This window comes from Dyadobacter diqingensis (assembly GCF_024220585.1).
In the GTDB taxonomy this organism is placed as follows: Bacteria; Bacteroidota; Bacteroidia; order Cytophagales; family Spirosomataceae; genus Dyadobacter; species Dyadobacter diqingensis.
Genome location: NZ_JAMXKF010000004.1, coordinates 230,686 through 461,371, shown reverse-complemented (window position 1 = coordinate 461,371; position 230,686 = coordinate 230,686). Strand labels below are relative to the sequence as shown.

Here is a 230,686-nt window from a genome sequence, read left to right as displayed (position 1 = left end):
GCCTTATTACGCACAGACTTTCTATCACCGTGATACTGCGGAATTTAGATATTCTTTTTTTCCCATACCGGTGGTATGGGTTGAGGTATTTCAGCCTTTCAGGCTGTTTTCGTCCGACTTTTTTTAAGAGAAAATGGATCGGAAAGTGTTAAAATGTCACTGTTTGTAAATTTATTTACTTTAATCTCTTTTCATTTGTGATCCTGTGTCCTTTTACACTAGCGATTGAAGAAATTTTAAAACAAATCCGGTTCTATCGTTAAATTTGCCCATCTGCCTCCTTATAACCTTAAAACCTCATTTCCTAAATTTCTCTCTATGCCGTTATTACTGACTTTCCTTTCCATCTTGTGTCTGATCCTGCTGATCGCATGGCTTAAAATTGATACTTTCATTTCTTTCCTTCTGGTCTCGATCGGACTGGGACTTGCCAGCGGTCTTGATGTTGCAACAGTCAGTAAGGCAATTCAAAAAGGTGTTGGGGGCACTTTGGGCGACCTCGTACTCATCGTAGGTTTTGGCGCGATGTTAGGAAAACTCGTCGCCGACAGTGGCGCCGCCCAGCGAATAACCGACGCGCTTATCGGCGTTTTCGGTCAGAAATACATCCAATGGGGAATGGCGCTCGCTGGATTTGTCATCGGTATTCCTCTTTTTTATAACGCCGGCTTTGTCATCGTTATTCCTTTAATATTTATGATTAGCGCGACGGCGCGTTTACCATTATTATATATAGGTATACCCATGCTTTCTGCGCTGTCCGTGGCACACGGTTATTTACCACCTCACCCCTCGCCTGCTGCTATTGCCAGCCAGCTGAGTGCAGATCTTGGTAAAACACTATTTTACGGATTAATTGTTTCGATCCCGGCCATTGCAGTGGCTGGCCCGATATTTGGCAGTACTTTAAAAAGATTTACTCCGAAACCTGACGAAGATCTTTTTAATGTTAAACCCCGTCCAACTTCCGAATTGCCAGGCTTGGGCATAAGCGTCGCTACTGCTTTGCTTCCTGTTTTCCTGCTGACCACAATGTCGGGAGTGAAAAGAATTTATCCTGACAATCAGCTGATCGCGTTACTTGCCGAACCGTATTTCGGTATGCTGGTTTCGGTTCTTTTTGCAGCCTACGCCCTGGGTATTCAGCGCGGTCTGAATATGAAAGGCGTTGGCAAATCTATGGAAGAAGCTTTCAAAGGCGTGTCTGTTATCCTTTTGATCATTGCAGGCGCAGGTGTTTTTAAAGAAATCATGACAGCCAGCGGCGTCAGCACTTACATCGCAGAAAGTCTGGTAGGCATTGATATTTCACCGATCATTTTAAGCTGGGGAATCGCGGCGGTTATCCGTGTTTGTGTAGGTTCCGCAACGGTTGCCGGGTTAACCACCGTCGGCATACTTTCACCATTGCTCATCCATTCGCCTGTCCCGCCTGAGCTTATCGTATTATCCATCGGTTCAGGAAGTTTGATGTTTTCCCACCTGAACGACGGCGGGTTCTGGCTGTTCAAAGAATACTTCAATTTAAGTATTAAGGACACCTTACTGACGTGGTCCGTCATGGAAACAATTGTATCAGTAATGGGTTTGTTGGGCGTTTTAGTATTAAATTTGTTCGTGTAAGAGTAAAACAGAGACACTTTTGCATCTTTCAAAAAACAGTACTTTTATCACTTATCTGATTATTGCATGACTCCTGAATCCAATTTCGAAGCACTGGGACTTAATTTACCACCGGCACCAAAACCACTTGGTGTTTATAAACCATATCTTATCGTCGACAACCGCTGGGTTTATGTTTCCGGACATGGAACCGTTCAGGACGACGGAAGCCTGATCATCGGCCGTATCGGTGCAGATCTTGATGTGGAAGAAGGCAAACTGGCTGCACGTCAGGTAGGTCTGACCATCCTGTCAACCCTGAAAGCAAACCTTGGAAGCCTGAACCGGATCAAGCGGGTAATCAAGATTTTGGGTATGGTGAACGCGACAAGTGATTTCGAACGTCACCCATACGTTATCAATGGATGTAGCGAATTATTTGCCAAAGTTTGGGGAGAAGAAAATGGTATCGGCGTAAGAAGTGCTGTGGGCATGGGAACCTTACCAGACAATATCCCTGTTGAAATTGAAGCGATGTTCGAACTCGAAGAAAACTAATAAGTCTTTTTGATTGCTGGTTTGACATGCTCCTTTTATAACAGAAAGGCGGTCCGGATCAGCAATCTTCATTTTTATCCCATAAAAATCAAAAAACGATGTGGTATCTGCTCAACAAACCAGAAGAAGTAATTTCCCCTTCTCTTCTTTTTTATAAAGATAGAATCGAAAATAATATTCGTAGTATGGTTCATATGGCCGGCGATGTAAACCGGCTAGTGCCACATGTTAAAACCCACAAAACGGCTGAAATTGTAAAAATTCAGCTGGAAGCAGGTGTTAATAAATTCAAATGCGCCACCATTGCGGAGGCCGAAATGCTGGCTGATGCAGGAGCAAAATGGATTTTGATCGCTTATCAATTGACCGGCGCAAACATCCCCAGGTTATTCGCACTAAGAAAAAAATATCCGGAAACGACATTTTCATCACTGATCGATAACGAGCAGTCGGCACAGGCCCTGCAAGATATATCAGAAACGGAAGATGTTGTATCAACGATTTTTATTGACGTCAACAATGGCATGAACCGCTCCGGACATCCAACAAACGGTCTGCTGCTTTCGCTGTACCGTTTTTTAAGCGGCCTTCCCAATGTTGAAGTTTCCGGCGTTCACGTTTATGACGGGCATATCCGAAACGCGGAATTTTCCGAACGGAAAGCCGAAAGTGATGCCGCATTTGAAAAAGTATATCCCTTACTGGATTTAATCCGTGAAGATATCGGTACCGAGCCGGTTGTCATTGCCGGCGGCTCTCCCACGTTCACGGTGCATTTGCTTCGCCCGGATGTGCTCCTGAGCCCGGGAACGAACGTACTCTGGGATTGGGGTTATGGTGATCAGTTCGACGACCAGCCTTTTCTACATGCGGCGCTTATCTTAACGCGTGTCGTTTCAAAACCTTCGTGTGGCGTTATCACCATCGATCTTGGACATAAAGCCGTTGCTGCTGAAAATCCTGTTGACAGAAGATTCCGAATCTTAAATCTGAATGGGTATACGGTGACCGGCCAGAGTGAAGAACACGGCGTTTTGCAAATCGGAGAAGATGTCTGGGAAAATATCCAGATTGGTGATGTTTATTACGCCCTGCCATATCACATTTGCCCATCAGTCGCTCTGCATGATTATGCGTCCGTCATCGAAAATGGCGAAGTTACCGACGAATGGAAAATCGTTGCAAGAAACCGCAGACTTACTGTATAAATAAGCGAATTTTGAATGAGTGAATGATAGAATGATCGCCACGAATTGTCCTATTTACTCATTCAAAATTCTATCATACTATCATTCAAAATTCCCCCATTCCTAAATCTATGTTTCTTTTTGATGCTCACCTGGATCTTTCCATGAATGCCGTGGAATGGAACCGGGACTTAACCCAGGACCTTCAAAGTATTCGTGACCGCGAGAAAAACCTGACCGACAAGCCGGATCGCGGACTTGGCGTAGTCAGTTTTCCCGAAATGCGTAAAGGCAACATCGGTATGTGCGTGGCTACACAAATTGCACGTTTTGTAAAACCAGACAGCAAAATTCCGGGCTGGCACTCGCAGGCGCAGGCCTGGGCACAAACACAGGCGCAAATTGCCTGGTACAAAGCCATGGAAGAAGCAGGAGAAATGGTTCAGATCACTGATTTGCAGGGTTTGCATAAACACTTGGATCTTTGGAAAAATGCCACCTCCACTGAAAATCTTCCGATTGGTTATATCCTTAGTCTCGAAGGCGCCGACTCGTTCATAAGTCTGAAAAACCTGGAAATCGCTTATAATTACGGCCTTCGCGCAATTGGTCCGGCGCATTATGGCCCGGGTATATATGCCTACGGTACCGATTCTGATCAGCCCCTGTCTCAAAAAGGAAAAGATCTGCTGATTGAGATGGACCGCCTGAATATGATTCTGGATGCAACCCATTTGTGCGACAGCGCATTCTGGGACGCGATGAAGATTTATAAAGGGCCTGTATGGGCCAGCCACAACCTCACCCGGAAAGTGACACCGCATAACCGCCAGTTTTCGGACGAAATGATTCGCGAACTGATTGGGCGAAAAGCGGTGATCGGTATGGCATTTGATGCCTGGATGATGATTCCCGGCTGGGTTCGCGGGAAATCTACCCCCCAAAATACCGGTCTGGTTATCGAACATATTGCCGAACATATTGATCATATTTGTCAACTGGCCGGAAATGCCTCCTATGTAGGTATCGGATCGGATCTTGACGGTGCTTTCGGAAAAGAACAAGCGCCGGGCGACATGGATTCTATTGCCGATTTGCAATCCATTACGGGTATATTGCACAAAAGAGGTTACTCTGAACAGGATATTGAACAAATCATGTGGAAAAACTGGGTTGACTTTTTAGAAAGAGCCTGGGCGTAAAAGCCACAACCGATTATAAATGAAAATATTAGTAGTTGAAGACGATTCCCGTATCAGCAGCTTCCTCCGGAAAGGTCTGGAGGAAGCCGGGTACGTCGTGCAGCTGGCCAGCGACGGTTATGAAGCGAGGGACCTGGTTACAGCCGAGCAGTGGGATTTGTTTATTCTTGACGTCATGCTTCCGGATATTGACGGCCTTCAACTGGCTCAGCTTATCCGATATAAAAAAATAGACACGCCTGTTTTGATGCTCAGCGCACTTGGTGAAGCCGAAGATAAGATAAAAGCACTCGACATTGGTGCAGACGATTATCTTGTAAAACCAATTCATTTCCCCGAACTGTTATCCCGCATCAAGGCGCTGCGCCGCCGGTACGCGTTGCACTACACACCTGACCAGACATTGCAATGTGCCGACCTGACCGTTAACATGGATACCAATCGCGTACAAAGAGAGGGAAACGAAATACAGCTTTCCGCCAAAGAATTTAAACTCTTAGTTTATCTGCTTGAAAACAAAAACAAGATCGTTACGCGCACGCAGATCCTGAACACGGTTTGGAATACCAACATGGATACATTTACCAACGTCGTGGATGTCTACATTTCTTACCTGCGAAATAAAATAGACAGCAATTATTCGGAAAAACTCATTAAAACGGTCAAAGGTCGCGGCTACATGATCGCTGGTGACAAATGAAAATCCAACACAAGCTTACGCTGAATTCCTCACTGGTTTTCGGCCTGGTCTTTACCATTTCGTCGGTGCTTATCTATCTCAATTTTGTGAGATCTGCCGAGCGAATTTTCTTTGAGGAGCTGGCACGAACAGCTTCACTGACTGCCATGTTTTATCTCGAAGAGGACGAGCTGACCACGAAAGAATACAGCAGAATTGAAAAGAAATTTCTGACCGCAAGCGCCAACCAGGAGATCCGCCTGTATGATAAAAAAGGGTTTATTCATTACGGAGAGGCTGATCCTGACACCAATATCACTGCCAAAATTCTCAAAACCATCCGGGCCAACAGCCATTACAGTTTCAAGGTTGGCAACGCTTTTTACTATACCATTTATTATCGTGATAATCAGGGTTCTTTCAGCATTATCATTAAAGCAAATAACCCCATACTTGAAGCACAGGAAAGCGAATTTGTCAGGATTTTGCTTATCGCGCTGATCCTAGGCATGCTCGTTATAGTAACACTCAGTTACACATTATCCAAAGTAGCATACTCCCCTGTCAGACAGATCATTGAGCAGGTCAAAAATATTGACATGAACGGGCAGAAACATCAGCTGACCTATCCCAGGACAAAAGATGAACTCGAAGACCTGTTTCAGGAATTTAATTCCATTCTTGAAAAGGTTTACCAAAACATTCAGATCCAGAAAAACTTCATCAGCCACGCCTCTCACGAACTACGAAGTCCGCTCTCCTCCATTGTTGGTGACCTTGAAGTACTGCTTCAAAAAGACAGGAATATGATGGAGTATAAAAACGTGAGTGAAAACGTTTTAAACGACGCCGAACGTCTCGAAAAAATATTGGAAAACTTACTGGTTTTATCCGGTTTAGATCAGAAAAACAAGCAGAAAACACAACCCGAGCGGATTGACGAAATCTTGTGGGAGGTGCTGGATAAACTTGCAACGGAATACCAGACGACAAAAATCAACCTCCACTGGGACCTGCCCGAAAATACGAGCGGTTTACTTGAATACAACTGTGTTAAAACACAGATTTACATGGCCCTATACAATCTGATTGAAAATGCGGCAAAGTTTTCAGATCAAAAGCCGGTTGATATCACGTTAAAAAACATTGAAAACAAGTTGATCCTTCAAATCCGTGATCAGGGTATCGGCATCAGTGCCCTGGATATTCAGCACATTTCAGAGCCTTTTTACCGGGGGCACAATACCGGAAAAATCAAAGGGAACGGACTCGGAATGGCCATCGCGTATAGGATTTTCAGCAATCACGACATCGGAATTTCTATCGAATCGGAGCCAAACAGCGGAACGCGCATCACGCTCAATTTCTGAGTTTTCTCTAATTTACTTTTAATGTTGCGCTCATCCTTTTCTAATTTACCTTAAAGAACCCTCTAATCCGGGGCGTTTAATTTTGTGCCTTCATCAATCACTGATTTTGTGAAGGTATTCCTTGCATTAAGTTTTTCCCTCTTCTTAAACTATGGCAGCATCGCTGTCACGCCTGTTTTACAGGACACGCTGGTCATCAACCAGAAAGAAGCCGAGGGTCTATTTTTACACAATAACCTGGACCTTATCATCCAGAAACTGAATATTAACCAGGCAGAAGCCCAGGTTATTCAGGCCAAACTTTGGCCCAATCCCGAGTTTAGTGTGGATGAAGTTAACCTCTGGGCTACAAAAAACCAGCTTTCTTCGGGCGAAAGGCTGCCACCGATTATCGGAAAATTTGGAAAAAACCAGCAGTTCTCGGCGGCCCTTGAACAACGAATTGAGACCGCAGGAAAGCGAAAAAAACGGATTGCCCTTGAATCGGTTTCCCGGGACATAGCCGCGGAATACTATTCGGAACTGCTGAGAAATCTGAAAACCGACCTCCGTAAAAACATTTTTGAACTCTCGTACAAACAATCTTTTCTGGCTGTTCTGACTCAGCAAAACAGTGCACTGGAAAAACTGCTTGCCGCATTTGAAAATCAGTACCGACAAAACAACATCAGCAAAACGGAGGTTTTCAGATTGAAGGCATTGAAGCTGGAATTAGGACAGCAGATACTCGAAGCACGTAATGAAATGCACGGTGTTCAAAAGGAACTTTCGGTACTGTTAAACATTCCCTCCCAGCGTTACATACAAGCGGATATACCTGCCAGCGTGAATCTGGATGGGATTAAGTCGCTGACGCTTGATGAGCTGCAACTCAGCGCGGTAACAAACCGGCCCGATGGGAAAATAAGTTTTCTGGAAGAAACACTGGCCAGCAAAAAATATGATCTGGAATACGCCCAAAGAAAACCGGACCTGACGCTCGGCACCAATTACGACCGCGGTGGAAATTTCCTGCTCAACTTTATTGGTTTCGGGTTTAAAATGGACCTGCCTGTTTTCAATAGAAATCAGGGAAATATTCTGGAAAGCAAAATAGGAATCGAAAAATCAAAAGTAGTTTCCGAGCAGAAAACAAAAAGCATTGAGGCAGAAGTAACTCAGGCTTTTCGTGTCCTGCAAAACAGTCTTCAGGCTTATGAGGCACTTGATCCAAATTATGGACAGGATTTGGATCAGGTGTTTCAAACGTACACCGGGTATTTCATCCAGCGACGCATCAATATGGTCGAATACCTGGATTTCTTCGATGCCTACATTTCCAACAAACGAACGATACTGAGCACGACCAGGCAACTGATCGAAAATCTGGAAGATCTCTATTTCGTGACAGCCAGCGAAATCCGTTAGCCCGATTTAATCCAAAATCGACCTCAACCTCTAAAACAGCATATCTAAAAACCAATATGTCAGCAACAACATACAATATCCTGACTGCGCTAGTGATCGGTCTGGCGTTTTCATCCTGTGAAACCACGCAGGACAAGGCTGCTCCGTCCAAAGAAAATACAAAAATGGTATCTCATCCGGTAATCACGTACGAAACCAAACTGGAACCGGTAACGGAATCGATACGGCTAAACGGCCAGATTGAATACAACCCGAATCAGGTCGTGCATTATGCAAGTCTGATCAACGGCGTGATTACAAAAACCTATTTCTCCCTTGGCGATAAGGTTAATAAAGGGCAGGTTTTGGCTGAGCTTAAAAGCAGTGAGCTCACGGATCTGACCTCGCAGAAACGTTCATTCGAATCGCAGCTGTTGGTCGCAAAAAGAAAGTTATCCGTTGCCGAATCCATGTTCGGGGACCGGATTTCTTCCGAGAAAGACCTTGTAGAAGCACAAAGCGAAGTGGATATTCTCAAATCGGAAATCGAAAAAATCCAGTCAAATCTGTCGCTTTACAATGCAAGTACCGAAAAGGGAGTTTTTCAGATCAAAGCACCCGTGGGTGGTTATGTCGTTCAGAACAACATCTCCGGCGGAACACAGATCAGCGGCAGTGACGCCGATCTTTTCACCATTTCCGATTTATCCGATGTATGGGTAACAACTAACATCTATGCGGTAGACCTTCCTTTTGTACAAAAAGGTATGAAGGCCGTTATTAAATCAAAAGCATATCCAGGTGAAACTTTCGAAGGTATTATTTCCGAAATCTCCCAGGTTTTTGATCCGCAGGAGCGTGTTCTGAAAGCCCGCATCCGTATGCCAAACAAAGATCTGAAATTGAAACCGGGCCTGGCGATCGAAGCCGTGGTAAAGAAAAACACCAAAGAGATTGCGATCGGCGTTCCGGCCAATGCCCTCATTTTTCATAACAACGAGAATTACCTGCTTATACAAAAACCTGACAGCACATTGGAGCCAAGGAAAGTGATCGTGGATGTGAAGGACAATGACAAAGTCTTTTTCAAAAGCGGACTTTCGGCCGGTGAACATATTGTGATCAACAATCAGCTGCTCCTTTTCTCAGACGTACTAAATACGGGTAAATAATATCGATTTTCATGCAGAAATTAACACAAAGTATTGTCGCGTTCTCCTTGAAAAATACCATGCTGGTATTTTTCATGACCGCCGTTCTGGCGCTTGTGGGCGTTGTGAGTTATATCAAAACACCCATTGAAGCTTTTCCGGACGTAACCAACACCCGGGCAAGGATTATCACCCAATGGCCGGGAAGAAGTGCGGAAGAAATAGAAAAATTTATTACACTGCCTGTGATGAAGGAAATGAACACCATACCCAAGAAAACAGAGGTAAGGTCGATTTCGCTCTTCGGTTTATCGGTGGTTACCGTCTTGTTTGACGATAAAGTTGAGGATTTTTACGCACAGCAATATGCCTCAACGAGATTGAGAAACATCGATTTGCCTAAAGGCGCCGAGGCCGAAATTGAGCCGCCCTATGGAGCCACTGGCGAGATTTTTCGATATGTTTTGAAAAGCGATCGTCCACTCAAGGAACTTACGGCCCTTCAGGAGTGGGTTATCGAACGGGAACTCGTGGCGGTACCGGGTGTTGCCAATGTGGCCAGTTTTGGCGGTGAAGAAAAAATTTATGAAGTACGGGTGAACCCTGCCTTGCTGGCTCAATACGACCTGACCCCGCTGGACGTCTACGAGGCTGTCGGGAAAAGTAATATCAATGTAGGCGGAGATGTCATTCAGAAAGGTGATCAGGCTTATGTAGTGCGTGGGGTTGGTTTGCTGGAAAGCACGAAGGACATCGAGAATATCCTTATCAACGTGAAGGGGTCAACACCTGTTCACGTCAAGGAAGTCGCGGAGGTGAATATTACGGCAAAACCGAGACTTGGGCAGGTAGGACTTGGTGAAGAGAAGGACCTGGTTGAAGGCATCGTGGTGATGCTGAGAGGTGAAAATCCAAGTGATGTAATCGTTAAGTTACGCAAAACCATTGACGAACTAAATACCCGGATCCTTCCATCTGACGTCAAAATTGTACCCGTGATCGACCGGACCGAACTCGTAAACGCCACCGTCAACACCGTTACGCATAACCTCGCCGAAGGTGTTGTGCTCGTATCCGTAATCGTCTTCATCTTCCTTTTCAACTGGCGCACCACGGTCACGGTTGCTTTGGTAATCCCGCTTTCATTTCTTTTTGCCATCACCATGCTGAGAATTCAGGGTTTACCCGCCAACCTGATTTCTCTGGGGGCGATCGACTTTGGCTTACTGCTCGAAGGTACCATGGTCATTGTGGAAAAAATTTATGTCGATCTGGAAAAAAGCTCACACCGGCTGGGCGTGGATAGATTCAATAAAATGTCAAAACTCGGGCTGATGAAACGGAGTGTAAAGAATGTAGCTTCTCATATCTTTTTTGCACAGATAATCCTCATCGTCGCATTGCTCCCGATTTTCTCTTTCCAGAAAGTGGAAGGAAAAATGTTTACCCCGCTCGCATTTACGCTCGGTTATGCGCTTGTTGGTTCCCTCATTTTAAGCCTCACGTTCGTACCGGCCATGTGTAAGGTGTTGCTCAGGAAGGATATTAAGGAGAAAAATAATCCGGTGGTCAACTTTTTCCGGAACAATATTTTCAAACTTTACCTTTGGAGCGACCGAAACAAACGTCTGGTGATGGGAGCTTTCGTGGTTTTATTTATGGTTTGTGTAGGAAAGTTTCTGACCTACGGGACTGAATTCATTCCAAAACTGAATGAAGGCGCGATTTATGTAAGGGCCACTTTGCCCAACAGCATAAGTCTTGAACAATCCGTCAAAACGGGCAATGCATTACGCGATACACTGCGGTCTTTTCAGGAAGTGCAGTTTGTGATGAGCCAGACCGGCCGGCCCAACGACGGAACCGATCCGACAGGTTTCTTTAACAACGAGTTCCATATTCAGCTCAAACCTGAAAACGAATGGAAGAGGCATATTAAGAAGGACGAATTGCTGAAAGAAATGAAAACCACACTTTCTTCATTCCCGGGTGTCTCGCTTGGGTTCAGCCAGCCGATTCAGGACAATGTGGAGGAATATGTGGCTGGTGTAAAAAGCTCACTGGTTGTTAAAATATTCGGCGAGGATTTGTACGACATGGAAAAACTCGCCGACCAGGTAGCCGACAATCTCCACAAAGTACGAGGCGTCTCAGATGTGCTGGTTTACCGAAACATTGGTATTCCTGAGCTTGCAATCCGTCTCGACGAAGCACGCATGGCGCGTCATGGCGTATCCATGGCCGACGCACAGGCGGTGATCGAAATGACCATTGGCGGCAAGGCGGCATCGACATTCTACGAAAACGACCGCATGTTTGATATCACCATCCGTTATCAGAAAGAGTACCGGGATACCGAGGAGGAAATCGGGAACATTCTTATCCCGTCCCTCGATAACCATCAGGTGCCGTTAAAAGAAATTGCCAGTATCGGTACCAAAACAGGACCCGCTTTTATTTACCGCGAAGGAAGCAGCCGTTACATCGGGATCGGTTTCAGCATCGATGGCCGGGACCTGGGAAGCACCATTGCAGAGGCGCAAAAAGTGGTTCGCGAAAATGTCAAATTCCCGACAAACGGGAAAGTTGTCTGGGCAGGAGAATTTGAAAGCAAGGAAAGAGCGACCCAACAACTTTCCGTCATTATTCCTGCGGCGTTGGTACTGATTATCTTCCTTCTGTACATGAACTTTGGTAATGCCAAAGATACCTTAATATCTTTGATCACCATTCCTTTCGCATTCGTCGGTGGCTTTCTGTCGCTGTGGATCACAGGAACCATTTTCGGAATTTCAGCGGGGATCGGGTTTATTATCTTGTTCGGGGTCTGTACCATCGACGGAATTATTCTGGTACATGTTATGAAAGATAATCTGATCAAAAAACTTCCTTTAAAAGAAGCCATTTCAGAGGGAATCTATGGTCGTATCCGTCCTGTTATTATGATAGCGTTAATGGGATCACTCGGTTTGTTACCTGCGGCACTCTCCAACGGTATGGGTTCAGAGATTCAGAAGCCCCTGGCCATTATGATTGTTGGCGGTCTGCTGATTTGTATGTTCCTATCGTTCACGGTATTGCCCCAGATTTTTTATTGGGCTTATCGAAAGAATGACAAAAATTTGAGTCATTAAGAATATTTAACGATTTCATCACAAAACATCACGGATAATTACTATTAGATAAACTACATTTGTATAAATAAATAATTTTAATTCTTATTTGGATTAATTATAAATTATAATGATCTTTGAAGTATGTAAGCGTTATGAGTTAACACGAGTCATACAAAGCGGTTAAAATCCCTGTTTATCTTAAAATTCGATCTAATAGCAATGAAGCCAACATATCAAATATCTTTTCGTACCAAATTACCCGATGTGCTCTCCTTTCAGCGTTTGCATGACGTTCTGAAAAAATTAAATGTCAAACACTGGGCTTATGATTTCAAAGACCTGCTGTTAAGTATGAGATCAGAACTGGCTGATTTTCGCAGTATACAGTCGGCTTTGCGTTCTGCGGGTTTCAGATGTGACTTTATAAAAATGGAAAATCTGGAAAACAACGATAACGTATTAGCCGTCTGAATTTAGCAGCAGCGTTACAAACAAAAACAGCAAGCAGGATTTCCTGACTTGCTGTTTTTGTTTGTTATCATTTCAATACTACCTACTCCTCTGGTGAAGAGATCATAAATTTCAAAAAGTGAAATACTTCCTGTTGATTCCTGATATGGTTTCTTGCCGCGGAAAGATCATCCCCGATTTTAATGGTATACGAATTGGCAGGCAAGGCCTCAAACATATCTTCGTCCGTAGTATCATCCCCCATCGCCAGAACAAAATCATAGTTTCCGTTTTCAACAAATGAGCGAGCGGCCGTGCCTTTGTTAAAAGCAGTCTTTTTTACTTCCACGACTTTGTTCCCATCAATAATCTGAAGGTTAAGCTCGGGCTGAACAAAACTTTTCAGCTGCCAGATTAATTCCTGGGCTCTTCGCACCGCATATTCCTTATCTTCGGCCGTCCTGTAATGCCAGGCCAGCGAAGTTTCCTTTTCCTCAACAAAAGCGCCGGGACATCTTTTTGCGTAAATGTCGAGAATCGGACGGATGCTCTCCTTCCAGTTTTCCTCATAACTGTCATTCAGGATCCATTCCGGATTATCCTTAGTTTTGATCAAAGCGCCGTGTTCAGCAATAATATGAACAGGTAATTCTTTGAACAGCTCATGCAGAAAATAACGATCCCGGCCGCTGATGATGATAACGGTGTCACGCTTGGCCAAATCCATGATCAGTTTCTTGGTATCCGCCGAAACGATTGCCTTGGCAGGATCCGGAACGATCGGAGCCAGCGTTCCGTCATAGTCAAAAAATAAAATTCGGTTTGACGCTGAGTTATAAGCTTTACGAATATTATCAATCCCTTTGTTCGTCAGAAAAACCTGACGAAGTCTTTCATGTTCCTGTTCCAGCATAATCATCTGAGTAAAAAAATCATTGGTCCACGCGAATACATCATACTCCCGGATCCGGGTCTGCATGGCATCCATACGCTTCATTTGTTCGTCCTCCGACATCTCGAAAGCCTTTTTTATGGCATCGGCAATATCCTGGTTGTCGAGCGGGTTAATAATCAGCGCCTCTCCAAGCTCTGCCGCTGCACCCGCCATTTCGCTCAAAATCAGCACGCCCTTCCGGTCTTTCCTGCTCGCCACATATTCTTTGCAAACGAGATTCATCCCGTCCCGCACGGGCGTTATCAGCGCAACATCACTCGCGGTATACATGCCCAGCAACTCTTCATAAGACATCGAGCGATACTGATAAATGATCGGCTGCCAGTTGATATTACCAAAATTGGCGTTAATCCGTCCAACGGTTTGGTCTATGTCAGATTTCATCTGTTGATACTGCTCGATACTGTCCCGTGAAGGGACAACCACCATCACAAAAGAGACCTTTTCATGCCAGTCGGGATACCTTTCCAAAAATCTCTGAAAGCCGTGCAGGCGATGTAAAATTCCTTTCGAATAATCCAGACGGTCAACCGAGAAAATTATTTTTTCTTTAAGTGATTCGCGGACCTGTTCGCGTTCCCTGACAATTTCAGGCTCATCATAAGCCGAATTGAATTTTTTATAATCGATACTGATCGGAAACGAATCCACCTTCACGATCCGGTTGCTCAGATTTATATAATGTAACTTATTACCATAGCCGGAAACCATCCGGGCCGCTTTCAAAAAGTACTCGACATAATCGTTGGTATGAAACCCGACCACATCTGCACCCAGAATACCGTCGATGATCGCCTGACGCCACTTGACGGGCAACATGCGGAACAGTTCGAAGGATGGAAACGGAATGTGGAAAAAGAACCCTATTTTGTTTTTGGGGAATTCCTGCCTGATCATGTCCGGCAGCAGCATGAGCTGGTAATCCTGAACCCAGACCACATCATCTGGCTGGATAATCTCTTTTACTTTGTCAAAAAACAATCTGTTGGCAACCTGATAACTTTCGTAGTAAGCGTCATCAAATTTGGCCAGGGAAGGAAAATAATGACATAAAGGCCAGATCAGGTTATTACAAAATCCTTCGTAGTAATTCTCATTGACATCAGCCGGAATAAATACGGGATGCGCCTGGAAACTGTCATTTTCAAGCGACTGTCCTTCAAGCTCTTCCGCAGTGTTCTCCGTAAATCCGATCCACTGGATTTTCTCTTCGGAATTAAAGGGCGATCCCTCCTGCTCATGTACCAAAGAGAGCACGGCAGAAACGAGTCCCCCGGAATTTTGAAACAACCGGACCTGGTCGTTTTCGCTGATGATCTTAAATGGTAGTCGATAGGCAACAATGATTAATCTTCCTCTTTTTTCTTTACTTTTTAAATCTTTCATAAGTTTCAATGCATTTTAATTACAGATGCATCTGGTTTAAATATGGAGCGTCCAACTGGGTAATCACGACCCCTTCATATTATTTACCGCAATTTTTGTTCCAAAAAGTCACATTTAGGCCTTATGTTATCTTTTATCTACAAATTGTCGAAATATTATATTTCATTTATAGCAAGATTTCTATAATTTTGTTCCAGCGCCACGCAAGTGGCCTATAGTGTGTGTTGTAGTGTACAAATAATCTTGGCATATGCCGGGATTTTTTTGTTTTACGGACATTTGTAACCAGTCACACGCTTCAAAAAAGTTTTGTCGCGTTTCCCCACTTTCGACACATTGTGTGCATTTTCGCCAAATCGTCATCACCTTTCACCTGACATGTCATAAAATTTAGAAACTTCCCCACAGCTTAAGAAGAAATAATGTCGTGTAATATAAATTTTCTAATACATAAAATTTTTTAATAAACTGTCACAAAGTATCTTATATATAAATACCCTTTTTTAGATATGTCTTCTAGCATGATTTTTGTAATATTACAAGTATTCAAAATGGGCTCTGCTCATTTTGAGGTGAGAAATATTTAGTAAAAAATCCCGGCGTCTGCGGGGATTTTTTCTTTTATGACAGATATTATTCTACAAAGCGAATTACTACTACAAACCAGGTTTTTATTGTATAACAATTACTAATAATAAAATAATATATTCTACAAAAACCTTGCTTTTAATATTCAGTTGTTCTACTTTTACATCAGTTACCTAATAATGTAGAGTGCTGGGTTAAATAATGAACAAAAGAGCCTTAGTTATACTGAGGCTTTTTTCTTGTCCCTACAACCCGAATTAAGGCTTCATCAATCTCATATCACTGAGCTAAACAAAATGTAACCAACTGATAACTAGAAATTTTGTGCCAAAAAGTCATATTTCCGGCACAAAAAAAGTCTGATAATTATATCAGACTAAAAATTCTTCAAAAGGTATTATTTTGATTTTTTAAGCAAGCCAAAAGGCGGACGAATGTACAACTCAATAGAAGCGGTAAAGCCGGAAGTTTTAATCGGAACCACACCGGCGGGAAGTGTATTGCTGATATTTGTCCGGTAACCGCCAAATAATTCAACGCCAATAATTTTATTTATCTGGCGATTATACATAATCCCCGTATCCATATCGATCTTCCTGAACAACCCGGATTCCTTGTTCTGTTCGGCGATGTAATAACTCCTGCTGACAGCCTCGCTTTTCAGATAAAGAATATCCTTGGGCGAAAAGTTGTATCGCCAGGCAATTTTCTTGGGTAAGCTTATTTCGATACCTGACTTTGGAGAAAAATTATAGTTAAAAACAAAAACCGGCAACACCGAAAGGTTTCTGTTCTTGCTCGCCATAATACCAAATCCAATTTCCTTGTCCACCGATTTTTTTTTGAGGTAAACTGCGGTAAAGCTGTAATTCAGCGGGACATTTTTGAGCGGGATATCCGCCATGCTTCCACTTTTATTCAGCTGAGAGGCCACAATCAAAAATGAAGTGCTGTCCAGTTTAAAAAACGATTTAATGTCAAGCCCCATGGACCGAAGTTTCCAGTTCGACATCTGGTGCATTGGATTCTCACCTTTGGTATCCATTTCAAGCTGTTCGGTCCTGTAATGAGGGCCAAGCACAATGGCATATTTTGGTTTATGGATAACGGGTACCCATGCACGAACGTACACATCTTCCTGAGTGTAACGCTGCGTCTCCGAATTTACAGAGCGGAACCTCGCCCCAGGTGCCTGCGTATGTTTAATGGTTATCCACTTGGAGGGACCCATTCCCGAAAGACCGGGCTGTAATTCCTGACAGAAGCAATAGTGGCTTAAAAGGGTAAGAGAACATGCAACGAATCCCAGATAACGATAACCCATATAGTCTTAAACGTAATTTCTTTCTTATCTAAATATATCAACACATAAAGCCTGCCTGCATAACACCGCTTTCTCTGCGGACTAGCCAAGCGTACTCCGATACTCAGACATATCTCCCATTGTCTATTATATATACGAATTTAACCAAAAAAAGTCACCAATTTCAACGGGCAACAAAGATATTATTTTATAAAGTTCCATTCAGCCAAAATTTGCGTTGTTAATTAGCGTTCAGCGGCTTATGAATAGCGGATTAACGACAAGCCGATACGATTGCCGGACAGTATTAAAATTCGGTTAAATCGATTTGCCCAGGGCATTTTTAATTCGCCTGCCTACGTTACAATATTGCTACGCACGCATGAAAGGCATGCAGCATTTACGAGATTTGTCGTTTCAATTTTATAGATCCCGGTTGAGAGTATTTAAAAAACCTGCCTTCTCTTGGGCAGGTTTTTTTTCGCTTCCTGAGGCAAATAAAAAATCGCAGGATAGTACCTTTGGCCGACAGACAATTATTTCCTTTAAAATTTTCTCTTTTTTCATGCTTATCGAAAAGTGTAATCTCAATCACCTTCCGCAGCTCGCCATGTTGTTTAACGAATACCGGGTACATTTTGGCCAGGAATCCGATTTGGGAGTTTCTTATAATTTCTTAAAAGACAGACTTGAAAACAATCAGGCTACGATTTTTGCCGCGATAAATGACGATTCCAGGGAGATTATGGGGTTTACGCTTCTTTATCCCATGTTCTCTTCCCTGAAAGCCAAATCCACCTGGACGCTCAATGATATGTTTATCTCGGAACGGTACCGGAAGTTTGGGGTTGCAACAGGTTTGCTGGAACAAGTCAAAGAATTTGGCTCAGACACTGATGCTCAGTGGGTAACGTTAAAGACTGGCATCGAAAATACCAGCGCGCAGGCACTCTATGAAAAGTTTGGCTTCAAAAAAGACGAAACGCATTTTTACTATTATTTATAGAATGTTAAAAGGTAAACAGTCTTTCTGAAAGGTAAATTTTCAGCAGTGTACTTTATTTATTAATATTGTATGTAGTTGATGTATGATCTATATCAATTAAAGGTTACGATATTTTGTAAAGGACTCCGGATTTCCAGGGTTCTTTATTTTTTAACAGGCAATCTCCCTCAATTTCTGTGGGGACAGCCGGTAACCAATCAACTTTATGCGTAATTTCACTTCGTAATTATTAAAGATTTTTGATACTCCCAGCAGGCTTATCCACAAGCCAGATTAATATGAAAAAAGCATCTTTTCTTCTCGTTATCGTAACGCTCATTATCAGTGCCTACCGTTTTTCAAATCCATCATCAGATATTTCTCCCGGACCAAGGATGATTTCCCTGCCGAAAGGTGATGCATCGGGTGCTTATCTGACGACCGATCAATCAGGCAACCCCGTTCTGAGCTGGGTACAAAAGGTCAGTACCGACCAATACAAACTGTACTACGCGGTTTCAAAAGATGGCGGACGCTCTTTTTCAGGATCAAAGGAAATTTCTGCTTCCCGGGGTATTTATCCGCATGACGAAAATCTGTCAAAAATAATCTATAAAAAGAATGGTGATATGCTTTCCATTTTTGCCGTGAGCAACCCAAGCAAGGAAAATAAATACGCAGGTTTGTTGTATTACACCCAGTCCTTCGACAAAGGCGCCACCTGGACGGAGGCTAAACAGTTATCACCTGCTAAATCTTATAGCAACGACGAACGTTATTTCGATATGACTTTGCTGCCCGACGGAGAAATCGGCGTTGTTTGGCTTGATTCCAGGAAACCGGCACAAGCAAACCAGCATCACCATGAAGGTCATCACGAAGGAATGAGTATGGAAGGCTCAGCATTATATTTCTCAAAAACAGAACAAAAAGAAGGTTTTGTCAATGAAACGCGTGTCGCTGAATCAACCTGTCAGTGCTGCCGCACCAAACTGTTTGTTGATAAAACAGGCAAGCTGCACCTTACTTACAGGGCTATTTTGAGCGACAGCATCCGTGATATGGTCCATTCTCTTTCGGCAGACAACGGACAAACTTTTTCACCGGCAACACGCATCAGTGCGGACAACTGGGTTATTCGTGGCTGTCCGCATACAGGACCCACCATGACTGGAAATGAAAATGGAATGCACTTTGCATGGTATACGATGGGCAGCGGAAAGGGTATTTTCTATTGTAACTCCAAAGATGGTCAGAATTTTTCTACGCGCCAAAGCATCAGCGCATCAGCCTCTGCGAAGCACCCGCAAATTGCTGCAAGCCCGAATGGTCAGCTCGCCGTCGTTTGGGACGAACTTACCGAAGAAGGAAATTTCAGGATCGGTCTGCAAACGCGCAGCGATGGTGGTAAGTTATTAAAAACAGGTTTTATTACGGCTGCCAACACCAATGCCACTCATCCTGTTGCACTTGCCTCAGGTCAGGCAGGATTGCTGATTGCCTATACAAAAAAAGACGGCGACCACAGCCAGGTATTTTACGATTTCAAACAATTAAACCGGTAATTATTTTTGTCAAAATACTGTTACATCTGAAACAAGTTATCATGCAAGATCGCGTGATCCGATTAGCGTAAATTCAGATGTTCAAAAAAATATTAGCCATTTTAGTTCTCACCAGTGGGTTTGCAAACAGTTATGCCCAGGAAAACTGGAAATTTCATACGGAGAAAGACGGGGTCAGGGTTTATACCAAATCGCTGCTCACCTCAAAAATCAAGGCACTGAAAGTCGAAAGTATACTGAACGCATCAGCGTCGCAGTTTGTGTCGGTGATCATGAATATTGACAAGAGTACGGAGTGGGTTTACAATACAAAATCAAGTGTTTTGGTAAAACAGGTATCCCCGTCGGAGTTGTTTTATTACTCAGAGGTAACACTTCCCTGGCCTGCACAAAACAGAGACTTCATAGCGCATATCGCAGTCTCACAAAATCCGGCTACGAAGACCATCACCATTGACGCACCCTGTGTTTCCGGATTTGTTCCGGTTAAGCAGGGAATTGTCCGCGTTACCCAGTCACAGGGACGATGGGTCGTTTTACCGATATCTAAAAAACAGGTCAAGGTAGAATATACCATTGCAGTTGACCCGGGTGGTTCTATACCTGCGTGGCTGGTCAATCTGGTGGCTTCACAGGGACCGCTCGAATCATTTAAAATGCTTAAACAACAACTTCAAAAACCGGAGTATAAGAATGCCTCGCTGTCTTATATTGTCGATTAATTGTCGTCTCCTCTCATTGACCTTCTGGCTAGATTAAAATAGTCAGAAACGCTTGTGTGCTAAGCGAAGAAATGAGCACATTAAATTTCGATTAAAATAAAATTAAAAATTAATACTCATTTTTAATCCAAAGGGTGTATTTGATCGTATGTGAGTTCTGTAAAACATTCACTCACTTACTCAGGTATTTCATGACAATCTCTAACTCCCTACTCAAAAAACTAACACTTGCCACAACGCTGGCAGTGGCATTGGGTCTGTTTTCCTGCGAAGATCACCGCCTCTCTCCGACCGAGCAGGCGCTTCCCGACAGGATTTTCTATGCATTGTCTGACAACAATCAGTTGCATGAGATTAATGTTAAAAACACTTCCACACCACTAAGATCATTTTCCGTAACAGGTCTGGAAAACGGTGATGTATTGGCCGGTATTGATTTTCGTCCCGCCACGGGACAGCTTTATGCCATCAGCGCGCAAAGCAACCTTTACCAGATTAATGTAAAAACGGGAGACCAACAGGGAAAAGCAACCAGAATCGGCGCGGCTCCGATTGCGACGGCGTTATCAGGCACCAGCATCGGTTTTGATTTCAACCCCACTGTGGACCGGATCCGCGTAGTAACCAACACTGCACAGAATCTACGTTTACACCCAGAAACCGGCGCTGTCGTTCCGGGAGATTCGCCATTGAACGGGCCTGCAAGTCCAAAAGTTGGCGCCGTTGCCTACACGAATAGTCGCGCCGGTGTGACTGCTTCCCCTGGCGGAGTAGGCACGACACTTTATGACATTGACCCTGTCGCCGATATCTTGTACATTCAAAATCCTCCTAACCCGGGAACGCTTGTGACAGTTGGCGGGCTGGGGCTTGATATTCAAGATGTGGGCGGATTTGATATTTCGCCAGATGTAAATGCAGCTGATGTTTATCCAATCGCCTCCGTTAAGTTTGACAACAAATGGGAACTGGATTATGTAAATCTGGCTTCCGGTAAATTGCAAAAACTGGGTAACCTTCCGGCAAATGTTAACATTATTGGTATCGCGATCCCTGCTCTGCCCGTTGCCTACGCACTGGATGCGTCAAACAATCTTAAAATATTCAATCCTACAAACGGAAGCGAATATGGAACCAAGGCAATTGGTGTACCTGGTGGTGTAACGTTACTGGGAATTGATATCCGTCCCGTCAACGGGCGTCTGCACGCTTTGGGCAGCAACAGTAAAATATACGGTATTGATCTTGGATCGGGAGCTGCAACAGAATTGGTTAGCCTTAAACTTATGAACGACACGCCGGTTACCATAAGTGGTACTTACTTTGGTGTCGACTTTAACCCCGCAGCCGACAGACTTCGCGTAGTAAGCGACAACGGACAAAACTTACGGATCGATGTTACGACAGGTGTAACGGCCGTTGATGGACCGCTGAAAATAGGAAATTCGGCTGGCCCGACTCCCTTTGCAACAGCGGTGGCATACACCAACAGTTATCCGGGTGTGATAGGAACGAACACGGCGCTGTTTGATATCGACAGCCAATCGAATCTTCTGTACAAACAAAGCCCGCCAAACGAAGGTCTTCTGATTGATCCGAAAGTTCTTGGGGTTGACGTTGACCCGAATATCGGTTTTGATATTGGCAATGTTTCAGGAACTGGATTTGCTATTTTCACCGTCGGAGGTAATACCAGCTACTACACTGTTGACCTGGCGACCGGAACGGCACTCATGAAATATAGTTTCCCGGTACCTGTGAAAGGACTAGCCTTAGGTTTCGGTTTATAATACTATTCTTTGTCACGAAAGGTGGTCTGAGCAATTCAGATCACCTTTTTTTGTTATACACAAATCGACACAACAAACTATAACCAATTGACTACAATAACAATAATTATATACACTTTCAATATAAATTATATTTTAAATACATATCAAATGTATAATACTTTTATTAATTATTAATCAATTGATAAAGTTTATACTTAATGTAAATTCAATACTTTTTAATAATAACCGGTAGTTCAAAAACAAATCTCAATAGTTGCTCGACTTCAAATCTTTATTACATTTACAAAAAAGTATCAAATTGAAAAAAAGCAGCGTCACCCTAAATGATATAGCCCAAGAACTGAAAATGACCGCCGCGACGGTCTCCCGGGCACTCAGTGACCATCCTGAAATCAGCGCAAAAACCAAGGATGTTGTGAAGGAGGCTGCTTTAAGGCTTAACTACAATCCGAACCGTATTGCATCTTCTCTGAGGTCAGGCAAAACTCACGTTATTGGCGTACTCATCCCGACCGCTGAAAACGCATTTTTTGGCTCCGTGATTCATGGCATTACCAACCTGGCCCGCAAGCAAGGTTATTCCGTTTTGATCCATGAATGTGACGAGTTGCATGAATTAGAGGTAAAGGGAATTCAAACATTCATCGGGGCCCGTGTCGATGGGATTATCGTTTCGATGTCGAGAAATACGCTGAACTATGACCATTTCCTGGAAGTAAAACGGAGAAATATTCCCCTTGTCTTTTTTGATCGTGTGCCGGAAGATTTGGGTATGCCAACCGTGGTGATTGATGGATACAAGGGTGCGTTTCTGGCAACCCAGCATCTTATTGATCAGGGTTACCGGCGAATCGCCCATATCTCGGGGCCAGTATTTATCAGAACTTTTAGCGACCGGTTAAACGGCTACCTGGCGGCATTAAAAGCAAACAATATCCCGGTAGAGAAAGAGCTGATCTACACCGGAAATATTTCCATAGAGTCGGGAATGGAAGGTACGAGGCATCTGCTGCAATTGCCCCAGCCGCCGGATGCGATCTTTGCAGCCGAAGATTTTACCGCCCTCGGTATTTTGAAACAACTCAAAAACAGCAGGATTCAGGTGCCTCAGCAATTCGGTATTTTTGGCTTTTGCAACGATATGTTCAGCGAACATACAACCCCTTCCCTATCCACGATGGACCAGCAAACGGTTGTTATGGGACAGGAAGCTTTCAAACTGCTTTATGGCATCATTACAAGTGATAGCAGTGTTATCACCAACAACCGTTGCGTGATTGAACCCATTCCTATTTTCAGAGAATCGTCCCTAAAAACCTCCATAAGTTGATTTGATCATTCGCTTAAAAACAATGACTGATAATCAACAATTTACATTGAAATTAAAATAAGTTTACGCACTTTTGTCATTTTTCCGTAAACGATTACGTTAATTTGTGCAGCAACTTAAAACTTGCCCCTAACAACTCTTCAAAATCCCAAATTTCAAACGATGCTTAAAAAACTTTTCATTCCGTTTTTTTCAACGGTTTTGTTGTCCGCCACCGCTTTCGGACAGGCTGCAACATCTCCGGTTAACGTAAAATTACAGCTTGTGACCGACCAGGTGTCACATCCAACGGCTTTTGCAGTCGCTAAAAATACGCCGGATATGCTTTTTATCGGCGAGCAGGAAGGCAGAATCCGAATTGTTCAAAAGGGAAAATTGCTACCAGCGCCCTTTCTCGACATCACAAAGGAAGTTCTGAAAAAAGACGGATACGACGAACGGGGTCTGTTAGGTTTGGCATTCCACCCTGACTATGCCACCAACGGAAAGTTCTATGTGTATTGCAGTACGTCGGTAATTCCTTCTCAAAAAGGTGTGGATAACCACTCAGAGGTTCGCGAATACACGGTCAGCAAAGGCAATCCGCTGCAAGCCGATAAGAATTCGATGCGTAAGGTTTTGGTATTTGATCAGCCCGAATCCAATCACAACGGCGGCGATCTGAAATTCGGTGCTGACGGATTTTTGTATATCTCGTCCGGTGATGGCGGCGGTGGCGGCGATAAACACGGCAAGTATGGCAACGCACAGGATTTGTCCAATCTGTTGGGCAAGATTTTAAGAATTGATGTCAACAAACAACCCTACGCGATCCCTACTGACAACCCATTTGTAAAAACAGCCGATGCAAAAGGAGAAATTTATGCTTACGGATTGCGTAACCCATGGCGTTTCAGCTTTGACCGCAAAACCAACCAGCTTTTCGCAGGCGAAGTTGGCCAGAACAAATACGAAGAAGTAGACATCATCACCAAGGGTGGAAATTATGGATGGAGACCAATCGAAGGATTTCATGCATTCAATGCGGAGGATCCGCAACCTGCGAAAGCCATTGCGCCTATCGCGGAATATCCGCATCCCGAAGGCCTGAGTATCACCGGCGGTTTTGTGTACCGTGGTAAGGCCATTCCGGCATTAACAGGAAAGTATATTTTCGGAGACATGATGGGGCCGATCTGGCACTTATCGCCAGGGGTAGCTAACAAATGGACTCGGGAAAAACTTTCGATTTCAAGAGATCCTGGTTACTGGCATGTTTACAGTTTCGGAGAAGATCTGGCAGGTGAGCTTTATGTGCTGACCGTTTTGCTGGATGACAACAAGGGAGCCATTTACAAACTGGTGCCTTAATTTGATCTTTTTATACAAAACAGCCTCCGTTTTATCTGTCAGGATAAAACGGAGGCTGTTTTTGTTAATTATCGTACTTCCTTTCTGAGCTCTGCATAGCGGTTGCGTAGTTTTTTCAACTTCGCTTTTTCTGATTTCTTTTTGATAATGTTGGTTGTCTCATTCGGGTCTTTTCGGGTATCATAAAATTCTTCGTAATTGTGCTCGATGTATTTCATGTACTTAAAATGCTCTGACACCACCCCTTCCACCTTCGGCAATGCAACACCTCCGAGATACGTATGCTCATAGAAAAAATCTTTTCGGGCAGTGGATTTCTTTTTCATCATTCTGATTAAATCCATACCCTGGATCGTAGACGGCACAGGCACACCTGCCAAAGCCAGAATGGTTGGCGCAATATCAATGTTGAGTGCTATTTTATCGGTTTCCTCTCTTCTCAACTTTCTCGGCAACGGAGCTCCGGAAATGATCAGGGGAACTCTGATGGACTCTTCAAATCCGTACCATTTGCCTTCCAGACCGTGTTCTCCAAGCGAAAAACCATTATCACCCATAAAGATGATGATCGTATTTTTGTCAATTTCCAGTTCTTTTAACTGCGCCACCATATTACCGACAACCTCGTCAACGCCGGTGATCAGACGATAATAATTACGGGTTGTTTCCTGCCTCAGCTCCGGCGTAGATAATAGAGGTTTCCACCTGGCCCGTGCAATATTTTTATCATTCCTGAAAAACTCTGGAAAGCTGTTCCAGTATTTAGGATCGGCGGTTACGGGCTCCGGAATACTCACATTCTGATAATAGCCTTTAAACTTTTCCTGGGCAGGAAAAGTAGGCGGGTTACCATCAAGCTCGTGCGGTGCTTTGAAACTTACCGACAAACAGAACGGCTCCTTTCCGGCAAACTGATTCAAAAACTGACGAATATCTTTTCCAACACTGTCGGTATGGTGGATCATTTTCCCGCTCTTGTTGATCATTTCATAAACCGGCTGTTCTTCACGCGCGCTGGCCCAATAGTCAAAAAGTGTATCGGGCTGGCGTTTATCATCCAGTCCGAATTTACCAATGAAACCGAGCTTATAACCCGCGTTTTTCAGCAATGCCGGATACGTTTTGGCAAGCGCTTTTTTAGACAAACAGGTTTTGAAATCATTAATCTTATGCCTCGACTGATACTGACCGGTCAAAAGGCTAGCCCGGCTGACGCAACAAATAGAAGTCGTCACGTAAGCTTTTTTGAACAACGTTCCGCTCTTCGCCAGTGCATCCAGGTTGGGTGTCCGGATAATTTTATTCCCCGCGGCCCCTAATGCATCCCAGCGGTGATCATCCGTCAGGATAAATATAATATTCGGACGGGGCGTTTCGTCCCTTGAATTCCCTGGACGGCTTTTGCCGATCGAAGCAAACTGGTGGCGATTGTTGATTAATCCGATAACCATATCCGGACTGACCGACAACCGCCCTTCTCGCCTCTGTCCATAACCGGAGAAGCACTGCGTGACAAGAAAAATAACTAACGAAGAGGATCTTATAAACCTGATAACTTGCATGTTCACTGATAATATTCTCAAATTTTATACAAAAAATTTGATTTACAATTACTCATGCACCGGAAAACCATTTTTTAGTAAAATAGCCAGCTCATTCACCGTTTTGACATGATTATTTTCTTTGGCAAGATTCTTGAATTCGCCGGGATCCGATTGATGATCATACAGTTCCACACCTGCCCTTCCTTCATCCCACTCGGTATAACGAAAGCGTTCCGTCCGGACTGAACGGCCGAAAATCTTGTCGCGCCGCACCTGCGTGTAGGCCGGTTTGTCCCATTTTGCAGCAGGATTTTTCAACAAAGGAGTCAAACTCTTTCCCTGTAATTTCTGATGCGGATCCAGTCCGGTAAGCTCCGCAAGTGTGGGATAGATATCCAGCAATTCCACGGTACGGCCGGATGCCTTTCCTTTCAAGCCGCCCGGCACGGAAATAATCAAAGGAACCCGTGCTGAGTTTTCAAACAAACTCTGTTTCATCCATTGTCCGTGCTGCCCCACGTTGTAACCGTGATCACTCCAAAATACAATAATGGTATTGTCCGACAATTTCAGACGGTCCAGCGCATCCAGCAGTTTACCAACCTGTGCATCCATAAAGGAAATCGTCGCGTAATAAGCTCTTAACGCCTCTCGACGTTCCGGTTCGGTAAGTCCCCAATGCGATGGTTTTGTAAATAATGCTGCTTCCGGCACATCGTCAAGATCATTCTCCACTTCCTTAGGAAGCGGTATTTTGTCAAGTGGGTACTGATCAAAATATTTCTTTGGCGCTACATAAGGTGAATGCGGTCTGAAAAAACCCACGGCAAGAAAGAACGGATCGTTTTTCTTTTCTTCGAGTAATTTGATCGCTTCATTGGTGATGATACCGTCGGTATGCTCGTCATCCGTACCTTCCGTTGCCAGATAAGCAAGCGCACTGCCGAGAGCCCGTTTGGGAGTGAGATTTTTGACGAGCGATTCTTCGGTTTTATCCCGTCCTTTTGGGTTGATCTTATGATCCCACGAGACAGCATCGTCCAGTCCATCCGTACCAATTTGTCCCGGTACGCCATAGTGAAAGATCTTACCGACCCTTGCGCTGTAATAGTTATTGTTTTTAAACAGCTGCGGCAGCGTCACAATATCCGGAAGATTCTTGCGAAAGTGAGTTTGCAATTCATAAATACCCGTCACGTCGGGCCGCTGCCCGGTCAACAGGGAAGAACGACTGGGACTACACAACGGAAACTGCGTGTAAGCCCTGTCAAACCGTACACCACGCTGCGCCAGTCTGTCGATATTGGGTGTTTTCACAAAAGTATTGCCAAAAGCGCCGATGTCATTGTTCAAATCATCCGCGGCTATAAACAACACGTTGTACTTTTTGGGTTGGCCGGATTCTTTCTTACCCGAAGACACCTGCGCTTCGGCATAACCGGAGAACATGACGCCCACGACTACCAATGTCCGCGAAAATTTACTGATATATTTTACCATTATACTTCGTTTGTTTTCTTCTGTGATACATTTTACGGAATAAGCTCTTTCTGAGGTCTCTTATACTTTCCGTTTTCATCCAGCGGTCGCGGATCGGCATAGTCCGGATTGACGTAACCCACAGCCTTTTCCTGTTTTGTCAACTCATTTTGAAGCTGGGTTTTCAATTTACTGCCCGAGGCCGCGTTGTAGAGGTTATTGGATTCGCCGGGATCTTTGGAAAGATCATACAGCTCCGACCAACCGTCTTCCCCCGGATACTGGATCAGTTTACCCGTTTCTGTTCTCACCGCCTTGATGGTCGGCGTGTTAAATCCGGTTTCATAAAAATATTCATACAAAAACGATGTACGCCAGTCCTTTGCCTTATCTTCTACCAACGGCACCCAGCTTTTGCCCTGAAATGACTGCGGCGCTTTTACACCGGCGAGATCAAGTATCGAAGGGGCAGCATCAAGATTTAACACGATTTTGTCAATCTTCTTTGCTTTGGGAAATCTGGCCGGATATCTGACCAGCAGCGGAATACGAATCGATTCCTCGTAAGCCGCCCGTTTATCACCCAGACCATGTTCTCCAAAGAAAAACCCGTTGTCGCTTGAAAAAATTACCACCGTATTCTGATCAAGATGCAAAGAATCCAGCGTGGCAAGCACACGTCCGACATTTTCGTCGATCGCCTTTAAAGTTCTGAAATAGTTACGGATTTTCTGGTCGTTGTTGTCAGTCCAGGAACCGCCATTATTTTGCTGCACCGCGGCCGCACCGTTACGCCGGCCCGCATCTATCTGCCCCTTATACGGAGAAGGCAGGTTTTCGCTCGCAGGTTTGGTCAGCGTCACATCGGCAAACGTATCCTTGTGCCTTACAGGAGGCTGAAAAGGGCCATGTCCGGACTTAAAAGCCAGCGTCAACAGAAAAGTTTTGTCTTTATTTTCTTTTATGTAATTGACAGCATTAGTCGTCGAAACGTCGTCTACCCAACCTTTGCTTGGCTGCGCGACTCCGTTGATCTCGATGGGACAGTCTTCGTATTTTCCCTGACCGATAAAGCTGGCTGAATAGTCAAAGCCCGGTCTTTTTCCCTTTTCATTTCCCATATGCCACTTTCCGAAAAACGCAGTCCGATAACCGGCGTTATGCAATTCCGTAGCATAGGTGACTGTCGTATCTTTCAGGCCGGTGTGGTTATTGGCAATACCATTCAAGTGATTGTACCGGCTGTTAAGCAACGTGGACCGACTTGGCGAACAAAGCGAATTGATCACAAAAGCATTCCGGAACCTTACGCCCTCACTCGCCAGACGATCGAGATTGGGTGTCTGAAACCAGGGAAAGCGGGCACTGCTGCCCTGCTCCTTCTGCACGACACTTAATGCGTCAAAGCGCTGGTCGTCCGTGTAGATAAAAATGATATTAGGACGTGCTGTTTTAAGATCGTTTTGCTTCTGGGCCAGCAGCGCCGTGCCGCCCAAAAGCAATAAGTTCGATAGCAGTAGAATTCTTGTTTTGACCGTCATAAACCGTAGATTATTTGTTTGAACTGCTTTTTCCTGCCCGTTCAGCGCGCTTTTTGATATGACTGTCGTCAGACGGCATACGCTGCACCAGGGCCGGAGGCGTGTTACCCAATTTTTTGTTAAACACTTCCAGTGCGCCTAGTAATTCTTTTACTTTGGCAGGATTGGTTTTCAGCAGGTTATTTTTTTCAGATAAGTCTGTTTTTAGATTAAAAAGCAAAGTATCGCTTGCCGGAACAACCACGATACCATTGATTTTGATATCGGCCTGTGGCAAACGTATTTTCCAGTCGCCTTTTCTGAACGCTTCGATTTTCCCGTTGGAATAATAGGCAAATTCATCAGCCTTACGCTTTCCGGTTCCGAAAAGTACCGGACTGATATCTTCACCATCCAGCGGTTTTGTTGTCTGTGTTTTCTGACTTCCCGTCAGGCTGATGATCGTTGGGTACAAATCCAGCTGGGTGGCGATGTCGTCATAAACACTTCCCGGTTTTATTTTTCCCGGCCAGTAAGCAACAGCCGGAACACGCTGACCGCCTTCGAAAGTGGTACCCTTTCCTTGTCGAAGAGGGCCTGCCGAGCCACCTTCTATATCGAAAATCAACCACGGACCATTATCGCTGGTGAAAACAACGAGTGTATTTTCTTCCAGTCCGTTCTTCTTTAAGGCTTTGACAACCTCACCAACACTCCAGTCAATTTCCTCAATAACATCGCCATACAAACCTCTCTTAGACTTCCCTTCAAATGCCGGAGAAGCGTAAAGCGGGACATGGGGCATGTTATGAGTCACATACAGGAAAAATGGTTTGTCTTTATTCTTGTCAATAAACTTAACGGCTTCGTCCGTGTACGTTTTGGTTGTGTATTTCTGGTTAACCTTGATGCTGTCCACATCGTTGCCGCGCAGGTACACCACACCCTGCATATCGTTGCTGTACGGGATTCCATAATACTCATCAAAACCATTTTGCAGAGGCAAAAATTGGCGGTGATGCCCCAGATGCCATTTCCCGAAAATAGCCGTTTTGTAACCATTTCCTTTCAGCGCCTCCGCGATGGTAACTTCCTCCGCTGGAATCCCGGTGAAACTTTCCGGAAAGAAAACATGATCAATACCCAGTCTGCGCGGATAACGTCCTGTGATCAGTGCTGCTCTGGTGGGGCTACATACAGGCGAAGAAGAATAGAACGAAGTCAGTTTTAAACCCTTTTTGGCCAGATCATCGATGTTGGGCGTACGAATGTCGGTCGCTCCGAAAGTTCCGATATCTCCATAACCCAGGTCATCCGCCAGAATTACCACGATGTTCGGCTTGCCTGTTTTTTTCTGCGCAACGGAAACATTCGCAGCTATTGTAAACAAAGCAGCTATTAGAAGAATCTTTTTCATATCAAGGTCAATACCTTTTCACTTTAAAAATGTTACTTCTTTAACAAACCCACCTTTTCTTCCTTATCCTCAGCCTGTTCAATAACAAGGGTTTTCACAATCCCGTTGAAGGCAAACGTGCCGCCATAAGACTTGGTAACCGGAGAGTTCAGATCCTTTCCCACACTAAATCCGTCCGTGGAAGCAGAATTGAGGTATCGTGTTTTATTGATATTACTTTGCTCGGCCACCTTGTCGTTGTTAAGGTAAAGGTTCACTTTTTTGTCATCCGTGAATTCTACACGAATCTCGTTTTTGCCCGCCACCAGACTTTTATTCGCAGTCAGAGTAATCGGGTTCACACCATCGTTCAGCAGATACTGCAATTTGTTGTTCTGCACATAGAGGCTCGTTCCGCCAATCAATCCTCCGTTTGAAAAAATGACACCCGACGGATTTTTGGCTGGCACTTCGATACTAGCGGTAATATTCACCGCCCCTTTTCCAATATTTACCCGTGTTTTGATCGTCGTGCCCTCATATATCACTGACTTTTCGCGGATAACGGGCGGTGTCAAACCGGCTCTGAAATTTTTAAGAGGATATACATTGTACTTTTCCGCTTCCTGATCAAACAACTTTTTCAGCTCTTCGAGTTTTTCAGGATACTTCGCCGACAAGTCGTTGATTTCATTCCAGTCTTCATTGAGATTATAAAGCTCCCATTTATCACGCTTGAAATCCGCGATGAAATTAATGTCCGTCGTTGTTTCTCCAAACACGTTCCGGGGATGATAAACACTGGCCTTCCAGCCATCCTTATAAATGGACCGTCCTCCGTGGAGCTCATAAAATTGTTGGGTGTGGCGTGTTTGCGCCGAGGCATTGTCGAGAGAATATACCAATGAGGTACCGTGTAAAGGCCGCTGCGGATACCCATTGATCACTTCCGGCACTTTTACCCCGGTTAGCTCAATGGTTGTCGGTAAAATATCCGTGACGTGCGTGTATTGATTCCGAAGTGCGCCTTTTTCCTTAATGCCTTTGGGATAATGGACGATCAAAGTGGTATGCGAAGCGCCCTCAGCATTGACATCACTTTTCCAGTAACGGAAAGGCGTGTTGGTAGCCTGCGACCAGCCAAGCGGATAATTGGGATAACTGTACTCAGTACCGATCTTGTCGTACTGAGACAACAAAAACTTAGCGTCATCGCCTTGTGATTTTTCAGCAATACCGGTCGTTCCTGTATAAGTACCTTCCTTGCTCCCGCCATTATCTCCCACAACGAGGAAAATAAGCGTATTGTCTAGCTGGTCAATTTGTTTTAAATAATCCACCACGCGGCCAACTTCATAGTCGGTGTAGGACAAAAATCCGGCATACACTTCCATAAATCGCGCATAGATTTTCTTCTCGTCCGCGGAAAGTGTCTCCCATGGTTTGATACCGGTCTGGCGAGGCGGAAGCACAGTTCCTTTTGGTACAAGACCAAGCGTCTGCTGTCGTTTGAAGACCTGCTCACGATACTGATCCCATCCACCATCAAATTTTCCTTTGTAACGGTCGCTCCATTCCTTTGAAACATGGTGTGGCGCGTGGGCGGCACCTGTGGCGTAATACACAAAAAACGGTTTATCAGGATCGGCCGATTTCTGATTGGCAATGTACGAAATCGTCTTGTCCGTCAGCAGCTGATTAAGGTGGCGGGTATTGGGTTCAATGTCAATGGGTGTTGTTTCTTCCACCAGGTGGGGATGCCACTGATCGGTAGCTCCGCCCAGAAACCCGTAGAAATGTTCAAAACCACGACCGGTTGGATATCGGTTGTAAGGCCCGGCAATCGTCAGGTCCTTTGGCTGATTGCCATGCCATTTTCCCAATGCAAAGGTGTTATAACCGTTCTCCCGGAATATCTCTGCGACGGTCCCGGCTTCAAAAGGAATGTTTCCATTGTACCCCGGTGCCCCGATTCCCAGCTCTGCGTGATGTCCCATGCCCACGCTGTGGGCATTTCTTCCGGTCAGCAGAGCAGCACGGGTAGGACTGCAAATTCCGGTGGTATGGAAGTTGGTATAACGCAGTCCGTTATTGGCCAGTTTTTCAAAATTGGGCGTGTCAATCAGGCCTCCGAATGCCGAAGTTGCACCGAAGCCCACATCATCCAGCAGTATCCAAACGACGTTAGGCGCACCCTTAGGCGCTTTGGGCTGCTCCTGCCACCACTGTTCAGTTTCCTCGATTGTTTTACCTACTTTTCCCTGAAAGGGCTGAACAGGATCATGCTGCGCGAAAACAGGCAGTGTTGTAGTGCTCAAAAAAAGCGAAAGAGCCATCCAGCGCTTCCGGTCGGCAAAGTTGAATATTGTTGTTTTCATATTACTGATTTCAATAGAACCATATAGAATATACGTAGCAAATCATTCCCCACGGCCACCTTGCTGCGCAGTTCTGAGCGGAGTTGCCTGCGGTGCTCCAAAAGGATTGGCCGGTTTAATTTTGTCGTAATCAACCACACCGGTTTTGTCAGCCCATTTAAAATAGTCCGCGGATAACTCGTTCACGATTTCGGTATTGGCAGCTGCAAGATCGGTGGTTTCTCCACGGTCTTTTTCCAGGTCATAAAGCTCCCACTTATAGCCCGGGTATGTCGAAACGATTTTCCACTTTCCTTTACGAACCGCCCGGTTCCCTGCTCTTTCCCAGAAAATAGGCTCTCCCCGCTCCACAGCCTCCGATTTCCCCGTTAACACCGGAACAAGGCTTTTTCCCGGCAACGCATTTGTAACGGCGTTGTTGAGTTTGGCCGGATACTGCGCTCCCGCCAGTTCGTAAAAAGTAGGTGCAAGGTCAATCAGGTGGCCCGTTCCTTTAACAATACTTCCCGCTTTGATCTGCTTCGGAAACCACGCGATAAAGGGAGCGCTGATACCACCTTCGTGCATGTTATTCTTGTAATTGGTATGGGGTGTGTTCGATACATAGGCCCAGTTTTGCTCCTGATAATCATAGGAACCGGCCGTACCGATCGGTCCGCTGTTGCGCGGCGGTTTTCTGCGGTTTTTTGCCGAAAATCCACCCTGTGCACCATTATCAGAAATGAAGACAATCAGGGTATTGTCGTCTTTTTTCAATTGCTTAAGTTTTTCTTTCAACCGGCCGATGTTCTGATCCACACGGTCCACCATCGCTGCGTAAACCTCCATTTTGGTCTCCCATAATTTCCTTTCCTCGAATGTCAGGTGATCCCAAAGGGCGACCTCGCTGTCTCGTTTTGCAACCGCTTGTTTTGGATCAGAAATACCCAATGCCTTTTGCTTTTTTATGCGCTCATTTCGGAGCGAGTCCCAGCCAATGGCGTACTTGCCTTTGTATTTCGCGATATCTTCCGGCAAAGCCTGCAAGGGCCAGTGCGGTGCGTTAAAAGCCACATACAGAAAGAATGGTTTGCCGGTTTTGTCCTGCTCGTCCAAAAATTCAAGGGCGTTATTGGTAATTTCGTTTGTCAGATACTGACCCGGTTTAAGGTTAATCTTTTTGTTATCCCTCACGAGCTCAACCGGCGGCGCCTGTCCATACTCGCCAATATCGAAATAATTGCTTGCGCCTTTGATAAAACCGTAAAAGTGATCAAACCCACGTTGATTCGGCCAGGCCAGACTATCGCCTCCAACATGCCATTTCCCGCTCATCAGCGTGCTGTAACCCGAATTCCGTAATACCTCGGCAAAGGTCAGCGACTGCTTGTTGAGATAGCCCTGATAAGCCGGTAAGCCCAGGTTGACATCAAAATAACCGATACCTGCCTTGTGGGGATACTGACCGGTGATTAGAGAAGCCCTTGTCGGAGCGCAAATGGAATTGTTGTAAAATTCGCGGAAACGAATTCCTTCCTTGGCAAGATTGTCCAGATTAGGTGTTTGTATTTCCGAACCATAAGACCCGACGTCAGAGTAACCCATGTCGTCAACCATGATCAGAATTATATTCGGGCGGGTATCCGCCTTTTTCGTTTTTTGGGCAAAAGAGGTAGTCAGGTTTACGAAAAGTAAACCGGCAAGTACAAATTTAAACTTCATTTGCAGGTATATTTAAAATCGATAAGGAATAAGTTATTCAGGCGGGAGAAGACCTGCACCGGGTTCAGCGCAGCGTGATTAAATTTTCCGGCACCAGCATAACTGGTACCGGAACAACAGGAGACCTTATTTACGTAATATCAATATTTATTTTACCGCAGAGAATCTTTCCAGTTTCTCTTTTTCAAGCTGAAGGCGTTTCGCTTCCGGTTTTAGATAACCATATTGATGCAGATCCTCCTCTGCATGTGAGGCAACCCACAGAAGAAACTTTTTAGCCTCCGGATTGCTGTTGTTTTTAGCAATTGAAAAATGTACATATTCCACCGGAATATTTTTCACTTTTTCCGTTTCCAGTTTTTGCAAAAACTGATCCAGGTTATCAACCGCTTTTTCTTCCTTGGAAACCCTTCCGTTTCCGTCCAGATCTACCGGAATGATCGTCAGACCTTCCGCTGGTTTACGTGAAGTGAGGTCGAAAGCGAGACCGGGCACTGTGTAAGTAATGCCCGTGTCGTCTTTCAGAAGGGCCTTGATCAAATGTTCGTCGGCACCGGCAATGGTTTTCCCCTTGATCTGCTGCTGCTCGTATCCGAAATATTTTGCGAATGTCAACGGAGCGCCAGCTTTCTGCAAGCGGGTATAAACCGTAAAAGGAGTGGTGATGGATTTATCTTTCTCCGCATAAATGTCATGGAAGAAAATTTGTTTATACGTTTTTTCGATCAGTCCTTTGTCGCTGTACTCTTTGGCAAACTCCGATTTGGAATTAGCAACGGGTAAAAGCGCATAACGGCCAATAGACACATACTCGCGGCCATCCTTCACCTCTTTTTCCTGATCATAAGCCTCGATTAAAAGATCGTACTTCTCGGGATCCGTGATTGTCCGGGTCTCGATAACAATCTGCGCTTTGGGATTTTCCGCACTGTATTGCTTGATCCACTTATCAACGAGCGGATAAGCAAAACGGACACCTGTGATAACAACTTTATTTTGACTGGTTTCCTGCGCAAAAATGGGTGACGAAGCGACCAGTGACAAACCCGTGGCAAAGAGTAATGATTTAAATGTTTTCATGATGTTAACAGATATTAAATAGTTTGAGCACGCTGTAACCGGAAATTGCCTGAAACAATCGAACCGTTACAAATGAGATATTGACAATTAAAAAAGAAGCATTGATTTGACTAACAACAACAGCCAGACGCGAAAGGAATCGACGGGGAAACCACCAGACAAACAGCATAAAGCTGCGAAGAATATGTATTCATCGTTCTCATAGGTTAAACGAAATTACGGTTGTTTTTTCCAGTGGTGGTTAAAGGAAAATACAATACCCTACTTTATTGATAGACAAAGTAAGTTTAATAAAAATACAATACCAAGAGATTTCTTGTTTTTTTGGCTTTATGGGCAGTTTTCTTGCGAGAATGCTTTGGTAAAATCGGGTTCAGGCCCAAATCGAATGTAATGCCCATCGGGCATTCCTGTTTATAGCAAAATTCGAGACCGAGAAAATCCGGACTCCGTAGGAGTTGCCGGAAAGTGAAGGAGGTTCCTACGGAGCCAAACCAGCAAGAAGACAATTTCCAAGCTATAAACAGGATGCCGATAAATCGGCTAAAAAAACTCGAACTAGTAACTAAACCAACAACCTGATTCAAAGCAAATGAAAATACCCATTGTGCACCATAGTTCACAAACGCCGGCTAAAACCCTGGTTTTTCTGCTTTTCTAATAAGCCCTTTAATTCTTCGACAATACTGGTGTTTTGATCATAAACATTTTTTGATTCCTCTGGGTCAGCTTCCAAATCATAGAGTTGCCCGGCAGGATCCGTCGCATCACCCTTTGAAGACCAGCCTCCGCTACCCTTTCCGTCAATAAACTTCCATTTCCCTCTTCGTATGGCGAACATTCCTTCGATCGAATGATGGATGATGCTTTCCCTTACCGTTTTCTGCTCTTTTGGATTTTTAAGGACGGCGTAGAAGTCAAAACTGTCCTGAGCAGCCGTATCTGGTAATTTCTGATTGGTAATAGCTGCCGTCGTGGCCAGCAGATCGGTTAAACATATTGTTTGTGCCGATTTGCTGCCTTTTGAAATCACCTTCGGCCATCTTGCTATAAATGGAACGTGATGGCCTCCCTCCCAGATATCCGACTTTTGCCCACGGAAAATATAGTTGGCCTGGTGAGCAGGATATAACTGTTTGTCGCCAGGCTTCCAGTCGGCTCCGTTATCAGAAGTGAAGATAACGAGCGTATTTTCTCCCAAACCCAGGCTATCCAAAGTCTTAATAACTTCTCCCACAACTGCATCGGTATGCGATACAAAATCTCCATACAACCCGGCTTTGGACTTGCCTTTAAACTTGTCAGACGGCAACCAGGGTGTATGCGGACTGCTTAACGGGAGATACAGGAAAAAAGGTTTCCCCGAGGTTTTCCTGCTATCTGCAAGAAACGCTTTTGCTTTCTGCCCGAAAATATCAAGCGACTTTTCAATCTTAAAACTTTCAGATCCATTTCCATCACGCCAAAAGACTCCTCTCGGTGTTTTATTTCCGGTGATGTTCGTGATTTTACTATCAACCGGCTTACCGTTTTCAAGATAAATATAAGGCGGAATGTCCAGAGATGAGGGAATGATGTAGCTGTAATCAAAACCGAGATCATTAGGGCCTTTTACCACACCTTTGGCTATGTCCAGATTTTCAGTGGTTGTCCAGTCGTCATAAACGGCTGCATCAACCTTTCTGGATGGATCTGCCGGCGTCCAATCCAGGCCCAGGTGCCACTTCCCGATTACTGCCGTCTGATAACCTGCCTTCTTTAAAAGATCAGCCACCGTAAATCGGTCAGGTTCGATGAGCATCGGAGAATATCCACCAAGGACACCCTTTTTTAATCGTGAACGAAAGGCATAACGGCCCGTCAAAATTCCATAGCGGGTCGGGGAACACACCGCTGAGCCGGAATGTGCGTCCGTAAAAACAATGCCTTCCCTGCCAAGTTTATCCAGATTTGGCGTTTCAATCTGAGATTTGTTATTGAGATATCTGATGTCACCATATCCCATATCGTCCGCAAGAATATAGACAATATTGGGTTGCGACTTTTGTTGAGAACGATCATTTTTCTGTCTGTCTTTCCTGAACGAGAAAGCGACAGTTAACGTCATGACAATCATGAGCATCGTAAAAATGAGCGATGAATATTTATGAACCATCTGTTACGCGACTAAATCAAATACCTTGATAAAGGAAAAGACAGACAATCAGGATTTTACTCATAAACAGGAATTGTTTGATCAGTCCTGTCGAGTGTCCGAATTTCTCTGTCTTATTCCCTGAAAACATTAATCTTTTACCGTTTCTCAAAGCGTCTGCCCTGCCAGTATTTTTTCTATTTCTGCTTTGGAGGCACTTCCGGTCTTCTTCCAGATCACCTCATTATTTTTATAAAGTACCAATGTAGGCAGGCCTACAACGCCCAATTCCTTCACCAGATTCTTATTCTCATAAGCCTCAATATTGATCACTTTGAGGATACCAGCCTGTTCCGTTTTAAGAGAATCGATCGTTGGAGCGAGTTTTTTACAACCCGGGCAATATCTTGATCCAAAATCCACCAACACCAGCTTGTCGCTTTTTAGCGAAGCAGTGTATTCATCTTTTGACAAACCCTTGCCTACTGTCGAAATAACCGGCCTGCCCAACCCGATCCATTTACTTAATCCGCCAGGAATTTCAGTAACATCCTGGAAACCCGCATTTTTCAGGTCTTTTGCAAGAACTCCGCTCCTGCCGTTGCCGATGGAATAAATAAAAACAGGCTTGTTCTTATCCAGTTTTGCACTCTCCTTTTCAAAATCGGCCTTGTTTGCGATGTTAAAACTCACAGCTCCTTCCAAATGATTTTGTACATATTCTTCCGGCAAACGTGCATCCAGAATCTGAGCGTTTTTACCTGCCGCTTTAAGTTTTTCTTCAAATTGTTCGAAAGTCAGCAAGTCTCGTTTCTGCTTCGTTTGCGCAGAAACGGCTGTGTATAAAAACAATGCAATAAGTAATAAGCCGGGTAATCTTAGGTTTTTCATCATAAAATGGTTTGAACAGTTATTGTAAAAAGGTTTTAATTTATAGGTCAGACTGGCTACACCTGAATATTTTCCGCTTATTGATCTTTCTCCAAAATCACAGCATAAACAATCAGGTTATCAACATCTTGCAACTACAATGGAGATCTAAAACTAAAAATCCGGACGTTCCAAACAGCCAAATTCCTGATCAGAAATTCAGTTTTGGGAACATAAATTGATTGGATCGTTACCACCATTCCAGTTGCAGGGAAAATTTTGAACATCAAGAATAAATCACACCTGTCACGGTGGGATATTCCTACTGATTCTTTTGCCGGTGGTTGGCAGAAAAGATATAGCCTATAAGTATTATAGACAAAGTAAGTTAATTAAAATCAAAACTTCAAAAAAGATTACCAGAATGGCCTGAAGTTTTTCAGGCAAGGTGCCGAATCGCGACGACGCATGAATTCCCAAACGGCTTTGCGATAACTAGTTCAGGTAGTTACTACGCATATAGGCAAGAGAATTGTTTATCATTTTTCGCAGGATTTCAATATCGATATCCTCAATTTTTTTGATGTAAATACAAGCTTTCGACATTTTGTATTTGCCGAACTTTGCCAGTAATTCCTGTCTATCCTCAAATTCAGTACTGATATACAACGTGATGGCATTTACTCTGGCAGCCAGCCCAATCAGCGGCGCATCACCTTCGTGGCCACTATCATATTTATAATGATAACTACCAAAACCAACGATGCCTGTACCCCACATTTTGGGTTTAAGCCCGGTTTCCTGATGAATCAGGTCAACAATAAAGGTACAGTCTTTACGCTTTTTTTCGTCCGGAATTGCCTGGAGATAGGCGTCCACACTATTTTCAGTCTCGGTAGTTTTATTTTTTGCCATACCTTATTTTTCAAAGAATGTTTTAGTTACCATGCTGAATGGCCTCTTTCGGAAACTTATCGGCTATAAGATTAAGATTTATGCCGTGTTCGAGATAAGCCTTTAACCCGTCCAACACAGTTGTAAATCCGCCGGTTGAGTCTTTAATAACATCTAAAAGCGCGTCACCGGTTTTATCAAATCCATAGTTTTTGATTGTGACATAGGTATTTCCGTCACTTAATGTCCTGAATTCGAAATCGACTTTGGTAGCCGGATCTCCCCACTCAATGGCAATTTTTTCATTCGGTAAAATGTCAAGTACAAGGACTTTGGCGGAAACATTATACATTTCCCATTCCCAGATGACCGTTTTACCAGCCAAAAGTTTATCGCTCCCCTTCGTAAACCAAAAATGTCTCGTTATCGTCGGATCAATAAATGCCTCAAAAACATCCGCCACAGGTTTCCTGATCAACATTTGCGCTTCCACACAGTTTGAGTTATTTGCCATTAACGCCATCGTTTTGTTCTAACAAGTTGGTCAACTATTTGATCGTAGACGAAAATAAAGTTAGTAATTAAAATAGTATATTGAAGTGCCGTTGGCTTGGACAGATTAAATACACATCTGTCTGGAAAATAGTTGTATATAATCGATTAACCTCCGAGAATGCTATAAGTCCGAAACCGCCAGGTCATTCCCTTCCGTCAGCGAATCATTAAATAATTTATTAATCCTCGGTTGAATAAGCCAGATTCCAAACGGGAAAAACCATAATAAAAAGAACTCCCCGGCATAGTTGGAAAACTTCACTGGCTCCCTACTTTCTACCGATTTTAAAGCTTTTGCATTAAATCGTAAAGCATACAACATACAAGCCATAGAAAACAGGTGAACCGGTAGGATGACAATGAACATTCCGGCTCCCAGTTGAGCTCCCGACGAGACATTTATCATCGCTTCTCTGACCAGAAACAATGCGACCGCTATATATCCTACCGGAAAGAAAATAGCAAATTTGAACCGATTTAGTTTGAGTCCAGACTTAACGGGCAACCTTTTGTACAACCAGGTCCCGATCGCATAGAACCAGCCAAAATATACAATGGTTATGCCCAACATCATTACAGCAAAGAACCAAATCAACAAGGGAGAACCTGCATTGTTGATTAGAATATCATTCCCCAAAAACTGGAAAACGACCGGAAGCCCACAAAGTAGCCCGAAAAGCTGCCAATGTCTAAGTTGTAAAAATAATTTCATTCTGTATGTTTTAGAGGGTAAGTATTAAAAAGTTTGCGCGATCTCGGAGAATGTTCTGGATAAAGAAACCACATCCATAATTCTACTTTAATAAAACCTTATCTCAAATTACGAGCTATTTCCCTCAGCCTTTCCCCCCCATCAAATAAAAACATTCATCTTAACATCTTTCCAACTAATAGTTTCGTTAATCGTAAAAAGCCATGATATTTCACGATTCTTATGCATAAACGGATTCTTCACACTGTGATATGTTTTTTGCTGGTCATTAAGTTGGCAGCTGAAATACCGTTTCCGATGCGGCTCTCGGAGGCCGCCATCACACTCACCAGAAGTTATGTCAAATACGATCCGAAGTATTTTGCACTTAGTTATCCAAACGGCGACCCTCCTGCTGACCGGGGCGTATGTACGGATGTGGTCGTGCGCGCTTACCGAAAAATGGGTATCGATTTGCAGAAAGAAGTCCATGAGGATATGAAAAAGAACTTTTCCAGTTATCCTCGAAATTGGGGAATGAAATCTACCGATAAAAATATTGATCACCGTCGCGTCCCCAACCTGATGAAGTTCTTTTCGAGGCATGGCACCACGCTATCTACTTCACAAACTCCGTCGGACTATCAACCGGGTGATATTGTTTGTTGGAATTTAAGAGGTGGTATCACGCATATAGGCATCGTCGTTAACAGAAAATCCTTCGATGGCAGGCGCAACTTGATCGTACATAACATCGGCGGCGGCCAGGTTTTGGCCGACTGTTTGTTTTCTTACAAAATTATCGGGCATTACCGGTATGGAGGTTGAGCTAAATCTATTTCCCAAATCTGCTTACAAAGTCCTTAGCCGCTCTTGAATCATAATCAAACATGCCCGGCTCTGTTTTTATCAGTGCTTTTGCATTGTCAAGCGCAGGTGCTGCGTCTGCACCAATATTGCTCAATGCATTTAACGCCTGCACCCGTGCGACTATATTTTTCACTTGCAGTGCCTCAGTTAATGTGCTGATCGCAAGTTCCTTTTCGCCGATTTGATACAGGGCCTCGGCAGCTGCAATACGTACTGCAGGTTCAGTATCTTTAACTGCCGAAGTTAAACCTGCTTTACCTGATTTTGCCTTCAAGATCAACAGTCCCGTGGCAGCCCAATAACGTACCGTGGGGTCTGTATCGGATAGTCTTTTAATCAGCTCGCCAGTATAACTCGTCTTGCGGAATGATGCCCAGTCAGCCGTTTCCTGAATACGTTTAAGATTATATTTTTCACTTACAGCGTAATCACGTAAGGGAATATTGGCGGCAATATCAGACAAAATCGCTTCGGGAATAAAGCCGACATCCTGCGATTTGACCAGCCAATCCTTGTTCGCTTTACGAAGCCTGATCAAATCCGAAGCGTGCTTGGGATCGTCCGCAAGATTTTTCACATTGTGCGGGTCTGCGAGCACGTCAAACAACTCTTCAGCCGGTTTTTCCTGCCAGAATTTCGACTGGATGGCGTTTAGCTTTCCTGCCTTAAATTCGTCTTGCCACGTTTGCACGGATGGCGCGCGCCAAAGATATTCGAGATACTGTCCGTAGATTCTGTGCGGCAGATAATTACGGATGTACCTGAATCTCTTGTCGCGCACCGCCCGTGAAAAGTCAATACGCTCGTCCATACGGCCTCTAAAACCGTAAACATATTGATGTTCCGTTTTTTGCTCTGCACCCAGAAATGCTTCTCCTTGCATGTATTCCGGAATTTTTATCCCAACCAGACTTAGTATTGTTGGGGCAAAATCAAGGAAAGTCACAAGGCGATCTGTTTTAGTGCCCTGCTTTGTGTTCGCGAGATGTTCATACTTCTTCGGCAAATGGACGATCAATGGTACATGCAATCCCGACTCATACATGAATCGTTTGCTCCTGGCCAGTACACCACCGTTGTCGCCGTAATAAAAAACAATCGTATTTTCAGAAAGTCCTGCCTGATGAAGCTCCTCGATAAGTTTCCCAAACTGGGCATCCATGTCTTCAATCTTGTCGTAATACTGTGCCCAGTCATGTCTCATTTCCGGCGTGTCCGGATGATACGGTGGTAATGAAACCTTTTCCGGATCATGTTTCAGTTTTGCAACCGGCTCAAAAAGAGAGCTTTCATGCGATACATTCAGATTAAAAACAGCAAAAAACGGTTGTCCGGCTTTCCTGTTTTTATAGGAAGCCTTGTTACTGGATTCATCCCAGGCCTCCGGCTGATCCACTGTATTGTAATCTTTTTTTGCGTTGTTGGTGGTGTAATATCCGGCTTCACGCAGATACTTTGGTAAAAACTTGACGTACGACGGCACAGGATAAGTACTCCGCATATGCTCGGTTCCAAGCGACGGCGGATACATGCCTGTGATCAGCGTATTCCGTGATGGTGCACAAACCGGCGCAGTCGAAAAAGCATTTTCATAGAGTATGCTGCGTTCTGCAAACCGATCCAGATTGGGTGTCGTCGCAAAGGTGTCTCCGTAAGCGCCAAGCATAGGGATATTATCTTCGCTGACAATCCAGAGAATATTCGGTTTTTCAGACTGCTGCGCCCAGCCCGTCGAAAAAACAAGTAGTAACGCAACAAGAGCAATATACTTTTTCATGAAACTTTCTATTTATTATTAAAGTCAATCGATTGAGTTTTGTACTGTAAATTTTGATAGATGCTGGCTATGGCTAAAGCCGGACACTCGTGGCATCTTCACTCCCCAAGGCTAAAGCCTTGGGTTAATACTATTGAGCAGTGAACATCCCGCACATGCTATGTCGACCATAACCCAAAGATTTAGCCTTGGGAGGCTGTAGCCTCACCAGTTCCCGGCTTTAGCCAAGCCCTCGAGACAATTCGACTCCCATAACTCAGAGCCCGAGTCCACACTAACCCAAGGCTTTAGCCTTGGGAGGAAGTAGCCTCAATAGTCCCCGGCTTTAGCCAATCCCTCGAGACAATTCGACTCCCATAACTCAGAGCCCGAGTCCACACTAACCCAAGGCTTTAGCCTTGGGAGGAAGTAGCCTCAATAGTCCCCGGCTTTAGCCAATCCCCCGAGAAAGTTCGACTCCCATAACTCATAGTCTGAGTCCACATTAACCCAAGGCTTTGGGTTCGGGAGGAAGTAGCCTCACCAGTTCCCGGCTTTAGCCAATCCCTCGAGACATTTCGACTCCCATAACTCAGAGCCAGAATCCACATTAACCCAAGGCTTTAGCCTTGGGAAGAAGTAGCCTCACCAGTCCCCGGCTTTAGCCAATCTCCCGACACAGTTCGACTCCCATAACTCAGAGTCTGAGTACACACTAACCCAAGGCTTTAGCCTCGGGAGGAAGTAGCCTCAATAGTCCCCGGCTTTAGCCAATCCCCCGAGGAAGTTCGACTCCCATAACTCAGAGTCTGAGTCCACACTAACCCAAGGCTTTAGCCTCGGGAGGAAGTAGCCTCAATAGTCCCCGGCTTTAGCCAATCCCCCGAGGAAGTTCGACTCCCATAACTCATAGTCTGAGTCCACATTAACCCAAGGCTTTGGGTTCGGGAGGAAGTAGCCTCACCAGTCCCCGGCTTTAGCTAATCTCCCGACACAGTTTGACTCCCATAACTCAGAGCCAGAGTCCACACTAACCCAAGGTTTTAGCCTTTGGGGGGAAGTAGCCTCACCAGTCCCCGGCTTTAGCCGATCCCCCGAGACAGTTCGACTCCCATAACTCAGAGTATGAGTCCACACTAACCCTAGGCTTTAGCCTTGGGAAGAAGTAGCCTCACCAATCCCCGGCTTTAGCCAATCTCCCGACACAGTTCGACTCCCATACCTCAGAGTCTGAGTCCACACTAACCCAAGGCTTTAGCCTTGGGAGGAGCCATCCTTATCTGTCCGGCTTTAGCCACGAGCCATTATTTCAGATTCGCCTGCTGACCCGCGTTATAGTCAATCACAACCTTGTTTATTTTTCCAGTAAAAGCGAAAGGCACTTTATACGAATCCGCTACCGGAGTCAGATCATCGATACCGACATTAACCCCTTCATGCAGATAAACCGAACCAGTCGTTTTATCCAGCTTAGACTCGCCCACTTTGGCATTGTTCACGAAAAGACTAACCACTCCCGTTCCGTTTTCAGCATACTTCACGTCCGCACGAAGTTGTACCTTCCCGGTTGGCAGCGTGGCATTTTCAGAAGATATCACATACTTCGTTCCATCGCCAACCGCATACACGAGGTTAAGTTTGTGATTTTGGATAAAGAAACTCAAACCACCTTCAAAACCGCCACGTGACAATAATACTCCTTCGGTTTCGACACCTTTGATTTCAGCATCCGCAATAAGGCTGAATGATCTTTTTACAGCAAACGGTCCGGCGACATCCACAATGGTTGATTGTCTCGGATAAAGTACAACCCGGTCAATATCCTTGTAAACTGTCGGCAAAACGAAAGGCTCTGTGCCGTCCTTAAGTGGATAAACATTATACTTCGTTGCCTCGGTATCGAACAAGGTTTTCAGCTCTTTCAGTTTTACAGGATTTTGCTCGGCCAGGTTATTTACCTCATTAAAATCCTCTTTCAAGTTATACAACTCCCATTTATCCTCGTTATAATTCTGCCCTTTCACGTGCAGAGAGCCAGCTTTCCAGCCATCTTTGTAAATCGAACGTGAACCTCTGATTTCATAATACTGAACCGTATGACGATCTTTTGCCGCCGGGTCATTCAGGCTATACGCCAGACTCGTCCCTTCGATCGCCTCCTGCTTGTAGCCATTAATGTTTTCAGGCACTTTTGCATTGATCAGTTCCAGTGTCGTCGGCAGAATATCGATCACATGGCCGTATTGATTTCTGATACCACCTTTGTCCTTGATTCCTTTGGGATAAAAAACGATAAGCGGATTATGCGTGCCGCCTTCTGAATTGGCGTCCTGTTTCCAATGGCGGAAAGGAACATTAGTTGCTGCCGACCATCCCAAAGGATAATTTACCTTCGAAAATTCAGTGCCGATCAGGTCGATATTTTCGATATTCTTTTTTAAACGTTCTTCCTCCGAAATTCCAGTGCCGTAGTTGTTAACAGTCCCGACAAATGTTCCTTCCTTACTCGCGCCATTATCGCCCACGGAAACAAACACCAAGGTATTTTCAAGTTGACCAGATTCTTTAAGGTGGTTGATCACCCGGCCAATTTCATGATCCGTGTATTCAAGAAAACCAGCATAGGTTTCCATGAAACGTGCATACAATTTCTTCTCATTGGCCGACAATGTATTCCAGTCTTTAACACCCGGATTACGTGGCGGAACTTTTGCAGTTTTAGGAACCACGCCCAGTTTGATCTGATTGGCGATAACCTTTTCGCGATAAACATCCCAGCCCTCGTCAAACTTCCCCTTATACTTATCCGACCATTCTCTGGCAACCTGATGTGGCGCATGACCAGCTCCCGTGGCAATGTAAAGAAAGAATGGTTTTTCAGAACCACCCGATCCCTGCCCGGACACATAACTGATGGCCCGATCTGCGATGAGCTCGTTGAAATGTTTTCCATCCTGCTGATCTTTCACACGGTGTGTACCTTCCCAAAGTTCAGGATGCCACTGATCAATACTCCCGCGCGACGGAAAGCCATAAAACTGCTCAAAACCTCTTCCCGTTGGCCAGCGGTTAAATGGCCCGGCTGGTGTTAAATCAGCCAATGGCGTAATATGCCATTTCCCTAAAGCGAAAGTATTATATCCGTTTTCTTTTAGAATTTCGGCTACCGTTGCCTTTTCGAACGGAATCTGAGCATCATATCCAGGCGTACCAATAGCCGTTTCAGGAAAGAGACCCATATGGGCCGAGTGAGAGTTTCGGCCTGTAAGCAGTGCCGCCCGCGTTGGTGCGCAGATGGCTGTCGTGTGAAAATTGGTATAACGCAATCCATTGTTGGCAAGGCTGTCCAAGGTTGGCGTGTTGATCAGGCCACCGAAAGTGCTGATCGCTCCATAACCGATATCGTCCAACAGAATCCAGACCACATTCGGTGATCCCTTGGCGGCTTTCTTCTTTTCCGGCCATGATTCCTGAGTTTCCTTTACGGTTTTACCAATCTTGCCTTTGTACGGCTGCAAAGGCGTATGCTGCGCATCAACAACCTGGTTTGAAGCTATCCAGGCCATGGCAGCCAAAGTCATTTGTTTTACAGGAAAAGATAGATTTTTCATCATTTTTTGTGTTTACGATTTATAATAACCTATTAACTTTCAGAACTTTACTTGATCTTATTCCAGTCCAGAACCCCAACCTTCTCAGCCCATTTTTGATATTCTTCCGCAAGGACTTTGACTTTATCAGGATAAGTAGCTGCCAGGTTTTTTGTTTCTGCACGATCTGTTTTAAGGTTGTACAATTCCCAGGGCTGATTTATTTCAGCCACAAGTTTCCAGTCTCCATTGCGTATCGCCCGGCTGCCTTCGTGTTCCCAGAAAAGTGGACCTCTATTACTTTCCGCCCTATTTTTAAAAACATTGACAAGACTTTTTCCTTCCAGCGGCGTGAGTATTTCCGTTTTAAATCTCACGGGATAGGTAATTCCGGCCAAATCCAGACAGGTTGGCATGATATCAATCAAATGCCCGACATGATCACTTGTTATTCCTGCTTTTATTTTCTCAGGATACCAGGCGATGAATGGCGTAGCGATGCCGCCTTCATGGGTATTTTTCTTGAATAATCTGAAAGGCGTATTGCTGACATTTCCCCAGGGCGGGTAATAACTGTCAATCGAATTAACCGAACCTGGCGTACCATTTTTCTGAGTCACATAGTCCCAGTCCTTCACTGTATCCCCACTCCCGCCATTATCCGAAACAAAAAGAATGACCGTGTTTTTATCTTTTTTGATTTCTTTCAACTTGGCCAAAATCTCACCAATTCCATGATCCATCCGATCGATCATCGCCGCATAAATGGCCATGCGCGTATCCCAGAAATCTTTCTCAGACGCGGTTAATTTATTCCAATCAGGTGCCTGCTCAAATCGTTGCGACAATGGCCAGTTATCGTTTACAATACCAATTTCCTTTTGTTTTTTGAAACGCTGGTCACGTAGCGCATCCCAGCCTTTCAAATATTTGCCTTTGTATTTGGCGATATCTTCGGGCAAAGCCTGAATCGGCCAGTGAGGAGCATTATATGCCACATACAGGAAAAAAGGATTGGCATCTCTTTTAACTTCATCAAGCGACTTAACAGCAAAATCAGTGATTGCCTGTGTGAGATAACGGGAGGTATCCTGTCGCTCAATTTTCTTTCCATTTAAAAGAAAAGTAACCGTCCGTCCATCGTTATAAATCGGTTCGGAATTAAAATAACTGCTTCCGTTATTCTGCATGGTAAAGGATTTATCAAAACCTCGGTTGTGCGCCAATGCCGATTCCACCTGACCAACATGCCATTTACCCGAAACAATGGTATGATATCCTGCCGTTTTCAACAACTCAGCAATGGTGACGCTGTGTTTACTCAGATAGCCCTGATACGCGGGCGATCCTTTATCCTGAATCATATCACCGATACCGGCCTGATGCGGATAAAGCCCGGTAAGCAGCGCAGCTCTTGACGGACAGCATCGTCCGCTGTTGTAAAATTGGGTAATCCTTAACCCTTCTCCGGCCAGTTTATTCAGATTGGGTGTGTAAATTTCGGAGCCAAAACTTCCCAGATCCGAAAACCCCATATCATCAGCCAGTATGACGACAATATTGGGTCTCTCTGATTTTTGCGCGCAAACATTTCCCTGAAAAAAAAGGAGTGTCGAAAGGCTGTAAAGCAAGCCGGTGGTTATTGTTCTTTTCAAAATAGGTCGGTTAAAAAAAAGGTAAATGCCCTGATTCCTGTAAAAAGAAAAGACATTTACCTTCATTCATTTTGTCAACTCAGATCAGCATCATTCAAAACCGGGGTTCTGAACCAGCAGCTTATTGTTATCAATTTCAGACTGTGGAATCGGATACAAGCGATGTTTTTCGGCTGCGTTGGTTTTGCCAACCTTTTGCTGATTCCGTACAAATGTTGATTTTCCATCAGCATCCTTCTGGCGAATCAGGTCGAACCATCTTTGATATTCATAAGTTAGTTCCAAACGACGATCCAGATAAACGGAGTCACGGAACTGGTCTTTGGTCAAACCAGGCGTCAGGTTTGGAAGCCCGGCTCTTGTTCTGATTTTGTTCAATGATTTGTAAGCCTTAGCTGTTGGACCGTTTGCTTCATTTTCTGCCTCCGCATGGATGAGCAGCAATTCAGCATAACGTATAATCGGAACATTCGCAGCCGACTGATTGGTAACTGCTAACGATGCAGGATCCAGCCATTTATTCCAGAAAGGCGTAGAGTCATTCGGGACAGCCGTATTGGCAATTGGCAACGCATATTTACGTCCGTTGGATGGACTGGTAAAATTTCTTACAAAGGTCACATTCCTTCTTTTGTCATCCGGGCGGAACAATTTGTAAATACTAAAAAACTTGTCATTTCCCTGCGTGTAGTAACGTACCATATGCGCATAGTTGCCGGTAAGTCCCGGAATACCGGAAAGGATCGACCGTGGAAATTCATTATTTCCCTGGTTCAGCGAGTTGGATTTAAACTGCGCCGAAAAAATGTGTTCCTTATTATTCTTAAAGGCAGGCAAAAATACTTCGGCATAGTTGGATACCAGGTCATAACCATAATTTCCCGTGCCCCCGTCTGCCGCTGAAAGCGCTTCTTCCGCTTTCTTCACAGCGTCAGCATAATGTGCGCTGATATTCAAAGGAAGAGAAGCCTTTGTCAGATAAACCTTTGCCAAAAGAGCCTTAGCAGCCCCAGCAGTGGCTCTGCCTACGTTCGGTGACGCATAAGTAGCAGGCAAAACAGCAGCCGCCTCAGTCAGGTCTTTTTCAATTTGTTTGTAAACATCTGCCGACGGTGATTTTGCAATTTCATAGTCATTTGCATTGACATACTTCTGATATTCCACGATCAGAGGCACGTCTCCGTACAATCGCACGACATTGAAATAGTACAACGCACGTAAAAACTTGGTTTCTGCCAGCAAGCGTTCTTTTAAGGCATTGTCAAATTCAATCGCAGGAATCTTCTCCAAAGCTACGTTGGCCTTTTTGATCGCTGCATAATGCTGCTGCCAGATCTCATAGATACGCAGGTTACTTGATGAATGGGCCAGTACGGAAAGCGATCTTACGTCGGCATTCGTCGCGCCAGGTCCCGGATCTTCGTCATCACTGGCCATATTCATACCCGTGTTGAACAGCGTATTATAAGGCGTTTGCACCGAGCTGCCACCGGAATTCAGAAGGAAATAAACTGCATTCACCGCGTTGATAGCATCGGTCTGCGTTTTATAATATTGTTCCTCCGACAGGAACGATTTGGGTTCTTCTTTTAAAAATTCATCGCAGGACGAAAGACCGATCGTCATGGATGCGAGAAGAAAATATTTCAGACTTTTCATAATTTATAGCATTTTGCTGTTGCTTTTCAGGCGCCAGTCTTGTTTATATCTTTTAATAATTCAGGTACTTTCAGTGATCCGTTTAGAACGAAAGCGAGAGTCCAACCTGAACCGATTTGTTGTTTGGATAAACACCCTGATCCACACCTTTATTAATCAGCGACTGTCCGTTAAGACTAACCTCAGGATCATAACCGGTATACTTCGACCAGGTAATTGCATTTTGCGCAGAAACATAAACCCGAAGCGACTCTACTTTTATTCTCGACAATAGTGCTTTCGGCAGAGAATATCCGAATGAGATATTTTTCAAACGATAATAAGTCGCATCTTCGATAAAGCGGTCTGAGATCGTAATGGCAGGATCCTGGAACGCAGCTTTCACATCTGTATCCGTATTCGATGGTGTCCAGCGATTCAGCACCACGTCCGAGGCATTGATATAACCCGTCCCCAATTCAAGCAAAGCACGGTTTTGGTTATATAACTTTCCTCCGATAGACGCCTGGAAGAAAACAGTAAGGTCAAATCCTTTATAGTTAAATGTGTTGGTCAAACCGGTTGTAAAGCCAGGCTGATTTGAAATAATCACGCGGTCTCCCGTTTGTGTGATCGCGCCATCGTTATTGATGTCCTTGTATTTTTGTCCACCAGGGCTTTTGTTTTGCTGCGGTGTCAGAGCGGCGTCTCCCTGCTGGATAATACCGTCCGTTTTATACACGATAAATGATCCCAATGGATAACCCACTTTCGCAATTGACGGCGCACTGATGTTAGGAATAATCTGGTCCACGCCGTCACCAAGACTTAAAATCTTGTTGGTATTTTTCGCAAAAATGAAGATCGTATTCCATTTGAAAGGTCCGGTTGTATTTTGAGAATTAACATACAATTCAATCCCCTGGTTACTCACTTCGCCAATGTTCTGGTAAACCGTAGAAGCCTGCCCGTTATAGAAATCTGATAATCCGGAAGTACCGGCAACCGTTCTTGTCAACAACAAATCCGTCGTCTTTTTGTAATAATAATCCGCAATGATGCTCAAACGGTTTTTGAACAATCCAAGGTCAATACCGGCATCCACCTGAAACGTTTTTTCCCATCCAAGGTTTGGATTTGGTACCGAGTTAGGCGCATACCCTGAAACCGTGGTATTGGAAAAGTTATAACGGTAATAAGCAAGCTGCGACAATGACTGATAAGGAGGAATGCTCTGGTTACCCGTCGTTCCGGCACTTAATCTCAATTTTAAAAGACTGATATTTTTAAACTGTTGGAAGAATTTCTCATTGTTGACGTTCCATCCAATCGCAGCCGAAGGAAAATATCCCCACTTATTGCCATCACCGAAACGGGAAGATCCATCGGCACGAAGTGTGAAAGTAAACAGATAGCGATCATCAAAAACGTAATTGATACGACCAAGATAAGAAGCCAGAGACCATTCACTGGAAGCCGAACGCGGTGCGATACTTGTGATACCCGTTGCAAGATTGTTATACTGAAAGGCATCTGTTGCAAAACCAGCCGCTTCCGCAATGGCGCTTTTCGACTGCGAAGTTTGGGCCGTGAAACCTACAACTGCGTTAATCCTGTTTTTTTCGTTTAGCTCCTTATCATAACTTAACGTATTCTCGTTCAGCCAGCTGGTTGTTGAAACCGTACCTACGATCGCGTCACCGCTCAAAGCAAGACCTTCTGCGGTTGTACTTGGCAAATATCTGTTCTGTTTGTTTCCAACAACATCAGCACCAACCAAAACCTTGGCTTTAAGGCCTTCGGCGATTGTATACTCACCCGAAACATTCCCCAGAAAACGATTTGTGATCGTTTCATTCAGCTGATTGTAAAGGGAGTTGATCGGATTTTGCAAAGCCGATTCAAATGGGCTGTTCACTACAAATGTTCCGTCGTTCTGATAAATAGGCAAAGCCGGAGGCGTTTGCAGCAAGTTTCCGATAATGTTGGCAGGCGCTACGTTGGCCTTGGTATTGCTGGCACTTAAGCTGGCATTAATTCTGAAACGGTCGTTGTAGTGGTGATCCAGGTTTACACGTGCAGAGAACCTTCTGAAATCGGTTTTTTGCAGAATACCGTTTTGCTTAAAATAGTTACCCGAAATAGCGAGTCTTGTTTTATCAGAACCTGACAAGATCGATAAGTTATGACTTTGCTGCGTCGCTTTCCTGAATGCCGCATCCTGCCAGTCAGTACCCACACCGGTAGTATCCAGTGAGTAACCTGTTACGCTCGGTATAGAAACCGTCTTGCCCGAATTAGCTGCTGCATCTTTTCTCAATGCCCACCATTGTCCGGCGTTCAATAGAGGCAGTGTGCGGATTACTTCCTGGGTACCATAAAATCCGTCATAATTGATCGACGATTTGTTTTTCGAACCCGTTTTTGTGGTAATGATAACCACCCCGTTTGCACCACGGGAACCATAAATCGCTGTCGCTGATGCATCTTTCAATACATCAATATTTTCGATATCAGCTGTTGCGATAGAAGACAAAGGGTTAATTTTTGACCCGTCTGTTACGCCGGCATCTGTCAGCGAGTAGTCATTGTTAATTGGAAACCCGTCGATTACATAAAGAGGGTCGCTACCCGCCGTGATCGAGTTATTGCCACGGATCTGCACGCTTACTCCTCCACCCGGCTGACCGGAAGTTTGTGTAACCACCGCGCCCGCTACCGAACCTTGTAACAGACGTTCAACCGAAGCAACGGGCTGGCTTTTTATTTCCAGAGGCACGGAAGCCACGGAGCCCGTGATATCCTTTCTCTTTTGCTCACCATAACCAATCACGACAACCTCGTCGAGCACATTGGCCGTTTTTAAAATGACATCCACTGGTTCGTCCGTCAGCTCGTATATTTCAATTTCCTGCTGCTGAAAACCGGTGATATTGATCTGAATCGTGAAAGGAAATACTTTCCCGGCAGGAATCGTAAATTTCCCGTCGACATCCGTTGATGCAAACTTGGTAGTTCCTTTTTCAACAACCGTAGCACCCGGTAAACCTTGACCGGATTCATCCTTGACGACACCTTTGATGACATCCTGGGCTTTTACCTGAAACGAGGTAAAAATCAGAGCACCCAATATCCATATCAGGTAGAGATTTTTCTTAATCATTTTGTGGGAAAAATAATGGTAAATTAATTGTTTGAAACGATCTGATAAAGCACGCACTTCCCCAATAGCAATTATCCGAAAAAGATAACTTACAAGTATATACGAAAAGCGGTAAACCCTGACTTAGAGTAACCAGCCTGCTACAAGAATTAACGATTAGGGGAGATTTTTTGACTATTCAGATGGCATGTCAAAAACATGCTTATAAGTTGACAAGTCGAATGACCAGGATCAACAGCTGATACAGGCCTGACAGCATTGCGGCTGCGTCAGGTTCAATGGTGAAACCATTCCAAAGTAATAAGTTTTCTGTGAAAGGAGTAAAAAGTCCGTTTTCATAGGTTAGTAATTGGTTGGGTCTTCACTCGACTGGTGGCTAATCAAGGAAAGATATAAGTCTATTTATTTTATAGACAAAATAAACTTATATTTTCCTAATTACCAAAGAAAGAGAGAGGAATTTTTGATATTTAATGAATTGATAATCAATAACAGACGAGTGAAAATTCAACGAATTAAAGAAGTCAGGACTGGGCGTTCCCGTTTTCAAAACCTGACTTCTTTTGGGCGATGATTAACTTCTTCTATATTTTCCGGGCTCGGGATCATTGATCCGGGCAATCAAGGATTAAAACTCGATTCAAAACCTTTGCCTTTTCCAATGACCTTCCAGTCTTCTACACCAACGTCTTTTGACCAGACCTCATAAAGGGCCTTCAACTCATTGGCAATATCGGCTTGCTGACCGATCAGGTTATTCGTTTCTCCCCTATCCGCCTCAATATCATACAGTTCCCACAAATCGCTTCTTACCGATACGAGTTTCCATTTACCTTTTCTTACAGCCTTATTGCCAGCCCTTTCCCAGAAGATCGGTTTGGAGCGGCTCCACTCTTTTCCGTAGATCACAGGCAGAAGGCTCTCCCCGGCCAGCGGTTTTATTACATTGCCATGATAGTTCTGAGGGTATTTGGCACCAGCAATTTCATACAAGGTCGGAGCGATATCAATTAGGTGGGCCGTTCCGTCAACCAATCCGCCGGCCGCTATTTTGGAGGGAAATCTTGCAATAAACGGACTGCTGATGCCCCCTTCGTATTGAAAACCTTTAAAAGATTTCAGCGGTGTGTTTGACGCATAGGCCCAGCTCCGCGTATAGGAATCATACGAACCGGCAGTCCCTACGGGGCCCCAGTTACGGACATTACGCCCGCTAAATCCATGGCTGACATCTTCAGCGGCTGCGCCGTTGTCAGAAATAAAGAAGATAACCGTGTTATCAAGTTTGCCGGATTGTTTAAGCTCTTCCACTACCCTGCCAATGTTCTGATCCAGATTATCCACCTGAGCAGCATATACTTCCATCTTTCGAGCCCATAACTTTTGCTCATCGTAGGTAAGGCTGTTCCAGGCGGGCAGGTCGCTGTTTTTGACACTGATTTTTTGGCTTTTCCCAATAATATTCAGCTCCTGCTGACGTTTGAACCGAAGAATGCGGAGTGAGTCCCAGCCGATATCATATTTACCTTCGTATTTTTTGATATCCTGAGGTAAAGCCTGTAATGGCCAGTGCGGAGATGTATAAGCCAGATACAGAAAAAATGGCTTTTGTTCAGCATTCTGGTCTTTCAGAAAACCAATTGCATTTTTGGTGATTTCGTCGGTATAATAAAAATTATCTTCATCGTCAGGATGCACGACTTTGTCGTCTTTCACGAAAAAACTGCGCCTGTTTTTGGGTAATTGTTTAACAACAAAATAATCACTTGCACCGCCAATGTTTCCATAAAAATGCTCAAATCCGCGTTTTCTCGGCCATTGGCTCGTGCTGTCGTCACCGACGTGCCATTTTCCGGAAAGCAAAGTGCTGTAACCGGCATCCTTTAAAACCTCCGCAAGCGACACAGTCTGTTTGCTAAGATATCCCTGATACGCCGGTGTACCCAGGTCGATATTGAAATAACCCATACCAGCCGTATGCTGATATTGTCCGCTCAGCAGAGACGCACGGGTGGGAGCGCAAATCGCATTGTTGTAAAACTGGCGAAAACGAATTCCTTCCTGTGCCAGTTTATCCAGATTGGGCGTCTGGATTTCAGACCCATAACTGCCTATGTCAGAAAACCCAAGGTCATCGGCCATGATCAGGACAATGTTGGGTTTTGGTGATGTGGCCGGCGCTTTTGTCTTTTTCTTTTGTGCAAATAAAGGTGACGCAATGATCAAGGCAAGCGCAAAACTTTTTACTAAACTGGTGGCTGTCTTCAAAATAAAGGTACTTTAATGGTTTAAACATTCTTACCACCTTAGACAACTAAGATCACCTAAGTTACGAAATCGCAGATGATATCAGTTGTCTAAGGCGCTGTAAATTAACTCGCTGCTCTTGTTTCAAGCGGCAGCGGCTCAACCCTGGTTTCAGGAACTGCGTCGCCAACCATAGGGCCATCCGCCGAAAGTTCGCTGCCTTCCTTCTTCGATTTTATAATCGGCCAAAGAAATTGCGCATACCATTCCTCTTCCTGATAGTGTTTAATGCCATAGGAAGCTGGATATTTTCTTGTAATGATACCTGTTCCGAAAATAATGTCCCAAAGGAAAAACATGTTCCCGAAGTTGCCTTTATAATAACCTATGCCATCGTCCGTCGTATCGGCGTGGTGTGCATGATGCGTTGCAGGTGTTGAAATTAATCTTTCCAAAACCCAGCCGACCGGGTTAAGCCACTTGATCTGGTAAAAAGGCTTGTCCCAGGGAATACTTGAATGCGCACCTGTGGTAATCAGTGACTTAATCACTTTTACAAAAAGTGCGGCATAACCTAAACCGACGTAAGTAAGTGCTGCGGTAAGATAAGTTTGTGAAAAAAAGATCGTGTAAATAATATTCTGGCGACTGGCCATTGCCATGCCCATATAGTTGGCACTGTGGTGCGTACGGTGAAAACGCCATAACCAGGGTAGCTGATGATGCAGACGGTGGTACCAGTATTGCGTAAGATCGTCGGCCACAGCGATGATAGCGAAAGCCCACCAGAATGGAACCCACGAAAATACATCTTTGGCGTGTGGAAGTATTTGCGGCAGCAATTGCAGACTGAAATACGTAACAACGGGCCTTACAATGATTTTAGGGACAACAAAACAAACGATATCCAAAACACTTTCGTTTTTAGTCCATTTGTTTTCATACAAGCCCGCAAAAAATTCAATCACGCCGATAACGAGCACGATAACCGGCAAGCCCCATGAGCTCAGATTTTTAAAAATACCTTCCAGAAATTGTGGCACCCTGAAAGGTAGTACATTGCTACCCTGCCAGGGTTTGTAACCCGTAAGATAAAACGCGCTGAACATCAAGACAATGGGCAGCAGATACAAAAAGACACTAATGGTCGCATCGCGCTTTATTTTTTGCGTGATTTCTTTTTCAACTTTCATACCGTGACAACTAAAAGTAAATGATAATAAGAGACTAACTTATTAGGGTATACGCAAACCAGATTCCTCCGGCAATAAGTGCAAAGGGAACAAGTGTCAGAAAAATGCCAACAGCAATTTTCTTGACAAGCAGAACGACATCATCTGTTGTCATAACAATATGTGATTAATTGGAATAATATTTCCTGAAATACCCCTGGACAGTATGCCGTACACTTGCAAATTGACAACCACCGAAAATCTACGCCTGAACGACATCACTGCCTGCCGGGATATTTCAGAACTTTAAATAAGTTGCGGGAAGAAAAGCGGGATCAACAACAACACAGCTCAGGAAAGAGCGGCTGGCGGTATACCCCCTTGTTTGTCGTTGCAGACAAATCGAAATCATGTAAAACAATCGCTTTCATAAACGAATAATTTCTGGTTTTGCTTAGGGCACAAGGGTGGTTCAAAGCCATAAGTCTATAAAATATATAGACAAAGTAAATTTAATGTATTTATAATTGCAAGCTTTTGTAAAACTTTTTTGATTTTTTTTCCGGGACAGGACAAAACTGACAATTCAGAAAACGCATTTTGGCTTTCTTTTTCAAACGGTAGTCCTTTTAAGTTAACGGTAAGTATTAACATTTTTATTTGACATAATTTTGACGACTCCTTAATCTAATGACGCACTCGTTCTTATGAAAATCAGTATTAGCCTGTTATTGTTCTTTTTAACAACTCCAATTTTTGCACAATCCAAAAAAGCTGACAGCCTCCAGACATTATTAAAACAATCTACCGTCGATACCACGAAGGTTAATCTGATGGTAGATATCGCCGTCGAGTATTGGGCATCCGACCCCGAACAAACCATTGTTTATGCAAAACGGGCGATGGATCTCGCAAAAAAAATCCAGTACAGGCGCGGCGAAGCCAAGAGTTTCCAGGGTATCGGCATCTATTATTGGCAGAAAAATGACTATGTAAAGGCCCTGGCCAATTACGGGCAGAGCAAAAAAATTTATGAAGAGCTGGGCGACAAAGTCGGCGTTGCCCGGGCCATTTGCAACATGGGCATGGTCTACGGTGAACAGGGTAACTATGGACAAGCGCTGGATAATTACCAGCAGGCGTCTGCCATTTTCCTGGCACTGGGCGATGAAACCCGGATGGCGTCCACCATCAATAGTATTGGAAACGTCCACAAGAACCAGAAGAATTTCGAGGAAGCATTAATTTCCTACAAGCAGGCCCGGGATATCTGGACGAAGGAAGGTGATAAAAAATCAATGGCTGGCTCCTACATTAACATTGCAACGATTTACACAAAACAGAAAAAATTCGAGGATGCCGTAAGCAATGCCACAAAGGCGCTCGAACTATTTGAAGGGTTCAAAGACGTTAACGGTCAGATTATCTGTCACAACAATCTGGGTGAAATTTATATCCAGAAAAAAGATTACGCTACGGCGCAGTCGCAATATGAAAGATCCCTTGAAATCAACCAGCAATTTCAAAGCAAGCGATTGATGGTTACCTCCTATAACGGCCTGGGGAATGTGTTTACGAAACTGAACCAGCCCCAAAAAGCCATTGAAAATTACAGACTTGCCTTAACCACCGCACAGGCGTTAGGATTGAAACCAGCCTTGCAGCAATCTTATGAAGGCCTTGCTGTTGTATATGGCACGGTTCGGGATTATGCTAATGCCTATCATTTTCAGCAGCTCTCGACAGCATTGAAAGACTCCATATTCAGCGCCGAAAATGCGAACAAAATAGCGAACCTCCGCGTACATTACGAGAGTGAGAAAAAGCAAAGTGAAATAAAACTCCTTCAGAAAGAGAAGGATCTGGGGTATGCGACCCGGAACACCATGGCGTTGGGACTCGCCGCAGGACTCATCCTCGTAGCACTGGCTTTTAACCGACAACGGCTCAAAGTGAGAAAAAACAGAGAATTACATGCCGTGCAGCAGGCGCTTTCCGAAGTAGAAATTCGAACCAGCCAGGAAAAAGAACAGCAGCTGATTACAGAACTTGAATTTCGGAATAAGGCCCTCACCACCCACACGCTTAACCTGATCCAGAAAAACAGTATTTTGGAAGACATTCGGCAAACCGTTTCTCTCGCTTTGAAAACCGGACAAAAAGATGAAAACACGCCCCTTTTCAGTAGACTTATCAATCTGATTGATTACAGTTTTAACCTCGATAAAGACTGGGACGAGTTCAAAATTTATTTCGAAGGGGTGCACAAGGATTTCTTTTCTAAACTAAAAAAAGAAAACCCGGAGCTCAGTGGTGGCGAGCTTCGCTTATGCGCACTGATCAGGCTAAACCTGAACTTAAAGGAAGCGGCCACGTTATTAAACATTTCTCCCGACAGCGTGAAGACCGCAAGACATCGGTTACGCAAAAAACTTAATCTCCCGGAAGACAGCAATTTATCCGACTATCTGATGACTGTCTGATTACAAAAAGCTTCTTTTTAAGGTCTGAACGTCCCTTTTCCTGGCTGGAAAAGGGACGTTCACCTTTTGTATACCCCCCTTTTTCATCTGTTCACTTCTTGTATACCCCATAAAATAGGATGTATAGGCCTGACGGTCATACGTTTGTATCGTGCTGACAGCGACGACCGGCTACGGTTTTTGTCAGACAATTATCATTCCATTTTACACAAAAACAGCCATGAAAAATTTAAAACAAAATCTGCTTCCTGTCCTTATTCAATACTCATTGAAGTATTATCTGGATTACACCACCAACCAACTGCTGATTTCAATGGCGAGCGTATAACCGCCTCATCTGCCTGAAATCTCATTTCTTAACAAACATTTAATCGTCAAACGCATTCAAACAATATCACGATGACTGACACAAGAATCTCAATCGTAAAAAACTCCTGGTTTTATCTGGTCAACAATACCGAAAATGAGGGTAACTTTTTTTACCAAACGCTATTCGAACTGGATCCTTCTTTAAGGCCTCTCTTCAAAGAAAACCTCGACGGGCAATCTCAAAAACTGGTCACCATGCTGGATTTTGTAATTTCCAGGCTTCACGAACTCGACCAGATTATTCCACAGATCGAAGATCTCGCAGTGCGTCACATACATTACGGCGTTCGAAAGGAGCATTACGAGCTGGTAGGACAAGCACTTATCCAAACGCTCGAATACAAACTGGATGAACAGTGGAACGAACATACCGAAGAAGCATGGCTTGCCTTGTATTCCATTTTATCCGGTGTGATGATCCGTGCGACTGAAAATATTTCAGTTCAATGAAAACAAAAATTAAATCACTGAGTAATAACCCCTAGTATTATGACTGAACGTAATATTCTTATTGTCAAAACTTCCTGGAGCCAGGTCATTGCCCAGCCTGAAAATCCGGCGGTGATGTTCTACGATCAACTTTTTACCGTAGCACCGTGTCTTAAAAACATGTTCCAATCCGATATGGAAAGCCAGATCGGCAAGCTAACGGATATGATTACCTATATGGTGACTAAGCTCCAAAAGATGGACGATATCCAAAGCGAGATCGCAGCGCTTGCCAAACGGCACGCAAAGTATGGGACCAGGCCCGAACATTATCAAATTGTTGGAGAAGTGCTAATTTCAACATTAAAACAAAGCCTTGGAAATTCGTGGGATGACCAAACCCGGGACGCCTGGACAGAGCTTTACAATATCTGGTCAACGTCCATGATCGAAGCTGCGGAAGAATCCTGAGCTGAGTATTCTTAACTCAGCAAATCTGATAAAAAAATACTCATCAGAACCCTTAAAAACATGATTAAGTCAATAAAATAACGTCATGTACACCTTTTGTATACCTGCATTTCGGGGTTATATACCTTTTGTATACCCCCGAAAATTGCAGTCCTTTTTTTCATTACCTAGTTTTGTATCATCATTTGAAATGAACGCCATTCTAAACAAAATCTAAATCTTTTATTCTTAAAATTATCATAGCCATGAACAACACTTTTGAAACTTCATTATCGGTAGGCTTAGTCATGTCTCTGTACGACTTCAATATTCCTGCTGAAAAAACACTTTGCGAATCAGATTCAACCTCACTCAATTGTTTTACGATACAAAATCAAAATGACGACAACGGCATCGTTTACGATCACGTCTGGATCAACGGTGAGCTAAGCTGGCGACTGTAAACCGATCTTCCGTCGCCACAAATACCTATTCCTTTTTAACTCCATGATCTTTCCGGGATCAGGCATCTAACCTTAACATGAAAATCGACTTTACCAACCTCAACGACGATGTAATTCCGATGAATCAGTTCCGGCTGAAATATCGCTTTGTAAATGAAGACCATGACAAACTACCGGAACAACATCTCGATCAGCTCAAACCGCTCGGCAAAAAAGCGTCAAAGTTTCTTTGGGATTATACAGTGCAGTCAAATCTTCATGCAAACACGCCTTTCAAAAAGGATTTTTTCAAAACCATTGACAAAACCAGAATACAGGAAGGAAATGAAAAAGCGACCAAAAAATGGCTTTATCAGCGTGGTTTCGCTTTTGACAAGCCCGTTTTTTTGTCCTGGCAACCAACCGAAGCGATGATTGTTCCATGGAAATTGCTGATCAAATATTTTGATCATTTCTATTACTGCACGCCAGGCGATTTAACTGTTATCGACCAAAGTCTTAACTGGGCACTGCTCGTTTATCATGAAGATGAAATGTACTTTGGAACAAACGAAAAATATAAAACCGGAGAAAGTATGGCGGGTAATTTCTGTACCTGGTAAAATATTTTCCACTCTCTTGTGACCAAACGATCATTACGAAGTCTTTATGATAAATTAAATTAATTCGATCCGACATGCATCCATCATACTTGCGAATTGACCGTGAAGAAGGTGTTTTTATTCTATTAATAGCTGTATTAGTCCTATGGGTTTTCACAAAAGTCAGAGCGAGAACCTAATCTTCAAAAATTTCTGCCGTTTGCTCAATAAAACTTGGTTAAATCACGCAAACAAAGTAAATTATATCATCTTTCTAAACCTGATCTTAGACGAATCTCAAAATCGGATTTTGCCTGTCGTTAAAAAACCCTCCGTTAATGAATATTGTAATGATTATTAATTAAACATTTTCAATTTTAATTAACCCAGTTATGGACACATCTACACTACGTCTTGAAAGAGAGGAACAGGTTTTTTACCTTTTAATTGGCATTCTGATACTTTGGGTAATATCTATCGTCAGATCGGAGAAAATACGGGAAATAGATTCAAAATCTTAAAGCACAGTCTTTTAAATTTGAACAGGAAGAAATCAGGTCGGTAATAACGGCAATTCAATGTTACCGGCCTTTTGTAATTTTTATTCCTGTTTCTTTTGCCTCCTTCCGGATGCTTTTGCCTCAACGTTGAACCTTAAAGCCAGGTCGATCCAGTATTTCAAAGCCTGGGTTGTTCTTACATTTTCATTCGGTACAAATACAAAATTTTTCATCACCCAGCCCTGACTGACCATCTGCCGGCATTGATCCTTTTCCAGTTCTATTGCAGCCTGTTCCGCACCGATCCGGCATAACATATCATCATCCCGGACACATACACACATTTTATCATTTACCATAAAACAGACGCCCTGAAACATCTTTTTTTCTTCTACGGCAATTTCGTTACCAAGTTCCTCACGAATTCTGTTGACGAAGACTTCATCGTATGCCATAATGATCTGTTTTGAAGTAGCATAAACTAAAATCAGCTGGTTAAATTCTGGCTGGCTTAACCGCCTTCATTGGATAATATTCAAACGTATTGATGGCAGCAGCCGGGTCTCCTTTCATGATTTCGATCACCTCGTCCTCGTGCGATACCTCCACGACTGAAAGTCCGTAGGCGCCGGCCGGGTCAAAAACCGGTCCGAATACCACCACAATACCTTTGTCCATCAGTTTCGTCCAGTAAACAACATGCGCTTGCATGATTGCCCTTTCTTCTTCTGTCATATCCATTACAAATGTTGGCCGGGACGGAATAAGTTTCAATACGTAATGCTGCGTTTGTTCAGACATAATAATGTGTTATGTGGTTTACAAAAAAATAAATGGAGGCCCGGTTTATAAAAGTAGAACTTAACCTCCCCGCCTTGAAAATAGATAAAAAATCGTCGTAAATTAATATTTTATTTCAATTAAATACATGGCGGAAACAACCCCTCATGTTGTCGTATTTGCACCCTTCGGGATTTAGATTATCCTGATATATTTGCCATATCAAGTTCAAAATGCTTTTAACAACCCAAACCGTTTAAAAGTATGACTAAGAATCCATTAAAAAGTATCGGAGCAATAGCCGCCGGCATCATGACGATCGTGTTGTTGTCAACCGGGACGGACATTTTGCTTGAAACACTAGGTATCTTTCCGGCACCCGAAAAAGGTCTTTCAGTCCCATGGATGTTGATGCTGGCGCTGGTTTACCGTTGCGCTTATGCAGTAGCAGGAGGATATATCACGGCTATACTTGCACCGGCGCATGGAACAAGGCATGCCATTATTCTTGGGATTATTGGCATTGTCATCAGCACCATCGGAGTGATTGTCGCCTGGGATATGTCTCCGCACTGGTATCCGATTGCGCTTGCAGTTACAGCCTTACCATGCACCTGGTTTGGGGGAAAATTACGAAAAGAAAAACCCGTAATCATATGAACATACCGGTCAAAACGATAGACGATTATTTAGATTTACAACCAGAAAATGCCCAACGCGCGCTGGCTGAGCTCAGGCTAAAAATCCGTGCGATAGCTCCGGAGGCAGTAGAAGTAATAAGTTACCAAATGCCCGCTTTCAAATATCTCGGCCTGATGCTCGTAGGTTTTAAAGCATCTAAAAATCACTGTTCTCTGTACACCTGGAACGACAGTGCAGTAGATGCGCTGAAAGACGACCTTAAAGATTTCAGCACATCCACCGGAACGGTGCGGTTTACGCCTGAGAAACCTATTCCGGACGGACTTATCAAAAAACTTGTAGCCTTGCGCATGAAACAAAATGAAGATAAAAAGAAATCAGTTATTAAAAACAAGTAACCATCAACCAGACAATGAACGAAGAAGTATCGCAGTACATCGACAAATTACAGCCATGGCAAATAAAAGTGTGTGGTGAATTAAGAAAAATGATCATTAACACAATTCCCGAGGTTCAGGAGCGATTGCAGTATGCTAAGCCGCATTACTTAAAAAATGGGCATTACGCCTGTGTAATTCATGGCGCCAAGGATAAGATTTCCTTTATGATCTTTAACGCCGCATCCCTGGACGAAATCAAAGGTTTTTTCAAGTCAACCACCAGTCCGGACAGAAAAACAGCAACCATAACAGAAGGACAAAAAGTAGATTACGAAGTATTGGCTACATTATTAAGTAAAGCTTCGGCCACTTTGTAACGCAAAACCAGTTTTTCCCGGGTCAAAAAAAGTACTCTTTATGCATACAAATGTTTCCGCCGCCTATTTTACCGAAAAGTTATACGCCATGCAGTCACCGGAAGAGCTGGTGAAAATCCAGCGTTATTTCAAATCAGGCGAAGGCCAGTATGGCGAAGGTGATGTATTTATAGGGGTACGTATGGGAAATGTGTTTTCACTTGCAAAGGAGTTTATAAAAATGCCAACCGACGAACTGGAAAAGTTGCTGGAAAGCCCGGTACATGAACTACGGACAGGTGCCTTAAGCATCATGAACCAACAGGCCCGTAGTAATAAAATGCCTGAGGCCGACAGAAAGGCGTTGTACGACCTTTATCTGCGACGACACGACCGGATCAATAACTGGGACCTTGTTGATTTAAGTTGTATTTATGTAATTGGCAAATATTTAAATGATAAACCGAGAGATATTCTGTACCAGCTTGCGGTTTCTGAAAATATGTGGGAACGGCGTACCGCAATGGTCAGTACTGCGTACTTTTTAAAACACGGAGATCTGGATGATACGTTTAATATCGCTGAAATCCTGTTGAACGATTCGCAGGATCTGATTCATAAAGCTGCCGGCGGGTGGCTGAGGCAAGCAGGCAAAAGTGACCGGGTAAGACTTATCAGTTTTCTGGATCGATACGCGGCAACCATGCCGCGGACATTTTTACGATATGCCATTGAGCATCTCAGTGATGAGGAACGAAGGTATTATCTGAATTTGAAAAACAAATAATTCTATAAGTCTTCCTGTGTAACGTCAGGTGGAAAACAAAGGCGAGCATTGAAAAACAGACGAAACTTTTCTGTTAAAAACTGAACTCCGAACCGAAACAATGAATAACCCAGCCGGTAATATAGCTGGGTTATTCTGTTTATTTCAGGCTTCTACGTGCCTTGCACCAAGAATGGTTTCTATCAACTGGTGAATGCTGTTGTTGATATTGTCAATCGTACCGGTTAGCGGACCGGCACCGATCAGGCTCCATAGTTTTCGCTCTCCTTTTGGTGTGACAATCAAATCGGCGATCACATCGGCTACTTCCTGCGGGTCACGACTTGCTTCGGTGGGTTCAAAATATTTGAAAACGGCTTTGGTGTAATTGATCATATCTTCCCCATACTGCTCCGCTGCTGACGGATTGGCTGGTACTGCTTGTTTGCTTACAATATCGGTCGTCTGATAAGCACCAGGCTGAACAATCGCGACGTCGATTCCGGATGACTTTAACTCGTAATAATAACTCACCGACAAAGCATCAATAGCTGCCTTACTGGCGGCATAAACACCCATCACCGGCGTGTGCTGACGCGATGCAACACTGGAAATCGTAATGATCAAACCGTCTTTTCGCTTGTGCATAACCGGCAAAACAGCCTTAATCATACGATCGGCGGCTATTACGTTAATTTGAAAAATCTGATTTGTCTGATCCGCGCTCAGGGTTTCATTCAATCCGATGAAAGCCGAGCCGGCGTTGTTGATCAGCACATCGATGGCACCGTTTGTTTTTTTTGCAATACTTTCTATTGCATCTTTCACAGACTTATCGTCGGTAACATCCAGTTCTACAACGTGCACAGTCACTTTCTCCTCCTCAGCCCATTTTTTCAAGGCCTCCGCAGACTCAGCGTTTTTCGTCTTCACATTTCTCATGGTGGCGAAAACCACATGACCTTTTTTTGCCAGCGTTTTTGCTGTAAGTAAACCAAAACCACTGCTTGTTCCGGTCAGGATAACATTTTTCATGATTGTCTGTTTTATAATTTCAGAATTTCCAGCAATACCGGTGACGAAACCGAGGATAAGCCAACGCGCCATCGCCCGGAACATTATCGGACATTAACTCAAAAGTAGATCAGACAGACGGCCATATCAATGTCCAATTTCCATAAAGCAATGTACAAATTGATTCACACACCTTAACCCTTTGCACTACCTGCTTTCAGCAATTCTTCCCTTATTCTTTTCGCAACAATTTTGTCTTCACCCGGTTGAAGCATCCAGGCCGTTACCCTGATCAGATTGGCGCCTTTTAATGTCTCAGCGATTGCCGGATCAACCGAATCAGAGCCTGCCTGGTAATGATACAACGGTAAACCACCGAACCCTGCTTCGATGGAAGGACTTCCAAACCGAAGATGATCACGCAGTTCTTTTCCTGTCAGTTTCACGACATTGTCGTCCCAGGATATTGTAAGTGTTGGTGTTGTATTACCAAGTTCAGGAACTGCAACTTTTGTAGTTATACCAGGAAGGTCTTTCACAGCACCTTCAATCCGTGCAATGCTCGTTTCCCACGATTTCCATTCACGCTCGTGATCCCCCGAAATAAACTTTTCCAGCGCCACATACATCCCGAGTATTTCCTCTTTGTTGACCTTATGTCCCCGGGCTATCGTGAAACCCCTCGGCGGTGCATTTAATCGGGCGGCGGCGATAATATCTCTTTTACCCATCAGAATACCGGCACTTTGCGGCCCACGCATTGCCTTTCCCCCCGAAATAAATACAAGATCAAAACCCATATCATTAAATTTCCAGAGATTTGAAACCGGCGGGACATCAGCGGCAATATCTATTGACGTCGGTATTCCCAATTCTTTGCCCAAAGCGACCCATTCCTCATGTTTAATTTTCCCTTCATTTGCCTGAATGTTCAGAAAATGCAGTAAAGCCGTTTTCTCACTGACTTCTTTGCGAACATCTTCAATTGTTTCGACCTCAATAACCCTGCAACCCGTATTCAAAAAAGCATGATTGTATCTTTCATTGTGTGATTTCTGGCAAATCACTTCTGATTTCATTCCCGTTCCATCCAGATGTGGCAGCTGCTCAACTTTCCGGATATCAAGTCCGGTCAAAATTCCTGCAAGCCCCAAGGTCATCGCTGAAAATGCGCCACAGGATACCATAGCAGCCTCAGCGTGTACAAGTTGTGCAATTTTAGCACCGACTATATCCTGCACTTCGTCAATCATACAAAAATGCCGCGAGGTATTTTCAATCGTTTCCACAACTTCCTCATCCATAATACATCCGGACATATAGGTTAACGTGCCGGCGGCGTTAATAAAAGAACGGATGCCGAGTTCCTGAATGAGGTCACGTTTTTTCCGGGGCAAGGAAAGAGTCTCAGCAGCAGATCGCAATGGCAAAGCGCCAATCAAAGGCAGGGCCGATAGACCTTTTAAAATTTTTCTACGTTTCATGGGTTTAGTTTTATTAAAGATCCAATTTACATAGCTTTCACCAAAATATCGTGTAAACCAGTGCTCATTGGCACGTTTTTGTAAGCTTAGAAAAGAAGCAATTCCATTTTCAAATAATACTCACGATAAACGATATTAAGATGACAAAGAAATTATTTATCCTCCTGATGGGTATAAGTCTGGCATCCTGCGATATCATTTGCCCGCCAGAAGAAGACAAAAGGGAATCCGCTGATTCCACCGTCAGCAAAAACCGACAGGTTCCTATTTTTAAATAAAATACACCGAGTTGGTTTCTGAGCCATGACAGCTCACCCATTACAATGCGATAAGGCGCTGGCACAAAGTTTGTTGCTTTGAGGGTAACAATTTAAATGTGCAGGTTATGGGTCTTGTAGAGTATAAGAAAAAGCGGTCGTTCAGTAACACACCGGAGCCTGAGGCAGGAAAACCGTCGGAAACCCAGCTCAGATTTGTTATCCAGAAACATCATGCCTCCCGTTTGCATTATGACTTCCGGCTGGAAATGGATGGTGTTTTAAAAAGCTGGGCAGTTCCAAAAGGCCCTTCGACAGATCCGTCGGTGAAGCGGCTTGCGATGATGGTAGAAGATCATCCTTATGACTACAAAGATTTTGAGGGAATTATCCCGAAGGGAAATTATGGAGCTGGCACGGTGATCGTCTGGGATGAAGGCACGTATGAGCCTTTGGAAATAACAAAAGGCAAAAAGGTGCAGGAAAAGTTATTACTAAAAGAACTAAAATCTGGCTCCCTGAAATTCAGACTTAATGGAACCAAACTGCAAGGCGAATTTGCTTTGGTGAAAACCAAGGGCATGGAAGATAACGCCTGGCTTTTGATTAAACACAGAGACGAATTTGCCTCGACTACCGACATTACAAAAAAAGATAAGTCTGTCATTTCTGACAAGACGCTGGAAGCGGTGAAAACAGCACCCGACCAGATTTATGGCCGCCCCATCATCCAACCTGGCAGCACCGTAAAAGATGAAAAAACCGCTGAGAAAAATCAGGCTAAAAAACAGATAGAAAAGCAGATTGGAGAAGATACCGGGATAAAAGAGGTTAAGAAACTGAATGTCCCGGCGGTTTTAAAAAAAGCTCCCACGCAAAAATTCGATGCAGATATTCAACCCATGCTTGCAACTCTTGTCGACAAGCCTTTTGATGATCCCGGTTGGGAATATGAAATAAAATGGGATGGCTACCGGGCACTCGCCTTTATAAGCAAAGGGAAAGCAGATCTAAGATCCCGGAACAAAAAATCATTCAACGATAAGTTTTACCCGGTTTACTCTGCGGTATCCGACTGGAAAGTGAATGCCATTGTTGACGGCGAAATCGTTGTCGTAAATGACGAAGGAATATCGGATTTCGGCTCGCTGCAAAACTGGCGAAGCGAGGCCGACGGTGACCTGCTGTTTTACGTTTTTGATATTCTCTGGTTGGATGGCAAAGACCTCACTCATCTCCCACTTTCTCAGCGAAAAGCAATTTTACAAACTATTTTGCCGCCAGCCGGACTGATCCGAAGCGGATATAGCGTGGCGGCTGACGGAATGGCTTTCTTTGATGCGGCGAAAGAACTGGGTCTGGAAGGAATTATTGCGAAACGTTCAGACAGTGCCTATTTTCCGCGAACAAGGTCAAAAGACTGGTTGAAAATTAAGATCAGCAAGCGTCAGGAGGTGGTTATTGCCGGATATACCAAAAACGCCGGGTCGTCCAAACAGTTCAGCTCACTTTTACTTGGCGTATACGACGACGGTCAATTTATATACGTCGGGAAAGTCGGGACGGGTTTTAAGGACCAGCAGCAAACAGAAATGCTGGAACTATTCAAACCATTGATAACCAAAGAAAGTCCATTTCCGGAAACTCCCGATTACAATAAACCCACACGGTTCAGACCAAATCCACCAAAAGCGAAGGCTACCTGGCTGAAACCGGCAATGGTTTGTGAAGTGAGTTTTACAGAAGTAACCAGCGACGGCGTTTTCCGACACCCTTCGTTTGAAGGCCTGAGAGACGATAAAAATGCAAAAGACGTGACCCGCGAGACGAAACAAACGGTTGAAAAAGTCGTGGAGAAGACAGAACAGGTAATTCCTATCGGAGTTCCGGAAAAAGGAAACCGTAAGTCGCTTCTTAATCCAACAGACGAAACGCAGGTTAGAAAAGTCGATGGTAACGAATTAAAATTCACCAACCTCGGAAAGATTTTCTGGCCCAAAGAGAAGATTACAAAACGTGATCTAATAAATTATTACTATCAGATTGCGCCATTTATCCTGCCCTATTTAAAGGACAGACCGATGTCTCTAAACAGGTTCCCCAATGGTATTGAGGGTAAAAGTTTTTACCAAAAAGATGTTACAGGAAAGTCGCCGGACTGGATTCAGACATTTCCATATAGTACCGAAAACGAAGTGGACAAAAATTATATGGTTGCTACGAATGAAGCCAGCCTGCTCTATATGGCAAATCTCGGCTGTATCGAAATAAACCCGTGGAATAGCCGGATTACATCGGCTGATTATCCCGACTGGTGTATTCTTGATCTTGATCCGGATGAGGGAAACACTTTTGAACAGGTCATCCTGACCGCTCAGGCCATAAAAAAAATACTAGATTCAATCGGTATACCCTGTTACTGTAAAACCTCCGGTTCCACAGGCATCCACATCTATATCCCGTTGGGTGCAAGATATACTTACGACCAATGCCAGTTATTTGCCAAATGGATCGCCATGCAGGCGCAGGAAGAGTTGCCTGAATTTACCAGCATAGAGCGGATGACGCGAAACAGGAAGGGTAAGTTATACATCGACTATTTGCAAAACAGAGCCAAAGCCACCCTTGCCGCACCGTATTCGGTAAGACCTAAACCCGGTGCAACTGTATCGATGCCGTTACATTGGGAGGAAGTCAAAAAAGGCCTGCAACTGAAAGATTTCACAATTTTTAACGCTTTACAGAGACTGCAGGCAGAGGGGGATCTTTTTAGGCCGGTTTTAGAAAAAGGAATTGATCTGATGAAAACACTGGACGATATTTTGTAAAAAAAATGAACTAACAATCAGCGGTTAAAGTCATTTACATTAAACAACTCTAACCGCTAATTATATAGGTCATTCACTATCCGGAATGATGCCAATTGCGTCAATTTCTATTGAATAACCATAATGCAGCTCAGGAACAGGTACGATAGCGCGCGCGGGTCTGGCTGTCTCCATCATTTCAGCATATACCTGATTAAATAATGGCCAGTTCTTTACATCGACGATGTAAACAGTGACTTTGAGCAAATGAGATGGTCCGGAACCTGCCGCCCTCAGGATGGCAAACAAATTATCCAACGCTTGTCGTGCCTGGACTTCGAACGGTTCGTCGTTATTATGGCTTCCGTCGATGTTGACGGGCAACTGGCCCGAAACATAAATCAGGCCATTATACGTGGTTGCCTGCACATAATGTCCGCCAGCCCTCGCAGCATTCTCAGTTGCTATAATTCCTATCGATTTTTCCATTTAACAGATTGTCGTGATAATGCATGATTTTCTACGAATACACTGCTAAATGTACAAATCAATTTTGTGGTTTTACCACGCAAGCACCTTACCATCCCGGAAAAAACCACCGCTCGGACCGTCATCGGGTATGGTTATGCCCCAAACAATGCCAGCCGCTCCCTCTTCTACCGGCCTTGCCCCCATTTCCTTCGTTTCGGCGTACGTTGCCGTGAAATCCGGACAAACCGCATTGACCAGAATATTATGCCGTTTTAACTCCAATGCTGCTTTCATCGTCAGACCGTTTAGCAAAAGTTTGGAAAGACTATAAACCGGAATAAAATCCATTGGCGGTTTGAGCAAACCAAAAGCATCATCATGATATGATCCCATACCACTCGACACGTTGACTACCCTTGGACTTTTACTTTTTTTCAGCAAAGGAATCATTGCCTTCATCATGCGCCAAACCGATATCACATTGGTTTCCAGTTCACTGTTGACAGCACCTAAATCTCCGCCGGTTATTGTGAGATTTTCAAGTGACATAATCGCTGCATTATTGATCAGCCCATCCAGTTTGCCATATTTTTCATCGATCATGACAGCCGCTTCGGCAACCTGCTGATCGCTGTCTACATCTAAAACATAGGGAATAACATCAAGATTTTGCTGCTGAAGCTTTGCAGCCAGGGCATTAATCCGGTCTTCATTTCTTGCGGTAATAATTACGGTGTAACCTTCAACTGCCAACTGCCTGGCTGTTTCAAAACCCAATCCTTCTTCACGGCCTGCGCCGGTGATCAGTACTACTTTTTTGTTTGTCATTTTTACTTTCTGTTTTTTGAACAAACATAAAGAAGTAACTTCGCTGATGATAGTACTGTTTAAATTGTTAACTACTAACAAAAAAGTAAGAAATGCGAAAAACGAACTCTACCAATACCATCAATAGCCAAAACCTGAACGAGAGCTGCGGCACAGCCAATGCACTAAGCCTGATTGGAGGCCGTTGGAAACTCACCATCATATGGAGATTGGCAAACGGGAAGATGCGATACGGAGCGCTGAGAGACAGCATCCCTCTCATTTCCGAAAGGATGTTGGTCCAGCAGTTAAGAGAACTGGAAAGAGATGGTTTGGTGACGCGTATCGTGTACCCGCAAGTACCGCCGCGGGTCGAGTATGAGGTAACCGAGAATAGCCTGGAGCTTATCCCGATCATTCAATCGTTGTCGGAATGGGGCGAAAAACAATTGGTAAATCTTTAAGCACCATACTTTTATTACAAATCAGCAAAATCAATTTCTCCGTAGATTTGATTCTCCTTGTTCTGGCAATAGACATGCCACCACTCGCTCATAACCTGAATAACAGGAATGAGAGTTTTTCCCAGCTCCGTTAGCTTATATTCCACCCTTGGAGGAGATTCCGCATATGCCTTTCGGCAAATAATCCCGTCACGTTCCAACTCGCGCAACTGAGTTGTTAAGGTCGTCTGCGTTACATCCTCCATCTTTCGTTTTAATTCTCCAAATCTCGCAGGACATTCATCACGGATCGCGGCGAGCAGCAAAATCTTCCATTTCCCTCCAATAACTTTGAACATTCCCGTGACAGGAGAATTATTTTCAGTCAAACCCAAATTTTCTTCTTCTCCAACTGCCTGATTCTCTTTATTAGTACTGTTTCCCATACCTGGTATCGTTTTACAAACTACTTGTGAAAGCCGTGTCCCGCCTTCACCTTTGACTCATAAATGTAGTCAAAACCTGATAAAATAATGCGTAGTATTTCCTCAAAATGGTCGTCACTCTGGATTGTTTCCACGGCCGTTTTTCTTTCTGTTATCGACATATTTATTGTAAACGTGGCCATTCCGTCTATCCAAACGGGGATTGACGGAAGCGACGGAGATGTACAGCTGGTCATTGCCCTGTATCTTCTCGGTTACGCGGCTTTTCTGATCACGGGCGGAAAAGCGGGTGATTTTTTAGGCCGAAAGAAAGTTTTCATTACCGGTACTTTACTTTTTACATTGAGCTCTGTGTTATGCGGATTTTCACAAACGGCATCCCAGCTCATTATCAGTCGCCTCGTTCAGGGAATCAGTGCAGCATTTATGGTGCCGCAAAGTGTTGCCTATATCCAGGTGTTATTTCCCGGTCATAAAGAACGTGTTAAAGCATTGGGAATTTACGGTAGCATCGCTGGCAGCGCTTCCGTGATCGGCCAATTGCTGGGAGGCATTTTACCGGATACCACTTTTATTTCCGAGGGCTGGCGGTTGATTTTTTTAATTAACCTTCCCATTGGTTTGGTCTCGGCAATTTTGGCATACAGATATTTACCAGAGCAAAAGTCACAAAAAGCCGCTAAGTTTGACTTTACCGGTGTTATGCTATTGTCTCTTACACTCATATGCCACATATTTCCCGTCATTCAGGGACGGGAACTCGGTTGGCCTGCATGGAGTGTAGCTTTACTTGCCTTGTCCTTCGTATTATTCATTCTGTTAATCCTCCATCAGAAACTTAAAACGAAAAGAAACGAAGAGCCCTTGATCAGCCTGAAACTGTTCTCTTACAAAGACTTTAACCTCGGTCTCTGTGCCTCGCTTTTTTACTTCATGGTTCAGGATACCTATTTTCTAATCAACACCATACTTCTTCAAAGTGGATTCGCAGTCAGTTCGTCCAAAACGGGTGTATTCTTTGTTTTCCAGGGACTGGGTTATGTTCTAGCCTCCGTCATGGCCATTCGTTTTATCCCACGTTTTGGCAAGTTGGTTCTGATTGCCGGCGTGTTCGTGATGATTTTTTCACTGATCCTGCACATTATTGCCTTCAATAATTCATCCACAAACCATTATCTAATCCTGTCAATTCTATTCCTGTATGGAATGGGCTGCGGGTCCGTATTGCCGTCTCTCCTTACTTTCACACTAAAAAGTATCCCTCCTAAACTTGCAGGCGCAGCGTCCGGTACTTACGCTACTTTCCAGCAAACGGCGATTGCACTTGGAATTGGAATTATAGGCGGTGTATTTTTTAGTTTGTCAGGTAAAGCAGACCATTCGGTTTACTATTTTACCGCCTACCGCACCGCCACAATTATCAATATTTTTCTCCTTCTACTCGTCGCCATGTCGTTATATTTGTTACCAGACAAATCCTCAGACATATTTGAAAAGGAGAGGCCTGATACATATCTAAAACACAACATATCAAACACTTAGAAAGGAAAAATACTAACCCCATGAACAAATAGGGTAAAACCTAACAGCGTTAAATAAAATATCATCACAATAGCTGTCTGTTTCAATCCAGATTTTCCTTCCCATCCAGATACTCCCAGTTGACAATGATGTCTTCCGGATATATGTTGCCGGGATCCTCAGGTCCTTCGTCGCCCAATGATTCAACAAATGCATTCAATCCCTTTTTGTAAACACCTTCCCTGCTAACGCCACTTTTGTCGGTAAATAAAACAGCAGAAAGGTTCGATGGCAATACCTTGTTATCCATAATAATTAAAATCTAAGTGGTTTAAAATCAATAGTTAATCGTCACCATATTAAAGTGGTTTCCGGAAAAGACGCCCGGTTGATCGACAGAATCATCAGTTATAATTTTTAACGTTAAGTTTGTAATTTCACAGGCATCAAAAATTGTACCGGAGCGTAAAAACCGGAAGTAAGTTATCCTGTAAATGAAATGATATGTTGCGACAACGCACCATTGCGTGCGGTTGTGAACGCTGAACTTTTCCTGAAAAAGCTCTCCCCGATTCGCAGAGCTGGTTTTGGGCTTTGGCAAAACATTTGCTAATCCTGATTTAGATCCATCATCAATAGTCATACTTACAACCCAAATCTGATGAAGAAATTTATACTACTTACCGGTCTGTTTTTATCTTTTCAATGGCTTCCGGTCAATGCGCAGAAATTAATTTCCAACAACCCATATCTCAATCAAAGGCCCCCAGGATTACAGGCACAAATTTTCGCGCCGGAGATTGTTTCATTAAAGGATCGCTATGAATACGGTTCGGTGTTTTCTTCGGATGGGAAGGACTTTTACTATGCTGCGATCGTCAATAAAAAACCTCAGATTCACCTGATTCAATTGCTGAAAGACGGCTGGACTAAGCCGACAGCTGTGATCGCCAGCGATAAATATGAATACAATGACCCGTTTCTTTCGCCCGACCAAAGCAAACTGTTCTTCATTTCGGATCAGGCGGCGGATGGACAGGGCCCAGTAAAAGATTTCGATATATGGTATTTGCAAAGAGAAAAAGGCGGCTGGTCAAAACCGATAAACGCCGGCACATCGATTAACACCTCAAAAAATGAATATTACATGTCGTTCACGTCCAATGGAACGATGTATTTTTCATCCAATGGGCTGACGAATCAGGCTAATGACAAAAATTTCGACATTTTCTCTTCAAAATTCTCCAATGGAAAATTTCAACCTTCTGAAAAATTAACCAGGGCGGTAAATTCGGAATTTTATGAGGCTGACGTATTTATTTCGCCAAACGACCAATACATTATTTTTTGTGGAGAAAGGCCGGACGGTTTCGGAAAAGGCGATTTATTCATCAGCTTTAAAGATGAGCAGGGTAAATGGCAAAAAGCGAAAAATATGGGTAATCTTGTGAACACTGATGGTTATGAATTTTGCCCATTTGTTTCTTCTGATGGCAAATATCTGTTTTTTAGCCGTGATGGCGATATCTTTTGGATAAGCGCTGATGTTATTAAAACCTTGAAATGATTCGCAGCAGTAATAAACATCCCTTTTCGTTTGACATCAAATTGACTTTCAAACAGCAGGCCATCCAACATCAGGGTTCTGAAATCAGAAATAAGGTGTGCACGGCATTTTTATACTTTGGCAAAATTCCCCTCATCTTTTTGATCGTTAAAACAGGAGCATTAACGGCAAAAGCATTGACGATATAGGCAGGAATAATCCCGCCCGGATCGACCTGCAAAGTATATTCTATCTTAACGCACTCTTTTCCCAAAGGTGTTAAGACCCAGGTCCCCACTGAATGATTTACCCTGACAATTCCCGCCCTTTCAGCCACCACACCGGGAACAGCCGGCGTATTGATCGTGACAATTTTGGTGACCGGATCCTGAAAAATTTTCATATGTGTAACAAAGTCACGGTTACTCAGCGGCCAGGGCAAAGCGACCTCGGTGTAATAATATAGTTCGGAGGCTGACACTTTCTTCAAAAGTGAACATGATTTCGTATGGCATATCCACTGCCTGGCGGCTTCCACATCCAGCAGCAACGCCACTAGCTGGGCCAGATTAGCTTTAATTTCACATGTTGTTTTCAACGCTTTTATCCTCGAATCCATCACGGTTTTACTAAACACCTGGATGCCGTCTTCATGGGCCACGAGCTTCCAGTTCGGCTGGCCGGATACCAAACCAAACTGGAAAAAGAAAAGCAAAAAAAGGATTACCCTAAAAATCAGGATTTTAGTTGGGCAATACGACTGTTTCTCCATCCGGGCGGCAAACCAGAGAAACATACTCTTTGTTAACTACTGTTTTATATTTTTTCATGGCTATTGTTTTTATTGGCACAAAAGTCAGCGATAACAATCTCACGGTCAACACGGAATTATCTGAATTGCTGCAAATGGTATGTCAAGTGCGGTTTCCTTGATGGGAATTGAAATGACACTGGACTACCGGATTTATCCAAATTGGAGGATTTTCCTTTGATGTTAAAACATGAGATTTGACAGGTTACTTAATCTCAAACCTTTCCATTCTTCGCCATGCTCCCTTACAATGACCTTCTGCTGTTTTCTCTCGCCGCCCTCGGACTGGTACTCACGCCAGGCCCGAATATGTTATACCTCATTTCACGGTCTCTCACGCAGGGGAAAAAGGCGGGCATGTTATCACTGACCGGTATTTTGGCAGGATTTCTGGTTCACATCATTCTTGTATCTTTTGGACTGACCGCTGTTTTTATGGCTATACCGATGGCCTATCAAGTGATTAAATGGCTGGGTGTTGCTTACCTGCTTTATCTGGCCTGGCAGGGCATAAAACCCGATAGTGGCTCTCTTTTTGAACCGAAAAAATTGTCACAGGATGCGCCCCTGAAACTAATTCAAAGGGGTTTTCTGACGAACGTTTTTAATCCCAAAGTAGCCATATTCTACATGTCGTTTTTTCCGCAGTTTACCAGTCCGAAATACGGCTCGCTGGTGATGCAGAATATGCAGCTGGGTTTTACACAGCTAATGATCAGCGGGTTTGTCAATTTTATCATCCTGATATTTGCTGCAAGAATGGCGACCTGGTTTCAAAAACGTCCTTCTTACATTACCATTCAAAAAAGATTTATGTCCGGAATTTTGGCTGGTCTCGCCTTAAAAATGGCCATGGACAAAGGAAAATAAAAGCAGTCCTATTCATATACCGGGTTAGATTCCATGTAAAATTTTTAAATTGCATGTAAAATCTGTCGATTAGCCAATCCTGCAAACCGACGTCATATTCTACCTAAACCGAGTGTATAACAATGAAAAATGTTCTGCTGATTATTTTATTCCCATTGTTTTTTACGGGAATTTTCATGTTTGGTTTCTTACAAAAAGACAAGGAATCAACCGGCAGTATCGATAATATTACAGTTTGTGCGCCTTTTGCAGGAGGAAATATCAGACCATCTGCTTCGGGTAAATTCATTTCACCGCTTCCGGGTTGGGGCACGCATGCCTACAAAATATCCACAGCCAACGACAGCGCCCAGTTTTATTTCAACCAGGGGCTCAACATGTATTACAGCTACCATATGAAAGAATCGCTTGCTTCGTTCAAGGAAGCATCGCGTTTTGATCCGGGATCTGCCATGACGTATTGGGGACAGGCGTTGGCCATGGGGCCGTACTACAACGCGGCGCATTCCTATAAAATGCCGGCCGAAATACATGACGTATTGAAAAATATGAATGAGAAAGCGGGCGTGTCAGATCGGGAAAAAAGTCTGATCAATGTGATGAATTACCGTTATTCCGAAGATGCTGCCGACGCAAACAGAAAAGCGCTGAACCAGACTTATGCCGCCTCAACGCGGGAACTGATTCTGGCGTACCCCGAAGATCTTGATATTAAGGCGTTATATGTCGATGCGGTCATGGTCATTCATGCCTGGGATTTCTGGAATAATGATGGAACACCAAAAGCCTGGACCAATGAGCTCGTGCATTTATGTGAAGAGATATTAAAGAAAAATCCGGATCATCCAGCGGCGTTACACTACCACATTCATCTTACAGAGGCCTCTCGTCATCCGGAAGTTGCATTACCCAATGCAGATAAGTTAAAAGATCTTTTCCCGGGCGTTGCGCACATGGTGCATATGTCGAGCCACGAATATGAGCGCAACGGACTATTCGAAAAAGGTGTGATGGTCAACGATCTGGCCGATCAAAATCTGCTTCATTACGACTCTCTGGCAAAAAATCTTAACCTTGCCAAACACAGTCCGCATTACTTCGCCGTACAAACCTATTGCGCCATGAGCGGCGGAATGTATGAAACGGGGCTTAGAGATGCGATCCGGTGCAGAAAAAGCGTATCGCCGACCTATGAGACCACTTATGACCAGTATCTCTACATGCTGCCTTCCTTAACGCTGGTTCGGCTTGGAAAGTGGGACGAAATTTTGAAAGATGAAAACCAGCCAAACGCCAAATGGACGTATGCACAGCTGCTTCATGATTTTGCGAAAGGCATGGCTTATGTGCAAACCGGACAAATAAAAGTGGCAAAAACGCACCTTGCTTCCATTCAAAAAAACATCAAAGATCCAATTTTAGAAAAGCGGAGAATTCCTTTCAACGCGCCCCTGCCCATCGCCCGGATCGCTGAAAAAATTCTGAACGGTTCGATATTGTTCTCCGAAAAAAAATATAAAAAAGCTATCGCCAGCCTGAATGAAGCAATTAAAATTGAAGACGGCCTGATCTACACAGAGCCAAATGACTGGCCCATTCCGGCACGTCAGTTCCTGGGCGCTTATTATTTAAAAATGGGAAAACCGGCCCTTGCAGAGAAAGTTTATCAGGATGATCTTATCTGGAATCCAGGCAACGGCTGGTCTTATGTGGGGTTACGTCAAATTGCAAAAAAACGCAACAACGCTCAACAAGTAGCTGACTATACGTCAAAATACAAAATCGCCTTTTCCAAAGCAGAAGAAATTCCGACGGGATCTGTTTTTCTCCGTTAAGGCTGTTTTGATCTTCCAACTAAATTGGAGTAAGACTGATCTGACGGTTTGTTAAAACGATTGCCTTGTATTTTGTAACATTTGTTATCGTCCGCCGGTGATGTACAGAACTACTTTTGTACATCACAAAAACGACGAAGTAAAATGAAAGCAGCCATATTGTATGCGCTCGGTAAAGCGCCAAAATTCGGAGAATATCCGGAACCGGAAATCAAAAATGATAATCAGTTAATCCTCAACGTCAAAGCAGCGGCAGTAAAAAATATCGATAAAGGTATCGCAAGCGGCAAACATTATTCAAGTTCAGAAAAACTTACAGAGCCTCAACTCATAGGAATGGAAGCCGTTGGAATGCTGGACGACGGCACCCGGGTTTATGCAGTAGGACGTCAGGGCATGATTGCCGAAAAAGCGCTGATTGACAAAGATAAATTTGTCAGAATACCAGACCAGCTTAATGACCTCACAGCGGCGGCGCTCCCTAATGCAGTCTGGGGATCGGCTCCGGCAATTTTGTTCCGGGCAAATCTGCAACCGGGCGAAACAGTTCTTATCAACGGTGCAACAGGTGTGACGGGGATTGTCGCGGTGCAAATCGCCAAATATTACGGAGCGTCAAAAGTTATTGTCACTGGCCGAAACAGCGAAATGCTAAACAAGCTAATCGAATTTGGCGCCGATGAGGTCATTTCATTAAAACAAGATGACGAACAGATTTTGAAAGATATCAGAGCAATTCACAGTACTTCCCCTATCGACATCGTAATAGACTACCTCTGGGGACATCCGGCAGAGCTTGTTCTCACGGCACTGCAAGGCAAAGGCGAGTTAACGCATCAGGTACGCTTTGTGACCGTTGGAAGTATGGCCGGTGAAAAAATCCAGTTATCATCCGGGATTTTAAGAAGCTCTAACATCCAGATCTCAGGATCCGGCATCGGAAGTCTGCCCAAGGCAGTTATGGGTAAACTTTTCAGCGAAATACTGCCAGAAATGTTCCAGCTCGCCGTCGACGGAAAATTAAAAATTGAAACAGTTTCAGCACCACTACAAGACGTAGAAACCGTTTGGAATATGGATGTCCCCTCCGGTAAAAGACTGGTGATTACCATTTAACTCGTTTACGAAATTTAGAACTTCACTAAAAAGCTGCCATTTATGCCCCTTCTGAAGGACGCATAAATGGCAGCTTTAAAATTTATAGAATAAAGCGTAACACACTTGTTCTCAACTCAAAGCTGATATTTCGTCCGCTTTTTAATTCAGACAAATATCTTTTCCTTTGAGCTCGTATTTCCTGCGGAAAGTGCGTCAATGCTCCATCTGTGATACCCGATGGTAGCCAGGAGAAATGCGGAAGTGAAATCTACAAAAACAGCATAATTTAGCGGTGCTTTAATGCCAAACGAATAAGTCATAGCGAGCGCAAAACCAAGCGTCAGGGCCGCAGAACCCAATGCTGCCAGTCTTATTTTCCATCCAAGAATCAGCATCACAGGCAAAATAATTTCGAGTACCGTCGCCGTTGTTCCTAAAAATAGCGCAAACGAAGGCGGTAAAAAGGAATTGACCTGCTGGTTATACAACACAAAATTCTCCCAGTTACCCCAGCTGACACCCGGGTCACCCGGCTTTCCCCAGAACCCGAAACGGTCTGCCACTGCGGATAAAAAATTTGCGGCCGTTGCCAGGCGCAGCAAAAGCGCGGCGATATGCTGATATTTTGTCATTTAGTGATCAGTTTAAAATATGTTTTAAGCTGGCATCATGCCCGTTGCAATGCCAATACGGTTCCAGGCGTTGATCGTGATGATCGACAGAATAACCTGCGCCAGGTAATTTTCGTCCAGCAAGGCAGCTGCCTCAGCATAGGTTTTATCAGAAACGTGGTTATTGATCAGGGTCACCTCCTCAGTTAATGCCAGTATTACACGCTCCTCCGGCGTAAAAAATGGCGTATCTCTCCATGCATTCAGTGCGTATATGCGCTGTTCGGTTTCACCGGCTTTCCGTGCATCACGGGTATGCATATCGATACAGTAAGCACAGCCATTAATTTGTGATGCGCGGATTTTGATCAGTTCTCTATGTTTGGCGGTCAGCGGCGTACTTTGAATGTACTTTTCCAGTGCCTGAATGGCTTTGTATCCTGTGGGTTCTACTTCTGCGATGTTAATTCTCTTTTCCATGTCTTTGTTTAAGTTTATAATAGGACAAATTTCGGAGTTGATTTGCCAAAAAAACTTAATCAGGATTAAGAAATACATCCAAACAGATAATATTTTATGTTTCTTTCGTACCTCTCAGATATGTAATTTTATGCTCAAACAACTCCGCCATTTTCAGAGCCCTCCATCTCGCCTCTTCCGCCTTCTCTCCCGAAAACAGCTCCTCAATGGTTTGATTGAACAGTTCAAGCCAGGTAGCAAAATGTGAATGGTCCACGGGCAGCATGGCATGATGCGGGAACGGACTCCCGAAATAAGTGTGTTCGCCCAGCAAAACGGTCTGCCAGAATTTGTACATCTTTTGCAGATGCGGGCGCCAGTTTCCCTGAATCCGCTCCTCAAAAACCGGAGCCAGTTTATCGTCCTCCCGTACCTTATCGTAAAAGCTATCGACCAGCAGCTTCACGTCTTCAAGATCCAATATTTCCCGTGTAACTTCCATTGAATTGCCAAATAATATCCCCTAAACACCTGATGGTCCTCTCCCGTTTCAAATATCCCCCCGATGATTATCGGCAAATATAGTGAAGACAATAACAATAAAAGAGTTTTTAGTCTTTTATTTCACGGGACACACAAAATATACATCTTCCAGGATATCTCATTAAATCATTTTTGCGCGGATTTTGCTTAAAAACTCCGGCGTAAACCCAAGATAGGACGCCAGCATATATTGCGGGATTCGCTGAACAAATTGGGGAAACAAACCGTAAAAATGACGATAACGATCTTCGGGAGTCAGGTCATAAATGTATTGGAGCCGCATCAATGAGGCGGAATGATATTTTTGTAAGATCAATCTGAAATACCTTTCAATTTTGGGTACCCCGTCAAAAAGGTCGTACTGCGAGCTGCTTTCAATGTAAGCCACCTCGGTTTCTTCAATCGCCTGGATAAAAAAGCCGGAAGGAATTTTCTGTTCAAAGCTTGTATAATCAGTCATCCACCAGTTTTCAATGGCAAACTGAATAATTTGTTTATTCCCATTATCCTTCACAAAATACAGCCTCAGGCACCCCTTTAAAATGAAATAATTACCATGACAAACCTGCCCCTCTTCCAGTAAAAACCCGTTCTTTTTTAAATGCTTGTATTTCAGATATGAAACGAATATTTCCTGCTCGTCTTCGCTTAGACTAACGAACCTGGCGATGTGGTCTGTTAAATTTTTGAACATTATGTTTTGCTGGCTTTCTGAAAATCAAATAACGGGTTTTTCAAGTATAAATAACATCTGTCAAAAGACTTATTTTCTGTCGGCCCGGCATATACCAAACATTTGATTGGCGAAAAAAATTTTATTGATCGTTATAACTACCTTGCTGTTAAGAAATTATATCTGTCTTTCAAAAAATTGAATAATAAAAGACAAATACATCTTTTATTATTCAATTTTACCACTACCTTTGTTCCGTCACCCGGTTAAGTTATTTTTCAAAAAACGGATTTACAGCATAAAAAGACTTCAATACGTTTCTGCTTTTTGAAAGTAATGCCGGTTTACCCAATGAATTCTTTTTGTTTATACATTAAAAAGATAAAAAGGTATTTATATATTTTAATAAAACTAATTATGGTTATCAAAGAGGTGTTATCGCAATTAGAAACAGCCAATCACCCGGTGCTTAAAATTATCCGCTCAAATGAACATTTCAAGACCATCGTGATCGGAATGAAAAAGGGAATGATCCTGAAAGAACATAAAACAGTTGTCCCTACCCGACTTTTAGTAAATGAAGGTTCGGTGATTTATAAAGAAAATGAAAAGTTAACGGTCGTTTATAAGCATGAGGACATTGAAATCCCGGTGAATATTCTCCATTCGCTGGAAGCCAGTGAAGATAGTTTGTGCTTTCTGATCATGGGTTAAGAGATCAGATCACCTCCGCAAAATCAAATAATTAACATCAAAACAGAATTAAGAATGATAACGCAAGATCAAAAAGACCTTATCAAAGCCACGGTACCGGTTTTGAAAGAAAACGGAGTATTGTTGACCACGCACTTTTACAAACGGATGTTTGCCCATAATCCGGAACTGAAAAACGTTTTCAACATGGGCAACCAGCAGAACGGCCGACAGCAAACAGCACTGGCGATGGCAGTATTGGCATATGCTGAGAATATCGAAAATCCAGCGGTGCTAATGCCTGTGGTGGATGGCATCGGGCAGAAACATGTGAGTCTAGATATACGACCGGAGCATTACATCATCGTTGGCGAGCATCTTTTAGCGTCAATTTCGGAGGTGCTTGGAGCAGCCGCCACACCGGAAATTATCGATGCCTGGGGAGTTGCCTATACCCAGCTGGCGCAGATCATGTCGGGGCATGAAACACATCTTTACAACAAACAAGTGCAAAAGAAAGGCGGATGGACCGGATGGCGCCCGTTTATTGTGAAGGAGAAAATTGCCGAATCCACCGAGATCACTTCGTTCCACCTATACCCTTCTGACGGAGGTCCGGTAGCCAGTTTTCTGCCCGGTCAATTCATCAGCGTACGTCTTTTTCTACCAGAACTTAATCTCCTGCAACCACGTCAGTATAGCATTTCCAGCGCGCCAAATGGATTGTATTACCGGATTTCCGTCAAAAAAGAAACTTCCGGAAATCTGAATCCGGACGGAATGATCAGCAACCGGCTGCATGATTTTGTGAATCAGGGAGACCTAATCGATGTTTCAGCGCCGACCGGAAGCTTTACGTTAAAAACTGAAAATGATCATCCGGTTGTCTTCATCAGTGGTGGTGTGGGGCAAACACCGCTGATCAGTATGCTCGAGGAACTGATCAGAAGTGGCAGTAAAAAACCAAAAACATGGATTCACGGGTGTCGCGACAAAAATGTTCATGCCTTTAAAGATGTTATTGAATATTGGGCAGGTGAGAAAAAAGCCATCAACAAGCACATATTCTACAATGAAATTGGTGATGAAACGACCAACGAGGATTTGTATGAGGGCTGGGTAGATTTAAATGTGCTGGGAAATGAGCTGATCGCGCCGAATACAGAATATTACATCTGTGGCCCCGCCCCTTTTATCAGCAAACATTATAAAGAACTGGTTAACAAGGGAATTAGCAAAGACTTCATCCATTTTGAAGAGTTTGGTCCGCAAACGCTCAATCTGAATTAGGGTGGAAACCTCCCGCTCTAAAAAGCGGTAGGTTTCCATTAAATACACAACTTACCCTCTGAAAATAAAAAACGGCTATATTTCTGGCATTCAGAAATATAGCCGTTTTTTACATTTAAAGATCATCAACAGGTAACGCTCACCTGCTTATTTGAGAAATACTAGTTAACTACCAGTTGTCTTGCCACATCAATACCGGCACCTTTGATTCGTACAACATATTTTCCTGGCTGTAAATTCTTTATCAAAATCTTGACGCGACTTTTCATATCCTGCTTTTGCGTAGTCATTATCCTGCCGTACAAATCATACACAATGATTTCTGCGTCTGTTATATCATCCAGTGATTCCACATATACGTTATCACGGGTGCCTGGATTAGGAAATACCACCACATCAGAAACACCTTCTGTGATCACCTGAAGGTCATTTGAGAAAGTTGAATAACAGGTCAACAGATTATTCCCCAGTATATAAGTTACGCCTGCCCTTGCGGAGTAAGTTCCTGTTTGAGCAGTTTTGATAATATTAGTCGTTGAACTGGTAACGATCTCACCGCCGACTTTCCAGTCATATTTTTCTTTCAAATCTGTTTGATTGATCGTTGCCAGCGCAGTAAATGGTCCCGTTCTTTCAATAATCGGCGTAGGAACTTTCGGGCGAACGGTCAGCGAAGACACGTCGGAAGTATTGGACAAACATCCAAATACACTTTCGCTTCTTACAAAATAATTCCCTCCGTCTGAAACCGTCAGCGATGTGTTTGTTGCCAGTGCTTCACTTTTCCCTTGCCTATACCAGTTGTAAAGGTCATTCCCCTGATTGATTGAAAAAGTAAACGAAGAATCTGCACAGGCCTGTTGTGAACCAATTTCACGAATTGTCGGCGTAACCGGCCTGATACTTGTGTTAATAATCATCGTTTGCGTAACCAGGGCATTTCCAAACGCATCTTTCACTGTACCCGTATATTTGCCAGGCTCCGTAACATTGATAAACCTTCCGAAATTTTCGCTGTATCTCCCATTTACCTCTATCGCCCACTTGTAATTGAGGTAACCATCCGGCAAAGAGAGGTTTACAGAGTTGTTATTGTCGGCACAAACACTGGTAATTTTGGGTTCCTGTGAAACAGAAACGGGATTAACCGTGGCGAAGAAATTCGTATTTAGTGTTTCGTTCCAGGCATTTGCCAAAACTTTCAATGCAGCTTCACCAAAAAAGTGTGTTCCATCACTACGGTTGGCCGGAAGATTATCCGTTTCCGGTCCGGGATATGTAATGTTTGGCAGGTCACTTAAAACGGCATTTTGCCCGGCGATAATATCGGAGCTTGTAACCGAGGTAAATTTAGGATCATCAGGAATAGACACTTTTGATGTACGCGCAATAACCCAGGTTATCTGATGATTGACATCCGATGAAAGCTTGGCAATAACGGATTTAAGATCGTTTTTGTAAGTGTCTGCGTTTGTCCTGCGTGGTAAATTATCGGTTTCACCCTGCATCCAGAGAATCGCCCTCGCACCAAAAGGTTTTGCATAATACTGCATCGCCAGCCTGAGATTTCCATAAGGCATTTTCGCCGGCAATTTAACGGCAGCCGCATAAGCATTGGTGGTGATAATATCCTGACTGCTTTCGCGCCAGTTTTGTATCGAAGTCCCCGACCAGCCTGTATTCACAAACAAAATGGGAACATTAAGACGTTGCGCCAAAAGATCCCCCAAAATACCCCAGCACCATGAAGTATGGCCTCTTGGCCCCATAATATTGGGGTTCTGGCCGCCTCCATTCCAGGCTGTCTGAAGCTGCAAAGACTGAATATTTGCAACGGGTGCATCCGTCCACCTGTTCTGGGCATCGTTATCAAATATCACATAGTTTACCCGGTCGTCCTTCGCAGGCGGTGGTAAAGGTGCCGACGGATTGGATTCGTCCATTCCCTGGGCGTTAGACTGTCCCGAAATGATAAAAACCTCACCAACACCAACACGTGAAATTACATCGATATTTCCGATTGCGATGCCTCCTTTCAAGCCGCGGACTTCCACTTTATACCAGCCTCCGGATATGGCCAGTTTCCCGCTGAATATCCCACCGGTCGGTTTATCCTGCAAGGTGGTCCAATTGATGGGTTTCCCTTGCCCATCAGCAACAGGAGTTGCCCGTACCTCAATTTTATCCACCGGGATTGCGTAGTTACCACTGATAATCACGTCAGCCGATCCATTTATTTCACGTTGATAAACAGACCGTTCCAGCGGCGTGGTAACATCAATCTGGCCTTTTACAACCATCGGAATTGTTAAAATCCCTATTAAACTCAATAAAATTCGAAAAGAAAAAATACGCTTAACCACGATATGCTTTTGCTATTAATCAGGAGGATTATTTAATAAGTTGACTTTTGGCGGATATTTCCGTTAAGGGTAAATCCTGGAACACTTGCTAACACATTACGTGATGAAAACGGGCAAAACCTAACTTTAAAAATACGTTCATAAACTGGTGAAATGTGATAACGTTACTTAACTATACTTTTAGACACAAAAACTCCAAAAGGCGTTGCACTGTCTGAAAAAAAATATTGAAATACTAAAAACCAAAGTTTTGCAGGTCAATATCGATTATGTTCACAAAGATAATCTTTCCGTGATCTAAAAAAGCATTTTCCAAAAACAGGAATTCTTTCTACTAATCATTTAATCAAATAACTATCTAATCAACAATATATTACACAATTAAAGTGTAGTTACTTTTTGATTATTTGGTTTCTGAATATCAAGTAAAGAAATGAATTATTTCTATATTATTCCAAATGAAATAATTCATTTCTTCCATGCTGATGATATAAATTTTCAATCATTTTATCGCAGTCTCTGATTTAATACCCTGCTCATTTCCCCGTACAGAACAACCCGGAACCGTCAATGATCCTGTGATATCGTGTCAAATAGTATTTTGATCAAAAGGCCCCCCCGGACACCTGCGATTTTCTGCTAATCCTCCAAAAAGAAATAGAAAACAGCACTTTTTCAGGCTTAAACTGGCCTCGTCCACCTTTTGTATACCTTAAATATCCGGTCGTTTACTTCTTGTATACTTCCAAAAATTGGAGCCTCGCTGTGAACTGACCTAAGTTTGCAACGCCTTCCAACGAAAATACTTTCGTGTCCAAACGAGGCTTTAATCATTCTTTTATATTCAAAATTTGTCATGAAAAATCTTCTTTACTGTCACTCATTTTCTCTTTTAAAATCCGCTGGTTTTCACACACGCAAAAATCCGGCACTTCTTTTATCCCTTTTAATTATCCTGTTTTCAAAAAGTACCATGGCGCAAGTAGGTATAGGGACGTCCACCCCGCAGGCATTTTTCCATGTTGTTGAAGATAAAGATGTACTGTTCGGTTACGACCTGACCGGCAGCGGGAAAAAACTTGTATGGTTTGGAAACAAAACGGCATTCCGCGCAGGACTGGTCACCAGCAGTCAGTGGCACCCTATCAATGTTGGCGAACTTTCCTTCGCGTTCGGGAAAGATGCACAGGCAACCAATATGTTTTCCATCGCAATGGGTGAAGTAAGTAAGGCTTCCGGTAAAGGTGCCGTTGCCATTGGGAACACCAATATTGCGTCCGGAGAAAGTGCGATTGCCATGGGCAAACAAAGTTTTGCCGGGGGTAACTATTCCGTAGCACTGGGTAATACCAATTCCGCCATCGGCGACTACTCCGTTGCACTGGGTTATGGCTCAGATGCTTCGGGAGACTACTCCACCGCAATGGGTCATACCACCACGACCACCGGAAAATATACAACCGCCATTGGTTTCAACAGCTGGTCAAGCGGTGATTATTCTGTGACGTTGGGATCAAATTGTCACACCATGCTGAAAAAAGGCAGTTTTGCTTTCGGTGACGCTACGCAGGTAACCAATGGTGAGTTCCTGAAACCGGACCTGGATAATCAAATGGTTATGCGTTTTAACAGTGGCTACAAGTTGTTCACCAATTATCAGGCGACGATTGGCGTAGCGCTTGCTCACGGCGGCAATGCCTGGACTGTGCTTTCAGACTCAACCCGCAAAGAGAATTTCAGAAAGGCAGATGGCGCTGATTTTCTTGCCAAGATCAGTAAAATGAAACTGGGAAGCTGGAATTACAAAGGACAGGACGTTACAACTTTCCGTCACTACGGACCTATGGCTCAGGATTTCTTTGCAGCTTTCGGCACCGATTCACTGGGAACAATCGGAGAACCTAAAAGCATTAATCAGGCCGATTTCGATGGCGTCAATCTGATTGCGATTCAGGCTTTAATTCAGGAGGTAAATCTGCTCAAAGCAGAACTGGCTGCTTCAAAACAAAAAGAATCAGTTTCCAATGCCCGTTTAGAGAAAATTGAGGCAATGTTAACTGAACGTTCTGCTCAACCTGCTCTGACATTTTTGCCTTAATGCCATCTCAATCAGGTGCCGGTTGGCGACGGCTGGCATCTCCAACTCTATTTAAAATCCAATGAAACCCATACTTATTTTACTATGCTGTCTCACGATCAGCGGTTCCTACGCTCAGGTGGGCGTGAACATTGGCAATGAGGGAATGACCGTGAAAGCGGGTACCGTTTTTACTTTTGAAGATCTGGTGCTTACACCTTCGGCCGACTTTTCGCCCAAAGTCACTGTGCTTTACAAGAGCAATATTCCCGTTAGTATCAATTCAAAAAACAGCATCAATTATGTTTTTCGGTTTATCAACGAGGTAAATTACAACGGTAAAGCTCAGATCAATTTTGTTCCGGCAGAACTAAACGGTAATGATAAAAATAAACTTCAAATCGCGCATTACACCAACGGTGTACTCGGATATATACTCTCACCCGGCACACTTTTCAACAATCAGATTTACAGTACATTTACCGATTCCAAGTTAAAGCTGATCACTGCTGTTGAACCCGCAAATGCGCTGCCGGTTAAACTGATCGAGTTTACTGCAAAATCTGAATCACAAACAAGTGTCCTGCGATGGGCCACGGCCTTTGAAACCAATGCGGCTTATTTTGAAATTGAACATAGCGCCGATGCAAAAACCTGGAAAAATATCGGCCGGATTGAAGCAGTGGGAGAAAGCAGTCAATACAATTCATATCGCTTCGTTCACGGCGACGTCAGCAATGGGATTAATTACTACCGGTTAAAAATGACTGACAAAGATGACAGCTATGCTTTCAGCAGTATTAAAAATGTGGATTTCAAAAATTCCGACGAAATTACCATTTATCCCAATCCGGTAAGTGACAGGTTATATCTTAAAACCAACGTATCGGCAAAGATCAGCTCACTGGAAATTTATGATTTGACCGGAAAAACACTCAGTCGGGATAAGTATTTATATGAAACTGGGATTGTTGTGACTCGCTTGAAACCGGGCTATTATGCCCTGATTATTAATTACGAGGATGGCGCTAAAACCTCTCTTAAATTTGTAAAACAATAACATTTGCCTTGATAATAAAGGAGGACATTCGTTACGAATTTATACGCGACGAATGTCCGATTTATTTTAATGTAAAAACCAGCCGGACACCAGGCACAGGCTGACTGACCATCGGCTGACTAATCCTGGGTTCAACACGCAGTGTGAGATCATCTGACAAGTCAAAAGTTTTCATATGTGCAGCGACGTTCGCCTCAATAATTGAAACGGCGTAAAGAGCAACCGTCACTACGACCGCCGTTTGAAAATACCGGCGATAGGTATCTTTTGCCTTTTTAACCTGATCAATTGTCATGGGCTTGGCGTCATCACGCTTTCCATTCAAAATACCACCACGATAAAAAACCGGCAGGTATGGATCCGTAGCCAGACTTGCTTTTAACTGCCCATAGGTTTCGCTTGAAGGAACAAGATCATAAAATGACTTGTAAGCCTGAACAAAATCCTGGTAACGGACATGCCAGTAAATGGCCGTCCAGGTTCCTCCCGCCAAAGCCGCAAAAACGAGAGGCGCTTTCCAGTAATCGCGGTTGTAAATCTGTCCCGATCCCGGCAAGATCGCCGCCAACTGAGCCGCGCGTTTCGGATTTGGAATAAACTTCTTCTTGAATACTTTCTGACTGTCGGCCTCCGTTTTTAAACCGATTTCCGTCTCAGCTTTAAGGATATCTCCGGTTTCCTCTCTCCTGATTTTTACCGCATTTTGTCCAAACGCAGCATGCGAACAAACAAAAATCAAAACGATCCAAAAATGGTATTTCATCATCGTTGAAAAATAAAATTTAAAATTATTCTCTTGCTCTACTCTCTGTTTTAATACGTCAAATCTAGGTAAACCGTTTTGTGATATTCGGGGATTCCCGGCCATTTAACATACTTTATGATATGATACCGTTCAGAACGAAGACGAATCTGCTGACATTCCTTTCTCAAAATATCAATAAAAAGTATGTTAAAACAGGATGAAAATTAAACGATAAATAATGTTATTTTTAATGAGGTTCTATCAGTCAAAACATCAGCTAGCTTACTAATTGTTATGAAAAATCTCATGCTGTCTTTTGCCATTTTTTTCTTAATGGGCAGCTTCGCTTCTGCTCAAAATATCACCGGAACATGGAAACGAACTTCCATTATACTCGCAAAAAATGACGGAAGTAAGTCAGACATGTTTCAGTCGCAGCTCAAATCCATGCCCTGCGCCGCAACGATTACCTATACCTATGCACCTGGCGGACAAGTGACCATTGATGCCGGCGATTGTACCAACATGAAGAAAATGCTGGAAGCGATGAATGGCAAAACAACGTGGAGGCAACGCGGGAACAAAATCACAATCAATTCGGGAGACGAGAAATTTCCTATCCAGATATACAATGTCAGTTTTGAAGGCAGCACGATGATCTGGCTTTTCAATTATACCGACAATCCAAAGACACCAAATCCCACCCAGGCGAAATCAATGACGATCGTCTACAAGCGTTAAAGCAGGGCGGAGAATATTAGACTAAATAACCAATAAATAGCAGTTAACACACATACGGGGAAAGTTTTTTGTCAAATTCACAACGGCTACATAAAGTTGATTATATTTAATAAAATATTTTAAAATGTTTATTTGACAAAATTTAATGTATGAAACTTACATTTTTCCTAATCACTTCCTTTTTCTTAACAGTATCTCGGTTATTTGTTCCGGCTCCTGAAAAAATCAACGGATTATCGGCTCCTGTACAACAGGAAACAGGCCCCAAACAAAAAGCACTTCCCCGAATCGGTATTGCCGGTCTTGCGATCGAATCCAGTACATTTTCACCTGCGCTAACTTTGGAAGAGGCGTTCCATCCTAAACGCGGAGATGAAATTTTTACATCGTATCCTTTCTTTTCCGCTGACTCAGTCAACAGAAAACGGGCTATCTGGCTTCCTGCACTAGTGGGACGTTCATTGCCTGGTGGAACGGTGACTCGTGAGGCGTATGAGTCATTGGTGAAACAGACACTGGAATTGCTCAAAAAGAACGGACCTTATGACGGATTATTTTTCGACATTCATGGCGCCATGAGCGTCGTTGGACTGGATGACCCCGAGGGCGATTTGATCGTAAGAATCCGTGAAGTTGTTGGTAAAAAGACACTTATTTCAACGTCGATGGACCTTCACGGTAATGTGTCGCCACGTCTGGCACAAAACACGGACCTGATCACCTGTTACCGGATGGCACCGCACGAAGATGCTATGCAGACCAAAAAACGCGCTGTTGATAATTTGCTGTCACGGTTGGAAAGCGGTAAAGGAAAACCTGCTTACAAAGCCTGGATTCCTGTTCCGGTGTTATTGCCTGGCGAAAAAACCAGCACAAGAATAGAACCTGCAAAGACAATTTATGCGGCAGTTGACCCCGCCTCTAAACAACCGGGCGTTATTGATGCCGCAATCTGGGTAGGTTATGCATGGGCTGACGAACCCCGCAACCATGCAGTAGTAATGGTTACTGGCGACGATAAAACTACCGTAACACAAACGGCAGAAAAGCTTGCACAAAGTTTTTGGAAAGCAAGAGCAGACTTTGCATTTGTGGCGCCGACAGGCTCATTAAGCGAAAGTCTTGACAAAGCCGTCGCCAGCAAAACGCACCCATTTTTTATCAGTGATTCTGGTGATAACCCAACGGCAGGTGGCGCTGGTGATGTAACCTGGACTTTGAAAGAAATTCTTGCCCGCCCGGAATTCAAATCAGAAAACGGCCCCTCACTTATTTATGCCTCGATCCCCGGACCAGAATTCGTAGAAAGCGCTATTGCGGCCGGTGTTGGTGGTAAAGTTAATGCTTATGCAGGCGCGAAAGTTGATTCCCGTTTTGCTCCGCCGGTAAGGCTGGTCGGAACCGTCGAATCCATTGAGCATGGCGACAAAAACGCAGAAACCGAAGTCGTGGTAAAAGTTGGAAGTGTTCATGTGATTGTTACCAAAAAGCGTAAACCATATCACAAAGAAGCAGACTTCACGCGATTGGGACTAAATCCTCGTAAATCCGACATCGTTGTGGTGAAAATAGGTTATCTGGAGCCTGAACTTTATGCCATGAGAGCCGACTGGATCCTTTCTTTAACACCCGGCGGCGTTGACCAGAACCTGGAAAGACTTGGTTACAAAAGAATCAAACGTCCGATGTTTCCTTTGGACAAAAACATGAAAGATCCCGACCTGAAAGCCAGGCTGATTCCTTCATCTGAAAAGTAATTCCAAAGACATGGCGTTTCTGTTTTCAGTTAAACAGAAACGCCATGAAAATTTTCAAGTCAGAAGCTCACCAGTTCTACAATACTTTAACATGCTTATCCGCCCATTTCCCGGCTAAATTCAGCGCAATCTTTGTTTGTCTGGCGCCTTCCGTTTCTCCTTTGCTCACCTGTGTCTTATACAGACTTTTCAATGCCCAGATATTTCTTGGGAAAATATTCAGGTCTGCCAATAGCACCTTTTCCGCTTCATCATATTTCTTTTCATTAAGCAGCAAATTGCCAAGATCGTGTCGCACCGAAAAGAACCAGTCAGGCGGTTCATTATAATTAAGCTTATCTTCCAGCGCCACGGCTTCCCTCAGCCATTTTTCGCTCATGGAAACATCACCTTCCTTGCTGGCAATTTCAGCCTTCAGCACCCGGCTGGCAATTTCCAAAACGGCATTTAACGGGTTTATACCGGCAGAAGTCAATTTGGAAATCTCCGGATCCGCCGTAATTTTTTCCAGTTCCGACAACGCCAACTTAGCTTTCTTAACCTGATTTTTAGCGACAAAAACACGTCCCATGGCATAGTGACGAATAGCAGTCGGATACTTCAATTTAACAGAATCGGTATTACTCATTTTGATGATCTCATCCCACAAAGAAAACTTCAGCGCGACGTGGTACCGTATTGTATAATAGTGCTGCAAGGTACTCCAGGCAGCATCCGGCATTAAATTTTTTCTACTATATTCTGCCATTTTATTGGCAGCCAGCATGGCCCATTTCTGATTACCTTCCATGGTTGCGGTAGCCGCCAGCAGATGATAATTATGCGGAAAATACATAAGCGGAAAAACTCCCTGCGCGTAACAGCCCTTCAGATACGTGCTATCCACCTTTACCGCAAGAATATTGGCCAACGAAGCCTCGTGATAATTACCGGTATGAATATAAATGTGAGAAGGCATATGCACCAGGTGACTTGCATTCGGCGCCAGACTCGTGAGAATGGCAGCACTGGCAAGTCCCTTCTCAGGTGTTGGAGAGGCCTCGATGACATGAATATAATAGTGCTGAATACCGATGTGTTTAGGAAAACGCACCTTTAATTTTTCAAGCTCAGCAAGAATATCTATTGTCCAGGGTTTCGGCTTTCCATTTTTTTCCCACAAATCCCACGGATGCAAATCCATAACCGATTCAACATATAAAGCAGCAACGTTTTCGTCATTTGGAAACTGCCGATATATGTTTTTCATGACCTCCGAGTATGCGACGTCATAAGGCTTCCGATCCTCAACAGGGCCGGGCGGATAGCGTTTAGACAAGGCCCTAATCAGCATTTTCTCTTTGGCAGTACAACTTCCGGAAAGTTTCTCCGCCTGTTTTACCGCCTTATATGCCCTGGCATAGTTATCCGGTTCCATGCCGGCGTTATAATTTGGCCCCAGCACAAAGGCAAATCCCCAAAAGGCCATCGCACAGGTCGAGTCAATTTTCGTTGCCTGATAAAACGAACGGGCAGATTCGGCATGGTTAAAACCCATGGCCAGCATAAGTCCCTGATCAAAATATTTCTGCGCTTCCTTACTTTGGGTAGTTATCGGATAATGCACATTGCCAAGCCCTTCGAAAAGAGGGGCTTTTCTTCCTGAACTATACCAGTCTTTATCAGTAAGCTGTGTACGGCAAATAATCTGTGAAATCGTCTGATTGTTTTCCGCTTGCTTTTTAGGCTGGCAAGCAAAGAAAACGCCGGTCATCAATGACAGGCCGCTAAGGAATATCTTTGTGTTTTTCATATACAACTTCCCAAAGGAAGACGTTTACAGTCAACAATTTATGCATTAATTTAAGTAAATTTATAACAGTATCCTATCAATATCACTTCAAAAAAACACCGGATTACTATTCTGTTTCAAGCAACACATTACCTGACTATAACCACACCACTACGTCTATACGCCGTACATAATAAGCCGCTAAAACTCATACGATCCCGGAATAGTTTTGTTTAAACAAATTTTATTACAAAATGAATTAGTAAACCTGAGCGCTGCTTTACTTTAAATAACAGGTAAACCCGGTTTCCATGAACAGACGAGAATTTGTTAAGAAGTCAGTTGTCACATGCTGCGCGGCCCCGATCGTGAACATTTCAGGCATCATTCCCAGCCGGCTTGAAAAAATGCCCTCGTGGCTGTTGGCTCTTGTAAAAAACAATGATATCGGGATTACTCATTTGAGAACTTTACAGGTTAAGGATGAAAAAAGTCCTGATCTTGGCGGGGTCAGGGATGCATTCGATATATTGAATCCACATAACACCGCGGCCGTCATCCAATGGGGTTCTTGTGCACTATCCTCCCCTTCCTCACAGTTTTACCAATCGGCTGACCTGTTAAATGATATGAATCTGGCAGCGACATATTTGATAAAAACACAACATTCGGATGGTACTATTGATTTGTTATCGACAAATTTTCATTCCACACCTGATACCGGATTCATCGTCAAGCGGCTGGTGATGGCTTATGTTTTAATAGAAAAATCCAAAACCAAAGGCCAGGAAAATTTGCTCGCAAACCTTAAAACATTCCTGATTCGCGCAGGCGACGCACTTGCCGTTGGTGGCATTCACACACCCAATCATCGCTGGGTAGTTTCGGCTGCTTTGGCAAAACTGTACACGTTATGGCCGGATCCAAAATATGCTGCCAGAGCTGAGCAATGGCTCGGAGAACACATAGATCTTGACCAGGACGGTCAGTTTAACGAAAAAAGCACCTACATCTATTCTGCACTTTCAGACCGCTTGTTGATCACTATTGCCAAAGGATTCAACAAACCCGCACTTCTTGACGCAGTCCGTCGCAATCTGGACATGACCATGTATTATGTTCACCCGAATGGCGAAATTGTTACAGATGCATCGGGCAGGCAAGACAAAGCCCTGGTAGGAACATTGGAAAATTACTATTATCCATACCGATATCTGGCACTGTTGGATAACAACGGATCTTATTCCGCCATGTGCACCTTGATCGAGAAAACAGCCGGTCCGAAAATTGGAGGTTTTCTGGATTACTTCCTGGCGGACCCATCTTTATGGAGCAATTTGCCCCCGGCAAAATCATTGCCTGTCGAATACGTAAAATCTTTCCCGAACTCAGGACTGGTGCGAATCAGACACAACAATTGGGACAGCACTTTGATCGCTAAAAACCCGGTTTGGCTCACTTTCATGAAGGGAAATGCCGTTTTACAGGGCGTGCGTTTTGCCTCTTCGTTTTTCGGAAAAGGTCAGTTTCAGTCAGACACGATTACCAAAACGGAACGCGGATGGGCGTTAATCCAAAAATTAGACGGCCCATATTTTCAGCCTTATCCAGTCGACAAAATATCTCCGGACGGCGATTGGGAAAAAATGCCCAGAACCGATCGTCCGCAAAGCGAAGTACAACTACTTGAAACCAAAATTTCCATCAACGTAACAAGAGAAGGCATTGAAATTGAGATCGCCACTAGCGGAACCGAACGGGTACCGGTTGCATGGGAGTTCATATTCCGACCGGGAGGAGTACTTAATGGCGTAGTCAAAATCGAAAACAGTAAAGATTCCTGGTTGCTAAGAGAAGGTAATGGAACCTATACGCTCGGGGAAAATATCATCACTTTCGGTCCGGGCAAGGCGTTGCACAAAAACATCAGTTTGCGGGGTTCCTTACCAGCCATGGACGCACCTTCGGTTTACATTACCGGTTTCACGCCTTTCAGGCATGTGATTATGGTTTCGTAACGGGTTTGCCTTGGTGATCAAATTTCTTTCTTAAATGGTATTCAGTGAGAGGAATCACAGCAATGGAAATTACGGTCAAAAACGCGCAGGATAGATAAAACGAAGTGATACCACCAATCAAGAAATAAGAAAACAGCGTAAATACGGTAAAAAACAGCGCAAACTTAAATTGTAGACGGGAGCTAAATTGATTTGCTTCCTTCCACGTTTCCTGATTTTTCATAGAAAAGCTTGTTCGGTATCCAAAAATCCGGTTGACTTTATCAGGCTGATAAGTTCGGAAATAACCTGTTAAAGTTAGGATCGTTATGGCCAGGATAAGGTGTGCAAATAAAATCATAAAAGTAAGCCACAGTTACTGACGCAGATAATTTTCCATTTCTTTCTGTGGTTACAATATAGTTTATTAACCTAGATGTTCAAACTATTTTGACAAAACAGGCTACCTTATTTAACTGTTTTCACACTTGTTACTATTTAAGATCTTTTCCCTGATCTCTCCAAATGTTTAGAAAGTTAGCTATCTCTATTGCATCCTCTGTTCTGATCTTCCAGTATATCAATTTCGAACGGAGTTACGATACAACCTTTGAAAACTACAATCGGATGTATCGCGTAAGCACAATATCTCTCGACAAAACTGATCAAACCGCCCTCTCGTCTCCTTTTCTTGGAGCTACTTTTAATTCAGATTTACCCGCGATAGAAGCAAATACTCAGTTACTGTCGACGCGTTCATGGTTTGACTGCGCAATACAAATTGACGATGGCAGCGAAAAACAGGTCTACAATCAGCGAAACCTGTTTTTTGCGGACAGTTCATTTCTCAGTTTTTTTTCTGTTGACCTATTATCAGGGGATAAGAACACTGTGTTGAAAAATCCTAATACAGTTGTATTGTCGCAATCTGCTGCAAAACTTTATTTTGGAAAAATTGAACCAGTGGGCAAAATAATTCACCTGAAAGGCAGCATGCAAGACAAACGCTACACCATAGTAGGCATCATGGCTGACTTTCCGAAAAACTCCCACCTGAATCCTGTTGAGATTCTTGCGTCTTTGTCTTCGGTGTCGGACAGTCCTGCTTTAAGGAATTCATTTCTATACAATTACATTCTTATCGCAAAAAATCATTCACCAAGAGACTTAGTTACCCGTTTTCAAACCTTTGCCTTTGGTAAAACAAAAGTTTCGGATGCCAATACGCGCTATGAACTGCAATCATTAAAAGATATCTACCTTCATTCCCGTCTTACAGATGAGATTCATGAGCCTGGGAATCCAGAAGCAATCGGTTACCTGACCATTCTGGCAGTTTTTATTCTAATAGTTGCCTGGATAAACAATGTTAACCTGGCGACCGCCCGAGCCTCTGAACGTGTAAAAGAGATGGCGATACGGAAATTCTCCGGCGCAAATCGTCGTGACTTAATATTGCAACTCCTTCTCGAATCCATTATTATCAACCTCACGGCAGTCGCTCTGGCGACGGTCTTCATTAAAGCTTTTTCAGCTAGCATTTACGCTTACATCGGTATTCAAAATTATCTCAATGTCTTCCAAATATCACCTATCTCCCTTATAGTTGTAATAACAATATTCTTTTCATTCGCCCTGATATCGGGATTTTACCCTGCGATCATCATCAGTAGTACGCCTGTTACTTCCCTGAAAGGCAAAATTACTTTGAGCGGCAGTAATGTCAATGTCCGAAAAACCCTGGTAGTATGTCAATTTGCTTTATGCGGGTTTTTCCTGATTTGTGTCTGTGCGTTAAACGCGCAATTTAACTTCATGACAAATCAGGATTTGAAGATCAAAATTTCCAATACACTGGTACTAAAAGCACCATCCCATGTCGACACGTCGTATTTGACCAGCATGGCAGGTTTCAAAAAACAGCTTGTTAACCTTGCTATTGTTAATTCGGTCACAACGTCAAGTGCTGTTCCGGGCGATGCAATTGACTGGCAGGGAGATGTCAGACAGGAAAAAGACAAGGATCTGGCTCACAATAATTTCACCATCCAGGTTACGGATCATGAATTTGTTAATTCATATCATCTCAAATTGCTGGCCGGAAGAAATTTCAGAGCAACTGAGTTTCCCGATCAATTGTTTGGAACAAAAATTGAAAGTGTGATCATCAATAACGCTGGCTCAAAAAGCCTGCACTTTGCTAAACCCGAAAATGCAATTGGGAAAATCATATACTGGGGAGAAAACAGGTGCAGGATCATCGGTGTAGTCAATGACTTTCATCAGCGTTCATTAAAAACAGCCATTGAGCCTCTCCTTTTCACGGCAAATAACGGCCCCGTTATGTCAATAAAACTAACCAGCAAAGCGTATAAGGACAACATGGCTGGTAGCATTAAAATGATTAAGAATAGCTGGGAATCATTCTTCCCAGACAGCCCTTTTGACTATTACTTCTTAGAAGATCACTTCAAAAATCAGTATAATGCCGAAAATAGTACCACAACGTTTTTCAATCTGCTTTGTATTTTAACCTCCCTTGTATCCTGCATGGGGTTGTTCGGTCTTTCGCTACACGCAACCAAACAACGGCTAAAAGAAATCGGAATCCGTAAAACGCTTGGAGCTTCAGTTAGTCAGGTGACAATCCATCTTGCCGGTGACTTTCTAAAATTGGTAGTTTCATCGTCCATTATCGCTCTCCCTATAGCCTTTATTTTCATCAAAATATGGATCAAGACTTACGCATACCACATTTCTTTAAGCCTTTGGTTATTTATTCTGCCAACCATTTCCCTTTTCATAGTTGCACTAATCACGGTAAGCTTTCAGAGCATTTCAGCGGCCCGAACAAATCCTGTAAATGTGCTTAGCGTCGATTAATCGAAAAAAGATTAAACTTTTGACATAATCACCTCTTCTGAAAAATAATTACCCTTTTTACATAGCATATATCCACCGACAAGAATCAATGTAGATATCTCGGCAAACGAACGGGATAATAGAATTCCGTTCAGACCCATTTCGAAATAATCGGTGAGCAGAAACATAAAAACTGCTATAAATAAAAAACCTTTTAAAATATTGATCAGCGTAGCCAGTTTTGACTTGCCAATGCTTTGGAGATAAGATGACAGGATGTAATTGGGGCCCGCACCGAGAAAAAGAATAAAATATAGTTTCGTTGCGTTACCTGCAACATTGACAAACTCATCCGTTTCATTATCAGAAAACAAACTAACGAGTAAATCCGGGATAACGAACCCAACTGCTGTTACAACCAAGCCCAGAACGAGTGTAAACCCGAATGCAAACCTAAAAATAGCCAGAACGCGGGCAGGCAGTTTTGCTCCAATGTTAAATGAAACGATTGGGAGTGCTGCGATCATGGCTGCTGTAAACAACCGAATAAATATAAAGCTCAAATAATTAACTAATCCGAAAGCAGCAACCGCCAAAGCTCCGTAAGGAACAACACTGTGACTGATCATTAAAAGACCTGATGAAAACGAGATTTCCGAAGCAAAAGACGGAAGGCCAAAATGTCCAAGTTCTTTCCAATCTTTGAATTTAAGCGTAAATTGAAAATCACGGAAGCTAAAATTGTTTCTTCCTTTTTGAATATAAAAAAATAGGTAAAATGCTGAAAGAAAAATAGAAACGGCTGTTGCAATAGATGCCCCTTCCACTCCTAAACCCAACCCTACAACTAAAAACAGGTCTAAAATAATGTTAAGCACCACCCCAATTAGCGACGCGTTCCTAGAAACCTTTGGACCGCTATCGCTACTGATAAAGTTGCCCCAAAACATTCTCAGGAATAAAAAGGGCAGACTTATCAATTGCCATGACATATAATCACAAAGGTTATCTACGATTTTTGTATGATTATTACCAGCCAGAAACCCGGCAATGGGCCGAACCAACAAAGGCGAACTTATTGCAATAATCCCTCCAAATAACAAAGCAAGGGTAGTGGCAAATTGAAAAATTTGTTGTGTATTCTGATAATTTCCCGCCCCGATACTTTTGCCTATCATGATACCACCTCCTATCATCACCGGAAGCGTCAAAGCAATAAAAACAATTATAACCGGCCCATACAAGCCAACAGCAGCCAGTCCCTCCTTTCCTACCTGCTGCCCCAGAATTACGCCATTTACAATCTGATGAACTGTTACGGATAAAATGCTGATGAGTGCTGGTATGTAATACTTAAAAAACAAAGATTTTACCGGAGCTTCACTCAATTGATTCTGCGAATTCATAAGGAGCCTTTTTGAAATTGGGGGACGAAGGTAAGCCTATTATCCGGTTTATCCGATCTAAATACACAAAAAACGCCTGAGACATCCAATCTGTCTCAGGCGTTTAACTAAATAACTTCCGATCAATATCCCGGGTTTTGTTTTAACAGCGGATTAAGCTGAATGGCACCTGTCGGAATCGGAAAGATCCTTTTTCGCACATCTGTATCGGTTTTAACACCCCATTTGCCTTCGAATTTCCCAAAACGGATCATATCGTTGCGGTGCCAGGTTTCCCAGGCCAGTTCGCGGCAGCGTTCGCTGTAAATGTCTTCGAGCGTAACGTTTGTCCAGATAGCCGCTTTACGAATCGTCCGGACTTGATTGCTCAGCGAAAGCGCCGTCTGGCCTCCTGTCGCAGCACCGCCTCTTAAAATAGCCTCAGCCTTCAACAAAAGGATATCTGAGTATCGTAAAAACGGAACGTCGTTATTCTGGTTTCTTGTTGCGGAAGTACTGTCGGCGTAAAACTTATTGTTCCGGTAACCCATGTTCCATGACTTTTCATCATTTCCGGTATCAAAACTTGCCGGCTTTTTGATAATAACCTCGGGTGTCAGCTCCACGTGATAGTCTATCGCTGCGCCTTTGTCTGCGCCCGCGTAATCCTCGTCGTAACCCTGTTTCGTTGTTTTTACAATGACGGGACTTCCGTTGTAAAGATATTGTTTCCCGGTAATCCATTGTCTGTTACGAACATCGTTGGGGTCGTTAAAATGCGCATAATATTCAGGTAAAGTACTCATCGGCGCACTTGGTGTATGGTTCAGACTGAACTTCGCGCGCAGTGAACGAGGCAACGAATAACGGGCATAAAACATCAAGCCATTGGGTGCAGATGCATCGTAAGGAATCGCAAAAATAAACTCCTTGATCTGAGGTCCGTTATCTACGAAAAACATTTTGCGATAATCACTTTCAAGCGCATATTTCCCAGAATTGATCACCTGGTCGCAGGCACTTATCGCGTCATTCCAACGTGGTGTGCCCGTATAAACCTCTGCATTCATGTACATTTTCGCAAGCAAAGCATAGGCTGTATACAAATTAGGACGACCATAAGTCGATTGTCCCACAGCCGGATCCAGATTGGGAATGGATTCTTTTATCTCCTTTTCAATAAATGCAAAAACCTCTGTTCTTGGTTTCAAAGTTGCCGGTGTTGCATCTCCAAAAGTGGTGGTTAACGGTACATTTCCCCATAAATCCATCATGATGAACAAACAGATCGCACGCATTGTCCGCAGTTCGGCAATACTGGTCAGTTTTGCAGCAGATTCCGGTGCTTTTTCAATCAGAAAAATATTCTGATTGCTGGTACTTATTGTTGACGTGAGCCAGTTCCAGGTCCCGGCAACGTGTGCGTTATCGGGCGTCCAGGAATGTTTATGATGCTGCTCATAGCGACCGTTGTCATACCAGTTCCCTCCCCGTGCAGGCATAATCGACTCGTCGGTACTGATCGACTGCATGAAAAAATATTCCACTGCAAAACTTCCGCGAAAAGCGTTGTAAGTCGGGCCGGCAGCCTGTACAAATTGCTGGGCTGTTTGCGGAAAAATTTCCGGTGTAAGCTGTGTAACCACCGGCACGGACAGGTCATGGCAGGACGACAGCCAGGAACCGAGCATCAGAACCAGAAAAGTATTTCTTATATTTTTCATATTGATAAAATCTTGATAACTGAAAATTTTGATCCTTAAATATTTATCCAATCGTCGAAAATCAGACTAGAACGTAGCATTGATCCCAAACAAAAACGAGCGGGTTTTCGGATAAAAGTTTCTTGCGTCCACGCCCGGTGCTATCCCGCCCTGGTTAATTTCGGGGTCAATACCTTTGTATTTCGTGATCACAAAAAGGTTATTGGTCGATGCATAAATACGGATGTTTTTGATCGCCGGATTGATATTTTTGAAATTGTAAGCCAGCGTAGCATTGTCCAGTCGCAAGTAATTTCCACTTTCAATAAATCTCGACGAGTAACGGTAAGAGTTGTTATCGTTTACCGATTCGTCAGCCACTTCCACCGGAATGTTGTTAAGCCGTGCGGTAGACGGGCGGAATAAATCAGCACGGGTTACGTTGAAGATCTTGCCTCCCAGCGCCGAGCGAAAAAATACATTCAGATCAAAATTCTTGTATTTGAAATTGTTCGACCAACCTATCAGTGCCTTCGGTTGCGCATTTCCCGCCAGGTGATAATCCTTTTTAATCTGCGGCTTGATGGTCAACTCTCCTTTTGAATCAACATATTGCGAAACGCCGTCGGCATTTTTACCTGCGTACTGATAAGTGTAAAACTGGCCTATGGGCTGTCCCTGCAAAATAATCTGAACCGTTTCACCTGTTTGTCCGCCACCATCCGGTTGTACAATCAGCACCGAATCCGATTTCAGCGTTGGGTTTGAAAGACTCACAATCTTGTTTTTATTATGCGCTACATTAATATTTGTGGACCACGAAAAGTCAGCCGTTTTTACCGGGATAATGTTAAGCGCAAATTCAACCCCTTTGTTGCTCATTTCACCAACGTTCGCAGTAAGCGTGCCATTCGGATAAAGTACCGTGCTCACGGGATAGTTGTAAATCAGGTCGGTTGTGCTCTTGTTGTAAAGATCAAGACTACCGCTGATTCTCCCTTTTACCAGTGAGAAATCAAGTCCGATATTGGATGTCGCCGTTTTTTCCCAACGTAAATTCGGGTTTTCGTTCTGTAAAGCGCCGATAGCGGAAATCTGCGATCCGTTGTAATAGAAGGTCCCGACACTTCCATAAATCAGCTTGGTTGTATAGGGGCTAAACCCTAAGGAATTACCTGTAACACCATAACTTACACGTAGTTTCAGATCATCGAAAAAATTCTGGTTTGCCATAAAATTTTCCTGCGCGATTCTCCATGCCGCACCTGCCGATGGGAAATAACCCCATTGCTCATTGACCCCAAAAACCGACGAACCATCACGACGCACCGACGCCTGTAACAAGTATTTGTTTTTGAAATTATAATTCACCCTCGCAAAGTCCGAAATCAGACGCGTTTGCTGATAATTATCAGGACCGTAGTCCACGCGGAACGATGGAATAGCATATGGATTTCCCAAACCCAGGTTGTAATAACTCACATTATCAACCGGAAAATTGGTGCTGGTTGCCTGAAATCCGTCGCCATTGATGTTTTCCTGCCATGAGTAACCAAGCACTGCACTCAATGTGTGATCACCAAAAGTCCGGTTCCAGGTCAGGAATGTTTCAAGAATTTTTGTCGTATTCTGATACGAATTGCGGGTTGCCATACCATTCTGTCCTGTCAGGTTGATGTTGCCCGGGTTTGCCGGAGGATCAGGTGTACTACGGATTGAATTGTAATATTTGGTGTAATAACTATTGTAATAAGAACCGTAGTTAGACTGGAAATTCTGATAGGATAAATTCGCATCATAAGTAAATCCGAACGGCAACTTAACCTGTGCTGTGAATGTCCCTAAAAGGTTTTTAGACTTTGAATTCTCCTTCCCGTTTTCCATCAAAGAAACCGGGTTGTAATAACCTGTACGGTTAAAGTTATCGTAATAACTACCATCGGAATTCCTGGCCGGCACGGTTGGTAAATAAGTCAGCATCTGCGAAAGTACCGTGTTGCGGTAAGGAACCAAATCGGCATTGCTCACGGAATTACTTACCGACAAGCCAAGTTTCAAATGATCCTTAAACGCCTTTTGTTCAACAGACAATCTGGCGATAACCCGGCTCAAACCACTGGTTTTCAAAATCCCCTGCTGATCGAAATAATTTATACTTGCACTATACAAAGTCTGTTCCGTTCCACCTCCAAGCGAAATGTTATGGTTATGCGAAATCGCGCTTGATCTTTGTACGGCATTTTGCCAGTTTGTGCTTGCACCCAGATCATCTTCCGGCGCAAGTGCCTGCCCGTTTTTGGATAGATAATCTCGCAACTGACCGGCATCCATCATTTTAAACTGGTTGGAAACCTTATCGACTGACAAATAACCGCTGTAACTCAATTGAAGCTGCCCTTTCACAGGTCTTTTTGTAGTCACGATAATAACCCCATTGGATGCCCTGTTTCCATAAATTGCCGTTGCAGCCGCATCCTTCAACACATCCATCGACACGATATCATCCGGTGCAATTACCGAGATATCTGCTCCCGGAACACCGTCAATGACAAATAACGGCGACTGAGCGCCTTCTCTCAGCGTAGACGCTCCACGTAATATAATGGCCGCGGCCCTGTTTGGATCTCCACTTCTTGTGATGTTTAGTCCCGGCACCTTGCCCTGAAGCAACTGTCCTACGTCGCTGATCGCACCTCGGTTCAGATCCTCCGGTTTCAAAGTGGTGATTGAGCTCGTGAGGTTTTTACGCGACTGCGTGCCATAACCCACCACAACTACCTCGCCCAATGTCTTGGTATCGGCAGCCAGATTTACCTCAATCACAGAACGGTTTTGAACCGGGATCTTCTGGGTTACATAACCCACATAACTGAAAATGATCACGCCCTCAGCAGGTGCCTGTATAGAATAATTTCCCTCCGCGTCTGTCGTTGTTCCGTTCGACGAACCTTCAACGAGAATAGTCACCCCAGGCAGCCCTTCCTTTCCCCCGGATACAACCTTACCCTTAACTGTAATGTCCTGACTGGATTGACTGGCCACATCCGGCTTCCTCTTTTCCCAACCAGCCGCGTCAGCAGGCAGGAACCGGCAATTTAGTAAGATCACTAGTGCAGCAAGCCTGACCAATAATCTGATTTTTGTCGAAGTGTTTTTCATAGAACCGAGTTTTAACAATGAATTGTAGATAAGCAGAGTGGTTAAGTCACCGAATAAACAAATAGTGTACTTTTGACACTACAATACTACATATTGTATTTTTAATATAAAAAATATAAAATAATACATAGGACATGCAAACGTTTGCAATCAAATTGCAAACGTTTGAAAAAATGCGGCCGAAAAAATCTTCATTTTGTGGGAATTTAAACGATGTATTGGGTAAATCGTTTTAGTACTTTTTCATATCCACACGCCCTAAAATATTTGGCGAGGACGAGTGACCAAAGAACTTGTAAGCGTATCAATCTCAAAATAAGGTAATCATTGAGTACCTTAAAAATTTAACAAGGAAGCCAAAAACATAATTTTAAGGAGAAGAATTTATATTTTTTATTACTTAAATTTATAACCACACTAAACATCAAAATCATGGAAAAAATCAGCCCAAATACGAACGCGCTCAACTGGTTTGAAATACCGGTTGAGGATACTGCAAGAGCAAAAAAATTTTATGAAACGATCCTGGATGTAGAAATGCAAACTCAGGATATGATGGGCATAGAAATGACTTTTCTCCCGTATGATATGAGCGGGCAGTCAGGGAAAGTCTCTGGTGCATTGGTGAAAGGCGATATGTACAAACCTTCCGCGGATGGCGCAGTGGTCTATCTCAATGCCAATCCCAGCATACAGACCGTCATCGACAAGATTGAAGGTGCCGGTGGACAGGTTATTATGCCCAGGAAGCAGATTACGGAAGAAATTGGGTACATGGCCTTATTTATTGATTCGGAGGGAAACCGGGTAGCCCTGCACGCAGGGAATTGATTGATTGTGTCGAGAAAAATATTTCACCTGGCATTTCCCAAACTTCATCACGTTCAACAAATTCAACAGTGAGTTATGGCACAAATTAACCCCTACATCAATTTTAAAGGCAATTGCGAAGAAGCATTTAATTTTTACAAATCTGTCTTTGGCGGAGAGTTTGCCTTTATCGGCCGATATAAAGATATGCCTCCATCGGAAAACGGTCACGCACATGAAATCGATGGTGAAAAGATTATGCACATCTCCCTACCGATCAGCAAAGAAACATTACTTATGGGCAGCGATGTGGGTGGCGAATGGGCGGAATACACGATTGACGGAAATAACATCCAGATTTCAATCAACGTTGACAGCGAGAACGAGGCCACGCAAATATTTAACGGATTGTCAGCCGGCGGAAGAATAAACATGGCCTTGGAGAAAACATTCTGGGGCTCATTTTTCGGCATGCTAACTGACAAATTCGGGATTAACTGGATGGTTAGTTATGATTACAACCAGCAGAAGTAGTTAAATCGTTATCATAACATACCCTTACCAAACAGAACATTCCATTCTTTTTGGTAAGGGTACAAAATTTTCATGATTACACCTGCCCTTTTAGCATTTTTAGCAGGATTGAACCTGCTCTTAGCCGCTTTTGCAAAAGAGTAAAAATGTGCTTTCCGGATGGTAGCGAATTCAATTGATCACCATTATACGTCTGAGTAACCTTTTCCCCAGTAAGCATATTTTCCAGGTTATTTCTAAGGAAAAGTTCTTTTGTCACCATGTTTGACAACATCGGGGTGTAATAATAACAGTCCTTAAAGAAGTAATGCGTCACTTGTGACCAGCGTGTAGTGCCCTCTTTTTCCACAGGAGAGCCGCCATGAATGATGTTAGACGACCAAATCAATACATCACCTTTTTTAGCAATAAATTTCTTCTTTTCAAACTTATTGGCATCTACAATTTTTTCAATAAAATCTTCGTACTCAATGTAATCCTGATATGACGGTGTTTTTGCATCCGTTTTAATATGCGAAAAATCGTATTCCGGCAAACGATGCGAGCCCGGAAAATAGAACACCGGCCCTTTTTCCTCCGTGATATCTTCCAAGGCGACCCAAACGCCACACATAAACTTCGCTGGCAGCGAACTGAAATGAATTGTGTCCGAATGCGCTCTCTGCTGCGACCCGAATTTGAAATTTAACGTTTGAAAAGGAATAGGCTCTCTGTCGTAAAACAAGCTAAGCATTTCGAGAATTTTCGGGTGACAGGCCAATTCTTTTGAAGCCTCGGAAACTTTCCAAAAATCCTGCACACGACGTTCGTCCCGCTGCGTCTTGATAGGAAAATCAGGATTAAATGCTTTTTCTTCCGCATCAATTCTTGTACGGTCTACGAGCGATTCCGATAACATACCTGAAATCACTACAAAACCATTTTGCTGGTATTCCCTGACAAAATTCAATTGCTCACCAGTTAACTTTTTTGTTGCTAATATTTCTTCAAAAAAAGGTGATTCGATCCAGGGTAAATTCGCATTGATCATACTTTAAACTTTTAGGGTCTGTTTTAATTGTGTAAATTAATGGCTAATATTTCAACAAGAAACTGTCACATAAAATGATCAAATGTAACATTAGTTACTAATAATAATGTAGCTGCTGACAAATTATTGTATCCGGCACATACAATTTTGTTAATCGAAAAATTTCCTGGCTCCCTATTAATCAAAACATAGAAATGCCCGGACTCAGCCGGGCATTTCCATTAACGTAATTTTTCACGAATAAGATGTCAGACATCAAATCAACCAATCAATTAGGCTCAAATTTAACAACTGCATGATCTTTTGCCGGCAGCGTTTGCAGATACGCAAATATTGCTTTAAGGTCGGATTCCTTCATCCCCGCGTACATGGTCCAGGGCATTGGTGTATTCATGTCTTTCGGTCCGATCGCATGGGGGACATATCCTGAATCCGCGTACATCTTAAAACGTTTGACAAAAACGTCCTCATTCCAAAGCCCCAATCCGGTTTTTTTATCCGGTGTGATATTAACGGACCTGACAGTACCGGATGGGATTTTGAACTCCATTCCGCCCCCAAACTCACTTCCCTCGACGATCTGCCCCTTTTCCATTTGACTATGGCACATAACACAGGACGCAGCCGTCACAAGATATTTCCCGTAATTCAAAGTGTCGCTTTCGGCCGGCTTTGTTGCCGGAACTGCCTTGGCTGGCATCGTATTAATCAGAATGTTAACAGGAAAATCTGCTACCGCGGCAGGTACATCGTGTTTCACCGGTTCGAGTGTACGTAAATAGGCGATTATACTGTAAATATCTTCGGTGTCAAGTTGCCCGAAAGCATGATAAGGCATAACCGGAAAGAGGGCATTGCCTTTTTTACTAACCCCTGTCGTAATAGCCCTGAAAACTTCTCCGTCAGTCCATTGCGAGAGCCCATATGGCGTTATGTTTTTGGCGTAAAATTCTCCGGGGAAGCCCAGATCGCGGCTAAACTTTTCGCCGCCACCTCCAAAATTTCCAGCCAGCGGGGCCGTATAGCGGTTCCAGTCACGGGTGCTGTGACAATCCATACAAACAGATACGTGATTGGCGATGTACTTGCCCCTCTCGACCCGCGCAGGCGTTTTTTCGATGACGAGTTGAGGAGCCTCGCCAACATTGGGGAGGGCTGTTTTCACATAAGTTGCTGCGCCAACGGCAGCAAGTATCAAAACGGCTAAGATAATGCCGACAATTTTTAGAAATCTCTTCATAACATATCATAGGGTTTCGTGTATGGTAAATTTATGCAATCGACAACACACTACCTCATAGACATTTAAGAAGATTACATTAAACATATTTAACGGTAAAAAAGTCAGGCAGAGTCCAGCGCAATGACCTGTTTTTTGTAATCCTTTGGCAATATTCCATTTCTGATAAACTTTTCGATTCCAAAAAAACGGCTTAACTTATACACCGAAAGAACAGGATCCAAAACCCGGAAATTACCCAGAGCAAGCAACTTATTTACCTGTTCAGGCACAACCAGCACCTGTACCTGCAGCAGCAGCTGATACCTTATCGGGCCAAGATGTTTTTTGTATTGCTTATACAAATCCACCGTAAAATCACTTTTTAGCAGATTTTCATTTAGATGTTCGTCCCGCATGGTCCGCCAATCCTCATAATTTCCTGGCAAACCGGAAATATGCATCCGGTCGCCAACCAGATTAAAAACCCGAAAAATTTCACTCTTTTCATCCTCGGTCAGCTTTCTTTCCAGCACTTCGAAAGAGCGGATCGAATAATCTACCAGCATAAATAACACGTCTCGATAGGCCCAATCAGGAATGCTGGCTCCCCTCTGCTGCTCCACTCCCTGATGAATTGCAGTGATCTTATCAATAGCATTTAACGCCGCATCATATTCTGAAAAAACGATCTGGCGTGCGTAAGCAACCGTTGAGAAAAGACGTCCTAACGGATCTGCGGGAAGCCGACCTGTAAAGTAAAGCCAGTCAACAGCCTTGTTCAGAGCAAATTCGGCCGATGCCCCTGCAAAAATAAACAGGATAGCATCTGCCTGCCCCCATATTTTTCTCACAATCGAGCCTTCGTTTACAAAATATTTCATCTCATTTTTTTTAAAAGCAATAAACACAACTTAGGCATTATCCAATTTCCAGTCACACAGTATCTTTTTAATAAAAGTACTTTGAATAACAAAGTAAAATATAAAATAGCAGCTTTCCTAACCCGGATTATAATTGTATATCCGATCAAAGATTGTATCAAGTTTCCGGGTCCCGGGTATATTTTCGATAATATATCCTTCAAAAAAGTGCCTTAAAATGCAGTTAGCGACCTTGTATACCTTTTGTATACCCCTATTTTATGGTGATCAACCTTTTGTATACCCTTTAAAATTGCCGGACACTTTCTGCGATGTTACGTTTGTATCGAAATAAATTCACGTACAAAAACATCAATCAAAAATGGCAAACGTAAAAACAGTAATCGACGAGTGGTCAGTAAAAGATCTGGAAGATGGTTCTTCTTTAACAATAACGGTCGTCGCCTGTACCGAACTTGGCAATCAATCGCTGCCGGGAATTCAGGTCCTTTACATGGGGCACATAATCAACTTTGAACCATTGATCACCGAACGATGGGCGTATCAGGCCTCAAAAACAGAAGCCACCGATTATCTGCTTGCCGATAATTCGTGGATGGCACACGACAACCAATTCGTTAAAAACTATCTCGTTGTCGGCTCACCGCTTAAAGCGAAAATCGAGGTCAAAACTCGCAGTTCAAAAGTTATCAGTAAAGAGTATGAACTTCCCTTTTCATTCTGAACCGGGTTACCCAGTACCGAATTAAAACATAAATCAACGCCATGAAAAATAACCTAATACTTATCAATTTGTCTGTCATGCTGATTATTTCTGGACTGTGCTCCGGTCAACCCAAAAAGAGTGCGGTTAATTATCTGGGAATTCAAAGCCCGGTTAGCTTCCAAAGCAAGGCTTTTCAGCTCGTTTGGTCCTCACATCCGGATGCCTCTCTCTACAAACAGGAATATCTTCAATCGGGAGACGAATTCCCGAATTATAAGTCGATGATCATGATTGATTTTGTAATAACAGCTTCAACGGTAGACCAAGCCATCAATATAAAAATACGTGAACTGGAACAGTTGAAACTTAGCAATCATGATGTTAACTTTGAGATAATCAGCAATGCCGCGACTGGTGAAAAAATAATCGATTGCCTGATCGGGCAAACTGCCGCCGATGAACGGAATAGTTTGGTGGAAAGGGATATTTACAGATTCAAATCCGTAAAGGCAAAATCAGGAGAAAAAGGTGTGTTTTTATTCGCGGTAAGTACCCGAAAATATGGCAGGGATATCAAACCATTCCTTACAAAGCTCAAAACAGAACGACCAATACTCATCAAGGAAATCGCCGGAACAACACTTCCTGTTTTAAATATAGCTCAATCTAACTAGTTCAAAATCTATGAAATACTTTGGCATTGCACTGATTGCTGGTATTGTCGGTTACGCCGCTTCCGCTTTCCTGAGCTATTACCTGATCGGCAAGTTATCTTCAAACAGCCATGACAGAGGTGTGGAAGCGAGCATGACCTGCATCTTCGTCTACGGCCCTATCGGTTTTATTCTGGCGTTTATTGCCGGTTACATATGGGCTAAAAATTCGTTTTAAACCATTTTGAAACCGACAAAATAAGACATCATGATCAAAAAAGAAACCGGAAATTTAACTTATTCCGAAGCCGGTAGAAGCGGCACCATACATTTTATCAGCAGGGAAACAAAATTTGACATGTGGTATGAATTTGCCATGCCTCCTGCACTGGTAATTATCGGCATACCCGAGCCGAAATATTGGGAAGCTCAGACCAAAACACCACTATCGAGACGAACCAGGCTACTCGAATTTATCGGGAAACAGGTAATCCAAGATAAGCTATCGGGAACTGGCTATTTCCTCATAGACGATAATATACTATCCATTTGTCCGGGAAAAAATCCTGATTTGCCTTAGCCGCATTTATGAAACTTACCGAAATTGATGAATTTCAGCAGTGTGAATAGCGCCCCGGTTCGTTTGCAGGATCAGGATTGTCGAAACGTATTTATCCCAAATTAACGACCTTTGCCCTGTTGCGACCGGTAAGCAATGCATCAATTCAATGAAGCCATGAAACGTTTTTTACTCTTTTTGTTATTTTTCACGACCATGTTCACCAACGGATATACACAACCGGCAGTGCCTCAGCAGTCATTAAACAAATACGTTGAATTTCTGAATGAATCGGCAGAAATATTGACAGACAGATTTCGGATGCTGAGTGCCTATGAGCGTGATGTTCAGGCGTACCGAAAGAACAACGGACTGTTATTAAGACTTCCATCTTCCGGCCCTCTTGAAGAGTATTACTACAAGAAAGCGAAGGAAGGACCAGGCTTAACAGCGGCTGAAAGAAAACAGCTCAATACAAGTACTGACGCTATCTGGCAACTTTTGACAAAACTTGACGACACCGGAAAAGCGCTGGAAACACACGTTCGTTTAAAAGCTTATCAGGATGACGATCTAAAACAATCCAATACGCTGATTACTGAAATGCAATCAGTTATTAGGAAATTCGGTCAGGATAAAGCGGCTTTCTATCAGCAAATCCAGAGTGTATTCCTTCGCTATCAGCCCGATTTGGATACCGATCCTAATCTGAGTGCGGCAAAAGCCATGCAGGCAGTTCTTGTTAGTCAGCAGCAATTGCTTGAATCCCTGCCCTATTATCTGAACGAAGAAACCCGTGCTGATTGGCCGATTGATAAGATTCAGCAAAGTATGCTGTCCGACGGCCGCATGTTATCAGGTTTTGAAAAGTCCGGATTAAAGATTGAATATCCGGCCTCTTCAGCATTGGGCTCATTTAAGTCCGCGCTGGCAGCTATACAGACGATTAAAAGACACGCCATTGATGATCACAATTTCGCGGCAAAACAAAATGCACATCACGGGAACGAGGTCTATTTTTCGTTATTGAACCAATACAATCAGGATTTACTTGCCAGCTATCAGTCCTTTGTAAGTTATAGCCAGTCGGTCATACCCTTACTTAGCTATCCCGCATTGAGCCCGGTATTTACACCGGAGCCAAAGGAATTGGCTGATAAACCGATAGCGAGAACAGCACCGTTTGAAAACAAACCTGTTATCTCATTCGAGGTACAAAAGGCTGCAAAACCTGCGTCAGCTGCTACCATTCGAGTCTTAAATGATTATGTGGGTTTTATCAATGAATCATTGAGACAAATGCATTTGTTACAGCTTTTGATCCGCAATTATCAGTCTTCGGCGGAGTACCACCGTGATCCATCGCGGAGCCGCACCCACGCGGCGCTTACCTATTCCCATACGGACTATAAGGTGCCCCTGTCGTTGTATCAACTCCTGACCAGTGCCAGTGTATCTATTCCGCAGCCTTATCGGAAATCCATTACAGGCCAGGCGGAAGTGCTGCTAAGTATCTTGCAGGAAATGGACAACCTCAGCATTGAACTGATTCAATATACGAATCAAAAGGAATACTTAAAGGACCAACTTCGCCGTTCAGACACAATCCTTGACCGCTATCTTGACCTGTTTGATATTTTTGACAAGAAAAAAGAGCAGTTATACACAGATGTACGACGCATTCATGAAAGTTATCCCAATGCAAATCCGGCCAGTTCCTGGTTTTTAGGCGGCAGCGCCCTGGCCAAAACCATGGACGACGATAAAGAAATACTTTTCGGTGTTAAAAACTTTTTGAAAGGTGAAACAAACCAGGCTCCCAATACTGAAAAATCGGAGGCACAGGCACGGCAGCTGATTGCCGATAAATATCAGAATTTGAACGGATTGAAGCGGTATGGCCGCAGCAACGGACTTTGCCCCTATTCGCCGTATGAGGATCTCTCCGCCAATACTTCCAGGTTGGCTATGATGGCTCAGAAAGTTAAAATGCCCTCACCCGCTTTGACTGCTCACCCTTATGAATCCTTTTATTATTTTTATAACAACGAGCTGGTTTATCAATACAATAAATTCTGTGAACTGGCGAATGCAGGACTGCTCCAACACATTAACCAACCAGACGTTTTTGCTTTTCGTCGCATCCCAAAACAAAACCGGGATAACGCCAAGCCAGCAAAAACCGAGCAAATACCAGATAACCGGACTAGCAACCTGATACCGGTGACCAGGAACGATCGCAGGGAAAATGCGCCTGAAAGGTTAGAAAGTGAGCCAAAAAAAGTTGTTATTGAAGGTATTAAACAAACGTTGCGCGATACCATTTATGTCGAACGTGTACGCGTTGATACCGTTTACCTAAGCAATGGAATTGCGCAGCCAGAAGTGTCACGGTCGTTAAATGGCTTTGCTGCCAACAACATGGTGTTGCTGCTCGACGTTTCAGCATCCATGGATTCGCCGATTAAGCTGCCACTGTTGAAAAAATCGGTCAAATCCCTCCTGAAATTGCTCCGCCCCGAAGATCAGATTTCCATAGTCGTGTATTCAGGGAAGGCGCGTGTCGCGTTAAAACCAACATCGGGAACGAAAACGGATGAAATTGCACGCGCGATCGACGGACTCCAATCTACCGGTGATACGGATGGCAATGAAGGAATAAAACTCGCCTATAAAGTAGCGAACAAGGAGTATATCCGTGCCGGCAACAACCGGATTGTATTGGCTACCGACGGTGAATTTCCGGTCAGTGAAGAGGTCTTGCAACTCATTGGTGAAAATGCCCGTCAGGACGTTTATCTCAGCATTTTTACTTTTGGCAAAAATCCTAACAATGGTATAAAACTGAAAAAACTGACGGCATTAGGAAAAGGAACATACGCACATGTAACGGCCGAGAATGCCGATTTACAATTGATTGTAGAAGCTCAGTCAAAAAAACAGGCGGATAACTAGTGTAATATTGTTGCCCGCCCCGGGATGATTCCCGGAACGGACAACTGGTTATTGAAGCAGAAGTTTGTTTGACGTTATCTCCGTGTTTGGCAAAGGAAAAATATAGTTTGCCTGAGACGGCTCTACCGCCGGGGCAATTAGTGCACTGCTTGATTTTGCAGGCAACGTAAACAGATTTCTCACCAAATCATTCGACCGGAATCCTTCTCCCAGAAGCTCAATTCTTCTTTCTTTCAGAATCGTCGAAACTAGGGCTGACTGTGTGCCAATTGCATCAGTCGGGAACACATAACCAGCGTCTGACCGCGTTCTTACCGCTTGCAGCAAACTGACAGCCTTGGCCAGATCGCCGGTACGGGCAGCAGCTTCGGCATAGTTTAACAACACTTCCGAATAACGGATAATCGGAAGATAGTCAAGAAACGGCGATGGCTTGTTGTACTTTGTCAGGAACTGTACGCCCGACGCTGTTCTTGAAAAAGTCCGGCGCGCGTCGGTCGACTTCCACTCGGTGTCTCCCCAGATACCCGTAGGATTGAGATTGTATTCAGAGTTTGCATTAAACACATAAGGGAACGAAGACTGACCGGTTACATTATCCAGCTCTGTCATCGGAACCGAAAGAATGGATTCTGTACTCGTGTAGTTCGTCGTAAAAATCTCGACAATGTTTTGAAGCTTGTGCGCGACACCGGAAGAAGCCGTAAAAGGCGCAGTTTCCGACACGATCTTCTTTGCCTCCTCGATCACTTTCGCATAATTTCCACTGTTCAGATAAACCCTTGTTTTAAGCGCAATCGCCGCGTTTCTGTGTGCCCTTGTGACATTTAACAAAGCGGTGGAATACGTCAACGGAAGGTCTTTTTCAGCCTCGTCAAGATCCTTGATGATCTGCGTATAAATCTCAGCGACCGAACTTCTTTTCAGATCATTATTGGCCGTTGTTGTTTCTGCCTGCAAACGCAGTGGCAAACCGGGTGAAGTACCTTTGTTCTCATTATAGGGTCTTGCGTAAAGCGTCACCAGATCAAAGTAACTTAATGCCCGCAAAAATTTGGCTTCGGCCACGTACTGTTTGCCTACTGCATCGGTCACTTTTCCGGGGTTATCTGCGATTCCCTTGATCAGGATATTAGCGTTGTTGATCACCGAGTAACCCGATGCCCAGAAACCGGCCACAAAGTTAGATCCCGAATTAAGTGCCTGGCTCCACGCCTCAAAAGCCGTGAAGGTATTACTGGTTCTGTTGATAAATTCCTCCCCTCTTGCCTCCGAGTAGGTGTAATAATTACCTCCGTAAAAGTTCGCAGCTTTGGCCGATTTGTAGATCCCGTTGACAAGCGACAAAATCCGGTCCGGCGTATCAAAGGCATTGGCACCACTCACGGAAGTTTCCGGCTGTGGGTTCAAAAGTTCGTCCCGGTTACAGGCCAGCACAGATAACGACAGAGCGAGACTCAGGTATAATTTCGGAGAATGGATTAATATATTCTTAAACTTTTTCATAGTATTTCTTTGCTAAATTCCTTGATTAAAAACCAATGTTAAGACCCGCAGTAAACGTCCGCGCCTGACCGATTGAGTTCTTCTCCACACCGGGCGTCGTATTCGAATTTCCGTTCACGGATGATTCCGGATCCGTTCCTTTGTACTTCGTCCACAAAAACCCGTTGGAAACCTGTGCATAAATACGAACCGAAGCAATGCCTGATTTACCGAAAAGATTCGATGGCAATCGATAACCCAGTGACGCGTTCTGTAACCTCAGAAAGTCAGCTTTTTCAGCATTTGTTGAAACCGGGAAAGAAGAACCACTTGACAGCTGGTCATTGTAAACCAGTCGCGGAATATCGGTCACGTCGCCCGGTTTTTGCCAGCGGTTGAGAATTTCCGTCGAGTTGTTATATGCACGTTGGTCAAGCAAGGTCGCGCGGGTTCCGTTCATAACCAGGTTCCCTCCTGAATAAGTCAGGTTGATGCCCAGGTCAAAATTCCTGTATTTGAAATTATTGACCAGACCGCCATACCATTTCGGCAACGCATTACCGATCAGGTAGTAATCCGCACCGGTTATCGCATTTGCCTTACTTCCATCAAGATAGGTCCACGGACTTTCGCCTGCCGCAGCAACCTGGCTGTACTGAACCTTTTTTCCTTCTCCGTTGATAAAAATACGGCGACCGTTTTCAGGGTTAACCCCGGCGGTTTTTGCTCCATAGAGACTTCCAACCGAATGCCCCACCCGCGTAATATTTGTCGTTTCGTAAGAAACGTGGGTTGTGCCCACGATATCGGTATTTCCATCGGCCAGCGCCGTTACTTTGTTATTCAGATTGGTATAATTCAGCGAAGCATTCCATGAAAAATCGCCTTTACGAATCAGGTTCGCATTGATACCAATTTCTATTCCGCGGTTGTACATTGAACCGACGTTTCCAAGAATCGAATTGTTCGGAATACCTTTTGAAACGGCCTGTGGCGCACTCAGGATCAATCCGTTGACATCATTATTAAAATAAGTCAATTCTACCTGAAAACGATCATTGAAGAATCCAAGATCCGCACCAATATTGGTTTGCTCACTGGTTTCCCAACCCAGGTTTTGATTGCCAGCCTGTGAAATTGCCGACGTCGGTACATTTCCGTAAAGAGATCCGCTGTATAATTCAAGGGAGCTAAACGCGTTGCTTAAATTACCATTACCAACACGTCCCCAGCTTGCCCGAAGCTTGATGTTGTTAAGAATCGAGGCCGCCGCGGAGTTCTTGTAAAATTCTTCCTCTGATAAAGCCCAACCTGCCGACACACCACCAAAATTCCCGTATTTCTTATCCGTTCCCAAAGCCGAGTTTCCGTCTCTGCGGAAATTAAGTGTCAGGAAATATTTCTTGCTTAAATCGTACGTAATCCTTGAAAAGAATGACAGATAGGCCCGCTCGCTCAACTCGTTGTCAGAAGCGGTGATAGAACCCCAGTTTCCCTGATAATTTTTGTAAAACGGATCAGCCGCCTGCGTTCTTGTAGCCCCCCATGAGGAGTTATTGAATTTTTGAACATCGTATCCGGCAAGTACCGAAACAGCGTGTTTGCCTCCGAAAGTCTGGTTAAAGGTAAGTGTGTTGGTCCAGTTCCAGCTGTCGCGTACTGCCGAAACATTACTCGCCGAGCCTTTGCTGGAATAACCATTCCCCTGCACCGGGCTGTCGAAACTCACGTTATCCGTACGAAGGCGGTCTATGGAATAGGACGTATTAAAATCCAGATTTTTCAAAAGATTCACCGTAGCCCCGAAACTCCCGATGACACGGTCATTTTCAGAAGTATACCGGTTAAGTTCAAGCAAAGCAACCGGGTTACCAAAATTGCTCACGACCTGATTATTTCCCATGCCGATGGTGTTCGGACTGGCTGTGCTGATGTTGTAACTGCCGTCCGGATTAAAAGCCGGCACGTTTGGTGGAAGCGATATCGCAAGCCTGGCAGCTCCTACCAGAAAGAAATTGGAGTTTGGCAGCGAACCTGCATAAGGCGAAAGATTGAAACTGGTATTGTATGAAACACTACCTTTCAGTTTCAGCCAGCTGTTGATCGTCTGGTCAATGTTGAAACGGACCGCCTTTCTTTTAAACTCGTTTTCTTCCAAAAAACCCTTCTGTTTGGTGTAATTGGCAGAAAAATAATATTTCGTCGTTTCTGTCCCACCGGACACGCTCACATTATGATTTTGCGAAGTTCCTTTGCGGTAGATATAGTCATACCAGCGGGTGTCGATCGGAGAACCATCCGGATTCTTATTTTCAAAAAACAAAGCTGACGCTACTTTGTCATTATTTGCGTTTCCGCCTAATACCTTTGCATTCAGAACCGCTTCATTTTTTATTGCAATGTACTGTTCCGCATTCAGCAGATCCGGTAACCGGACAACCTCAGAGACACCAGCCCAGGTTTCATAATTAATACGCGGCTTGCCTGTTTTCCCTCTTTTTGTCGTGATCAGCAAAACGCCGGCTGCGGCCCGGGAACCATAAATGGAAGTGGAAGCTGCATCTTTTAAAACGTCAATAGACTCAATATCTGCCGGGTTTATATCACCCAGAGGGTTATTCGGAACCGCCGTGCTGGACGAGACGTTTCCGGTATTGATCGGAATTCCATCCACAACCACAAGCGGGTAAGAACTTAGCGATATGGAGTTTACACCCCGGATCCTGATCACAGGAGGATTATTCAAAACCCCGTTTGGCTGAGCGATGCTGACACCCGCTGCCCGGCCTGCCAGTGCCTGGTCGAAACTCTGAACAGGTTGTTCTTTAATTGCCTCTCCTGCAATACGTACGGCAGAACCGGTGAACTCCGCTTTGGACTGTGTACCGTACCCAACGACCATCACTTCGCTAAGTTGGCGGGTATCGGTAACCAGACCGAGGTTAAAAACAGACTGGTTTTTTACAGGCTGTTCTACCGGACTGTAACCAATAAACGAAAACACGAGTATGGCATTCTCGTTTACCGACAGGCTGAACTTACCATCCTTATCCGTAATCGTTCCGTTGGAAGTACCTTTTTCCAAAATTGAAACACCGGGTAATAAGTCTCCCGAGTCCCTGTCTTTCAGCGTTCCGGTTACGATTTTATCGGCGAAAATGGCCGCCGAATTATTGTAGGGGTTGTGACGGAGTGCGGAGTACTTTTGCTCAGCCAACACCGGGTTTGCCATTAGCAGTGCGGCCAATGGAATAATGGTCCGGGCACGTTTCCGGATAAGCGAGCGATGAAAAAAGGTAATGTATTTTTGTTCCATGCTGAATGGGGTTAATAATGAATGACCTGGAAATTGGTTGCGGTTTGGGCATAGAAAGACACAACGCGACACATGCCGCTGGCGCCTATACGCACGGAAATAATAAGCCTGCTTACCCCAAACCTTACAAATGCCGGGTGAACAGTTTTTCAAAAAATCGAACGGGATGTCCTAACAATAAATCCGTACCTGATCAGATACGGCACGGACAATGGGGAGTCGGGAAAATAATTTTCACCTTTTTTGCAGGCGATTCGAACATGGTGAGTACAGATCTTGCTTTCATAGTTGATATGATTTAAACAAATTTGACTCCTTACCAATAGGTGGTTTATAAGTAAAGATTATTAGTATACTTAATTGATAGACAAAATAAATTAAATAATTTTATTAAAGCAAACTTTATTGTAGTTAATTAATACGGCTTCAAGAAATTATTTAATACACTACTCTATATCAACAGATTGCAATCCTGTAAGAAAATAGAAGATATGATTAATATGATATATTCTTGTGATTTACTTTTCCGGCTAACTGGTTCATTTTTCTGACGATCCTCAGTTTCATGCCCGCCAGCTCCGACTGAACCTCCGTACACTGGCCACGTTCGTAGGCATAAATACTCTGTTTGCCATTCGGTAAACTGATACCATAACGATTCTCATCAAGCTTTTTTACGCTGCACATCTGACCGTACCTTTCCGAATAAACTGCACTTACATTGGCCGGCTCTTCGTAATATAGATTGGTGATGGTGTGATTGATGGCCTGGTTCAGATCCTTTGGTTTTTCCTTGTCCGCCGTTTTTCCCGAAAAATCAATGCGATACGACTGCGGTTTTTTGTTTGAAGTGAAAGTCCGCTCCCGCTGCTTACCATTCACATAATGCTCGGTAAGTGAGGTTTTTAAAAAGCCGTCGGCAAAATCGTTCTCGCTGAAAAAACTACCCGAGTAAAACGGGATGCTGAACTGTGCCTCAATACGTCGTTTAACGGTTTTCGCACCCGCATCAAAAAGGATAACTTTAACGGAACCCACCACGCGCCCGGCTACGGTCACATCGTACATGACAGTCTGTGAATATGCACGAAAGGACAAAATAATCCCGGCAAGAATGAGCATCAGTCTTGGATTTTTCATCGGTAGTCTGGTTAATGGTGGGCTTCGAATTTATTCCGACAATTCGCTTCTTGAATCTTTTGACTTGAATAACGGGTAGCCAAGTTGTACGTACCAGGGCTCCTCGTGGTAGTCTTCCAGACCAATATGCTCAGAAAACTCCCGGGTGATTTTGGCTGTCCCGAAAATCATGTCCCAGATAAAAAACATGTTGCCATAGTTTCCATTGATGACGCCAATCCCGTCTGCATCGGTGGCGGCATGGTGTGCATGGTGTGTCGCAGGGGTAGAAATGGTACGCTCAACGACCCACATCACCGGGTGCAGCCACTTAATGGCGTATAACGGCTTGTCCCAGCGAACGCTTGAATGCGCAGAAATCCCGATCAACGCTTTGAAAAAATATCCGATCAGAAACGCCTGACCAAAACCCAGAAACACAAGAACCGTTGACACTATACGCGAAGGAAAAAGCAGCAGATAAATCCATGAATTGCGGCCGGTTAGAAAAACGCTCATCTCAGGCGCCGTGTGATGTACCCGGTGCGCTTTCCAAAGCCAGGTGTAAGTGTGCGCTGCCCTGTGCCACCAGTATTGTGTAAAATCTTCCAGCAGGCAGGTAATAATGACGCCCAGCCAAAGTGGGACATTTGAAAAATAGTCAAAATAACCGGCGAAGAAATAATTTAATACATAGGATGTTAGCAGGAAACTAATCGGCCTGGTGATGGTACTGGACAAGAACAGACCGGCAAAGTTGATGTACCACTCGTTTTTGGACCACTTTTCGCTTTTGTACAATCCTGTAAAAAACTCGGCAATACTGATGACGGCAAAAAGCGTCAGAATTTCATAATAAATGAGGCTGTCGGTGAATTGCATGATGGTATAGTTTTGAATTGGAAATATCGTTTCGACAAGTGTATACCTCTCCCCGATCCGGAAGAAATCCGGTGATTAGAAAACGGGCTTTGAAAAACCTGACCCGGCTTTAATTCACGGTTTGGATATATGGGAAATGGAAAGGCGCTGTTTGCAGAAAAACAGAATCAACAGCAACAACAAAATTGCTGAAAGAAGAAAGATGGTAAACCTTTGCTATGCCGGCGATATGCCCCAGGAAGTAAATTAATCGCATTCATAATGATGATTTCAGGATTAATATTTAGCTTCGGGTGGTTCGAAAACTAATAAGTCTACTTAATTGATAGACAAAGTAAGTTTATTAATTTTAATAATGCAAATTTTTATTCAATTTTATAAATACTTCTACAAAAGAATAAGTGCCTGCTCAATAAACGATGTCTGCTGCATGCTCACAATACGTCCAGACGGTATTCTCATTTTTGGGAAAGTCATATTTCCGGCCGATTTTTTCCGGCTTGCCATTGTTAAAATATTTCCCGCTTACGCCCTTGACGTCGTTGGATGACGCCAGATAAATAATGGTTTCAGCACCCTCAGCAGCTGTTTTTGAGAAAGGAATACTCAACTTTCCTATCCATTTGATCAGACCGGTAAGCCCGCTCCCACCCAGAAAATTAGAAGCTACAAGACCCGGATGCAGGGTATTGACCGTTATGTTTTCAAAACCTCCCTTTTCCAGCTTTCGCGACAGTTTCTGAGAAACCAGGATCAGATAGAGTTTGGCATCACCATAAGCCTTTGCAACGGAATAGCGGTTTTGGTTTTCAATATCCGTAAAATCGGGCTTGGCCAGTTGCTTATGCGCGACGGACGACACGTTGATAATCCTGCCATCGCTGCTTTTTTTGAGTTTATCCAATAATAAGCCTGTTAACAAAAAAGGCGCCAGCAGATTTAGCGCGATTGTTTTCTCGTGTCCTTCACTCGTCGTTTCACGTTGAAGCCCCATGAGTCCACCGGCGTTGTTGATCAGCACATCCAGTTGTGCATAGCGTTCATTAATTAACGCTGCTACTTTTCTCACTTCTGATAACAAAAACAGATCTGCCACAATGGAATCGACAAAAAGATTGCGGGTCGCATCAATGATCTCTTGCTTCAGGGATTCTGTTTTCGCCTGGTCCCGGCCGTGAACAATCACATGGGCACCCTGCCTCGCCAGCGCAAAAGCGGCTTCCCTGCCTATGCCGGAAGTCGCACCGGTTATCAAAATAACCCGGCGTTCATTTTTAATGTTTGTCATTTGTTTTAAATAGATGGGTTTTTAAACTCCGCCTGACTATTCTTAAATCTTATGGCCACTGGGTCGTAAGATTTAAAATTACTTCGGCACGAATACTGAAAGACAAAAGTAAAATAAATAATCTATTAACTCAATAGACTAAACAAATAAAACATATTTCCTTTTACCTCACTCGTCGTAAAAATTTAAAATTTCTTCAAAATCGTACCGCTTCTTTGCCTCACCATGAATCAAATGAAGATATAATGAAAAGTTTATTTTTGTTGGCCCTGATCCTTTTGTGTTCCTTTCAGAGTACCGCACAGTCCGTTAAAGTTACTTTATCAGGAACCGTTACGGATCTCAGGGAAAACAAGCCGCTGCCGTTTGTGAACATTGCTTTGAAAAGACAGGCCGACAGTTCCTTTATCTCCGGAACCATCACCAGCAATAAGGGACTTTTCAGTCTTACCGATATCAAAACCGGACATTATGTTGTAGAAATTTCTTATCTCGGCTATCAAACTTCAACGCATCCTGTTCTGGTCGGTTCGCTGAGTTCCTTTTTAGATTTGGGTGTGTTTCGCTTGCTGGAAAATCCCAGGCAGCTTAATGAAGTAACCATCACGGGATCCGGTGGTGAGGGGCCGGACGGGCGTATGGATAAAAAGACTTTCTCGGTAACCGATAACATCAGTCAAAGCGGCGGATCCCTATTGCAGGTGATGAAAAACCTGCCGGGTGTTACGACTGATCAGGATGGTAAGGTCTCAATCCGGGGCAATGACCGCGTGGTGATCCTTGTCGATGGCAAACAAACCGCTCTGACGGGATTTGGAAACCAGACCAGCCTTGACAACATCCCAGCTTCGGCGATTGAAAAGATCGAGGTGATCAATAATCCGTCCGCCAAATATGACGCAAACGGGAATGCGGGGATAATCAATATCATTTACAAAAAGAATAAACAGGAAGGTTTTAATGGGAAAATCGGGTTATCAACCGGACTCGGTGCACTTTGGATAAAAAAGGAAAACCTGCCTGATATTCGTCCGCAGTACCGACGGACATTTAAACTCAACCCGTCAGTCGCGCTGAATTACCGGAAAAATAAGGTCAACATCTACTTCCAGGGAGACTATCTGCACACACCTACCCTCAACAAAAACGAGTTCGTTGATCGTTCTTATGACAACGGCGAAGTGGTCCGTCAGCAAACAAAAAGAAACCGAAATACCAATATCGTTACGGCTAAAACCGGTATTGATTATAACCTGGATGCCAGTAACACATTTTCGCTCTCTGCCCTTTTCAGCAGCGAAAAAATCATAGATCGTGGAGACGAACCTTTTTTCAACGCCGACCTGTCAGAGAGAAAACGCCTGTGGCAATTTTTGGAAGATGAGCTCAAAACCACAGTGACGGCCACGTCAACCTTTCAACACAAGTTTTTACAACCGGGGCATTTGTTGAATGTTGGTTTAAATTACACCTTTCACAGAGAAGATGAAAAGTATTTTTTCACCAATATCCTGCCGGCATTTACCGGAAAAGACGCGTTTAAACTGCTTTCAGATGAAAATGTTGCTGACCTGACCGTCGACTACATCAAGCCATTGAAATACGGCCATTTGGAAGCAGGCGTTAAAGTGCGGAAACGTTACATTCCGACCAACATGCAGTTTTTCCCTGGACTTAATTCTCCGATCGACAGTGCTGCGGGCGGCTGGGCCAATTACAACGAAACCATTCCCGCTTTGTACAGTAACTATGTTTTCGAGAATCGGCTTTTGGAAGTAGAAGCCGGCATTCGCGTTGAGTATGTCGACCTCCGTTACAGTGTCAATCCAAATCACCCGACCTATAAAAGTTCCGGTTATCATTACACACAGCCTTTCCCAAATATCCGGTTGACGTATAAAATTGATGACAAAAACAGGATTTCCTTATTCTACAACCGGCGCGTCGACAGGCCCAATGAAGTGGATATCCGCATTTTCCCAAAATATGACGATGCCGAGATTATCAAAATAGGAAACCCTGCTCTACGCCCGCAGTTCACCAACGTGCTGGAAGTGGGTTACAAAACAAACTGGTCGGCGGGCTACCTCTACACTGCACTTTTCCATCGAATGACCGACGGTACCATCGTACGCATCGGCAGTACAGTTCCCGGCAGTACGATCATTTATAACATATTCCAAAACGCAGGCAGAAGTAACAATTCAGGAGCTGAGGTGATCTGGCAGCAACAATTTGCTCCCTGGCTTACGATGAATACCAGTATGACGATTTACAGGAATATAATCAACAAATTTTCAGTCGAAAATAAATATCCGGTCACAAGCTCCTATACCAGTGTAAAGCAAAAACTCACCTCGGGTAACGCAAAAATGAATGCCATGCTGAAACTGGCGAAGGGACTGGAAGCACAACTATCAATGGTGTATCTGGCACCGGATATTATACCACAGGGCAAAACGGGATCAAGATTTTCAGTCGATGCGGGTATCAAAAAGCAGGTAAAAAATGGTGATTACTTCCTAAATGCCACCGATCTTTTTAATACGATGGTAATCAAAAAAACGGTCGATGGAAGCGGGTTTCGTTACGCAAGCTCCGACTATTACGAAACGCAGATCATCCGGGTTGGCTACAATTACAAATTCTAGTTTGACAAACCCGGCGCCAGCCTTAATACTTACGGATCGTGTACAACATGCTCCGCTCGCTGTGCGCCTGTTTTTCTACAAAACCGTTGCGGATTAACCAATTGAGAATGCCATACACAGCCGGAAAACTTACTTTGTTTCCGCCAGAACGGACACACGACCAAACTTCATCGGCGGTCACGGCGCAATCCAGCTCTTCCAGTGTCCGGGCCACCAGCAATCTCTTTTGATAGGATATGATCCCGGCTGACTTACAATGTATCTTTATCTTCTCAGAAATCAACATGATTCCAACACGCGTTAAAACAACTACCGGATCACATTTACAAACAATCATTATCATTCAGCAACGGAGCTGTCCTGAATGATAATGATTATCGGGTGGAATTGGATATTACTTTTGGGAAAATCAACTAGATTTTCACCTGTAAGGTCAGATAGTAACCACGCCCGTCCGAAGGTAAAATACCAGGTCCGGGATAACCGGTGGCTCTTCTGGTGTAATACATGGTATTGGCCAGATTATTGCAGCTTCCCTCGACCCTGAATTTTTTAAATTCATAAGACAAACTGACATCCATGATCGTGTAGGCCGGAATCAAACCTACGACCGAAGAAATACCTCCCTCCCGTGCATTGGTGGCGTCAGAAAACTGATCAGTCAAATGCGTGAACTGGAAAGATCCCTTTATCTTTTTATAACCGATCCTCACGCCGGTTTTGACATTAACCTTAGGCACAAATTCCACCTGATTGCCCTGTACACCGGGCATGATACTCTTTTTATATTCGGATTTGATAAAGGCAAAATTACCAAACAAAACCGTGCTAAAATCCTTACTTTCAGGAACGAGCATTTTGTGAAAATCAGCCTCGGCATAGGATTCAATTCCCATGATCACCGCCTGCCCCACATTGCTGCGCAGGCGTAGTATCCGGTTGCTTTCGTCGTAAAACTGAATCTCGCCGATCCGGTTGTTGTAATTAAGATAGAACAAACTCACATCATAATTAAAAAACGAAGTCTGCTGGCTTCTCACACCCAGATCAATCGAATAACCCTTTTCATCTTTCATATCGGGATCAATAACGGACGAAGGGTTGGAAATACGCATGTCGCTAAACGTGATCGAGCGATAATTTTGCGATACATTCGCATATATTTCCGATTTGGTAAAGGGTTTATAACTTACCCCGATACCCGCCAGGATAAACTGACGATTGTTTTTCCGGAACTCATCGGTACGGGTAATGTTGATGACGTTACCAGCCAGGTCGCGCTGAACATTGCCATAAAAACCGTCGGCTTTGGTGCTGATAAATTCGTACCGCAGGCCCGGCGTTACGGAAAGTTTCTCATTCAGATAGAAAATATTTTCTGCGAAAAGCGAAACGTTACGGTTTGGAAAACGATAGTCATAGGTGATAAAACGTTCGGGTTCTACAAAAGTAAAATCCGCATCTTTACCAGTGCTGCCCTGCCCCTGCAAACTATGGTTAAAACCGTGATAATATCTACCGCCCACCAAAAGAACAGACGATTTTTGCGCAATATTATATCTTTTCAGATACCGGGCTTCCGCACCCCAGTTGGTAAATTCACCTTTGATCAGGTCACGGGCGCTGTTGTCATCAATCGTCGCCACACGGTTGGGACGGAACCCGACAGAATACCGATGCGCACTTAACCCGAACAGACGAACGTTCAGGTCTGAACTTGGATTGAATTTGTGATCAAAATGCACCGCGAGCATATTCCAGCCGACATCAAACCAGTTCCGCTCCCGGTTAGTCTGCTTCGGATTGTTCGCAAACATCGCATCAGAAAGTCCACCGGGCTGTTTGGCCAGATAGTTCATATGCGTCACATCAATACCAATAGACGTTTTTTCGGTAAGACGATAATCCACATCCGCATAAAACGTGTAGTTGTTGAAATGCGAATTATCCCGCCAGCCGTCTGCTTTTTTGTACTGAAAAAAAGTATAATAACTTAGTTTTCCCACGGTGCCACTGGCACTTGTAAAAGCGTTATAAAAACCGAAAGAACCAACACTTTGCCTGGCTACGAGTTCAAGCTTGCGGTCCTGAACCGGTTTCCGCATGACGAAATTGATCAGTCCTCCAAACTGCGTTCCGTATTGCAGCGAAGCGGCACCTCTCACGATTTGAATTTTGCCAACCGCCTCCACGGGAGGCGTGTAATAACTTTCCGGATATCCCAGCGCATCGGCACTGATATCATGACCGTTTTGTCTGACATTGAAATTTGACGTCCGGTTGGGGTCGAGTCCGCGGCCTCCGATGCTGAGCTGCAAACCTCCACCGTCATTTTCCCAGATATTCAGACCTGCCACCCGAGAGTAGATCTGCCGGGCATTATTAGTAGATAAGTTCGCTACGAGCTGATCCGGCGTGATCACTTCGGACTTTTTACCTTCATAAATACCCATATTTTCAACCCCGCGCATTCTGGAAAAACCGAAATCCGTCTTCTTTTCCGACACAGTAACCTCGTCCAGATCCTGTTCCGTGGGTTGCAAAAATATCGTCAGCGATAACTCCCTACCCTTTACCACGATATTCTGCTTTACAGGCTTAAAATTATTCGCAGATATCCTCAGAACATGATTTCCTTTGGATACGGCGGAAAAAGAAAATACCCCATCCTGATTCGTTATCACAGCATGATGATCATCCAGAACAACCTGGCAATATTGAAGGGGAATACTGTCCGACTGAGACCGGACTATACCGCTGACCCGGTGCTGCCCGAAAACACAGGCCATCGAAAAACAAAACAAAATCGTACTAAAAACCTTTAATTTCATCATTTAGGGGGATAATCCAGGACTTGTTTTGGAATGAATCAACTTCCCTGGCCAAATCCGTTTTTGGGTTAATCAGTGGTTTTCCCAGTCTGCCGTTCAGTGTCACGTATGAATCTACGTAGACCTGCGGAGACTGAAAACCGTGTCTGGAATAATAATCTTTCAAAATGTGTGCATACTGTACTATAAAATCCGGCTGCGTAGCCATCATTTTCTCCTGAAGTGTCGTCAGAAACTCAGTGTTACTGACCACCTCCTGCTTTCCATTTTTATCCACCACAGTAAACTGCGCATAACCTGCCTTTTCCATCAGCATTACCCGCCACGAAAACCGGTAACCCTGTTCCGTCCAGAAAAGCTCGCCCGGATACAACAGATAACGGAAAGGGAACAGTAGCTGAAAACCAAAAAACAACGTAAAGGCCCCGATCAGTAATTTCCCCTTTGTCTTTGAAAACGTATAAGTATTCTGAGCATCCGGAAAAGCTGCCGGGAGCTTCAAAAGAAAAGCAACCTTTTCGATAATTCTCCTGTGAAAATCTGCCGAGAAAAAGATCAGCCCCGTCCCGATCATGACGTAAGGAAACATGCCAATTGGGAATAATATCGCTGTCATCAAATGGAATGCAACGACGGTCAAATAAGCCAATAACCTGGTTTTTCGGTTTAACAATAAAAACACGATAAACAAATCATACAGACAGCCGAACCAGCTGAACACAAAAGGTACCCACCCGTAATTAAACAAAAAACCGATCACCGGCATATCGTTTCGGGCGGGAAGCCAAATTTTTAGCGGAAGCGCGGCAATAAGCCAGTCGCTGTTCAGCTTGGCAAGACCCGCATAGAAATACAAAATGAATACCAGAAGCTTAATCGAATCGATACACCAGCGAGGAATAAAACCTGACAACAGTGTTTTATCGCGGTAAGCATCTACTGAAAAATAGCCATGAGCCGGTAGAAATATCATCATCAGGCAAAGCAGGCTGATAAAATAATAATGATTCAGATAGGTGCTTTTGTCCATAAGTTCTATGTAAGTAAAACTTAGAAACAAGGTGATCATGGCGGGTCTGTAATAATAGCCCACCATGACAAAAAGCGCCGACAGCATACAAATCGCAAAGAGCAGATACGTATACTGTCCGAGAGGCTTCACAAATTCAAATCCGAAAAAAGAAAAAAAGTAACGTGGTTTGATGTAAAGATCATAAATCCACCCTTTGCACCAAAAACGCGCCAGACTGATGAACAGCATCAAGCCGAGCATCATCCTGAACACAGCCAGTGGGGCAGCAGAAGACTTTTTCTCTAAATATGCAATCATTATAACGAGTGTATCCGGTCGGGTGTACGTTTTTCAATGTGACTGAGATCAATCAATCTCCGTCATTATCGGTATAGGTAATGGTAATACTCATCGCCGATGTCATGTCTACTTTTAACATTCGCACCGCTTTTTGGAGCTCGGTATATGTATCCTTCACAGCCTGATTGTTGGTTAGTACTTCCTGATACAGGTTAGGTTTCAAGCCATCAATTTTGCTTTTGCCGGCTGTAAACTCAGCATTAATGGTCTCACTAAGCGTTTTGCCAGTTGCAATATCCTTAGCACCCAGGGCATCCAGATAAGATTTGAAAGACGGTCCCTCTGCGCCGGTTTTAACATTTTTACCGTTAAAGAAATCCGACGATGCCTGATGTGCCGCCAGCGCCAATGTTTTGGATAAGTCTTTCTTGTAAAATGCTTCCACTTTATCCGCTGCTACAACGCCGTTCAACATTGCTCCCGAAGGAATTCCGAATTTCCCGGAACGTATGTAACGCTCATAATTAAGGATATACCCGTTAACAAGTTCTCCCATCGGCGATCCGATATCCGTACCCGTTTTCGTGATAAAATCTTCGTGATACGTTCCATTCCAATCCGCGATTACGCCCGTGAGCAGCGCGTCCATATGGTCTGTGATCCGTTTGATGTAGGCCAATTTTTTGGCGCCATCCGTAGCCGACGCATAATAATTTACGATTTCAGCGTCGTTGCTACCAACTCCATTCAGAAGATAATCCAATGCAGGAAATCCCTGTCTGTCAAAAGATACCGTCGTTTCCAGGCTGGCTGTCGGGTTCTCAATGTTGGCTTCGATCCCTTTCACATTGGTTGGATAGATGTTAACATAACTTCTGATGGCACGTTTTGCCCCTGGCCCTACGTCAAAAAGTTCAACTTTCTGCCATTCCACATAAGCATCAGCCCAGGCCTGACGAAACGCAGTCAGCGAAGCTGCATCCGGTTTGGCAGCAAATGCAGTACCCTTGGCGATCATGGCGTCCTGTTTTACCTTGTAGTTTGCGTACGAAGGAACAATGATGTTATCTGCCCAGTGGGTTAAAATTGCCTTACGATTTTTACTCTGATCAACAGGCTCGGTACCTTTGTCGTCGGTGCTGTCAGAGCAGGCATAAATAAGAATGGCTACCAGCAATACTAATCCGGCCTGTGTCCATTTAAACTTTTTCATATCAATAATAAATAGGGAAAGGATTGCCGGCAAAATGCCGGCAATCCTTTTATGTAAAAGGTATTATTCTTCTATTTTACAACTTAAATTTCGCTTTGATTGCGTCCGATGCAGCTGCAATTTTCGCAGGCGTTAAATCCCACACTCCGTTTGTTGAACCCACTAATGCCGTTAGAATATCGTCCGAGAATTTTGCAGTTCCGCCATTAACCGTTGCAAAACGCAGCGAGTAGATAAATCCAAGTCCTTCGCCCATCGCATGAACACGTGCCGCATCCGTTGTAGCTGTATTGTATTTTCCCAGATAACCCACGGCTGCCGCAGCGATTGCTTTTTCAAACTCTGCTTTGATAAAATCAGCCTGAGCTTTCAACTCCGTTTTGTCGTTATTGGCAATTGCCGCACGGCCCTTCAAAAATGCAGGGTAGATTTTTGCATAAGCACCTTTGTTATATTCCCAAACATAAGAACCCAACGCGAATTCCGTAGTACCTCTTTTGTCGTCCGTAGAACCTGCAAGGTAAATTGGGCTCAAAGTCAACAATCCGTAAGCCTCATCCCAATTCTGTTCAAGCTGCGTATAAGTTTTACCGGTTACTACGGTTTTGTTATCGGCATCCAAACCTTTGGTTAAAAGAACATTAGCAATATAGTCATACTGCAAAGCACCGATCAACGATTTCTGAATGATCTGGATTGGCTCAATGCCTTGTTTGTTAACAAGGTACGTACCAACTTTTCCGGCCTTACCTAGTTCTCCCGTTTCAGTGACAGACTTGCTGACTTCTGCAACCTCTGTGAAAAGAGCTTCAAATCTCACCCGCACTGCTTCTGCATCGGCAGTTGGCCATGATGAAGCCACAACGTTACGAAGCTGAACACCTGAGGTATTCAATTTTGTCGAATCCGCGAAGGCGTTTCCAGTGTTGCCAAACATGTTTTTCAGCACAGCGGCGTCAACGGTTTTGTTGCCCGAAATCGCCGAACTGATGTTTACATTAAGCGCCTGAAACATTTTATAACGGTTATTTCCGTTCGACAGATCTACTGTTGATTTGTTACTTTTATCAACAAAAAATGTTGCATAAGAAGTTGTTGGCGTCAAGGTTGCGTATTCGATTTTTGTACGTAATGGCGTTTCCACAACCGGAGGGACTACAACTGGCGGTGTCACATCGTCATCATCACTGCATGACGACATACCTGCCACAGCAAGGGCGATAAAAGCGTAACGTAATTTGTTGGAAATTTTAAGCATCTTTGCTAGGGTTGATTTGATTAAATTGTGTTATTACTGCGTTTCAAATTCATCATTAATTGGACTTATTATAAACTACTTAGCAAAAAAAAGCAGCTATTTTTATTCCTCCCATTTATATCCGATACCATAAATGGTTTTCAGATACATGGTACATCCGGCATCGGTCATCTTCTTTTTCAGGTTTTTGATATGTGCATAGATAATGTCTGTGCTGCTTTTAAATTCATGCAGCTGACCGGACAAAAACGTGATGAGATTATCCTTCTTAATGACACTGTTCTTGTGGTCCAGAAAATACAGAAGCAGCTCCAGTTCCTTTTTCGTCAGGTTTATTGGCGCACCGTTCACAGTCACCATTTTAGCCTGCATGTCAATTTTGATCTCTTTGTAAACCAGGATATCATTGTTATAAACAGCCGTTCTTCTGCATAAAGCCAGAATTCTTGCTGCCAGCTCGGAAGGCTCAAACGGCCTTGTCAGATAATCATCCGCACCGGTATTCAGAGCATTGATCCGCTCGCGAAACGAATCTTTATCCGAGGTAACAATCAGTCCGGCGTGCTTGCTGATCATTCTTAGCTCTTCAATAACCCCCGTACTATGGTCCCCCGCCACCGAAGTGTCAAGTACAACGCAGGCGTATCCACCCGTTTTCAGATTTAGTTTTAACTCATCAAAGTTTTGCACAAAGTTGTACTGATAGCCTAGACCGGACAAATTTTCGGCAACGCTATCAGCTACTTCCCCCGAACCTTCCATTATCAGAATTTTCATGCTGCGAATTAAAAAATGAATTCTGAATTTTTTCTAAACTATACTAATTCCAAATAAGATTAACAGAGTCAAATTTAAAAATCAAGATGTTACATAAGTCGTAACCAGCTAAAAATCAGTAAATAAATTTACGAAAATTATAATAACTTATAATTAAAATTTATTTAGATTCATTAAACTTTCGGCCAATTTCAATTAATTTCCTTCCTTTGCACACCGATTTTCCAATAACTGCTTATATTATCTGATCCTTATCTCTAAACCCTAACCTGTCTGACCATCCGGACAAAACAGATGATGATCCGAGGTTAGAAGCGTACCTTATGAAATTACTACTAGTTGAAGATGAGCCGCTGCTGCTTGATGAAATGGACAGCTATTTGACCGAGCAGGGTTATCGCTGCGAGAAAGCTTCTAATTTCTACGAGGCACAGGAAAAACTGCATCTGTACCAGTACGATATCATTGTACTAGACATTACCCTGCCTGGCGGAAGCGGGTTGGCCCTACTGGAAACCCTCAAAACCGAAAACAAAAATCCGGGCGTGCTGATCGTCTCGGCCAAAAATTCTTTGCATGATAAGGTAAGCGGTCTAGAGCTGGGCGCCGACGACTACATTACCAAACCTTTTCATATGGAAGAGCTTAACGCACGTATCTTCGCTTTGCTGAGACGGCGATCTTTTGATGGCGAAAATGAAATAACAGTGGATGATCTGGTGATCAATATGGCTTCCAAAACGGTATGTTTCAAAGATGAGCCGGTGGGGCTGACTAAAAAAGAATACGAACTCTTATTATACTTTGCGATCAACAAAAACCGTGTGGTAAGCCGGCAATCCATTGCTGAGCATCTCTGGGGTGACCATTATGATGTGGCAGATAACTATGACACCGTGTATGTTCACATCAATACCTTGCGTAAAAAACTGGCTGCGTACACACCCAATGACTACATAAAAACGGTCCACGGTATGGGATACAAATGGAAATACGAGTAAATTCAAAAACACAAGGCTGCCCATGAAACTGCTATATAAAACAACCCGTGACTATCTGATTGCATCGGTGTCCATCCTTATTTTTACCGGCGTTGCGCTTTTTATGATCCTGCAAAAAGCCATCGGGGATGAAATGAATGAACAGCTGGAATTGCAGGCTGACGAGATTTTCGCGAATGCACGCGCAGGTAATTTCATGGATGCGCCGCTGATCAGAATTGTGAAGGTTGCTCCGGAAACGCCAACGGGCATTGTCTTTGGTGACTCGCTGCTTTACGACCGGATCCAGAACGAATATGAGGAGTACCATTACATCCGCGAAACACAGAAAATTGGCCAGGATCGCTACCAGGCCATTGTGATGACTTCACATATCGGCTGGGATCAGTATTATCTTACCATCTTTTATATTTTCCTGCTCACGGCATTTTTGCTGACCGGATCGGGGGTGCTGATCAATTATTTCTCCAACAAAAAGATCTGGACTCCATTCTTTAAAAACCTCAAAAATGTCCAGAATTTTTCGGTAAGTTCCCCCGCCGAACTGCAACTTTACGAATCCAGTATCAATGAGTTCAAGGAGCTCAACTACACGCTGGAAGACCTCACCAAACGGAGTCGCCGGGAATATCTGGCGCTGCGCGAATTTACCGAGAATGCTTCCCACGAGATTCAAACGCCGTTAAGCATCATTCAATCCAAGTTGGACCGGATGAGTCAGCTGGAAATGAGTGAACAGATGGCCGGGTATATCGTACAGGCAAAATCAGGCGTCGACAGGCTTGCGAAAATGAACAAAAGTCTTTTGCTACTGGCCAAACTGGACAACAATATTTTTGTGGACAAACAACAGGTTGCACTTCACGAAATCCTCGAATTCCAGATCAGGAACATGGAAGATTTGTTTGACAGCAAAAAGATTATTTTAAACGAAGATATTGGTACCAGCAGCGCATTTTCCGACAAATATCTGGCTGATACCCTGATTTCCAACCTCTTGTCCAACGCCCTCCGATATACGCCAGTGGAAGGTGAAGTAAAAATTACGCTTACACAACAAACACTTTCGATCAGTAACACAGGCTCAGCGCCTGATTTTCCGACGGAGCAAATTTTCCAGCGGTTTACAAAAAGTCAGCTGCATGTAACCTCCACGGGGCTGGGGTTGGCCATATCCAAGGAAATCTGTTTGATGAACAGTTGGGACCTCACCTACCAGTTTGAGTATGGCTGGCATTCCTTTCTTGTGAAATTTTCTTCATAACCCTTATTTTATCAAAAACGCAAGCGCCCTTTCTTGTAACAGGAAAGGTCGCTTGCGTTTTTGACATGCTTAGCTTACAAATTCAAATCAGAACTTGTAAGCCAGCGTTGCTACAAACTGACGGGGAGGGATTGGGTTGATACTGTATCGGTCGTGCGCTATGTAGTTAAGCTCATTGAAGATATTGGACATTTTCACCAGCAATGAAACCGATTTAAAACCATATCCTGCCGACACGTCAAATGTTACAAATCCCGTCAAAGGCACCAGCCTGTTATATTCCGGTGTTTGTCCGAACGTGTTGTTGACTCCGCCATAACGCTTGCCCGTATAAAATCCGGAGGCACCCAGTTTTAATCCTTTTAGTTTAGCGGTGTCAAAAGTGTAAAACAGGGTTGCATTCGCACTATGTGCCGGGTTATTGATCAGTCTTTCACCAGTGATGTAAGAACCTTTCAGTTCGGCAGTTTTGGTATAACGCATGTAATTGTAACCATAACCCGTGATGAAGTAAAAGTTCTTCGATATATTTCCATTGATATCAATTTCGAATCCATCACTGGTGGTTTCACCAGTCAGCTCCTTAATATTGGCATCTGAATTCACTGAACCGTCTGCCTTGGTTGGTGCCATTTGGGCCATGTTGTTGTTGATGATCCGGTAAACGCTGGCGTTGGCAGAAATCCGTCCATTGAAAAATTCGTTTTTCGCACCCAGTTCATACTGATTGACAATGGATGGTTTCAGCTGAGAACCGATGATATCCAGACCGGTATTGATCGTAAAATTATTGGAGTAACTACCATAAAGCGATGTCGTTTTGATGGGCTGATACACAAGCGATGCCTTTGGAGAAAACGCACTGTTTGATACCGTTTCCGCCGTACCTCTGGTCACAACCTGATCGCTGAGATTCAGGATTGTCGTTTGAATGGTCTTTTGATAGGACCACCGAACACCTGCCAGCACTTTAATTTTTTCGGTCAGACTTACCATATCCTGCACATAAAATCCGAGACGGTGCGAAGGAGAAGTTGTGCGTGTTACGGCGTCAGCATCCGGGATATCCGTACGCTGAACATACTTATTCATATCCAGAATGTTGATCGTATCATAGGTCGTTACGGTTTTACCACCCGAAGTTATTTTAAAAGTATGGCTCAGACTTTCCAGATTTACGTAGTCAGCGCCTACCAAAAGCTGGTGACCGACTGCACCCGTTTTAAAATTCCCGTTAAGGTTTACCTGTGCCGTTTTGCTGTTTTCAGCCGTTTTAGCCCTTGTCAGCCCGCGCGCCCAGTTGCCGTTTGCCGCGATGCTGTTCGGTACGTTTGTTGAAAAAGAGTTAACATCCGTCGCCTGCAAAGCACCGATCACATTCAGTTTCCATACCTTGTTGAACTGATGGTTGATATTAACCGAACCTGTGATCTGATCGATGTGGCTGTATGCCCATACTGTATTCAAAAAACGTTTTCTACCCGGTATAATCTGGGCATCACGGTTTGCATTCAGCGATCCTATGCCGTTATCCGGTGTCAGATTTTGCTTTGAATAATCACCCTGCAAAAGTATTTCGGTCTTACTGCCAAGTTTGTAAAGCAAGGAAGGGTTGACAAAAGTACGTTTCGAGCTCACCACATCCCTGAAACTTTTCGCGGTTTCATGCGTTCCGATAACCCGGAAAGCAAGGTTTTTTGCAATCGGCCCATATAAGTCCAGCGTGGGTTTGTACAAACCATAACTTCCGGCGCGCATGGACACTTCTCCCCCGAATTCATATTTCGGTTTTTTAGTAACCATGTTTACAATCAGCCCGCCAGAAACATTTCCGTACAACAATGCCGCGCTGCCTTTCAAAACCTCAACGGATTCCAGCGTACTCGTTTCAGGAAAACCCTGCGTATTGGAAATGACGCCATTCTTGAAAATACTGCCTGACGAACCGGCAATACCCACGCTGTAACCACGCGAAGAAAAAGTTTCGGCCACTCCCCCACGCTGCTGCGTCAAAGAAACCCCGCTTACGTTCTGAAGCGCGTCGCCAAGCCTGGTAATCTGCTGGTCGGCAATCACAACACTGCTCACAACGCCCGTCGACTGTGGCAAATCCAAAGGTCTGATATTGGCTTTTCCCAGCGAAACAGGTTTGTTAATCACATTGGAACCGGTTACGACAACTTCGTCAAGCTGAGAAGTATTTTCAGTCAAAACAAACTCCTCTTTCGTCACGTTACCTTCCGTTACCTGCACCGGTTTTTCCTGAAGATTCAACCCCACCGATGATACCCGAAGTGTGTAATTACCTTCTCTGATTCCTTTTATCTCAAAAAAACCATCCTGATCGGTTACACTACCTTTGGTTATCTCTTTCAGCCCGACATTGACGAATTGCGCAGGCTTTCCATCCGGTGTTTTCACAGAACCTTTGATAATCCCCTTGCCGTCGGACTGCGTCTGGATAAATATCGATTTACCACTCACATGAACCTTTTTCAACGAACTGCCCAGCAAACGTGCCAGGGCATCCTGCACCGAAATATCCGTATAATCCAAGCTGACACGTTTTTCAGCATCCACTTTGGTATTGCTGTACGAGACCGTACATCCCACTTTATCCCCGATCGCTTCCAAAGCCTCAGTCAGTCTTACATCTTTAAGACTTATGCTGATCTTCTGGTTGAGTACGGAGTGGTTCTGCGCTTTTACCTGAATTGAAAACACGATGAGAAACAAATAAAAAAACGGGACTCGTCTTTTTATGAGGGATTTTGACAAAGAGTACATAAGTTTGTAAAAACGGTTAATTAATTAAAATGGTTAGTTAACAATGGCCCCGATAGGATGTTTGGCGACGGATCATCGGGGCTTTTTCTTTATTCAGGGCTATGACCGGTTTAGTAGATGCTTATTTCCCGGTCACTGATTTTATATTTATAGTCCATTACATAACAGATTTTCTCGATTACATAACTGGCCGGCTGATTTTCAAACGAACCCGTGAACCGTTGCTTGCCCATGTGATGCGAGCCCAGTTTGACGTCAATACCATACCAGCGCCCGATCGTTCTGGCAATATCGTTCATGTCCTGGTTGTCAAAAACCAGCTTATTCTCTTTCCAGCCAATGTAACGGTTCACGTATACGTTATCTTCTTTTAAACCAAAGGAAGCATTAAACTGTCCTCTTTCGTTTTCGGTCAGTATCAACTTTTCCTTTTCTGACGATGCCTGCGACAGCTGGACTTTTCCCTCCCGCACAACCACCGTTGTTGTTTTCTCCTCAGGATAGTTTTTTACATTGAATTTTGTTCCAAGCACCCTCACCTTTGCATCGCTTGTATTAACAATGAACGGATGCCGGGGATCTTTGGCAACTTCCAGATAAGCCTCTCCTTTCAGTGAAACCAGACGAACAGAATCATCGAAATTTTCCGGAACCCGTAACTCACTGTCAGCATTTAGATTAATCAGCGTGCCGTCTTTCAGTTTTATACGTGTTTTTTCACCAGGTTTGGTCTTAAATGTGACATACCGTTTCGGAGCTGCCGATCCGGCATTCTGCTCCTCATTTCGTTTGGAAAAGAAAACCGCAAGTCCGCAGATAAACACCATGCAGGCTGCAACCAGCCAGCGTGTTACATTGGAATGAGGTAAGGATTTTACTTTAACAGGTTCCGTATCAAAAGACTTCTCACGGATTGCTTCCCAGGCCATTTCACCTTGCTTCGAGATATCGACACCTTCCGGAAAACAGGTCTCCGAAGCAGGGTCAGCAAGCCAGTTCTCCACTAGCGTTACTTCCTCCGGCGTGCAAAGCCCCTGAGCATATTTTTCAAGAAGTTCATTCGTAATTTTCATCAAAACATATTCCGGCTGGTGACTACAAAAAGGTAGTCGCGGAAGTCCTGAATTAGTCCTAGTGCGGAAAGTATTTTTTTGCTGTTATTTATATTCTTCGAGATTTAACCGCAAGAAGCTCAGTGCTTTGGTTAAATGATTTTTTGCCGTTTTTTCGGAAATAAGCAGTGAAGATGCAATTTGTTTAGTGTCCAGGCCCTGTTCCCGGCTTAACTTGTAAACTAACCGGCACTGGCATGGCAGCTTGTCAACCAGATCGCCCACCCTTTCCGTGAGGGTATTATACAGCACGTCATTTTCTGTGCAGGCCGACGTATTACAGGCAAAATCTGATTCAACATCCGGAGACAGCACAAATTGCTTCGGCTTGCTCCTCAGATAATCGATCACCTTGTATTTGGCTGCTTTAACGAGATAATGTTCAATAGGCTCGCGCAAAGAGATCGTTTCGCGGCGCTCCCACAACGAGCAAAATATTTCCTGCACCATTTCGCGGGAAAGTTCCCCATCCTTGCAATGGTTATAACAGGTACCGAAAACTTTTTTCCAGTACATATTATAAATCGTCTCAAAAGTTCTCTGATCCAATATCTCCCCGTGCATGAAAGCATTCACCTTTGTCATTCCGTTGTTAGAAGCATCCCGTTAAGAATGCAAACTTACAAACCCAAGCCGTTCGAACAAAATTATTTTAAATTAATCTAAATAATTTATACTGATCCCTACAATTAACTGCTCCGATAAATCTGCACGTCGTACTTAGAGCTGGTTGATTTCAAAAAAATAACCAGGATGCCGATCGGATTATCTCCGGCATCCTGGTTGTCATTCTGTGACCTGAGAAGATTCTCACACGGCCTATTTCATCAACTTATTTTTAAACTGATAACTCGCTGTTTGATACCATGAAATAGCTTCATTGGTCAATGTTTTATTCGGATTAGTTTCTCTGGCAGTACCATCTTTAAAGTTGGGCATAAAGGTGTTGGCAATCCGCTGCGGTTTTAAGATGATCAGCGTGTCTTTTCTAATATAACCCAGACTTTGATAGGTGCTGATAAAAGCACGCTCCCGCCCTTCTTCCAGCTTGAAAATATCATAACCAAAAAACTTACTGGTGTATGAAAAATTTAAAAGACCGAGGATCGTCGGCCCCAGATCAATCTGGCTCATCAGTCTTTCCATTTTGGCCGGGACAATATTTCCCGGAGAATAAATCAAAAGCGGGATCAGATATTTGTTCACCGGCAAGTCGGCTTTTCCGGCACTTGATGCACAATGATCGGCCACGATGACAAACAATGTATTCTTAAACCAGGGCTTTTTGCTGGCTTCCCGGATAAACTTACCGATTGCATAATCGGTATATTTAACGGCTCCTTCACGATTGGTATGCGATGGAATGTCAATCCGGCCATTGGGATAAGTAAACGGACGGTGGTTGGAAGTAGTCATCACATGCGCAAAAACCGGTTTGCCCGCCTTGATCGTCGATTCAATTTCTTTCGTTGCCAGCATAAACAGATTTTCGTCTGCAACACCCCATATATTTTCGTAGGCAATATCCTTCTTTGCTATTTTCTTGCGGTCAACCACCTTGTAGTTGTTATGATCAAAGAAATAACCCATGTTATCGAAATAGCCGTATCCACCATAGATGAACTTGCTCTGATATCCCTTTTCCTCAAAAACCCTTCCCATCGAAAACAGCCCTTCATTTTTTGGCCTTCTGACAATGGATTGTCCAGGCGTCGGCGGTGTCCCGACCGACAACGCTTCCAACCCGCGTACCGTACGTGTGCCGGTTGCATATAAATTCGTAAACAACAAGCTATGCCCGGCAAGCGAATCCAGGTTTGGCGTTATTTTCTGCGTATTACCAAAACTGCCGAGAAAGTCTGCACTTAAACTCTCCACGCTGATCAGTACCACGTTCATTTTTTTCTCTTTTCCCGGATTAACGATTTTTCTCTCAATGCTAAACGGATCATTGTTTACAAAATGACTTTCAGGTGTTTTGATCTGTGCACGTATCATTTTAAACGCCTCGACATCCGGAATTTTCTGATAAAACTGGGCATAATCCAGCTCGTTGTTCAGGTAAGCTGCAAAAAGCTCATACAAGCCATTGCCCGCTAGTTCATTGACGTAAGTATTTTCAGAAAACTGTTTTATTTTATTATCGACGAGATAATAAAAAGCTACCAGAACCGAGATATAGCCCGCCATCCACAAGGAACGGTATTTGAAAGAAAGGGAATAACGCCCGGCATTTTTTATAACCGGTCTTAAAAAGTAAATGGCTGCAATGGTTGTTACAAAAAGTACCCCTACAATCATTTCCACCGGATAAGACTGGCGGATATTACCGATCACTTCGTTGGTATAAACGAGATAATCAACCGCAATAAAATTGAAACGTGAACTGAATTCGTCCCAGAAAAACCACTCCGACACGATGTTGAACAACAGCCCGAAGGTGAAAAAGAAAAAGATGCCGTAAAGCATAAACCGGTGCCAGCGTTTGTTCATAATCCTGCCCGGCAAAAGCCAGATGTAGAACATCAGCGGCAGAATAAAATACGCGGCATTAATCAAGTCATAAAATAATCCGATCCCGAAAATGCCGATCAGATTGAGAAAAGTAAAATCAACCGTTGATGCTGATTTAAATAATAATGCAATTCTGCTGATAACTGACAAACTGATGACGATTGTTATCATCAGGGCTGCTAATTGAAAAGAGTTTGCTTTTTTCTTTGTTGGTTTGACAACCGGCGCTTTAAGGGTACTGATCATTTGTTAGGTTCTGTTGTGTGCCCTTTGCCGGCACTGGCTTAAAATGTAAATTTTTCTTCAAATTATTCCATTTCTCAATAAACGGCCGAAGATAGTTCTTTCCTTTTATTTTTTCCCCATCGGTAACGGTGCGTCCAATACGAAATTTTCATCGACAATAACCCAAGCCCCGCGCCAAAAAGGACATCACCCAGATAATGCCTGTTGTTGGCGATACGTAATAATCCGGTAGTTCCGGCCACGGTGTAAGCTGCATAAGGCATCCAGGGCAGGCGGTCCTTATACTCCTCACTCAAAAAAGTGGCCGTCGCAAAAGCTTGAGCAGCATGGCCTGAGGGAAAAGAGTAATGGTCCTTGCCGTCAGGACGCAACTGGTGTGTTGAAACTTTGAGTACCTGAGCCGTCGCATACATCAGGACTTCTCCCTTTACCAAAATGGCAGTCCTGTTTAGAAAATCATTTTTCGATTTAACACCAAAAACATCCAGTCCATAAGCAATCGGAATGGACACATATTCGAGATAATTATCTACTGACGTGTGAAAATCGCCGAAGTGCCTGTTCCGCTGCTCGACAATTTTATATTTGATCTGGTCTTTGAAAAACGCATTGGTCAGCACGCCGGAAGCCATCAATATACCCGGAACATATAACCTGTTGACCTGAAATTGAAGCGGCCGATTCTTGATCAGCGTATCTTGCGTCCGCCCAAAAGACGGGAGTGCCAGGATGACTGTCAGATGTAAAACAAAAATTTTCCTGAAAAACCAGGTTGTTCGTCCTGACCATTCGTCTGCCAGAGAAGTTACTTCCGCTCCTCGCTTAAACTCCTTAAAATTCTTCACCTTCATACAATACATAATGGAAGTAAACCTAAAATCAGATTCTGAATTTTTTCTGAATTTAACTTACTGAAAACCTCATTTTGTTCTCTCGCATGTATACGAGCGCGTGCGTAACCCTGGGAGGACTCAAAAACAGACGACTTCTGAAACAGTTATCGTATCACATTTAGTCCGTTTTTCCTGAATAGTCGTTAAAAAACTATAACAAAATGTCCGTTATCGACTCATAATCAAGACAATTGATAGTGTATTCTAACAATCCGTTTCTGCTTCATTTTTTGAGCAGCGAAAAAGGCCCAGACTTACCGGACTCAAATTAAAATGTGATTAATTTTTCAAATTGCTCCGGTTTGGGGTCCTAAATCCAAATGTTTTCAGAATTGGCCTCTACGTTTGCTTCATCATCTTATCATTTTTGCCATGAGGCCTATTGTAGTTACTGCACTCCTATTCCTCTCCTTTTGTTTTTCAGGCTATGCACAAAAGCAGGGTTTTAAAATAACTGGAAAAATTAAAGACGCATCGAGCAATTTACCTGTCGAATATGCCTCTGTGGGTCTCACCGACCAGAAAACTAATACTGTTGTCAATGGCGCTGTCACGGATACTTCCGGTAATTTTGAAATCACCGGCCTTCCGCAAGGTGTATTCACGGTATCCATTGATTTTATTGGTTACACGAAAAAAACAATCCCAAACGTGACCATAACCGGCGCAGAAAAAGCCGTTTCACTGAACACAATTCTGCTTTCGCCCTCGGTAAATATGCTGGCGGAAGTTACCGTGACGGGTAAAACGGCGATCGTTGAAAACGAGATCGACAAAATTGTGTACAACGCAGCGAACGATATTACCTCCCAGGCCGGTATCGCGCTGGATGTACTAAAAAAAGTGCCCCAGGTTTCGGTGGATATCGACGGCAATGTGGAGCTTCAGGGGAACCCCAATGTCCGGTTTTTGATTAACGGGAAGCCGTCCAGCGTTTTCGGCAACAGCCTGACGGACGCACTGTCTTCCATTCCTGCCAGCCAGATTAAAAGCATTGAAGCCATTACCAGTCCGGGTGCAAAGTATGATGCGCAGGGAACCGGTGGGATTATTAACATTATCCTGAAAGACAATCGCTTGCAGGGAATAAACGGGAACATCAGTGTGACGGCGGGAACACGACTGCAAAGCGGTTCAGCAAACCTTAATTTCAGAAAGAACAACTTTGGGCTTAACGCTTTTTTCAGCGGGAACCAGCAACTGAGTTCCAGAACACCCAACACGCAGGACAGGCTTTCGCATAACGGTGTGGATACAACTACCACACGGTTGATTCAAAATGGTTATCAGGATTTTAAAAGAAGCGGTTATCGCTCGGGGCTGGGTTTTGACTGGACTATTGGTAAAAAGAATAACCTGATCGGTTCATTCGGTTATAACAGTTTCAGCAGCAGTGGAAACGGTATCACCGACATCAATCAAACTACCTTCAATCCATCGGGAACCCCAGTTTTAGTTCAGGACATCATTCGTAATTCTTCCAGTAAAAACAGTATCGGGTCCTTTGACTGGAGTCTGAATTACATCCGAAAATTAAAAAAGGAAGGTCAGGAGCTGAATGTACTTTACAGTTCGAGTTTCGGGAAACCACGTAATGATTATAGCCAGGTTCAACATTACAACGGCGAATCAATTACCCATTCGGGGACCATGGGAAATACGCCAGGGAATGACAAACAGACCAACATTTCAATCGATTATGCACATCCAGTCAGCAAGCGTTTCATTATTGAGACCGGGTTAAAAACGGTTTTGCAAAACATCAACAGCATTGCCGATATCCGTGTTTTTTCGCCAACACAAAACCAGTTTATCCACGACCCTACGCAATCGTATCAGCTGAATTACAAAATGAATATCTACGCTGGATATCTGTCAACCCATTTTTCCATGTTTAACTGGCTGCAAGTAAAAGCCGGTGCGAGATGGGAGCATACGGATGTAAAAATTGATTATCCGAACACCTTCATTCCGTCGTACAATAACCTGGTCCCTTCGCTAATCCTTTCGCACAATTTCAAAGAAGAGCAATCTGTAAAACTCGCTTTCACAAGACGTATCGAAAGAGCTGAATACAAGGAAATTAACCCGTTTATGAACCTGAGCGACCCATATAATATCACAGCCGGCAACCCACTGCTGAAACCCGAGATTGGAAATAATTTTGAACTGGGTTATAATAAATCCTTCAAAAATGGGGGCAACGTTTATCTCGCGCTCATTGAGCGGATCAACACGAGTGATGTGAAATCTTACACGACTTTTTATCCAACCTATATGATTGGCGACTCGACGTATCAAAATGTTTCCGTCACTCTGCGCCAGAATATTGGTATTGAATATAATTCAGGAGCCAGTTTATCAGGTTCCATGCCAGTGACCGACCGTCTGAATCTGAGAGGAAATATGATGGTCACTCAAAAACGTGTGGTCAATAATTTACTCGGCGGGAATGTTACCAACGGAACAAACTGGCGTTTTAACCTGAACGCAACCTACCAGTTGCCTAACGACCTGACGCTGGAAGGGTTTGGAAACTACTCCTCGGCGGTCAACACGATCCAGGGCAAAAAACCCCAGCAGCTTACCTACAATTTTGCTTTCAGAAAGCAATTTTATCATAAAAATGCCAGTGTCGGTTTTACTGCTACCAATCCGTTTACCAAATACGTCAGTCAGGTCACAACGATTTCAACGGGTAATTATGTGGCTTACAACACCGTACTGATCCCTTACCGGTCGTTCGGTGTCAGCCTAACATACAAATTCGGTAAGCTGGACTTCAAAAAGAGCAAGGATCAGGGAAATGACTTTTTGCATAATGCACCCAGCAGCGATAACTAGCCGTTAAAAAACTTAGTCAAATAAAAGGAAGGTAAAGGAGTTGTAATACAGACTTGCAAGGGCAATCATTTAAACGGTTGCCCGCTCAGCTTTTAAAAAATGTAACAGGAAATAATCCGGTTTCGGGCCTTTATGAAGTAAACGATAACAACATTTGACAATGAAAATTTCGAATATTTTATTAACAGGTATTTTGGTATCATGCTTTGAACAAATTTTTGCCCCGACTCCGGTTTTCACCTCCGGATCCGGCGGCTATAAATCATACCGTATACCAGCAATCGTTCGGGCACCCAACGGAGAATTACTCGCATTCTCGGAAGGCCGTGTGGGCGGCAGCGGTGACTTTGGCGATATTGATATTGTTTTAAAACGCAGCAAAGATCAGGGCAAAACCTGGTCCGGCCTCGAAGTGGTTGCCGATTATGACAAACTTCAGGCGGGAAATCCCGCGCCCGTGGTCGATTTATCCGATCCTGAATTTCCAAAAGGCAGATTGTTTTTGTTTTATAACACCGGAAATAACCATGAGGGCGAGGTCAGAAAAGGGAAAGGCCTACGGGAGATCTGGTATAAAACCTCCGTTGATTCGGGTATCAGCTGGTCTGAGCCTGTCAACATTACCACGCAGGTTCACAAGCCAAAACAACCTGCCAGCAACCCGGTCTACAATTTTCCGGAAGACTGGCGAAGTTATGCCATTACACCCGGTCACGCGATGCAGTTTAGCGAAGGAAATTTCAAAGGAAGAATATATATTCCGGCCAATCATACGGCGGGGCCTCCCAAACCTCATTTTACCGATTATCAGGCACATGGATTTTATACGGATGATCATGGTAAAACTTTCAAACTGAGCGAAAACATTTCTTTCGAAGGCTCCAACGAGTCTACTGCGGCAGAAATATCTGAAGGGCGACTGCTATTTAACAGCCGTAACCAAAAGGGCGATGTAAGAGCCCGGATCGTAGCGATCAGCAGTGATGGCGGGAGCCGCTGGGACACAACCTATTTCGATCACAATCTCCCCGACCCCGTTTGCGAAGGCAGTATTTTGACCATTGGAAAATATAAGACCAAAAACATCCTGGCTTTTTCAAACGCCGCCGATACCTTAAAACGGGACAACCTGACGCTAAGAATCAGTTTTGACGACGGAAAAACCTGGAGTAAACAATACCCGGTTGATAAGGGCTCGGAAGGCATCAAAGATTTCACGGCCTATTCGGATCTGGTACAGATCCCGAAAAATTCCGTCGGTGTTTTGTATGAACGGGACGAGTACAAAGAGATCGTTTTTAAGGTAATTCACTGGAAGAAATAAAACAGATTCAAAAAATCACGGCGTAACACCGCTGGAACAGACTCGGGAAATGGCTGATTTCCTTAGTCTGTTTTTGTAAAGGCCTCCTAATAGTAACCCATAGTTGAGTTAGAGTAGACATTGTAACCCTTTTGCTTTAAGGTATAAATTAGTATACAACCCACACAGTCTGTCTCAGCACGTAACTCCACTTTACATGAAATTAGCAAAATACTTCCTGTGGTTCTGCTTGCCAGTGATTTTTTTGAGCGCCTGCGTGCCTGACAAAAAAACTTCCGGCATTGAGGTTACCTGTCAGGAGTGTGTCGGGAAAGAGGTATCCGTATATCACCGCTCCTTATTAAATGAAAAAGAAAAACGCCTCGACTCGGCAATGTTTGATGCATCGGGCATCGCCACATTACATGCCGACTATCGTGATACGATGCGGGTTTCTATTCGTGTAAATAAAAATGACAGTGTTAATTTGTTTACGACAAACCCATATCTGGAACCAGGCAGCAATATTCGGATAAGCTTTGAACACGGGAAAGCGAAATACGAGGGAGATCTCGATGTGTTCAATAATTATCTGGAAGATTTAAGACCCATAGAAATTAAACGATCGCTGTTGAGACAGAAACATTACGGTACCCGCGTTCATAAAAATTCGGACGAAAAAAAAGAGGATTATCTGTCCATGATAAGACAATATGGTTCGCAGTTCAATGAAAAGGTCAGGGCTGAGCAGAAACTTTCCAACGATTACAAGGAACTACTTTACAGCGCGAATTCATCAACGGAAATCCAGGAGCGACTGCTCTTCGAACTGAATCAGATCATTACCCTGAACAATGCAGCCATGGAGCGATCGGATGACGAACCAGCCGTAGATAGCAGCAATATTCTGAGCCCGAAATTTTTCTCTGGTCTTTCAATTAATTCCAATTTAGTAACGCTTGGAGCGACTTTGTATACCGAGTGCCTAAGCTGGGTTATCAATCAGAAATTGATGGACCTGATTAATTTCCATTATGATCAAATGGATAACAATCAGATTAGTCTGTACGCATACATAAAAAAAGCCGTCATGCTCAATCCCGAATTAAACCGGAACCAGGAGTTTTTTATGGCATTGTGTATCACGTTGAATTCACTTCTGGATTATATCGATTACAAAGACTTACTGAGCATTGTGAACGACTACAAAAAAGACTATCCCGGTTCGAAGTATCAGGCTGATCTCGACGAAATTCTGGCTGAATTTGCCCAGTTGAAACCGGGTATGCCTTCGAAAGATTTCAGCTTATCAGATGTATCCGGAAATAAATTCAACCTTTCCGATTTGAAAGGCAAACTTATCTATGTCGATGTGTGGGCAACATGGTGTGGCCCCTGCATTGAGCAAATGCAATATTCAAAAAAACTGGCCCGAAAATACGCAGGTAACAAAAACCTGACTTTCCTCTATGTCTCGGTCGATTCTGATATTGCGGCATGGAAGAAGTTTTTAAAGAAAAATCCAACCCTAAAGGGCGTTCACGGCAATCAACCATGGATAGAGAATAATCCCGCTGATATACGCCTTTTATATAAAATCAATGGGGTTCCGGCATACCTGCTGATCGACAGAGACGGCAGTATCATCGATGTAAACGCACTCCATCCCTCGCAACTTATGGAAAACACCAGCTATCTGGATTCTCTTTTGGCGCGATAAGTCAAAAGGGAATGTTCCTTTATGTGGCTTGAATTCTCATCTTGATATCAGATAAGAATTGGAATATTGCCCGACCCTTGTAGTTAGTTTGTTATTTGGATCAATCATCCACGAATCGTCTACCTTGTAGGAATAACTATATTCTCCGGGCGGCAGATTGATCTTTGCAGCCCACTGCCCGGGAATTGAAGCATTTAATTCAATACTTATTGTGGCATTAGACCGCAAATTTTTCAGGTAAATTTGAATATGATTTGCCGCACTAAAACCGTTAATCCTGAAAGAGAACAGGTTGTCATTTTTATGTTTGAAAATACCAACATATGGGTTAAATGAATCCATTTCTCCTGCTTTCCGGTACAGCGTTTCAGCCTGTTCAGTAGCTCCGCCGAGCAAAAAAGCATTGGCCAACCCCGCCACAGCATTGGCCGACTGCGGATAAACCTCTTTGTTTAATTTAAAAACAGCCATTGCTTCCTCAAATCTTTTCCGGTTTAACAATCGATAGCCAAGATCATCCAGCTCATTTTCTGAAAAATCATAAACTGATTCTCCGGGCGATTGTTTCAGTTGATGATAAAGTTTCAAAGCTTTTGTAATCCCTGATCGCTCGATTTTTCGCTCCATAACACGACTGATACTGCGCGGAAAAATGGAGCTAATCAGTATATTATGCCTGCCTTTTTTCAATATATCGTCTAGTGAAATCGTATCAACCTGCTGAAAATTGAGGTTTTGATAGAGATAGATGATCCCCTTGCTCAAATCACAAACCTGTGAATAAACAGTCGCATTGTCGGGTTGACGCTGCGCAGTTTTAAAGAGGATATCCCGAAACAGGTCGACAGAAATAGGATGGGCAGTAAGTTCTGCAATTGCTGTATTTTTTCGCCAGCATGTAAAATGACTGTCTCCGGTCACATTTATTGCAAAATTCGTCAGCGCAAAAACGGGAGCTTCTTTTCTTATGATGTAGTTTGCATGGATTATGGCATAATCTCCGGATTTATCCGCCACCATAATTTGTGCTTTCTGCTGCCAAGTCAAGTTATATTTCCCTACCAACGCAATGACATCAGCCACCGAGGCACATTCTCTTAATATCTTTTCAGTCAGATATCCGTTAAAATCAGGTTTTGCCGGGTCTCTTTTGATGGCTATTTCCTCCGGTAGTGCCGCAGCGTCAATAAACAAGCCTTTATCATTCATCCCGCCTTCCGGATATTTTTCCCGGAATCCCCAAAAAATATAACCGTTCCTGACATTTGATCTCGGCCGAACCCACAGAAACGACTTTGTGCCAGGTGAGTAGTCTTCGTTATTGCCGACAAGTACCGATTTGCCATTACTTCCCGTGAAAATTGTGCAGGCACTTATTCGCCCGAAAATGAAAACCAAAAGTGAAACTAACAGATATTTTTTCATCCTATTTCATGAATTGTTACGTCGACGAAAGTAGGATACATTTTAAAATCGCATTACCTGAAATCCGCCAACCGGTCAAATTCAGCCGCGAAAATAAAACCTAATATCTAACAAATGATCAACGTGCATTATGAAGACTATTACAAAGTCAGATACCTTTGATCTGGCTGGCAAAGTCATCTTTATAGGTATCTCCGATAGGAATGACCTGTTTCCCGATATAGATTCTCTGACGTTCAACAGCGTCAATCTTGTTGACGGAAATAATGTAGGATTTATGTACCCGCAGAAATCTGGGGTGTGGCAAACGCTCTTGAATTTTAGCCAATCCGGCAAGGCTGAGGAACTTTTCTTTCCCTGTAAAAATGGTTACATAATCTTTACCACCTTCGAGATACAGAATATCTTCCAACATTATCCTCAAAAGCCTGTATTCGGTTTTGATAAAAATGTATTCCGGAGAGGGTTCAACCTGAGCGTCGGTATCAGGATTATCCAACGATAAACGCAGCGCTGATTCGGCCGTCAGTTGATTCTGGGCTTTTTGAACAGCTTTGAGCATCCGTTCAAACGAAACGGGTTTCAGCAGATAGTCAACAACATCATATTCATAACTGTCCAAAGCATATTGCTGGTATGCGGTTGTCAGGATGACCTTTGCTTTACCGGGGAATATCCTCATAAACTCCATCCCTGTGAGCTCCGGCATTTGTATATCAAGAAAAATCAGGTCTACCGGGTTAGACTGCAAAAAGGTTAAAGCGTCTAGAACATTCGTGGTAACATACACCACTTTTAGAAATGGAATCCTTTCTGCATGTGTTTTGATCACGCGCAGTGCTAACGGTTCATCATCAACGACCAAAACGCTTATCATAGTTTTTGAGCCAAATTAATCAATAAAGTACAACAAAAATGGCTGTCACTTTCTACAATCTTTAAGTCAAACTGATTTGGATAAAGAAGTTCCAGCCTTCTGCGAACATTTTTGATTCCAATACCACCTGCTGAATCCTTATTCAGCCGACTTATCTTATTTCTTATAAAAAAGGTCATATCATTATCCAAAGTTGTCAGACTGATCGTCACCGGGTCATCCGGCTCATCTACTTTACCGTGTTTAAAGGCGTTTTCTACAAAGGAAATTAGGAGAAGCGGAGCGATGACGAGCTCTTTTTGATCTAAATTGAGTTTCAATTCAACATAAAAATTTTCCTCATAACGAAGGCTTTGCAGCTCCACTAAATTATGAATATGAGCAATTTCTTTTGACAAAAGTACGCCTTCCGCATTGCTTTCGTACAACATGTACCGGGTCAGATCCGCCAGTTTTAAGAGAACATCCGGTGTTTTTTCCGGTTCGGTCAGGGCCAGCGCATAAAGATTATTGAAGGAATTAAATAAAAAGTGAGGATTAATTTGGGATCTTAAAAACTGTAATTCCATCTGATTTTTTTCATGTTTGATATCCTCATTGCGAACGTAATCATTAACTACTTTTAGCATAAAACAAAGAAAAATACCCATCGCGCTAAAAAAAACATTACTCACAACGTATTCCTTTATAGTGATTTGCTGGTAAAACTGCCATAAGTTAAAAACAGGTCCGATGAATAGTTGTTCAATAACGAAACGTAGAAAAATATCGAAAGTGATTAGCGCAGCAATGGCAAATACGCAAAGAAAATACTGTTTACGAGCCAACAGATATTCAAACAGCCAGAGGCTCAGATAACAGGTCAGGATCGTACGCCCGTAGCCAATTGCAGTGAATGGGTCGGTTAAATCCTGCCAATAAAGTTGATATGTAACATGAAGATTATGGTGTGCCGCCACATTATACAACACCCCAAAAAGTATAAAAAGGATCCAGAAAGCAACGTGAATGGCAAAAATTTTCATTCGGTTCATGTTATCAAATATCGCTGTTAACGTCGTGAAACGAAATAAAAATCTGCCAAGCGTCTGATTTTATCCGCGAATAACCCATTAAAATTGGAAAAATTATACCAAAATGTGAGCCCGCGCTGTCTCCCAATCTTTAAAATGAAGAATTCGGGTACCTATGCCAAACGATTTCAGCAGAAGTACCCGAATTTAGTAAAGAAAGAAAACAAATCTCAGTTTCCAGCATTTACGAATCAATAAACCCGTAGCAGATTAAAACACCTTCTCGTCAGCCGAAGGGCCATAAACGGAAGGCACCGGTATATCATTGAGCCGCATATATACGGTCAGCTGCCCGCGATGGTGCACCCAATGATTGATCGTCATCGTCAGATTGTCTTTTTGGGGAATTTCAAAAATCACCTGACCGTCGTTTTTCAAATAAAACGGCCGCTCCAAATCTTCGGCTGTCACGCCCTTAAGTGCTTTGACCGCGCCCTGAAAACATTCTTCAAAATGATCCACCAGATCTTGCGTCGTCTTCCATTCATAGCGCGCATAGGTTGCAAAATCGACCTCGCCTTTTTCAATCATAAAGGTGATCCAGAGCGGAATTTCGGCAACCAGCAGCGCCAGGTATCCCATACCCATGGATCGGGGATGCGGTTTGTACTCGTACAAAGATTCCGGAATTCTTTCCAGGCACTTTTTTGAGGCTGTGTATTCCGCCTCAAGTTCTTTTATACTTGCCGATGCCAAATCATATGTTTCCATAGCTTTTTGTTTTTTTCGATTCTGCAAAAAAAATAATGCCATGAATTTCAGGTCAGTAAATAGTTTACCAGTCTTCCCCGGCACGACATTTACACGAATAAGATTGTTGACCTGATATACTCGCCAACGCCAATAATCCAGACCAATCAGTTCAACTAACTTCAACAGCTTATGGAATTTATCGAGGTGCTTGGGTTGGTGGCCGGAATTTTCACTTCTTCATCTATAATACCGCAATTGATAACAACAATTAAGAAAAAAAAGGCAGCCGACGTATCAGTTTTGATGTTCGCCGTTTTGCTTGTAGGCAATGGCTTGTGGACATACTACGGTATCAAAAAAGAAGACATTCCGATTATCTCCACCAATGTGTTTTCTCTTTTACTGAATGTTATGATGCTGTTTTTAAAAATCAAATATGACAGAAAACGATAGACGGACACATTTTATGGAAGCAAAAAACTACACCGGAATAGTCCCTGTCAATGTAACAGGAACCGTTATTGACACGGAAAGCTTTACGGAGGCTAAGTCCATACATGCCGCTTTAAAGATTTATGAAATTGTGAAACTGAGGCTGATCGACATCAACAACTGGCAAAATCTTACGGGTGAACCCATGGCCGCCTTTCAGCTGACAGATTCCCAAGGAACTGATGAAACAGGCTTTGTAAAAAAAGGACAGTTTATCAAAATTGATATTCCCGGCCCGGGTACGGAATCCGGTATGGGCCACGACTGGGTACGGGTGGAAGAAATTGAAGAGTTCGTTTCTCAGGATGTGCAAAGTATTGGTATGCGCGTAAGACCATCTGTGAACCCGGCTGGCACTGATGATGAAATTGCCCACTTCTACGCAAAAGAAACCACCAGTTCTTTTGTGGTCACCAGAGAAAATTTAAAGATAACCGCCGGTGTGTATGACCGAAACACAATGATCAACAAGTCGTCTGAAAATCCTCTTGACCAGTTAAGAAATACCATAGCCGGTTCTTCGGCCAAAATATTGCTTTCCAGGTTTCAATGGAAAACGCTCTGCGAAGGACTCCTGGAAGGTGTCGAATGAGTCGATAAGTAACGAATCTTAAACTTTTTTCACAAAACTGATTTCCCCGTTACACTCCATATAAGCACGGTCAATGGATTCCAGCGACTCCATACTCAGACTCTTTCTCAGGCACTCATAAAAATCCTTTTCGCTCACCAATGCACGTTTCATATTCTCGCCGATCATCTGTCCGTTTTCATAAAGCACAATACGCTCGCCTTTGATGTAACTGCTGAAATGTTCATTCGTCGTAGCAAGAAACGCAAAAAGGCGGTGCATAATCACGATCACAAAGGCAGCACAGACCGTCGGGATAAATTCAGAAGCGCCGACAACGGTTCGCGCTAAAATAGCACCCAGCAGCATCACAATGATATTATCAAACGGTGATCGCATTCCAAAGGAGCGCCTCCCGCTGATCCTGATCAGGATCAGTGTCAGTAAAAACACTACCGCCGCCCGGAGGCACATGTGATAGGTATTCAGATTTTTGCCCTCCCCAAAAATATCTGTGATTACTTCCATAAAAAATATGTCAAGACCGAAACCTGTGGAAACAATGTGGAACTATCAATTCCCGTACCAGTACTACCAGGCGGATTACGGAAGCACCCGAACGCACGGCATACTTTTTTACTGCTTTGCCGAAAGAATAACCACGATCACTTCATCCATGGAAAATATATATTCGTTCGTATCCGACATCGTTAAACTCTGGAATCTGTATCAGCTGAAAGAAAGTTTATACAAAGAAGCGCTCACGCTGGAAGATCTTGGTCCGCTCAGACGGACATGCAGCCAAGGCTATATGATTTCACTGCTTTTTAAAAAAGAAATACACTGGTTATACGATCAGGTAAAATCGATGCTGGATGACGGCGACATCGATAATTTCAGAATGAAACAAGGGCTTCACAATCTGATCGTTACCTCGGAAAGTAAATCTTTACTCACCGACATGATACTGGAACAGGAAAACAAAACGATCAGACTTTACCGAAAAATTCTGGACAGCGATAACCTGTCCTATGAAACACACGGACTGTTGACCGACCATTTCGAAAAATTGAAAGAGATTAATTTCACCTTGCAGCATCAGACAGCCTGCCTTGTAAAACCTCAATACATCAGTCAACCAGCCGTGGCATAACTTTCCTAATCCGGGGAACCGAACCTGTTGATGAAAAGCGACAGGTGACATGGAAAAAATCCGAAACAGCTACCCTATTTCTCCCGAATATCTTTTGGCTTCCGATTCCCTGACAACAATGTATGTTGTCAGGGAATCATTTTTTAGGAGAAAATAAATCCACAATTATTTAATGCAACATAGTTGCGAAAATAATAAAATTATATATTTGCAACATTATTGCATTTATTCAAAAACTATCTTCTGGCGATTGCTAAGACCTAAAAAGGCCCAAATCCCAGTAGAATAGCCATTTATGAACGACCGTCAATAAAAACTGAAATACAACACCTCAAAAAATACCACCATGCTTCAAGCCGAAAATCTGACCAAAAAATACAGCGATCACATCGCGCTTAATAACTTAAACCTGACGATTCATCCGGGCGAAATTTTTGCACTGCTCGGACAGAATGGCGCCGGAAAAACCACGACGATAAATTTGTTTCTGGGATTTGTACAACCTACCTCCGGTGTTGCACGGATCAACGGCATTTCGGTTGCAGAGCATCCGCAGGAGATAAAAAAACACCTCGCCTACATACCTGAGACCGTCATGCTTTACCCTAACCTGACCGGTGTAGAAAATCTGCAATATTTTTCGTCACTGGCCGGTTTCGAATATTCTACAACAGAGTTACAAGAACTCCTGACCACCTCCGGCCTGCAATCAAAGTCTTTCCATGAGCGGCTTGGCGGGTATTCAAAAGGAATGCGTCAAAAAGTAGGTATTGCGATCGCCATTGCTAAAAAGGCCAAAGTGCTGCTTCTCGACGAGCCAACCAGCGGGCTGGATCCCAAAGCGTCCAACGAGTTTTCAGAGATCATTAAAGAATTATCAAAAAACGGAACGGCCATCCTCATGGCCACACACGATATCTTCCGCGCAAGGGAAGTTGCAACAACCATTGGCATTATGAAAGAAGGACATCTGGTATCCGCGCTGAGCGCCAAAGATGTTTCAGCTAACGAGCTGGAAAAACTGTATCTGCAAACTGTCTGACCCTCACTCCGATTATCTGAACAAAACCCGGTTATGAAACACTCCTTTACGATCTTATTATTACTTAGCTCACTTGCTCTGAAAGCCCAAATATCCGGCAACGTCTCGGACGCCGCGACAGGCGAAAAAATAGCCGGTGCAACCATCACACAGCCCGACTCCCAAAAAGGAACAACCACGGATGCCAAAGGTGACTTTTCGCTGGAAGCAAAGGGAACGATACAGGTTTCATTTTTAGGCTACAAAACAATCAGGATTAAAGATACCAGCCGCTTTTTGGTCATTGCCCTTGTACCTGAAATCAATCAGCTCCAGACGGTTGAAGTGACGGGACGAACGGCAAAAGACTACAACAGTGAGTATTCCTTCGCAGCTACCCGGATCTCCGCTTTGAACAAGGACATACCTCAGTCTATTTCCACGATCACCAAAGAATTGATGGCCGACCGGCAGGCATTTTACCTGGCCGATGCGGTCAAAATTGCGAGTGGCGTGATTCCGTCGAGTTACTACAACCAATATACGATCAGAGGTATCAGCCAAAACGAAGAAGGGCAAATCATCAACGGGATGCGGACCCGGCAATACTATTTTTTACAACCGCTGACGACCAACATCGAAAGAGTGGAAGTGATCAAGGGCCCGGCAAGCGCCACCTTTTCGTCGGTTGATCCGGGAGGAAGTATCAACCTCGTGACGAAAAAACCGCTTGTTACGCCCAGAAAAACAGCCAGTATGAGTGTGGGCAGTTTCAGTACATTCCGGGGTACGCTCGATTTTACGGGCCCTCTGAACGAATCGAAAACGCTGTTGTACCGCCTCAACGGCGCTTATCAGGAAGCACGGTCATACAGAGATCTGGTCGGGAACAAGTCCGTCCTGGTTTCACCTTCGATAAGTTATATACCCAACGACAAAACAGCCATTAACGCTGAACTGATTTTCAGCAACATTAACGGAAATCTGGATCGTGGGCAACCTATTTTTGGAGCCGTTGCTGGGAAGACTGACTTAAAAAGTACACCCAGAAGCCTTAATCTCGGCGCATCCAACGACTTTTTCAAGTCAAAGGAAGTTATCATCATGATGAGTCTGGCTCAGAAGATCAGTTCGAAAATCAGTTTCAACAGCGCGTACATGAAGCAGTCCTGGACCGAAAATTTGCAGGAACACAGGACCACAAACGCCTTCGCCCCTGATATCAGCAACACGCCGATTACAAGCATGGTCGCGATGCAGTTTGTCCAGCGTCAGCAATACTGGAACACGGATAACCTGAACAGTTATCTAAACTTTGATTTTGGTACGGGTCCATTCTCCCACAAACTTCTGGTGGGTTATGACTTAAACCGATGGCAAAAACTCAAAGGCGGCGGACAAAATGCAGCAAGAGGTTTTCTGTTAAAAGACGGTTCCGTTGCAGGCTCTTTTATTTTAGCCAATGCTGCTAATTATCAAAGCGTTACCATTGGCGGCAAGATTTTACCCAAACCCAACGTCAGTCATTTTGACCTGCAAAACCCCTCATACACCATTAGAAATGCCGAAGATTACACCCTGAACGTCAGGACTGCCCTGCCCCCGGCATTGACGACGAATCACGCCATTTATATCCAGGATCAAATGAAGTGGAACAGATTTACACTTCTTTGGAGCTTGCGGAAGGAATGGTTTGAAGATATCACAAACTACGAAGCGCCCAATACGCTCAAAATGCACAAAACGGTTTTACTCCCGCGAATCGGCTTTACTTATGCGGCAAGTCCGGCTGTGAATTTTTATGGCACTTATCTGCAAGGTTATCAGCCGCAGTCAAACACGGTAACGCTTATGCCACAAACAGGATCGTTACCTGCCGGAAGTCAGTTTGCGCCGTTAAAAAGTGACCTGAAAGAATTGGGCCTAAAAGCGGATCTTTTCAAAAACCGGGTCAGACTTAATGTTGCACTTTACGAAATCGAGCAAAAAAACATTTTGATGAATGCAAACGACCCGGCCAATCCTGACTTGTTGGTCACCCGTGGTGCGGAACGCAGTCGCGGGATTGAGTGGGACATAGCCGGCTACATCACACCCGACTGGCAGATTAATGCGTCGTACAGCTTCATTGACGCAACAATAACCCAGGATCAGAACCAGTCATTGATCGGCGCGAGAAAACAAAACACACCAAAACACAGCGCCAACCTATGGACCCGGTATAACTTCAACCGATCATCCGCTTTAAAAGATCTAGGTATTGGACTGGGCATCCAGCATCAGGGCAACAAAGTACCATGGTTTACCCGCGACTTTATGGTACCCGCCTTTATGGTTTTCGACGCGGCGATTTTTTACAATCCTTCAAAAAGCAATATCCAGCTGGCCTTAAACGCAGGGAATTTATTTGACAAAACCTACTGGCTGGGAGCCCAAACCTACGCACGTCTGTTCCCGGCCGCCCCTCGAAACGCCACCCTGACCCTGACTTATCAATTTTAACGTAACGTTTGGAAAATGATACCTGAATTACTGATTGCCAGACATTTTTGGAATAACGCCTTTAAGAACAAAGCCCTATTTATTCTCCTTGTTTTCATCGTTTTTTTACTCTCTTATGCGGCCTACACCGGCTGGACAAGCTTTGTTGACCAAAACGAAATAACATCCGGATTCCAGAATCAGGCCAGACAGGACTGGCTTGATAATCCCGACAAACATCCCCACCGGATGGCGCATTACGGTCATTTTGCCTTTCGTCCCAAAGCGCCCTTGAGTATTTTCGATTTTGGTATGGAGAGCTTTTTTGGAAATACCATTTTTCTTGAAGCACATAAACAAAACGCCGTTAACTTTTCTCAGGCAGGTTTTTCTACCAGCATGCTCCGGTTTGGAGAGATAAGTATTGCGCAGATTTTGCAAATTCTGTTGCCCTTGTTAATCTTCTTCTTAGGCTTTGGAAGCATAGCCAGCGAGCGCGAAAACGGCACGTTAAAAATTATTTTAACACAGGGAATCAGCTGGAAACAGTTGCTGATTGGTAAAAGTCTGGGTATGATCCAGGTGACAATGGCGCTATATCTGCCTGTTATGCTTGCCACCATTTTACTTTGGAGTATGCTTCAAAACGGCAGCATTTCGCTTGACCAGATCCTCCGTTTGCTGCTTGTTTCACTCGCCTATTTTATCTACCTGGCCATTTTTTGTGTGATCGCGATATTGATCTCGGCCGCCAGTAAGACGTCAAAATCAGCGTTGGTTTCGCTGATTGGCCTGTGGCTGGCCTTAACCATTGTTTTACCAAGAGCTTCCCAGGCGTTAGGCACTTACATTTACCCGGCGCCATCCAAAATTACTTTCCAGACCGGGATCGAAAATGACATTCTCAAAGAGGGCGACAGCCATAATCCCAACGATCCACATTACAAAAACATAAAAGATTCCCTGCTGCTGGCTCACCGGGCCGATTCCGTGCAGCAGCTCCCTTTTAATTACAGTGGGTTTATTATGGCGGAAGGAGAAAAAATCAGCGCCCGCATCTACGACCAGCATTTCGAAAAACTCCTGGAAGTGTATCAGGATCAGAACAGTTTTTCAAAAACGATGGCGTTTTTCAATCCGTTTATGGCGATCAAAAATCTATCGATGACCCTTTCGGGGACCGACTACAATGCCTACATCGACTTTCAGCGGCAAGCCGAGGCTTACCGTTACGCGATGGCGCAAAAAATGAACGAACTTCAAATTAAATACATCAGCAACAAAAAGCCCGGACCGAGTGATAAACCTTATATCATCGATCAAAAACACTGGCAGGAAGTCCCCGAATTTCAGTACCGCCCGACCGGCATTTCCGCTGTCCTGAAAACGGAGGTCATTACTTTCTTAGCTTTTATCTTCTGGATAACAGCGCTCATTTGCATCATTCAACTGATGTCCAAAAAGCTTAACGTAAACTAAAATGATCAAACTAGCCTTTAAAAATTTTATCTCCTCGAACGGAGTGAAAATTGGACTGCTATTTTTACTGATAACCGGACTTGTGAGTGTTATCATCGGAAAACAGTTTCTTGAAAAACAAACGGGCAATGCCGCCGAAGCAGCGGTTTTCCAAAAAGAACACATCGCCAGAAATGTTCAGTATCACCCGAAGGAAATAGGACTGCTGCTGTATTACATTAAGTTTTCGCTGATTAACGAAACGAAGCCGATAAACAGCCTGTCGATCGGGCAACGTGATGTAAACTCCTCCATTCAGAGCGTAACCATCCGGGGCCTCGAAGCGCAGAAATACGATGCCGATCTGCAAAATCCGAGTAATTTGCTGCTTGGCAATATTGATTTCAGTTTTGTGCTGATCTACCTTTTTCCGCTTTTTATCATTGCTTTTACCTACAATATCATTTCAGAAGAAAAAGAAAGTGGGACCTGGAAAGTCGCGGCAGTGCAAAGCAACAATTTGTTCGGGCTCGTTCTGAGGTTATTTGCGATCCGGTTGTCAGCCATAATCGTAACCCTGTTGGTCATCCTGCTCGTGGCCCTGGTGGTGTTAAACATCCCCGTCGATGGACGCTTTTTCCTGCTGCTGATCATGTCGTTCCTGTACATTCTTTTCTGGTTTGGTGTGAGTTTCTGGATTGCTTCGCTGGGAAAAAGTTCGAGTTACAATGCGGTTTTGCTGTTATCGGTCTGGATAAGTCTGATCGTCATTTTACCGGCGGTCGTCAACAGTTATCTGGTCAGTAAATATCCTGTTCCCGAAGCGCTTGAAACGACTGTGAAACAGCGAAAAGGGTATCATGAAAAATGGGATATGGACAAAAAACCGACTATGGATCAGTTTTACGCGCATTATCCGGAGTTCAAAAAATTCCCGTTGCCAGAGGCCGAATTCAGCTGGCTTTGGTATTATGCCATGCAGCAGGCCGGGGACGATGATGCCTCCGTGGAAGTTGCCGAATTGCGGAAAAAGCTTGGATTACGGAACACGGCCAGTATTGGTATCGCCAGATTTATCCCTACCGTTCATATGCAGGTACAGCTGGATGAAATAGCGAAATCGGGGTTGACAAACCAGCTTGCTTTCATGGATCAAACCAGCCGTTTTCATGAGAAAATGAGGCTATATTTCTATCCTAAAATTTTCAGTGAATCGGCGGTGAATAATGAAAACTGGGCGAAATTCAAAGTAGAAACCTTTTCGGACAATACACCTGTAAGCTTACCCGGCGCGATTGCACCGCTGCTTGTTTTCACTTTGTTACTGGCTGCTTTGGGCTGGGTTAATTTCAGAAAAAATATTTACAGATGGTAACTGGTTTTAGATTTCAGGATCTTTCCCTGAAATTACTGCCTCGTAACAATCATCTCAACCCGACGGTTAAGTCTTCGGTTTTCTTCACTGTTGTTGACAGCAACCGGTGTTTTACTGCCAAGACCTTTGACCGAGATCCGGTTTGTAGAGATGCGGTGATCGACCAGATATCTTTTTATCACATTGACCCTGTCAAAGGAAAGCGCGAGATTTCTGGCAGGGTCACCCTGATTATCGGTATGCCCCAGCAGCGCAATTTCCATGGTTGGATAAGCTTGCAAATATTCAAGCAACCGGTCGAGCTCCGGTTTGGATTCCGGTAAAATCACGGCTTTACTCTGTTCAAATCTGACAGACAACGTCAATTTTTCGCCTACTTTTGGTTTGGGAAAAGCGGCTGTTTCACCGTCCGAAACACGCTTTTCAACCGCCCTGCTATCATTAGGATTCTGCGCCGAAGCACTGACGTAGTCAACCTGTACAGGATCCGGTTCGCGCTGCGTCATCTGCATCTTTGTGGCAGACTTCCCTGAATTTCCGCGCACTGCGGAAGGTGTTTTGTTAGCCTCTTTACTGGAAGTTATTGTTTGAGAAATTTTGAATGTACCAGGCGGACAATTTCCGGCTAAGTATGCCTTTTTTTGATACGATTTTTTACTGGTCCAAGGGCCCTCAATAATTCGTTTTTTTTCATTTCTTTCGACAAAAAAGAAACCTTTCAGATCTTTCAGACACCAAGCGATGCCTGCATTCGAAGAATCTTTAATTACTTCAAATTCATTCATCAATACCTTGCCATCATAGATAAGGCCACGAAATTTCTGGACGACGAAACCATATCGCGAGCCCGTTTTTATTTCGCCGCTCAAAAGTTTACCTACCTGATTGATGCGAACGTCAAGCGTAAAAGGTCCAAACTCGTTACCAGGTTGTTCAACAATACCCGACCACACACCCGACAAGTCCTGACAAAAGCCTGAAAAACAAAACATCAAATGGATTGCGACACAGATAATAACGGGTTTCATCAAAACATTTGTTAAAGGTGTGTCCGGTTTTAGCCGGTCAATTTCAAACGCAGGCCGGTCTTAAAGATGCCCGATCCGGAACCCAATATTCAACATTTTTTCCATAATAGAAACTCCTGATTTTCTGTACTTGACATAGACTTCGCTACATTTTCAAAGTTAAAACCTTCATACTTGCTAACGCGATCGTAGATTGTATCGAATCCAGCTGCTCCGTGAGGGATGTAACAGCTGTCTTTTTCACCAAATAAACCCAACCAAATGTCGGGAATCCAAGGTCCCTGATCGGTATTGATCAGTTTTATGCAATCAATATCGTCCCAGAATATCTGCTCCGAATCTCCGTTGGGAGTTTGCACCCTGATGAAAATGTCGGTTATTTCAATCTGATATAAATCCTCAGGTTGCCTTCCATTTTTTCCAAAAATCCTGCGAAGCCACATTTTCATTTTGATCGTTTATCTCCTGTGTCCGAGTCAGAAAACATGAGCCTGAAAATCCGATAAACGGCGTAAAAACTTAAGCCGACTCCGGAAAATACAAGAATCACAAATAGCAGATCATTTCCGGACAAGTCAATTTGTAACATTATTATCAATACCACCAACATCAATATGGCGGCAAGTATTCCGATAACCTTGTTCTGTATCCGAAGATACCGGATCAGAAATTTCCTGAATTGGTTATTCATTGTTTTTGCAAATATCTCAAACCAACGGATAACCCAATTTGATAAGGCTGGATTTGAAACCTGTTTTCTGTATTTTTCAATTTCACAAAGCTGTATTCAAAATAAGGACCGATAACCAGAGACGTTTTTCTACTGACCGTTATTTGCTTTCCAATGCCGAAATTTCCCCAAACAGCATTTTGTCTAGTGGACAATTCCCGGGAAACTTCTGTACCGAGATCAAGATAGTAATTTTTGAACGGGCCATTTTTTGCCACAACATGCTTCTTAACCCCCAGTCCCAAAAGCCTGAATGTACTTTTTTTTTCGACAGGTGTTCCTTTCCTGATCAGTTTATAATCGCTCGTCTCGTCATGTTCTACCAAAAATTCATCGGTCGCAATTTCATAGATCAACGACTGCTTGAACTGCCCGTAATTAAGCAGAAACTGAAAACCATTTTTTTCGACACCCACATTAAATTTATGCCCAAGGCTGCTGACCGAAATCCTGTCCGGAAACCGAAAATTCTGATACCTTATTTTGGGATCAGGAATAATTGTGAGCAGCTGAAACGTATTCATTGATGCAGCAGTGGCTAAAAACCGCCATTGATTTCGATCCTTAACAGCAGGAAACGCCTCAACGGGAGGCGTTGTATTGACAACCATCTCTTTTCGCGGGAAGCTGGAAAAGACGGGCTGTCTGTTGTCCAGTAATTCAAGATTGTTTATTGGTGAAGCTTTGTTTTGACCGTCATTGCCGGCTACATCCGAAGCCTGCGTAGGGAAAGTCGTTTCCTGCTCAACACCGATCTCTTTCCTATAATCTGTTCTGTTTTTTTCACCGGCGAAAACAGGTAAAACACTTAATTTTTGCGCGTCATAAACGTCACTTTGCGATTCAGTATCATCCTTGAACCGTTCAGTTTTTGTTACGAGCCCTTTTTCTGATTTCCGTAAAAGCTTGTTTGCGGCAACCGTCGGACGTTTCAGTTTTTCAGATAAGCGTACACTTTCCTGCGTAATTTCAACCGGTTGCTCCCGGGTTAATTTTTCATCCTTTCTATTTTCGTCGCTGTATACTTTTCTTCCTTTTAATTCTCCTTCAAGGGATTTATCATGTTTCACAATACCCTTATGCAACGACGTCCCTTTTTCAGTTTTCGGTGTAACGAGACCCGCCAGGGTATTTTTCGGATCCTCTTCCCATGACGACAAAAACATCAGTGTTGCGGTCACGATAATGGCAAAAAGTAAAGACAACTGGATAAACTGCTGTGCAATACCAGGACTTTGCCCCACTTTCAATGTATGAAAAATAGACTGTATTAACGATGGATCCGGCTCCTTTTCAAAGGTGTCGAATTTACGTTTGAGGGCTTTTCGCAATACCTCATCTATCGGTTCGTCAGTAGATTTCATTTTGCGTTATTCCTAGTTCCTGTAATTTCATCAGCAATAAATTTCTCCCGCGCATGTATTGCGACCGGGAAGTACTCTCTGCAATCGATAACATTTTAGCAATTTCTACGTGTGTGTAATCATCAATCAAGTGCATGTTAATCACAATCCGGTATCCATCCGGCAACTGGTTTATCACTTCCATCAATACGGCCATGTCGATCTGATCAATGATCCGTCCGTAATCGTCGTTCTCCGGATCGTTACCCAGCAAGTCAAGCGAGACGCTTAACGCTTCTGTTTTTGTCGTTCTGTTATAATAATTTATTGCCGTCCTGACAACAACCGATTTCACCCAGCTATCAACCGATTCAGGCTCTTTCAATTCCTGAATAAATCGAAAAACCTTTACCAGCGAATCCTGAAAAATATCTTCCGCCTCGGCATCTGTTCTTGCATAACGTGCACACACACCGGCCAGTTTGGTTTTATACCGCTCATACAAGACAGTCTGCGCCCTTGCATCTTGCTTTTGGCAGGCATGTACAAGATCCGTTAGTGTTTTATATTTGTTAGGGCGGAAAAAACTCATTCAGAAACGATGTGCTTATTTTTCTACAAGGTCACTTTACTACCGAAATAACGCATCGTCAACAGTTCACCCGCGGGGTTTAACCTGTACGAAAAGGATTCGTTACCTTTTGAAAATGATGCAGAATAGGAAGTCACACCGGAGTACACAGACTTCCAGACGGCAAATAGGCTCTGAGTTTTTACAAAACCATCCATTCCCGGTCGGGAGGTCAGCTTTTTCATCATGTTGTCCGGAAGATTAATCAGGCTCAGGTCATCGACAGGTTTGGCAGGCTTGTTGCCATTATCAACAATATAGGGCGCGTAGTTAAAGGGTCCAGTGGCAACAAGATCTCCATTATCATCAAACAAAAGGTCCAGCACTGTACCGTAGCCTAAGTAATTAACATTCATCGCATAGAGTTTTTTACCCTGTGGATCAATCTTCACGGTATATTCCTCACTCACCAAAACTCCAAGTTCCTTATTTCGCGCAGCAAGAAAAATCTGAATTTTCACCGGTAGCTGTGCAATTGAATACGATTTATACTCAAATTTGCAATCGGGTATCATATTGACCGTCAAAGAACTACCGTCACGTTTCCAGCTCAACAGATACGTGTCACCATGCCACAGGTAATCACATTTGTATTGCCAGGCGTTGAAAATCCCTTCGGTTTCAAGTTTCTGTAAATTTGAAAATACACCACCATTTATCGCTAAATTTTTAAGGTCCGGTTTCAGAGAATCCGGAAATTCGGTACTAAGCATTGCAGTCGAAAGCAGTTTATCTTTTGTTAACACCGAACTGTAATTGTGTCCCTCCGATTGAAACCTTGCCGCCCAGATCCTGTCTTTTTCCAATGCATAACCGGTAATATTTGTGGCATTTTTAAATCTTGCCACGATGGGAGATGTCACGGAATCGGGCAATAATTCCAATGGCTCGGCAGTTTCAGTTTCCTTCCAGCGGCATCCTGAAAGCAATACTACCAGGCATAAAAAGCTGAATAAAAGTTTCATGTTAAAAATTCGTAACGACATTGTAGGTGAGATATTTAAGATTTCCGGAATTGTCAAAAAACAAAAAATAAGATTCAGCAAAAGGCGTACTTTTCAAAAGAGAAAACTTATACCCTACCTGCCCAGCTTCTTCAAATTTCTCCCCGGACAAAAGGGAAAAACCTTCGAATTGCTTTTTTGCTGTAATGTAACCCTGCGCAAATTGAGGTATAAGATTCAGGGCATTGTATCGCTCTGTAATGTTATAAGGTGAATAGATCACGCGTCCGGCATGATCAAAAATAAACTCATAACTTTTACTACCAACAGACCCGACACTACGGAATATTTTTTCATTTGACTCTCCAATGTAAACTTTTGTCCCCTGGTGCGAAAGGTTCCTTGCCTGATAAAACGTTTGCACTGCCGCCGGAAGATCACTCATGTCCAGGGTGATGAACCCAAACTTTGAAAATTTATCCAGATTCATAACATAACTTCGTCCAGAATTGCCAACAGCAGGCACCCAGGTAAGAAGATAAGACTGATTATCAAACAGATACTTTGACGAAAATTCTTCACTGACGTTCATATTACCGCCTCTTTCCTTTTCTTTAAATTCAGAAAGCTGAGCATTTCTTAACGACACGAGATCGGTCGCCTGCCTCAGAACACTTTTCACCGTGTCGCCAAGAAGCTTGTAGGTCGCAATAATTTTCGTCCGATTTATTGCCGAATAGTATTGCTGACTTTGTCTTTTATACGTAGCCTCCCACAACTTGTTTTCCTCAACCGTTTTGAAAACAATATTTTCGGCACCCGGCAAAGAATCTCTTAAAACGGAAATGACTAACTCAGGCACCAGTTCCTGTGGCGGCGCCTGAAGGTCGTTTACATTGTTACATGTACTTAACGTAAACGACATAACCAACAAGAGGCAATGAGCCAGCAGCGATAGCGGTTTTGTCATATCAGTCCTTTAAATGTAAATCTTGTGGCATTCTTTCTGTCGGTATTGCGGATTGCAAGTAAATATTATTGTGTACATGTGAAACAGGAAACGGCACATTGCGGCTGTCAAATGAATTGACACAGGGTGTAATTAGAAACGTTGCATCTAAGATAAAAATAGTTTTGAAAAGGACTTTACCAATGCCCATAATTCCAGCTCACCCCACCCTGCCAGCCCAGCCACGCCTGTGTCTTTTCGTTTACCTTAAAATGGAAAAATCCTTTTTCGGCAAAGGTCTGGTAACCGGCTTTAAACTCCTTTTGCCTGGCATGGAACATTGAGAAAGAAGGACCGGCATTTAAAGATAATCGTTTGGTCAGTTTGATATTCAGGCCGGTTTGAAAACGATAAATGATCGGTCGGGCTTTCCAGTTTCCCAGATAGACATTCTGATGCGTGATTTCTGTATTCAGTTTCAGCTTATCGCTCAGAACAAATTCACGGCCAAAACCAAATCCGAACGTGTATGCTCGGCTGCTGTTATTCAACGAGGAGCCAAGAGTCAGGATATTATACAGTTTCCTGTTGCCCGATGTCCACCCGATGTTAAACGGCACCAGCTCATTGGCATAAACAGAAAAGGCACCGTGCCCTTTTTTGACAAGATTAAGAAAACCAATGCTATACCCGGAAGAACTGTCGGCCAGGTTAATCATGCCTATCTGAACTCCTTTCAGATTTCCGGCGTAGTTGAACAAGGCTGCCAGTTGAAGACCTTTCATGTTTCCACCTGTAATATTTCCGAATCCGGAAAGTTGGGCTCCCCGCAAACTTCCTGAAACGTTGGCTACGCCGGAAAGCTGAACACCCTTTACATGCCTTTTGACCAGCCCTCCAAATCCGGATATCTGCATACCTGAAAGGGAATCAAGAATCTGGTTGTAAATGCCCACCATTTGCACACCGGTAAAATTTCCTGAGACAGCATTAAAGGTGGTTGCCATCTGTAAATACCGTGCATCTTTCTTGGAAATATTAAAAAGTCCGCCAATCTCGACCCCGTTTACTCCGGCAGTATAACCTCCGTAAATATTCACAGAGACCTTATTGATAATTTGGGAGCTCAACCTTCCATGCGTACTCAAACCAGGGGTCAGCGAAGCCTGGAATGGCAACGCGACAAAAAACTGACCAATATTCCGACTTTGCGCCCGCAACCGCGAAGAGACGAATAATCTGGCGAGCCATGAGTTATTTCCGCCGGTATTGGTGATGATGAGTGTGTCAAGTTCTATCGCCTTCGGTGCAATGGATAACCTGATGCCCGGATCTACATCGGAGTTAATGACAACCGAGGTGTCGGCATAACCCACTTTGCTGAACGTAAGCGAAAATGGAAAGTTACGATCACGGAGCCGGAGTTTGAAAAAACCGACGTCATCCGTTAAAGTGGATACGAGGATTTGCTTAGAGTAAACACTGGTATAGTCGACAGCTTTACCGGTTTCAGAATCAAAAACCTGTCCGGTTATCTGATAATATTTTTCCTTTGGCGGTCTTTGAAGAATTATATAATTCCCTGACTCTTTGTAAAGATACTTTCCGTTTAAAAACGCATCCAAAAATTGTTTAACCGAAACCGATTGTACCGAGACCGAGACAAGGCTATCGCCGGGAATAATATCGCTGTTATAGGAAAAACGAAACGTTCCCTGCTCACCAACCAGCTTTAACACATCGGCGACAGGTTTACTTCTAACTGAAACCGAGACAATTCGATTGAGAAACTTTTGCGCATGACAAGCCGGTAACACAAAAAACAATGTGATCAGCGTCATCATCCTGAAAAAAAACTGAATCCGGTTCATATTAAAAATGTATAAAAATAAACCAGACGCCTGAAACCCCAGATCAAAGTTAAAGCGCATTTACCTAATTTATTCAAAATTATTCGACACACTCCAAAAGCGTGACAACCGGATCTCTTTTTACCCCTATTTTGATTAAAATGAATTGTTCTCAGAAAAATAACCCGTTAACAAAACAGCAGATTATTGATTTAAAAATCTGCTGTTTTATTAAAATGTCTAACGTGTTCTGATACTTAAAGCAGCACCTTTCAGCCCCTCTGCTTCGGCTTTGATTGTAATTTTCCCTGCAATTTTCCCGGAACGAACAATCACCTGCCCTTTTCCCTGAAATACTTTTTTCTCCGGTTTTTGAAAACTGGACATATCTCTGGGGTTACCATTTCCAACACCCGCGATACTGCCATTTCCTGAAATCTGATACTTAACCAACAAATCAGCGGCACTGGGCACTACGTTCCCTGAGTCATCTACTACTTCGACACCAATATAGGCAAGATCATTTTGACTGGTACTGATTAAATTTCTGTCAGCTTTCAATCGGAGCGCAGCAGGTTTACCAGTCGTGGCGATGGTTTGTGATGCAATTTCCCGATCTCCCTCATAACAACGGGCGATGAGTTTTCCAGGCGTGTAGGGCACCGTAAATACTGTCGTGATGGATCCTGCCTGAACAGTTTGCTCCGCGATAACCTTTCCGTTTAATTCCAGTTTCACTTTCTGGCTTCTCGTAAAAACCCTGACTTCCAATGATTCGTTTTCATGCCCGGGCCAGGTCCAGCATTTCAACTCGTCCGGAAATCCATAAAAACCGGGATATTCCTTCGTTCCTTTCGGAAGCGGGCGGTGAACCATCATCTCCAAAGGACTCCTCCGCCAAACCACGTCCAGATAATAGGATGCAGCCTTTTTGTTTCCAATCAAATCCAACTCGCCGGTATATGAGTTAAAAACCGGCCATTCAGGAGCCATAAAAGTCTCAACAAAACCGCCGGTTTTTTCGCCCGCCGATTTGACTCTGGCTAAGCCAATCCCAGCTTCACCCAGGTAATCCATAGCCGCCCAGCTGAATGTCCCGATCACATAACTATTTTTTTCAACGGCTTCCCAGTTTTCCAATGCCTTGGGAGGGAAATATTCAGTGGCGACAATCACCCGCTCAGGATATTTTCTGTGATCGTCCTCATACTTATTTGGTGTGTAATTGTATCCGCTCACATCCAGACTGGCAAACGCGGGCGCTGTCATGTTCCAGTTTTTACCATTAACAATGGCCAGATAAAATGGAATGGCGTTACTCACAGCCCGGGTCGAATCCAGCTTTTTTACAGTTGCCGCCAATAACCTTGCTGTGATGTATCCCGTTGAATCAATCACCTCCGGGATTTCATTCCCAATACTCCACATAATTATGGACGGGTGATTTCTGTCGCGCATCACGATGGATTCAAGGTCTTTAAAACCCCATGCTTTGAAATAATTGGCATAGTCATCTGGCGTTTTACTTTTGTTCCACATGTCAAATGCCTCATTCATCACCAAAATACCTAACTTATCGCATGCGTCTAAAAATTGTGATGAAAACGGATTATGAGCCAGCCTTACCGCATTGTAACCATTCTTTTTAAGTAATTCCACTTTTCTTATTTCCGCTCTGTCGATGGCTGCCGCGCCCAGAGGACCATTGTCATGATGAACGCATCCACCACGTATTTTCAGGCTTTTACCATTCAGAGAAAACCCCGTTTTTGCATCAAACCGGATACTGCGTATCCCGAACGTTTGTATGTATTCGTCAACCTTCTTTCCGCCTTGTTTAAGGATAATTTTTGCCTTGTACAAAACCGGATTTTCAATATCCCACAATTCAGGATTTTTGACAACGAGTTTTTGTTCAATCTTATGAGCCGAAGTAGCTTCGGAGTTGTTTGTGGCAACCAGTTTTCCGCTGTGAGAATATAGTTCGGTGGTGACAAGATAAGGCGTTGCACTGCCAGCCGATTTTTTAACCGCTGTTGTAATCTGTATGTTGGCCGACTGTTGGGAAACCTGTGAAGAAACGATTTGCACGCCCCAATTTTCGATATGCGTTGGGCTTACGATGGATAGCCATACATGGCGATAAATACCTGAACCAGAATACCACCGCGAATTATCACCCTCATTTTTCACACAGACCGCGATCACATTGGCCTGACCTGCAGGGTTCAAATATTCGCTCAAATCGTAATGAAATGAGGTATATCCGTTAGGATGATTACCCAAATGATGCCCGTTAATCCAGACATCGGAATTCATGTAAACGCCATCAAACTGAATATAAACTTTTTTGCCGTTTGCACTCTTATCCAAAACAAAACGCTTCCGGTACCAGGCAGTACCGCCAACGGTAAACGCGGTTGCATTTTTACCGGCTGCACCTTTGTAAAACGGACCAGCAACACTGTCCGAAGAACTATCATTCAAATCTTCAATACTCCAATCGTGAGGGACATTTAATTTACGCCATCGCGAATCATTGAAATCTGTTGCCCTGGCGTCAATATCTTTTCCCTTTCTGAATTTCCAGTCAGCATCAAAAGCAATTAACCGGCCGGCAGCAACAGGCTTGCTGGTTTCCTGGCTAAAACCCTGCGTGGCAACTCCGGAAAGAATTATCCCCCAAATAAATAGATATAGCTTCATTTGTTTAATTTCTGGTTGTGAAAATCTTGACAGGCCCTACCAAACCATTGGACATGAATTGGCCCTCCGATTTTTTGAACTGTTTATAATGTTCGTTCCCCGCCATCGCTTCCCCGATAAAATGGTTTACCAAAGTAGGCAGGACCCGGATTTCAATTTTATTTATTCCTTTTTGCAGCCACTCACCCACATCCAAAACATATGGGGCGTAAATTCTTTTCCCGGCCGCTTTGCCATTAATTATTACTTCGGCAGTATGATAAACCTTGCCCATATCGAGAAAATAGTGACTGTTGGCACCAACATCTTTCAGTTCAAAAGCGCTGGTGTATACACTTTCGCTTCCGATCAATTTGAAATCTTCATTTGTTTTCCAGTCAAAAAGGTTGCTCTCTGTCACTTTTACACCGTCCGCAACGATCGTCCATTTGTCAAGATTTGAAAGTGTTACCGCGTTTACAGGATTTAAAACTGGTTTTGAAAGCAAAGTATTCTCCACCCGGCGGTTTGCGGAAGCATACAGTATTACGGAGCCGTACGGCGGGATACGATAAGTTGCTTTTCCCCTATTTATGTTTTCAGTCAGACTGCCCTTCTCGGCGTCAAGCCAGTAACTATATGCGTATTTTTTATCCAGCGAAAGCGAAATGGTTTGCCATTGATCACTCTTGTTCCAGATAAACTGAATCCGGCTTCCGTCCGTCATTTCCCTTTGAACCTGACGGGTAAAACTGTAAGGTCCGTCAAACTTTACGGTTTGTTTTAATGTCAAAATCCAGTCGGGCAACTGATTACCATTGGTTATCTGCCGACTATTCTTCTGTTTAACAGCTGTTTTCAACAAGTTTTCTACCCGTTTGTCATTTTCTTTCCAGTTTAGAAAAGAAGGCTGTTTGGTTGGCAAAACACCCGAAGTCAACAATTTCATGCCTTTGCCGGCCAGTTGAGCTATTTTTTGCGAAGTCTCAATTTCCATGCTAACCCGGTCCGACAGTATAAGTGCCTGATAGATATTTCCCCTGATATTAATCTGCTGATCCTTCGTCAGTGCAGCATCCTGAATGGAATTGCCATTTACCCATTCCCAGGTGATACCCTTTGCTTCCAGCTGATTGATAAGTTTCCACGTTTTCTCCGCCCACACATGTTTGTCATCCAGGGCTTCCTTTGGTTTGTTTAACGGCGGTTCCACGCCCGGCATTTCTCCCATCGTCATTATTTCCTCTGGATTCTCCGGCATCTTGTCCACATTCATGTAAGGAAAATAAATCAACACATCAGCCCTGGGCTTTCCCGAGCGTAACGCGTACTGTATACGCTGAATGTATTGATTGATATCCTTTTGATATTTCCAGAAAATATCCGATTCACCGTAATGTGAGGAAAAATTGACGACCGGCAGCGCAGCGCTCGAAAATGGATACCAACCTTCCCTGGCAAAATTCTTGGGAACATAGCGATATGGAATGCCGTGATAAATGATCTGCTGTGCACCGGCAGCAAACAATTTGTCCACGGCCAATCGCGTTTTTTGAGGCGTTGTCATGTACGCCCTGTTCATAAACACCACTGATTCAGACGAAACAAGGGGCCTGTTATAGAGGTGCGCGCCCGAAGACACAATTTTCATATTGGCCTCCGACGCCAGCATACTCTCCATTTCCGGTATCGACGCCTGTCCCGCAATGGACATCATATCCATATTTAGCCCATAAGCCTGTGTCCGATGCAACAACCCTTTCGGCTCCATGAAGTTACGGCTCGTTTTCAGAAAATGTTCGCCGAGCAGTTCACTCAGCGTCAGATCATAGTCGTAACGTATCCTGGCGTCCGTCTCAGCGTCAAATGTGAAATCCTTTGGTGCATTCGGGTTCATGAACTGGACGTAGTTATATCCGCGTTGCATATTTGCTGCCAGATAAGGTGTAGGGTCATAACCCCTCCTTTTCTTAAAATAAGCGATAAAATCAGCCGAATAATGTCGGTCAGCTTTGAATTCGTAACTATCGTTGAAGATAGCGCGCATGGGGTTGCCAAAATAGGGTTTTAACCCTGTGCGCTCGCCAAACAAATGGTTGTAGAGTTTTAGCACCTTTGTGGAATCAAAATGGTCAACCACATAAGCCTGTTTCGCTTCGGATGTCATGGCTTTTTCACCACTGGGCAGACTCCAGTAAGCAATGATTTTCCAGTTTCCTTCCGGTAATGTGCAGCGTATGGAATCGTTTTTTACTTTTTCTGTCAGAATGATGCTGGCGTTTATCTCCAATGGAATTGTCCTCAGTGATAGCGCTTCTTTCCCCCCTTTAACTTTTGAAGCCACAACGGCCTGCAACACGGAGGTACCTGCTTTACTTGTTATCCGGGGCAAAGCCACCGCAACAGATTTTCCACCCCCAATTGTTATCGCTTCAAATTTGAGGTTTCGAAAACCCTCATCCGCTTCTAAAATAGAGCTGCCGGCCGGCCAGCCGCTCCCGTTGGTCATGTCTACGATAAGCCCTCTTTTACGGGATTCTTCCATAACCATTTTCACATGGTCATAATATTCGGGGCTATCCCAGCTTGACAGTTTATCCCGATTTTCAGCGGTAATGGGTACGCCCAGTTTTAGCGTCTGTATCTCGACGCCTGCAAATGCATTGTCCGCAAAAAGATTGATTTCCCGTTGCAACTCACCGTTGTCAACGTCATTCCCCGGCCACCACCATCGGGCCATCGGGCCAAATTCCTGAGAAGGGTTTTTAAATTTCGCCGGGTCAAAATCGTATTGCGGAAACCATTTTGACGGTTTTTCTCCGACCGGTCGGAAAGCGAGCGTAATAAGTAAAATACCTGAAATAGCTAGTATTGATCTGGTCATAATTTCACCTGATTGGAAGTAAATGAGCGGACTACCGGGTTTTCTGACTTGCTTTAATTTGCAGGGGATTTCTGCTACACAATTCGCTGTCGAATCTTTTGACTTCTACTTTCTCTGCAACCAGTCAGAAATTAATACATGCGGCAATGAGTAAAAAAACCCGCGTCAGGCACTCACTGCACATCATTTGTTTTCACAAAACATTCGTACTATTCTTTCAAACGTTTTGCCGTTGCGTCAAAACTATCCATAAGCATTCCTTTCAGATTATCATTATCCACCTTGGCCAGTTCGAGCGCGATTTCACCTCCTTGTGAAGACTCGAAATAGATTACAATTTTATTAGCACTTTCTTCCACCTTTGTAATCGGTCTTTTTGCTTGTGTTGCGTCTGATGCATTGGCCAGCTCACCCGACAGCTTGCCATCCTTGCGTGTCAGCGTAGTTAAAAACTGGACATTACCATTGGGGGTTCCGGAAAGGCTGATCTCCCATTTCCCGGCAAAAAAATCTGAGGATGGAGTTGTCTGGGCAAAACTTTTGCAGAAGATACCCAGGAACAAAACGGCTAGAATAATGCTTACTTTTTTCATTACAATGATTGATTAAAAATGAATTGAATAGTTAATTTCTTAGCGGGCTTCTGTGATTTATTCCTTGATCCGAACCGCAGTTGCATCAAATCTGTCCATGATCGCTCCTTTCAAATGGTCGTCGTCCACTTTTTCCAAAGCCAGCCCAAGATCCATTCCCTGTGTTGAAAAATATATTAGCATTTTCCTCCCATCCTCTTCGATCTTCGTAATAGGCAATACCTCAGCCATTTTCCCTGATGGGTCTTTGAGTTCTCCGGATAGTTTACCATCCTTTCTGGTTAATTCCGTAACCAGTTTTGAATCGCCATTGGGTGTGCCCGTAATTGAGATTTCCCATTTCCCGGTAAAAAAATCGGCAGGTGCCGCAGTTTGCGCAAAACTTTTAAAGCCTGCGCACAAAAGTAAAGCTACGATAAGGGTACTCGCTTTTTTCATTGCTATCATTAATTGAAGTTGAATACTGTTTTAATCCGTGAAATTTTCACCTTGGTGATTCAGACACTTTGATTAATGGGTCAAAATTCAATGACTGCAAGAAAAAAGCATGGCAGTTCGTCGCCGAGACGGACAAAAACGGGGGTGAAGCGAAAATAATATTACTATTCCTACATTAATTGATAATAAGTAACTTCCTGGTTAAGCTTATCTGCGATGCAAAACAGATTTCAAAGCAGCTCCCTAATGGCATAAACGTGCAAACTGCCAGACCTTTATCCATAAGAATAATGACCTGGCAGCTTGCGTTACCTTACCCGAAGAAAATCAATGTATCGTGATAACTTTCCCTGTACCCGCACCGAGCACACTTTTCTGGTATCCGAAGATAACTTGTTTCATCGTGACCGGGATATGACCGGGAAAATAGGAGAAATATTCCGGCGCATCTTCCACAACCGTGGGACTTACCACGTTAATCCGAACACCGTTTTCCAACTCAATCGCCGCTGCACGAACAAAAGCCTCAATTCCTCCGTTTACAGCCGACGGGTTAGACCCACTTAGCACAGGATCGTACGTCAAAACGCCGGAAGTTAAGGTAAACGAACCCTTCGGATTGATATAATTTTGTCCGATCAGTACCAGATTAATTTGCCCCATCAACTTGCTATCGATGCCCTTTCTGAATTCCTTATCAGTCATGGTTTTCCATGGGCCAAAATAGGCGTCACCTGCTGTCGATATCAATGCATCAAACGGCCCTACCTGTCTGAATAAATTTTCTATGGATTCAGGTGAAGTAATATCTGCCTGAAAATCCCCGCTTTTAGAACCCACTCTAATGATCTCATGATCTTTTTCCAAAGAACCTGCAACCCGTTTCCCAATGGTTCCTGATGCGCCTACAATGATTATTTTCATTTTCTGATGTGTTAGTTTTAATTTTATTTAAAATGGTACTTATCAATTATTCTGTTTAAAATTCTTCAAAAATGATCCGGTTGCTCACTGTGATACCGGCCGCAGTCCCGGTTGCAACTGCATTCGCTACTGTCCGCATACGCGTCGCATTATCACCACAGGTAAAAACGCCGGGCACGGAGGTTTCCTGAAAAACATCTGTTTGGATATAACCTTCGGCGGTTAGTATGCATCCCAGAGACTCCGGGATCCAGCAATGTTGTTCAAACGGATTACGCGCATACATAGCCGTTGCCAAAACTTCCGTACCATCTCTAAAAACAATGTTTTTGAGATACCCGCCTGTATGTTCCAATCTTTCAATTTCCTTTTCGACAACTCTGATATGGTGCTTTTCCAGTTGCTCCGTTTGTTCCTTCGTCAAAGTTGAACTTCCATTGGTTAACAAGGTCAGATCTTTTGTCCAGTTTGAAATCAGCCTGATGAGTTCAAAACCGGATTCTCCATTCCCTAGAACAGCGGTTTGCTTATTTTTGACCTCGTAACCATGACAATAAGGACAGTGAAGTACTGAAATGCCCCAGCATTCGGAAAAGCCGCTTATGTCAGGTAAAATATCCCGGATACCTGTGGCGAAAATCACTTTTTTGCACCGAAACACTTCACCCGACGCAGTATATATTTCAAAACTCTTTTCTGTTTTTATTCCTTTAACCGCCAGCCCGTTAAAAAAACTAACCGTTTTATATATGGCTAATTGTTGCTCTCCTAGTTTTGCAATCTCTTTCGGAGGTTTGCCATCCTGGGTCAAAAAATTATGCGAATATGGAGTTTGCCTGTTACAAGGCTGATCATTGTCCATAATCAAAACCTCTTTTAACGCCCGGCCCAGCGCCATGCCCGCCGCAAGTCCGGCATAACTTCCTCCAACGATGATCACGTCGAAAATTTTGTTGTTTGTCATTTTCTTACGGTTTGAATGTAATTATTGCACTTGAAATAGCCTTATCTCCCATCGGTTTTGGATTGGCCTAAACGAATGAAAAAATCAAGCAACGGGAGCCCAACAAACACGATCCAGGGAACCAATGCAATCGTCAGGATGAATGTTCTTTGGTACAATGGCAATTCAGACAATAACCTTCCGAAGAAAAACAGAAACAACGTGATGGACGGGTAGATGACGACCCAGATTTTGAAAGATGCGATTAATTTATTCTTTGTTTTCATACCCTGGAAATTACTTTTTGGCATATCAGTTTGACTATGCAAAAGTATTTCGCTGGCGAAGAAGATGGATAGGACAAAAATGCAGTTAAGCAGGATTTACTTAAAGTTGTGCCTGAATATCTCAGGAGACGCCCCAACATGTTTTTTGAAAAACCTGATAAAGTAGGATACATCTTCGTACCCCAAATGGTATGCTATCTGGTTTATCTGGTTACCCGTTGCAAGAAGATATCTTTTTGCTTCGAGTATAATGTATTCGTTAATAAGCTCAGAACAGGTTTTATCCAGCGTTGACTTGGTAATTGCGTTAAGCTGGTACGCAGTGAGGTTCAGCATTTGCGCGTAATCCGAGACCTGTTTATGGTTTGCAACATGAAACGTTATCAATTCCAAAAGCTCTTCCAGGCGATCCTGCATATATTGACTGCCTTTGCCACCAGAGTTTTGCGGGTTTCGGCTTTGTCTGACCAGTTCAATGAAAAAAATATCGAGACTGGCTTTAATGACCTCCTGAAACTTATCCTCTCTGGCGGAATACTCCTGGAAAATATAATTCAGGAGAAAAAGTAACTTGCTAAACCTGGCAACATCAAGCTGACAGTAATTTTTGCTGCTCACCTTTCGCAATATCTGAATGCCCGATTGTTCAAGCGGAGAATAAAAATCGCTGGCAAATTCCATGAGATAACCAACACTGCCTCTGTCCAATGTCAGTTTATGAACCTGCCCCGGGCGCATAAAGAAAATGGAAAAGTTTGTCACGGGGTACTCAACAAAATCGATGTAATGCACACCAGAACCTTTTTCTATCAGCAGAATATAAAAGAAACTATGCCGGTGAAGCGCCTGAACCATATCTTCCCCCGATAACAGGTTCTCCACTTTCCGTATCTTGAAACTGCTTAAAAAATCCGGCTCTTTTACCTTTGTGTTGATATGCCTTACTGGTATTTTCTCCATTTACTGCTGTAAAACTGCGTACATCCTTGCTGAACAATTCACATCTCAAATGTAACACATTCAAGGGATCGGAAATAATGGCGATAAGTTTGACTATTGACGAAAACAACTGTGGCTTCATACTCAAATCTAAAAGTAAGACTTGAATACGAAGCCAGCAAATTGTTTTATTTTCAATAAAAAGCAGCAACTCTTACCACACTACTTCACATCCCAAAATATCTTCGATGTTACTACGTCACCCCCCATCGCATCGGCCGCGACTTTGTAGTTGGCGTTGTTAAGATTTTGTTCTGAAAATGGGTAAGGAAAACGGAGCGGAATTTCCGATTGAGCCTGCTCTGGTTTTTCCAGCACCGGATAGTCCAGCCGCCTCCACTCTTTCCAGCCTTCAACCGGCTGATTGTACAAAGCGATCCATTTTTGCATTCCGATACTCTTCTTCCAATTTACTGCATCCAAAATCACCTCTGGTCTAAGCAGATAGGCGTCAGCTTCCGCAGCGCTTCCGCCCCAGTCGTCCACAATAGAGGAGGTAATGGCTGCCTTGTAGTGCTCCGCGGCGGTACCCGGAACAACAAAGTTTCTTAATCTGGCTTCTGCTAGTAAAAATTCTATCTCTGTGTATGATAAAAGTACACCGGGTAATTTTGGATTGCGGAGTAACGCACTCGGCTGGGCAAATCTGGAATAGACATTGGACGCACCATAAATACCGCCAACATATTTTCCTGCATTCGGGCCAGCAGTAGCCGGCCGGAAATATTCGTCGAGACGTGGATCGGCCAGGCCATTCAGTACATCGACAAAAGTATTGGCGCTTACGTTATCATTCCGTTGCCGTAATGCATCATAAATAGGATTGGCAGTGGGTGTGTTCGCCGTATAAATCAACTTCGCGTCGTCAGTGCTGGCAGAAAATACGTGGCCCGCAGCTTCTTCCACGACTTTTTTCGCCGTTGCAACGTCGGCATCTGCAATGGTAATACCGAGCCTCAGTTTAAGCGAATTTGCAAACTTTATCCAGCTCTCGACGCTACCACTGTAATACAAATCGGCGGTTCCTAATCCGGCTGCATCCTTGTTTTTGTTTAACGACACAATTGCAGCATCCAAACGGGCTATCAGATTGCGATAAATATCACCATCGTCATCATAACCGGCCTGAACATTGGAAAAGTCCATGGCCTGGGTATAGGGAATATTACCAAAAGTGTTTACCAAAACCGACCAGGCATAAACTTCTAAAACCTCTATGGCCGCTAGCTGGTTGGCTCTCTGTGGTGCAGCAAGAAAAATGTCCGCATCAATTGTTCTTTTGGCTTCGCGCAAATCACTCAGCACGTCACGGTACAATATGTCCCAGAAGAGCTTGTTAATTTCTCTGGTGTTGATATTGTACTGGCTTTCGTCGGGATATTGCACGGCCGCCCAGTGCTGCAAATAATATCGGAAAGGATTACTGTTGTAGTCGGCCGTCGTGATGATATTGGACAAGTTGAACTGGGCGTTGCTCACGAGCGTGACAGCCGGCACCGCAGTTGCTTTTTTTGAGTCTATATTAAAATCTTCATCCAGGTCATTTACACAGGAACTTGCCATAAACAGGCCCACAATACTATAAATCAATGTCTTTTTCATGTGATGCTAATCGTTAAAATCTCAGTTTGATATTAAATCCAATGTTGCGGGCGGTAGGATATGCCCCACTCAGAAAGCCCATCCCCAGGTTCCCAGTCCCAAGGCCAGCCTCTGGGTCCGAGTACGGAACATCCTTCTGAATGATCCACAGGTTTCTACCCACCAATGACAGATCAATTCCTTTGAAGATTTTTAGCCGTGATATGAGACTCGCCGGTAAAGAATAATTCAAAGACGCTTCCCGAAGTTTCACAAAACCGGCACCATAAACGTGCGCTTCGTTGGGAGCATTGGAACCCAGTGAGCTCTCGGTATTTTCCAACCGTACATCATTTACGGAGCCATCTTCTTTGACGCCTTCCAAAAGAATTCCACCGCCTTCTGCAACCGGTAATCGTGATGGTTTGCCCAATTCATTCAGCCTTGCTGTTTCAGGATACAAACCTGTTCCAAAGCCATAGAAAGTGTCGAGATTATATAAACGCCCGCCATGCTTAACGTCGACTAAAAAGTACAACGACAAACCTTTGAAACTTATCGTATTAGAAATCCCTCCTATCCATTTTGGGTTGGGATCTGCAATTTCCTTGGTGGGTTCAGAGCGCACGTACTGGCCGTCTTCGTCAATTAGCCTGCCTCCGTTTTCATGCATAACAAAACCCGTCCCTCTGATTACCCCAAACGGACGCCCCACTGTTGCATTGGAACTTACTCCTGTCTGATATTCGGCCAATATCATATTATCCCCCTCAGCCAGCGCTATTATTTTATTTGTGTTCCGCGACCAGTTGGCATTAACCGTCCAGGAGAACAACTCCGTTTTGACAGGTGTCCCCGAAAGTGAAATTTCAACGCCTTTATTCTGCACCTCCCCCGCATTCACAAACTTGTAACTATAACCGCTTGTCGTAGGCACGGACACCGGCAGAATCTGGTTGATGGTATTGGCCTTGTAAGTCGTCACATCAAATCCCAGCCGATTGTTAAAAAACGCCATTTCCAGGCCGAATTCTGAGCTTTTGGTCCTCTCCGGTTTCAGGTTCGGATTAAATCGCGTATTAGGAACAGAATAAAGCGGGATGCCATCGAATCCTCCCACGGGTGTACCTGCTTCCTCATCTTGTTTGTTGTAATATTTATTGATAGCCGCAAAAGGTGCGTCGCTGCCTACTTCTGCATAGTTCGCCCGTAATTTACCGTACGTTAACCAGGGTATTTCTTTTAAAAGTTCTGAGAATGCAAAACTCAGGGCCACCGAAGGATAAAAATAGGCGTTGTTACCTCTTGGCAAAGTCGACGACTGTTCTCTTCTGGAAGATAAGTCAATAAAAACCGTCTCTTTGTATCCGAGCGTTGCATTGGCAAATACCCCATCCACGGCTATTTTTTGCTCACTTTCAATGGGTGGAGACAGCAGGTTCAGGGAATTTGACAGCGCATATAAGCCGGGTACAACCAAACCGCCACTGGTTGAAGCCCTGACCGTGCTCAGCCGTGACCTGCGCATGTTCAGCCCCACAATACCCGTCAGATTAAACTCCTTGGAAATTGTTTTGTGGATATTGGCAAACAGATCAAAATTGAACTCGCGCGACGTCCGGTTGTAACGTCGGTAATAAGGATCGTGATCGCTGTTCGTACTTCCGACTGCAAACCTTTCTTCCTGCTTTTCATCATAGGTATCAAGGGAAAAACGGCCGGTTAATTTCAGCCAGTCGGCAACTTCGTAGTTCATAGCCATATTCCCGAACGTCCGGTAACGACTGTCATTTTCATAGTTTTCGTAACGCGTAAAGTAAGCGTTATCAGAATAGGCTGCGACCAAATCATCGGGACCTTTCCAGTTCCATGTAATATTTTTCCGGTTGCGAAAATAAGCTTCCTTTTGTTCCTTCAAATCGACGTTGGTTTGAAACCATTGCCGCAAACCCAGCATCGGGTTGATAGCATCATAGCCGGAACCATATCTTCCTAACCCCTCCTGCTGACTGAAATTTACGGTTGCACTGGCAGATAACTTTGAGGTCAAATTCAGTGATCCTGAAAAATTTACCATATTTTTGGTGATATGGCTGTTGGGTAAAATACCTTTGTCGGTATTACGGGAATAGCCGAGCTTAAAAAGAGCCTTTTCGTTACCGCCATCAATGATAATACTGTTATTGTTGGAGACGGATTTTTCGAAAAAATATTCCGGACCGTGTTTGGCAGCTATCCATGGTCGGGTTTTCATATAATTCGGTGACGACGGATCAAAAGCATCCCAATGGTAAACCTGGATCGAGGGATCAAATGCGTAACCATAGGAAGCATCATCTGAAAAGGAAACCGTATTGTCCTCAACCCCATCGCCATCCACATCAAACTCGCCCCAATACTCGCCGTAACCTGCTCCATATTGTTTTTGATAAACCGGCAGTGTTTTTTTATCAACCGAACCGAAGGTTACACCACTGTTCAGCGTCACGCCAAGTCCCTTCCTTCCCTTTTTAGTGGTTATCAAAATCACCCCGTTCGAAGAGCGGGAACCATACAGAGCCGTGGCTGCCGCCCCTTTTAAAACGGTGACCGAAGCAATGTCATCCGGATTGATGTCACCGACTGGATTTCCATAATCAAATCCACCTCTGCCGGTTGACTGGTTAAGCGTATTGGAGGCATCATTGCTAACCGGAACGCCATCTATGACAAACAACGCCTGGTTATTTCCAGTTAACGATTTAATCCCCCTGATCACGACATTGGATGAACCGCCCAGGGTATTGGTTTGGGTAACATTCAGTCCCGCAACTTTGCCGGCCAGAGCGTTTATCATGTTCGGATTCCGGCCAGCGGTAACGGCGGCTCCGTCAATCTGAGTCGCTGCATAAGGCAGCGCATTGCGCGATCTTTCCACACCCAAAGCCGTTACCACCACTTCTCCCAACAGCCGGGTATCGGTACTTAATGTCACCTTAATCACAGAAGATGCGCCAATCGTAATTTCTGTGGTTTGATAGCCAATCGAACTAAAAACCAGAATGGTAGTTCCCGACGGCGCTGTAATACTAAAATTGCCAGTTGCATCGGAGACAGTGCCAATCTGGGTGTCTTTGGCCAAAATGTTAACACCGGGCAGGGCCTCGTTTGTAGAAGCATCTGTGACATGCCCGGTAATCGTTTTGCTCTGTGCGAGCAGGTCGTGAAGCGAGAAAGTCAGCAGGAAACAAAGCAAGAATATTGTTTTTTTCATAGCAAAAAGATTAATTAAACAGTTGATTTATCTGGTATTCAGGAGTGAACTTGCTGGTGGAAAGGATGAGAAAACGAACCATTTAACCCTTACTGAAAATGCGCCTGACTTCCGGTAACTTATCATACTTTTCAATGACATAATCGGATTAACTGTCCATTAAGTATGGAAATAAGAAGGAAATTCCGGCATAATAAAATTTGTCGCCGGACAACTGAAAAGCCTGTCTGCTGTGACAGAAAAAGCATACAAACGGTGTTTATCTACGAAATCAGGAGGTTTTAAATCTATATTCTGTTGTCTGACACCATGAGCAAGTCGTCTGTCGACAGGTGTTTTATGCGACGATTAATTTAGGTAGTATAGCCCGAACATTTGATCCGTGATCGGTCTCACCATTGAGAGAATTTCCGAAACAGTAGAAAAAGTCGTCCCGTAAGATTCTGTTCCCTATTCGATTTCCATTCAAATCGGATAACATATATCGTTATACGTAATTACCCGGAATATTTCATTGAAACAAAACGTAAGCCCCCGAACGCAAAAAGCTTATGAAACTGATTTTCGAACCAGTTTCATAAGCTTTTTAATATTTATGACACTCACCCGGCCCGATTTAAGTCAGCCTGGCCAAATCTGTGTCATTTTTCGATGAACAATTAAAACCTATTTCAATACAACGCTTCTTATCGCTACGCCCTGCAGAGCTTTTTCTGGCTGGCTGGCATCTTTTACTATTGAAATCTGCAATGTTTCAACACTTGCCAGATCCAGTTTGCCGGTAGCCGTGTTGGTTTCAACAAGGTAAGGCAAAAAGCCGGGATATGGTCTTGGCAAACTGACAAAACTTACTTTTTCCAACGCATCAATCTTCAGCGCATATTCTCCAATCTTTTCCCCCACTTTCACCGTACCTCCAAAAACGGATCCATCTTTACCAATTAACGCCAGTTGGATCTGACATGGCTTATCTGTCAATGAGTGGCCTGAAAAAACCAGTTTTTTAGCAGAACTAAAATCTGTTTTACGCCCATCCGTCTTCTGTTTGAAACTAAATCGCATCGCGTAGGCTTCCGGTTTCTCCAAACTTATCTGTAACTCAGCTCCTGCATTTTCAGACAAAGGAATCAGCTGAGAAGTTTTCAGGTAAGGCCTGATCAGCTTCTCAGTATCAGACTCAGCATCAAACAATACAACCGGGGCAGATTTGGACCCGACACGAATCTGGTACGCGTTGTCATCAAAAAAATCCCAGTCCTGAGGCGAGGTTGACAGTCCCGAGGGATAAGTTTTATAAACGTTATCTTCCTTCACTACAACATAATATTTCAGATAACCCGGTTTAACAACTTCTGCCGGAATTTGCGCATAAAACCCGTAACCGTGCTGATGCGCAGGTTCTATCGGGAACGGCCGTCCATCCGCTGGATAAATCCAAACCTGAACATCATCCGGTGCCTTTGGCGACACAATGGTAAAATCCAACCTGACACTTTCCCCGGCCGAAACTTCTGCCTTTGGTTCGTGAAGCACATGGGTTTGTTTTAGGGTGCCGCCGGGAGCAACAAATTCGCCTATCCTGATATTATCAAACCTACTGTCGCTGTCGAAATTTGCTGTTACCCCGTTTCTGACAAGCAGATAACTCCCGGGCGCAACTGAAAATCCACCCTGATTTATCTTTTTCGCTACCGTGTTGCCCTTATTCAACGGAACAATGCTGAATTCCTGGCTTAAATCAGGCAAATCAATCACGATGGGCCAGTTTCGCCAATTGACCACTGCAAGTTCCTTTTTCAAACTGTTCCTTCCAAAAGGGTCTTTTATCCAAACCGCATCAGGTAAAACTTCCAGTCGCCACACGCCATTTTCAAGCTTATCCAGAAAGTAGGCACCAGTTCCTTCATATTTTACGACTGTGGAATTGCCAAAGCCGCTCACATGCTGTAATAATTCCCTGGCTGGCGGAACTGTCGATGTATGGTTGGTATACATAAATTTTTCCTTTGTGACCATTTCTGCAAGATCCTGGCCGTAACTAACCCGAAATTCACCAAAAGTGGTATCCGCCGGAAATTTGCCAAAACTTTTATACAATGGCACAAGATGGAAAACTTCTGACGCAATTTTTAAACTTAATGCCTTTTGAGGCGCGTAAACCAGATTCATAAAATGCGTGTCATACTCCGTATTGGCCCAGGCAAAAAAGGTCGGATCGTATGCAAATTGGGTAGCTACCTGCATACCCGCCGTACGAAAACTACGCGCCATAGCCGGATAAATGTAGGAACGCCCAACATCTGCGGCGTCAAATTCATATACAATTTTCGCCAGTTTCTTAAACTTCGGTTTATCCGCAAACGGGATTTTGTAATCGTCGACGTTTGGCAGCAAATTACCCTGAATTTCATGTTTTGATTGCAATCCCGTGGGATACCACTGAAACGTACCACCCTCAATGTCAGCATCAAGATAAGCATCTGCCAAATGGATACTATGGCTGATGTTATAAAAAACCGGCTTTTTACAGCCGGTTTTGCGCATGGATTTCACCATGCCATTGATAAACGCTGTCACGTCGGCGGGCACTCCGCCATGCTGTGGTTCATTACTTATCTCAAAAGCAATCAGGTCCGGTTCGTTTTTATAGGCTATACCCGTGTAAGCGTTAACATGGTTGAGAAACTGATACAAATACGTCTGTTGTGCTTTGATCGCATCCGGATTCGTCAGGCAATTTGCCTTGCCATATTTCGCGGAAAAACCAGGCGTTTTTTCGTCAGGCTGCGGCCAGCCGTTGCCCCAATAGGCAATCGGTGTAATGATAAACTTCATACCGCGCTCCTTCATTTTCTTAATGGCGTAATCCAGTAATTTCAGATGCTCATTGTCGATAAGGTTTCCCAGGGTATCGCTGATCTCCGTATCCCAGACATGCACGCGGTATGCGTCCAGCCCCAGCCTTGCGAAATGGTATACATCATCGTCAATTGCCTTCTCGTGTGATACGTTCAACTCTCTCGCCACCCGGTACCCATAGGCAAATGGCAAGGTATAATTTACACCGAAACCATGGACCTCCTCCTTCGTTTTCCCCCAGCGCATAACGCCCTGTTTGTCGACATAAACGTCATTCGTACTTTGCGAAAAGACAGATGGAATTACAAAGAAAAAAATCGACAAAAGAAGACCGGTAAACTTCATTTCGGTAAATATTAATTTTAATTAATTGAGAAACTGCGACTTTTATCCACTCAATATCCCTGGGTCTGCTTGATTTTTCCCTCACCCACATTGATAACATACTGGGGCACCGGAAACAACTCCGAAGGACCATGCGTAACTTTCCCGGCAGCTTCCAGTGCGGATGCCCATTTACCATGACGGACCAGATCAATTTTTCTGATTCCCTCAAAGTAGAATTCCCAGCCTCTTTCACGCAGAATCGCATCATTGAAATCTGCCTTCGACGCCGTCGCAGCAGCGGGAAGCGCAGCCAATCCACCATGTTTCAGCCTGACCTCGTTTACGAGCGCAACAGCTTCGGCAGTCGGGCCGGCCTGTTGGTTAATGGCCTCAGCAAGCATCAGAACAATATCAGCATAACGTAAAACCGGTATGTCGTTGCCCTGAATATCAGCACCGGGAGAAGATTCGTCAGGATATTTTCTTAAAACCGGGCCACGCATATTGGCTCGGCTCCTGACCTTTCCTCCATTATCGGTATAGGTTGGAATGAGCAGCGCGCGCCTCTTGTCGGTTGCCTCAAAGGAATCATAAAATTGCCAGGTTGGACAGAATACTCCACTTGGGCTGCCCCAGCCTCCGCCCAGTTTTACACTCTTGAAGTCGCCGGGAAGACAATAAAGTGCCATGGCATTAAAATTCCCACCTCCCTCTCCGTTAGTCGGTGCTACGGGATCACAGTTTACAGCCCAAATTGTTTCTGAGTTTACCTCGGTAGACTCCCTGAAAAGACCTGCATAATCGCTGACAAGATTGTATTTCCCCAGTGTTATCGTTTCTCTTGCAGCCTTTTCCGCTTCCGCCCAGTTCTTTTCATTGAGGTATAACCGGGTTAACATACCCAGCGCGAGGCCTTTGTTGAACCTTCCGTATTCCGACGGGCTCAACGGCAGATTATCAGCAGCAAACCGCAGGTCCGAAACGACAGTCGAAACAAAAGACTCTCTGGACGGACGAGTAAGATCACTTTCAGCATCCGTATTGATTTTGGAAGCATCGAGAATGACCGGAACCGGGCCATACATATGTAGCAGATAGTACATCGTCCAGGCGCGTCCCATCCGTGCTTCGGCAATAAATTTCTTTTTTGCGGTTTCACTGATCGTCGACTTTTCCACGTCGGCAATGACCTGCGTCATGCGTGTCACATAACGGACTTTCTCAAAATGGCTCTGTTTTCCCTGTGTTTTCAGGAAAGTAAAATCTCCTTTACTGAAAAACTCCCAAAAACCGCCCCACTCCGTAAAAATGTTCATCTGATCAGTCGGCAGGTCAAACATGGCAAGATGGCCGTATTCAGGACTGAAGAACATATTTTGATACTCGACATCGCTATATCCCCACTTTGAGCCAAACGGCTTATAGGCCTGCAATGCGTACAGTTCAAAATCCGCTTCTGTCTTGGGGAAATTAGCCGGAGAAAGCACACCGGTGATCACCGGATCAAAATTATTGTTGCAGCTGCTGATCGAAACGACCGTAGCCATGACGCTGGCAAAGAATATTTTTTTCATGATATTGAATGTCTTGATGTTAGAAATTGGCCTTCAGTCCCAGCGATACTGTTCTTACCATTGGATAAGGTGCGGGACCGCCTTTGATCGAGCTGGCTTGTATTTCAGGATCCACGCCTTTGAAACCAGTCAGGATAAAGGCATTCTGAACGTCGGCGAAAACTCTTACGCTTTTTACATATTTGGCAAGACCCTCCGAGCTGAATGTATAACCCAGCGTAATGTTACGGCAGCGAAGAAAATCGCGTTTTACGAGACGAGTATCGAGTCCTGCATCAAGCGCAATAGCACCTTCATTGTAGGCTGCCCCAGAAAGGGTTCCGTTGGGATTGGCAATGCTCCACGCATCTTTGATACGCTCTGTACCACTTTGATTACCGGATAATAACCCGACCGGATCCCCCCAAAGCGTGGTGTAATCATTGCCCCAGGCGCCGTACTGCCCATACAAGAACACGCTCAGGTCAAACTTCTTGTAAGTGAAATTATTGCCAAGTCCCACAATCGCCTTCGGTATGCCCGAATAACTTTTCACGTCCTGGTAATCAAGTTTTGCGTCACCATTTTGATCTACAAAAATCGGATTTCCGGGTTTTGTTGCAGCAGCTGGCTGCCATGCAGGCACTTCCTGACCGACCTGTAAAATGCCGTTGGTCTTGTAAACGTAGATAATATCACCACCAACCGGATCATTGACATGACCATACTGAGCAGGCGGATCGTTTGGAAAACGTTGCACCCATCTATTTTTAAAATGTGTTATGTTAAACGTCGTATTCCAGCTGAAATATTTGGTCTTAACATTTTCGGTATTGAGACTAAGCTCGGCTCCCTTTCTGCGCTGATGACCGCCATTGATCGGAGAAGTTGAAATTATCGATAATTGCTGCGTGGTCGCGCTACTTAACAGTCTTGTCCGGTTTTCGGTAAAGACGTCGATTGAACCTGTAATCCGTTCTTTGAATAATCCGAAATCCAGTCCGGCATTAAAAGTTTTGGTAATTGGCCAGCGCAGATTTGGGTTATCAAAAGCAGTCAGGCGGTAAGGGAAGTAAACGACCGATCCGTTGCTGAATGTGACTGCATTCGGATCAGCACCATAGGCCCCGTAAGCCACACTACCCGGACGTTCCCCCGTTGTCCCATAACTGGCTCTCAGCTTCAATGTACTGATAGTCTTTATGTTCTCCATAAATCTTTCGTTGTTAATTTTCCAACCGGCGGAAACTGATGGGAAATTCTGATATTTATTATCAGGGAAAAATTTATCTGCTCCGTCTCTGCGAACGGTAAGAGAAAGGAGATATCGATCAAAGAAATCGAAATTACTTCTGACAAAAAATGACCTTAATTTGTTTACGCCACGATATGAGCCTATAACTTTTGGCCCTGTTGCAGAAGCCAGATTATCCGTATTGATCGCATCCTGTAAATTGGAAGTTTCAACACTGAATCCCGAATAGTCTTCCAGATACTGGCCTACACCAGTGACAACATCCAGATTAAGCCAGTCTCCGAAGGATTTCTTGTAGGATAATGTCCCTTCCATAGTCTGGTTCTGACGGCGTGTCTCAGCAAGCGAGGCTCTGGCCTTGTAAAGCTGTCCCCAGAAAACGGTGACAGGAATATAAAAATCACGCACCGAATACTCGCTGTTATTTCCGTAAAGCAGTTTCGCGGTAAGCGTGTTGGGAATAATGTCAATATCCAGCGAAGTGTTGGCAAGTAATCCCTGCGCCTTGGTTTTATCCTTGATATCAAGCAGTGAAACCGGGTTTCCCGTTATAGCAAACTGGCTGTAAGTACCATCGGTATTGTAAACCGGAACTGACGAAGGATAGGCAAGTGCCGCTTGCAGGGCATTAAAACCCTGTGCTCCCGAACCACCCGCCTGCCAACCTGCCTGCGGATTGCTGTATTTGTTACGGTTCGCATTCACGTTGACATTCAACCTGAATATTTTACTTAAAACAAACGATACATTTAACCTTCCTGAGAACCGGGTCAGATCTGATTTTTTCAGCGAACCTACCTGGTTAAAGTAGTTGCCCGAGAAAAAATAAGTCGCTTTTTCGGTTCCTCCATTAACACTGATATTGTGATTATCAACGCTTCCAGGGCGCAAAACCTCACCAAGCCAATCGGTACCGGCTCCCGCGTTCTGAATCTGCTGATCTGTATATTTCTGGGTATAACCACTCAAATCAGACGCTGCCTTGCCAAAAGGTGCCATGTTTCTGTCGGACTGATATTTATCCTTGCTCAGCTGATTATAATAAAGCATGTAATCCTGCGCATTAAGCGGTTTCAGGTACGGCATATTTCTCGAAAACGAATGGCTTCCGTCATAACTTACACTCATGCGTCCGGCCTTTCCCTTTTTGGTGGTAATAATCATTACCCCGTTTGCAGCAGAAACGCCATAAATGGCCGCACTGGCATCTTTCAAAAACTCGATAGACTCAATGTCGTTAGGGTTCAGTCCCGCAAGCCCTCCCCGGTTGACACCTTGTATTTCCACCGATCCGTTGCCTGGCTCCATGCTGCTGCCCGGGTAAACCACGCCGTCGATAACCAAAAGCGGATCTCCTTTTCCACGAATGGAAACTGAGATATTACCTCCGGGCTGCGAGCTTTGCTGCGTAACCTGCAAACCTGCCGCCCGTCCGAAAAGCAATTCAGACACGTTATTATTTGCTGATGTCGGGATCTTGGCCGGGTCCACTTTTGAGATAGCCGTCGTCAGGTTCTTTTTAGCCGTTGTTCCATATCCGACCACCACAACTTCATCCAGATTTTGTGTGTCCGTGATCAGTTTTATGTCAATAACTGTTCGGTTCGAAAGTGAAACCTCTTGTTTGACATAACCTATAAATGAAAATACCAGCGTCTGATTTTCGCCCGAAGCCGTAGGAATTGACAGTGAATAATCTCCATTCTGATCTGTGGATGTGCCAGTCGTATTACCTTTCAAAACAACGTTTACTCCGGGAAGTCCGCCTCCGGAATTATCGGTGACCTTTCCTTTTATGACCTGCTGCCCGAAAACAAGGGTGCAGGATACCATTAGGAAAATGTGCAAGAGCAGTAATTTTTTCTTCATTGCGTGATGGATTAAGATTTATGAATTCACAGCCTGAACTGCGATGCAAGGTAGATCGGATGGAAAATTTCGATTAGAAATAATCTGACACAAAGCAATAATTTTCCGATATTCGTATAGTATTTGTTATATTTTTTGTTCGAAAAATGAGTTTTTACGCTAAAAAAGGAATGCAACGGGACGGCAGGATCAGAAGAACATGGTTGATCATTTCCTTTTTAACGATGATATGTCTGGCCGGTTACGGGCAGGAAAAAATTTTCAGCACCTTATCTGTTCGTGAAGGCCTTCCGACCAACCTGATCAATGCCGTTGCACAGGACAAAAATGATTTCATGTGGATCGCCACCGGCGATGGCCTGGTACGTTACGACGGATATCGTTTCAGAATTTTCCGCAAAGAAGCCGGTGTCAATTCCCTTCCCGGCAACGAGGTCCAGACAATCCTGAGCGATGGAGACGATCTGTGGGTTGGAACCCGAAACGGTTTATGCAAAATCAACACGATAACGTTTCAAATCAAACGCATCCCGCTTGGTCGCCATACGGCGATACGCTGCATTTTAAAAGATGGTAACAAAGTCTTATGGCTCGGCACAACCACAGGACTCGTCCGATACCATATCAGGGATGCTTCTTTTAAGTTGTTCAATACGCAGAACTCGAAACTCAGCCATAACACGGTCCGGACAATTTATCAGGATAAAAGAAAAAATCTGTGGATCGGAACCTATGACGGGGTCAGCAAACTAGACGGCAAATCACAAACCTTTACCCGCTTTAACCTAAAAAAGAAAGGAAGCCCGCAGTTGAAAAACAATCTTATCTGCGATATTAAACCAGTTGCACAGGGCGGAGACTCACTGCTTTGGGTGGGCACAGATACAGGCCTTTGCAAGTTTAACACAATAACAGGTAAAAACGAGAATTATTCGGACGACAAACTTCGTCTGAGTAATGGTGTGGTCAAATCCATTTACACAGATCGCGAACAGAATGTCTGGCTGGGAACAGATTTTGGCCTTAATGTTTACAATTCCATTCGGCAAAAAAACCTGACCTATTTCCATAACCCGCAAGTACCCTATTCGATTGCCAATAATGTAATCTGGCAGATTTTCGAGGATAAAGCCGGCGTGCTCTGGTTTGTTACTTCCAACGGCATCAGCAAGATTAATCAGTATGACAACCTGTACCAGTACCATCATGTCACAAATCAGCTCAATGGACAAACTGTTGGCAATCAGGTAAAATCCATTTTAATCAGCAAAACAGGAATTTACTGGATTGGTACACTACACGGTGTAATCCGTTTTGATCCGGCGACCGGCGAAATGAGAAAATTTGACGCAGAAACGCCCAAGCAAAGCCGTTTACTGATCAACAATGTGACCACGCTTCGGGAAGATAGCCGCGGCCGTATCTGGATCGGGACTGTCGCAGGTATTAACGTATGGAACGAGCATACGCAGACCATGCAGAGCCTCACCGCCAGTAAGGCGACCGGATTGCTTTCCAATTATATCAATAATTTCATTGAGATCCCTGACGGAACGCTGCTCGTTGGAACCTGGGAAGGAGGAATTTTTCAGACAAAAGGAGATCTCGAAAATCCTGAAAACCTGAATTTTCGGCTGATATCCAAAGTAGAAACTGAGAAATTTTTATACGCCGCGGGCGCCATCTGGCTCATCGAATTTGATGAGCTGTTCCGGCTTGATCTGAAAACATTCAAAAAAGTAAAAGTTGCGGCTTTTCAAAAAGTGGCAGAAGGTAAAACGGTCAGCAGCTTTTTCATCGCAAAAAATGGAATGCTTTGGGCAGCGACACAAAACGGTTTGATCGGGTATAATGCTAAAACCGACCAAGCTAATTTTCATGCAATCCCAAACAACAACGTGACACGGACGGCTATCACCGAAGACAAAACCGGCAACCTATGGACGGCGACCAATACCGCTCTGGAAAAATTTACGATCAATAGCAAAAAAGTAGAATTTTACCCGCTTAACAAAAACCTGCCGCTCAAAAGTTTTTATGCAGGCTGCGTGGCCAGCTCAGATTCCGGGGTGCTCTTTTTCGGCGGGGACAATGGTTATATCTCTTTCTCTCCGGATAAAGCAGTCGCAAACGGATACAAACCCCGGGTGTTTTTGACCAATCTGCTGCTGAACAATCAACAGGTTTCCATCGGAGAAAAAATAAACGACCGGATCATTCTGGACAGAGACATATCATTTACCCCCAAAGTAGAGCTCGATTACGGCCAGCGTTCTGTTGAACTGCAATTCGCCGCCCTGCATTTCTGGCAACCCGAAATCAACACCTACGCCTACAAACTGGAAGGCGTTGATGAAGACTGGAACACGACCTCAGGACTGAAAAATTTTGCTGTTTATTCTAATCTTTCACCGGGCACTTATATTTTCAAAGTAAGGGGCACCAACAACAATGGCATCTGGAGTGACCGGATCAGCAGCACGGAAATCACCGTAAATCCACCTTTCTTTTTGAGCAAGGGTTTTCTCGCGCTGTATGCCTTACTTGCAGGAGCAGGGATATACCTCGCTTTGAGGATTTACTCGGGAAGGATAAAACTGGAAAATGAATTAAAGATCAGCAAGCTGGAAATAGCCCATGCCGAAGAAATCGAACAGACCAAAGAACAATTTTTTACAAATATCTCGCACGAACTGCGCACGCCGATCAGCCTTATTCTGCCTCCCATACATCAGATTATGAAGGACGGACAGCTGAGTCCCGAAAACCATGAGCTGATTGCGCTGGCCGAGAAAAATTCAAACCGGCTGCTTCGCGTGGTAAACCAGATACTGGATTTCAAAAAGATGCAGAGCGACACCCTTTATCTGAACCCGACCAGAGTGGAAATGATCGGGCATCTTCGTGAACTGTATTCTCACTTTTCGGATAAGGCGGTCAGACATCAGATTGAGTACATTTTCGAAAACAATGTGCCGTCCTGCGACATGTATGTAGACCCGGAAAAAGTTGAGACGATGATCCTTAATCTTTTGTCAAATGCGTTCAAATTCACCCCGAAAGGCGGCAGAATAACGTTTAAAGCCAGTGTAGTCCGGAATAGTGAATTTCCAGCGGAAGTATTTGAAATAGAGATCTCAGATACCGGCGTGGGTATTTCTACCGGGGAGCAGGCCCGGATTTTTGAGCGCTTCTATCAGACTGCCGAATCTGTTAAAATGGAAATGGGGTCCGGCATTGGTCTGGCTCTCACTTTGGAATACATAAAAATGCACAAGGGGCAAATTCATGTAAAAAGTGCGCCCGGACAAGGAAGCACCTTTACTATCCATCTGCCTTTTGAACAAACGAATGACATAACACCTGAGCATGAGAACATTGAGATAAACCAGGTTCTGAATGCTGCTTCAACTGTTCCGCTCCAACCTGCTGAACCGTTATCAGAACAGGAAAAACCATTACTGCTCGTAGTGGAAGACAACCCGGATATGATTGATTTTATCCGGATCAGTCTTAAAGATAAATATCGTTTTCTGTTGGCCGGAGACGGAGAAGAAGGACTTCAAAAAGCGAATGAATTCCTGCCTGACGTGATTATCTCCGACGTGATGATGCCGGTTATGGATGGACTGACTTTTTGTAAAAAAATCAAAAGTACACCTAGAACAAGCCAGCTGTCGGTGATCCTGCTCACTGCCAGAAGTCTGACCTCGCAAAAGATCGAGGGAATACGCACCGGCGCAGATGCCTACATTACCAAACCATTCGACATCGAACTTTTGGACGCTCAGATCGGGAATCTGCTTCACCGAAAAAAGGAGCTGACTGAGTATTTCAGGCACGAACTTATCGTTTCTCCGGCCAAGGAAACCAGCAGCGAAAGCATGGATGATAAGTTCGTCAAAAAGGTAATGAATATTATTGAAGCCAACATTTCAGATTCCGATTTCAGTGTTGAAATTTTGAGTTCGGAAATAGGTATGAGCTCTGCACATTTATCCCGGAAGTTAAAATCTCTGACACATTTTTCAGCAAACGAGATCATTAAAAAGTATCGGATAAAAAAAGCTTCATTACTTCTTGAAAATAAAGAAGGCAACGTTTCCGACGTGATGTACGACGTAGGATTTTCCAACCTCTCCTATTTCTCAAAATGTTTCCGCGAAGAGTTCGGTGTAACGCCAAAAGAATACTTACGGAGAAGTGGGAAAACATTTGATTTTGAGGAGATTTGAAACGCCAGACCGAAATTCATAGTTTAGTTTTAAAGAAAAACTAAACTATGATATTAACCAAAAATCCGTGTTTAAAAACTACCTCCTCTCATTATAAATCCCAAACTCCGCAACCGTTGGTGCTTCTTTGAAGTTTGTAAATTTCACCCGCACTTTCTGGCCATTGACGCGATCGAAGCGTATCACTTTGATTCTGTTTTCATTTATGCCCTCGCCCAACGGATACCATTTGTTATTAGCAAAATAATCCAGCTGATACCGGCCACCATGCACTTTGGACGAAGTGATTACCACATTATTAAAGCCGGTTTCCTTCACCAAATCCACTTCAAGCCAGGGCTCCTTAACACTCGGATTTGACTCCCAGCTGGTCTTAAAATTATCGTCATTGGCAAAGTCCATGATCATCATGTCATTCGCCCAGCTGGCATTCGCAGGACGGCCTTTGGCCAAATTGGAAGAGATAATCGGCCCGTCATTAGCAGGGAGCGTTGGAGTGCTAGCCGGTTTTTTATATAGTTTTCCGATTTCTTTCAATGTTGTAATCACATTGTCATCAATAAGCCCGTCCCGGTTTGGGGCCACGTTTAAAATAAAATTACAATACGATTTATTAAAAGGAATCAGATTTTTGTTGACAAGATCATCGGCCTTTTTGACCGGCGTTGTCGGAAAGGAAGATTTCCAGAACCAGTATTGATTGATCGGCAGACAAGATAACGCCGGCAACCTGTTGCTTTCTTTGGAAATGTGCTGCCCGGCTCCTTGCTCGTACGATTTTATATCGGTATAAAACAGCGCCTCAGACGGATATTTAGCAGCATTGAGGTCCATGACAAGGCAAGCTGGCTGTATCGATTTAACCAGATTGTAAATTTCCTCAAAAGGCACATCGTCATAAGAAATCCTTGACCAGGGTGCGTCCCAGCCGTCGATGATCAGTGCTGAAATCTCACCATAATTGGTCAGTAACTCCGTCAGCTGTTTTTTTATCATGGCAATATGGGCAGGCGTAATCTGCCCCGGACGAATTTTATGGTGGGTATCCAAAATGGAGTAATACAGCGTGACCTTCAAGCCCTGCTTGCGAAACGAACTGGCATACTCCGCCACGATATCCTTTTTATAGGGGCTGTTCATGACATTGTAATCCGTGGTTTTCGTGTCCCATATTGCAAAACCACTGTGATGTTTTGTCGTCAGGCACCCATACGTCATATTTGCTGATTTGGCCGCCTCTGCCCACTGATCTGTGTTCAGCTTTTTTGGGTTAAAAATTGCAGGGGACGCATCCGGATCGGCCCAGTCATCCGGTCCGTAGGTGGGAATGTTGTAATGAATAAACATCCCGAAGCCCAGATCAACAAATTGCTGCTGAAGGCTGACCAGTGATTTTTCAGCAAGATTTTGTTGCTGAGAAAATCCTGTTTCCGGGCAAAGGAATAAGCCGGCAAACACAACCAGAATGACAGATAAACGATTCATTTTAAAGACGATACTTATTATTTTAAATACAATAAATTTTCAAAAAACGCACCAACAGAGCCAACAAAAACCGTTACCAATAACAGGTCCAAAAACCGGATTTATTTCGTTGGCGGAAACAACTCAAATTCATTCACCCCAAAATACCTGTAATATTCGTCGATAACCAGTCTGAATTTTTGGGCAGTAACAGGTTTAAATTCCTGGTTCCAATCTCCCATTTTATTACCATCAGCCAAATTTACCCATTTACCATCTGCCTGATATTGTACTTGGAATTTCCTGATTTCCGAATCGCTGTATCTGGTTTCGCCAAGTTTTACTTTACCAACCACCTGAGGTTTGCCCAAGTCTACCTCCAGCCAGCCCGACGGCTCATATACCGCAAGAATATCATCGGATAAGTAATGTACATCCTTACCATAAAGTTTGTCAAAATCCACATTTTTTTTACGCCCTATTTTCCAGCTTGTTTTGGGGTTATCGTCAAAAGCTGCTGCGGGATCATGGTAAAATTGCCCTACGGAACTTGAAGCCGTAGCTTTTTTGCCATATGCAACCGAACCGGAAGTTGAGAACGGCGTAATGGGTGCCAAAGCCGACAAATTCTGATCCATGGTTAAAACCGCTATCGTGGCGACAGGATCCATTTTATCGCCTAGAAAACTTAGTTTCAAATCCTTATTAGTTTGCTTGAAACTGATCTTTGTCCCGTCAAGCAAAGCTGCACTTTTGACCTTTGCTCCAATAGCAGGTAACGTTAATTCAGTTTCTGAATTGGTTAACAAATGAACATATAACTTATTGTTTTTAAAGGAACTGACATAATTTACCCCGGGTGTATACACGCCGCCTTTTGTATTATAAATCACCTGCTGGTTTTTTGTGGTCCAGCTACCCATTTCACGCGCTCTCGCTGCAAAATCTTCCGGAAAAACACCCGTGCTGTCCGGTCCGATATTGAACAATAAATTTCCGTTTCCACCTACACAACGCAGCAGTGTATGCACGGATTCTTTAAGACTGCGAGGCTGATCGTTGAATTTCCACGCCCATTGGTGCCCCATGTTGGTACAGGTTTCCCAGGCCGTTTTGCCATAACCAGCCACAAAACCCTCAGGCGTGGCATAATCTGCATATTTCCCCACATAACCGTGGGACTCGTCAGGCGTAAAGGGTTCCAGTCTGTTGTTGATGATGATTTCCGGCTGCAACTTTCTGGCCAGGTTAAAAACTTTTTTCGGAGCTACCGGGCTTGGCCAGCCTTCAAAATCAATCCATAACAAACTTATTTTACCATAATTCGTCAACAACTCCCGCACCTGATCCAAAACCCGTTCTGAAAAAACATCATTCGTTTTGGGGTTACGACAGTCGGGATCTTTCCAATCGGCCACCGAAAAATACCAGCATATCGGCATGTTTGCCTCATGCGCAGCCTGCGCCAGCTCTTTACAAACATCGCGTCCGAAAGGTGTGTTCATGATATTATAATCGGTCGTTTTCGTTTCGAACAAACAAAAACCATCATGGTGTTTGGCCGTCAATACGATGTATTTCATTCCCGATGCCTTGGCAAGAGCCACCCATTCTTTGGCGTTAAACTTTGTTGGATTAAATCGTCTGTAAAGCGAGTCATATTTGGCAGTACCATATTCCTGTCTCGACCAGCTGATTTCCTTTCCGATCAGAGAAACAGGTCCCCAGTGAATAAAAAGTCCCATTTTTGAATCTTGCCACCATTTCAACCTATCAGATAACGGCATCCCGTTTTGGGAAAAAACCTGAAAAACAGAACATGTAAGGAGTAACGAGAGAATAATTTTTTTCATAAAACCGGACGATTGAGATTAATATTTCCTGAACGTTTTTCTGCCATATCACGGCGGATACGATGACCCGATTTTGCGTAATACACCAGATAAGCGTAACAGATTACAGGGATTAGGAATGCATGTTTTATAGTAAATGAATCTGAAATTAAACCCATAACAGGCGGTATCACGGCCCCTCCGACAATACTCATTATAATCAGCGACGAGCCGGTTTTTGTAAAAGCTCCCAGGTCTTTTATGCTAAGTGTGAATAAAATCGGATACATCACGGAGGTAAAAAGACCTACGAAAGCAATGGCATAAACCGACAAATAACCCGCTGTTAACAGTGAAACAAAAATCAAAACGATAGCTGCCACAGCACACAATGCAAGCATTTTCGGTGGATTGACGCGCCGCAGCCAGTAAGCACCGCCCAGGCGACCGATTAATACCAAAGCCATGTATAAAGTAATAAACAAGGCGGCACTCTGCTCGGTCAGACCGGGAATTCCGGATGATTTGGCATAACGGATCATAAAACTCACGATCCCCACTTCCGCTCCCAGATAACAAAAAACACCCAAAGCCCCCAGAATGGTATGCCTGAATTTGAAAACTGATTTCAAACTACCGGATGTTTCATTGCCTTCTTCAATCTTCGGCAGTTTGACAAAACACAGCAGTATGCCAATAACGACAAATAAGCCCGCCAAACTCAAATACGGAGTTTTCACCAACTGCGCTTCTGCATTAAGATATTGACCAAGCTCGGAAGGCGTGAATTCTGCAACCGTAGCTGGTGAAACTTCTGTGGCATGAAGCAAAAACTGGCTACCGATAAAAGGGCCAATCGTAGCACCCAAAGAGCCTACGGCAGAAGCCAGACTTAGTCGGCTGGATGCGCGTTCGGGATCACCAAGCACCGACACATATGGCGTAGCGGTCACTTCCAGAAACGTAAATCCCGCAGCCATAATGAAAAGTGCTCCCAGAAAAAGCGGGTAATAACGTATCTCAGCAGCAGGAAAGAACAAAAAAGCACCAACGGCTGCGGTCAGCAGACCTGTAACCATGCCAGCTTTGTATCCATATTTACTGATAAATTGTCCGACCGGCAACGCCAGCAAAAAATAACCACCAAAGAAAGCTGACTGAACCAGAGATGATTGAAAGTCGGTCAACTGGCAAGCGCGTTTAAGGTGCGGAATCAGTATGTCATTGATATTCCGACTGAGGTTCCAGATAAACATCAAACTCATTACCACCAATAAGGGCACGATCACCGAATTTCGATTTTTCATTTAAGATGCTCATTTAGTAGAAACACCGGCTCCATGGCTACCCATTGCTCGCCCGGTTTTGCCTCAGGAAGTGTTTTCTGAAATCCGGCCATTAATGCGGCCCATTCCGGCTGTCTTGGCATGTCACCCATTTTTTCAAAAGTTTCAGCCAGACTGCTATTCTCTTCATGATCGACAATCATAAAAAGCCTGGTGCCGATCCGATAGATTTGCATATCCAGGACACCAGCCTGCCTGATGCCCTCAGGAATTTCGGGCCAGATATGGCCCGGACGATGATATTGTTCGTAGGCGTCGATGAGTTTCTGGTCGTCTCTCAGATCCAGCGCCATACAGGTTCTTTTTACAGACATAATGGTTTATCTTTTATATCCCAATTCCGCACCACCGCTTACAGGCATGATGTTGCCAGTCACAAACCGGGCTGCATCGGAGATCAGAAAAACCGCTACATCAGCAATGACATCTCCTTCCGGGCAGTAACCAAGGGGGTGTATGTTATTCAGATAAGATTCAATTTCTCCCGGATTTGGCTGCTCCCCCACCCATTTTTTCAACATCGGCGTCCATACCCCGGCCGGACAAACAGCATTCACGCGTACACCAAACGGTGCATAATCAAGTGCCATCGCTTTGGTCAGCGCGCTCATGGCCCCTTTGGTAGCCACGTAAGCGGCGTGATTTTCCTGCCCGATCTCACCGACCATACTGCTCGTGTTCAGAATACAGCCGCGGGATTGTTTCAGATAGTCGATACCGTGTTTAGTTGTCCAGAAAACGCTTTTCAGATTCACCGCAAACAGTCCCTCCCACTCTTGCTCGCTGGTTTGATCCAGTGGTTTGGAAGGGCTGGCAATACCGGCGTTGTTGTGGATGACATCAATTTTATCAAATTTTTCGATCGTCTTTTCAAGCGCAGATTTTACATCACTCCCCGATCTCACATCTCCCGCGCACGTCAGCAATAGGCTTTCCGGAAATTCAGTTGCAAGTATCTTCAGCGCATTTTCATCAGAATCCATCACCGCCACTTTTCCGCCTGCTTTCAGATATGCCTTGCAGCATTCCTTACCAATACCGGCGGCTCCTCCGGTAAGAAAAATCACTTTATCGATTAGTACACCCATATCACCTTTTACAATAAACTCTATAATCGTTCAGTCTTTCAGGTCACTGCTGCTGCCCGGCGTCTGCGGTACCTGATAATAAGCATCCACGATGTCTGCCGGATTGACAAAATACTGCTTTAAATGCGGTATATGTTCCAAAAACAAATGCTCGTGGTTCATCCCAATGTGATTGAATAATACCAGATGCTGATGAATCTGTCCCATATCACCAACATGCGGCACCACGGGAATTCCCATGCTTTTCGAAAGCAGACTGATCGTCAAAAACTCCGAAATCCCGCCCACTCTCACCGCATCGACCTGACAAAAATCCATCGCTTTGGCCTGAAAGAAGTTTTTAAAGATAACCTTATTTGGAATATGTTCTCCCGTCGCCACTTTTAGCGGCGCAATGGCCCTGGCAATGCTCTGGTGACCAATCACATCGTCGGGATGCGTAGGCTCTTCAATCCAGAACGGGTTGATTTCACCCAAACGCCGGCAAATATCCAATGCTTCGGGCACGTTCCACTTCTGGTTTGCATCCACCATGATTGTTGCCTTATCTCCCGCAGTTTTTCGTATCAGGCCAGCCCGGCGGATGTCCCGCAGCGGATCGTCAGAGCCCACTTTCAGTTTCAATGCGGAAAATCCACTATCCATGGCTTTTTTGGTGTTTGCAACAATCTTCTCATCCGAATAATTAAACCATCCAACCGAAGTGTCATAACCCCTATAACCCGTTGACAAAACCCTGTTACGTGCTTCACGACCGGAAAGATTTTCAGTCAGTAAAGAGATCGCCTGCTCTTTCGTCAACACCTCTTCCAGATAACTTAAATCCAGGGTGTTAACAAGTTGCTCGGGCGTTAAATCCAAAAGCAGCTTCCACAAAGGTACATGTCGCGACTTAGCCCACAGATCATAACACGCATTCACAACAGCCGCAAGTGCCAGATGCACCACCCCCTTATGCGGTCCAAGCCAGCGAAATGAAGGCGAGTCGACAATCTTACGATACACGGTCCCAAAGTCTGACATCAGCTCCTCAATTTCCCGCCCCACGAGTGATCCCGAAAGATATTCGATTGCCTTACAGACCAAATCGGTGCCTGCACCCAATGTAAACGCCAGACCGTAACCGGTTGTGCCATTATCTGTTTTAAGGCAACAGACTGCATAAGCATATTGTGGGGTCGTGTGTGTGGCATCCGAACCAGCACCATCAGCCAGATCAAATCTTTTGTCCTTTACTTCTATTGCCGTGATATGCATTTATAAAATGTCAATATGATACTAATTTAAAAAATTAAAAACATGTACTAATCAGCAAGCTTCACTCCAAACACAAAACACTTATAAACAGATCATTATAAAATAAAATACGCATAACAAATCCTAAACAACCATACAGACATTTATTACATGATTAATCTATTACAGATTTTATACAAAACTATTACCCTATTATCCATCAAGTTGATTACAGATTGATTTTTTATAATACTATGTTTGCATGATCTTTGAATTTTTTGAAATATGAAAGCCACTTACACGCTTCTCCCCGATTTTGCACAGTCAAGAAGACCATTTGTCGTAAAGAAAATTGTCAGGCCATATTTTTCAACTGACTTTCACTTTCACACCGAATGTCAACTGGTTTATGTTTTGTCGGGGTCTGGCACGCGCATTATTGGCGACTCGATCGAGCATTTTGAAGAAGGCGATCTGACATTCGTGGGACCAAACGTTCCTCATGTTTGGTATAGCAAACCCGAGCCTGGTTCCGGTGGGAATGACGCAATATCGATAGCACTTTATATCAATCCCGATGTATTGAGCGAAAAATTGGAAGGACTCATAGACACGAAGGAGTTACGGCAATTTTTTACTGAGTCTGCAAGGGGCATCAGTATATGCGGCGCCAAGAAAATCCTGATAACGGACATTCTGAAAAAGATGCCTGAGCAGAAAAACATTACTTTACTGGCTTCATTCACACAGATATTAAATCACCTGCTGGACCCGGAAGAACTCATTTGGCTGAATGTTCCCAGCCTGCTTTCTGCCTATTCAGGTCAGGCTCCGGGCCGCGTACATAAACTTATGCATTACATTCAACAAAACTTCAAGGATGAAATCACACTACAACAGGCGGCTTCGGTATCCGGATTACAAATCCACTCCTTCTGCCGTTTTTTCAAAACACTTACCAACAGGACTTTCTCAGATTTCCTGAACGAAGTGCGCATCAGTTTTGCCTGCAAACTTTTACAACAATCTGATCTGCCCGTGACTCAAATCGCCCTTGAATGTGGTTACACGAACATATCCTATTTCAACCGCTGTTTTAAGAAAATTAATAAAGTGGCACCCAAAGAGTATAGAAGCTTGTGTTTGATAAAAAATTAGGTTGGTAAAGAATCTCCAAAAAAAGAAATCATCATGTAACAAAAAAACAGAGGCGCTAAAATCGAGCTCACAAGTGAACAAGATCTTAACGCCTCTGATGATTGACTTATACTATTAATTCCAGTCGTTTACAATGTCCTTAGCTACGGCCGGGTTTGTATTTTTCTCTGTTAACGGAATAGGAAAAAGCACGTGTTTGTCCTGAAAAAATAGCTGAGTTCCTGTTGGATACTTAACCTTTTTCTCCGCATTGAGCGTATTTTTTGCAATACCCCATCGCACGAGGTCAAAAAAGCGAACCTGCTCGCCTACCAATTCCAGTTGTCTTTCAAGCATCAGTTTTTTGAATGCCTCCTCTTTACTGCCCAGCGCCGTATAAGCAAAAGCACCAGACCGGGTTCTTACTTTGTTGATCAGTGGCAGTGCGTCACCTGTTTTCCCAAGATTGATATAGGATTCTGCCAGCATCAAAAGTACGTCTGCGTAACGGATAATCTGCGAGTTGATATCGGACTGTGGCAGCTCCGCTTTTTCCTTGTATTCATAAGGCTGATACTTTCTCCAACGGTAACCGTTTCCGTTTTCTGCAAACGGATAAGTTTTAACGCCTCCCGTGCAGTTATCGCAAAAGGTAACATCTCCTCCACTGGCAGCGTCGCCATAAAACGTATTTTTAGCACGCGGGTCTACAAAAGTGGCACCCGCTTCATCGGTGTAGGTAAAAGCTTTCACAGACGCGTCTGATATGAAAACATTTCGCCAGTCGTTCCAGCCATACTCCATCGCACGGCCGGTTAGCGTGTTTTTACCGCTTGTCGATCCTTCCTGCGAACCAAACATGTAATAAGGGCTCCCTTCTCCCCAACCTCCCCAGGCTTTATGCGGAACATCAAAGACAGTCTCGGCATTTTTCACCGGCGATTTGGTAAAAAGCTCATCCAGGTTTTTAACAAGATCATATGTAAACGGCGTCTTGGTCAACAGTTCAAACTGAGCCGCGGCTTCTGCGTATTTCTTTTGATACAAATAAGATTTACCAAGTAATGCAATCGCTGCGCCTTTGGTGGCACGTCCAAGATCCGTCGCGCTGTTGGCGTAAATAACCGGCAGGCCATCCGCTGCGTTTTTCAAATCCGATTCGATCTGTTTCCAAACCTCCTCCACGGAAGATCTGCTCAGGTAAAACTCACTTGTCCCTTCATAATCTTTACGGATCGGGACTCTTCCCCAGAGCGTCACCAATAAAAACTCGGCATATGCCTTCAAAAAATAAGCTTCGGAGACATATTGTTGAAGCTTTGTCTTCTCAGCATCGGAAACCGGTACCACTTTCGCGGCTTTGGAAATGACCAGATTAGCCCGCAAAGTCATTTTATAGGTTGTCGACCAAAGATCGTTAATCTGTGCGTGATTGGACGCGTAACTATAATCGTGGAGCTGCAACACATCGCCCAGCAACGGTGCATCTGCTTCCGCTTCATTGCCGGTCAGGTCCATCAGGTAATAAAAATCCCGCGAATAAAGTCCCTTGTAAAGCAACAGGCCATAAGTCGCCGTGACCGCTTCACCGATCGTCGGTACCGTTGTAAAATAGGTATCATCGTTATAGTTGGTCTGATTTTGAACATTGTCCAGAGAATTATCACAGCCGGTTGCCAGAAAACCCAGCGTTGCCAGAAAGAGTATATGCTTTTTCATGATGACAAAGAATTAATTGTAAGATTTAAAAACCAACCTGAAGCCCTACCATGAAAGTACGCGGCTGAGGATACTGCCCCATATCAACCCCTCTTGTAAAAATAAACGACTTAGCATCGCTGCTGACGGCACTTACCTCCGGATCATATCCTTTGTAGTTGGTCACAGTAAGTAAATTCATGGCCGTCACGTAAAGGCGGAAGCTTGAAAATGTCTTTCCTGCCACGCTGTTCAATGCCGCTTTCGGAATGGAATAACCAACTGTCAGATTTCTCAGGCGCATAAAAGATCCATTTTCCAGAAACCGGTCGGAAGCCCGCAGGTTTGATGGTGTGTTCTGGCCTGATCGTGGCATATCTGTAACATCACCCTCATTTTTCCAGGCAGACAACACCGCTGTGGAGGAGTTAAACGGACGGGTCGTGCCCTCTGTCCAGTAACGCATCGCATTATAAACTTTAACATTCCCGATACCGGCCAATCCCATAGAAAGGTCAAATGCTTTGTAGGAAATATTAAGAGAACCGCCATAAGTCCATTTCGGAATAGCTGAACCCAGAAACTTCTGGTCCGCGTCCGTGATCTGGCCGTCTCCGTTATTGTCTTTATACACGATATCGCCAGCTTTTAACCCTTCCTGATAACTCTTGAATCCTTTGCCCACTGCAAGTTCGTTGTAGGTTGCTACCTCCGCGGCACTGGAAACCACATGATCCACTTCAAAGCCGTAGAATGAACCAATGGCAGCGCCGACATCAGTTTTGGTAATATTGATTCCTCCGTTGGTAGTACCGCTTACAATCGGACCGCCATTGCCAAGGGATACCACATTATTTTTATTAAAACCTGCATTGGCCGAAATGCTGTAATTGAAATCGCCTGCCTGCCCGTTAAAAGAAATCGCGGATTCAAAGCCCTTATTAACTGCATTGGCCGCATTTTGCACCATACTTGCATCGGAATAAATATCACCGAGCCCCGTCGAAACCGGAAGTTTTACATCAAGCAAAAGGTCCTTACTATTGCGTTTATAATAATCAAAACTGATCTGGATTCTGTTTCTCAACAATCCGAAATCAAGCCCAAAGTCGGTTTGTGTTGTTTCCTCCCATTTCAGGAACGGATTAGGAACCCGGGTAATCGTAGCGCCCTGCGAAAAGGCTTTGTTGTCTCCAAAAGAATAAACAATGTTGTTATTGCCATATCCCCGATAAACAGTCGGATCGGTAAGGAAAAGTCCGATGCTTGCATTGCCCGTTACCCCCCAGCTTCCTCGGATTTTCAGATCCGAAATAAATGATACATTTTTCATAAAAGGCTCGTTAGCTACTTTCCATGCTACCCCAACCGAAGGGAAATTTCCTTTGCGGTAAGCCTTCCCAAAGGCCGGATTAATATCCTGACGCAGCGATGCATTCACCAGATACTTGTCCTGAAAAGCATAGGTAACTCTGCCAAAATAAGAACGTGAAGCATAAATTCCGGAGCTGGCACCCGTGATGCTGTTACTTTTGGATACACCGATCTGTTTGATAAGATCATTTGTAAAACCAGCTCCTGTTAAATTGACACCGCGGCTTCTGTTGCCCTCATTGAAGGTGTTTCCCACCATCAGACTAAAATCATGACGACCCAGCGTTTTATTGTATGACAGGATATTCTCAACGATCGGCGAAACTGAGAAACCGTAACTTTCGTCAATTTTTCTATCAACTTTCGTGTTGCCATTCAGATACTCACCTGTGTAATTATAGCTGTTACTGCTCGAAAGACCGATGTTAGCCTGCGTCCGGAATTTCAACCCATTGATAATTTCCAGCTCACCCCAAAGCTGAAACAGATTAGAGATCCCTCTCGACAACCTTTCTGTCAGGTAAATACCCGGAAGCGGATTCAACGCATCGTTTTGATCAATAATCGTGGTCACTTTGCTGTATCCACCCAGGTTGGTCGGATCCATTGTCGGCGCATAAGGTGGCATGCGCAGCGCCTCCACAAAACTTGGCGCATTACCCGTCGTCCGGTTATATTTAAAATTGATGGTTTGCCCCAAACGGATACGCTTCCCGATTTGCTCTTCCAGCTGGGTGCGCAGGTTGATCCGCTGATAGCCATAATTTCTCATGATACCTTCCTGATTGGCATAACCTGCTGAAAAGTTATACGTCGCTTTCTCGCTCCCGCCGGTCACGTTCACATGGTGTTCCGTTATTTTGGCCGTTCTGAAAATCTCATTTTGCCAATCTGTGCGCGTTTCCTGCACGTAAGGCGTATTCAGCTTCTCGGGCACCTTGTTTCCCTGCGCATTGTCAATATCCTTCACCAACTGCACATATTGACTGGCGTTAAGCATATCCAGTTTTTTCCACGGCCGGGCCAGCCCGACGTAGCCATTGTAGGTGACTTTCGGCGTACCTGCTTTGCCTTTTTTGGTGGTAATCAAAACAACTCCATTCGCCGCTGACGACCCATAAATAGCGACCGATGCTGCATCCTTTAATACCGTAATATCCTGAATATCATAGGGACTCACTGAATTGATATCACCACCCTGAATCCCGTCAATGACATAAAGAGGGTCAGAATTGGTCAGGGAACCTATGCCCCGGATAACAATTTTGGCATTAGCACCGGGCAATCCACTGGAATTAATAACCTGCACGCCTGCAATTTTACCCTGTAAAAGCTGCTGCGCAGAAGTTGCCGCCACGTCACCGAATTCCTTCCGACCGACTACCGATACTGCTCCTGTCAGATCCTTTTTCTTAGCTGTTCCATAACCAATCACCACCACCTCTTCCAGCGTCTTATCATCAATCAAAAGCGTAATATCCACCACCGATCGGTTAGCAACAATTTCTTCCTTGGGAAGATATCCTACAAATGAAAAAATAAGAACGGCATCCGGTGTACCTGTCAAAATCTCGAACTTGCCGGCAGCATCCGTAATAACACCACGCTGCGAACCCTTTAACACCACACTCACACCCGGCAAAGACTCCCCTTTTTCATCGGTAACTTTTCCACGGATAATGGTCTCGTCCGGCCGCACGATACGGTTTATCGTTGTTGCCGTTTCTTTAATGGATTCAAAAGAGGAGGTCGTCATCGCGGTTTCCTTTTCCAGCATTGCCATGGCAGCCTCAACCGCTCTTTTTTCGTTTCTTGGGATAATTACGTAAGCTTCTTTTCCTGCCTTTTTAAACCGCAGGTTATAAGGTTTTAAAATATCGGCAAGCTTTTTTTCCAGGTTGGCGTTGGCCGGAAGTTCCTGATCCCGCACCATGATATTGATGATATTTTTTTCCTCATACAAAATACTTACCTGATACTGCTTGCCCAAATCGGCCAGAAAATCCTTTAAACTTTTTGCATTGATTCGTGTCCCGAGTTGCTTAGACTGAGAAACCTCAACCGGCCTTGCAAAGGAAACAAGCTGGGCCATACTAAGCTGCTGAACCGATAACATGCTTAGCACAATGCCGGTTTTTTGTAAAAATCTTTTCGTCATGGATTAAGATGGTTATCTGATTTTCTTAATTCGATATATTCTTCATGTTTTACCACTTCCAGATGAAGCAGCTCGGATAGTATTTCCAAAAGATCATCCGCTTGCCGGGCCTTGTAGACACCACCGATGCGATGACGCGCCAAAACGGGATCGGATATACGTACATTCACTTTAAAACGGTCATTCATTTGCTGGACAACCTCAGAGAGCAGCGTATTATCAAAATAAAACATCTCTCTTTTGAAGGCGGTAAACTGCTCAGCTGCCACAGACGGTGTTACCGAAAACTGGCCATTACGTCCGGCTACGAATAGATTTCCGGGTTTCATATAAAGCTGTTTTCCACGCGGCAAACTTAATTTTACCTTCCCTTTTGTCAAAAACACTTTCGTGCCGCGCTCACGGGAAAAAGCAACAAACTCGGTACCAAGCACTTCAATGGAATAATCATTGTCCATGGCTACCACAAAACGGCTGTTTTCTTCTGTGTGGATTACTTTAAATTCGGCCTCACCTTCAAGTATCACTTTGCGGGTTCCATCACCGAAACCAAATCTTGGAATCCTTAACACAGAATTGGCATTCAGCACCACCTGCGTTCCGTCCGAAAGCTGATAGGAAGCGATTTGTCCGTTAGCCGAAGAAAGCGATTGATAAAGCAGCTGCTTTTGAAAAACAAACCCGCAGGCAAGTACAAGGCAGGCTGCAACAGCGCCCCATAACGATGCTCTGAGATACAACGGTCGAGTCCTTATCTCTGTATTAACCGGCGATTGGGAGATCGTTTCTTCACTATTCATTAAAGCCTGATACCGTGCAAAAGCGTTGTCAACAGCCGGTGTAAATTGTGGATGATGACTCTCCCATTCGTTCAGGCAATGATAATAAAACTCCTCGTTTTCAGGTTCAGCCAGCCAGTCTTCGACAAGCTTTCGCTGCATGGATGTTGTCCTTCCGTCAAAAAAATCAAACAGAAGGTCTTTTGATAGCGGTTCTTTCATCTGTATATTTTTTAATAATTTATAAGTCTGGTCGCAGTTTCAAACGGATTTAAATGTGTTCGCTCCGGTCATTTTGTGCTGATTTGCCATTCAGACAAGTACCCGACAGCTATCCCCATATCCTGTTTATAATTTTGCAGAAAACAAAATCGCCAGACACAAAAACCAGCTATCTTTCAGGTTATTACGTAGCCTCGCGATGGCACGTGTAATGAGCGCCTCCACAGATTTTGGCGTAATTTGAAGTTCCCGCGCAATTTCTTCCAGTGTTTTACCTTCCACCCGTTTCATCAGGTAAGCCCTGCGGCATTGCGGCGGCAACTGCTGGATAATGCGCTCTACCTGCTGGTGCAACTCACTGTATTGCAAGGCCTCATATGGATTGGGCGTGTGCGTAATAACCGAGAAATTTACTGCTTCAAGCGGCGAAGTCCGGTTAAGGTCCCACTTAAGATAATTGTAAGCCCGGTAACGGACCGATTTGAAAAGATAAGCACGGTAAGAGGTATTAATCTGTTCAAACGTGCGATTCTGCCAGAAAGCTGCAAAAACCTCGGAAACAATATCTTCCGCCACCTCTGAGGAGTGAACGAAACGAATTGCGTGGTTACACAAATTGGCATAATACCTCTTAAAAAGCAACTCACAGCCCTTCTGCGGATTCTGGCCAAACATTTCCCGGATCAAATATTCATCATGAAGTATTACCGGCTCCTGCTGCCCGGTGTCATCGATTTCTATTTTTGGTCCGGTAGGTTGCTCCGGTGGTTTTTGGGTAGAAATATTTGTCATATCATTGAATTGATCTGGCTACGGATTAACAATTTAATCACACAGACAAGGCAGAGCGCCTTATCCCCATACTGAAATAATATTTTTTTTTCAGAGAATAGTAATAAAACAAATATGCTACAAATAAATACTCTGACGGATACATTTAAATTGAAATTCAGGCAAATAAAAATATCCCGGACGTTTCCATCCGGGATATTTTCAAGCTCAACTGATCGGATGAACCTATGGTTTTATCAATTTTACCACAACATTCTGATTCAGCGAAGTGACGTTAATCAGATAAAGACCGGCAGTTTTTCCAAGAGGTAAAACATGCTGCTCTGTATGAGATGGGTCTTTTACTATTTTCTCAAACAACTGAACACCTCTCAAATCCGTCACCGTCATTTTTAACGGATATCCCGATGCACCTCTGATAATCAGATCAGCATGCTCCTTAACGACAGGGTTTCCGAGCACCGTCACGGTCAGCTTATTATCAGCGATCTCCTCTGACTGAACACCTATTCTTGCCCCGCTCGCAGCCGGCTCCTGACCATAAATCAACTGACCTTTGTAGTAAAGCGTGATATGGTTATTTTCAGCCAAAGGTGCGGCAGTTTTGTAAGAATAATCGTTAGCCTGATCAAAAGACGACCAGTCGGCTTTGGTTATACGATACTGAATATTTCCAGTGCTGCTTAAGGGATGCAATTTACCCAGTGATGCAGCTGGTTTCAACTCAAAATACGAATCTGCGTTGACAAACTGCTGACCTGTAACAAACTGCGCTCCAATGTTGCCTGCCCCCAGCTGAGCAAAATCCACCCAGTGGTTTAGGCTGGAAGTGCCGTCTGCGGTGAACCAGTAGCGAACGCTTAAATCCGCATAATCCACAGGCAGGTTGCCTTTGTTATCAATTTTAAGCCAGGTACTGATGGAATTGGTGGCTGCGCTTGTGTTTTTGCTTTCCGAGTAGACTTTCACATCCAGAACGCTGGCCGTGGTGTCAGGCTCAACACCATACCACAGCTTACCATTGCGATACAAAGTAATATGCTGGTTTTCAGCATAAGCAGCGGTATTGGCGTAAGAATAGTCGTCCTGTTCAGACAGATTGGCCCAGTCCGCGTTGGCAAATCTCGACTGAATCGGTCCGGAACCGGCTCCGGCAGAAAGATTTCCCGCAGAGCTGTCAAAACGATACAGCATATACCCCAGTGCTCCGTTACGCGGTTTTTCAAGTGGCACGTACTCCATAGTCACCTTGTTATTTCCAATTTGCGCGAAATCAATCCACTTGTTTATTCCTGCAAAATTCTCTGCCGTCAGCCAGTAGCGGATAGTTAATTCACTATAAGGCACGGCCGTAGCACCCTGATTGGCGATACTCAGATAAGGCTTCACGTTGTTGTTGTCAACCTGACCGTTGTCGCCATCCTGATAAAGTACTTTCAAGCCAGAAGAAACGGCAAGCGTTTGGCTAACTGCTTCGGCCGGACTGAAACTTTCATTTCCATTTTGTCTTGCAGTAATCACCGCTGTACCCGGCGCGATCGGACGAACTTTACCGTTTACAATGGTAGCAACAGCGGTATCAGAGCTCGAATAATTTACAGGTAAACCGGATGTGGCTGCGGCATTGGCAACAAAGTCACTGTCTCCGGCGATTTTTGCAGCCAAAGGATCAAATGAAATCGTTTGCGAAGCCAGTGGAGGTGCTGCGATGGTCAGACAGAAATCATCCAGCAACAACTTGCCACTCGGACCTGCTTTTGCAGCCCAGATACCGATCGTTGCCGCGTTGGCAGGTGCCAGTTTGGTTACCGTATACTTGGTAAACACGCTGGACGTTGGCGATGGATAAGCCTGGAACTGTGTTGTGCCACTGGTAATTTTGGCTCCCTGCGCATCATAGAAATCGATTCCGATACCTGCCCAGTATGGCATGATCAACTGCGCAGCATTCGAAGGATTTGGCGTACCTTCTGTTTTGGCCCATACGTCAAACGTAATTTCCGTACCGCCTGTTACCGGAATCGTTTTTCCGTAATTAATAGCTCCCTGATCGGCTGTAATGGCAGCGCTTTTTAATCCGCTTTGTGCCGATGTACTGATGGTTGCAGCGGCATTATTCGGGTTTCTGATCCAGTTTACAAAGCTGCTTTCAAAGCTATTGTTCGTAAGCACACCACATGCTCCGGCGCTGATAACTGTTATCGCCGAACCGGATGAAACGCCTCCGGCATCCTGTGCTGCGGCCGTAACGGTAGCAGTTCCGACAGCAACAGCGGTAACGATTCCGTTACTGCTTACGGTAGCGACAGCCGGATTGGATGAACTCCATACCACTGCTTTGTTACTTGCATTCAACGGAGCAACCGTTGCTTTAATGGAAGTCGTATCTCCCACGCCAACCGTCGCGGATGGTTTGCTGAGCGTTACCGTTGATATCAATACATTACTCACGGTCACCACACTGTTGGCAGTTTTACCACCATCCTGGGTTGTCACGGTGATCGTCGCAGTTCCGGGCGCCACGCCTGTGATGGCACCATTCTGATTGACAGTGAGCACTCCTGTGTTTGAAGAACTCCACGTGAGCACCTTATTTGTTGCGTTGGCAGGTTGTACGGTAGCCGAAAGTGTGATGGTATTATTTACACCCACTGCTGCGGTAGCATCTACCGTTACACCGGTTACCACTGTATTCGAAGCCGTTACCGTTGACGAGGCTGTTTTTTTCCCTTCATTGGTTGTCGCTGTAATCACAGCACTTCCGGGAGAAACTCCTTTAACCAGCCCGGTAGCATCAACACTGACCACCGCAGAGTTTGAAGAAGTCCAGACAACGCGCTGATTCGTCGCATTGACCGGTAAAACCACAGCCGTTAAACGTGTTGTATCGGCAACACCGACAGAGGCCGCCGATGGATTTACAGAAACCGAAGTAAGCGGCGTAAGTCCCACTTCAATAGCGTTAATCGCAGGATAGTTAAAATTGGCGATCGGACGGAATACAATGTTGATTACACCCGTGGCATTCGACCGGATCTGAAAATCCCTCACGATACCTTTGTACCGACCTCCGGCCGTGGTAAAAATATCAAAGTTTTTAAGTATCGTATCGGCTGCCGTAGGACTCGTTACATTGAACTTTCTTTTGCCTGCTGTAATTGACTCAGCAATTTCTGCAAAATGAAGCCGTACCACATAAAGCGCATTCGGGATTAGATTTCCATAGGAATAAGTAAGCGGCTGACCGCTGTTACGCTGCGATTTATAGGCATCTGCCGGTGCAGGATTTGTAACTGCTGCCAAATCAATCGCTGTTGCAGTAGATGAAACCCACATCGAAGCCGACTGTGGTGTATCAGCAATAAAACTGCCAATGGTTGGTCCTCCGCAATTATTCGCGCGAACGACGGTTCCTACCGTCAAAGCACTGGTAGCCGTTTTGGCACCATCCTGCGTCGTAACGGTAATGGTGGTTGCACCCAAATTAAGTGCTGTAACCAAACCACTTGCATTGATTGTCGCTACCGTAGTATCCGAAGAAATCCACGAAACATTTTTGTTTGTCGCCGTAGCTGGCAAAACAGTTGCTGTCAAGTTTCGTGTGGTTCCTAATCCTACGGATATTGCCGGTTCCAATGTTACACCGGTAACTCCGTTCGGCGCAGTAACCCTGATGATACTTTGAGCCGTTTTTCCACCATCCTGTGTTGTAACGGTGATCGTAGCAGTTCCCACAGCTACACCTGTTACGAGCCCGCTAGCATCCACACTCGCAATGGCCGCATCAGATGACGTCCAGCTTACAGCGCTGTTGGTTGGATAAACAGGTGTTAAGGTCGATTTCAACTGTAAAGTATGAGCCACAATAACAGAATCGGACGCTGGCGTCACAGATACCGAGACGACCGGGCCGCCTGCCGGCTCGCCAACAAAGATCCCATTTCCGCCAATTCCAAGATATACTCTGCCGTTCAGATCCGCCGCCATAGTGCTCAGGATACCCGGAACAGGATTTGCGATCGTCGTCCAGTTAGCACCATTATCATCTGAACGGAAAACACCGTAAGAAACACCATTGATCGCAGTTCCTTCCGAACTTACATAGATCACCGGATTGGACGATACAGCCGGATCAGCCTTTCCGACAGCAACCCATTTCGGTCTCGTAATAATAGTAGGATTTATTTTCGTAAAGGTTTTAGCCGTATCGGTGGAGTGATAAAGTCCGTTGCCAGAGAATGCGATCCAGAGATCTCCTTCCTTTCCCGGAGTTGTTTCTACATTCATTTGGGCCACGTTACCTACATTGGGTAAATCGCTGGCTGCTGCTGCAAAATTCACACCGCCATCGGTGCTGACATAAACTTTACCATTTGCATAAATATAGAAGATATCACCATTTACCTTATCCGCAGCCAATGGTTGCATCCCTGCCCAGATATCGTAAATACTTCCTGGTTTTAAAACCGCCGAAGGAATACCGTTGACAGCAGTCCAGTTGGTCCCGAGGTTGGAAGATTGATAAGTAAGGCCTCCCTGCGTTACCCAGACCATTTTTCTGCTGGTGGCAGAGACGGCAATTCTACCTCTTGCCCCGGCAATGGAAGTAAACTTATTGTATGATAATCCGCCATCGGTTGAGTATCCTCCTATTCCTATGCCATTCCAGCCATCGCTCCCTACCCGTGCAATAAAGTTCGGATCGTTGTATTGTACTGCTCCGCCGGATGTATTCGAACCTGTATTGGTTATAAAAAAGTTGGCAATCCCCTTTGCAGGTGGAACATCAAGCGATTTATGGTCAAAACCACCGACATCACCCGTAGTCGATATCAGAAAGTTAGGACCCGAAGGCGGGCAAACCAACGGACCGGCAACCACAATTTCTTCCAATCCGTTGTTTCTCAATTTCCAGGTAACCCTTGAAGCCCATACGTTGGTCGTTTGGCCAACATCAAGCATATCCGAAAACCAGACCTGACCCGTATTAAACGGATCCCAGGCAAAACCATTAACATTATGACCAATATTTCCATTGGCACCATCTCCGCCGGAATGAGGTGCTTCAGTAGCATCCCTGGTTGCAGGGACCATCGATGACCAGCTGCCTGCGCTGCCGCCAGTCGTGCTTCGGTAAGAGACATCATGATTCCAGGAACCGGTCGTTGAGACAATCACCTCATTACTATTGGAAGGGTTCACACCTACTCCACTAAATTCTTTGCCGGTTACAGGCGAGATATCTGTCCAGCTGCTTCCATTCCATTTGCTCAATTTATTACCTCCCAACGGACGTGTTGCGGTTGCAGTTAATTGCGAGACAAAAAAAGTGCCGTCATCGCTGATGCTTGCACGACGGGGCTCTCCAGGACTACCAGCCATCAAAGCGAACGTATTTCCTCCGTCGGTACTGCGGTATACGCCCGCTTTGGCACCCAGAAAGATGTTCCGGGTAACACCATTGACAACGCCTCCGCTTTTGTCAAAAAAGATAAACCTTCCGGACACAGAATCAGGCAAAGTAGTATTTACCTTTACCCAGGACCCTACGGCACCGGCTGCCGTGCTTTTATAGGTACCATTTGCGCGGCTTGTTACATACACGACATTACTATTATTCGGATCGACAGCCAGACGATCGGTATAAGTCTGGTCGCTGTTAGGCAGAACTGTTATCCGAAGTTCAAGGTCGGTCCAGGTAGCACCCCGGTCTACTGATTTCATAACCGTTCCGGGAGCGGTTCCACCACCCGGCACCGTACCTTTTCCGGTCTGATGTGTAGCATAAAGAATGTTTCCGGTTACGTCGCTCGGATCGAAAGCAAGATCTCCGCATTTGGCGGCTGCTTCCCAGTTCCAGTACGTCGTCGGTATTTTATTATACCACATCAGGTCTTCCCATTTCTGAGTCGCATGGTTCCAGCGATAGGGCGTACCTACATCGGTGGTGATAAAAAAGAGATTTGGCACCTTCGGGTGCGCTTTAATGCTCGTCACATTTCCGCCACCACCCATTCGTACCGATTTCCAGTTGTAGGTTTGAGCGTTTGCCACAAAATTCAGGGCTCCTGTAAATGCAATCAACAGGATCATCATTCGGATTAATTTTCTCATAACATTTGTTTTTGGTAAAGAGTAATTTTACTGCGTTCAATCCTGTCAGTCTGTATTTCTAAAACAAATGCCGGTTAACCAAAAAGACATATCATTTTTCGGAATAATTACAATGACAAGATAAAAGACAGCCTTACAGACAATCAACAGAGTAAAATCCCCATATATAAACTTGATATTTTTATAATTACAACAAAATATGTTGAGGCAGTTAACTCCTGAAATGCCATAGTAGCAGTTATTTCACGATGGCCTATTGACCATCCTTTCATCGGAACCAATGGAGAAAATGATTAATGCTGCAACAATCTTCTGGAAGCATAAAACACCAGATCACCCCGCTTCATATAGCGTCTAGCGTTAGCACCGGCCATTTAAACCGAGCCAGTGGGATTGAACAGACACAATTTTTTGATTTTAAAAAAGTATATTTCCAAAAACTTTATTCATAACCTTTCAACTAAAAACATGGCGAAGATCACAGTAAAAGACGGTACCGAAATTTATTACAAAGATTGGGGGACCGGGCAGCCGATCGTTTTTCATCACGGCTGGCCTTTATCCGGTGATGACTGGGATGCACAAATGATGTTTTTCCTGGGCCAGGGATTCAGGGTTATCGCACATGACCGCCGCGGACACGGCCGTTCAAGCCAAACCGCCGACGGCCATGATATGGACACCTATGCAGCAGACGTTGCCGAGCTTACAGAAGCGCTTGATTTGAAAGATGCAATCCACGTTGGTCATTCAACCGGCGGCGGCGAGGTGATTCGTTATGTAGCAAAACATGGAAAAGGTCGTGTTGCAAAAGCAGTACTGATCAGCGCCGTTACGCCAATTATGGCAAAAACAGAAAACAATCCGGATGGTATTCCTTTGTCGATATTTGATGAAATAAGAGAAGGTACAGCCACCAAACGCCCGCAATATTTTCAGGATTTCACGATACCGTTTTATGGCTATAACCGCGAAGGTGCAACGGTATCGCAAGGCATCCGCGACAACTGGTGGCGTCAGGGTATGATGGGCGCCATCAAAGCACATTACGATTGCATCAAGGCATTTTCGGAAACAGATTTCACAGAAGATCTGAAAAGCGTGGACGTGCCTGTATTGGTATTACATGGCGAAGACGACCAGATCGTTCCGTTCGAACTAACGGCTGTAAAAGCTGTAAAACTGGTTAAAAACGGGAAGCTTATTTCATACCCGGGTTTCCCTCATGGCATGCCAACGACGGAAGCCGCGACGATTAATAAGGATCTTTTGGCTTTTATTAAGGAGTAGGAAATTCCGGAACCGAACAAACTGTGAAAATTTCAGCAGTTTGTTCGGTTTTGAGGTATGAATTGTTTTCCAATTATAACAAGTATGAAGATTAAGCCACAGTCGTGCACGGTTGTGCGTAGTGTTCAACGGACACTACGTACTATTAATAAATGACCGTTTGTAACGGTCGCCAAAATATGTTTATAAAGTCTTTATCAAGCCGTACCGTTAAAAACGGTAAATTATTAAAAATGCGTAGTTTAGAAACTACGCATAACGCCGCCGCATAACGACACCATAACCTCAGCAGTTGTGCGTAGTGTTCAGCGAACACTGCGTACCTTTAATAAATGACCGTTTGTAACGGTCGCCAAAATATGTTTATAAAGTCTTTATCAAGCCGTACCGTTAAAAACGGTAAATTATTAAAAATGCGTAGTTTAGAAACTACGCATAACGCCGCCGCATAACGACACCATAACCTCAGCAGTTGTGCGTAGTGTTCAGCGAACACTGCGTACCTTTAATAAATGACCGTTTGTAACGGTCGCCAAAATATGTTTATAAAGTCGTTATCAAGCCGTACCGTTAAAAACGGTAAATTATTAAAAATGCGTAGTTTAGAAACTACGCATAACGCCGCCGCATAACGACACCATAACCTCAGCCGTTGTGCGTAGTGTTCAGCGAACACTGCGTACCTTTAAAAAATGACCGTTTGTAAAGGTCACCAAAATATGTTTATAAAGTCGTTATCAAGCCGTACCGTTAAAAACGGTAAATTATTAAAAATGCGTAGTTTAGAAACTACGCATAACGCCGCCGCATAACAACACCATAACCTCAGCCGTTGTGCGTAGTGTTCAGCGAACACTGCGTACCTTTAATAAATGACCGTTTGTAACGGTCGCCAAAATATGTTTATAAAGTCGTTATCAAGCCGTACCGTTAAAAACGGTAAATTATTAAAAATGCGTAGTTTAGAAACTACGCATAACGCCGCCGCATAACAACACCATAACCTCAGCCGTTGTGCGTAGTGTTCAGCGAACACTGCGTACCTTTAATAAATGACCGTTTGTAACGGTCGCCAAAATATGTTTATAAAGTCGTTATCAAGCCGTACCGTTAAAAACGGTAAATTATTAAAAATGCGTAGTTTAGAAACTACGCATAACGACGCCATAACGACACATAACACCACCGTAACTTCACCGCCGCATAACTTCACTACACAACATCACGCATAGCATAAACTCATTACGTCACATAACCTAAAAACTGCATTTAAAACAACGTCATGCAACCTCCAACTCAAAAAGTGCATCAAACTAAAAAGCTGTCGATTTTCTATTCCATATAAACAGATCAATATCTAATGTCAGTCATTGCAAAAGAACCGGCAACCCTGCAAAAACAGCCGAAAAATAAAGTCGTTTATATTGATAATTTAAAAGTAATACTGACTGCCTTGGTGATCTTGCATCATGCCTGCGTAACATACGGCGGACCGGGATCATGGTATTATTCCGAAAAAACCGCAAACGCCGGCGCAATCATTCCCATGACCATTTTCGTGTCAACCAACCAGGCATTTTTTATGGGATTTTTCTTCTTTCTGTCGGCGTTGTTTATTCCCTCTTCTCTGAATAAAAAAGGTACCGCTGTATTCATCAAAGATCGTCTTCTGCGCTTCGGCATTCCGCTGTTTTTTTACTCTTTCATTCTCTCGCCTATCATGGATTATCTGGTTTATTACTATGGAGGGGAGCATTATATCACGTTTTTACAATTTCTATCCGGATACGATGGCTGGATAAGTTTTGGCGTTATGTGGTTTGTGCTGGCTCTTTTGCTGTTTACCGGAGTTTACATTTTAATACGGCGGTTTCTGACTTCCGAAACTGAAATATGGAAATTACCTTCTGTCAACAGGATTTTATTGGTTGCAATAGCGATTGGTTTCGTGAGCTTTTTAGTCAGAATTATCTTTCCCGTGGGATGGGTTTTGAGTCCATTTGGTTTTCAACTCGGGCACTTCCCACAATACATTGCGATGTTTACATTTGGTCTCATTGCGGCCAATAGCAAGTGGCTGGATCAGCTGGAATATTCGCGATACAAAAAATCGGCGACCATCACCGCTTGTTTAATTCTGATCGGTTTTCCGGTTATTTACACATTCAAATTTGTGTTTGACAGTGCTCTGGGATGGTTTAGCGGCGGCTTCCATCCAGAATCTCTGTTGTATGCGAGCTGGGAACAGCTCACCGGTTTTACGATTTCTACTGCCTTAATCTGCTTTGGAAAACGGTACTGGAATACAACGTCTCCATTTTTAACCGCGCTGGCGCGTTGTTCTTTTGGGGTGTATATTTTACACCCTCTTGTGTTAATATCGCTATCTTTAATCGCAAAGAGCTGGCCGATTGATCCTGCACTTAAATTTTTAATTGTCGGGCCTGTTGGCGTGGCATTGAGCTTTCTATTGGGATATATTGTTGTTAGAATTCCCGGCGTTAACAAAGTTCTTTAACAATGCACAATATCCAACAGGTATTTTTGACGGTCCATATAATCACGAAACGTTCCTACGGAACGAGGCTTACCGCTCTCCAATTGTCCTTACTACCAACGAGACGTCCCGACGGGACGTTTCGATAATCCATTCGTCAGTGGTTGCTGTTAACACAGAAAAGAGACAACTGACAACTAAACTGGAACACCCTGCATTCGACTACAACAAAAGTAGATTCAGCTACGCCTCCTTGTTTGCTGTGGCGGAACTTTGCAACATCAAACAAACAAAAGAAAAATGAAAATTGTAATAACAGGTTCCTTAGGAAATATCAGCAAACCACTGACCGAAGAATTAGTACAAAAAGGGCATGAGTTGACAGTAATCAGCAGCAAATCCGATAAACAAAATGAGATTGAAACGCTGGGAGCTACCGCAGCCATCGGATCACTGGAAGATGTGGATTTTCTGGTAAACACTTTTACCGGAGCAGACGCCGTTTATTCCATGGTGCCGCCCAATAACTATTTCGACCATAACCTTGATCTGATTGATTATTATCGAAAACTGGGCAGGAACTATGCGCAGGCCATTCAGCAGTCCGGGGTGAAACGGGTGGTTAACCTCAGCAGTATCGGTGCTCATTTAGACAAAGGAAACGGGATTCTGACTGGTGCGCACAACGTCGAACAAATCCTGAACGCGCTGTCTCCCGAGATTTCCATTGTGCACATGCGTCCGACATCATTCTACTACAATTTGTTCGGTTATGTCGATATGATCAAAAAAGCCGGTTTTATTGCTGCGAACTACGGAGCAGACGATCTCATACCCTGGGTTTCTCCCATCGATATTGCTGCTGCGATCGCCGAAGAACTGGTTACACCGTTTGCCGGAAGGAAAATCCGCTATGTGGTAAGCCAGGAACTTTCTGGTACCGAAACTGCTACGATTTTGGGAAAGGCTATCGGGCAGCAGGATCTGACATGGACACTCATCAGCGATGAGCAAACGTTAGGTGCCCTTGTAACGGCTGGAATGAATCCGGTTATTGCAGCCGGTCTCGTTGAAATGTACGCCGCCCTGCATAGCGGTCTCTTGTCGGAAGATTATTACCGCAACAAACCGGCCGTGATGGGAAAGGTAAAACTGGCGGATTTCGCAAAAGAATTTGCCGTCGTTTTTAAATAATTAGCTACCTTGGAAAATGGCAAACATGGAACCAATCCGAATCAAAACGATTGCTGAATGGCATCAGTTCAGGCACCTGCCCAAACCGGAACACCCGCTGATCAGCGTGGTCAATTTTGCGGATGTGAAACGGCTGCGTGAGGACGAGCCGCGAAGCATCGTCAATAATTTTTACTCCATCGCGCTGAAAAGAAGTTTTAACGCCAAGATGAAATACGGTCAGCAGGCTTATGATTTTGACGAAGGTATCATGTTTTTCATTTCGCCAGGGCAGGTTTTTTCCATTGAAGCGGACGGAGAAATAAAACATTCGGGATGGTCATTACTTGTTCATCCCGATTTTCTCTGGAATACCCCGCTGGCTCAGAAAATCAAACAGTATGAATTTTTCAGTTATTCGGTACATGAGGCACTGCACCTTTCAGAAAAAGAGGAAACGACGATCGCCGGAATTATTCAGAATATTGAACAGGAATACCATGCCAATATCGACAGGTTCAGCCAGGATGTTATCATTGCTCAGCTTGAATTGTTGCTGACCTATTCCGAGCGGTTTTATCAGCGCCAGTTTATTACCCGAAAAATCTCCAATCATAAGATACTGAACCGTCTGGAAGAAATTCTTTCCGACTATTTCAACAGCGACAATCTGGCGAAGCAGGGCCTTCCTACTGTCCACTACATCGCCGAAACGTTACATGTATCGCCCAATTATCTGAGTGGATTATTGAAAGTGCTGACCGGACAAAGCACTCAGCAGCATATACACGACAAACTGATCGAAAAGGCAAAAGAAAGGTTGTCTACGACCAGTTTATCGGTAAGTGAAATCGCTTATGAACTCGGTTTTGAACATCCGCAGTCATTTAGCAAACTATTTAAAAACAAGGTAAAAACAACGCCTTTGGAATACCGACAGTCATTTAATTAAAAACATATTTTCGGAGATTCAGTGACCTTACTGAATCTCCAAAATTTGGCTTCCCTATTTGATAACCAATGACTTTCCGTTGATTAACACGTTCTCCGCTTTTATACCCTGATATTTGCTTTGCAAAGTAACCTGTGCGTTAGCCTCGATATTTTTGAAAACGATATCGGAAACTTTATCGGAAGGATTTCCTTCAAGGTCTCCAAAACGCTGACACGTCACTTTGATATTGGACATGGTGACATTGTGAACATTGCCATACGGTTTCTCCTTGCTGTCACCCAGATCAAAAAATTGCGTCCACGGCTTGATTTCGATAATCGTCCCGCAGGTGCCAGTGATATCGCTCACCGTTATATTTTCAAAGATCTGATAAGTATCCGGCCTCATTTTCAATTTTAAAATAGGACAATTGTTATCTACTTTGCAGTTCCGCATGGTAATATTTCTGGCATGGATACTCTCGCTTCCCAGTGTCAGGGTCGCATGCGCGGCGCCGAAGGTGCAATTCTCCACCAGAATATCCTCCACAATGCCATTTTCGGGCAACTTATGTGCATCTGGTCCCTTTCCGCCTTTGATCACAATCGCATCGTCATTGACAGAAATGTAACAATTCCGGACCGTAACCTTTTTACAAACATCAATATCGACGCCATCGGTACTCGGTGCCGCGACGGGTTTGAAAGGCGAGCGGATATCACAATTTTCGATCAGCACATTGCTGCACTGATACAAATGCGTCGTCCAGAAACCGGCGTTGTGCAGTTTGACATTCTGGATATTTACGTTGGCACATCCCCAGATAAAAAGCAGGCGCGGCCTATGAACTTCCAGATTGGTGGTCTGTTTTCCAACCGCTCTCAGCGAGTCCCTGTGTGCCCAAAATGATTTCCAAAACCGCAAGCCATTGCCATTAATGGTCCCCGGACCTGAAATGCTAAAATTATCAACCTTATAGGCATTCACCAGGGCAGCGTAATAATCCAGACTTCTTCCTTCCATCCGTGACGGGATCAGCGGATAATCGGCAATATTGTCAGAACCTTTCAATACCGCACCTTCCAGCAATTTCAATGTCGTTTTAGGCTTAAAAAACAAGGCACCGCTAAGATACACTCCCTTGGGAATGACAATCGTACCTCCCCCACTGGCATGCGCCTTGTCGATCACGGCCTGAATAGCGCGCGTGCTCAACTTAGTGCTATCGATACCTACACCATACTGGGTTATGTCATAATCCTGCGATTGAGCGGTGAAAGCAGCAATACTCAAACAGGCAAATAATAGTAATTTCTTCATGCTAAACATGGGATTAAGCGTTTTATGGAGTTAACTCCATGTAAACAACTGATTTCGCTGAGTCCGGAAACGCAGCGAAATCAGTTGGCAGATGTTATCTTTTCAAACAGATCAGTTGTACCCCGGATTCTGTTTAAATTCTTCCTTGTTCGTCACCGCATCCAGCTGAACCTGAGGAATCGGACGCAAGTTATGCGTTTCCTTAATGTTTGCTTTGGCATCCATATTGTATTTTTGAACGTAACTTACCAGTTTCCCGGTACGTTTCAGGTCATACCAGCGGAACAATTCACCAGACAGTTCACGGGCGCGTTCATCCAGAATAAAATCTATTGTCAGGTCTTTTGCCGTGATTTCCATATCGGCTTCTTTACCGGCAATGGCGCGTTTTTTACGAAGATCGTTCATAAACTTCAAGGCCTCCGTTGGGTTCGTATTCATCAAAGCTTCCGCCGCGATCAGGTACATTTCTGCAATTCGGATGACGAAACCGTCACGAGCGCTCCACTCCTGATTAGCAGTCAAACGCGTCGGATCCATAAATTTGCTCATTTGAATAAACTGCGATCTCAGCAAGAGTGTCCCATCAGTCTTATACATCGTATTGCGGTCGAAGATTTTATAACGACCAGACGCATTAGCCGTTTGTTCAGGGGTAGCAACTGTTTTCAGGAAAACCATCGAAGTATCACCCAAAGCCATTTTCGGATACCCGTTAACAGCACCGGCTTTCAGGTTCGCCATGTTCGCTTTCCAGACCGTTTGGAAAGTCCCTGCATAACGCTGATCGACGTTTTCGTTAAACAAATCGAGTAAATGCAAAGTCGGGACATAACGCTGGTACGGACGGCCATAAGCGACAGAACGCTCCATGCCCGGCTGCTTGTCGTACACCATGATAAAATGCAAATGACTGTTATTGCCCTTGCCGGCAGCCGCGTCGTAATCTCCGTTCATGGTATCGTCGTTGGTGTAATTGACATAATACACCACCTCCGAGTTTGCTCCGCCTTCTGCGTTTTTCATATCCCAAAGCGATTTAAAGTCCGCAAACAAGGAGTACCGCCCCGAGGCAATAACCTCCTTCGCCAAGGTCGCAGCCTGCGCGTACATCGCAGCGTTATTGGTTGCACTGGCACGGGTCAGCGACATTCTGGCTTTAAAAGCCTTGGCCACATCCTGCGTGATACGTCCGGTGGTCGATTTGGTTGGCGCCAGATTTGCGATCGCGATATCCAGATCTGCAAAAATCACTTTATAAAACTCTTCAACACTGGATCTTTTTGCTGTTGTCACCACACCGATCGTCGGTTCCGTCGACAATACAACATCACCCCAGGTTTCGGTAATCAGCCAGAGATAATGAGCCCGCAAAAACCTGACTTCTCCTTCATATTGTTTGTTCAGTGCTTCACTTAAAACTGGTGCGGGAAGCAGTTTGAGAGCGGTATTACAGGTGTTCAGTGCTTTGTACAAATGCGCCCAATAGTCTTTAAGATTGGTCTGAGCACCATTTAAGTCCACGGAATAATCCGAAATCTGGTTGGCTTTGTTATCTCCTCCCCTAAGGAAAAGATCAGTTCCTGTTTCTGCAAATGCGGATGGAAATTCTTTTCCATACCATAACCTGGTTCCGGAATAGGATGCGTTCACCGCCGCTGTAATGCCGAGTTCGGTTTGAAAAAACGGGTCTTCGGTCAGGCCGCTTTTATTGGTTTCGGAAAGATAATCTTCGCAGGAAGTAAGCCCGGCAAGCGAAAAAGCCATCAACAAGGCCGCTATTTTGATTTTCATTGGAATGTCTGTTTTAAAATTTCAATAATTCATCTCAGGATTCATTTACCCGAATGATTAAAAATCAATGTTTACACCAAAGATCATCTGCTTCACAAGCGGGAAACTCAAATCGCCGCCACGTTCAGGATCGTAATCCTTGATCTTGCTGAAAGTGAAATAGTTTTGCAGTGTACCATAAACCCGCACACGGCCAACCCCGATTCTCTTCACCAGCGAAGTAGGGATATTGTAACCCAATGACACATCTCTGATTTTCACGAAAGACCCTTTCACATAACCCAGTGTCGTCTGATACAGATAATTCGTTGTCGAATACGAACTGTTCGGTCTTGGAAAAGCATTGGTCGGATTCTCTGGTGTCCAGTAGTCTACGTTCGATGAGTTTTCCAGTGCACTTGGTTTGTATGCGCTGCTGTTGTATTCGTAGTTGATGTAATGCCCGATACGGCCGTAAACAAACACACTTAAATCAATATTTTTATACTCAAAATGGTTGTTAACCCCGAATGAAAACTTCGGAACCTGCGAGAACGTGGTACGGTCACCTGGATCAACCACGCCATTTCCGTTGATATCAGCCACCTTAACATCACCCGGTTTATTACTTCCGAATTTCAAAGCAGCTTCTTCTTCGCCAAGCTGCCAGATCCCGATTTTCTTGTAATTATAAAACACCTTTGTTGGCTCGCCAACGAACCAGCTGCTGGCCTCATTACGCGTAACCCCGCTGTTCAGTGCGATAATCTTTTCCCGGTTTACAGTAAAAGTCCAGTCTGTCGACCAGTTGAAAGATTTTGCGTTGAGATTCTGAGAAGTAATAGCCAACTCGATACCCTTGTTTTCTACCTGACCGATGTTTTCAAGAATTTCACTGTAACCGGTGTGCGTTGGCAGCAAACTTGGCAGCAGCAAATCCTTGGTTCTTGAACGATACACGTCAATTGTTCCCGAGATTTTATTACCCAATAAACCAAAATCAATACCGGCATTCCAGGTTCCTGTTGTTTCCCAGGTCAGGTTTGGGTTCGGAATGATACTTGGCCAATACCCGAAAGCAGCGCTCGTACCAAAAGCATAAGCGGACAATCCTAAACCTCCTTTTGTAGCATATGGATCAATAGCAGCATTACCCGATTTCCCCCAGCTTACACGCAGTTTCAAATCATTGACCACTTTACTATCCCGCAAAAACGGCTCTTCGATCACACGCCACGCCCCTGAAACCGATGGAAAATAACCCCATTTATTTCCGGCTGCCAATACCGAAGACCCGTCCGTACGCAACGAAGCCTGGAAAATATATTTGTTGCTCAACTTGTAATTCACCCTTCCAAAAAACGAAGCAATTTTGGTCTCTCTCAATTTACTGCCAATGGCTTTGGAGATCGTATTCGAATTTAGATCGTGAAAGGAAGTGATCGGAGAAGCCTGGTTATTTCCCGACGAAGTATATTCTTCAAATTTGGTCCCCAGCGAACTCGTGCCCAAAAGTCCCTGAATCTGATGGTTTCCGATTGTTTTATTATAATTAAGCGTATTTTCCCAGGTGTAATTGAAATAATTTTCCAGCTCAACACCGGAAGTAGAATTACGCCCCGCGTTCGCCACCGTGTTATATCCTCTGTAATATCCATTGCGGAAGTCTCTGAAATCCAAACCTATCGTAGATTTAAAGAAGAGCTCATTCGTTATTTTCACGTCCAGATACGCAGAAGAAAATAAACGCTTATCAACAATATTGTTTACAAAAACGCCCGGTTGCTCATCCGCCAGCGGCGTGAATTGCGCGCTGTAACCCGGCGCCGGATTCAGAATCAATGTTCCGTCGTCGTTGAACGCTTTGGCGATCGGCAAAATTTTGTTTGCCATGTTCAAAGGGTTATCCCGTTTATCCTGATTTTTATAAGAATAAATGGCGCTCACGCCCACCCTGATCCGGTTGTTGAATTTATGGTCAACACTAATCTTTCCGTTCAATCTGCGATAAACATCATTAAGCAGCAATCCCTTATCCTTTTGATAACCGAATGACGTTGCGAAAGTGGTTTTTTCACTGCCGCCAGTCATATTGATCTCATAGTTCTGCATCAGACCGCTATGGAAAATATAACTCTGCCAGTCCTCAAATTGTTTGTCTTTGAGGTATTGTAACTCCGTTACCTGAAAAATATCCTCATCTTTTCTGTATACATCACCGTTGGTTGTCCGGTAGGCTTCACGTTTCTGCTGAGCATATTCTTCACCGTTCATCATGCGCGGGTAAAGCGCTTTTTTGTTCATCGAAACATATGAATTGAACGACAAACTGGATTTACCTGACGACCCTTTTTTAGTTGTAATGATAATGACTCCATTTGCACCGCGGGTTCCGTAAATGGCCGTGGAAGCAACATCCTTCAAAACTTCAATCGAGGCGATATCCGTCGGGTTGATATCAATAAACGAACCGTATGGAATTCCGTCGACCAAAACCAGCGGCTTGTTGTCTGCTTTCAGCGACCTATTTCCACGCAAAACGATATTAATATCCGCGCCCGGCTGTCCGGAACTTTGCGTAATATCAATCCCCGAAACCTTTCCTTGCAGCGACCGTAGCGCATTCGTTGTCGGAATGGCCGTAATATCTTTTGATTTTACAGAGGTAATTGCACCTGTTACATCGCTCTTTTTCATCGTACCGTAACCTACCACCACCACTTCTTCCAGCGCTTTGGTATCTGTCACAAGTTTTACATCAATAATCGACCGGTTGTTCACCTGAATTTCCTGGCTGACATAACCCACGTAAGAAAAAACCAGTGTTGCATTCCCGGCCGGGATCGTAAGTTTGTACGATCCGTTTACGTCCGAAGTCGCACCGGTCGTTGTTCCTTTCAGCAAAATGCTTACACCCGGAAGCTCTTCTCCATTATCTCCCGTCACCTTTCCCGTAATATCAAAAACAGAATTTGACCTGTTTTTTCCATCTGCCGACACTACCAGATTTTCCGTGAAATTCAGACGATTTCCGGCATGAACCTTCTGACTACCAACCGGTAAAATTCCATACATGAGTAGCAACCCTAAGGCCGACGCACTTTGTAGCTTTCTAAACATACATCATAACAGTTTATATTATTCTATTTATTAATGCAAAATTCATATTCAAAAACAGGTGCTTTTCATGTAATTTTCAGGAGAATAAATCAGGTTTTACCAGAAAATTACAGGTTGAAATATGGCCGAATCAGAATGTGAATAATCGAAGAAATAATTGATTGTCATTTTTATTATCACTTCGTTTGACAGAAGGAAGGTTAGATATTGGCAAGAGATGCCAAAGGTTTTAACGATATTTTTTTACGCAAACGATGTCGGGAACGTCGCCAAAATAGACTTCATCCATTTATTTCTTGGACATTTTAGTCGTTTTTTAATTTCTTTTTAATCCTTCATCAGCCAGTGTGACCGCCAGTAAATAGGATTAATTTTATAATTAAACAGATGTAATATTATACTCCGGAAAGATCAAATACTGTTTGAACCCATATTTCCATTCATGAAGCCTAGATAAAAGATGCCGGCTTTACTTCGCAAATTAAAATGACATTAAAACAAAAAGTCCTGACTTACAGCGGATTTTTGCTGCGAGTCAGGACTTTCAGATTCGTTTTTAACCAGTATTGAATATTTACCTTATCTTCTTTTCAGCCAGTTTCGTTCCTTCTACTCTGGCTCTTATTTTTTCAAAAGCAATTTCACGCGCAGTGGAGATATCGTCAGCAAATGGAGAGAAACCACAATCATCCGTGGAGCCCAACTGTGCGATCGGGATGTATTCATACGCTTCCAGCAATAAGTCACTGACTTGCCCGGGCGTTTCAATGACCGGATTAAGCACATCGATGACGCCCAGAAATATTTTCTGACTGCCACCAATGTTTTCACGTATGCATTCCAAAACAGATTTTTTATCCTTTTCACCGGCATATTCCAGATAA

General features: G+C 43.9%; 169 protein-coding genes (1 of these 169 cut by a window edge). 69 read left to right on the top strand and 100 right to left on the bottom strand.

From position 1 onward, the window contains the following. Positions 1–318 precede the first annotated feature (318 nt). The 10 genes from M1L62_RS14205 to M1L62_RS14160 all read left to right on the top strand — a co-directional run bounded on the left by M1L62_RS14205 (position 319) and on the right by M1L62_RS14160 (position 12,722). Positions 319–1,623 carry a GntT/GntP/DsdX family permease gene (locus M1L62_RS14205; RefSeq protein WP_254560250.1) on the top strand — a complete coding sequence of 435 codons (1,305 nt, stop codon included), beginning with the start codon at positions 319–321 and terminating at the stop codon, positions 1,621–1,623. A gap of 66 nt (positions 1,624–1,689) precedes the next feature. Then, complete coding sequence (locus tag M1L62_RS14200; protein ID WP_254560249.1) at positions 1,690–2,160, top strand: RidA family protein; 471 nt, start codon at positions 1,690–1,692, stop codon at positions 2,158–2,160. A 98-nt stretch (positions 2,161–2,258) separates the two neighbouring features. Beyond that, entirely contained in the window at positions 2,259–3,368 is a 1,110-nt protein-coding gene (locus M1L62_RS14195; protein WP_254560248.1) for a D-TA family PLP-dependent enzyme, read from the top strand. Positions 3,369–3,466: 98 nt separating this feature from the next. Continuing rightward, positions 3,467–4,549 (top strand): dipeptidase, encoded by a 1,083-nt coding sequence (locus M1L62_RS14190; protein ID WP_510185844.1) that lies wholly within the window; start codon positions 3,467–3,469, stop codon positions 4,547–4,549. A gap of 19 nt (positions 4,550–4,568) precedes the next feature. Next, positions 4,569–5,249, top strand: coding sequence for a response regulator transcription factor (locus tag M1L62_RS14185; RefSeq protein WP_254560246.1), 681 nt, complete (start codon positions 4,569–4,571; stop codon positions 5,247–5,249). Continuing rightward, positions 5,246–6,598, top strand: a complete 1,353-nt coding sequence (locus M1L62_RS14180) for a sensor histidine kinase (protein WP_254560245.1) — start codon at positions 5,246–5,248, stop codon at positions 6,596–6,598. Before M1L62_RS14185 ends, M1L62_RS14180 begins: the two co-directional genes overlap by 4 nt. A 108-nt stretch (positions 6,599–6,706) precedes the next feature. Further along, positions 6,707–8,005: a TolC family protein gene (locus M1L62_RS14175; RefSeq protein ID WP_254560244.1), complete on the top strand. Its 1,299-nt coding sequence runs from the start codon at positions 6,707–6,709 to the stop codon at positions 8,003–8,005. Between the two features lie 56 nt (positions 8,006–8,061). After that, on the top strand, positions 8,062–9,156 hold the full coding sequence (locus tag M1L62_RS14170) for an efflux RND transporter periplasmic adaptor subunit (RefSeq protein ID WP_254560243.1): 1,095 nt from the start codon (positions 8,062–8,064) through the stop codon (positions 9,154–9,156). An 11-nt stretch (positions 9,157–9,167) separates the two neighbouring features. Continuing rightward, positions 9,168–12,269: an efflux RND transporter permease subunit gene (locus M1L62_RS14165; RefSeq protein ID WP_254560242.1), complete on the top strand. Its 3,102-nt coding sequence runs from the start codon at positions 9,168–9,170 to the stop codon at positions 12,267–12,269. 201 nt (positions 12,270–12,470) lie between these two features. Further along, a complete protein-coding gene (locus tag M1L62_RS14160; RefSeq protein ID WP_254560241.1) occupies positions 12,471–12,722 on the top strand; it encodes a hypothetical protein in 252 nt (83 codons plus the stop codon). Between the two features lie 82 nt (positions 12,723–12,804). Here the strand turns inward: M1L62_RS14160 and M1L62_RS14155 are convergent, their stop codons facing one another. Beyond that, positions 12,805–15,042 carry a bifunctional alpha,alpha-trehalose-phosphate synthase (UDP-forming)/trehalose-phosphatase gene (locus tag M1L62_RS14155; protein WP_254560240.1) on the bottom strand — a complete coding sequence of 746 codons (2,238 nt, stop codon included), beginning with the start codon at positions 15,040–15,042 and terminating at the stop codon, positions 12,805–12,807. Positions 15,043–16,027: 985 nt separating this feature from the next. Next, positions 16,028–16,954, bottom strand: coding sequence for a DUF6268 family outer membrane beta-barrel protein (locus M1L62_RS14150; protein ID WP_254560239.1), 927 nt, complete (start codon positions 16,952–16,954; stop codon positions 16,028–16,030). Positions 16,955–17,498: 544 nt separating this feature from the next. Here M1L62_RS14150 and M1L62_RS14145 point away from each other — a divergent pair. From M1L62_RS14145 to M1L62_RS14120, 6 genes are all read left to right on the top strand, one after another. After that, positions 17,499–17,939, top strand: a complete 441-nt coding sequence (locus tag M1L62_RS14145) for a GNAT family N-acetyltransferase (protein WP_254560238.1) — start codon at positions 17,499–17,501, stop codon at positions 17,937–17,939. A gap of 278 nt (positions 17,940–18,217) precedes the next feature. After that, positions 18,218–19,483 carry a sialidase family protein gene (locus M1L62_RS14140; RefSeq protein WP_254560237.1) on the top strand — a complete coding sequence of 422 codons (1,266 nt, stop codon included), beginning with the start codon at positions 18,218–18,220 and terminating at the stop codon, positions 19,481–19,483. Positions 19,484–19,560: 77 nt separating this feature from the next. Beyond that, complete coding sequence (locus M1L62_RS14135) at positions 19,561–20,205, top strand: START domain-containing protein (RefSeq protein ID WP_254560236.1); 645 nt, start codon at positions 19,561–19,563, stop codon at positions 20,203–20,205. A 191-nt stretch (positions 20,206–20,396) separates the two neighbouring features. Continuing rightward, the gene (locus M1L62_RS14130; protein WP_254560235.1) at positions 20,397–21,995 is read left to right on the top strand and encodes a DUF4394 domain-containing protein; all 1,599 of its coding nucleotides are present in this window, start codon (positions 20,397–20,399) and stop codon (positions 21,993–21,995) included. Between the two features lie 301 nt (positions 21,996–22,296). Beyond that, positions 22,297–23,328 carry a LacI family DNA-binding transcriptional regulator gene (locus tag M1L62_RS14125; protein ID WP_254560234.1) on the top strand — a complete coding sequence of 344 codons (1,032 nt, stop codon included), beginning with the start codon at positions 22,297–22,299 and terminating at the stop codon, positions 23,326–23,328. A gap of 162 nt (positions 23,329–23,490) precedes the next feature. Further along, the gene (locus M1L62_RS14120; protein ID WP_254560233.1) at positions 23,491–24,678 is read left to right on the top strand and encodes a PQQ-dependent sugar dehydrogenase; all 1,188 of its coding nucleotides are present in this window, start codon (positions 23,491–23,493) and stop codon (positions 24,676–24,678) included. 68 nt (positions 24,679–24,746) lie between these two features. On the opposite strand, the gene M1L62_RS14115 is transcribed toward M1L62_RS14120, so the two are convergent. The 12 genes from M1L62_RS14115 to M1L62_RS14060 all read right to left on the bottom strand — a co-directional run bounded on the left by M1L62_RS14115 (position 24,747) and on the right by M1L62_RS14060 (position 40,941). Further along, positions 24,747–26,129: a sulfatase family protein gene (locus M1L62_RS14115; RefSeq protein WP_254560232.1), complete on the bottom strand. Its 1,383-nt coding sequence runs from the start codon at positions 26,127–26,129 to the stop codon at positions 24,747–24,749. A 159-nt stretch (positions 26,130–26,288) separates the two neighbouring features. Beyond that, positions 26,289–27,722 (bottom strand): sulfatase, encoded by a 1,434-nt coding sequence (locus tag M1L62_RS14110; RefSeq protein ID WP_254560231.1) that lies wholly within the window; start codon positions 27,720–27,722, stop codon positions 26,289–26,291. A 32-nt stretch (positions 27,723–27,754) separates the two neighbouring features. Beyond that, positions 27,755–29,242, bottom strand: coding sequence for a sulfatase family protein (locus tag M1L62_RS14105; RefSeq protein ID WP_254560230.1), 1,488 nt, complete (start codon positions 29,240–29,242; stop codon positions 27,755–27,757). A gap of 10 nt (positions 29,243–29,252) precedes the next feature. Beyond that, positions 29,253–30,638, bottom strand: coding sequence for a sulfatase family protein (locus M1L62_RS14100; protein WP_254560229.1), 1,386 nt, complete (start codon positions 30,636–30,638; stop codon positions 29,253–29,255). 32 nt (positions 30,639–30,670) lie between these two features. Further along, the gene (locus tag M1L62_RS14095) at positions 30,671–32,995 is read right to left on the bottom strand and encodes an arylsulfatase (protein WP_254560228.1); all 2,325 of its coding nucleotides are present in this window, start codon (positions 32,993–32,995) and stop codon (positions 30,671–30,673) included. 42 nt (positions 32,996–33,037) lie between these two features. After that, on the bottom strand, positions 33,038–34,696 hold the full coding sequence (locus tag M1L62_RS14090) for an arylsulfatase (RefSeq protein ID WP_254560227.1): 1,659 nt from the start codon (positions 34,694–34,696) through the stop codon (positions 33,038–33,040). Between the two features lie 147 nt (positions 34,697–34,843). Further along, complete coding sequence (locus M1L62_RS14085) at positions 34,844–35,776, bottom strand: type 2 periplasmic-binding domain-containing protein (protein WP_254560226.1); 933 nt, start codon at positions 35,774–35,776, stop codon at positions 34,844–34,846. Positions 35,777–36,395: 619 nt separating this feature from the next. Next, positions 36,396–37,931, bottom strand: coding sequence for a sulfatase family protein (locus M1L62_RS14080; RefSeq protein ID WP_254560225.1), 1,536 nt, complete (start codon positions 37,929–37,931; stop codon positions 36,396–36,398). 147 nt (positions 37,932–38,078) lie between these two features. Next, entirely contained in the window at positions 38,079–38,804 is a 726-nt protein-coding gene (locus M1L62_RS14075) for a thioredoxin domain-containing protein (RefSeq protein ID WP_254560224.1), read from the bottom strand. Between the two features lie 471 nt (positions 38,805–39,275). Then, positions 39,276–39,695, bottom strand: a complete 420-nt coding sequence (locus M1L62_RS14070) for a DUF1801 domain-containing protein (RefSeq protein ID WP_254560223.1) — start codon at positions 39,693–39,695, stop codon at positions 39,276–39,278. A 22-nt stretch (positions 39,696–39,717) separates the two neighbouring features. Next, positions 39,718–40,188, bottom strand: a complete 471-nt coding sequence (locus tag M1L62_RS14065) for an SRPBCC family protein (RefSeq protein WP_254560222.1) — start codon at positions 40,186–40,188, stop codon at positions 39,718–39,720. A 162-nt stretch (positions 40,189–40,350) separates the two neighbouring features. Continuing rightward, the gene (locus M1L62_RS14060; RefSeq protein WP_254560221.1) at positions 40,351–40,941 is read right to left on the bottom strand and encodes a hypothetical protein; all 591 of its coding nucleotides are present in this window, start codon (positions 40,939–40,941) and stop codon (positions 40,351–40,353) included. A gap of 297 nt (positions 40,942–41,238) precedes the next feature. Here M1L62_RS14060 and M1L62_RS14055 point away from each other — a divergent pair, with 297 nt between their 5' ends. Beyond that, positions 41,239–41,748 carry a DUF1287 domain-containing protein gene (locus tag M1L62_RS14055; protein WP_254560220.1) on the top strand — a complete coding sequence of 170 codons (510 nt, stop codon included), beginning with the start codon at positions 41,239–41,241 and terminating at the stop codon, positions 41,746–41,748. A 7-nt stretch (positions 41,749–41,755) separates the two neighbouring features. On the opposite strand, the gene M1L62_RS14050 is transcribed toward M1L62_RS14055, so the two are convergent. The 7 genes from M1L62_RS14050 to M1L62_RS14020 form a co-directional block, all read right to left on the bottom strand. Then, positions 41,756–43,567 (bottom strand): sulfatase-like hydrolase/transferase, encoded by a 1,812-nt coding sequence (locus M1L62_RS14050; RefSeq protein WP_254560219.1) that lies wholly within the window; start codon positions 43,565–43,567, stop codon positions 41,756–41,758. Positions 43,568–44,850: 1,283 nt separating this feature from the next. After that, entirely contained in the window at positions 44,851–47,160 is a 2,310-nt protein-coding gene (locus M1L62_RS14045) for an arylsulfatase (RefSeq protein WP_254560218.1), read from the bottom strand. Positions 47,161–47,204: 44 nt separating this feature from the next. Then, complete coding sequence (locus tag M1L62_RS14040; protein ID WP_254560217.1) at positions 47,205–48,791, bottom strand: arylsulfatase; 1,587 nt, start codon at positions 48,789–48,791, stop codon at positions 47,205–47,207. 90 nt (positions 48,792–48,881) lie between these two features. Beyond that, positions 48,882–50,450: a RagB/SusD family nutrient uptake outer membrane protein gene (locus M1L62_RS14035; RefSeq protein WP_254560216.1), complete on the bottom strand. Its 1,569-nt coding sequence runs from the start codon at positions 50,448–50,450 to the stop codon at positions 48,882–48,884. Positions 50,451–50,532: 82 nt separating this feature from the next. Further along, positions 50,533–53,592: a SusC/RagA family TonB-linked outer membrane protein gene (locus tag M1L62_RS14030; RefSeq protein WP_254560215.1), complete on the bottom strand. Its 3,060-nt coding sequence runs from the start codon at positions 53,590–53,592 to the stop codon at positions 50,533–50,535. A gap of 621 nt (positions 53,593–54,213) precedes the next feature. Beyond that, positions 54,214–55,860, bottom strand: coding sequence for an arylsulfatase (locus M1L62_RS14025; protein WP_254560214.1), 1,647 nt, complete (start codon positions 55,858–55,860; stop codon positions 54,214–54,216). Between the two features lie 104 nt (positions 55,861–55,964). Beyond that, positions 55,965–57,032, bottom strand: a complete 1,068-nt coding sequence (locus M1L62_RS14020) for a sterol desaturase family protein (protein ID WP_254560213.1) — start codon at positions 57,030–57,032, stop codon at positions 55,965–55,967. A gap of 686 nt (positions 57,033–57,718) precedes the next feature. On the opposite strand from M1L62_RS14020, the gene M1L62_RS14015 reads away from it, so the two are divergent. The 5 genes from M1L62_RS14015 (at position 57,719) to M1L62_RS13995 (ending at position 61,808) form a co-directional block, all read left to right on the top strand. Continuing rightward, positions 57,719–59,494 carry a tetratricopeptide repeat protein gene (locus M1L62_RS14015; RefSeq protein WP_254560212.1) on the top strand — a complete coding sequence of 592 codons (1,776 nt, stop codon included), beginning with the start codon at positions 57,719–57,721 and terminating at the stop codon, positions 59,492–59,494. A 399-nt stretch (positions 59,495–59,893) separates the two neighbouring features. Continuing rightward, a complete protein-coding gene (locus M1L62_RS14010; RefSeq protein ID WP_254560211.1) occupies positions 59,894–60,313 on the top strand; it encodes a globin domain-containing protein in 420 nt (139 codons plus the stop codon). A gap of 39 nt (positions 60,314–60,352) precedes the next feature. Further along, positions 60,353–60,763: a globin domain-containing protein gene (locus M1L62_RS14005; protein ID WP_254560210.1), complete on the top strand. Its 411-nt coding sequence runs from the start codon at positions 60,353–60,355 to the stop codon at positions 60,761–60,763. A 245-nt stretch (positions 60,764–61,008) separates the two neighbouring features. Continuing rightward, complete coding sequence (locus tag M1L62_RS14000) at positions 61,009–61,206, top strand: hypothetical protein (protein WP_254560209.1); 198 nt, start codon at positions 61,009–61,011, stop codon at positions 61,204–61,206. 77 nt (positions 61,207–61,283) lie between these two features. After that, complete coding sequence (locus M1L62_RS13995) at positions 61,284–61,808, top strand: hypothetical protein (protein ID WP_254560208.1); 525 nt, start codon at positions 61,284–61,286, stop codon at positions 61,806–61,808. 580 nt (positions 61,809–62,388) lie between these two features. Here the strand turns inward: M1L62_RS13995 and M1L62_RS13990 are convergent. Then, on the bottom strand, positions 62,389–62,742 hold the full coding sequence (locus M1L62_RS13990) for a TfoX/Sxy family protein (protein WP_254560207.1): 354 nt from the start codon (positions 62,740–62,742) through the stop codon (positions 62,389–62,391). A 40-nt stretch (positions 62,743–62,782) separates the two neighbouring features. Then, positions 62,783–63,088 carry a YciI family protein gene (locus M1L62_RS13985; protein WP_254560206.1) on the bottom strand — a complete coding sequence of 102 codons (306 nt, stop codon included), beginning with the start codon at positions 63,086–63,088 and terminating at the stop codon, positions 62,783–62,785. 243 nt (positions 63,089–63,331) lie between these two features. Here M1L62_RS13985 and M1L62_RS13980 point away from each other — a divergent pair, with 243 nt between their 5' ends. From M1L62_RS13980 to M1L62_RS13965, 4 genes are read left to right on the top strand one after another with little or no spacing between them, the layout of a single operon-like run. Beyond that, positions 63,332–63,727 (top strand): hypothetical protein, encoded by a 396-nt coding sequence (locus tag M1L62_RS13980; RefSeq protein WP_254560205.1) that lies wholly within the window; start codon positions 63,332–63,334, stop codon positions 63,725–63,727. Continuing rightward, the gene (locus tag M1L62_RS13975; RefSeq protein WP_254560204.1) at positions 63,724–64,107 is read left to right on the top strand and encodes an iron chaperone; all 384 of its coding nucleotides are present in this window, start codon (positions 63,724–63,726) and stop codon (positions 64,105–64,107) included. The genes M1L62_RS13980 and M1L62_RS13975 overlap by 4 nt, the downstream gene beginning before the upstream one ends. A gap of 14 nt (positions 64,108–64,121) precedes the next feature. Further along, the gene (locus M1L62_RS13970; RefSeq protein WP_254560203.1) at positions 64,122–64,466 is read left to right on the top strand and encodes a DUF1801 domain-containing protein; all 345 of its coding nucleotides are present in this window, start codon (positions 64,122–64,124) and stop codon (positions 64,464–64,466) included. 40 nt (positions 64,467–64,506) lie between these two features. Then, positions 64,507–65,232, top strand: a complete 726-nt coding sequence (locus tag M1L62_RS13965; RefSeq protein ID WP_254560202.1) for a DNA alkylation repair protein — start codon at positions 64,507–64,509, stop codon at positions 65,230–65,232. Between the two features lie 144 nt (positions 65,233–65,376). Here the strand turns inward: M1L62_RS13965 and M1L62_RS13960 are convergent, their stop codons facing one another. Both M1L62_RS13960 and M1L62_RS13955 read right to left on the bottom strand, forming a co-directional pair. Further along, positions 65,377–66,246 (bottom strand): SDR family oxidoreductase, encoded by an 870-nt coding sequence (locus M1L62_RS13960; protein WP_254560201.1) that lies wholly within the window; start codon positions 66,244–66,246, stop codon positions 65,377–65,379. Between the two features lie 173 nt (positions 66,247–66,419). Beyond that, on the bottom strand, positions 66,420–67,709 hold the full coding sequence (locus M1L62_RS13955) for a selenocysteine synthase (RefSeq protein WP_254560200.1): 1,290 nt from the start codon (positions 67,707–67,709) through the stop codon (positions 66,420–66,422). A gap of 140 nt (positions 67,710–67,849) precedes the next feature. On the opposite strand from M1L62_RS13955, the gene M1L62_RS13950 reads away from it, so the two are divergent. Next, positions 67,850–67,987 (top strand): hypothetical protein, encoded by a 138-nt coding sequence (locus tag M1L62_RS13950; RefSeq protein WP_254560199.1) that lies wholly within the window; start codon positions 67,850–67,852, stop codon positions 67,985–67,987. A gap of 107 nt (positions 67,988–68,094) precedes the next feature. Next, positions 68,095–70,794: a DNA ligase D gene (gene ligD, locus M1L62_RS13945; protein WP_254560198.1), complete on the top strand. Its 2,700-nt coding sequence runs from the start codon at positions 68,095–68,097 to the stop codon at positions 70,792–70,794. Positions 70,795–70,863: 69 nt separating this feature from the next. On the opposite strand, the gene M1L62_RS13940 is transcribed toward ligD, so the two are convergent. Both M1L62_RS13940 and M1L62_RS13935 read right to left on the bottom strand, forming a co-directional pair. After that, complete coding sequence (locus M1L62_RS13940; protein ID WP_254560197.1) at positions 70,864–71,262, bottom strand: RidA family protein; 399 nt, start codon at positions 71,260–71,262, stop codon at positions 70,864–70,866. Positions 71,263–71,334: 72 nt separating this feature from the next. Continuing rightward, on the bottom strand, positions 71,335–72,072 hold the full coding sequence (locus M1L62_RS13935; RefSeq protein WP_254560196.1) for an SDR family NAD(P)-dependent oxidoreductase: 738 nt from the start codon (positions 72,070–72,072) through the stop codon (positions 71,335–71,337). Between the two features lie 92 nt (positions 72,073–72,164). On the opposite strand from M1L62_RS13935, the gene M1L62_RS13930 reads away from it, so the two are divergent. Next, complete coding sequence (locus M1L62_RS13930; protein ID WP_254560195.1) at positions 72,165–72,515, top strand: winged helix-turn-helix transcriptional regulator; 351 nt, start codon at positions 72,165–72,167, stop codon at positions 72,513–72,515. 14 nt (positions 72,516–72,529) lie between these two features. Here the strand turns inward: M1L62_RS13930 and M1L62_RS13925 are convergent, their stop codons facing one another. Further along, the gene (locus M1L62_RS13925; protein WP_305882366.1) at positions 72,530–72,940 is read right to left on the bottom strand and encodes a winged helix-turn-helix transcriptional regulator; all 411 of its coding nucleotides are present in this window, start codon (positions 72,938–72,940) and stop codon (positions 72,530–72,532) included. Between the two features lie 87 nt (positions 72,941–73,027). On the opposite strand from M1L62_RS13925, the gene M1L62_RS13920 reads away from it, so the two are divergent. Then, complete coding sequence (locus M1L62_RS13920; RefSeq protein ID WP_254560194.1) at positions 73,028–74,482, top strand: MFS transporter; 1,455 nt, start codon at positions 73,028–73,030, stop codon at positions 74,480–74,482. An 82-nt stretch (positions 74,483–74,564) separates the two neighbouring features. Here M1L62_RS13920 and M1L62_RS13915 read toward each other — a convergent pair whose 3' ends face one another. After that, a complete protein-coding gene (locus M1L62_RS13915) occupies positions 74,565–74,771 on the bottom strand; it encodes a hypothetical protein (RefSeq protein WP_254560193.1) in 207 nt (68 codons plus the stop codon). Positions 74,772–75,122: 351 nt separating this feature from the next. Here M1L62_RS13915 and M1L62_RS13910 point away from each other — a divergent pair, with 351 nt between their 5' ends. Next, on the top strand, positions 75,123–76,028 hold the full coding sequence (locus M1L62_RS13910; RefSeq protein ID WP_254560192.1) for a TolB-like translocation protein: 906 nt from the start codon (positions 75,123–75,125) through the stop codon (positions 76,026–76,028). A 70-nt stretch (positions 76,029–76,098) separates the two neighbouring features. Here the strand turns inward: M1L62_RS13910 and M1L62_RS13905 are convergent, their stop codons facing one another. Next, positions 76,099–76,803, bottom strand: a complete 705-nt coding sequence (locus M1L62_RS13905) for an START domain-containing protein (protein ID WP_254560191.1) — start codon at positions 76,801–76,803, stop codon at positions 76,099–76,101. Between the two features lie 252 nt (positions 76,804–77,055). Here M1L62_RS13905 and M1L62_RS13900 point away from each other — a divergent pair, with 252 nt between their 5' ends. From M1L62_RS13900 to M1L62_RS13885, 3 genes are all read left to right on the top strand, one after another. Next, positions 77,056–77,688, top strand: coding sequence for a LysE family translocator (locus M1L62_RS13900; protein WP_254560190.1), 633 nt, complete (start codon positions 77,056–77,058; stop codon positions 77,686–77,688). A 122-nt stretch (positions 77,689–77,810) separates the two neighbouring features. Beyond that, positions 77,811–79,523 (top strand): tetratricopeptide repeat protein, encoded by a 1,713-nt coding sequence (locus tag M1L62_RS13895; protein WP_254560189.1) that lies wholly within the window; start codon positions 77,811–77,813, stop codon positions 79,521–79,523. Between the two features lie 144 nt (positions 79,524–79,667). Continuing rightward, positions 79,668–80,639, top strand: coding sequence for a quinone oxidoreductase family protein (locus M1L62_RS13885; RefSeq protein WP_305882365.1), 972 nt, complete (start codon positions 79,668–79,670; stop codon positions 80,637–80,639). 146 nt (positions 80,640–80,785) lie between these two features. Here M1L62_RS13885 and M1L62_RS13880 read toward each other — a convergent pair whose 3' ends face one another. From M1L62_RS13880 to M1L62_RS13865, 4 genes are all read right to left on the bottom strand, one after another. Then, entirely contained in the window at positions 80,786–81,253 is a 468-nt protein-coding gene (locus M1L62_RS13880) for a DoxX family protein (protein WP_254560188.1), read from the bottom strand. Positions 81,254–81,277: 24 nt separating this feature from the next. Continuing rightward, positions 81,278–81,712 (bottom strand): carboxymuconolactone decarboxylase family protein, encoded by a 435-nt coding sequence (locus M1L62_RS13875; protein WP_254560187.1) that lies wholly within the window; start codon positions 81,710–81,712, stop codon positions 81,278–81,280. Positions 81,713–81,806: 94 nt separating this feature from the next. Beyond that, on the bottom strand, positions 81,807–82,193 hold the full coding sequence (locus M1L62_RS13870) for a group III truncated hemoglobin (RefSeq protein WP_254560186.1): 387 nt from the start codon (positions 82,191–82,193) through the stop codon (positions 81,807–81,809). Positions 82,194–82,355: 162 nt separating this feature from the next. Next, complete coding sequence (locus tag M1L62_RS13865; RefSeq protein WP_254560185.1) at positions 82,356–82,928, bottom strand: Crp/Fnr family transcriptional regulator; 573 nt, start codon at positions 82,926–82,928, stop codon at positions 82,356–82,358. A 396-nt stretch (positions 82,929–83,324) separates the two neighbouring features. On the opposite strand from M1L62_RS13865, the gene M1L62_RS13860 reads away from it, so the two are divergent. Both M1L62_RS13860 and hmpA read left to right on the top strand, forming a co-directional pair. Beyond that, entirely contained in the window at positions 83,325–83,621 is a 297-nt protein-coding gene (locus M1L62_RS13860) for a hypothetical protein (RefSeq protein WP_254560184.1), read from the top strand. A 54-nt stretch (positions 83,622–83,675) separates the two neighbouring features. After that, positions 83,676–84,890: an NO-inducible flavohemoprotein gene (gene hmpA / locus M1L62_RS13855; protein ID WP_254560183.1), complete on the top strand. Its 1,215-nt coding sequence runs from the start codon at positions 83,676–83,678 to the stop codon at positions 84,888–84,890. 161 nt (positions 84,891–85,051) lie between these two features. Here the strand turns inward: hmpA and M1L62_RS13850 are convergent, their stop codons facing one another. Then, entirely contained in the window at positions 85,052–87,190 is a 2,139-nt protein-coding gene (locus tag M1L62_RS13850) for a sialate O-acetylesterase (RefSeq protein ID WP_254560182.1), read from the bottom strand. A gap of 919 nt (positions 87,191–88,109) precedes the next feature. On the opposite strand from M1L62_RS13850, the gene M1L62_RS13845 reads away from it, so the two are divergent. Then, complete coding sequence (locus tag M1L62_RS13845) at positions 88,110–89,351, top strand: tail fiber domain-containing protein (RefSeq protein ID WP_254560181.1); 1,242 nt, start codon at positions 88,110–88,112, stop codon at positions 89,349–89,351. A 61-nt stretch (positions 89,352–89,412) separates the two neighbouring features. Further along, entirely contained in the window at positions 89,413–90,390 is a 978-nt protein-coding gene (locus M1L62_RS13840; protein WP_254560180.1) for a T9SS type A sorting domain-containing protein, read from the top strand. Positions 90,391–90,451: 61 nt separating this feature from the next. Here M1L62_RS13840 and M1L62_RS13835 read toward each other — a convergent pair whose 3' ends face one another. Continuing rightward, entirely contained in the window at positions 90,452–91,156 is a 705-nt protein-coding gene (locus M1L62_RS13835) for a DUF5683 domain-containing protein (protein WP_254560179.1), read from the bottom strand. Between the two features lie 273 nt (positions 91,157–91,429). Here M1L62_RS13835 and M1L62_RS13830 point away from each other — a divergent pair, with 273 nt between their 5' ends. Both M1L62_RS13830 and M1L62_RS13825 read left to right on the top strand, forming a co-directional pair. Continuing rightward, complete coding sequence (locus M1L62_RS13830) at positions 91,430–91,876, top strand: hypothetical protein (RefSeq protein WP_254560178.1); 447 nt, start codon at positions 91,430–91,432, stop codon at positions 91,874–91,876. A gap of 149 nt (positions 91,877–92,025) precedes the next feature. Further along, a complete protein-coding gene (locus M1L62_RS13825) occupies positions 92,026–93,633 on the top strand; it encodes a M81 family metallopeptidase (RefSeq protein ID WP_254560177.1) in 1,608 nt (535 codons plus the stop codon). Positions 93,634–93,709: 76 nt separating this feature from the next. On the opposite strand, the gene M1L62_RS13820 is transcribed toward M1L62_RS13825, so the two are convergent. Then, on the bottom strand, positions 93,710–95,425 hold the full coding sequence (locus tag M1L62_RS13820) for a tetratricopeptide repeat protein (protein WP_254560176.1): 1,716 nt from the start codon (positions 95,423–95,425) through the stop codon (positions 93,710–93,712). Positions 95,426–95,715: 290 nt separating this feature from the next. Here M1L62_RS13820 and M1L62_RS13815 point away from each other — a divergent pair, with 290 nt between their 5' ends. Then, positions 95,716–97,422 carry a hypothetical protein gene (locus tag M1L62_RS13815; RefSeq protein ID WP_254560175.1) on the top strand — a complete coding sequence of 569 codons (1,707 nt, stop codon included), beginning with the start codon at positions 95,716–95,718 and terminating at the stop codon, positions 97,420–97,422. On the opposite strand, the gene M1L62_RS13810 is transcribed toward M1L62_RS13815, so the two are convergent. Then, complete coding sequence (locus M1L62_RS13810; protein WP_256527692.1) at positions 97,409–97,762, bottom strand: SdpI family protein; 354 nt, start codon at positions 97,760–97,762, stop codon at positions 97,409–97,411. The genes M1L62_RS13815 and M1L62_RS13810 overlap by 14 nt on opposite strands. A gap of 164 nt (positions 97,763–97,926) precedes the next feature. Between M1L62_RS13810 and M1L62_RS13805 the strand changes: the two genes are divergently transcribed. Continuing rightward, entirely contained in the window at positions 97,927–100,284 is a 2,358-nt protein-coding gene (locus M1L62_RS13805; RefSeq protein ID WP_254560173.1) for an ABC transporter permease, read from the top strand. A gap of 11 nt (positions 100,285–100,295) precedes the next feature. Here M1L62_RS13805 and M1L62_RS13800 read toward each other — a convergent pair whose 3' ends face one another. The 3 genes from M1L62_RS13800 to M1L62_RS13790 all read right to left on the bottom strand — a co-directional run bounded on the left by M1L62_RS13800 (position 100,296) and on the right by M1L62_RS13790 (position 106,510). Beyond that, positions 100,296–101,669 carry an MATE family efflux transporter gene (locus M1L62_RS13800; RefSeq protein ID WP_254560172.1) on the bottom strand — a complete coding sequence of 458 codons (1,374 nt, stop codon included), beginning with the start codon at positions 101,667–101,669 and terminating at the stop codon, positions 100,296–100,298. 122 nt (positions 101,670–101,791) lie between these two features. Next, entirely contained in the window at positions 101,792–103,372 is a 1,581-nt protein-coding gene (locus M1L62_RS13795; RefSeq protein WP_254560171.1) for a RagB/SusD family nutrient uptake outer membrane protein, read from the bottom strand. 66 nt (positions 103,373–103,438) lie between these two features. Then, the gene (locus M1L62_RS13790) at positions 103,439–106,510 is read right to left on the bottom strand and encodes a SusC/RagA family TonB-linked outer membrane protein (RefSeq protein WP_254560170.1); all 3,072 of its coding nucleotides are present in this window, start codon (positions 106,508–106,510) and stop codon (positions 103,439–103,441) included. A gap of 432 nt (positions 106,511–106,942) precedes the next feature. On the opposite strand from M1L62_RS13790, the gene M1L62_RS13785 reads away from it, so the two are divergent. Further along, positions 106,943–107,341 carry a VOC family protein gene (locus tag M1L62_RS13785; RefSeq protein ID WP_254560169.1) on the top strand — a complete coding sequence of 133 codons (399 nt, stop codon included), beginning with the start codon at positions 106,943–106,945 and terminating at the stop codon, positions 107,339–107,341. Between the two features lie 75 nt (positions 107,342–107,416). Further along, positions 107,417–107,854: a VOC family protein gene (locus tag M1L62_RS13780; RefSeq protein WP_254560168.1), complete on the top strand. Its 438-nt coding sequence runs from the start codon at positions 107,417–107,419 to the stop codon at positions 107,852–107,854. A gap of 76 nt (positions 107,855–107,930) precedes the next feature. Here M1L62_RS13780 and M1L62_RS13775 read toward each other — a convergent pair whose 3' ends face one another. The 3 genes from M1L62_RS13775 to M1L62_RS13765 form a co-directional block, all read right to left on the bottom strand. Next, complete coding sequence (locus M1L62_RS13775; protein ID WP_254560167.1) at positions 107,931–108,884, bottom strand: phytanoyl-CoA dioxygenase family protein; 954 nt, start codon at positions 108,882–108,884, stop codon at positions 107,931–107,933. A 268-nt stretch (positions 108,885–109,152) separates the two neighbouring features. Then, positions 109,153–110,124, bottom strand: coding sequence for a c-type cytochrome (locus M1L62_RS13770; protein WP_254560166.1), 972 nt, complete (start codon positions 110,122–110,124; stop codon positions 109,153–109,155). A 104-nt stretch (positions 110,125–110,228) separates the two neighbouring features. Continuing rightward, entirely contained in the window at positions 110,229–110,987 is a 759-nt protein-coding gene (locus tag M1L62_RS13765) for an oxygenase MpaB family protein (protein ID WP_254560165.1), read from the bottom strand. A 361-nt stretch (positions 110,988–111,348) separates the two neighbouring features. Here M1L62_RS13765 and M1L62_RS13760 point away from each other — a divergent pair, with 361 nt between their 5' ends. The 5 genes from M1L62_RS13760 to M1L62_RS13740 all read left to right on the top strand — a co-directional run bounded on the left by M1L62_RS13760 (position 111,349) and on the right by M1L62_RS13740 (position 115,860). Beyond that, a complete protein-coding gene (locus M1L62_RS13760; RefSeq protein WP_254560164.1) occupies positions 111,349–111,711 on the top strand; it encodes a hypothetical protein in 363 nt (120 codons plus the stop codon). A gap of 41 nt (positions 111,712–111,752) precedes the next feature. Continuing rightward, on the top strand, positions 111,753–112,367 hold the full coding sequence (locus M1L62_RS13755) for an HI_0983 family protein (RefSeq protein WP_254560163.1): 615 nt from the start codon (positions 111,753–111,755) through the stop codon (positions 112,365–112,367). A gap of 10 nt (positions 112,368–112,377) precedes the next feature. Beyond that, positions 112,378–112,584 carry a hypothetical protein gene (locus M1L62_RS13750; protein ID WP_254560162.1) on the top strand — a complete coding sequence of 69 codons (207 nt, stop codon included), beginning with the start codon at positions 112,378–112,380 and terminating at the stop codon, positions 112,582–112,584. 30 nt (positions 112,585–112,614) lie between these two features. Next, a complete protein-coding gene (locus tag M1L62_RS13745; protein WP_254560161.1) occupies positions 112,615–112,926 on the top strand; it encodes a hypothetical protein in 312 nt (103 codons plus the stop codon). Positions 112,927–113,082: 156 nt separating this feature from the next. Beyond that, positions 113,083–115,860 (top strand): vWA domain-containing protein, encoded by a 2,778-nt coding sequence (locus M1L62_RS13740; RefSeq protein WP_254560160.1) that lies wholly within the window; start codon positions 113,083–113,085, stop codon positions 115,858–115,860. A gap of 48 nt (positions 115,861–115,908) precedes the next feature. On the opposite strand, the gene M1L62_RS13735 is transcribed toward M1L62_RS13740, so the two are convergent. Both M1L62_RS13735 and M1L62_RS13730 read right to left on the bottom strand, forming a co-directional pair. Next, positions 115,909–117,366, bottom strand: coding sequence for a RagB/SusD family nutrient uptake outer membrane protein (locus tag M1L62_RS13735; RefSeq protein ID WP_254560159.1), 1,458 nt, complete (start codon positions 117,364–117,366; stop codon positions 115,909–115,911). Between the two features lie 25 nt (positions 117,367–117,391). Continuing rightward, positions 117,392–120,661: a SusC/RagA family TonB-linked outer membrane protein gene (locus tag M1L62_RS13730; RefSeq protein ID WP_254560158.1), complete on the bottom strand. Its 3,270-nt coding sequence runs from the start codon at positions 120,659–120,661 to the stop codon at positions 117,392–117,394. Positions 120,662–120,678: 17 nt separating this feature from the next. Between M1L62_RS13730 and M1L62_RS13725 the strand changes: the two genes are divergently transcribed. Next, positions 120,679–120,963 (top strand): hypothetical protein, encoded by a 285-nt coding sequence (locus tag M1L62_RS13725; RefSeq protein ID WP_254560157.1) that lies wholly within the window; start codon positions 120,679–120,681, stop codon positions 120,961–120,963. A 193-nt stretch (positions 120,964–121,156) separates the two neighbouring features. Here M1L62_RS13725 and M1L62_RS13720 read toward each other — a convergent pair whose 3' ends face one another. The 3 genes from M1L62_RS13720 to M1L62_RS13710 all read right to left on the bottom strand — a co-directional run bounded on the left by M1L62_RS13720 (position 121,157) and on the right by M1L62_RS13710 (position 123,950). Continuing rightward, positions 121,157–121,801, bottom strand: a complete 645-nt coding sequence (locus M1L62_RS13720; protein ID WP_254560156.1) for a DUF6134 family protein — start codon at positions 121,799–121,801, stop codon at positions 121,157–121,159. A gap of 30 nt (positions 121,802–121,831) precedes the next feature. Continuing rightward, entirely contained in the window at positions 121,832–122,662 is an 831-nt protein-coding gene (locus M1L62_RS13715; RefSeq protein WP_254560155.1) for a sterol desaturase family protein, read from the bottom strand. 409 nt (positions 122,663–123,071) lie between these two features. Continuing rightward, positions 123,072–123,950 (bottom strand): SDR family NAD(P)-dependent oxidoreductase, encoded by an 879-nt coding sequence (locus tag M1L62_RS13710; RefSeq protein WP_254560154.1) that lies wholly within the window; start codon positions 123,948–123,950, stop codon positions 123,072–123,074. A gap of 245 nt (positions 123,951–124,195) precedes the next feature. Here M1L62_RS13710 and M1L62_RS13705 point away from each other — a divergent pair, with 245 nt between their 5' ends. Beyond that, a complete protein-coding gene (locus M1L62_RS13705) occupies positions 124,196–126,601 on the top strand; it encodes a TonB-dependent receptor (protein WP_254560153.1) in 2,406 nt (801 codons plus the stop codon). A 22-nt stretch (positions 126,602–126,623) separates the two neighbouring features. Here the strand turns inward: M1L62_RS13705 and M1L62_RS13700 are convergent, their stop codons facing one another. From M1L62_RS13700 to M1L62_RS13675, 6 genes are all read right to left on the bottom strand, one after another. Beyond that, the gene (locus tag M1L62_RS13700) at positions 126,624–126,887 is read right to left on the bottom strand and encodes a transcriptional repressor (protein ID WP_254560152.1); all 264 of its coding nucleotides are present in this window, start codon (positions 126,885–126,887) and stop codon (positions 126,624–126,626) included. A gap of 127 nt (positions 126,888–127,014) precedes the next feature. Then, a complete protein-coding gene (locus M1L62_RS13695) occupies positions 127,015–129,435 on the bottom strand; it encodes a TonB-dependent receptor domain-containing protein (RefSeq protein ID WP_254560151.1) in 2,421 nt (806 codons plus the stop codon). After that, entirely contained in the window at positions 129,413–130,762 is a 1,350-nt protein-coding gene (locus M1L62_RS13690) for an HTTM domain-containing protein (RefSeq protein WP_254560150.1), read from the bottom strand. Before M1L62_RS13690 ends, M1L62_RS13695 begins: the two co-directional genes overlap by 23 nt. A gap of 52 nt (positions 130,763–130,814) precedes the next feature. After that, a complete protein-coding gene (locus M1L62_RS13685) occupies positions 130,815–131,957 on the bottom strand; it encodes an imelysin family protein (protein WP_254560149.1) in 1,143 nt (380 codons plus the stop codon). Between the two features lie 76 nt (positions 131,958–132,033). Next, the gene (locus tag M1L62_RS13680) at positions 132,034–133,215 is read right to left on the bottom strand and encodes a DUF4856 domain-containing protein (RefSeq protein ID WP_254560148.1); all 1,182 of its coding nucleotides are present in this window, start codon (positions 133,213–133,215) and stop codon (positions 132,034–132,036) included. 102 nt (positions 133,216–133,317) lie between these two features. Further along, entirely contained in the window at positions 133,318–133,992 is a 675-nt protein-coding gene (locus M1L62_RS13675) for a response regulator transcription factor (protein ID WP_254560147.1), read from the bottom strand. 323 nt (positions 133,993–134,315) lie between these two features. Here M1L62_RS13675 and M1L62_RS13670 point away from each other — a divergent pair, with 323 nt between their 5' ends. After that, positions 134,316–134,993, top strand: coding sequence for a response regulator transcription factor (locus tag M1L62_RS13670; RefSeq protein ID WP_254560146.1), 678 nt, complete (start codon positions 134,316–134,318; stop codon positions 134,991–134,993). Positions 134,994–135,015: 22 nt separating this feature from the next. Further along, on the top strand, positions 135,016–136,257 hold the full coding sequence (locus tag M1L62_RS13665; protein ID WP_254560145.1) for a sensor histidine kinase: 1,242 nt from the start codon (positions 135,016–135,018) through the stop codon (positions 136,255–136,257). Between the two features lie 87 nt (positions 136,258–136,344). On the opposite strand, the gene M1L62_RS13660 is transcribed toward M1L62_RS13665, so the two are convergent. The 5 genes from M1L62_RS13660 to M1L62_RS13640 all read right to left on the bottom strand — a co-directional run bounded on the left by M1L62_RS13660 (position 136,345) and on the right by M1L62_RS13640 (position 143,767). Then, positions 136,345–138,981 carry a TonB-dependent receptor gene (locus M1L62_RS13660; protein WP_254560144.1) on the bottom strand — a complete coding sequence of 879 codons (2,637 nt, stop codon included), beginning with the start codon at positions 138,979–138,981 and terminating at the stop codon, positions 136,345–136,347. Positions 138,982–139,154: 173 nt separating this feature from the next. Next, positions 139,155–140,117, bottom strand: a complete 963-nt coding sequence (locus M1L62_RS13655) for a FecR family protein (protein ID WP_254560143.1) — start codon at positions 140,115–140,117, stop codon at positions 139,155–139,157. Between the two features lie 84 nt (positions 140,118–140,201). Further along, positions 140,202–140,741, bottom strand: a complete 540-nt coding sequence (locus M1L62_RS13650; protein WP_254560142.1) for an RNA polymerase sigma-70 factor — start codon at positions 140,739–140,741, stop codon at positions 140,202–140,204. A gap of 234 nt (positions 140,742–140,975) precedes the next feature. After that, the gene (locus M1L62_RS13645) at positions 140,976–142,916 is read right to left on the bottom strand and encodes an LTA synthase family protein (protein ID WP_254560141.1); all 1,941 of its coding nucleotides are present in this window, start codon (positions 142,914–142,916) and stop codon (positions 140,976–140,978) included. Positions 142,917–142,990: 74 nt separating this feature from the next. Beyond that, positions 142,991–143,767, bottom strand: a complete 777-nt coding sequence (locus tag M1L62_RS13640) for a phosphatase PAP2 family protein (RefSeq protein WP_254560140.1) — start codon at positions 143,765–143,767, stop codon at positions 142,991–142,993. Positions 143,768–144,181: 414 nt separating this feature from the next. Here M1L62_RS13640 and M1L62_RS13635 point away from each other — a divergent pair, with 414 nt between their 5' ends. The 3 genes from M1L62_RS13635 to M1L62_RS13625 all read left to right on the top strand — a co-directional run bounded on the left by M1L62_RS13635 (position 144,182) and on the right by M1L62_RS13625 (position 149,676). Then, a complete protein-coding gene (locus tag M1L62_RS13635) occupies positions 144,182–146,653 on the top strand; it encodes a TonB-dependent receptor (RefSeq protein WP_254560139.1) in 2,472 nt (823 codons plus the stop codon). Positions 146,654–146,813: 160 nt separating this feature from the next. Then, positions 146,814–147,977: a sialidase family protein gene (locus tag M1L62_RS13630; RefSeq protein WP_254560138.1), complete on the top strand. Its 1,164-nt coding sequence runs from the start codon at positions 146,814–146,816 to the stop codon at positions 147,975–147,977. Positions 147,978–148,173: 196 nt separating this feature from the next. Then, positions 148,174–149,676 (top strand): TlpA family protein disulfide reductase, encoded by a 1,503-nt coding sequence (locus M1L62_RS13625; protein WP_254560137.1) that lies wholly within the window; start codon positions 148,174–148,176, stop codon positions 149,674–149,676. Between the two features lie 36 nt (positions 149,677–149,712). Here M1L62_RS13625 and M1L62_RS13620 read toward each other — a convergent pair whose 3' ends face one another. From M1L62_RS13620 to M1L62_RS13605, 4 genes are all read right to left on the bottom strand, one after another. Then, the gene (locus M1L62_RS13620) at positions 149,713–151,101 is read right to left on the bottom strand and encodes a carcinine hydrolase/isopenicillin-N N-acyltransferase family protein (RefSeq protein ID WP_254560136.1); all 1,389 of its coding nucleotides are present in this window, start codon (positions 151,099–151,101) and stop codon (positions 149,713–149,715) included. Positions 151,102–151,249: 148 nt separating this feature from the next. Beyond that, positions 151,250–151,978, bottom strand: coding sequence for a LytR/AlgR family response regulator transcription factor (locus M1L62_RS13615; RefSeq protein ID WP_254560135.1), 729 nt, complete (start codon positions 151,976–151,978; stop codon positions 151,250–151,252). Continuing rightward, on the bottom strand, positions 151,975–153,003 hold the full coding sequence (locus M1L62_RS13610) for a sensor histidine kinase (protein WP_254560134.1): 1,029 nt from the start codon (positions 153,001–153,003) through the stop codon (positions 151,975–151,977). The genes M1L62_RS13615 and M1L62_RS13610 overlap by 4 nt, the downstream gene beginning before the upstream one ends. A 258-nt stretch (positions 153,004–153,261) precedes the next feature. Beyond that, entirely contained in the window at positions 153,262–153,762 is a 501-nt protein-coding gene (locus M1L62_RS13605; RefSeq protein WP_254560133.1) for a DinB family protein, read from the bottom strand. A gap of 171 nt (positions 153,763–153,933) precedes the next feature. On the opposite strand from M1L62_RS13605, the gene M1L62_RS13600 reads away from it, so the two are divergent. Next, a complete protein-coding gene (locus M1L62_RS13600) occupies positions 153,934–154,197 on the top strand; it encodes an SWEET family sugar transporter (RefSeq protein ID WP_254560132.1) in 264 nt (87 codons plus the stop codon). Next, positions 154,181–154,828 (top strand): hypothetical protein, encoded by a 648-nt coding sequence (locus M1L62_RS13595; RefSeq protein WP_254560131.1) that lies wholly within the window; start codon positions 154,181–154,183, stop codon positions 154,826–154,828. The genes M1L62_RS13600 and M1L62_RS13595 overlap by 17 nt, the downstream gene beginning before the upstream one ends. Positions 154,829–154,846: 18 nt before the next feature. Here the strand turns inward: M1L62_RS13595 and M1L62_RS13590 are convergent, their stop codons facing one another. Continuing rightward, entirely contained in the window at positions 154,847–155,335 is a 489-nt protein-coding gene (locus tag M1L62_RS13590; RefSeq protein ID WP_254560130.1) for a DUF421 domain-containing protein, read from the bottom strand. A 7-nt stretch (positions 155,336–155,342) separates the two neighbouring features. Here M1L62_RS13590 and M1L62_RS13585 point away from each other — a divergent pair, with 7 nt between their 5' ends. The 5 genes from M1L62_RS13585 to M1L62_RS13565 all read left to right on the top strand — a co-directional run bounded on the left by M1L62_RS13585 (position 155,343) and on the right by M1L62_RS13565 (position 162,295). Beyond that, a complete protein-coding gene (locus M1L62_RS13585; protein ID WP_254560129.1) occupies positions 155,343–155,960 on the top strand; it encodes a hypothetical protein in 618 nt (205 codons plus the stop codon). Between the two features lie 346 nt (positions 155,961–156,306). Continuing rightward, positions 156,307–157,002, top strand: a complete 696-nt coding sequence (locus tag M1L62_RS13580; RefSeq protein WP_254560128.1) for an ABC transporter ATP-binding protein — start codon at positions 156,307–156,309, stop codon at positions 157,000–157,002. Between the two features lie 33 nt (positions 157,003–157,035). Further along, the gene (locus M1L62_RS13575; RefSeq protein ID WP_254560127.1) at positions 157,036–159,483 is read left to right on the top strand and encodes a TonB-dependent receptor; all 2,448 of its coding nucleotides are present in this window, start codon (positions 157,036–157,038) and stop codon (positions 159,481–159,483) included. Positions 159,484–159,498: 15 nt separating this feature from the next. Further along, the gene (locus M1L62_RS13570; RefSeq protein WP_254560126.1) at positions 159,499–160,941 is read left to right on the top strand and encodes an ABC transporter permease; all 1,443 of its coding nucleotides are present in this window, start codon (positions 159,499–159,501) and stop codon (positions 160,939–160,941) included. Position 160,942: 1 nt separating this feature from the next. After that, positions 160,943–162,295, top strand: a complete 1,353-nt coding sequence (locus M1L62_RS13565) for a DUF3526 domain-containing protein (RefSeq protein ID WP_254560125.1) — start codon at positions 160,943–160,945, stop codon at positions 162,293–162,295. A 32-nt stretch (positions 162,296–162,327) separates the two neighbouring features. On the opposite strand, the gene M1L62_RS13560 is transcribed toward M1L62_RS13565, so the two are convergent. The 20 genes from M1L62_RS13560 to M1L62_RS13465 form a co-directional block, all read right to left on the bottom strand. Then, on the bottom strand, positions 162,328–163,323 hold the full coding sequence (locus tag M1L62_RS13560; RefSeq protein ID WP_254560124.1) for an OmpA family protein: 996 nt from the start codon (positions 163,321–163,323) through the stop codon (positions 162,328–162,330). Positions 163,324–163,412: 89 nt separating this feature from the next. Beyond that, positions 163,413–163,772 carry a hypothetical protein gene (locus M1L62_RS13555; RefSeq protein WP_254560123.1) on the bottom strand — a complete coding sequence of 120 codons (360 nt, stop codon included), beginning with the start codon at positions 163,770–163,772 and terminating at the stop codon, positions 163,413–163,415. 238 nt (positions 163,773–164,010) lie between these two features. Next, entirely contained in the window at positions 164,011–165,417 is a 1,407-nt protein-coding gene (locus M1L62_RS13550; RefSeq protein ID WP_254560122.1) for a hypothetical protein, read from the bottom strand. Continuing rightward, positions 165,404–165,988, bottom strand: coding sequence for an RNA polymerase sigma factor (locus M1L62_RS13545; protein ID WP_254560121.1), 585 nt, complete (start codon positions 165,986–165,988; stop codon positions 165,404–165,406). The genes M1L62_RS13550 and M1L62_RS13545 overlap by 14 nt, the downstream gene beginning before the upstream one ends. A gap of 23 nt (positions 165,989–166,011) precedes the next feature. After that, on the bottom strand, positions 166,012–166,992 hold the full coding sequence (locus M1L62_RS13540) for a hypothetical protein (protein WP_254560120.1): 981 nt from the start codon (positions 166,990–166,992) through the stop codon (positions 166,012–166,014). Between the two features lies 1 nt (position 166,993). Then, on the bottom strand, positions 166,994–167,941 hold the full coding sequence (locus tag M1L62_RS13535) for a hypothetical protein (RefSeq protein WP_254560119.1): 948 nt from the start codon (positions 167,939–167,941) through the stop codon (positions 166,994–166,996). A gap of 176 nt (positions 167,942–168,117) precedes the next feature. Continuing rightward, the gene (locus M1L62_RS13530; protein ID WP_254560118.1) at positions 168,118–169,851 is read right to left on the bottom strand and encodes a carboxypeptidase-like regulatory domain-containing protein; all 1,734 of its coding nucleotides are present in this window, start codon (positions 169,849–169,851) and stop codon (positions 168,118–168,120) included. 159 nt (positions 169,852–170,010) lie between these two features. Next, a complete protein-coding gene (locus tag M1L62_RS13525) occupies positions 170,011–172,476 on the bottom strand; it encodes a glycoside hydrolase family 2 TIM barrel-domain containing protein (protein ID WP_254560117.1) in 2,466 nt (821 codons plus the stop codon). 4 nt (positions 172,477–172,480) lie between these two features. Beyond that, positions 172,481–175,339 (bottom strand): glycosyl hydrolase, encoded by a 2,859-nt coding sequence (locus M1L62_RS13520; RefSeq protein ID WP_254560116.1) that lies wholly within the window; start codon positions 175,337–175,339, stop codon positions 172,481–172,483. Between the two features lie 209 nt (positions 175,340–175,548). Next, positions 175,549–175,932: a hypothetical protein gene (locus M1L62_RS13515; RefSeq protein ID WP_254560115.1), complete on the bottom strand. Its 384-nt coding sequence runs from the start codon at positions 175,930–175,932 to the stop codon at positions 175,549–175,551. Between the two features lie 57 nt (positions 175,933–175,989). After that, positions 175,990–176,370, bottom strand: a complete 381-nt coding sequence (locus M1L62_RS13510) for a hypothetical protein (RefSeq protein ID WP_254560114.1) — start codon at positions 176,368–176,370, stop codon at positions 175,990–175,992. Positions 176,371–176,697: 327 nt separating this feature from the next. Continuing rightward, a complete protein-coding gene (locus tag M1L62_RS13505; RefSeq protein WP_254560113.1) occupies positions 176,698–177,294 on the bottom strand; it encodes a short chain dehydrogenase in 597 nt (198 codons plus the stop codon). Positions 177,295–177,349: 55 nt separating this feature from the next. Then, a complete protein-coding gene (locus M1L62_RS13500) occupies positions 177,350–178,258 on the bottom strand; it encodes an NAD(P)/FAD-dependent oxidoreductase (protein ID WP_254560112.1) in 909 nt (302 codons plus the stop codon). Between the two features lie 41 nt (positions 178,259–178,299). Next, on the bottom strand, positions 178,300–178,524 hold the full coding sequence (locus M1L62_RS29840) for a hypothetical protein (RefSeq protein ID WP_510185843.1): 225 nt from the start codon (positions 178,522–178,524) through the stop codon (positions 178,300–178,302). A gap of 96 nt (positions 178,525–178,620) precedes the next feature. Continuing rightward, positions 178,621–179,484, bottom strand: a complete 864-nt coding sequence (locus M1L62_RS13490) for a helix-turn-helix domain-containing protein (RefSeq protein WP_254560110.1) — start codon at positions 179,482–179,484, stop codon at positions 178,621–178,623. Positions 179,485–179,685: 201 nt separating this feature from the next. Further along, positions 179,686–181,125, bottom strand: a complete 1,440-nt coding sequence (locus tag M1L62_RS13485) for a SusD/RagB family nutrient-binding outer membrane lipoprotein (RefSeq protein ID WP_254560109.1) — start codon at positions 181,123–181,125, stop codon at positions 179,686–179,688. A gap of 13 nt (positions 181,126–181,138) precedes the next feature. Then, a complete protein-coding gene (locus tag M1L62_RS13480; protein ID WP_254560108.1) occupies positions 181,139–184,357 on the bottom strand; it encodes a SusC/RagA family TonB-linked outer membrane protein in 3,219 nt (1,072 codons plus the stop codon). A 666-nt stretch (positions 184,358–185,023) separates the two neighbouring features. Beyond that, a complete protein-coding gene (locus tag M1L62_RS13475) occupies positions 185,024–187,561 on the bottom strand; it encodes a cellulase family glycosylhydrolase (protein WP_254560107.1) in 2,538 nt (845 codons plus the stop codon). Between the two features lie 50 nt (positions 187,562–187,611). Beyond that, positions 187,612–189,117: a RagB/SusD family nutrient uptake outer membrane protein gene (locus M1L62_RS13470; RefSeq protein ID WP_254560106.1), complete on the bottom strand. Its 1,506-nt coding sequence runs from the start codon at positions 189,115–189,117 to the stop codon at positions 187,612–187,614. 19 nt (positions 189,118–189,136) lie between these two features. Then, positions 189,137–192,220: a SusC/RagA family TonB-linked outer membrane protein gene (locus tag M1L62_RS13465; RefSeq protein ID WP_254560105.1), complete on the bottom strand. Its 3,084-nt coding sequence runs from the start codon at positions 192,218–192,220 to the stop codon at positions 189,137–189,139. Between the two features lie 146 nt (positions 192,221–192,366). Between M1L62_RS13465 and M1L62_RS13460 the strand changes: the two genes are divergently transcribed. Continuing rightward, positions 192,367–196,455 carry a hybrid sensor histidine kinase/response regulator transcription factor gene (locus M1L62_RS13460; protein WP_254560104.1) on the top strand — a complete coding sequence of 1,363 codons (4,089 nt, stop codon included), beginning with the start codon at positions 192,367–192,369 and terminating at the stop codon, positions 196,453–196,455. Between the two features lie 78 nt (positions 196,456–196,533). On the opposite strand, the gene M1L62_RS13455 is transcribed toward M1L62_RS13460, so the two are convergent. The 6 genes from M1L62_RS13455 to M1L62_RS13430 form a co-directional block, all read right to left on the bottom strand. After that, positions 196,534–197,940 carry an alpha-L-fucosidase gene (locus tag M1L62_RS13455; RefSeq protein ID WP_254560103.1) on the bottom strand — a complete coding sequence of 469 codons (1,407 nt, stop codon included), beginning with the start codon at positions 197,938–197,940 and terminating at the stop codon, positions 196,534–196,536. A gap of 101 nt (positions 197,941–198,041) precedes the next feature. Continuing rightward, positions 198,042–199,772 carry an alpha-L-fucosidase gene (locus M1L62_RS13450; RefSeq protein ID WP_254560102.1) on the bottom strand — a complete coding sequence of 577 codons (1,731 nt, stop codon included), beginning with the start codon at positions 199,770–199,772 and terminating at the stop codon, positions 198,042–198,044. Beyond that, positions 199,769–201,058, bottom strand: coding sequence for an L-fucose:H+ symporter permease (fucP, locus tag M1L62_RS13445; RefSeq protein WP_254560101.1), 1,290 nt, complete (start codon positions 201,056–201,058; stop codon positions 199,769–199,771). The genes M1L62_RS13450 and fucP overlap by 4 nt, the downstream gene beginning before the upstream one ends. Next, positions 201,055–201,411, bottom strand: coding sequence for an L-rhamnose mutarotase (locus M1L62_RS13440; RefSeq protein ID WP_254560100.1), 357 nt, complete (start codon positions 201,409–201,411; stop codon positions 201,055–201,057). The genes fucP and M1L62_RS13440 overlap by 4 nt, the downstream gene beginning before the upstream one ends. Positions 201,412–201,417: 6 nt before the next feature. After that, on the bottom strand, positions 201,418–202,185 hold the full coding sequence (locus M1L62_RS13435; RefSeq protein ID WP_254560099.1) for an SDR family NAD(P)-dependent oxidoreductase: 768 nt from the start codon (positions 202,183–202,185) through the stop codon (positions 201,418–201,420). Between the two features lie 30 nt (positions 202,186–202,215). After that, the gene (locus M1L62_RS13430; protein ID WP_254560098.1) at positions 202,216–203,442 is read right to left on the bottom strand and encodes an enolase C-terminal domain-like protein; all 1,227 of its coding nucleotides are present in this window, start codon (positions 203,440–203,442) and stop codon (positions 202,216–202,218) included. 264 nt (positions 203,443–203,706) lie between these two features. Between M1L62_RS13430 and M1L62_RS13425 the strand changes: the two genes are divergently transcribed. Continuing rightward, on the top strand, positions 203,707–204,579 hold the full coding sequence (locus tag M1L62_RS13425) for an AraC family transcriptional regulator (RefSeq protein WP_254560097.1): 873 nt from the start codon (positions 203,707–203,709) through the stop codon (positions 204,577–204,579). Positions 204,580–204,693: 114 nt separating this feature from the next. Here the strand turns inward: M1L62_RS13425 and M1L62_RS13420 are convergent, their stop codons facing one another. The 5 genes from M1L62_RS13420 to M1L62_RS13400 form a co-directional block, all read right to left on the bottom strand. Beyond that, the gene (locus tag M1L62_RS13420) at positions 204,694–206,277 is read right to left on the bottom strand and encodes a RagB/SusD family nutrient uptake outer membrane protein (protein WP_254560096.1); all 1,584 of its coding nucleotides are present in this window, start codon (positions 206,275–206,277) and stop codon (positions 204,694–204,696) included. A 25-nt stretch (positions 206,278–206,302) separates the two neighbouring features. Then, positions 206,303–209,788, bottom strand: coding sequence for a SusC/RagA family TonB-linked outer membrane protein (locus tag M1L62_RS13415; protein ID WP_254560095.1), 3,486 nt, complete (start codon positions 209,786–209,788; stop codon positions 206,303–206,305). After that, entirely contained in the window at positions 209,785–210,789 is a 1,005-nt protein-coding gene (locus M1L62_RS13410) for a FecR family protein (protein ID WP_254560094.1), read from the bottom strand. The genes M1L62_RS13415 and M1L62_RS13410 overlap by 4 nt, the downstream gene beginning before the upstream one ends. A 126-nt stretch (positions 210,790–210,915) precedes the next feature. Next, positions 210,916–211,581: an RNA polymerase sigma-70 factor gene (locus tag M1L62_RS13405; RefSeq protein WP_254560093.1), complete on the bottom strand. Its 666-nt coding sequence runs from the start codon at positions 211,579–211,581 to the stop codon at positions 210,916–210,918. 225 nt (positions 211,582–211,806) lie between these two features. Continuing rightward, on the bottom strand, positions 211,807–217,695 hold the full coding sequence (locus tag M1L62_RS13400) for an Ig-like domain-containing protein (RefSeq protein WP_254560092.1): 5,889 nt from the start codon (positions 217,693–217,695) through the stop codon (positions 211,807–211,809). 468 nt (positions 217,696–218,163) lie between these two features. Between M1L62_RS13400 and M1L62_RS13395 the strand changes: the two genes are divergently transcribed. From M1L62_RS13395 to M1L62_RS13380, 4 genes are all read left to right on the top strand, one after another. After that, positions 218,164–218,985, top strand: coding sequence for an alpha/beta fold hydrolase (locus tag M1L62_RS13395; protein WP_254560091.1), 822 nt, complete (start codon positions 218,164–218,166; stop codon positions 218,983–218,985). Between the two features lie 1,360 nt (positions 218,986–220,345). Further along, positions 220,346–221,503: an acyltransferase family protein gene (locus tag M1L62_RS13390; RefSeq protein WP_254560090.1), complete on the top strand. Its 1,158-nt coding sequence runs from the start codon at positions 220,346–220,348 to the stop codon at positions 221,501–221,503. Between the two features lie 279 nt (positions 221,504–221,782). Then, a complete protein-coding gene (locus M1L62_RS13385; protein ID WP_254560089.1) occupies positions 221,783–222,676 on the top strand; it encodes an NAD(P)H-binding protein in 894 nt (297 codons plus the stop codon). Between the two features lie 16 nt (positions 222,677–222,692). Then, positions 222,693–223,607 (top strand): helix-turn-helix domain-containing protein, encoded by a 915-nt coding sequence (locus M1L62_RS13380; protein WP_254560088.1) that lies wholly within the window; start codon positions 222,693–222,695, stop codon positions 223,605–223,607. A 54-nt stretch (positions 223,608–223,661) separates the two neighbouring features. Here M1L62_RS13380 and M1L62_RS13375 read toward each other — a convergent pair whose 3' ends face one another. From M1L62_RS13375 to M1L62_RS13360, 4 genes are all read right to left on the bottom strand, one after another. Then, positions 223,662–224,909: a glycoside hydrolase family 28 protein gene (locus M1L62_RS13375; protein WP_254560087.1), complete on the bottom strand. Its 1,248-nt coding sequence runs from the start codon at positions 224,907–224,909 to the stop codon at positions 223,662–223,664. 111 nt (positions 224,910–225,020) lie between these two features. After that, positions 225,021–226,703: a RagB/SusD family nutrient uptake outer membrane protein gene (locus tag M1L62_RS13370; protein ID WP_254560086.1), complete on the bottom strand. Its 1,683-nt coding sequence runs from the start codon at positions 226,701–226,703 to the stop codon at positions 225,021–225,023. 57 nt (positions 226,704–226,760) lie between these two features. Continuing rightward, positions 226,761–229,802 carry a SusC/RagA family TonB-linked outer membrane protein gene (locus M1L62_RS13365; RefSeq protein WP_254560085.1) on the bottom strand — a complete coding sequence of 1,014 codons (3,042 nt, stop codon included), beginning with the start codon at positions 229,800–229,802 and terminating at the stop codon, positions 226,761–226,763. A 574-nt stretch (positions 229,803–230,376) separates the two neighbouring features. Then, positions 230,377–230,686: the final stretch of a cobalamin-independent methionine synthase II family protein gene (locus M1L62_RS13360; protein WP_254560084.1), read on the bottom strand. 755 nt of this gene lie beyond the right edge of the window; 310 of the gene's 1,065 nt are visible here — the last part of the coding sequence; its start codon lies off the right edge, out of view — the gene reads right to left on this strand; its stop codon occupies positions 230,377–230,379.

What these genes read in the sequence shown, in the direction of transcription:
- M1L62_RS14205 (WP_254560250.1), top strand. Translation starts at nt 319, where the DNA reads ATGCCGTTATTACTGACTTTCCTTTCCATCTTGTGTCTGATCCTGCTG.
- M1L62_RS14200 (WP_254560249.1), top strand. Translation starts at nt 1,690, where the DNA reads ATGACTCCTGAATCCAATTTCGAAGCACTGGGACTTAATTTACCACCG.
- M1L62_RS14195 (WP_254560248.1), top strand. Translation starts at nt 2,259, where the DNA reads ATGTGGTATCTGCTCAACAAACCAGAAGAAGTAATTTCCCCTTCTCTT.
- M1L62_RS14185 (WP_254560246.1), top strand. Translation starts at nt 4,569, where the DNA reads ATGAAAATATTAGTAGTTGAAGACGATTCCCGTATCAGCAGCTTCCTC.
- M1L62_RS14180 (WP_254560245.1), top strand. Translation starts at nt 5,246, where the DNA reads ATGAAAATCCAACACAAGCTTACGCTGAATTCCTCACTGGTTTTCGGC.
- M1L62_RS14170 (WP_254560243.1), top strand. Translation starts at nt 8,062, where the DNA reads ATGTCAGCAACAACATACAATATCCTGACTGCGCTAGTGATCGGTCTG.
- M1L62_RS14165 (WP_254560242.1), top strand. Translation starts at nt 9,168, where the DNA reads ATGCAGAAATTAACACAAAGTATTGTCGCGTTCTCCTTGAAAAATACC.
- M1L62_RS14160 (WP_254560241.1), top strand. Translation starts at nt 12,471, where the DNA reads ATGAAGCCAACATATCAAATATCTTTTCGTACCAAATTACCCGATGTG.
- M1L62_RS14155 (WP_254560240.1), bottom strand. Translation starts at nt 15,042, where the DNA reads ATGAAAGATTTAAAAAGTAAAGAAAAAAGAGGAAGATTAATCATTGTT.
- M1L62_RS14150 (WP_254560239.1), bottom strand. Translation starts at nt 16,954, where the DNA reads ATGGGTTATCGTTATCTGGGATTCGTTGCATGTTCTCTTACCCTTTTA.
- M1L62_RS14145 (WP_254560238.1), top strand. Translation starts at nt 17,499, where the DNA reads ATGCTTATCGAAAAGTGTAATCTCAATCACCTTCCGCAGCTCGCCATG.
- M1L62_RS14140 (WP_254560237.1), top strand. Translation starts at nt 18,218, where the DNA reads ATGAAAAAAGCATCTTTTCTTCTCGTTATCGTAACGCTCATTATCAGT.
- M1L62_RS14135 (WP_254560236.1), top strand. Translation starts at nt 19,561, where the DNA reads ATGTTCAAAAAAATATTAGCCATTTTAGTTCTCACCAGTGGGTTTGCA.
- M1L62_RS14130 (WP_254560235.1), top strand. Translation starts at nt 20,397, where the DNA reads ATGACAATCTCTAACTCCCTACTCAAAAAACTAACACTTGCCACAACG.
- M1L62_RS14120 (WP_254560233.1), top strand. Translation starts at nt 23,491, where the DNA reads ATGCTTAAAAAACTTTTCATTCCGTTTTTTTCAACGGTTTTGTTGTCC.
- M1L62_RS14115 (WP_254560232.1), bottom strand. Translation starts at nt 26,129, where the DNA reads ATGGTTATCGGATTAATCAACAATCGCCACCAGTTTGCTTCGATCGGC.
- M1L62_RS14110 (WP_254560231.1), bottom strand. Translation starts at nt 27,722, where the DNA reads ATGGTAAAATATATCAGTAAATTTTCGCGGACATTGGTAGTCGTGGGC.
- M1L62_RS14105 (WP_254560230.1), bottom strand. Translation starts at nt 29,242, where the DNA reads ATGACGGTCAAAACAAGAATTCTACTGCTATCGAACTTATTGCTTTTG.
- M1L62_RS14100 (WP_254560229.1), bottom strand. Translation starts at nt 30,638, where the DNA reads ATGAAAAAGATTCTTCTAATAGCTGCTTTGTTTACAATAGCTGCGAAT.
- M1L62_RS14095 (WP_254560228.1), bottom strand. Translation starts at nt 32,995, where the DNA reads ATGAAAACAACAATATTCAACTTTGCCGACCGGAAGCGCTGGATGGCT.
- M1L62_RS14090 (WP_254560227.1), bottom strand. Translation starts at nt 34,696, where the DNA reads ATGAAGTTTAAATTTGTACTTGCCGGTTTACTTTTCGTAAACCTGACT.
- M1L62_RS14085 (WP_254560226.1), bottom strand. Translation starts at nt 35,776, where the DNA reads ATGAAAACATTTAAATCATTACTCTTTGCCACGGGTTTGTCACTGGTC.
- M1L62_RS14080 (WP_254560225.1), bottom strand. Translation starts at nt 37,931, where the DNA reads ATGGTTCATAAATATTCATCGCTCATTTTTACGATGCTCATGATTGTC.
- M1L62_RS14075 (WP_254560224.1), bottom strand. Translation starts at nt 38,804, where the DNA reads ATGATGAAAAACCTAAGATTACCCGGCTTATTACTTATTGCATTGTTT.
- M1L62_RS14070 (WP_254560223.1), bottom strand. Translation starts at nt 39,695, where the DNA reads ATGGCAAAAAATAAAACTACCGAGACTGAAAATAGTGTGGACGCCTAT.
- M1L62_RS14065 (WP_254560222.1), bottom strand. Translation starts at nt 40,188, where the DNA reads ATGGCAAATAACTCAAACTGTGTGGAAGCGCAAATGTTGATCAGGAAA.
- M1L62_RS14060 (WP_254560221.1), bottom strand. Translation starts at nt 40,941, where the DNA reads ATGAAATTATTTTTACAACTTAGACATTGGCAGCTTTTCGGGCTACTT.
- M1L62_RS14055 (WP_254560220.1), top strand. Translation starts at nt 41,239, where the DNA reads ATGCGGCTCTCGGAGGCCGCCATCACACTCACCAGAAGTTATGTCAAA.
- M1L62_RS14050 (WP_254560219.1), bottom strand. Translation starts at nt 43,567, where the DNA reads ATGAAAAAGTATATTGCTCTTGTTGCGTTACTACTTGTTTTTTCGACG.
- M1L62_RS14045 (WP_254560218.1), bottom strand. Translation starts at nt 47,160, where the DNA reads ATGATGAAAAATCTATCTTTTCCTGTAAAACAAATGACTTTGGCTGCC.
- M1L62_RS14035 (WP_254560216.1), bottom strand. Translation starts at nt 50,450, where the DNA reads ATGAAAAGTCTGAAATATTTTCTTCTCGCATCCATGACGATCGGTCTT.
- M1L62_RS14030 (WP_254560215.1), bottom strand. Translation starts at nt 53,592, where the DNA reads ATGATTAAGAAAAATCTCTACCTGATATGGATATTGGGTGCTCTGATT.
- M1L62_RS14020 (WP_254560213.1), bottom strand. Translation starts at nt 57,032, where the DNA reads ATGAAAGTTGAAAAAGAAATCACGCAAAAAATAAAGCGCGATGCGACC.
- M1L62_RS14015 (WP_254560212.1), top strand. Translation starts at nt 57,719, where the DNA reads ATGAAAATCAGTATTAGCCTGTTATTGTTCTTTTTAACAACTCCAATT.
- M1L62_RS14010 (WP_254560211.1), top strand. Translation starts at nt 59,894, where the DNA reads ATGACTGACACAAGAATCTCAATCGTAAAAAACTCCTGGTTTTATCTG.
- M1L62_RS14005 (WP_254560210.1), top strand. Translation starts at nt 60,353, where the DNA reads ATGACTGAACGTAATATTCTTATTGTCAAAACTTCCTGGAGCCAGGTC.
- M1L62_RS14000 (WP_254560209.1), top strand. Translation starts at nt 61,009, where the DNA reads ATGAACAACACTTTTGAAACTTCATTATCGGTAGGCTTAGTCATGTCT.
- M1L62_RS13995 (WP_254560208.1), top strand. Translation starts at nt 61,284, where the DNA reads ATGAAAATCGACTTTACCAACCTCAACGACGATGTAATTCCGATGAAT.
- M1L62_RS13990 (WP_254560207.1), bottom strand. Translation starts at nt 62,742, where the DNA reads ATGGCATACGATGAAGTCTTCGTCAACAGAATTCGTGAGGAACTTGGT.
- M1L62_RS13985 (WP_254560206.1), bottom strand. Translation starts at nt 63,088, where the DNA reads ATGTCTGAACAAACGCAGCATTACGTATTGAAACTTATTCCGTCCCGG.
- M1L62_RS13980 (WP_254560205.1), top strand. Translation starts at nt 63,332, where the DNA reads ATGACTAAGAATCCATTAAAAAGTATCGGAGCAATAGCCGCCGGCATC.
- M1L62_RS13975 (WP_254560204.1), top strand. Translation starts at nt 63,724, where the DNA reads ATGAACATACCGGTCAAAACGATAGACGATTATTTAGATTTACAACCA.
- M1L62_RS13970 (WP_254560203.1), top strand. Translation starts at nt 64,122, where the DNA reads ATGAACGAAGAAGTATCGCAGTACATCGACAAATTACAGCCATGGCAA.
- M1L62_RS13965 (WP_254560202.1), top strand. Translation starts at nt 64,507, where the DNA reads ATGCATACAAATGTTTCCGCCGCCTATTTTACCGAAAAGTTATACGCC.
- M1L62_RS13960 (WP_254560201.1), bottom strand. Translation starts at nt 66,246, where the DNA reads ATGAAAAATGTTATCCTGACCGGAACAAGCAGTGGTTTTGGTTTACTT.
- M1L62_RS13955 (WP_254560200.1), bottom strand. Translation starts at nt 67,709, where the DNA reads ATGAAACGTAGAAAAATTTTAAAAGGTCTATCGGCCCTGCCTTTGATT.
- M1L62_RS13950 (WP_254560199.1), top strand. Translation starts at nt 67,850, where the DNA reads ATGACAAAGAAATTATTTATCCTCCTGATGGGTATAAGTCTGGCATCC.
- ligD (WP_254560198.1), top strand. Translation starts at nt 68,095, where the DNA reads ATGGGTCTTGTAGAGTATAAGAAAAAGCGGTCGTTCAGTAACACACCG.
- M1L62_RS13940 (WP_254560197.1), bottom strand. Translation starts at nt 71,262, where the DNA reads ATGGAAAAATCGATAGGAATTATAGCAACTGAGAATGCTGCGAGGGCT.
- M1L62_RS13935 (WP_254560196.1), bottom strand. Translation starts at nt 72,072, where the DNA reads ATGACAAACAAAAAAGTAGTACTGATCACCGGCGCAGGCCGTGAAGAA.
- M1L62_RS13930 (WP_254560195.1), top strand. Translation starts at nt 72,165, where the DNA reads ATGCGAAAAACGAACTCTACCAATACCATCAATAGCCAAAACCTGAAC.
- M1L62_RS13925 (WP_305882366.1), bottom strand. Translation starts at nt 72,940, where the DNA reads ATGGGAAACAGTACTAATAAAGAGAATCAGGCAGTTGGAGAAGAAGAA.
- M1L62_RS13920 (WP_254560194.1), top strand. Translation starts at nt 73,028, where the DNA reads ATGCGTAGTATTTCCTCAAAATGGTCGTCACTCTGGATTGTTTCCACG.
- M1L62_RS13915 (WP_254560193.1), bottom strand. Translation starts at nt 74,771, where the DNA reads ATGGATAACAAGGTATTGCCATCGAACCTTTCTGCTGTTTTATTTACC.
- M1L62_RS13910 (WP_254560192.1), top strand. Translation starts at nt 75,123, where the DNA reads ATGAAGAAATTTATACTACTTACCGGTCTGTTTTTATCTTTTCAATGG.
- M1L62_RS13905 (WP_254560191.1), bottom strand. Translation starts at nt 76,803, where the DNA reads ATGTTTCTCTGGTTTGCCGCCCGGATGGAGAAACAGTCGTATTGCCCA.
- M1L62_RS13900 (WP_254560190.1), top strand. Translation starts at nt 77,056, where the DNA reads ATGCTCCCTTACAATGACCTTCTGCTGTTTTCTCTCGCCGCCCTCGGA.
- M1L62_RS13895 (WP_254560189.1), top strand. Translation starts at nt 77,811, where the DNA reads ATGAAAAATGTTCTGCTGATTATTTTATTCCCATTGTTTTTTACGGGA.
- M1L62_RS13885 (WP_305882365.1), top strand. Translation starts at nt 79,668, where the DNA reads ATGAAAGCAGCCATATTGTATGCGCTCGGTAAAGCGCCAAAATTCGGA.
- M1L62_RS13880 (WP_254560188.1), bottom strand. Translation starts at nt 81,253, where the DNA reads ATGACAAAATATCAGCATATCGCCGCGCTTTTGCTGCGCCTGGCAACG.
- M1L62_RS13875 (WP_254560187.1), bottom strand. Translation starts at nt 81,712, where the DNA reads ATGGAAAAGAGAATTAACATCGCAGAAGTAGAACCCACAGGATACAAA.
- M1L62_RS13870 (WP_254560186.1), bottom strand. Translation starts at nt 82,193, where the DNA reads ATGGAAGTTACACGGGAAATATTGGATCTTGAAGACGTGAAGCTGCTG.
- M1L62_RS13865 (WP_254560185.1), bottom strand. Translation starts at nt 82,928, where the DNA reads ATGTTCAAAAATTTAACAGACCACATCGCCAGGTTCGTTAGTCTAAGC.
- M1L62_RS13860 (WP_254560184.1), top strand. Translation starts at nt 83,325, where the DNA reads ATGGTTATCAAAGAGGTGTTATCGCAATTAGAAACAGCCAATCACCCG.
- hmpA (WP_254560183.1), top strand. Translation starts at nt 83,676, where the DNA reads ATGATAACGCAAGATCAAAAAGACCTTATCAAAGCCACGGTACCGGTT.
- M1L62_RS13850 (WP_254560182.1), bottom strand. Translation starts at nt 87,190, where the DNA reads ATGGTTGTAAAAGGCCAGATTGATGTTACCACGCCGCTGGAACGGTCT.
- M1L62_RS13845 (WP_254560181.1), top strand. Translation starts at nt 88,110, where the DNA reads ATGAAAAATCTTCTTTACTGTCACTCATTTTCTCTTTTAAAATCCGCT.
- M1L62_RS13840 (WP_254560180.1), top strand. Translation starts at nt 89,413, where the DNA reads ATGAAACCCATACTTATTTTACTATGCTGTCTCACGATCAGCGGTTCC.
- M1L62_RS13835 (WP_254560179.1), bottom strand. Translation starts at nt 91,156, where the DNA reads ATGATGAAATACCATTTTTGGATCGTTTTGATTTTTGTTTGTTCGCAT.
- M1L62_RS13830 (WP_254560178.1), top strand. Translation starts at nt 91,430, where the DNA reads ATGAAAAATCTCATGCTGTCTTTTGCCATTTTTTTCTTAATGGGCAGC.
- M1L62_RS13825 (WP_254560177.1), top strand. Translation starts at nt 92,026, where the DNA reads ATGAAACTTACATTTTTCCTAATCACTTCCTTTTTCTTAACAGTATCT.
- M1L62_RS13820 (WP_254560176.1), bottom strand. Translation starts at nt 95,425, where the DNA reads ATGAAAAACACAAAGATATTCCTTAGCGGCCTGTCATTGATGACCGGC.
- M1L62_RS13815 (WP_254560175.1), top strand. Translation starts at nt 95,716, where the DNA reads ATGAACAGACGAGAATTTGTTAAGAAGTCAGTTGTCACATGCTGCGCG.
- M1L62_RS13810 (WP_256527692.1), bottom strand. Translation starts at nt 97,762, where the DNA reads ATGATTTTATTTGCACACCTTATCCTGGCCATAACGATCCTAACTTTA.
- M1L62_RS13805 (WP_254560173.1), top strand. Translation starts at nt 97,927, where the DNA reads ATGTTTAGAAAGTTAGCTATCTCTATTGCATCCTCTGTTCTGATCTTC.
- M1L62_RS13800 (WP_254560172.1), bottom strand. Translation starts at nt 101,669, where the DNA reads ATGAATTCGCAGAATCAATTGAGTGAAGCTCCGGTAAAATCTTTGTTT.
- M1L62_RS13795 (WP_254560171.1), bottom strand. Translation starts at nt 103,372, where the DNA reads ATGAAAAATATAAGAAATACTTTTCTGGTTCTGATGCTCGGTTCCTGG.
- M1L62_RS13790 (WP_254560170.1), bottom strand. Translation starts at nt 106,510, where the DNA reads ATGAAAAACACTTCGACAAAAATCAGATTATTGGTCAGGCTTGCTGCA.
- M1L62_RS13785 (WP_254560169.1), top strand. Translation starts at nt 106,943, where the DNA reads ATGGAAAAAATCAGCCCAAATACGAACGCGCTCAACTGGTTTGAAATA.
- M1L62_RS13780 (WP_254560168.1), top strand. Translation starts at nt 107,417, where the DNA reads ATGGCACAAATTAACCCCTACATCAATTTTAAAGGCAATTGCGAAGAA.
- M1L62_RS13775 (WP_254560167.1), bottom strand. Translation starts at nt 108,884, where the DNA reads ATGATCAATGCGAATTTACCCTGGATCGAATCACCTTTTTTTGAAGAA.
- M1L62_RS13770 (WP_254560166.1), bottom strand. Translation starts at nt 110,124, where the DNA reads ATGAAGAGATTTCTAAAAATTGTCGGCATTATCTTAGCCGTTTTGATA.
- M1L62_RS13765 (WP_254560165.1), bottom strand. Translation starts at nt 110,987, where the DNA reads ATGAAATATTTTGTAAACGAAGGCTCGATTGTGAGAAAAATATGGGGG.
- M1L62_RS13760 (WP_254560164.1), top strand. Translation starts at nt 111,349, where the DNA reads ATGGCAAACGTAAAAACAGTAATCGACGAGTGGTCAGTAAAAGATCTG.
- M1L62_RS13755 (WP_254560163.1), top strand. Translation starts at nt 111,753, where the DNA reads ATGAAAAATAACCTAATACTTATCAATTTGTCTGTCATGCTGATTATT.
- M1L62_RS13750 (WP_254560162.1), top strand. Translation starts at nt 112,378, where the DNA reads ATGAAATACTTTGGCATTGCACTGATTGCTGGTATTGTCGGTTACGCC.
- M1L62_RS13745 (WP_254560161.1), top strand. Translation starts at nt 112,615, where the DNA reads ATGATCAAAAAAGAAACCGGAAATTTAACTTATTCCGAAGCCGGTAGA.
- M1L62_RS13740 (WP_254560160.1), top strand. Translation starts at nt 113,083, where the DNA reads ATGAAACGTTTTTTACTCTTTTTGTTATTTTTCACGACCATGTTCACC.
- M1L62_RS13735 (WP_254560159.1), bottom strand. Translation starts at nt 117,366, where the DNA reads ATGAAAAAGTTTAAGAATATATTAATCCATTCTCCGAAATTATACCTG.
- M1L62_RS13730 (WP_254560158.1), bottom strand. Translation starts at nt 120,661, where the DNA reads ATGGAACAAAAATACATTACCTTTTTTCATCGCTCGCTTATCCGGAAA.
- M1L62_RS13725 (WP_254560157.1), top strand. Translation starts at nt 120,679, where the DNA reads ATGAATGACCTGGAAATTGGTTGCGGTTTGGGCATAGAAAGACACAAC.
- M1L62_RS13720 (WP_254560156.1), bottom strand. Translation starts at nt 121,801, where the DNA reads ATGAAAAATCCAAGACTGATGCTCATTCTTGCCGGGATTATTTTGTCC.
- M1L62_RS13715 (WP_254560155.1), bottom strand. Translation starts at nt 122,662, where the DNA reads ATGCAATTCACCGACAGCCTCATTTATTATGAAATTCTGACGCTTTTT.
- M1L62_RS13710 (WP_254560154.1), bottom strand. Translation starts at nt 123,950, where the DNA reads ATGACAAACATTAAAAATGAACGCCGGGTTATTTTGATAACCGGTGCG.
- M1L62_RS13705 (WP_254560153.1), top strand. Translation starts at nt 124,196, where the DNA reads ATGAAAAGTTTATTTTTGTTGGCCCTGATCCTTTTGTGTTCCTTTCAG.
- M1L62_RS13700 (WP_254560152.1), bottom strand. Translation starts at nt 126,887, where the DNA reads ATGTTGATTTCTGAGAAGATAAAGATACATTGTAAGTCAGCCGGGATC.
- M1L62_RS13695 (WP_254560151.1), bottom strand. Translation starts at nt 129,435, where the DNA reads ATGATGAAATTAAAGGTTTTTAGTACGATTTTGTTTTGTTTTTCGATG.
- M1L62_RS13690 (WP_254560150.1), bottom strand. Translation starts at nt 130,762, where the DNA reads ATGATTGCATATTTAGAGAAAAAGTCTTCTGCTGCCCCACTGGCTGTG.
- M1L62_RS13685 (WP_254560149.1), bottom strand. Translation starts at nt 131,957, where the DNA reads ATGAAAAAGTTTAAATGGACACAGGCCGGATTAGTATTGCTGGTAGCC.
- M1L62_RS13680 (WP_254560148.1), bottom strand. Translation starts at nt 133,215, where the DNA reads ATGCTTAAAATTTCCAACAAATTACGTTACGCTTTTATCGCCCTTGCT.
- M1L62_RS13675 (WP_254560147.1), bottom strand. Translation starts at nt 133,992, where the DNA reads ATGAAAATTCTGATAATGGAAGGTTCGGGGGAAGTAGCTGATAGCGTT.
- M1L62_RS13670 (WP_254560146.1), top strand. Translation starts at nt 134,316, where the DNA reads ATGAAATTACTACTAGTTGAAGATGAGCCGCTGCTGCTTGATGAAATG.
- M1L62_RS13665 (WP_254560145.1), top strand. Translation starts at nt 135,016, where the DNA reads ATGAAACTGCTATATAAAACAACCCGTGACTATCTGATTGCATCGGTG.
- M1L62_RS13655 (WP_254560143.1), bottom strand. Translation starts at nt 140,117, where the DNA reads ATGAAAATTACGAATGAACTTCTTGAAAAATATGCTCAGGGGCTTTGC.
- M1L62_RS13650 (WP_254560142.1), bottom strand. Translation starts at nt 140,741, where the DNA reads ATGACAAAGGTGAATGCTTTCATGCACGGGGAGATATTGGATCAGAGA.
- M1L62_RS13645 (WP_254560141.1), bottom strand. Translation starts at nt 142,916, where the DNA reads ATGATCAGTACCCTTAAAGCGCCGGTTGTCAAACCAACAAAGAAAAAA.
- M1L62_RS13640 (WP_254560140.1), bottom strand. Translation starts at nt 143,767, where the DNA reads ATGAAGGTGAAGAATTTTAAGGAGTTTAAGCGAGGAGCGGAAGTAACT.
- M1L62_RS13635 (WP_254560139.1), top strand. Translation starts at nt 144,182, where the DNA reads ATGAGGCCTATTGTAGTTACTGCACTCCTATTCCTCTCCTTTTGTTTT.
- M1L62_RS13630 (WP_254560138.1), top strand. Translation starts at nt 146,814, where the DNA reads ATGAAAATTTCGAATATTTTATTAACAGGTATTTTGGTATCATGCTTT.
- M1L62_RS13625 (WP_254560137.1), top strand. Translation starts at nt 148,174, where the DNA reads ATGAAATTAGCAAAATACTTCCTGTGGTTCTGCTTGCCAGTGATTTTT.
- M1L62_RS13620 (WP_254560136.1), bottom strand. Translation starts at nt 151,101, where the DNA reads ATGAAAAAATATCTGTTAGTTTCACTTTTGGTTTTCATTTTCGGGCGA.
- M1L62_RS13615 (WP_254560135.1), bottom strand. Translation starts at nt 151,978, where the DNA reads ATGATAAGCGTTTTGGTCGTTGATGATGAACCGTTAGCACTGCGCGTG.
- M1L62_RS13610 (WP_254560134.1), bottom strand. Translation starts at nt 153,003, where the DNA reads ATGAAAATTTTTGCCATTCACGTTGCTTTCTGGATCCTTTTTATACTT.
- M1L62_RS13605 (WP_254560133.1), bottom strand. Translation starts at nt 153,762, where the DNA reads ATGGAAACATATGATTTGGCATCGGCAAGTATAAAAGAACTTGAGGCG.
- M1L62_RS13600 (WP_254560132.1), top strand. Translation starts at nt 153,934, where the DNA reads ATGGAATTTATCGAGGTGCTTGGGTTGGTGGCCGGAATTTTCACTTCT.
- M1L62_RS13595 (WP_254560131.1), top strand. Translation starts at nt 154,181, where the DNA reads ATGACAGAAAACGATAGACGGACACATTTTATGGAAGCAAAAAACTAC.
- M1L62_RS13590 (WP_254560130.1), bottom strand. Translation starts at nt 155,335, where the DNA reads ATGGAAGTAATCACAGATATTTTTGGGGAGGGCAAAAATCTGAATACC.
- M1L62_RS13585 (WP_254560129.1), top strand. Translation starts at nt 155,343, where the DNA reads ATGTCAAGACCGAAACCTGTGGAAACAATGTGGAACTATCAATTCCCG.
- M1L62_RS13580 (WP_254560128.1), top strand. Translation starts at nt 156,307, where the DNA reads ATGCTTCAAGCCGAAAATCTGACCAAAAAATACAGCGATCACATCGCG.
- M1L62_RS13575 (WP_254560127.1), top strand. Translation starts at nt 157,036, where the DNA reads ATGAAACACTCCTTTACGATCTTATTATTACTTAGCTCACTTGCTCTG.
- M1L62_RS13570 (WP_254560126.1), top strand. Translation starts at nt 159,499, where the DNA reads ATGATACCTGAATTACTGATTGCCAGACATTTTTGGAATAACGCCTTT.
- M1L62_RS13565 (WP_254560125.1), top strand. Translation starts at nt 160,943, where the DNA reads ATGATCAAACTAGCCTTTAAAAATTTTATCTCCTCGAACGGAGTGAAA.
- M1L62_RS13560 (WP_254560124.1), bottom strand. Translation starts at nt 163,323, where the DNA reads ATGAAACCCGTTATTATCTGTGTCGCAATCCATTTGATGTTTTGTTTT.
- M1L62_RS13555 (WP_254560123.1), bottom strand. Translation starts at nt 163,772, where the DNA reads ATGAAAATGTGGCTTCGCAGGATTTTTGGAAAAAATGGAAGGCAACCT.
- M1L62_RS13550 (WP_254560122.1), bottom strand. Translation starts at nt 165,417, where the DNA reads ATGAAATCTACTGACGAACCGATAGATGAGGTATTGCGAAAAGCCCTC.
- M1L62_RS13545 (WP_254560121.1), bottom strand. Translation starts at nt 165,988, where the DNA reads ATGAGTTTTTTCCGCCCTAACAAATATAAAACACTAACGGATCTTGTA.
- M1L62_RS13540 (WP_254560120.1), bottom strand. Translation starts at nt 166,992, where the DNA reads ATGAAACTTTTATTCAGCTTTTTATGCCTGGTAGTATTGCTTTCAGGA.
- M1L62_RS13535 (WP_254560119.1), bottom strand. Translation starts at nt 167,941, where the DNA reads ATGACAAAACCGCTATCGCTGCTGGCTCATTGCCTCTTGTTGGTTATG.
- M1L62_RS13530 (WP_254560118.1), bottom strand. Translation starts at nt 169,851, where the DNA reads ATGCGCTTTAACTTTGATCTGGGGTTTCAGGCGTCTGGTTTATTTTTA.
- M1L62_RS13525 (WP_254560117.1), bottom strand. Translation starts at nt 172,476, where the DNA reads ATGAAGCTATATCTATTTATTTGGGGGATAATTCTTTCCGGAGTTGCC.
- M1L62_RS13520 (WP_254560116.1), bottom strand. Translation starts at nt 175,339, where the DNA reads ATGACCAGATCAATACTAGCTATTTCAGGTATTTTACTTATTACGCTC.
- M1L62_RS13515 (WP_254560115.1), bottom strand. Translation starts at nt 175,932, where the DNA reads ATGAAAAAAGTAAGCATTATTCTAGCCGTTTTGTTCCTGGGTATCTTC.
- M1L62_RS13510 (WP_254560114.1), bottom strand. Translation starts at nt 176,370, where the DNA reads ATGAAAAAAGCGAGTACCCTTATCGTAGCTTTACTTTTGTGCGCAGGC.
- M1L62_RS13505 (WP_254560113.1), bottom strand. Translation starts at nt 177,294, where the DNA reads ATGAAAATAATCATTGTAGGCGCATCAGGAACCATTGGGAAACGGGTT.
- M1L62_RS13500 (WP_254560112.1), bottom strand. Translation starts at nt 178,258, where the DNA reads ATGACAAACAACAAAATTTTCGACGTGATCATCGTTGGAGGAAGTTAT.
- M1L62_RS29840 (WP_510185843.1), bottom strand. Translation starts at nt 178,524, where the DNA reads ATGAAAACAAAGAATAAATTAATCGCATCTTTCAAAATCTGGGTCGTC.
- M1L62_RS13490 (WP_254560110.1), bottom strand. Translation starts at nt 179,484, where the DNA reads ATGGAGAAAATACCAGTAAGGCATATCAACACAAAGGTAAAAGAGCCG.
- M1L62_RS13485 (WP_254560109.1), bottom strand. Translation starts at nt 181,125, where the DNA reads ATGAAAAAGACATTGATTTATAGTATTGTGGGCCTGTTTATGGCAAGT.
- M1L62_RS13480 (WP_254560108.1), bottom strand. Translation starts at nt 184,357, where the DNA reads ATGAAAAAAACAATATTCTTGCTTTGTTTCCTGCTGACTTTCTCGCTT.
- M1L62_RS13475 (WP_254560107.1), bottom strand. Translation starts at nt 187,561, where the DNA reads ATGAAGTTTACCGGTCTTCTTTTGTCGATTTTTTTCTTTGTAATTCCA.
- M1L62_RS13470 (WP_254560106.1), bottom strand. Translation starts at nt 189,117, where the DNA reads ATGAAAAAAATATTCTTTGCCAGCGTCATGGCTACGGTCGTTTCGATC.
- M1L62_RS13465 (WP_254560105.1), bottom strand. Translation starts at nt 192,220, where the DNA reads ATGAAGAAAAAATTACTGCTCTTGCACATTTTCCTAATGGTATCCTGC.
- M1L62_RS13460 (WP_254560104.1), top strand. Translation starts at nt 192,367, where the DNA reads ATGAGTTTTTACGCTAAAAAAGGAATGCAACGGGACGGCAGGATCAGA.
- M1L62_RS13455 (WP_254560103.1), bottom strand. Translation starts at nt 197,940, where the DNA reads ATGAATCGTTTATCTGTCATTCTGGTTGTGTTTGCCGGCTTATTCCTT.
- M1L62_RS13450 (WP_254560102.1), bottom strand. Translation starts at nt 199,772, where the DNA reads ATGAAAAAAATTATTCTCTCGTTACTCCTTACATGTTCTGTTTTTCAG.
- fucP (WP_254560101.1), bottom strand. Translation starts at nt 201,058, where the DNA reads ATGAAAAATCGAAATTCGGTGATCGTGCCCTTATTGGTGGTAATGAGT.
- M1L62_RS13440 (WP_254560100.1), bottom strand. Translation starts at nt 201,411, where the DNA reads ATGTCTGTAAAAAGAACCTGTATGGCGCTGGATCTGAGAGACGACCAG.
- M1L62_RS13435 (WP_254560099.1), bottom strand. Translation starts at nt 202,185, where the DNA reads ATGGGTGTACTAATCGATAAAGTGATTTTTCTTACCGGAGGAGCCGCC.
- M1L62_RS13430 (WP_254560098.1), bottom strand. Translation starts at nt 203,442, where the DNA reads ATGCATATCACGGCAATAGAAGTAAAGGACAAAAGATTTGATCTGGCT.
- M1L62_RS13425 (WP_254560097.1), top strand. Translation starts at nt 203,707, where the DNA reads ATGAAAGCCACTTACACGCTTCTCCCCGATTTTGCACAGTCAAGAAGA.
- M1L62_RS13420 (WP_254560096.1), bottom strand. Translation starts at nt 206,277, where the DNA reads ATGAAAAAGCATATACTCTTTCTGGCAACGCTGGGTTTTCTGGCAACC.
- M1L62_RS13415 (WP_254560095.1), bottom strand. Translation starts at nt 209,788, where the DNA reads ATGACGAAAAGATTTTTACAAAAAACCGGCATTGTGCTAAGCATGTTA.
- M1L62_RS13410 (WP_254560094.1), bottom strand. Translation starts at nt 210,789, where the DNA reads ATGAAAGAACCGCTATCAAAAGACCTTCTGTTTGATTTTTTTGACGGA.
- M1L62_RS13405 (WP_254560093.1), bottom strand. Translation starts at nt 211,581, where the DNA reads ATGACAAATATTTCTACCCAAAAACCACCGGAGCAACCTACCGGACCA.
- M1L62_RS13400 (WP_254560092.1), bottom strand. Translation starts at nt 217,695, where the DNA reads ATGAGAAAATTAATCCGAATGATGATCCTGTTGATTGCATTTACAGGA.
- M1L62_RS13395 (WP_254560091.1), top strand. Translation starts at nt 218,164, where the DNA reads ATGGCGAAGATCACAGTAAAAGACGGTACCGAAATTTATTACAAAGAT.
- M1L62_RS13390 (WP_254560090.1), top strand. Translation starts at nt 220,346, where the DNA reads ATGTCAGTCATTGCAAAAGAACCGGCAACCCTGCAAAAACAGCCGAAA.
- M1L62_RS13385 (WP_254560089.1), top strand. Translation starts at nt 221,783, where the DNA reads ATGAAAATTGTAATAACAGGTTCCTTAGGAAATATCAGCAAACCACTG.
- M1L62_RS13380 (WP_254560088.1), top strand. Translation starts at nt 222,693, where the DNA reads ATGGCAAACATGGAACCAATCCGAATCAAAACGATTGCTGAATGGCAT.
- M1L62_RS13375 (WP_254560087.1), bottom strand. Translation starts at nt 224,909, where the DNA reads ATGAAGAAATTACTATTATTTGCCTGTTTGAGTATTGCTGCTTTCACC.
- M1L62_RS13370 (WP_254560086.1), bottom strand. Translation starts at nt 226,703, where the DNA reads ATGAAAATCAAAATAGCGGCCTTGTTGATGGCTTTTTCGCTTGCCGGG.
- M1L62_RS13365 (WP_254560085.1), bottom strand. Translation starts at nt 229,802, where the DNA reads ATGTTTAGAAAGCTACAAAGTGCGTCGGCCTTAGGGTTGCTACTCATG.